Annotated in this window: 204 protein-coding genes, 1 tRNA gene, 1 other RNA gene and 2 pseudogenes (2 of these 208 only partly in view); 95 read left to right on the forward strand and 113 right to left on the reverse strand. The window is 63.6% G+C overall.

Features of this window, described 5'->3' with window-relative positions; all coding sequences use genetic code 11:
- The 4 genes from dnaN to NKH41_RS00260 form a co-directional block, all read left to right on the forward strand.
- Positions 1-507, forward strand: the end of a protein-coding gene (dnaN, locus tag NKH41_RS00245) for a DNA polymerase III subunit beta (RefSeq protein WP_023676920.1). The gene continues 612 nt to the left of window position 1, outside the view; 507 of the gene's 1119 nt are visible here — the last part of the coding sequence; its start codon lies off the left edge, out of view; its stop codon occupies positions 505-507.
- A 26-nt stretch (positions 508-533) separates the two neighbouring features.
- On the forward strand, positions 534-1682 hold the full coding sequence (gene recF / locus NKH41_RS00250; protein ID WP_352770788.1) for a DNA replication/repair protein RecF: 1149 nt from the start codon (positions 534-536) through the stop codon (positions 1680-1682).
- Positions 1683-1758: 76 nt separating this feature from the next.
- On the forward strand, positions 1759-2520 hold the full coding sequence (locus tag NKH41_RS00255; protein ID WP_352770786.1) for a molybdopterin-synthase adenylyltransferase MoeB: 762 nt from the start codon (positions 1759-1761) through the stop codon (positions 2518-2520).
- A complete protein-coding gene (locus NKH41_RS00260) occupies positions 2517-3005 on the forward strand; it encodes a GNAT family N-acetyltransferase (RefSeq protein WP_352613890.1) in 489 nt (162 codons plus the stop codon). The genes NKH41_RS00255 and NKH41_RS00260 overlap by 4 nt, the downstream gene beginning before the upstream one ends.
- A gap of 64 nt (positions 3006-3069) precedes the next feature.
- Here the strand turns inward: NKH41_RS00260 and NKH41_RS00265 are convergent, their stop codons facing one another.
- Complete coding sequence (locus NKH41_RS00265; RefSeq protein WP_352470076.1) at positions 3070-4071, reverse strand: 2-hydroxyacid dehydrogenase; 1002 nt, start codon at positions 4069-4071, stop codon at positions 3070-3072.
- A 156-nt stretch (positions 4072-4227) separates the two neighbouring features.
- Between NKH41_RS00265 and NKH41_RS00270 the strand changes: the two genes are divergently transcribed.
- Entirely contained in the window at positions 4228-4785 is a 558-nt protein-coding gene (locus tag NKH41_RS00270; RefSeq protein ID WP_352681227.1) for an SH3 domain-containing protein, read from the forward strand.
- A 78-nt stretch (positions 4786-4863) separates the two neighbouring features.
- Here the strand turns inward: NKH41_RS00270 and NKH41_RS00275 are convergent, their stop codons facing one another.
- Both NKH41_RS00275 and irrA read right to left on the reverse strand, forming a co-directional pair.
- A complete protein-coding gene (locus NKH41_RS00275) occupies positions 4864-5223 on the reverse strand; it encodes a DUF4260 domain-containing protein (protein ID WP_352770784.1) in 360 nt (119 codons plus the stop codon).
- A 9-nt stretch (positions 5224-5232) separates the two neighbouring features.
- The gene (irrA, locus tag NKH41_RS00280) at positions 5233-5664 is read right to left on the reverse strand and encodes an iron response transcriptional regulator IrrA (protein WP_023676913.1); all 432 of its coding nucleotides are present in this window, start codon (positions 5662-5664) and stop codon (positions 5233-5235) included.
- 240 nt (positions 5665-5904) lie between these two features.
- On the opposite strand from irrA, the gene fabA reads away from it, so the two are divergent.
- From fabA to fabI, 3 genes are all read left to right on the forward strand, one after another.
- Complete coding sequence (gene fabA, locus NKH41_RS00285) at positions 5905-6423, forward strand: 3-hydroxyacyl-[acyl-carrier-protein] dehydratase FabA (RefSeq protein WP_352470073.1); 519 nt, start codon at positions 5905-5907, stop codon at positions 6421-6423.
- A gap of 120 nt (positions 6424-6543) precedes the next feature.
- Entirely contained in the window at positions 6544-7764 is a 1221-nt protein-coding gene (gene fabB / locus NKH41_RS00290) for a beta-ketoacyl-ACP synthase I (RefSeq protein ID WP_352770781.1), read from the forward strand.
- A 13-nt stretch (positions 7765-7777) separates the two neighbouring features.
- Entirely contained in the window at positions 7778-8590 is an 813-nt protein-coding gene (fabI, locus tag NKH41_RS00295) for an enoyl-ACP reductase FabI (RefSeq protein WP_352613887.1), read from the forward strand.
- A gap of 36 nt (positions 8591-8626) precedes the next feature.
- On the opposite strand, the gene NKH41_RS00300 is transcribed toward fabI, so the two are convergent.
- The 10 genes from NKH41_RS00300 to rimP all read right to left on the reverse strand — a co-directional run bounded on the left by NKH41_RS00300 (position 8627) and on the right by rimP (position 21019).
- Complete coding sequence (locus NKH41_RS00300) at positions 8627-9640, reverse strand: class I SAM-dependent methyltransferase (RefSeq protein ID WP_352744420.1); 1014 nt, start codon at positions 9638-9640, stop codon at positions 8627-8629.
- 89 nt (positions 9641-9729) lie between these two features.
- Entirely contained in the window at positions 9730-11877 is a 2148-nt protein-coding gene (gene pnp, locus NKH41_RS00305) for a polyribonucleotide nucleotidyltransferase (protein WP_292654001.1), read from the reverse strand.
- A 418-nt stretch (positions 11878-12295) separates the two neighbouring features.
- Positions 12296-12607, reverse strand: coding sequence for a 30S ribosomal protein S15 (gene rpsO / locus NKH41_RS00310; protein ID WP_280940423.1), 312 nt, complete (start codon positions 12605-12607; stop codon positions 12296-12298).
- A gap of 140 nt (positions 12608-12747) precedes the next feature.
- Complete coding sequence (corA, locus tag NKH41_RS00315; protein WP_352770778.1) at positions 12748-13842, reverse strand: magnesium/cobalt transporter CorA; 1095 nt, start codon at positions 13840-13842, stop codon at positions 12748-12750.
- A 146-nt stretch (positions 13843-13988) separates the two neighbouring features.
- The gene (truB, locus tag NKH41_RS00320; RefSeq protein ID WP_352770775.1) at positions 13989-14942 is read right to left on the reverse strand and encodes a tRNA pseudouridine(55) synthase TruB; all 954 of its coding nucleotides are present in this window, start codon (positions 14940-14942) and stop codon (positions 13989-13991) included.
- A complete protein-coding gene (rbfA, locus tag NKH41_RS00325; protein ID WP_352770772.1) occupies positions 14942-15367 on the reverse strand; it encodes a 30S ribosome-binding factor RbfA in 426 nt (141 codons plus the stop codon). The genes truB and rbfA overlap by 1 nt, the downstream gene beginning before the upstream one ends.
- A 123-nt stretch (positions 15368-15490) precedes the next feature.
- Positions 15491-18058, reverse strand: a complete 2568-nt coding sequence (infB, locus tag NKH41_RS00330; protein ID WP_352589066.1) for a translation initiation factor IF-2 — start codon at positions 18056-18058, stop codon at positions 15491-15493.
- Complete coding sequence (locus tag NKH41_RS00335) at positions 18055-18705, reverse strand: RNA-binding protein (protein ID WP_352541262.1); 651 nt, start codon at positions 18703-18705, stop codon at positions 18055-18057. The genes infB and NKH41_RS00335 overlap by 4 nt, the downstream gene beginning before the upstream one ends.
- A 38-nt stretch (positions 18706-18743) precedes the next feature.
- Positions 18744-20339 carry a transcription termination factor NusA gene (nusA, locus tag NKH41_RS00340; RefSeq protein ID WP_023676901.1) on the reverse strand — a complete coding sequence of 532 codons (1596 nt, stop codon included), beginning with the start codon at positions 20337-20339 and terminating at the stop codon, positions 18744-18746.
- 47 nt (positions 20340-20386) lie between these two features.
- On the reverse strand, positions 20387-21019 hold the full coding sequence (rimP, locus tag NKH41_RS00345) for a ribosome maturation factor RimP (RefSeq protein WP_352770770.1): 633 nt from the start codon (positions 21017-21019) through the stop codon (positions 20387-20389).
- 281 nt (positions 21020-21300) lie between these two features.
- On the opposite strand from rimP, the gene NKH41_RS00350 reads away from it, so the two are divergent.
- A complete protein-coding gene (locus NKH41_RS00350) occupies positions 21301-21480 on the forward strand; it encodes a hypothetical protein (RefSeq protein WP_352770768.1) in 180 nt (59 codons plus the stop codon).
- Between the two features lie 60 nt (positions 21481-21540).
- On the opposite strand, the gene trmB is transcribed toward NKH41_RS00350, so the two are convergent.
- The 17 genes from trmB to NKH41_RS00435 form a co-directional block, all read right to left on the reverse strand.
- Positions 21541-22242, reverse strand: a complete 702-nt coding sequence (gene trmB, locus NKH41_RS00355; protein ID WP_352770766.1) for a tRNA (guanine(46)-N(7))-methyltransferase TrmB — start codon at positions 22240-22242, stop codon at positions 21541-21543.
- Positions 22243-22253: 11 nt separating this feature from the next.
- Positions 22254-23543 carry a methionine adenosyltransferase gene (metK, locus tag NKH41_RS00360; RefSeq protein WP_023676896.1) on the reverse strand — a complete coding sequence of 430 codons (1290 nt, stop codon included), beginning with the start codon at positions 23541-23543 and terminating at the stop codon, positions 22254-22256.
- Positions 23544-23873: 330 nt separating this feature from the next.
- Positions 23874-24293 (reverse strand): helix-turn-helix domain-containing protein, encoded by a 420-nt coding sequence (locus tag NKH41_RS00365; protein ID WP_023676895.1) that lies wholly within the window; start codon positions 24291-24293, stop codon positions 23874-23876.
- Between the two features lie 137 nt (positions 24294-24430).
- On the reverse strand, positions 24431-26017 hold the full coding sequence (gene lnt, locus NKH41_RS00370) for an apolipoprotein N-acyltransferase (RefSeq protein WP_352470063.1): 1587 nt from the start codon (positions 26015-26017) through the stop codon (positions 24431-24433).
- 377 nt (positions 26018-26394) lie between these two features.
- On the reverse strand, positions 26395-27468 hold the full coding sequence (locus NKH41_RS00375; protein WP_352613880.1) for a hemolysin family protein: 1074 nt from the start codon (positions 27466-27468) through the stop codon (positions 26395-26397).
- A gap of 28 nt (positions 27469-27496) precedes the next feature.
- Entirely contained in the window at positions 27497-27994 is a 498-nt protein-coding gene (ybeY, locus tag NKH41_RS00380) for an rRNA maturation RNase YbeY (RefSeq protein WP_352541254.1), read from the reverse strand.
- A gap of 17 nt (positions 27995-28011) precedes the next feature.
- Positions 28012-29061, reverse strand: a complete 1050-nt coding sequence (locus NKH41_RS00385; protein WP_352541253.1) for a PhoH family protein — start codon at positions 29059-29061, stop codon at positions 28012-28014.
- 26 nt (positions 29062-29087) lie between these two features.
- Positions 29088-30497 carry a tRNA (N6-isopentenyl adenosine(37)-C2)-methylthiotransferase MiaB gene (miaB, locus tag NKH41_RS00390; protein WP_352681250.1) on the reverse strand — a complete coding sequence of 470 codons (1410 nt, stop codon included), beginning with the start codon at positions 30495-30497 and terminating at the stop codon, positions 29088-29090.
- Positions 30498-30560: 63 nt separating this feature from the next.
- Complete coding sequence (gene olsA / locus NKH41_RS00395; RefSeq protein ID WP_352613878.1) at positions 30561-31361, reverse strand: lyso-ornithine lipid O-acyltransferase; 801 nt, start codon at positions 31359-31361, stop codon at positions 30561-30563.
- 21 nt (positions 31362-31382) lie between these two features.
- A complete protein-coding gene (gene rimI, locus NKH41_RS00400) occupies positions 31383-31877 on the reverse strand; it encodes a ribosomal protein S18-alanine N-acetyltransferase (RefSeq protein WP_352470057.1) in 495 nt (164 codons plus the stop codon).
- A complete protein-coding gene (tsaB, locus tag NKH41_RS00405) occupies positions 31877-32569 on the reverse strand; it encodes a tRNA (adenosine(37)-N6)-threonylcarbamoyltransferase complex dimerization subunit type 1 TsaB (protein WP_352541250.1) in 693 nt (230 codons plus the stop codon). The genes rimI and tsaB overlap by 1 nt, the downstream gene beginning before the upstream one ends.
- Before the next feature lie 159 nt (positions 32570-32728).
- The gene (locus tag NKH41_RS00410; RefSeq protein ID WP_352470055.1) at positions 32729-33835 is read right to left on the reverse strand and encodes a DUF1513 domain-containing protein; all 1107 of its coding nucleotides are present in this window, start codon (positions 33833-33835) and stop codon (positions 32729-32731) included.
- A gap of 2 nt (positions 33836-33837) precedes the next feature.
- Entirely contained in the window at positions 33838-34911 is a 1074-nt protein-coding gene (locus NKH41_RS00415) for an imelysin family protein (RefSeq protein WP_352770760.1), read from the reverse strand.
- Entirely contained in the window at positions 34911-36518 is a 1608-nt protein-coding gene (locus tag NKH41_RS00420) for a di-heme oxidoreductase family protein (RefSeq protein WP_352770758.1), read from the reverse strand. Before NKH41_RS00420 ends, NKH41_RS00415 begins: the two co-directional genes overlap by 1 nt.
- A gap of 12 nt (positions 36519-36530) precedes the next feature.
- Positions 36531-37016 (reverse strand): bacterioferritin, encoded by a 486-nt coding sequence (gene bfr, locus NKH41_RS00425; protein ID WP_023676883.1) that lies wholly within the window; start codon positions 37014-37016, stop codon positions 36531-36533.
- Positions 36982-37293: a (2Fe-2S)-binding protein gene (locus tag NKH41_RS00430; protein ID WP_023676882.1), complete on the reverse strand. Its 312-nt coding sequence runs from the start codon at positions 37291-37293 to the stop codon at positions 36982-36984. The genes bfr and NKH41_RS00430 overlap by 35 nt, the downstream gene beginning before the upstream one ends.
- Before the next feature lie 57 nt (positions 37294-37350).
- A complete protein-coding gene (locus NKH41_RS00435; protein WP_502895699.1) occupies positions 37351-38643 on the reverse strand; it encodes an imelysin family protein in 1293 nt (430 codons plus the stop codon).
- 422 nt (positions 38644-39065) lie between these two features.
- Here NKH41_RS00435 and NKH41_RS00440 point away from each other — a divergent pair, with 422 nt between their 5' ends.
- Positions 39066-40319 (forward strand): NAD(P)/FAD-dependent oxidoreductase, encoded by a 1254-nt coding sequence (locus tag NKH41_RS00440; protein WP_352770755.1) that lies wholly within the window; start codon positions 39066-39068, stop codon positions 40317-40319.
- Between the two features lie 9 nt (positions 40320-40328).
- Here NKH41_RS00440 and NKH41_RS00445 read toward each other — a convergent pair whose 3' ends face one another.
- The 12 genes and pseudogenes from NKH41_RS00445 to ffs all read right to left on the reverse strand — a co-directional run bounded on the left by NKH41_RS00445 (position 40329) and on the right by ffs (position 53268).
- A complete protein-coding gene (locus tag NKH41_RS00445) occupies positions 40329-41606 on the reverse strand; it encodes a 4-aminobutyrate--2-oxoglutarate transaminase (protein ID WP_352770752.1) in 1278 nt (425 codons plus the stop codon).
- Between the two features lie 353 nt (positions 41607-41959).
- On the reverse strand, positions 41960-42709 hold the full coding sequence (locus NKH41_RS00450) for an ABC transporter ATP-binding protein (RefSeq protein WP_352542927.1): 750 nt from the start codon (positions 42707-42709) through the stop codon (positions 41960-41962).
- Positions 42706-43539 carry an ABC transporter ATP-binding protein gene (locus NKH41_RS00455; protein WP_254816190.1) on the reverse strand — a complete coding sequence of 278 codons (834 nt, stop codon included), beginning with the start codon at positions 43537-43539 and terminating at the stop codon, positions 42706-42708. The genes NKH41_RS00450 and NKH41_RS00455 overlap by 4 nt, the downstream gene beginning before the upstream one ends.
- Positions 43540-43549: 10 nt before the next feature.
- Positions 43550-44470: a nickel transporter permease gene (nikC, locus tag NKH41_RS00460; RefSeq protein WP_352448584.1), complete on the reverse strand. Its 921-nt coding sequence runs from the start codon at positions 44468-44470 to the stop codon at positions 43550-43552.
- 13 nt (positions 44471-44483) lie between these two features.
- The gene (locus NKH41_RS00465) at positions 44484-45551 is read right to left on the reverse strand and encodes an ABC transporter permease (RefSeq protein WP_352448583.1); all 1068 of its coding nucleotides are present in this window, start codon (positions 45549-45551) and stop codon (positions 44484-44486) included.
- A 31-nt stretch (positions 45552-45582) separates the two neighbouring features.
- A complete protein-coding gene (locus NKH41_RS00470) occupies positions 45583-47226 on the reverse strand; it encodes an ABC transporter substrate-binding protein (protein WP_352770749.1) in 1644 nt (547 codons plus the stop codon).
- 201 nt (positions 47227-47427) lie between these two features.
- Positions 47428-48692: pseudogene (locus NKH41_RS00475) on the reverse strand (lytic murein transglycosylase).
- 178 nt (positions 48693-48870) lie between these two features.
- On the reverse strand, positions 48871-49476 hold the full coding sequence (recR, locus tag NKH41_RS00480; RefSeq protein WP_023676872.1) for a recombination mediator RecR: 606 nt from the start codon (positions 49474-49476) through the stop codon (positions 48871-48873).
- A gap of 242 nt (positions 49477-49718) precedes the next feature.
- A complete protein-coding gene (locus NKH41_RS00485) occupies positions 49719-50657 on the reverse strand; it encodes a cell wall hydrolase (RefSeq protein WP_352770744.1) in 939 nt (312 codons plus the stop codon).
- 222 nt (positions 50658-50879) lie between these two features.
- A complete protein-coding gene (locus tag NKH41_RS00490; RefSeq protein WP_023676870.1) occupies positions 50880-51203 on the reverse strand; it encodes a YbaB/EbfC family nucleoid-associated protein in 324 nt (107 codons plus the stop codon).
- Between the two features lie 31 nt (positions 51204-51234).
- Entirely contained in the window at positions 51235-53067 is a 1833-nt protein-coding gene (locus tag NKH41_RS00495) for a DNA polymerase III subunit gamma/tau (RefSeq protein WP_352770742.1), read from the reverse strand.
- A 104-nt stretch (positions 53068-53171) separates the two neighbouring features.
- An RNA gene (ffs, locus tag NKH41_RS00500) (signal recognition particle sRNA small type) lies at positions 53172-53268 on the reverse strand.
- Between the two features lie 358 nt (positions 53269-53626).
- Between ffs and NKH41_RS00505 the strand changes: the two genes are divergently transcribed.
- The 3 genes from NKH41_RS00505 to NKH41_RS00515 are packed head-to-tail and all read left to right on the forward strand — an operon-like array spanning position 53627 to position 55354.
- On the forward strand, positions 53627-54046 hold the full coding sequence (locus tag NKH41_RS00505; protein ID WP_023676868.1) for an HIT family protein: 420 nt from the start codon (positions 53627-53629) through the stop codon (positions 54044-54046).
- A 38-nt stretch (positions 54047-54084) separates the two neighbouring features.
- On the forward strand, positions 54085-55026 hold the full coding sequence (nudC, locus tag NKH41_RS00510) for an NAD(+) diphosphatase (protein ID WP_352770740.1): 942 nt from the start codon (positions 54085-54087) through the stop codon (positions 55024-55026).
- Between the two features lie 25 nt (positions 55027-55051).
- Positions 55052-55354, forward strand: a complete 303-nt coding sequence (locus tag NKH41_RS00515; protein WP_352770737.1) for a Dabb family protein — start codon at positions 55052-55054, stop codon at positions 55352-55354.
- Between the two features lie 25 nt (positions 55355-55379).
- Here the strand turns inward: NKH41_RS00515 and NKH41_RS00520 are convergent, their stop codons facing one another.
- The 7 genes from NKH41_RS00520 to NKH41_RS00550 all read right to left on the reverse strand — a co-directional run bounded on the left by NKH41_RS00520 (position 55380) and on the right by NKH41_RS00550 (position 65139).
- Positions 55380-56321 (reverse strand): 2-hydroxyacid dehydrogenase, encoded by a 942-nt coding sequence (locus tag NKH41_RS00520; RefSeq protein ID WP_352777336.1) that lies wholly within the window; start codon positions 56319-56321, stop codon positions 55380-55382.
- A 95-nt stretch (positions 56322-56416) separates the two neighbouring features.
- On the reverse strand, positions 56417-58048 hold the full coding sequence (locus NKH41_RS00525; protein ID WP_352770731.1) for an ABC transporter ATP-binding protein: 1632 nt from the start codon (positions 58046-58048) through the stop codon (positions 56417-56419).
- Positions 58045-59184 (reverse strand): ABC transporter permease, encoded by a 1140-nt coding sequence (locus NKH41_RS00530; RefSeq protein WP_352540489.1) that lies wholly within the window; start codon positions 59182-59184, stop codon positions 58045-58047. The genes NKH41_RS00525 and NKH41_RS00530 overlap by 4 nt, the downstream gene beginning before the upstream one ends.
- Positions 59184-60278: a microcin C ABC transporter permease YejB gene (locus tag NKH41_RS00535; RefSeq protein WP_352470038.1), complete on the reverse strand. Its 1095-nt coding sequence runs from the start codon at positions 60276-60278 to the stop codon at positions 59184-59186. The genes NKH41_RS00530 and NKH41_RS00535 overlap by 1 nt, the downstream gene beginning before the upstream one ends.
- Positions 60279-60560: 282 nt before the next feature.
- A complete protein-coding gene (locus tag NKH41_RS00540; RefSeq protein ID WP_352770728.1) occupies positions 60561-62429 on the reverse strand; it encodes an extracellular solute-binding protein in 1869 nt (622 codons plus the stop codon).
- Positions 62429-64312 carry an extracellular solute-binding protein gene (locus NKH41_RS00545; protein ID WP_352770726.1) on the reverse strand — a complete coding sequence of 628 codons (1884 nt, stop codon included), beginning with the start codon at positions 64310-64312 and terminating at the stop codon, positions 62429-62431. Before NKH41_RS00545 ends, NKH41_RS00540 begins: the two co-directional genes overlap by 1 nt.
- Positions 64313-64485: 173 nt before the next feature.
- Positions 64486-65139: a c-type cytochrome gene (locus tag NKH41_RS00550; protein ID WP_352770723.1), complete on the reverse strand. Its 654-nt coding sequence runs from the start codon at positions 65137-65139 to the stop codon at positions 64486-64488.
- Positions 65140-65331: 192 nt separating this feature from the next.
- On the opposite strand from NKH41_RS00550, the gene NKH41_RS00555 reads away from it, so the two are divergent.
- Complete coding sequence (locus NKH41_RS00555; protein WP_352770720.1) at positions 65332-66060, forward strand: 3-deoxy-manno-octulosonate cytidylyltransferase; 729 nt, start codon at positions 65332-65334, stop codon at positions 66058-66060.
- Positions 66061-66093: 33 nt separating this feature from the next.
- Positions 66094-66957 (forward strand): prephenate dehydratase, encoded by an 864-nt coding sequence (locus NKH41_RS00560; RefSeq protein WP_023717847.1) that lies wholly within the window; start codon positions 66094-66096, stop codon positions 66955-66957.
- A 7-nt stretch (positions 66958-66964) separates the two neighbouring features.
- Here NKH41_RS00560 and NKH41_RS00565 read toward each other — a convergent pair whose 3' ends face one another.
- Positions 66965-67321: a hypothetical protein gene (locus tag NKH41_RS00565; RefSeq protein WP_352770717.1), complete on the reverse strand. Its 357-nt coding sequence runs from the start codon at positions 67319-67321 to the stop codon at positions 66965-66967.
- 55 nt (positions 67322-67376) lie between these two features.
- Positions 67377-68321 carry a methyltransferase domain-containing protein gene (locus tag NKH41_RS00570; protein ID WP_352770715.1) on the reverse strand — a complete coding sequence of 315 codons (945 nt, stop codon included), beginning with the start codon at positions 68319-68321 and terminating at the stop codon, positions 67377-67379.
- A 107-nt stretch (positions 68322-68428) separates the two neighbouring features.
- On the opposite strand from NKH41_RS00570, the gene NKH41_RS00575 reads away from it, so the two are divergent.
- Positions 68429-69439 carry a ligase-associated DNA damage response exonuclease gene (locus tag NKH41_RS00575; protein WP_352770714.1) on the forward strand — a complete coding sequence of 337 codons (1011 nt, stop codon included), beginning with the start codon at positions 68429-68431 and terminating at the stop codon, positions 69437-69439.
- 235 nt (positions 69440-69674) lie between these two features.
- Positions 69675-71276: a cisplatin damage response ATP-dependent DNA ligase gene (locus NKH41_RS00580; protein WP_352769233.1), complete on the forward strand. Its 1602-nt coding sequence runs from the start codon at positions 69675-69677 to the stop codon at positions 71274-71276.
- 103 nt (positions 71277-71379) lie between these two features.
- On the opposite strand, the gene NKH41_RS00585 is transcribed toward NKH41_RS00580, so the two are convergent.
- Complete coding sequence (locus NKH41_RS00585) at positions 71380-72531, reverse strand: hypothetical protein (RefSeq protein WP_352769230.1); 1152 nt, start codon at positions 72529-72531, stop codon at positions 71380-71382.
- A gap of 354 nt (positions 72532-72885) precedes the next feature.
- Here NKH41_RS00585 and NKH41_RS00590 point away from each other — a divergent pair.
- A tRNA-Thr gene (locus NKH41_RS00590) sits at positions 72886-72961 on the forward strand.
- 35 nt (positions 72962-72996) lie between these two features.
- Here the strand turns inward: NKH41_RS00590 and NKH41_RS00595 are convergent.
- From NKH41_RS00595 to NKH41_RS00630, 8 genes are all read right to left on the reverse strand, one after another.
- Positions 72997-73617, reverse strand: a complete 621-nt coding sequence (locus NKH41_RS00595; protein WP_352767109.1) for a LysE family translocator — start codon at positions 73615-73617, stop codon at positions 72997-72999.
- Between the two features lie 109 nt (positions 73618-73726).
- Positions 73727-74404 carry a hypothetical protein gene (locus NKH41_RS00600; protein ID WP_352769228.1) on the reverse strand — a complete coding sequence of 226 codons (678 nt, stop codon included), beginning with the start codon at positions 74402-74404 and terminating at the stop codon, positions 73727-73729.
- 268 nt (positions 74405-74672) lie between these two features.
- Positions 74673-77357 carry an ATP-binding protein gene (locus NKH41_RS00605; RefSeq protein WP_352769226.1) on the reverse strand — a complete coding sequence of 895 codons (2685 nt, stop codon included), beginning with the start codon at positions 77355-77357 and terminating at the stop codon, positions 74673-74675.
- Between the two features lie 257 nt (positions 77358-77614).
- Positions 77615-79204, reverse strand: coding sequence for an indolepyruvate oxidoreductase subunit beta family protein (locus NKH41_RS00610; RefSeq protein ID WP_352769223.1), 1590 nt, complete (start codon positions 79202-79204; stop codon positions 77615-77617).
- Positions 79197-81350, reverse strand: a complete 2154-nt coding sequence (locus NKH41_RS00615; RefSeq protein WP_352769220.1) for a thiamine pyrophosphate-dependent enzyme — start codon at positions 81348-81350, stop codon at positions 79197-79199. The genes NKH41_RS00610 and NKH41_RS00615 overlap by 8 nt, the downstream gene beginning before the upstream one ends.
- Before the next feature lie 42 nt (positions 81351-81392).
- Positions 81393-81872, reverse strand: a complete 480-nt coding sequence (locus tag NKH41_RS00620) for a MarR family winged helix-turn-helix transcriptional regulator (protein ID WP_352769217.1) — start codon at positions 81870-81872, stop codon at positions 81393-81395.
- Positions 81872-83443 (reverse strand): phytoene desaturase family protein, encoded by a 1572-nt coding sequence (locus NKH41_RS00625; protein ID WP_352501691.1) that lies wholly within the window; start codon positions 83441-83443, stop codon positions 81872-81874. The genes NKH41_RS00620 and NKH41_RS00625 overlap by 1 nt, the downstream gene beginning before the upstream one ends.
- A 149-nt stretch (positions 83444-83592) precedes the next feature.
- Positions 83593-84384 carry a cyclase family protein gene (locus NKH41_RS00630; RefSeq protein WP_352470017.1) on the reverse strand — a complete coding sequence of 264 codons (792 nt, stop codon included), beginning with the start codon at positions 84382-84384 and terminating at the stop codon, positions 83593-83595.
- 117 nt (positions 84385-84501) lie between these two features.
- Here NKH41_RS00630 and NKH41_RS00635 point away from each other — a divergent pair, with 117 nt between their 5' ends.
- The 16 genes from NKH41_RS00635 to NKH41_RS00710 all read left to right on the forward strand — a co-directional run bounded on the left by NKH41_RS00635 (position 84502) and on the right by NKH41_RS00710 (position 101414).
- On the forward strand, positions 84502-86076 hold the full coding sequence (locus NKH41_RS00635; RefSeq protein ID WP_352540479.1) for a phytoene desaturase family protein: 1575 nt from the start codon (positions 84502-84504) through the stop codon (positions 86074-86076).
- Positions 86077-86183: 107 nt separating this feature from the next.
- The gene (locus NKH41_RS00640) at positions 86184-87710 is read left to right on the forward strand and encodes an ABC transporter substrate-binding protein (RefSeq protein WP_352540478.1); all 1527 of its coding nucleotides are present in this window, start codon (positions 86184-86186) and stop codon (positions 87708-87710) included.
- Between the two features lie 70 nt (positions 87711-87780).
- Complete coding sequence (locus NKH41_RS00645) at positions 87781-88788, forward strand: ABC transporter permease (protein WP_352769213.1); 1008 nt, start codon at positions 87781-87783, stop codon at positions 88786-88788.
- Entirely contained in the window at positions 88781-89629 is an 849-nt protein-coding gene (locus NKH41_RS00650; RefSeq protein WP_352470013.1) for an ABC transporter permease, read from the forward strand. The genes NKH41_RS00645 and NKH41_RS00650 overlap by 8 nt, the downstream gene beginning before the upstream one ends.
- Positions 89626-90516 carry an ABC transporter ATP-binding protein gene (locus tag NKH41_RS00655; RefSeq protein ID WP_352769210.1) on the forward strand — a complete coding sequence of 297 codons (891 nt, stop codon included), beginning with the start codon at positions 89626-89628 and terminating at the stop codon, positions 90514-90516. The genes NKH41_RS00650 and NKH41_RS00655 overlap by 4 nt, the downstream gene beginning before the upstream one ends.
- The gene (locus tag NKH41_RS00660) at positions 90509-91339 is read left to right on the forward strand and encodes an ATP-binding cassette domain-containing protein (protein ID WP_352769207.1); all 831 of its coding nucleotides are present in this window, start codon (positions 90509-90511) and stop codon (positions 91337-91339) included. The genes NKH41_RS00655 and NKH41_RS00660 overlap by 8 nt, the downstream gene beginning before the upstream one ends.
- An 80-nt stretch (positions 91340-91419) precedes the next feature.
- A complete protein-coding gene (locus NKH41_RS00665) occupies positions 91420-92019 on the forward strand; it encodes a VOC family protein (RefSeq protein ID WP_352769205.1) in 600 nt (199 codons plus the stop codon).
- Positions 92020-92161: 142 nt separating this feature from the next.
- Positions 92162-94456, forward strand: coding sequence for a bifunctional salicylyl-CoA 5-hydroxylase/oxidoreductase (locus tag NKH41_RS00670; protein ID WP_352769203.1), 2295 nt, complete (start codon positions 92162-92164; stop codon positions 94454-94456).
- Entirely contained in the window at positions 94453-95226 is a 774-nt protein-coding gene (locus NKH41_RS00675; protein WP_352777315.1) for an SDR family NAD(P)-dependent oxidoreductase, read from the forward strand. Before NKH41_RS00670 ends, NKH41_RS00675 begins: the two co-directional genes overlap by 4 nt.
- Complete coding sequence (locus NKH41_RS00680) at positions 95220-95690, forward strand: MarR family winged helix-turn-helix transcriptional regulator (RefSeq protein ID WP_023676834.1); 471 nt, start codon at positions 95220-95222, stop codon at positions 95688-95690. The genes NKH41_RS00675 and NKH41_RS00680 overlap by 7 nt, the downstream gene beginning before the upstream one ends.
- On the forward strand, positions 95687-96499 hold the full coding sequence (locus NKH41_RS00685; RefSeq protein ID WP_352769200.1) for an enoyl-CoA hydratase family protein: 813 nt from the start codon (positions 95687-95689) through the stop codon (positions 96497-96499). The genes NKH41_RS00680 and NKH41_RS00685 overlap by 4 nt, the downstream gene beginning before the upstream one ends.
- Positions 96500-96723: 224 nt before the next feature.
- On the forward strand, positions 96724-97872 hold the full coding sequence (locus tag NKH41_RS00690; protein WP_352769198.1) for an acyl-CoA dehydrogenase family protein: 1149 nt from the start codon (positions 96724-96726) through the stop codon (positions 97870-97872).
- A gap of 71 nt (positions 97873-97943) precedes the next feature.
- Complete coding sequence (locus tag NKH41_RS00695; protein WP_352540471.1) at positions 97944-98339, forward strand: RidA family protein; 396 nt, start codon at positions 97944-97946, stop codon at positions 98337-98339.
- Between the two features lie 178 nt (positions 98340-98517).
- Positions 98518-99309 carry an ABC transporter substrate-binding protein gene (locus NKH41_RS00700; protein ID WP_352448543.1) on the forward strand — a complete coding sequence of 264 codons (792 nt, stop codon included), beginning with the start codon at positions 98518-98520 and terminating at the stop codon, positions 99307-99309.
- Between the two features lie 108 nt (positions 99310-99417).
- Positions 99418-100092 (forward strand): amino acid ABC transporter permease, encoded by a 675-nt coding sequence (locus NKH41_RS00705; RefSeq protein ID WP_292656040.1) that lies wholly within the window; start codon positions 99418-99420, stop codon positions 100090-100092.
- Between the two features lie 29 nt (positions 100093-100121).
- Positions 100122-101414, forward strand: a complete 1293-nt coding sequence (locus tag NKH41_RS00710) for a cysteine desulfurase-like protein (RefSeq protein ID WP_352769195.1) — start codon at positions 100122-100124, stop codon at positions 101412-101414.
- On the opposite strand, the gene NKH41_RS00715 is transcribed toward NKH41_RS00710, so the two are convergent.
- A complete protein-coding gene (locus tag NKH41_RS00715; protein WP_352769193.1) occupies positions 101345-102217 on the reverse strand; it encodes an NAD(P)H-dependent oxidoreductase in 873 nt (290 codons plus the stop codon). The two genes, NKH41_RS00710 and NKH41_RS00715, sit on opposite strands and share 70 nt — an antisense overlap.
- A 93-nt stretch (positions 102218-102310) precedes the next feature.
- Here NKH41_RS00715 and NKH41_RS00720 point away from each other — a divergent pair, with 93 nt between their 5' ends.
- Positions 102311-103231, forward strand: a complete 921-nt coding sequence (locus tag NKH41_RS00720) for a LysR family transcriptional regulator (RefSeq protein WP_352769191.1) — start codon at positions 102311-102313, stop codon at positions 103229-103231.
- A gap of 22 nt (positions 103232-103253) precedes the next feature.
- On the opposite strand, the gene NKH41_RS00725 is transcribed toward NKH41_RS00720, so the two are convergent.
- From NKH41_RS00725 to NKH41_RS00750, 6 genes are all read right to left on the reverse strand, one after another.
- Positions 103254-104084: a dipeptide ABC transporter ATP-binding protein gene (locus NKH41_RS00725; RefSeq protein WP_352448539.1), complete on the reverse strand. Its 831-nt coding sequence runs from the start codon at positions 104082-104084 to the stop codon at positions 103254-103256.
- Positions 104081-104956, reverse strand: a complete 876-nt coding sequence (locus tag NKH41_RS00730) for an ABC transporter ATP-binding protein (protein ID WP_352769188.1) — start codon at positions 104954-104956, stop codon at positions 104081-104083. The genes NKH41_RS00725 and NKH41_RS00730 overlap by 4 nt, the downstream gene beginning before the upstream one ends.
- A 4-nt stretch (positions 104957-104960) precedes the next feature.
- Positions 104961-105878, reverse strand: coding sequence for an ABC transporter permease subunit (locus NKH41_RS00735; RefSeq protein WP_023676823.1), 918 nt, complete (start codon positions 105876-105878; stop codon positions 104961-104963).
- A 1-nt stretch (position 105879) separates the two neighbouring features.
- Entirely contained in the window at positions 105880-106887 is a 1008-nt protein-coding gene (locus NKH41_RS00740) for an ABC transporter permease subunit (RefSeq protein ID WP_023676822.1), read from the reverse strand.
- 58 nt (positions 106888-106945) lie between these two features.
- Positions 106946-108538, reverse strand: a complete 1593-nt coding sequence (locus NKH41_RS00745) for an ABC transporter substrate-binding protein (RefSeq protein ID WP_352931903.1) — start codon at positions 108536-108538, stop codon at positions 106946-106948.
- Between the two features lie 94 nt (positions 108539-108632).
- The gene (locus tag NKH41_RS00750; protein ID WP_352769185.1) at positions 108633-109328 is read right to left on the reverse strand and encodes a hypothetical protein; all 696 of its coding nucleotides are present in this window, start codon (positions 109326-109328) and stop codon (positions 108633-108635) included.
- Positions 109329-109344: 16 nt separating this feature from the next.
- On the opposite strand from NKH41_RS00750, the gene NKH41_RS00755 reads away from it, so the two are divergent.
- Together NKH41_RS00755 and NKH41_RS00760 are read left to right on the forward strand one after the other, a co-directional pair.
- A complete protein-coding gene (locus tag NKH41_RS00755; protein WP_352769182.1) occupies positions 109345-110976 on the forward strand; it encodes a long-chain-fatty-acid--CoA ligase in 1632 nt (543 codons plus the stop codon).
- A gap of 85 nt (positions 110977-111061) precedes the next feature.
- Complete coding sequence (locus NKH41_RS00760; protein ID WP_352769261.1) at positions 111062-111718, forward strand: class I SAM-dependent methyltransferase; 657 nt, start codon at positions 111062-111064, stop codon at positions 111716-111718.
- On the opposite strand, the gene NKH41_RS00765 is transcribed toward NKH41_RS00760, so the two are convergent.
- Entirely contained in the window at positions 111702-112424 is a 723-nt protein-coding gene (locus NKH41_RS00765; RefSeq protein ID WP_352448533.1) for an HAD family hydrolase, read from the reverse strand. The genes NKH41_RS00760 and NKH41_RS00765 overlap by 17 nt on opposite strands.
- A 5-nt stretch (positions 112425-112429) precedes the next feature.
- Positions 112430-114073, reverse strand: a complete 1644-nt coding sequence (gene pgi / locus NKH41_RS00770; RefSeq protein WP_352591237.1) for a glucose-6-phosphate isomerase — start codon at positions 114071-114073, stop codon at positions 112430-112432.
- A gap of 255 nt (positions 114074-114328) precedes the next feature.
- On the opposite strand from pgi, the gene pdxR reads away from it, so the two are divergent.
- The 3 genes from pdxR to NKH41_RS00785 all read left to right on the forward strand — a co-directional run bounded on the left by pdxR (position 114329) and on the right by NKH41_RS00785 (position 118949).
- Positions 114329-115822 carry a MocR-like pyridoxine biosynthesis transcription factor PdxR gene (gene pdxR / locus NKH41_RS00775; protein WP_023676815.1) on the forward strand — a complete coding sequence of 498 codons (1494 nt, stop codon included), beginning with the start codon at positions 114329-114331 and terminating at the stop codon, positions 115820-115822.
- 192 nt (positions 115823-116014) lie between these two features.
- Entirely contained in the window at positions 116015-117604 is a 1590-nt protein-coding gene (locus NKH41_RS00780) for a trimethylamine methyltransferase family protein (protein ID WP_352769179.1), read from the forward strand.
- 115 nt (positions 117605-117719) lie between these two features.
- Entirely contained in the window at positions 117720-118949 is a 1230-nt protein-coding gene (locus NKH41_RS00785) for an aromatic ring-hydroxylating oxygenase subunit alpha (protein ID WP_352681335.1), read from the forward strand.
- A 46-nt stretch (positions 118950-118995) separates the two neighbouring features.
- On the opposite strand, the gene NKH41_RS00790 is transcribed toward NKH41_RS00785, so the two are convergent.
- The 5 genes from NKH41_RS00790 to NKH41_RS00810 form a co-directional block, all read right to left on the reverse strand.
- Positions 118996-119394 carry a hypothetical protein gene (locus NKH41_RS00790; protein ID WP_352469996.1) on the reverse strand — a complete coding sequence of 133 codons (399 nt, stop codon included), beginning with the start codon at positions 119392-119394 and terminating at the stop codon, positions 118996-118998.
- A gap of 116 nt (positions 119395-119510) precedes the next feature.
- The gene (gene chrA / locus NKH41_RS00795; RefSeq protein WP_352681337.1) at positions 119511-120899 is read right to left on the reverse strand and encodes a chromate efflux transporter; all 1389 of its coding nucleotides are present in this window, start codon (positions 120897-120899) and stop codon (positions 119511-119513) included.
- Positions 120896-121729 (reverse strand): chromate resistance protein ChrB domain-containing protein, encoded by an 834-nt coding sequence (locus NKH41_RS00800; protein ID WP_352769258.1) that lies wholly within the window; start codon positions 121727-121729, stop codon positions 120896-120898. Before NKH41_RS00800 ends, chrA begins: the two co-directional genes overlap by 4 nt.
- Positions 121730-122047: 318 nt before the next feature.
- Entirely contained in the window at positions 122048-123853 is a 1806-nt protein-coding gene (locus tag NKH41_RS00805) for an IlvD/Edd family dehydratase (RefSeq protein WP_352769176.1), read from the reverse strand.
- 237 nt (positions 123854-124090) lie between these two features.
- Positions 124091-125275: an Mrp/NBP35 family ATP-binding protein gene (locus NKH41_RS00810; protein WP_352577477.1), complete on the reverse strand. Its 1185-nt coding sequence runs from the start codon at positions 125273-125275 to the stop codon at positions 124091-124093.
- A 194-nt stretch (positions 125276-125469) separates the two neighbouring features.
- On the opposite strand from NKH41_RS00810, the gene NKH41_RS00815 reads away from it, so the two are divergent.
- Positions 125470-125847: a VOC family protein gene (locus NKH41_RS00815; RefSeq protein WP_352469991.1), complete on the forward strand. Its 378-nt coding sequence runs from the start codon at positions 125470-125472 to the stop codon at positions 125845-125847.
- A gap of 41 nt (positions 125848-125888) precedes the next feature.
- Here the strand turns inward: NKH41_RS00815 and NKH41_RS00820 are convergent, their stop codons facing one another.
- Together NKH41_RS00820 and NKH41_RS00825 are read right to left on the reverse strand one after the other, a co-directional pair.
- Positions 125889-126896 (reverse strand): inorganic phosphate transporter, encoded by a 1008-nt coding sequence (locus tag NKH41_RS00820; protein ID WP_352769173.1) that lies wholly within the window; start codon positions 126894-126896, stop codon positions 125889-125891.
- Entirely contained in the window at positions 126896-127537 is a 642-nt protein-coding gene (locus tag NKH41_RS00825; protein ID WP_352613837.1) for a DUF47 family protein, read from the reverse strand. Before NKH41_RS00825 ends, NKH41_RS00820 begins: the two co-directional genes overlap by 1 nt.
- Before the next feature lie 188 nt (positions 127538-127725).
- On the opposite strand from NKH41_RS00825, the gene NKH41_RS00830 reads away from it, so the two are divergent.
- The 9 genes from NKH41_RS00830 to NKH41_RS00870 all read left to right on the forward strand — a co-directional run bounded on the left by NKH41_RS00830 (position 127726) and on the right by NKH41_RS00870 (position 137542).
- Positions 127726-128625, forward strand: coding sequence for a LysR family transcriptional regulator (locus NKH41_RS00830; RefSeq protein ID WP_352769255.1), 900 nt, complete (start codon positions 127726-127728; stop codon positions 128623-128625).
- Positions 128626-128758: 133 nt separating this feature from the next.
- On the forward strand, positions 128759-129238 hold the full coding sequence (locus tag NKH41_RS00835) for a formate dehydrogenase subunit gamma (RefSeq protein ID WP_352769171.1): 480 nt from the start codon (positions 128759-128761) through the stop codon (positions 129236-129238).
- Positions 129235-130791 (forward strand): formate dehydrogenase beta subunit, encoded by a 1557-nt coding sequence (locus NKH41_RS00840; RefSeq protein WP_352769168.1) that lies wholly within the window; start codon positions 129235-129237, stop codon positions 130789-130791. Before NKH41_RS00835 ends, NKH41_RS00840 begins: the two co-directional genes overlap by 4 nt.
- A gap of 12 nt (positions 130792-130803) precedes the next feature.
- Positions 130804-133716: a formate dehydrogenase subunit alpha gene (fdhF, locus tag NKH41_RS00845; protein WP_352769166.1), complete on the forward strand. Its 2913-nt coding sequence runs from the start codon at positions 130804-130806 to the stop codon at positions 133714-133716.
- A gap of 3 nt (positions 133717-133719) precedes the next feature.
- A complete protein-coding gene (gene fdhD / locus NKH41_RS00850; protein WP_352702418.1) occupies positions 133720-134550 on the forward strand; it encodes a formate dehydrogenase accessory sulfurtransferase FdhD in 831 nt (276 codons plus the stop codon).
- Positions 134540-134848 (forward strand): formate dehydrogenase subunit delta, encoded by a 309-nt coding sequence (locus tag NKH41_RS00855; RefSeq protein ID WP_352469984.1) that lies wholly within the window; start codon positions 134540-134542, stop codon positions 134846-134848. The genes fdhD and NKH41_RS00855 overlap by 11 nt, the downstream gene beginning before the upstream one ends.
- A 107-nt stretch (positions 134849-134955) precedes the next feature.
- Positions 134956-136509, forward strand: a complete 1554-nt coding sequence (locus NKH41_RS00860; protein WP_352769163.1) for an alpha/beta fold hydrolase — start codon at positions 134956-134958, stop codon at positions 136507-136509.
- Positions 136510-136620: 111 nt separating this feature from the next.
- Positions 136621-137094 (forward strand): carboxymuconolactone decarboxylase family protein, encoded by a 474-nt coding sequence (locus NKH41_RS00865; RefSeq protein WP_352448517.1) that lies wholly within the window; start codon positions 136621-136623, stop codon positions 137092-137094.
- A gap of 85 nt (positions 137095-137179) precedes the next feature.
- Entirely contained in the window at positions 137180-137542 is a 363-nt protein-coding gene (locus NKH41_RS00870) for a nuclear transport factor 2 family protein (protein WP_352448516.1), read from the forward strand.
- 434 nt (positions 137543-137976) lie between these two features.
- Here the strand turns inward: NKH41_RS00870 and NKH41_RS00875 are convergent, their stop codons facing one another.
- The gene (locus NKH41_RS00875; protein WP_352769252.1) at positions 137977-138477 is read right to left on the reverse strand and encodes an MmcB family DNA repair protein; all 501 of its coding nucleotides are present in this window, start codon (positions 138475-138477) and stop codon (positions 137977-137979) included.
- A 210-nt stretch (positions 138478-138687) separates the two neighbouring features.
- Between NKH41_RS00875 and NKH41_RS00880 the strand changes: the two genes are divergently transcribed.
- Positions 138688-139011, forward strand: coding sequence for a hypothetical protein (locus tag NKH41_RS00880; protein ID WP_352769161.1), 324 nt, complete (start codon positions 138688-138690; stop codon positions 139009-139011).
- A gap of 672 nt (positions 139012-139683) precedes the next feature.
- Here NKH41_RS00880 and NKH41_RS00885 read toward each other — a convergent pair.
- On the reverse strand, positions 139684-139983 hold the full coding sequence (locus NKH41_RS00885) for a DUF1330 domain-containing protein (RefSeq protein ID WP_023717905.1): 300 nt from the start codon (positions 139981-139983) through the stop codon (positions 139684-139686).
- Positions 139984-140136: 153 nt separating this feature from the next.
- On the opposite strand from NKH41_RS00885, the gene NKH41_RS00890 reads away from it, so the two are divergent.
- From NKH41_RS00890 to NKH41_RS00905, 4 genes are all read left to right on the forward strand, one after another.
- Positions 140137-140463, forward strand: a complete 327-nt coding sequence (locus NKH41_RS00890; RefSeq protein WP_023676390.1) for a GYD domain-containing protein — start codon at positions 140137-140139, stop codon at positions 140461-140463.
- A gap of 111 nt (positions 140464-140574) precedes the next feature.
- Positions 140575-140703 (forward strand): hypothetical protein, encoded by a 129-nt coding sequence (locus NKH41_RS00895; protein ID WP_302893588.1) that lies wholly within the window; start codon positions 140575-140577, stop codon positions 140701-140703.
- Complete coding sequence (locus tag NKH41_RS00900; RefSeq protein WP_352469978.1) at positions 140704-140829, forward strand: hypothetical protein; 126 nt, start codon at positions 140704-140706, stop codon at positions 140827-140829.
- Positions 140830-141167: 338 nt separating this feature from the next.
- Complete coding sequence (locus NKH41_RS00905) at positions 141168-141785, forward strand: L,D-transpeptidase (RefSeq protein ID WP_352448678.1); 618 nt, start codon at positions 141168-141170, stop codon at positions 141783-141785.
- Positions 141786-141895: 110 nt separating this feature from the next.
- Here the strand turns inward: NKH41_RS00905 and NKH41_RS00910 are convergent, their stop codons facing one another.
- The 5 genes from NKH41_RS00910 to NKH41_RS00930 all read right to left on the reverse strand — a co-directional run bounded on the left by NKH41_RS00910 (position 141896) and on the right by NKH41_RS00930 (position 149222).
- Positions 141896-142465: a NifU family protein gene (locus NKH41_RS00910; protein WP_023676386.1), complete on the reverse strand. Its 570-nt coding sequence runs from the start codon at positions 142463-142465 to the stop codon at positions 141896-141898.
- A gap of 278 nt (positions 142466-142743) precedes the next feature.
- Positions 142744-143235, reverse strand: coding sequence for a universal stress protein (locus NKH41_RS00915; RefSeq protein ID WP_352469977.1), 492 nt, complete (start codon positions 143233-143235; stop codon positions 142744-142746).
- 185 nt (positions 143236-143420) lie between these two features.
- Positions 143421-144497, reverse strand: a complete 1077-nt coding sequence (gene trpS / locus NKH41_RS00920) for a tryptophan--tRNA ligase (RefSeq protein ID WP_352469976.1) — start codon at positions 144495-144497, stop codon at positions 143421-143423.
- A gap of 281 nt (positions 144498-144778) precedes the next feature.
- Positions 144779-146377, reverse strand: coding sequence for a murein biosynthesis integral membrane protein MurJ (murJ, locus tag NKH41_RS00925; RefSeq protein ID WP_352469975.1), 1599 nt, complete (start codon positions 146375-146377; stop codon positions 144779-144781).
- 46 nt (positions 146378-146423) lie between these two features.
- Positions 146424-149222: a [protein-PII] uridylyltransferase gene (locus NKH41_RS00930; RefSeq protein WP_352469974.1), complete on the reverse strand. Its 2799-nt coding sequence runs from the start codon at positions 149220-149222 to the stop codon at positions 146424-146426.
- Between the two features lie 227 nt (positions 149223-149449).
- Between NKH41_RS00930 and NKH41_RS00935 the strand changes: the two genes are divergently transcribed.
- The 3 genes from NKH41_RS00935 (at position 149450) to NKH41_RS00945 (ending at position 153339) form a co-directional block, all read left to right on the forward strand.
- Positions 149450-151954, forward strand: coding sequence for a heavy metal translocating P-type ATPase (locus NKH41_RS00935; protein WP_352769155.1), 2505 nt, complete (start codon positions 149450-149452; stop codon positions 151952-151954).
- Positions 151955-151997: 43 nt separating this feature from the next.
- Positions 151998-152384, forward strand: a complete 387-nt coding sequence (copM, locus tag NKH41_RS00940) for a CopM family metallochaperone (RefSeq protein ID WP_352769152.1) — start codon at positions 151998-152000, stop codon at positions 152382-152384.
- Between the two features lie 109 nt (positions 152385-152493).
- Positions 152494-153339: an aldo/keto reductase gene (locus NKH41_RS00945; protein ID WP_352769149.1), complete on the forward strand. Its 846-nt coding sequence runs from the start codon at positions 152494-152496 to the stop codon at positions 153337-153339.
- A gap of 222 nt (positions 153340-153561) precedes the next feature.
- Here NKH41_RS00945 and mutS read toward each other — a convergent pair whose 3' ends face one another.
- Positions 153562-156252 (reverse strand): DNA mismatch repair protein MutS, encoded by a 2691-nt coding sequence (mutS, locus tag NKH41_RS00950; protein ID WP_352769250.1) that lies wholly within the window; start codon positions 156250-156252, stop codon positions 153562-153564.
- Between the two features lie 203 nt (positions 156253-156455).
- Between mutS and NKH41_RS00955 the strand changes: the two genes are divergently transcribed.
- Complete coding sequence (locus NKH41_RS00955) at positions 156456-158735, forward strand: NADP-dependent malic enzyme (protein WP_352769148.1); 2280 nt, start codon at positions 156456-156458, stop codon at positions 158733-158735.
- Between the two features lie 182 nt (positions 158736-158917).
- Here NKH41_RS00955 and NKH41_RS00960 read toward each other — a convergent pair whose 3' ends face one another.
- The gene (locus tag NKH41_RS00960; protein ID WP_352458263.1) at positions 158918-159910 is read right to left on the reverse strand and encodes an adenosine kinase; all 993 of its coding nucleotides are present in this window, start codon (positions 159908-159910) and stop codon (positions 158918-158920) included.
- Between the two features lie 213 nt (positions 159911-160123).
- On the opposite strand from NKH41_RS00960, the gene NKH41_RS00965 reads away from it, so the two are divergent.
- Complete coding sequence (locus NKH41_RS00965; protein ID WP_352769145.1) at positions 160124-160819, forward strand: sulfate transporter family protein; 696 nt, start codon at positions 160124-160126, stop codon at positions 160817-160819.
- On the opposite strand, the gene NKH41_RS00970 is transcribed toward NKH41_RS00965, so the two are convergent.
- The 4 genes from NKH41_RS00970 to NKH41_RS00985 all read right to left on the reverse strand — a co-directional run bounded on the left by NKH41_RS00970 (position 160816) and on the right by NKH41_RS00985 (position 164053).
- Entirely contained in the window at positions 160816-161814 is a 999-nt protein-coding gene (locus NKH41_RS00970; protein ID WP_352769142.1) for a proline racemase family protein, read from the reverse strand. The genes NKH41_RS00965 and NKH41_RS00970 overlap by 4 nt on opposite strands.
- Before the next feature lie 14 nt (positions 161815-161828).
- The gene (locus NKH41_RS00975; protein ID WP_352469965.1) at positions 161829-162632 is read right to left on the reverse strand and encodes an isocitrate lyase/PEP mutase family protein; all 804 of its coding nucleotides are present in this window, start codon (positions 162630-162632) and stop codon (positions 161829-161831) included.
- Positions 162633-162709: 77 nt separating this feature from the next.
- Entirely contained in the window at positions 162710-163567 is an 858-nt protein-coding gene (locus NKH41_RS00980) for a hypothetical protein (protein ID WP_352769139.1), read from the reverse strand.
- 75 nt (positions 163568-163642) lie between these two features.
- Positions 163643-164053 carry an SRPBCC family protein gene (locus NKH41_RS00985; RefSeq protein WP_352458654.1) on the reverse strand — a complete coding sequence of 137 codons (411 nt, stop codon included), beginning with the start codon at positions 164051-164053 and terminating at the stop codon, positions 163643-163645.
- Between the two features lie 80 nt (positions 164054-164133).
- Here NKH41_RS00985 and NKH41_RS00990 point away from each other — a divergent pair, with 80 nt between their 5' ends.
- Positions 164134-164718 (forward strand): TetR/AcrR family transcriptional regulator, encoded by a 585-nt coding sequence (locus NKH41_RS00990; RefSeq protein ID WP_352769137.1) that lies wholly within the window; start codon positions 164134-164136, stop codon positions 164716-164718.
- Between the two features lie 33 nt (positions 164719-164751).
- On the opposite strand, the gene NKH41_RS00995 is transcribed toward NKH41_RS00990, so the two are convergent.
- The 3 genes from NKH41_RS00995 to NKH41_RS01005 all read right to left on the reverse strand — a co-directional run bounded on the left by NKH41_RS00995 (position 164752) and on the right by NKH41_RS01005 (position 166448).
- Positions 164752-165408 carry an HAD family hydrolase gene (locus tag NKH41_RS00995; protein WP_352458656.1) on the reverse strand — a complete coding sequence of 219 codons (657 nt, stop codon included), beginning with the start codon at positions 165406-165408 and terminating at the stop codon, positions 164752-164754.
- Positions 165408-165893 (reverse strand): dUTP diphosphatase, encoded by a 486-nt coding sequence (gene dut, locus NKH41_RS01000; protein WP_352448498.1) that lies wholly within the window; start codon positions 165891-165893, stop codon positions 165408-165410. Before dut ends, NKH41_RS00995 begins: the two co-directional genes overlap by 1 nt.
- Before the next feature lie 84 nt (positions 165894-165977).
- Positions 165978-166448, reverse strand: a complete 471-nt coding sequence (locus tag NKH41_RS01005; RefSeq protein ID WP_023676368.1) for an Lrp/AsnC family transcriptional regulator — start codon at positions 166446-166448, stop codon at positions 165978-165980.
- 115 nt (positions 166449-166563) lie between these two features.
- Between NKH41_RS01005 and NKH41_RS01010 the strand changes: the two genes are divergently transcribed.
- Both NKH41_RS01010 and NKH41_RS01015 read left to right on the forward strand, forming a co-directional pair.
- Complete coding sequence (locus tag NKH41_RS01010) at positions 166564-166779, forward strand: DUF6356 family protein (protein WP_352769134.1); 216 nt, start codon at positions 166564-166566, stop codon at positions 166777-166779.
- Positions 166780-166949: 170 nt separating this feature from the next.
- Entirely contained in the window at positions 166950-168323 is a 1374-nt protein-coding gene (locus NKH41_RS01015; RefSeq protein WP_352769132.1) for an amidase, read from the forward strand.
- On the opposite strand, the gene NKH41_RS01020 is transcribed toward NKH41_RS01015, so the two are convergent.
- Positions 168317-169393 (reverse strand): NAD(P)/FAD-dependent oxidoreductase, encoded by a 1077-nt coding sequence (locus tag NKH41_RS01020; RefSeq protein ID WP_352769129.1) that lies wholly within the window; start codon positions 169391-169393, stop codon positions 168317-168319. The two genes, NKH41_RS01015 and NKH41_RS01020, sit on opposite strands and share 7 nt — an antisense overlap.
- 118 nt (positions 169394-169511) lie before the next feature.
- On the opposite strand from NKH41_RS01020, the gene NKH41_RS01025 reads away from it, so the two are divergent.
- The 4 genes from NKH41_RS01025 (at position 169512) to NKH41_RS01040 (ending at position 173339) form a co-directional block, all read left to right on the forward strand.
- Positions 169512-170111 carry a TetR/AcrR family transcriptional regulator gene (locus tag NKH41_RS01025; protein WP_352614617.1) on the forward strand — a complete coding sequence of 200 codons (600 nt, stop codon included), beginning with the start codon at positions 169512-169514 and terminating at the stop codon, positions 170109-170111.
- Positions 170108-171034, forward strand: coding sequence for a haloalkane dehalogenase (locus tag NKH41_RS01030; RefSeq protein ID WP_352769127.1), 927 nt, complete (start codon positions 170108-170110; stop codon positions 171032-171034). Before NKH41_RS01025 ends, NKH41_RS01030 begins: the two co-directional genes overlap by 4 nt.
- A 260-nt stretch (positions 171035-171294) precedes the next feature.
- Positions 171295-171657, forward strand: a complete 363-nt coding sequence (locus NKH41_RS01035) for a hypothetical protein (protein WP_352540430.1) — start codon at positions 171295-171297, stop codon at positions 171655-171657.
- An 83-nt stretch (positions 171658-171740) separates the two neighbouring features.
- Positions 171741-173339, forward strand: a complete 1599-nt coding sequence (locus tag NKH41_RS01040) for a peptide chain release factor 3 (protein ID WP_502895676.1) — start codon at positions 171741-171743, stop codon at positions 173337-173339.
- 169 nt (positions 173340-173508) lie between these two features.
- On the opposite strand, the gene NKH41_RS01045 is transcribed toward NKH41_RS01040, so the two are convergent.
- Positions 173509-173982, reverse strand: coding sequence for a VOC family protein (locus tag NKH41_RS01045; protein ID WP_352469956.1), 474 nt, complete (start codon positions 173980-173982; stop codon positions 173509-173511).
- A 290-nt stretch (positions 173983-174272) separates the two neighbouring features.
- On the opposite strand from NKH41_RS01045, the gene ilvD reads away from it, so the two are divergent.
- The 3 genes from ilvD (at position 174273) to NKH41_RS01060 (ending at position 178766) form a co-directional block, all read left to right on the forward strand.
- Positions 174273-176117 (forward strand): dihydroxy-acid dehydratase, encoded by a 1845-nt coding sequence (gene ilvD / locus NKH41_RS01050; RefSeq protein WP_352458665.1) that lies wholly within the window; start codon positions 174273-174275, stop codon positions 176115-176117.
- A gap of 234 nt (positions 176118-176351) precedes the next feature.
- The gene (locus NKH41_RS01055; RefSeq protein ID WP_352469954.1) at positions 176352-177626 is read left to right on the forward strand and encodes an amidohydrolase family protein; all 1275 of its coding nucleotides are present in this window, start codon (positions 176352-176354) and stop codon (positions 177624-177626) included.
- A 219-nt stretch (positions 177627-177845) separates the two neighbouring features.
- Positions 177846-178766 (forward strand): DMT family transporter, encoded by a 921-nt coding sequence (locus NKH41_RS01060; RefSeq protein WP_352469953.1) that lies wholly within the window; start codon positions 177846-177848, stop codon positions 178764-178766.
- On the opposite strand, the gene NKH41_RS01065 is transcribed toward NKH41_RS01060, so the two are convergent.
- Entirely contained in the window at positions 178763-179665 is a 903-nt protein-coding gene (locus NKH41_RS01065; protein WP_352469952.1) for a phosphotransferase, read from the reverse strand. The two genes, NKH41_RS01060 and NKH41_RS01065, sit on opposite strands and share 4 nt — an antisense overlap.
- A gap of 103 nt (positions 179666-179768) precedes the next feature.
- Between NKH41_RS01065 and NKH41_RS01070 the strand changes: the two genes are divergently transcribed.
- Positions 179769-180401 (forward strand): class I SAM-dependent DNA methyltransferase, encoded by a 633-nt coding sequence (locus NKH41_RS01070; protein WP_352931922.1) that lies wholly within the window; start codon positions 179769-179771, stop codon positions 180399-180401.
- 18 nt (positions 180402-180419) lie between these two features.
- On the opposite strand, the gene NKH41_RS01075 is transcribed toward NKH41_RS01070, so the two are convergent.
- A complete protein-coding gene (locus NKH41_RS01075) occupies positions 180420-182873 on the reverse strand; it encodes a GcvT family protein (protein ID WP_352769121.1) in 2454 nt (817 codons plus the stop codon).
- Positions 182870-183754: a phosphotransferase family protein gene (locus NKH41_RS01080; RefSeq protein WP_023676353.1), complete on the reverse strand. Its 885-nt coding sequence runs from the start codon at positions 183752-183754 to the stop codon at positions 182870-182872. Before NKH41_RS01080 ends, NKH41_RS01075 begins: the two co-directional genes overlap by 4 nt.
- A 435-nt stretch (positions 183755-184189) precedes the next feature.
- Between NKH41_RS01080 and NKH41_RS01085 the strand changes: the two genes are divergently transcribed.
- From NKH41_RS01085 to NKH41_RS01115, 7 genes are all read left to right on the forward strand, one after another.
- Complete coding sequence (locus NKH41_RS01085; RefSeq protein WP_352767217.1) at positions 184190-184966, forward strand: DeoR/GlpR family DNA-binding transcription regulator; 777 nt, start codon at positions 184190-184192, stop codon at positions 184964-184966.
- A gap of 78 nt (positions 184967-185044) precedes the next feature.
- On the forward strand, positions 185045-185971 hold the full coding sequence (locus NKH41_RS01090; RefSeq protein ID WP_352769118.1) for a LysR family transcriptional regulator: 927 nt from the start codon (positions 185045-185047) through the stop codon (positions 185969-185971).
- A 304-nt stretch (positions 185972-186275) separates the two neighbouring features.
- Positions 186276-187430 (forward strand): ABC transporter substrate-binding protein, encoded by a 1155-nt coding sequence (locus NKH41_RS01095; protein ID WP_352540421.1) that lies wholly within the window; start codon positions 186276-186278, stop codon positions 187428-187430.
- Positions 187431-187619: 189 nt separating this feature from the next.
- A complete protein-coding gene (locus tag NKH41_RS01100; protein ID WP_352769116.1) occupies positions 187620-188615 on the forward strand; it encodes an ABC transporter ATP-binding protein in 996 nt (331 codons plus the stop codon).
- Positions 188616-188629: 14 nt separating this feature from the next.
- A complete protein-coding gene (locus NKH41_RS01105; protein ID WP_352501158.1) occupies positions 188630-189580 on the forward strand; it encodes an ABC transporter permease in 951 nt (316 codons plus the stop codon).
- A complete protein-coding gene (locus NKH41_RS01110) occupies positions 189570-190385 on the forward strand; it encodes an ABC transporter permease (RefSeq protein ID WP_352469946.1) in 816 nt (271 codons plus the stop codon). The genes NKH41_RS01105 and NKH41_RS01110 overlap by 11 nt, the downstream gene beginning before the upstream one ends.
- A 25-nt stretch (positions 190386-190410) precedes the next feature.
- Positions 190411-191838, forward strand: a complete 1428-nt coding sequence (locus NKH41_RS01115; protein WP_352769114.1) for a gamma-aminobutyraldehyde dehydrogenase — start codon at positions 190411-190413, stop codon at positions 191836-191838.
- Positions 191839-191855: 17 nt separating this feature from the next.
- Here NKH41_RS01115 and nhaA read toward each other — a convergent pair whose 3' ends face one another.
- The 5 genes from nhaA to NKH41_RS01140 form a co-directional block, all read right to left on the reverse strand.
- Complete coding sequence (nhaA, locus tag NKH41_RS01120) at positions 191856-193049, reverse strand: Na+/H+ antiporter NhaA (RefSeq protein WP_352769111.1); 1194 nt, start codon at positions 193047-193049, stop codon at positions 191856-191858.
- Positions 193050-193140: 91 nt separating this feature from the next.
- The gene (locus NKH41_RS01125; RefSeq protein ID WP_023676342.1) at positions 193141-193704 is read right to left on the reverse strand and encodes an ActR/PrrA/RegA family redox response regulator transcription factor; all 564 of its coding nucleotides are present in this window, start codon (positions 193702-193704) and stop codon (positions 193141-193143) included.
- 63 nt (positions 193705-193767) lie between these two features.
- Complete coding sequence (locus tag NKH41_RS01130; protein WP_352448476.1) at positions 193768-195093, reverse strand: ActS/PrrB/RegB family redox-sensitive histidine kinase; 1326 nt, start codon at positions 195091-195093, stop codon at positions 193768-193770.
- Between the two features lie 89 nt (positions 195094-195182).
- Positions 195183-197801, reverse strand: coding sequence for an ATP-dependent helicase HrpB (hrpB, locus tag NKH41_RS01135; RefSeq protein ID WP_352769108.1), 2619 nt, complete (start codon positions 197799-197801; stop codon positions 195183-195185).
- A gap of 75 nt (positions 197802-197876) precedes the next feature.
- Positions 197877-198767 carry a DMT family transporter gene (locus NKH41_RS01140; protein ID WP_352448474.1) on the reverse strand — a complete coding sequence of 297 codons (891 nt, stop codon included), beginning with the start codon at positions 198765-198767 and terminating at the stop codon, positions 197877-197879.
- A 27-nt stretch (positions 198768-198794) separates the two neighbouring features.
- Between NKH41_RS01140 and NKH41_RS01145 the strand changes: the two genes are divergently transcribed.
- The 14 genes from NKH41_RS01145 to dhaK all read left to right on the forward strand — a co-directional run bounded on the left by NKH41_RS01145 (position 198795) and on the right by dhaK (position 211502).
- Positions 198795-199484 carry a PIG-L deacetylase family protein gene (locus NKH41_RS01145; protein WP_352448473.1) on the forward strand — a complete coding sequence of 230 codons (690 nt, stop codon included), beginning with the start codon at positions 198795-198797 and terminating at the stop codon, positions 199482-199484.
- 212 nt (positions 199485-199696) lie between these two features.
- Positions 199697-201028, forward strand: a complete 1332-nt coding sequence (locus tag NKH41_RS01150; RefSeq protein ID WP_352448472.1) for an ABC transporter substrate-binding protein — start codon at positions 199697-199699, stop codon at positions 201026-201028.
- Between the two features lie 110 nt (positions 201029-201138).
- Positions 201139-202086: a carbohydrate ABC transporter permease gene (locus NKH41_RS01155; RefSeq protein WP_031211681.1), complete on the forward strand. Its 948-nt coding sequence runs from the start codon at positions 201139-201141 to the stop codon at positions 202084-202086.
- Entirely contained in the window at positions 202083-203033 is a 951-nt protein-coding gene (locus NKH41_RS01160) for a carbohydrate ABC transporter permease (protein ID WP_352448471.1), read from the forward strand. The genes NKH41_RS01155 and NKH41_RS01160 overlap by 4 nt, the downstream gene beginning before the upstream one ends.
- Positions 203030-203230 (forward strand): hypothetical protein, encoded by a 201-nt coding sequence (locus NKH41_RS01165; RefSeq protein WP_023676334.1) that lies wholly within the window; start codon positions 203030-203032, stop codon positions 203228-203230. The genes NKH41_RS01160 and NKH41_RS01165 overlap by 4 nt, the downstream gene beginning before the upstream one ends.
- 3 nt (positions 203231-203233) lie before the next feature.
- Positions 203234-204346, forward strand: a complete 1113-nt coding sequence (locus NKH41_RS01170) for an ABC transporter ATP-binding protein (protein WP_352769106.1) — start codon at positions 203234-203236, stop codon at positions 204344-204346.
- Entirely contained in the window at positions 204339-205352 is a 1014-nt protein-coding gene (locus tag NKH41_RS01175) for an ABC transporter ATP-binding protein (protein WP_352769103.1), read from the forward strand. The genes NKH41_RS01170 and NKH41_RS01175 overlap by 8 nt, the downstream gene beginning before the upstream one ends.
- 67 nt (positions 205353-205419) lie before the next feature.
- Complete coding sequence (locus NKH41_RS01180) at positions 205420-207063, forward strand: dihydroxyacetone kinase subunit DhaK (protein WP_352769100.1); 1644 nt, start codon at positions 205420-205422, stop codon at positions 207061-207063.
- 81 nt (positions 207064-207144) lie between these two features.
- Positions 207145-207747, forward strand: a complete 603-nt coding sequence (gene dhaL, locus NKH41_RS01185; RefSeq protein WP_352767236.1) for a dihydroxyacetone kinase subunit DhaL — start codon at positions 207145-207147, stop codon at positions 207745-207747.
- Positions 207744-208133, forward strand: a complete 390-nt coding sequence (gene dhaM, locus NKH41_RS01190) for a dihydroxyacetone kinase phosphoryl donor subunit DhaM (protein ID WP_352469937.1) — start codon at positions 207744-207746, stop codon at positions 208131-208133. Before dhaL ends, dhaM begins: the two co-directional genes overlap by 4 nt.
- Positions 208134-208155: 22 nt before the next feature.
- On the forward strand, positions 208156-208458 hold the full coding sequence (locus NKH41_RS01195; protein WP_023676329.1) for an HPr family phosphocarrier protein: 303 nt from the start codon (positions 208156-208158) through the stop codon (positions 208456-208458).
- A complete protein-coding gene (gene ptsP / locus NKH41_RS01200) occupies positions 208442-210058 on the forward strand; it encodes a phosphoenolpyruvate--protein phosphotransferase (protein ID WP_352769097.1) in 1617 nt (538 codons plus the stop codon). The genes NKH41_RS01195 and ptsP overlap by 17 nt, the downstream gene beginning before the upstream one ends.
- Before the next feature lie 8 nt (positions 210059-210066).
- A complete protein-coding gene (locus tag NKH41_RS01205; protein WP_023676327.1) occupies positions 210067-210489 on the forward strand; it encodes a hypothetical protein in 423 nt (140 codons plus the stop codon).
- 26 nt (positions 210490-210515) lie between these two features.
- Positions 210516-211502: a dihydroxyacetone kinase subunit DhaK gene (gene dhaK, locus NKH41_RS01210; protein WP_352769094.1), complete on the forward strand. Its 987-nt coding sequence runs from the start codon at positions 210516-210518 to the stop codon at positions 211500-211502.
- 284 nt (positions 211503-211786) lie between these two features.
- Here the strand turns inward: dhaK and NKH41_RS01215 are convergent, their stop codons facing one another.
- The gene (locus tag NKH41_RS01215) at positions 211787-212578 is read right to left on the reverse strand and encodes a DUF2259 domain-containing protein (protein WP_352454688.1); all 792 of its coding nucleotides are present in this window, start codon (positions 212576-212578) and stop codon (positions 211787-211789) included.
- Between the two features lie 172 nt (positions 212579-212750).
- Between NKH41_RS01215 and NKH41_RS01220 the strand changes: the two genes are divergently transcribed.
- Together NKH41_RS01220 and NKH41_RS01225 are read left to right on the forward strand one after the other, a co-directional pair.
- Positions 212751-214658, forward strand: a complete 1908-nt coding sequence (locus NKH41_RS01220; protein ID WP_352769091.1) for a propionyl-CoA synthetase — start codon at positions 212751-212753, stop codon at positions 214656-214658.
- Between the two features lie 193 nt (positions 214659-214851).
- Entirely contained in the window at positions 214852-215553 is a 702-nt protein-coding gene (locus NKH41_RS01225) for a metallophosphoesterase family protein (RefSeq protein ID WP_352769088.1), read from the forward strand.
- 15 nt (positions 215554-215568) lie between these two features.
- Here the strand turns inward: NKH41_RS01225 and NKH41_RS01230 are convergent, their stop codons facing one another.
- From NKH41_RS01230 to NKH41_RS01255, 6 genes are all read right to left on the reverse strand, one after another.
- Entirely contained in the window at positions 215569-217989 is a 2421-nt protein-coding gene (locus NKH41_RS01230; protein ID WP_352769085.1) for a polysaccharide biosynthesis tyrosine autokinase, read from the reverse strand.
- Between the two features lie 149 nt (positions 217990-218138).
- Positions 218139-219035: a UTP--glucose-1-phosphate uridylyltransferase gene (locus NKH41_RS01235; RefSeq protein WP_352931931.1), complete on the reverse strand. Its 897-nt coding sequence runs from the start codon at positions 219033-219035 to the stop codon at positions 218139-218141.
- A 75-nt stretch (positions 219036-219110) separates the two neighbouring features.
- Complete coding sequence (locus NKH41_RS01240) at positions 219111-220061, reverse strand: glycosyltransferase family 2 protein (protein WP_352769082.1); 951 nt, start codon at positions 220059-220061, stop codon at positions 219111-219113.
- On the reverse strand, positions 220051-221001 hold the full coding sequence (locus NKH41_RS01245; RefSeq protein WP_352769079.1) for a glycosyltransferase family 2 protein: 951 nt from the start codon (positions 220999-221001) through the stop codon (positions 220051-220053). The genes NKH41_RS01240 and NKH41_RS01245 overlap by 11 nt, the downstream gene beginning before the upstream one ends.
- Complete coding sequence (locus tag NKH41_RS01250; RefSeq protein WP_352469928.1) at positions 221001-221993, reverse strand: glycosyltransferase family 2 protein; 993 nt, start codon at positions 221991-221993, stop codon at positions 221001-221003. The genes NKH41_RS01245 and NKH41_RS01250 overlap by 1 nt, the downstream gene beginning before the upstream one ends.
- Positions 221994-222004: 11 nt before the next feature.
- A complete protein-coding gene (locus NKH41_RS01255; protein WP_352769077.1) occupies positions 222005-223177 on the reverse strand; it encodes a glycosyltransferase family protein in 1173 nt (390 codons plus the stop codon).
- 302 nt (positions 223178-223479) lie between these two features.
- Here NKH41_RS01255 and NKH41_RS01260 point away from each other — a divergent pair.
- A pseudogene (locus NKH41_RS01260) lies at positions 223480-224532 on the forward strand (polysaccharide pyruvyl transferase family protein); the annotation flags it as partial.
- A gap of 222 nt (positions 224533-224754) precedes the next feature.
- Here the strand turns inward: NKH41_RS01260 and NKH41_RS01265 are convergent.
- The 4 genes from NKH41_RS01265 to NKH41_RS01280 all read right to left on the reverse strand — a co-directional run.
- Complete coding sequence (locus tag NKH41_RS01265) at positions 224755-226218, reverse strand: lipopolysaccharide biosynthesis protein (RefSeq protein ID WP_352769074.1); 1464 nt, start codon at positions 226216-226218, stop codon at positions 224755-224757.
- On the reverse strand, positions 226215-227501 hold the full coding sequence (locus NKH41_RS01270; protein WP_352769071.1) for a glycosyltransferase: 1287 nt from the start codon (positions 227499-227501) through the stop codon (positions 226215-226217). Before NKH41_RS01270 ends, NKH41_RS01265 begins: the two co-directional genes overlap by 4 nt.
- 70 nt (positions 227502-227571) lie before the next feature.
- The gene (locus tag NKH41_RS01275) at positions 227572-228651 is read right to left on the reverse strand and encodes a glycosyltransferase (RefSeq protein WP_352769069.1); all 1080 of its coding nucleotides are present in this window, start codon (positions 228649-228651) and stop codon (positions 227572-227574) included.
- 31 nt (positions 228652-228682) lie between these two features.
- Positions 228683-228988, reverse strand: the end of a protein-coding gene (locus NKH41_RS01280; RefSeq protein ID WP_352469923.1) for a UDP-glucose dehydrogenase family protein. The gene runs 1026 nt beyond the window's last position; only the last 306 of its 1332 coding nucleotides appear in the window; its start codon lies beyond the right edge, outside the window — the gene reads right to left on this strand; it ends in the stop codon at positions 228683-228685.

Here is a 228988-nt window from a genome sequence, read left to right on the forward strand (position 1 = left end):
ACGGTCAGCGAGCTGCAAAAGCTGGTCGACGATCCCGATGTTGCAGTCACTACCGAGTTGTCCGACACCAAGATCCGTTTCACCATCGGCAGCGTTATCTTGACCTCCAAGCTGATCGACGGCACTTTCCCGGACTACCAGCGCGTCATTCCGACCGGCAACGACAAGAAGCTGATTATCGATCGCCAGAGTTTCGCCGCTGCCGTCGATCGCGTTTCGACCATTTCGTCCGAACGCGGCCGGGCGGTGAAGCTTTCGATCGCCGAAGGGCAGGTCACGCTTGCGGTCAACAACCCGGATTCGGGCAGTGCCACCGAGGAACTGGCGGCCGACTATTCGTCCGATCCGATTGAAATCGGCTTCAACGCCAAATACCTGCTCGACGTTGCCGCGCAACTGACCGGCACGGAGGCGAAGTTCATGCTGGCGGATGCCGGTTCCCCGACACTGATCCACGATATGGCCGACGAGACCGCGCTCTACGTGCTGATGCCGATGCGGGTGTAGGGCCCGAACGGGGCCATCTTGCTGTCGTGACCAGATCTGCAAAACCGCAGCAGACGTACATAAGTAAGCTCATACTTACGAATTTCCGCAACTATGCGGCGTTGGCAATCGACCTTGATCCCGGCGCTGTCGTTTTCTCCGGCGACAATGGCGCCGGCAAGACCAATCTGCTTGAAGCGATCTCGCTGCTCACGCCGGGCCGCGGCCTGCGCCGCGCACCCTATTCCGAGGTGGCGCGCGAAGGCGGCGACGGTGGCTTTGCGCTGCATGCCCGGCTTGACGGGCCGGAAGGCCAGGTCGAGATCGGTACCGGAATATCGGGCAGCGACGGCGAAGCCGGCCGGCGGGTGCGGATCAACGGCGCGACGGCACGCTCAGCCGAAGACATGCTGGAATGGCTGCGCGTGGTCTGGCTGACACCGGCCATGGACGGCCTGTTCCCCGGGCCGGCTGCCGACCGCCGGCGCTTCCTAGACCGGCTGGTGCTGGCGATCGATCCTGGCCACGGCCAGCGCGCGCTTGACTACGAAAAGGCAATGCGCGGCCGCAACAGACTGCTCGCCGACGGTTCACGCGACGGTGCCTGGTTCGATGCGATCGAGATGCAAATGGCCGAGACCGGCGTGGCGATTGCCGCGGCGCGTGCCGAACTGGTGCGCCTGCTCGCCGCCATGATCGACCGGCTGCCCGGCGACGGACCGTTTCCGCAAGCCGACATCGGCATCTCTGGCGAACTGGAAGGCGAACTCGGTATTTTGCCGGCCGTCGACGTAGAGGAACGGTTCCGTCGTGCGCTTGCCCAGGGGCGCGACCGCGACCGCACCGCCGGACGCACGCTCGACGGCCCGCACCGTTCCGACCTCGTGGTGCGCCACCGGCCCAAGGCGATGCCGGCCGAGCTCTGTTCGACCGGCGAGCAGAAGGCGCTGCTGGTCGGCATTGTCTTGTCGCATGCGCGGCTAACCGGTGAGATGTCGGGCATGACACCGATCCTGCTGCTCGACGAGATCGCCGCCCATCTCGACGGCGGTCGACGGGCGGCCTTGTTCTCGATCCTGGAGGAACTAAACGGCCAGGCCTTCATGACCGGGACCGATGCCGCGTTGTTTGACAGCCTCAAGGGACGCGCGCAATTCCTGACCGTCGATCACGGCACGGTCAGGCCGACCATTTGAACTTGGTTCATGGCGCACTTCTGAGCGGCATGCATTGATACCTGACAAGCTTTTTCCTCCGCTATATGGTCCGGCGATGATCACAGCCGCCCTCACCGATGAAGAGCTCGAACGCTACGCCCGCCACATCGTGCTGCCCGAGATCGGCGGCGCCGGCCAGCAGCGGCTGAAGCGGGCGCGGGTGCTCGTCATTGGCGCCGGCGGATTGGGAGCGCCGGTGCTCGAATATCTCGCCGCCGCAGGGATTGGCACTCTCGGTATCGTCGACGACGACATCGTTTCGCTTTCCAACCTGCAACGACAAGTGATCCACGGCACGGACAAGGTCGGCATGGCAAAAACCGACAGTGCCAGAGCGGCGATCATCCGCATCAATCCAAACGTCGTCGTGGAAGAGCACAATTTCAGGCTGACCGTCGACAACGCCCCTACCCTCATTGCCCGTTATGACATCGTCGTTGACGGCTCCGACAATTTCGAGACACGCTACGCGGTGGCCGACGCCTGCGCCGCGGAAAGCCGGCCGCTCGTGCATGCCGCCGTTGGCCGCTTCGACGGCTCGGTCACCGTACTGAAGCCATTCGAAACCGGCCCGGACGGCAAGTTGAACCCAAGCTACCGCGATCTCTTTCCCGAGGCGCCGCCGCCGGGACTGGTGCCATCCTGCGCGGTGGCCGGCATTGTCGGCGCGCTGACCGGGGTCATCGGCACGCTGCAAGCCATGGAAGCGATCAAGCTGATCACCGGGATTGGCGAGCCGCTGGTCGGACGACTGCTGCTCTACGATGCGCTGGCGGCACGCTTCGACACGATCCGCTACAAGCGAACCAGCCCATGAGCCTGCCTGCCGACGTTTCCATCGTGCAGCTTGCGGCCGATTTCGACCGTTGGGACGAGGTGCTGGCGCTGGTCATGCGCGCCTTCGCCTTTATGGACGAGGTTATTGACCCGCCGTCCTCGGCGCATCGGCTCACCGTTGAAAATCTCAGGGCTAGAGCGCTGGAGGAGACAGCATTCCTGGCACTGAAGGGAAACGAGATCGTCGGTTGCGTCTTCGTCCTGAAGCGCGCAGACGACCTCTATATTGGAAAGCTCGCGGTCGAGCCGACGCTTCAGGGACAAGGCATTGGAAAACAGCTGATGCAGGCCGTCGAAGATCTTGCCCGCAGCCGCAACAGGACCGCCATCGAGCTCCAGACCCGGGTCGAACTGACTGGAAACCACGCTGCCTTCGCCCGCCTCGGCTTTCGCGAAACCGAACGGACAGCACACAAAGGTTACGACCGGCCGACCTCAATCACCATGCGCAAGGTGCTTTTGTAAGCAAACGCTATCCAAAAACGAGCAGGCAGCTGCCGCGACCAGAATTCGCTGCCACGATGGCCGGTCACGCCCGCAGCGGCAGCACGCGGTCGGGCGGGCGATGACCGTCGAAGAAGGCGCGGATGTTGATGATTACCTTCTCGCCCATGTCGATACGGCCTTCGAGCGTCGCCGAGCCCATATGCGGCAACAGCACGACCTTGCCTTTGTGGGCGAGTTTCAGCAGCTTGCTGTTCAGCGCCGGCTCGTGCTCGTAGACGTCGAGGCCGGCGCCGGCGATCTTGCCGTCATGGATGAGCTTGACCAGCGATTCCTCATCGATGATATCGCCGCGCGCGGTGTTGACTATGTAAGCTGACGGTTGCAGAAGCGCCAGCCGCCGCGCCGAAAGCAGGTGGAAGGTTGCCGGTGTCGATGGACAATTGACCGAGATAATGTCCATGCGGGCGAGCATCTGGTCAAGGCTTTCCCAATACGTGGCTTCCAACTCGTCCTCGATTGCCGGCAGTACGCGGTGGCGGTTGTGGTAGTGGATCGAGAGGCCAAACGCCTTGGCACGCCTGGCGACGGCGGTGCCGATGCGACCCATGCCGACAATGCCGAGCCGTTTGCCCCAAATGCGCCGGCCGAGCATCCAGGTCGGCGACCAGCCCGCCCATTTCTTATCGCCGGTCAGCACGTTGGCGCCTTCGGCCAGCCGCCGCGGTACGGCCAGCATCAGCGCCATGGTCATGTCGGCCGTATCTTCGGTCAGCACGTTCGGCGTGTTGGTCACGGTGATGCCTTTCTTGGCCGCTGCCGCAACGTCGATCTTGTCTACCCCATTGCCGAAATTGGCGATCAGCTTGAGGTTGTCGCCGGCCTGGGCAATCAGCGCCGCGTCGATATTATCGGTGACGGTCGGCACCAGCACATCGGCCTCCTTGACCGCAGCCACCAGTTCCGGCTGCGTCATCGGCCTGTCCTCCACATTCAAGCGGGCGTCGAACAACTCGCGCATGCGGGTCTCGACCGGGTCGGGCAATTTGCGCGTGATGACGACGAGGGGCTTCTTTTTGCCTGCCATTGTTTTCCTCGAACCCGATCTCGTTGAGACCTCTTTAACCAAGAACGGCGAAACTGAGAGCCGATCGCGGTACCGGTCATTCATGTAACAAGCGGTTCCGCCGAAGACAAAGAAAAAGGGGCGAAGGCCGATGGGCCGGTGCCGAAAGGAACGAAAGTGTCTGGTTTCGCGTCGCTCCGCCTGACCCTCAGTGCAGCATTCCTCGGCGCTCTCATCCATAGCCCACTGGTGATGGCGCAAAGTGCCGCCGCACCCGCCCAGAGCATCACGCTCGGACCAAGCGGCTTGCCGCTGCCGCGCTTCGTCAGCCTGAAATCCGGCCGCGTCAACTCGCGCGTTGGGCCGGGCGTCAATTATTCCGTCGACTGGATGTATATGAAGCCAGGCCTGCCGATGGAGATCATCCAGGAGTTCGATACGTGGCGCCGTGTGCGTGATGCCGACGGCTCGGAAGGCTGGATCAATCAGTCGCTGCTTTCGGGCCGTCGCACGGCGATCGTCGCCCCCTGGCAGCGCGGCAAGGACGCTCGCGTCAACCTCCTTGACGACCCGGCAAAAGACGCAGGCGTCATCGCGATCCTCGAACCGGGGGTGATGGGCACGATCAAGACCTGCGATGGCCAGTGGTGCGAAATGACCTTCGACGGCCATACCGGCTGGCTCGCGCAGTCGCTGGTCTGGGGTGCCTATCCCGGCGAAAAGGTCAAGAACTGACTTTCCGAACTGGAGGTTGGCCAGCGCTGCAGCACCGGATCCGGCATTTGTTTCGCTGATCTTCGGTTCGGGGATGGTTTAGCGGCCGATGCGGCCGAGATGGGTATCCTGGAAACTGCTTGACAGCTTCAAACCATAGCCCAGAGCGCGGTCGATGGCGATGTGGGCGATCCAGATCAGCGCGACAGCTACCGCCATTGCATTGTCAAAGACGCTGCCGACAAGCGCCAGCAGAACGGGGAAGATCAGTATGTGCAAGGCGTTGTAGGCGACGGCCCCGACCCGCGGCCCGGCGATGTAACCCAGCATCGACAGGTCGGGCGCCAGAATGAGCACGGCAAACAGCCACCAGGAAACACCGGCGATTGCATAGAAGATAAGAGCCGCCACCGCGACGGCGACCCATTCGAGCCGGAGCGTCAAATCCAGGAATTTCATAAGTGCCGGTCAGTCGCAGCGTTTCGGACGCAGTCTCACCACTATATCGACATTGGCGATCTCCATGCCCTCCGGCGGCTCCGGCAGGTTGGAAACCGTCACCGGGCCGCTGTCAATATCGAAGATCCTGTTTTCGCCCTCGATATAGAAATGATGGTGATCGGAGGTGTTGGTGTCGAAATAAGTCTTCGATCCCTCGACGGCAAGGATGCGCAGAAGACCGGCCTGGGTAAACTGGTGCAGAGCATTGTAGACGGTGGCCAGAGACACCGGCACCCCGGCGGCAAGCGCCTCCTCGTGCAGTTCCTCGGCCGAAAGATGGCGGTCGCCCTTGGCGAAAAGCAGATCGGCCAGCGCGATGCGCTGGCGTGTCGGCCTCAGACCGGCCTCGCGAACCCGCTTGTCCACAGCGACATTATCCTTCCGGCAACCCAGATCCATCTATCCGTCGCGCTCACAGTTCCGCCTCAGACAGGTCCAAAATGGCAGAAATTGAGCATCTGCCGAAACTGGACGTGTCCTGACATATATTCTGTCGACCGAATGCGATCAATAGCGCGCATTGACCCGGGCAGACGGGCAGGTTAAGCGCAAACGCCGGTTTCCGGCCTGAAACAGATTGTGTTAGGAAACCACCGACAAGGGCGCCTTTCGCCCGGGACGATCACGGGGACGAGATTGATGGCGGATCCGAAATCCAGCTACGGTTACGAGGAATTGCTTGCCTGCGCCCGCGGCGAGCTGTTCGGACCGGGAAATGCGCAGCTGCCCTATCCGCCGATGCTGATGTTCGACCGCATCACCGAGATCAGCGAGACCGGTGGTGCGTTCGACAAGGGTTTCATCCGCGCGGAATTCGATATCAAGCCGGATTTGTGGTTTTTCGCCTGCCATTTCATCGGTAATCCGATCATGCCAGGATGCCTGGGCCTGGACGCCATGTGGCAGTTGACGGGGTTCTATCTCGGATGGCTCGGTGAACCCGGCAAGGGGATGGCGCTGTCGACCGGTGAGGTGAGGTTCAAAGGCATGGTCACGCCTTCGGTCAAGAAGGTGGAGTATGGCGTCGACTTCAAGCGCGTGATGCGCGGTCGGCTTGTGCTTGGCATCGCCGATGGCTGGCTGAAGGCAGATGGCGAGCCCATATACGCGGCAACGGATCTGAAGGTCGGTCTGTCCAAGCAATCGGCCGCCGTCTGAACGAAGACCCTGCAGTACGACGTCTTGGACGTCTGATGAACGCTGTAGCACTTTAATTTTGCGCATGGTTCCATTCCGGAAATTGATTTCAGGTTCGGGGTCCGCTGGAAGGAGTTGCGAATGAGACGGGTCGTAGTCACAGGTCTCGGCATCGTGTCGTCGATAGGCAACAATGCCAACGAGGTGCAGACCTCGCTGCACGATGCCAGATCCGGCATCAGCTTCTCCGACTCTTTCGCCGAGCATGGCTTCCGTTGCCGGGTGTGGGGTGCGCCGACGCTGGACCCATCGGGCATGATCGACCGTCGCGCCATGCGCTTCCTGTCGCAGGGTGCTGCCTGGAACCATGTCGCAATGGACCAGGCGATCGCAGACGCCGGCCTCGACGAGGCCGACATCATCAACGAGCGCACCGGTATCGTGATGGGCTCCGGCGGACCGTCGACTCGTGCAATCGTCGAGGCGGCCGAGACCACGATCAAAAACGGCAGCCCCAAGCGGATCGGGCCGTTCGCGGTGCCAAAAGCGATGTCGTCGACCGCGTCGGCGACGCTTGCCACCTGGTTCAAGATCCACGGCGTCAACTATTCGATCTCATCGGCCTGCTCGACATCTGCGCATTGCATCGGCAATGGCTACGAGCTGATTCAGTGGGGCAAGCAGGACATCGTCTTCGCCGGCGGCCATGAGGATCTCGACTGGACGATGTCGGATCTCTTCGATGCCATGGGCGCCATGTCGTCCAAGTTCAACGACAGAGCATCGGTCGCCTCACGCGCCTACGACGTCGATCGCGACGGTTTCGTCATTGCCGGCGGCGCCGGCGTGCTGATTCTTGAAGAGCTCGAGCATGCCAAGGCACGCGGCGCCAAGATCTATGCCGAGATCGTCGGCTATGGCGCGACATCGGACGGCTACGACATGGTGGCGCCGTCGGGCGAAGGCGCGGCGCGCTGCATGAAGCAGGCGCTCGCAACGGTGTCCTCGCCGGTCGACTACATCAATACGCACGGGACCTCGACGCCGGTCGGCGACTCCAAGGAAATGGGCGCCATCCGCGAGGTGTTCGGCGAAAAGATGCCTTTCATCACGTCGACCAAATCGCTAACCGGCCATTCTCTGGGCGCCGCCGGCGTGCAGGAATCGATCTACTCGATCCTGATGATGCAAGGCGGCTTCATCGGCGAGAGCGCCCACATTGAGAACCTCGATCCGGAATTCGAGGGCATGCCGATCGTGCGCAAGCGCATCGACGATGCAAGGATCGACACCGTTTTGTCCAATTCGTTCGGTTTCGGTGGCACCAACGCAACGCTGATTTTCCAGCGCTATTCCGCATAAGGATTTGCCGACCATGGACGGATTGATGAAGGGCAAGCGCGGGCTTGTCATGGGTGTTGCCAACGATCATTCGATCGCCTGGGGTATCGCCCGCAAACTGTCCGAACATGGCGCGGACCTCGCCTTCACCTATCAGGGCGAGGCCTTCGGGCGCCGGGTCAAGCCGCTCGCCGAGAAATTGGGCGCATCCCTGGTGGTGCCTTGCGACGTCGAGGACAGCGTGTCGGTCGCCGCGACTTTCGAGACTTTGGGGAAGGCGTGGGGCGGGCTGGATTTCGTCGTCCATGCCATCGGCTTTTCCGACAAGAACGAGCTGAAAGGCCTCTACGCCGACACGAGCCGCGACAACTTCATCCGCACCATGGTGATCTCCTGCTACTCCTTCACCGAGATCGCCCGTCACGCCGCCACATTGATGAAGGATAGCGGTTCGATGGTCACGCTGACCTATGCCGGTTCGGTCCGTGTCATGCCGAACTACAACGTTATGGGTGTCGCCAAGGCGGGGCTGGAGGCCAGCGTCCGCTATCTCGCCAACGACTACGGCCCGCGCGGCATCAGGGTGAACGGCATATCGGCGGGACCGGTACGGACGCTTGCGGGCGCCGGGATTTCCGACGCACGCCACATGTTCTCCTACCAGCAGCGCAACTCGCCGCTACGCCGTACAGTGACGATCGATGAAGTCGGCGGCTCCGCGCTCTATTTGCTGTCCGACCTGTCCTCCGGCGTCACCGGCGAAATCCATTATGTCGATTCCGGCTATCACATCGTTTCCATGCCGACGCTTGACGAATTGAAGCAGACCGACGGCGGGCGGGAATAGCGCGAGCGACGTATCGCCGGCTTGCCCCGCAGGATTTCAGCGTCGCGCCGATAAGACCTTGAACATGCCGTCGCGGGCGAGCTCCGCATGGCTGGAGAAGGCGGCCGCCAGCACCGGTTCGTAGGGAAGCTGACGGTTTGCCACCATGAACAGCCGGCCGCCGGGCTTCAGCGCCTTGCCTGCCGCGCGGATCATGCCGGCACCGATTTCCGGCTCAGTCGCCCGGCTGCGGTGAAAGGGCGGGTTCATGACGACCACGTCGTAGCGGCGCTCGACCGGTTCGCTCAAAAGATCTATCCAGAAGAAATGTGGCTCCACGCCTGTGTTGCCGACATTGGCCTTGGCCGCCTCCAGCGCCTCGAAATCCGCTTCGTAAAGGTCAAGCGCCGATATGCCGGGTGAGCGGGCGGCGACTTCGGCGGCGACATAGCCCCAACCGGCACAGAAATCCGCAACGCTGCCACGCAGATCGTTGGGCAGATTTTCGACCAGCAGCTTCGATCCGGCATCGATCTTGTCGAAGGAAAACATGCCTGGGGCCGTGCGGAAGCGGTCCTCGACCACCAAGTCCGGATTGGCGGCGCGAAGCGTTGCCGCGGCAACGGTATCGGCCGGCCGGCGAAACCAGAAGGCAATGCCGTGATGCTTCGGCAGGTGGCCTTCGAGCGGCACAAGGGCGCCGACATGCTTGCGCAGGCTGGCGATTCCATCGTCCTTGCTGCCGGCGACGACGATCAACCCGCCTGGTGCTGCGCGTTCGACCGCTTCGGCAACGCGCAACTCGTTTTGGCCGCGATGGCGGCCAGCGAGCACAAATGCCGCGTCGAAAGCCTCGCCTTCGACCTGCGGCGTGACCGTGAAGCCGGACGCCTGCAAGGCGCGAAAGTGCGGCCTGAAGCCTTGGACAAGATGAAGCTTGGCATCAGACCCTTCCGGCAAGCGAAAGCCGGGCTCGGCACCGAGAAAGAGTATGCGTTCATCCTTTCGTGGCAGGGAAACAGCACCGGCCTCGAACGGATGGAAAAGCGTTTTCAGCGGCTCGGCGGACATTCACCACTCTTGAACTGCAAGGCTGTTGTTGAAACGTAAACGGGCGCGACCTTCCGGCGCGCCCGCTTCGATTGCATAGTTAGATCAGCTTAGGCGGCGTTTTCTTCGCCTTCGCTCTTCTTGTCGCGCACGATTTCCTTGCCGGTGGCCTGGTCGACGACCTTCATCGACAGGCGGACCTTGCCGCGCTCATCGAAGCCCATCAGCTTGACCCAGACCTTGTCGCCTTCCTTGACCACATCGGAGGTCTTGGCGACACGATCATTGGCGAGTTGCGAGATGTGGACGAGGCCGTCACGCGGACCGAAGAAATTGACGAAAGCGCCGAAGTCGGCGGTCTTGACGACCGTGCCTTCGTAGATTTCACCGACTTCCGGCTCGGCGACGATGGTGTGTATCCACTTCTTCGCCGCCTCGATCTCCTTGGCATTGGCCGAGGCGATCTTGACGGTGCCGTCGTCCTCGATGTTGATCTTGGCGCCGGTCTTTTCGACGATCTCGCGGATGACCTTGCCGCCCGAGCCGATCACGTCGCGGATCTTGTCGGTCGGGATGTGCATGACCTCGATGCGCGGCGCGAACTCGCCGAGCTCGGCACGTGCGCCGGACAGCGCGTGGGCCATTTCGCCGAGAATGTGCTGACGGCCATCCTTGGCCTGGTCGAGGGCGATCTTCATGATCTCCTCGGTGATGCCCTCGATCTTGATGTCCATCTGCAGCGAGGTGATGCCGTAGGCGGTGCCGGCAACCTTGAAGTCCATGTCGCCGAGGTGGTCCTCGTCGCCAAGGATGTCGGAGAGCACGGCGAAGCGCTCGCCTTCCTTGATCAGGCCCATCGCAATGCCGGCGACCGGCTTGGCAAGCGGCACGCCGGCATCCATCAGAGCCAGCGAGGTGCCGCAGACGGTAGCCATTGACGACGAGCCGTTGGACTCGGTGATCTCCGAAACGACGCGCAACGTATAGGGGAACTGGTCGGCGGTCGGAAGCATCGGCCGGATGGCGCGCCAGGCGAGCTTGCCATGGCCGATTTCGCGGCGGCCCGGCGAACCCATGCGGCCGGTTTCACCGACCGAATAGGGAGGGAAGTTGTAGTGCAGGAGGAACTTCTCCTTGTACATGCCGGTCAACGAATCGACATACTGCTCGTCCTCGCCGGTGCCGAGCGTGGCGACAACCAGTGCCTGGGTCTCGCCGCGAGTGAACAGCGCCGAGCCGTGCGTGCGCGGCAGGACGCCGACTTCCGAGACGATCTTGCGGACCGTCTTCAGGTCGCGGCCGTCGATGCGCGAGCCGGTGTCGAGGATGTTCCAGCGCACGACCTTGGCCTGGAGCTCCTTGAACACGGTGCCGATCTGTTCGGACGTGTATTTGGCCTCTTCGCCTTCTGCCGGCGCGAACGCGGCCTTGACCTTCGCCTTGACGGCGTCGACGGCGGCATAGCGCTTCTGCTTGTCGGTGATCTTGTAGGCGTCGCGAAGCTCGCCTTCGACGATCTTGAGCATCTCGGCTTCAAGTGCGGAATAGTCCGGCGCGGTGAAGTCGCGCGGGTCCTTGGCCGCGACTTCAGCCAGCTTGATGATCGCGTCGATCACCGGCTGGAAGCCCCTGTGGCCGAACATGACGGCGCCGAGCATAAGGTCCTCGCCGAGTTCCTTGGCTTCGGACTCGACCATCAGCACGGCGTCGGCGGTGCCGGCGACGACTAGGTCGAGCTTCGATTCCTGCATCTCGTCGACATGCGGGTTGAGCACGTATTCGCCGTTGATGTAGCCGACGCGGGCGCCGCCAACCGGACCCATGAACGGCACGCCGGACAAGGTCAGGGCGGCGGAGGTGGCGACGATCGACAGGATGTCCGGGTCATTTTCGAGATCGTGCTGGACGACGGTGACGACGATCTGGGTGTCGTTCTTGTAGCCTTCGGCGAAGAGCGGGCGGATCGGGCGGTCGATCAGGCGGGAAACCAGCGTTTCCTTCTCGCTCGGACGGCCTTCACGCTTGAAATAGCCACCCGGGATCTTGCCGGCGGCGTAAGTCTTCTCCTGGTAGTTGACCGTCAGCGGGAAGAAATCGAGGCCGGGTTTCGGCTCTTTCATCGAGACGACGGTGGCGAGAACCTTGGTTTCGCCGTAGGTGGCCAGCACCGCGCCATCAGCCTGACGCGCGATCTTGCCGGTTTCGAGAATGAGCGGGCGGCCGCCCCATTCGATTTCCACTTTGTGGTAATTGAACATGTCTTGTCCTTCGTATGCGGAAAGGGCCGCGCCGTTTCAGCGTGCGCGGATGCCCCTTTCCCTTGGCTTCCTTTCTCGGGCAGCCACGGGCAAGACAACGGGAGGCTCGGCTTATTCGGCGCGGTGCCGCACGAGCGTCCTGCAATCCTGCCCCATGACCGTCCATGGGCGGTTTCGAGCGGCCCTCTGCTGTTTCGAAACCGGGTTGGCCAATCGATCCGAGTGGCCTTGCGCGTGAACCCGAAAACCAGGTTTTCGGAAAATATCCTGCGCAAATCTAAACTTCAGAGCGTCCTTTGCGCATCCAAACCGATGCGCGGCGCTCTACTTCCTTCCTACTTCCTTCATGGAGCCTTGGATGACCCGATGCTCCAATGCGCGACCGGCGGGCTCTCGAAAGAACCCGCCGGTCAATTCGTCAACGGCGCAGACCGAGCTTCTCGATCAGCGTCTGATAGCGCGCGTCGTCCTTGCGCTTGAGATAATCAAGCAGGCTGCGGCGCTGGGAAACGAGAGCGAGCAGACCACGGCGGGAATGGTTATCCTTCTTGTGGTCCTTGAAATGATCGGTCAGGTTCTTGATGCGCTCGGAAAGGATGGCCACCTGGACTTCCGGAGACCCGGTATCGCCCTTGGCGGTTGCGAATTCGCCCATCAATTCCTTCTTGCGTTCGGCAGTAATCGACATCGTGTTTTTCCTTGTCTGTTTGAGGAAACGGGACGCCCTCAGCCGGGATGTCGTCCAGCAGGGGCCAGTGCAAGCAACGCGTCAACGCGCGAAGCTGCGGCGCATATAGTGCAATTCCGACAAAAAGGCCAGCCTAATTCACAAGCCGGCTTTTTGCTGCATAAACGGGCACTTCCGCCTAGTCAGAGCCATTTCTTCCATTTGAAGTACGCAAAGAGCCCGACCGCGACAAGCGCCATGAAGGCGAGCGACAGCGGATAGCCGTAATAGGCCTTCAGCTCCGGCATGTTCCAGGGCGAGGTGTCGGGGTCGAAATTCATGCCCCATACGCCGACGAGAAAGGTAAGCGGCATGAAGATCACCGAGACGATCGTCAGATAGCTGATGACGTCGTTGGTGCGCGCCTGGCTGAGCGACAAGTGCATCTCGATCAGGCCGGTCAGCATGTCGCGCTGGGTTTCGACCAGTTCGATCAATCGCAGCGAATGATCGAGCGTGTCGTTCAGAAATATCTTGGTTTCGGCCTTCACATAAGAGACGTCATTGCGGATCATGGTCGCCAGCGCGTCGCGCATCGGCCAAAGCACGCCCTTCAGCACATTGGCATCGCGCCGCAATTCGTGAAGCTGCCGCATCTGATGCTTGTGCGCCTGGTTCAGCATTTGGTCCTCAATGCTGTCGACCAATTCGCCGGCAGCCTCGATCGGCGGGAAATAGCTGTCGACGATGGCGTCGATCAAAGCATAGGCGAGATAGTCGGCGCCGCGCGAGCGCAAGCGGTTGGGCACCGAGCTTGCGATCCGCTTGCGCACGGGATCGAACGGGTCGCCTTCGCGCTCCTGGAAGGTGACGACGAAGTTCCTGCCGAAGAAGACGGCGATCTGTTCGTAGCGATGCGCGGTGACATCGTCGATCATCCTGACGACGACAAAGGCATGGTCCTCGAAGAAATCCACCTTCGGCCGCTGGCCGGTGTTGACGACATCTTCCAGCGCCAACGGATGCAGGTTGAAGATCCGGCCGATCTCCTCGATCAGCTGGATGTTGGCGAGGCCTGTGCAATCGAGCCAGATAACCGGCCAATTGTGGCAATTGGTGTTGACGTCGTCGATGCTGGCATTGTCGATGGTCTTGAACTTTTCGGGCGAGATCAATGTCAGCCTGAGCTCGGAACGGCGTGCCGCCGGGTCGGCGATCAGCGTGCCGGGCGAGGCCCCGACCGGCGGCCTCCGTGTTTTGAGCGCCGCTCGTTTGTTGACCGTGTCAGCCTTTGCCATGTGCCCCCTCGAGTGCAGCGTCGAACGGCACTACAGCGCAGCGCATCCTTTCGGACGGCAAACGACGCCGTAGGCCTGTTGATTTAGCGCATGATCCTTTCCCAAAATAGAATCCGGTTTGAAGATCATGCGCCGGGCGACAGCTGTTACCCGACAAAGACCCGCTTTGGCTTGAACATGCCTTGCTCGATGGCGCCGATGGCGACCAGCTTGCCGCGCGCGGTGGCGCAGGCCTCCTCCGCTTCTACCGGCGCGTCACGGCCGCGAATGATGACCGGATTGCCGAGGCGGATTTTGGTTGCCGCATCATCGCTGATCGCGACCTGCGGCAGGCATTCGAGCGCGGCGGCGGTGTCGACCAGAAGTGCATCGATGGCACCGAAGTCGATCGGCGCGTCTGCTGCTTGCGGCTCGCCCTGCTCGCCGAAGCGGGCGGCTTCCAGCTCGGCCAGGGTAACGAAATCTTCCTGCGTGAACGGCTCGACCTCGACCCGCCGCAGCTCGGCGATGTGACCGAAGCAGCCAAGGTCGCGGCCCATGTCGCGCGCCAGCGAGCGGACATAGGTGCCCTTGCCGCATTCGACCTCGAAGATGGTGCGATCGGCCATGTGCTCGACCAGGTCGAGCCGGCCGATCTCTACCTCGCGTGGCGGAATGTCGATCGTCTCGCCATCGCGGGCAAGGTCGTAGGCGCGCTCGCCGGCGATCTTGATCGCCGAAAATTGCGGCGGCGTCTGCATGATGACGCCGGTATATTTCGAAAGCAGCGCCCGTACGTCGGCTTCCGCCGGACGGCGGTCCGAGCTTTTGGTCGCCGGGCCTTCGAGGTCGTCGGTCGAACGCTCCTCGCCCCAGGCAACCGTGAAGCGGTAGACCTTGGCGCCGTCCTGGACGTATGGCACGGTCTTGGTCGCTTCGCCGAGCGCGATCGGCAGCATGCCGGACGCCAGCGGGTCGAGCGTGCCGGCATGGCCGGCCTTTTCCGCCTGGAACAGCCATTTGATCTTGGAGACGGCTTCAGTCGAGCCCATGCCGACCGGCTTGTCCAGTACCAGCCAGCCCGAGATCGGCCGGCCCTTCTTCTTGCCGCGACGCGCCACTATTCGCTGTCCTTCCGGTCGTCTTTGTCTTTGTCGTCGGCGCTGAGATCGCGCGCCACTTCGGGCGAGTGCAGCAACTCGTTTATCTTCTGGAAATTGTCGTAGCTGGTGTCGAGCCGGAAGCGGAATTCCGGCATGTACTTCATCTGGCGCAGCGCGCCGGAGACGCGGCCGCGCACGAACTTCGCATGCTTATTGAGCGCCTCGATCACCGCCCCGGCATCCTTGGCGCCGAGCGGCGAAACGAAGGCGGTGGCGATCTTGAGATCGGGCGACATGCGCACTTCCGAGACCGACACCACGGCATTCTCGATCAGCGGATCGAGGATCTCGCCGCGCTGCAAGGTCTCGGACAGCGCATGGCGCACCTGCTCGCCGACACGCAGCATGCGCTGGGATGGGCCTGATGTGATTGAACGGGGCATTTTTCTCTATCCTGAAATCGTGGGGCGCGGGATAGGACCGCACCACATGTCTCATATGGTTTGGGCGGCGGTCTTTCGACCACCGCCCGGTCTCGATGGATGCCCGAACTCGAACGTTCGAGCTCAGAGCGTCCTGGTCACCATCTCGACGCGGAAGCACTCGATGACGTCACCGACGCGCATGTCCTCGTAGTTCTGGAAGGCCATGCCGCATTCCTGGCCGCCCGGAACTTCCGAAACCTCGTCCTTGAAGCGCTTCAGGGTCTTCAGCGTGCCTTCGTGGATGACGACGTTGTCGCGGATCAGGCGGACGCCTGCACCACGCTCGACCTTGCCTTCGGTGACACGGCAGCCGGCGATCTTGCCGACCTTGGTGATGTCGAAGATCTCGAGGATCTCGGCATTGCCGATGAAGGTCTCACGACGCTCCGGCGAGAGCAGGCCGGAGAGCGCCGCTTTCACATCATCGACCAGATTGTAGATGATCGAATAGTAGCGGATCTCGATGCCTGCCGCAGCCGCGGCCGCGCGGGCCTGCGCATTGGCGCGAACGTTGAAGCCGATGATCGCAGCCCCGGAAGTTTCCGCCAGCGACACGTCGCTTTCGGTGATCCCGCCGGCCCCGGCATGGACGATGCGGGCGCGCACCTCGTCGGTGCCGAGATTGTCGAGCGCGGCGTTGATCGCCTCGATCGAGCCCTGCACGTCGCCCTTGATGACCAGCGGGAATTCCTTCAATCCGCTTGTCTGCAACTGCGACATCATCTGTTCAAGCGAGCCGCGCTGGCCGGCATGCCTGGCCACCGCCTTCTCACGCGCCAGGCGCTGGCGATATTCGGTGATCTCGCGGGCGCGGGCTTCGTTGTTGACAACGGCGAAGCGGTCGCCGGCCTGCGGCGTGCCTTGCAGGCCGAGCACCTCCACCGGCATTGCCGGCGGCGCTTCTTTGACCTGCTCGCCGCGATCATTGACGAGCGCGCGTACCCGGCCCCATTCGTTGCCGGCGACGAGAATGTCGCCCGGCATCAACGTGCCGGTCTGCACCAGCACGGTAGCGACTGGGCCGCGGCCCTTGTCGAGCTGGGCTTCGATGACCACGCCTTCGGCGGTGCGGTCCGGATTGGCCTTCAGGTCGAGGATTTCGGCCTGCAGCAGGATCGCTTCGAGCAACTTGTCGAGATTGATGCCCTTGGTCGCCGACACCTCGACATCCAGCACCTCGCCGCCCATCGATTCGACGAACACCTCGTGGCGCAGCAGTTCCGAACGCACCTTCTGCGGGTCGGCGTCATGCTTGTCGATCTTGTTGATCGCCACAATGATCGGAACGCCGGCCGCCTTGGCGTGATTGATCGATTCGATCGTCTGCGGCATGACGCTGTCGTCGGCTGCCACCACGAGGATGGCGATATCGGTCGCCTGGGCACCGCGGGCACGCATCGCCGTGAAGGCGGCGTGGCCGGGCGTGTCGATGAAGGTAACCTTGTGACCGTTCTTCTCGACCTGATAGGCGCCGATATGCTGGGTAATGCCGCCGGCCTCGCCGGAGACGACGTTGGCATTGCGGATGGCATCGAGCAACGAGGTCTTGCCGTGATCGACATGGCCCATGATCGTTACCACCGGCGGACGCGGCTGCAGGTCCTCGGGACGATCGGCGATGTTGAACAAGCCCTCTTCGATGTCGGACTCGGCGACGCGGCGGACCGTGTGGCCAAATTCGGTGGCGACGAGTTCGGCCGTGTCGGCGTCGATGACGTCACCAGGCTTCAGGATCTGGCCCTGCTTCATGAAGAACTTGACCACGTCGACAGCGCGCTCGGACATGCGCTGCGCCAGCTCCTGGATGGTGATGGTTTCGGGCAGGATCACTTCACGCATGACTTTCTCGCGTGGCTCGTTATGCAACGCGCGCTTGAATTTCTCCTGACGGCGGCGCATCGACGAGAGCGAGCGGGCGCGCGCATCCTCGTCGGAAAGCGCCGAATTCAGCGTCAGCTTGCCGCGGCGGCGGTCTTCCTCGCCCTTGGTCGGTTTGGCCGGACGCGCCACTTCCGGCGTGACCAGACGGCGCACTGGTGCGCCGGCACCGGTCCGCTTCGGTTTGACCTCTTCCTCGTCATCGACTGTTGCCAGTTCGGCGGCGAGCGGCGCACGGCGGCGCGCCTCTTCCTCGGCACGGCGGCGGGATTCGGCCTCGGCTTGCAGCCGTGCCTCTTCCTCGGCCTGACGGCGAGCCGATTCCTCGCGCTCGCGGCGGCGGCGCTCTTCGTCCTCGCTGCGGCGCTTGGCTTCCTCGATGGCGCGCTGGCGATCCTCGACATCGCGGACCTTCGAGCCCTCGAGAGCCCGGCGGCGTGCTTCCATTTCCTGGCGCGACAACTCGTTCAGCACCATGCCGCCGCGTTCGACCGGCGGCGGAGGGGGAGGCGCCTTGGGAGCTTCCTGCACGGCAGGCGCTGCCGCGACCGGCTTCGGCGTGAAGACGGACACAGGCGCTGCCGCCGGCTCCGGCTTGTCGCCGGGCAGCGAGAACTTGCGCTTCTTGGTCTCGACGACCACCGACTTGGTGCGGCCGTGCGAGAAGTTCTGGCGCACCGTGCCCTGTTCCATACCGGGGCGCTTCAGCGTCAAGGTCTTCTTCGGCGTAACACTCAGCGTCTTGTCGTCGCCCGATTTCGTATCGCTCATTCCATATCCTCTGCGGCATCATCTTCGTCAGCAACGGCCGCAAGCATTGCCAGATCGTCCGGGGAACCGCCCCGATATCGGTCGAGCGCAACCATGCGCTTCTGGACCGCCCTGCCCGCGTCTCCCGCGAGAACGGCAGCATGTATCACATTTGTACCCCCCAATGCCAAGCTCAACTCGGCCTCGGAGAAAAGTTTGTAAGCGCGGATCGCAGGCCCGCCAAGGTGGACGGTTGCCCGTCGCGCCTGGCTTATCTTGCGGACGCCATCGTCGGAAGCCTCGGTCGCGTGGAGCACGAAAAGTGCAAGTCCGCCGCGCACGGCGCTCTCGACCTTGGTCGCTCCGAGCGCTATGGCGCCCGCCTTGCGGGCCAGGCCAAGCATGCCCAGAGCGGACCTGGAAAGCAGCGCGTCGACCATGCCGCCAAGATCGGCCGGCACGCTCACCTGCGCCTTAAAAGCACGGGCAAACAGATTTTTGGCCGCTGCCTTTTCTATATGTAGGCGGTCGGCCGTCACCCAGCAACCGCGGCCGGGCAGGTTTCTCTTGATGTCCGGAACGACGGCCGAACCCGGGCCGACGACGAAACGGATCAGTTCATCCGGTTCGGCTTGCCTGCGGGTGACGATGCAGGTGCGATCGTTCATCTCGTCCAAGGGCGGGTTCGGTGCGATGCGGTTTCACCTCACGCACCGACGGTTTCGTCAGCCGGCACGCCCTCGGCGGCAAGCTCGTCTTCGGTGATCCAGCCAGCCTTCAGGCGAGCGGCCAGGACCATCTGCTCGGCATCGGCGCGTGATACGCCGTGGTTGGCGAGCACACCCGGGAATACCTTCGTCTCGCCGTCCTTGCGTTCCTTCCAACCGGTCAGGTCGTCGGCGGCGTAGCCGGCGAAATCCTCGATCGTCTTCACGCCGTCCTCGCCGAGCGTCACCATCATGGCGGTGGTGATGCCGGGAATCTCGCGCAGCTCGTCCTTGACGCCGAGCGCCTTGCGCTTCTCGTCATGCTCGGCTTCGATCTTCTCCAGATATTCGCGGGCGCGGGTCTGGATTTCCGAAGCCGTGTCCTCGTCGAAGCCGTCGATCGACGCGATTTCGCCGGAGTCGACATACGCGACCTCCTCGACGCTGGTGAAGCCTTCGGAAGCGAGCACCTGGCCGACCATCTCGTCGACGTCTAGGGCTTCCATGAACAGCGACGACCGTTCGACGAATTCCTTCTGGCGGCGTTCGCTCTCTTCCTGCTCGGTCAGGATGTCGATATCCCAGCCGGTGAGCTGCGAGGCAAGACGGACGTTCTGGCCGCGGCGGCCGATGGCCAGCGACAGCTGATCGTCGGGAACGACGACCTCGATGCGCTCGGCATCCTCGTCGAGCACGACCTTGGCGACTTCCGCCGGCTGCAATGCATTGACAATGAAGGACGCCGCCGAAGGCGACCACGGAATGATGTCGATCTTCTCGCCCTGCAATTCACCGACGACCGCCTGGACGCGGCTGCCGCGCATACCGACGCAGGCACCGACCGGATCGATGGAGCTGTCGCGCGAGATGACAGCGATCTTGGCGCGCGAACCCGGATCGCGGGCGACCGACTTGATCTCGATGATGCCGTCGTAGATTTCCGGCACTTCCATGGTGAACAGCTTCGCCATGAACTGCGGATGGGTGCGCGACAGGAATATCTGCGGGCCGCGCTGTTCGCGGCGCACGTCATAGACATAGGCACGGACGCGATCGCCATACTTGTAGTTTTCGCGCGGAATCAGCTCGTCGCGGCGGATGATCGCTTCGCCGCGGCCGAGATCGACGATGACGTTGCCGTATTCGACGCGCTTGACGGTACCGTTGACGATCTCGCCGATACGGTCCTTGTATTCATCATATTGCCGGTCGCGCTCGGCCTCGCGCACCTTCTGCACGATGACCTGCTTGGCGGACTGGGCGGCGATGCGGCCAAAATCCATCGGCGGTAGCTGTTCGGCAATGAAATCGCCGAGCTGGGCGTCCGGATTGCGCTCGCGCGCCGAGGAAATGGCAATCTGCGTCGCGTAGTCATCGACCTTCTCGACCACTTCCATCAGCCGCTGCAGCTTCATCTCGCCGGTGTTGGCATTGATGTCGGCGCGGATATTGGTTTCCTGGCCGTAGCGCGAGCGCGCGGCCTTCTGGATCGCGTCGGCCATGGCGGCGATGACGATCGACTTGTCGATCGACTTTTCACGCGCGACCGCATCGGCGATCTGCAGCAGTTCAAGCCTGTTGGCGCTTACAACCATCTTCTTTCTCCCGAGCTTGTTGCCGACCTTTACGGCCGGCAGCCCAATCACATTTCCTGTTCGGTTTCGTCTTCCGCACCCTCTGGTGCGTCTTCGGGTTCGCCGCGGCGTTTCCTGGCTTCCTTGCGCGCCCGATTGTCCTTCGACAGCGCATCGCGGATAAGGTCGTCGGTCAGAATCAGCCGCGCTTCGGCAATCGCATCGTAGGGAACACGTACCGTCGGCTCCTCGCCGTAAGCGGCCTTGTCACGCTCGATCAGCACACCGTCCGCGTCGCTTTCGGCGATCTTGCCCTTGAAGCGCTTACGGTCGGCGACGAGAACCGACGTTTCCATCTTCACCAGATGGCCGGTCCAGGCTGCAAAGTCCGATTTGCGGACCAGCGGCCGGTCGATGCCCGGCGACGACACTTCGAGATGATAAGCCTTCTCGATCGGATCATCGACATCGAGCGCCGGCGACACCGCCCGGCTGACCTCTTCACAATCCTCGACCGTCATCGTGCCGTCCTCGCGCTCGGCCATGATCTGCAGCGTCAGCCCGTTCTGGCCCGACAGGTGCACACGTACCAAGCGGAAGCCAATGGCGCACAGTACCGGCTGAACGATCAGCGCGATGCGCGCATCGATGCCGCTTTCGCGGATGATGCGGTCGTCGCCTTCGCTTGCCGTCACTGTCATTCGGTCCTGTCACTCGATTTCTGTTGGTCGGCAGGTAATAAAAAAGAGCGGGACCGGGTGGACCCACTCTTCGTCATACCGACCAAGAATTTGAAGCTGATATAGACGATCATGGTCCTCATTTCAAGCCCGTCCTGCATGACGGCAAGGCTCCGAGTCCGCAGCGCTGCGCCAAATGCATGGCGCCCATGCAGTGATCCCCCTTTGAGCACCGGCCACGCACGACTACCTATGTTGCATTGCACAATTGGAGCGCTCACTGCGCTCGAAAGGGTACCATCATGAACAATCGTGGATTTTTTTCAGCCATAGGCGATGTCTTTAGCGTGTTCGGCAGCAGCGTGTTCGGCAGCGCCGTAGCCGCGTCGCGGGCTGTGGAAAGCGGTCGCAAGCCGCGTGCGCATGATCTGCGCAATCTCGGCATGGAGCCGGCAGCCTTCGACAAGATCCGTCGCTTCTGAGCCAAGTGAGCGCCGAGAGCCTTCGGCCGGCTCGCCTTGTGCTCAGCTCTAATTTCCCGCTTATTTCCGCACGAAGGTGAGATAGGCGGGCCGTCGGCCTTCGCGAATGGCCTTGGCCTCATAGCGCGTCCCCGGCCAGCCATCATAGGGCCGGTGCCAGTCGGCTGCTTCGCTTGCCTGCCACGTGAAGGCGTCGTGCGCCCGGCAATGCAGGAGCGTCCAGTTCACATAGCTGTCGATATCGGACGCAAAGTGGAACTTTCCGCCGTGCTTCAGGACGCGCGCGAAGCGGTCGAGATTGACCGGGCTGACGAAGCGCCGCTTCCAGTGCTTCTTCTTCGGCCACGGATCCGGATAGAGAAGGTCAATGCCGTCAAGCGAAGCCTGCGGCAGCCAGTCCAGCAGACGTGTGGCGTCGTCGTCATAGACGCGCAGATTGGCAAGCGGCCGCTCCCGGACCGCCATCATCATCTTGGCCATGCCGTTGACGAAAGGCTCGACGCCGATAAAGCCGGTCGTCTGGCTGGCCGTAGCACGGTGCAGAAGATGTTCGCCGCCGCCAAAACCGATTTCGAGCTGGACAGCCGAAACTTCGGCTTCGAAAAGGCTGCGCAAGTCGGCCGGCGGTTCAACCGTCAGATCGAGCTTGTAGGCGGCGAAGCCGCTCTCCAGCGCCGCTGCCTGTTGTGGTCGAATGGTCTTGCCGCGCCGGCGACCGAAAAAGGCCTCGGTCGCACGGCTTGGCCGGTCCTTCGGATCCATAGGCGCCGCGGTTAGGCGGCGACTGCTTCGGCGACCGGTTCGGCGAGAGCGTCCTTGAGCGCCTTGGCGAGATCGGTCTTCTCCCAGGAGAAGGATCCGTCGCGGCCGGCCTTGCGGCCAAAATGGCCGTAGGACGACGTCTTGGCATAGATCGGCTTGTTGAGATCGAGGTGGCGGCGGATGCCGGACGGCGACAGGTCCATCACGGCGCGCAGTGCACGCTCGAGTTTTGCCTCGTCGACCTTGCCGGTGCCGTGCAGGTCGACGTAGATCGACAGCGGCTGGGCGACACCGATCGCATAGGAAAGCTGGATGGTGCAGCGATCGGCGAGCTTTGCGGCAACCACGTTCTTGGCGAGATAACGCGCGGCATAGGCCGCCGAGCGGTCGACCTTGGTGGTGTCCTTGCCAGAAAAAGCGCCGCCGCCATGAGGCGCAGCCCCGCCATAAGTGTCGACGATGATCTTGCGGCCGGTCAGGCCGGCGTCGCCATCAGGCCCGCCGATGACGAACTTGCCGGTCGGATTGATGTACCAGTTGCAATTGTCGGCAATCTTCAGGTCGCCCAGTGCTTCGCGAATATAGGGCTCGACGACGTTGCGCACCTTCTTCGAATCCCACGTCTCATCGAGATGCTGGGTCGACAGCACGATCTGCGTCACTTCCGCCGCTTTGCCGTCGACATAGCGGACGGTGACCTGGCTCTTGGCATCCGGCCCGAGCCTGCCGGCATCACCGCTGCCTTCATGGCGCGCAGCCGCCAGCAATTCGAGGATCTTGTGGCTGTAATAGATCGGCGCCGGCATCAGGTCCGGGGTTTCGCGGCAGGCATAGCCAAACATGATGCCCTGGTCGCCGGCTCCCTCCTCGCCTTGCCGGTCGGAGGCGTTGTCGACGCCTTGGCCGATATCCGGCGACTGGCCGTGCAGCAGGACCTCGATCTTGGCTGTCTTCCAGTGGAAGCCGGCCTGCTCGTAGCCGATTTCGCGGATCGCCTTGCGAGCGACCGACTTGAACTTGGCCGGGTTGACGATCGGATGGCCGGCCGCATCCTTCAGGACGTTGCCCTCCTTGTCCTTCTTGAGCAGCGTCTCGGGGACGCGCACCTCGCCGGCGATGACAACGCGATTGGTCGTCGCAAGCGTCTCGCAGGCAACGCGGACCTTCCACGGGTCCATGCCGGTCTTTCTGGCTTCGCGATAGACGAGATCGACAATCTCGTCGGAGATGCGGTCGCAGACCTTGTCGGGATGGCCCTCGGCAACGGATTCCGAGGTGAAGAAGTAATTGTGCCGCGTCACGGGTGTCCCCTCTTGAAAAAAATATCGGCAGGCCGCCGATTTTGGCGCGCCAGTTGTTAACGGTGCCGGGCGTCGCTCGTCAAGCCATGCAGCCGTTCTGGCATGAATTTTGACGTTATTATCTTTGCATCCCGAGACGGCGGCAGGGCGCACTGCGATCAGCCCTTGCACCAACAGACTGAGGAAAACGGCTTCCAGGAAGCGAGTCGAGCGAAATCGATCTGCGCTTTAGCGCATCTGCGGAATGAACATCCCTCAATGCGCGCAGCCGCGAGAAATTGCATGCCCAGCTACGACGAGCCCTTTCTTGTTGAACTCTTCACGGGCCAGTCAATCGACTTCGTCGGTGGAAAGCGACTTCACCAACTCGATGATCTTGCGGCGCACTTTCACATCGGCGATCTTGACGAAGGCGCGATTCAGCTGGAGGCCTTCCGGGCTGCCGCAGAATTCGACGGCGGAGGTCATCGAAGCATCCTCGGCAAATCCACGGTTGCCCACGGGCTCCTGACCGGGCGCATCCTCGAAAAAGAAGGCGACGGGGACGCCGAGTATGGAGGCGATTGCCTGCAAACGGCTGGCGCCGACGCGATTGGTGCCCTTTTCGTACTTTTGGATCTGCTGGAACGTTATGCCGAGGTTTTCACCCAGTTTTTCCTGGCTCATTCCCAGCATATTGCGGCGAAGCCGGATGCGGCTTCCGACGTGGATGTCGATCGGATTCGGCTTTTTCTTGTTTTCTTCTGTCATTTTTTCCTCGCCGAATTTTTCCGGCTTTTTCTATTTTGCTGCCCAAACGACGCCGCGGCCCGTGCCCCAACAGAACGACCTTATCGACTTCGAAAATTTTCAGGCGCTTACAGTATGAGTTTCTAATGTGTCGGCTGTCAATTCGCCCGTAGCCTTTGCCTTACGTTCAAAATGCATGCCGCAACGGCAAGCAAAAACATGATCAGCATTCCGTTAATGCGTCGTTGGCCGGATGAAACGATGGCTTGGTCGGAGATCGGCACACGCACATCGATCGCGCCGCGTGCATCGATTGCCAGCGCGTCGACGATGCGACCGCGCGGGTCGACAACGGCCGAAATGCCGTTATTAGCCGCGCGCAACAGGGGCACCCCATTCTCCACCGCCCGGATCTGCGCCTGCCTGAAGTGCTGGTACGGCCCCGGCGTGTCGCCGAACCAGGCGTCATTGGTGACGTTCACAATAAGCTCGGCTGACGTTGCGTCAACTGCGACCAGATCGGGAAAGATGACCTCATAGCAAATAAACGGCAGCGCCCGGATACCGCCGGGCAGCGCGATCGGATGCCGCTCATTGCCCGCCGCGAAGGTCATTGGACCGGCAACAAGCTGCTCAAGCCCGAAGCGGCCGAGCAGATCGGCAAAAGGCAGGTATTCGCCGAAGGGTACCAGGTGGACCTTGTCGACGGCATCGACGATTTCGCCTTTTTCGTCGATCGCCACCACAGAGTTGTAGTAACGGCTGCCGGCCGCCGAGCCGCCTTCTTCGCGAACGACGCCGGCGACCAGCATCTGGCCATCGCCGAGCATCTCTCCGATCGCAGGCAGGGCATCCGGACGTTCGGTGAACAGAAACGGCACGGAGGTCTCCGGCCACAGGATCAATTGCGGCCTGTCATGGCCGGGTTCCGGCGCCTTGGCCGAAAGCCCCATCATGGTGGCGAAGATGCGGTCACGCACCGAGGTATCCCATTTTTCCGTAAGGTCGACGGCAGGCTGCACGATACGGACGTCAAGGCTGCGGGCGGCCGGCTTTTCGGGGGCGGCGAGCCGGATATAGCCGAAGCCGGCATGGGCGGCGACGAGCACGACAAGCAATGCCGCGCCGAGGCGGAGATGCCGGCGCGCCGCAAGCAGCGCCGGCAGCGCAAAGACGAAGACCGCAAGCGCGTCCATGCCGACCATGCCGGTCACCGAGACGCTCTGCATCAGCAAAGGTACCGGCATCGCCGCATAGCCGACGGCATTCCACGGAAAGCCGGTGAACAGGAAGCCGCGCAGCCATTCCGCCAGCGCAAAGCCGAAGGCGAGCGCGGCGATGCGTCCGATGTCGTTGCTCCACAACAGCCGGGCGACCACGGCGGCGAAACCATAGAAGAAGGCGAGCGCGAGGGGGATGCCGACCACCGCGAACGGCAAGGCCCAGGCAAAGCTGTCGGCCTCGACCAGAAGCGCCGAGCCGACCCACCAGAGACCGGCAAGAAAGTAGCCGAAACCGAACCACCAGCCGATGGCGAAAGCCGGACGCAAGCGCCGCAGAAAACCGTCCGAGGCTTCGCCGGTCGCGCCGTCGAGGAGCCACACCAGCAGGGGAAACGAAACGAAACAGACGGCGAAGAAATCGTACGGCGCCTGGGCAAGAACCGCCAGCGCGCCGGCAAGAAACGCCACCAACGCGCGCCGCCAGCCCCAAAGCAGAATTATCCGGCCGGCCTGGCGCTCCATCTATGCTTCCGAGTCGTGCGAATCAGGAAGCAAGATTTATCAGGCCGCGGCCTTGGCTCCAAATGGCGCCCAACTGGGGCTGCCGAGCATTAACTTCGGCCTCGACCTTGGCAGACCTTGCCCAGCGATGCGATGATGCTGGTCGTCACGGGAGCACAATTCACTTGAAGCGACATTCGCTGCTCAATAGCGTTCTGGCCATGCTCATGGTTTCCGTCCCAAGTGCAGTCCTGCTGTTCGCGCTGGCTCGGCCTTGGAAAGGAACCCTTTCGGTGTCGGATCTTTGGACCGCATTCGCTGCAAGCCATGGTCCAGGGTTGGCTCTAACGGCCAGCTAAGACGCTAAACGGTTTCCACCGCTTGCCGAAACGCAGCGTCTAAGCCTGCTCGGTGCGGACGGCGCGGCGGCGGCGCTCGCCCTTCAGGGTCTCGACGATGCGCACGCGCTTGACGCGGCGCGGATCGGCGTCGAGCACATGGAACTCGAAGCCGGGTATGGCCTGCACCACTTCGCCGCGCGCCGGCACCCGGCCAAGCGTGTTGAAGATCATGCCGCCGATCGTGTCGACATATTCGCCGTGCTCGCCGGCGGCGAAATCCTCGCCGATCATCTTGGCGACGTCGTCGATCTCGGCCTTGCCGTCGACGATGAAGACGCCTTCGCCGGCCTGGGTAATCATCGGCTCGTCCTCGTCATGCTCGTCCTCGATGTCGCCGACCACCATCTCGACGATATCCTCGAGCGAGACGAGACCGTCAGTGCCGCCATATTCGTCGATGACCAGCGCCATCTGGGTGCGCGTCGTCTGCATTCGCCCCATCAGGTCGGAGGCGAGCATCGACGGCGGCACGAACAGCACCGGTCGGATCAGGCTGAGATCGCCGATGGTGCGCGCCAGATCGACCTGGGCGAGATCGAGAACCGTCGCGACCGGAGTTTTCCTGGTCGTCCTGCCCTTTCTGACGCGGGCGACCTTGGTGATATGCGCCAGCACGTCGCGGATATGGACCATGCCGCGCGGATCGTCGAGCGTCTCCGAATAGACCGGCATGCGGGAATGGCCGGACTGCTCGAACAACCCCAGAAGGTCGCCGAGCTTCGTGGTGATCTCGACCGCCTCGATGTCGGCGCGCGGCACCATGACGTCCTCGACCCGCACTTCGCGCAGGCGCAGGATGTTGTTGAGCATGGCGCGTTCGCCGGGCGAGAAGGATTCTGCATCGCTCGCCGTTTCGGCAAGCGCACCGGCAATCTCCTCGCGCAGGCTGGTGCCGTTGCGGTGCCTGAAAAGCCCGAGCACGCGATCGAACAGGGAAGGACCGGCAGGCGATGCCTCGCTGGCGAAGCTGCCGGTCGTGGTACTCGGACTCGAGCCCTCTTCCGTCGTTTCGGAAGGCTTGATCACACTGCCGGCGTCGGAGCGGGCGGCAGTCTCTGGTTTGTCGTTCATCATCGTCCGGTCAATTGGTCTTTTGTAATTACGTGTAGGGATCGGGAATGGCAAGCCTCGCAAGTGCTGCGCGCTCTGTCGCTTCCATCAGTTCCGCTTCGGCATCCGTTTCGTGATCATAGCCCAGCAAATGCAGCAGGCCATGGATGACGAGATGGGAGATATGGTCCTCGATGGGCTTGTCTTCCAGTGCCGCCTCGCGCGCGACAGTCTCGGCGGCCAGCACGATGTCGCCGAGCATCGGCGGCAGAGGCCCTCCCCTGGCAAACGGAAAAGCTGGAAAAGACAGGACGTTGGTCGGCTTGTCCTTGCCGCGCCAGCCGGCATTGAGCGTGCGGATACGGGCATCGTCGGAAAAGACGATGCTGAGCTCGGAACGGCCGTCGGCACCGGTTTCGGCAAAGGCGGCCGAGACGGCGTGGTCGACCAGCCGCATCAGCACCGCCTCGTCGGGCCAGTCGCCCGCCTCGATCGCGATATCGATTTCGACGGGAAGCGGTCCCCCCGCCTTTTGCTCCTCAGCCATGCGGCCGCATAATCGTATCAGCTTTCGACACCCAAACCCCTGGCCAGCTTGCCGTCACGGTCGTAGGCCTTGACGATCTCGGCGACCAGCGGATGCCTGACGACGTCGCCTTCATTGAAGCGTACGGTCACCATGCCGGTGACGCCGTCGAGGATTCTCAGCGCCTCGACCAGGCCGGATTTGGTGTTTGGCGGCAGATCGATCTGGGTCGGATCGCCGGTGACGATCATGCGCGAGTTCTCGCCGAGCCGGGTCAGGAACATCTTCATCTGCATCGGCGTGGTGTTCTGCGCCTCGTCGAGGATGACGGCAGCGTGCGCCAGCGTACGGCCGCGCATGAATGCCAGCGGCGCGATCTCGATGACCTCAGCAGCAATCGCCCGCTCGACCTTGTCGGCCGGCATCATGTCGTAGAGCGCGTCATAGAGCGGCCGCAGATAGGGATCGACCTTCTCCTTCATGTCACCCGGCAGAAAGCCAAGCCGTTCACCGGCCTCGACCGCGGGGCGCGACAGCACGATCCGTTCGACCATGCCACGTTCGAGCAGCATTGCCGCATGCGCCACCGCCAGATAGGTCTTTCCGGTGCCGGCCGGGCCGATGCCGAAGACGAGTTCCGACCGCTCCAGCGCGCGCATATAGGCGTCCTGGTTGAGCGAGCGGGCATAGATGGTCTTCTTGCGCGTCGATATCTGGGCGGCGGACACCTTGCCCTTGCGCTCCAGCGTCGGCAGCGTCAGCTGGTCGTCGGTGGCGATCGCCATGCGCACGGCGCCGTCGACATCGGACTGGCCGATATCGGTGCCTTTCTGCAGAATGCCGTAAAGATTGTCCAAGGCGCGGCGCGCCTGCTCGGCGGCCGAGGAAGAGCCCTTGATGGTCAATTGGTTGCCACGCGAGCGGATATCGACGCCGAGCTTCTGCTCGAGCCTGGCCAGATTCTCGTCGAACTGGCCGTAAAGGGCGCTGGCAAGCTTGTTATTGTCGAAAGTCAGTACGATGTGCGCGATATCCGAGGCCCCGGAGGGTAGATTCTGGGGCAGGTTCTTGACTTCAGCAGCGCTCAACCGTCTCTCCTCATCTGCCGAGGCCTTCAGGCCAATTCGGCGAACAGGCTGTTGTAGCCCGTCTTCGTGATTCGTACCTGGATAATGTCACCGATTTCGCCGGCCTTTTCATCAACAATAACCGGCTGCAGCCACGGCGAGCGGCCAACCTTCTGGCCGGCCTGGCGGCCAGGCTTTTCGATCAGCGTGTCGATAGTCCTGCCGACCAGGCTTGCGCCGAAATGCTGCTGCTGTTTCAGAAGCAGCGCCTGCAGCCGCTGCAGGCGCTCGTCCTTGACGGCCTCCGGCACGTGATCGCCCATCTCCGCGCCCGGCGTGCCGGGGCGCGGAGAATATTTGAACGAGAAGGCCGAGGCATAGTTGACGTCTTCGACCAACTGCATCGTCGCCTCGAAATCCGCTCCCGTCTCACCGGGAAAGCCGACAATAAAATCGCCGGACAGTGCGATGTCGTTCCGTGCGGCACGGATGCGGTCGATCAACGTCAGATAGTCCTTGGCCATATGCCTGCGGTTCATCGCCTTGAGTATGCGGTCGGAGCCGGATTGCACCGGTAAATGTAGATAGGGCATCAGCGTAGGCAAATCACGATGGGCGGCGATCAATTCATCGTCCATGTCGCGCGGATGGCTGGTCGTGTAGCGCAGCCGCGCCAGACCTGGAATCTCTGCCAGCCTGAACAGCAGCCGGCCAAGGCCCCATTCCTCGCCGTCTTCACCTCTTCCGTGCCAGGCGTTGACATTCTGGCCGAGCAGCGTCACCTCGCGCACGCCGGCATCCGCCAGGCGCTCGGCTTCGGCGACGATCTGTGCCACCGGCCGCGAGACTTCCGAGCCGCGCGTATAGGGCACGACACAGAAGGTGCAGAACTTGTCGCAGCCTTCCTGAACGGTCAAGAACGCCGTCACGCCGCGCCTGATCAGTTCGGCGCGCTTCGGCTGCGGCAGATGCTCGAACTTGTCTTCGACGGCATAATCGGTCTCGACGATCTTTTCGCCGCTCCGCGCCCTCGCCAGCACCCCGGGCAGCCGGTGGTAGGTCTGCGGACCGATGACCAGATCGACAGCCGGCGAGCGGCGGATGATCTCGGCACCCTCGGCCTGCGCCACGCAGCCGGCGACGCCGACCAGCATTTCGCGCCCGGCCTTGGCACGTTCCGCCTTCAGCTCACGGATGCGCCCAAGTTCGGAATAGACCTTTTCCGCCGCTTTCTCCCGAATGTGACAGGTGTTGAGCAGCACCAGATCGGCCTCGCCGATGGCGTCTGTCGCGGCATAGCCGTCGGCCGCCAGAGCATCGGTCATGCGCTGCGAATCGTAGACGTTCATCTGGCAGCCATAGGTCTTGACGAAGACCTTTCTGGTCGCGGCAGGCGGAACGACCAGGTTTTCGGCGGCAGCGCCGATGTCGTCACGTTCTATCGTGTTCAATTCCATTTCGCGGCTTCTAGCGCCTTTCCCCGACAAAAAACAGACGAATCTGGCCGGAACCTGCTCAGCCTACCGGCTCGGACGCGGTTCGGCGAGCGCCGCTTGTACCATCTCGCGAACCTGGCGTTCCATCTGCTTTGCCGTCTCCTTGCGGCTCGAGCCCCTGGAGAAAGCAATCGCCTCGCCAAAATGCACCTCGACGTCGAGGGCGCCCTCGGCCATCAGCACCTTGAGGTGCGGCATCAGCTCCTCATCGCCGATCCAGGCGGCAACCGGCCGATGCCGGCGGCCGAGCGGCACGCCATGCAGGCGCGTATAGACGATCGCCACCGGTTGGATGAAGACCTGTTCGGTCGCCCCTTCCGCAATCGCCATTGTAGCGGCGCCGAACAGCGTGCTCTTGAACGGCAGGATCATGTTCCCGTCGCCGGTCGAGCCTTCGGCGAACAGCACCATGGCGTCGCCCTTGGCCATCCGGCCGGCGATCTCGCTCGCCTGGTCGCCCGACGAGCGTTTGCGCTCACGTTCAATGAAGACGGTGCGTTGCAGCTTCGACAGCATGCCGATCAGCGGCCAGCCTGCCATATCGGCCCTGGCGATGAACGTCACGTCGACCATCGACCCCAGCACCATGATGTCGGTCCAGGAGATGTGGTTGGCAGCAATCAGCAATGGGCGCTGGCCGGACAGCGCTCCCTTGACATGGATGCGCAGCCCCAGCGCCCTGACGATCATTCTGTGCCAGATCTTCAGGATGAAGGTCTCGCGCCAGAGTCCGGTCCTCATCGACAGTATCTGCAAAGGCACAAGCACCAATGAGCCGACGACAACCAGCCCCAGGGCCAGGAAAATCCTGATTTTTCCGATCATCCGCACCACCCCGGCGTTTGGCTAGCGAAGATCGCGGCGCATGACAAGCGCGCCGGTCGGGCCGTGCTCCGGCGACTTGTAATAGTTGGCGCGCTTGCCGACCTCGCGGAAGCCGAACCGCCGGTAGAGCGCGATCGCGGCGACATTGGTCTCGTCGACCTCGAGGAAAAGTGCCTCGGCGCGCTGTGCGTGCAGTTCACGCAGCACCGCATCCATCAATTGCCAGCCGAGCCCCCGGCGCCGATGCGAGCGTGCCACCGCGACCGTCAGGATCTCCCCCTCGCCGGCCGCCAGCCGAGCCAGCACGAAGCCGACCGGCGGCTTGGCACCCTGTCCGGTCTCGCGCGCGGCATAGCCGAACACCGTGTCCTGCTCGAGCAGCGCGGCGAATTCGTCGTCGGTCCACGGCCGCGCGAAATCCTCGCGATGCAGCACCGACATGGCCGCGCTGTCGGCAACCGTCAGCGGCTCGATCGCATAGTCCCTGCGACGCGGCTGGAGGAATGGAATGCGCATCAGTTTTTTTGCCTAGATAGAATAAAGCCGGCCTGCGGCTTGGCGTCGGCGCCGCGCAGATAGAGCGGTTTCGGCTTTTCGCCCTCGCCCTTTTTACCGGCACGTTGGGCGGCGGCCAGCCGGGCATAGACGGCGATGTCGGCGGTGGCCGCCGTCCCGCCGAGATCGAAGCTGCGCCCGGCCGCCGCGGCAATTTGGGTTGCCGCCGTGCCGGCGAGAACCGCAGATCTGTCGACCGCGATGGCGGCTGCTTGCGAGAGCGTGGTCACGGCCGGACCAAAGATCAGAACCGACCTCTCATCGTAAAGTGCCGCATGGATCTCCTCGCGACCTGCATCGAGCGCGGCGAGCACGGCGCGACCGGGAAATGCCGCTCTCGCTTGCGCCGCCAGGGCCTCCAGAGTCGTCACGCCGATCGCCGGGATTTTCAGCGCCAGCGCAAGGCCGCGCGCCGCCGAGACGCCGACGCGCAGACCGGTGAAGGAGCCCGGACCCGTCGAAACGGCAATGGCGCCGAGGCCGGAATAGTCGGTTCTGCTGGTCCCCAACGCCTTTTCGATGACACCCATCAGATGCTCGGCATGACCCTTACCGAGATCGAGCACCGAACGGCCGAGTTCTTTCCCGGCCGCCGCGTCGTAGACGCAGGCGGCGCAGAGATTGGCGGCACAGTCGATGGCGAGCAATTTCATGAAGCGGCCGGTTGAGACAGTTTCGAAAACAGCTTCCCTCTGCCCGCCAGGGCTGATCCCCGCAAGGGAATAATGGATAAATCGTCAGGCGACTTGGCTTCGGCGCGGGTCCAAGAATGTAAGTTCCAACGCACGCAATCGCCACAATAGGTATCGGGACTAGCCGACCTGCTCGATACGCAGCACGTGATTGTCCCAGACATAGTCAGGCTCGGAATGTATCGAGCCACCGGACTCGACGATATCGCCGGCGCCGGTCGTCGCCATGAAGCTTTCCCCATCGGCTGCAACGCCGCAAACCTCGACCAGCGCCTTGGTGGCGACGATGCGGCCGCTGGCCGCGTCGATCACGGCAAGCGAATTGCCCTCAGGCGAAGACACCGCGATGGTGCCGGCGGCAGGGTTGGCGGCGACCGAGCCGATATAGTTCCTGAAGGCGGAGAGCACGTCCTGCGACATGTCGAGTAATTTCAGGTCCATGCCGCGCGCCGCGCGGCCGAGCAGTGGGGGACGATCGGTACCCGGCCCCCTGTATTGACAGCCGAACCAGACGGTGCCGGAGCGATCGGCATCCATATGGCGGATCGACAGTTGGTGTAGCGCCGGCGGTAATTCGTGCTTTTCGGTGAGATCGCCGGTAAGGCGGTCGACCAGAACATAGGAAGGCTTCATCGTTGCGATATTGAGCTCGGCGCGGCCATAATCCGGATGCGTTTCGATGCCGCCATTGGCGACAGCGATTGTCCTGCCGTCGGAGAGAAGCAGAAGTTCGTGCGGGCCCACGCCGTAGGTCGGGAACTCGCCGATGCGCTTGAATTTCGCATGCGCGTCATAGACGCCGACGACGCCGGCGGCATTGTCGAAATCGTTCTCGGTTGCGTAGAGCAGCGTGCCATCGGCCGAGAACACACCATGGCCGAAGAAATGCCGGCCGGCAACGCTGGCAATGGTGTGCGGTTTATAGCGGCCGGTATGGTCGAAGACGACAGCAAAGGTGCCCGGCTGCCTGGCAAACACCACCGAACGATTGGACACCGGGTCGAAGGTAACGTCGTGGCCCCGATCGGGCAGATCGATCGTGTGCAACAACTTGCCGGCCTCGGACAGGACGGCCGCGCCATAGCTGCCGTCGCGCTTGACGAAAGCGGTGGCGAAGACCGCGTCGGCGTCGATTGTCTTTGCCCAGGCCGACGGCGCCATCGCCGCTACGAAACCAGCGCCTGCGGCCCTCAGGAAATCGCGCCGATCGATCAGCGGCGTCCTCATGATCAGTCACCATCCAATGACGAGAACCCGGCGGTCAGGCCGAATTCGGCGGTCAGCCTGGTGCCGATCAGGGTCGTCAGGCTGGATGTCACCAGCGAGAAATAGTCGAGCTTCTGGCGCAGCGCCGGATCGGCAAGTGCCTTGTCGATCGGTCCCCTGATCGCCTTGGCCGCCTCGATCCCGTTGGTGAGCTGGATGTGGACCGATTCTGCCATCCAGCGCGCATCGGGCGGCAGCGCGTCGCCAAGCTGCGAGGCCTGGAACAGCGTGTCCATGCCCGCCAGATTCCCGGTCAGCGAGCGGGCGGTGTTTTGCGAGCGCCAATAGATCGCCTGTTTCGGTTTGTCGGCCTCCGGCTTGGCGCCCAGGAAGCCTTTCAGGCGTACGTCGCGGACCATTTCCAGCTCGTTGATGAAGACGCCGACCAGTTCGGTCACCGCTTCGGTGCCGTCGTGGTAGAGCGCGTTCTGCGGACCCGGATTGGCCCAGAGCGCGGCAAAGCCGTTGGGCTCGTTCCAGGCATCGCCAACCTCGCCGGCAGTCGTCTCGACATTGCCGGCAATGGCCGCACCGTAGGCGCAGCGATAGGCGTCGTCCCTGCCGACCAATTGACCGGCTCCGTCGCCGTAGAGGACGAATTCCAGTGCGCCGAGCCCTTGCATGGCGACGCTCTTTGTAGCCAGCTGGGCCGGATCGGCGGCTGTCGGATCCTTGCCGGCAAGTGCTGCCTGCACCTGCTTCAGGCCGATGCTCTTGCGATCCGGCCAAAACAGCATGCGCTCAAACCGGTTGTTTTCCGCGATCGGCCCGAAACGGATGATTTCCACCACCGACCAGGCATCCACGACGCCTGAGAATTCGGCGCGTGCCGCATCGAGATTGTCTCGCGAGGGCGCTTGGCAAAGCGCGTGCATGGTCTTGGCCAAGCTGTCCGCACGGTCATGCAATCTGGCATAGGCCGGGCGGACGAAGCCGTCGATCGCCCGCTGGATCACATCCGAAGCCTTCACCGTCGCGGATGCCGGCAGCGCACCGGCGAGGACCAGCATCAGAGCGAATGCAAGACGCTTCCGCATCAGAGCGACTCCAGAAACTTGATCAGCGCGGCGCGGTCGGCCGCATCGGCAGCGGCAAAGCGGTCACGCGCCTTCTGGCCCTCGCCGCCATGCCACAGAATCGCCTCGGCCAGGCTTCGTGCGCGCCCGTCATGCAGGAAGAAGGTGTTGCCGCTGACGGTCTGGGTGAGCCCGATGCCCCACAGTGGCGGCGTGCGCCATTCGCTTCCCGTGGCCTCGCCCACCGCCTGTCCGTCGGCAAGACCGGGTCCCATGTCATGCAGCAGGAAATCGGAATAAGGCCAGATCAGCTGGAATGCCTGCGCCTTGTTCGGGGTGCCGCGACGGGTGACGAATTTCGGCGTATGGCAGGAGATGCAGCCCACATCGTAGAATAGTTTTTTGCCGGCGAGCACGTCCGGTCTGTCGAGATCGCGCCGGGCCGGCACGGCAAGGTTTTGCGAATAGAAGGTCACGAGGTCCATGACCGGCGGCGGCGCTTCGACCGGACCGAGGCGCTCCTGTACACCGTTAGGTAGGCCAAGGCAGGTCTTTTCCGCGGCGCTGCAATCGCCCCAGTGCTTCGGCACTTCGGGCGTCGAAATGCCAATATCGCCGGCAAAAGCGTCCGCCGATTGCTGGCGGATCGATGCCGCCTGCGCCTTCCAGCCGAAACGGCCGAGCGTCAGTTCACCGCTGCTGGCGTCGCGTATTATGTTTGGCCTGCCGGAAATCCCGTCACCATCGCGGTCGGCCGCATCGGCACGCGTAAGGATGTCGGCGGGAGCGATCTGCTCGACCAGGCCAAGGCCGATCATCGGCGGTGTCATGCGCGGCGACAGCGTGGTGTGCGGATCGAGCGGCCCGTAGGCGAGACCCTCGACCGAATAGCTCGGCTTACGCAGCGACACGACGCTGCCGTCCGCCAGTTTTACTTTTTGCTCCTGATAATCGACATGCATCCTGCCTTCGCCCTGCAGGCCGGGAACGGCTAGCTCCTGAAGTTGTGTGCCATAGACCGGGTCGGGAAAGTTGAGCACCTTGTGATCGGCGAGCGCGGCTTTCTCCTCCTCGGTACTGGCTTCCCTTGCCAGGCGCAGGAACATCGAGGTGGTGCCGCTGTCGCCTTGGGGCGGATGGCCGCGACCGTCCTTCAGATGACAGTTCTGGCAGGCGCGCTCGTTGAACAACGGACCGAGCCCATCCGAGGCTTGTGTCGAGGATGGCGAGGACACCCAGTTCTTGCGGAAAATGGCATTGCCGAGCTTGAAGGTGCCCTCTTCCTCGAAGCTGATGTTGGCGGAGGATTGCGAGAAGGCGTCCTTGTTGACGTCCTTCTTCGAGGTGCCGGCGCCGCCCTGCATCAGCTCGAATTGCTCGGGCTTGGAGAAATCGCTGGTCGGCCTGGTGATGGCGATGACGCGCGCCAGATCCTTCGGCGTCAGATCCGTGCGGCTGGTGGCAAGCCCCGCCGGTTGCGGCGCCCCGGCCAGCGCCGAGGCTGTGAGCGTCGCCACCACGGCAAGAAAGGCGCCGCGAAGGATACCGTATCGCGGCTTCTTCTGAGGCGGCAGGCCACAATGCTCGGCCGGCCGCAAGCGGCGCATGAAATCTAGGGGGCGCCGCATTCCGGCATATCCTTATTCCGCCTCGTCGGCCGACGCTGCGTTGAGTTGACCGTACTTTTCTTCGCCGATCGAGGCGAGCAGGTCGAGTTGCGTCTCGAGAAAGTCGATGTGACCTTCCTCGTCAGCCAGCAATTCCTCGAACAGCTTCATCGTCACGTAGTCGCCTGCTTCGTTACAAACCTCGCGCGAACGCTTGTAGGCGGTGCGCGCGTCGTATTCGCCGGCAAGATCGGATTCGAGCACTTCCTTGACATTCTGCCCGATGCGCAGCGGCGCCACGGACTGCAGGTTCGGATGGCCCTCGAGGAAGATGATGCGCGCCACGAGCCGGTCGGCATGGTGCATTTCCTCGATCGATTCAGCGCGTTCCTTTTTCGCTAGCTTGGCGTATCCCCAGTCTTCCAGCAGCCGGAAATGCACCCAGTATTGATTGACCGCCCCAAGTTCCAGAAACAGAGCCTCGTTAAGCCGCTCTATGATCTGCTGTTCGCCTTTCATGGGTTCTGCTCCCGTATTGGACGCGCAGGCCTCTGACGCGATCCAGGTGTGAAACGATGTCCACGCCACTCGCCGCCGAGCGGGCATGGTAATTTTCGGTGACCCGAATGATCGTTTCGACCACATTTGGGAAGCAGCCGCAACAGCGACCGCGCTTGTGCATGGCGTGATAGACCTTCGCCGGCACGATCAGCTGCCAGGGGTCCTCATCCAGCAGCCCGACGATCGTCTGCTCTATCTCCTTTTCGGTGATGATGTTGCAATGGCAGATCAGCATTTTGTCGCTCTGGCTAACGGCGCTTCGCTGCGTCGCGTGGCTGGTGGTTTCGATAGTCTATTGGAACACCTTGTCCGGTGAATCGAGGCTGTCCGAGCCCTCGAAGGCTATCGCATTGAGCTTCAGGGTACCGACGGCGCGTTCGATCGATTTGGTCTGATCGACCAGCGCGTCGATCGCCGCCTGCACAGTGGCATTGCCTTCCGTGTTGCCTTCTCCGATCTGCTGGTCATAGGCCTCGCCGGCAAGCGCCCGCGCCTTGATGGCCTCCATCTTGGCGACGGTGACGTCCAGTTTGTCCGACAATTCCTTGGCAACCGCCGGGTCGGCCGCCTTGACCATGTCGGCCACCGACGGCCCCTCGACGACAGTGCCGTCGAGCCGCTTGTAGCTGCCGTGATAGGCGGCACGGATCCCGATCGCATCGTAAAGATGGGAGTTGTAGGTATTGTCGGAGAAGCAATCGTGCTCCTCTTCCGGGTCGTGCAACAAGAGGCCGAGCTTCATCCGCTCTCCGGCGAGCTCGCCATAGGACAGCGAGCCCATGCCGGTGAAGATGGTCGAAATGGCGGCGTTCGGCTCGCCATCGACAAGGTTCTTGCGGGCGGCGCCGCCCTCCTTCCAGTCGTCGACCATATCCTTTAGATCGGAAACCAGAAGGTCGCTCGCCGATTTCAGATACTGTCCGCGGCGGTCGCAATTGCCGCCGGTGCAATTGGCGAGGTCGTAATCGGTGTAGGGCCGTTCGCCGGCGCCCGGACCGGTGCCGTGCAGGTCCTGACCCCAAAGCAGGAATTCGATCGCGTGATAGCCGGTCGCCACATTGGCCTCGATACCGCCGGCCTCCTGCAGGGTGCCGGAGAGGAACTCCGGCGTCAGGTCGGTGGCGTCGACCTTCTTGCCGTTGATCTCGATCGACTTGTTGGCGATCACATTGGCGGTGTAGAGCGCGTTGGCGTCCGACTCGGTGCCGTAGCTCTTGGCGACATAGTCGATCAAGCCTTCGTCGAGCGGCCAGGAGTTCACCTTGCCTTCCCAGTCATCGACGATGGCGTTGCCGAAGCGATAGACCTCGGTCTGCTGATAGGGAACGCGCGATGCCTTCCAGGCCTCGCGGGCGGCGTTCAGCGTTTCGGCAGATGGCTTGGCGAGCAGCGCATCGACAGCCTTGTCGAGCGCCTCGGCCGCGATCAGCGAATCCTCGTATTTGGCGAGTGCAATGTCGGAATAGGTCTTGATGACCGCCTTGGCATCGGTTTGCGCCTTGGCCGGCAGCACGAACACGGCCGCCGTCAGCATCGCGGTGGCGCCGATCGCCGCAAGCCTGCCGCCATACCGCGCGGTGATCATCGTTCTCATGATTGTCTCTCCTCGGGAATCAATGAAATGCCGGCGCCGCGGCGGGCAGTGCCAGCGGGCAAAGAAGGGTCGCGCCATCGCGCGGTTCGCGGAAGAAAGACACCGAAATGCCTCCAATCGAAAGGGTTCAAGGCCCAGACATCAAAGGGATGCGCTGACGCGCGAGCTTCCATAAAACGGCGAAGACGCCGGATGTCAACTGGTGGCGTAGAAAAAATTCAATTGAAACAATAGTTTAGAATTATTCTAAACTAGAACTGTCAACTTTAACACCGACGTATGAGGAATGCCGGCGCATGACGCAGTTGACAGGCGGCCGTTCCGGGTGCGACCCGGATCGGCGCTCTTGCGGCGGCGCCGGACAATCGCCACCTGGCGAGACGTCCTAGATTTGGATGAGGAATCGGGCTGTTATGAAAAACGGGGTCGTCATTGTCGGTGCGGGTCATGCGGGCGTGCAAGCGGCCGCCAGCCTGCGCGAAGAAGGCTATGACGGCCCGGTGATCCTGGTCGGCGACGAAAACGAATTGCCCTACCACAAGCCGCCGCTGTCGAAGACCTTCATCAAGGATCAGCAAGCAAAGCCGCAGCCGTTGCGCGGCGAGGCTTTTTATACCGGCAGCGCCATCGACTTCCGGCCAGGCATCCGGGTCGAGCGGATCGACGTAGGCGGCCGCAGGCTGGAGATATCGGGCGGCGGTGTGTTGCCGTTTGACCGGCTGATCCTCGCCACCGGCGCGCGGCCGCGCCTGCTGCCGCTGCCGGGTTCGGAGCTTTCCGGCGTTGTGTCGCTGCGCTCGCTCGGCGATGCCCGCCTGATCCGCGAATTGAGCGCGCAAAGCGAGGAGGTCGTCATCCTCGGCGGCGGCTTCATCGGCCTGGAGATTGCCGCGACGCTCACCGCGGCAGGCCGCAAGGTTACGGTGGTCGAGGCGGTCGACCGGCTGCTCGGCCGCGCCGTGGCACCGGTCATCGCCGGCCATGTGCGCCAGCGGCTGGAGGCCACCGGTGTGCGCATCCTTACCGGCACCACCATCGAACGGCTGGAGGACGAGAACGGCCGTGTTTCGGCTGCAATCACCTCATCCGGCGAGACATTGCCGGCGCAGATGGTCGTCATCGGTATCGGGGTCGTGCCGAATGTCGAACTGGCCGAAGCCGCCGGCATTGCCATCGCCAACGGCATCCGCGTCGACCAGCAGATGCGCACGTCGGTGCCGGAAATCCTCGCCATCGGCGACGCGGCGTCTTACCGGCACTGGTTCACCGGCGGCGACGTGCGGCTGGAATCGGTACAGAACGCCACTGACCAGGCGCGGCTCGCCGCACGCACCATCGCCGGCCACACCGACAATTACTCGGCGGTGCCGTGGTTCTGGTCCGATATCGGCGACATGAAGCTGCAGATGGTCGGCCTGATTGCGGGTGGCGACAGCCATGTCGTGCTGGGCGACGTGGCCGAGAACAAATTCTCCATCTACCACTATGCCGGAAGCCGGCTGCTCGGCATCGAATCGGTCAACCGGCCGGGCGACCACATGCTTGGCCGCAAGATGCTCGGCGCCGGCTTTTCGCCGTCGCCGCAGATTGTCGCGACCGGGCCCGACGGGCTGAAGGCGGCGCTCGCCGCCTTCCAGGAAGGAGAGCCTGTCCGCGCTGCAGAATAATCGTATCGCTCAGGCGGCGCGGGCCTCGCGCATCGAACTTTCCAGAATGTCGAGCGCCTCGTTCATGACGCCATCCTGGATGGTGATCGGCGCGAGGAAGCGGATGACGTTGCCGTAGACGCCGCAGGTCAGCAGGATCAGGCCCTTGTCGAGCGCCTTCAGCCGGACCGCATTGGCGAGTTCCGGAGACGGCAGGCCCTTCGCCACATCGTTGAACTCGACCGCGTTCATGAAGCCGGGGCCTCTGATATCGACGATCTCCGGGGCTTCGTCGCGGATCGCTTGCAGGCGCTGCTTCAGACGGTTGCCCAGCGTGTTGGCCCGGTCGCAGAGCTTCTCCTCGTCGATGACGTCGAGCACGGCATGCGCCGCGGCGACGCCGATCGGGCTGCCGCCATAGGTGCCGCCGAGTCCGCCGGGGTTCGGGACATCCATGACCTCGGCCCGCCCGGTGACCGCCGCCAAGGGGAAGCCGCCGGCTAGGCTCTTGGCCATGGTGGTGATGTCGGCCGCCACCTCGTGGTGGTCCATGGCGAACATCTTGCCGGTGCGGGCAAAGCCGGTCTGCACCTCGTCGGCGATCAGCAGCATGCCATGCTGATCGCAGATCTTGCGCAATGCGGTCATGAAATCGCGCGGCGCCTCGTAGAAGCCGCCCTCGCCCTGCACCGGCTCGACGATGATGGCGGCAACGCGGGCCGGATCGACGTCGGCCTTGAACAGCCGGTCGAGCGCAGCCAGCGAATCGGCGACCGACACGCCGTGCAGCGCAACCGGGAACGGCGCATGGAAGACATCCGCCGGCATGGCGCCGAAGCCGACCTTGTAGGGCACGACCTTGCCGGTCAGTGCCATGCCCATGAAGGTGCGGCCGTGAAAGCCGCCGGAAAAAGCGATGACCGCCGGCCGGCCGGTGGCGTTACGGGCAATCTTGATAGCGTTTTCGACCGCCTCGGCGCCGGTCGTGACAAAAATCGTCTTCTTGTCGAACTTGCCGGGCAGCATGCCGTTCAGCCGTTCGGCCAGCCGGATATAGCTCTCATAGGGCACGACCTGGTAGCAGGTATGGGTGAAGCGCTCGAGCTGCGCCTTGACCGCTTCGATCACCCTGGGGTGACGGTGGCCGGTGTTGACGACGGCGATGCCGGACGAGAAGTCGATGTAGCGGCGGCCTTCCACATCCCAGATCTCCGAGTTTTCGGCGCGATCGGCATAGATCTGAGTGGTCATGCCGACGCCGCGCGAAATCGACTGGCTCTTGCGTTCGGAAATGGCTGAATTTGTCATCGTATCCCTCACCGGGCCGGCGCCCGCTCTCGTTTGATGGCTGTTGAGACTCTTCTGGGCTTATTTCAGGTTTTCCTCAAGTTGGCACTGGCGGCGGGCGATTGGGCCTGCGGTCCGGCGGGCGACCTGACACAAAGTTGCCAAGTCCCGTTCCTTCGCGCCCCCCTCTGTCCTGCCGGACATCTCCCCCACAAGGAGGGAGATTGGCAGCTTCGTCGGCAGCGTTCCTTCTATAACGTTGGCGATTGGCGAAATCAGTGGTGACGGCCAATCTCCCCACCCGTGGGGGAGATGGCCGGCAGGCCAGAGGGGGCGCGAAAGAACACGACGCGGGGAATTGAAAGCAAGCCTACTCACGCCGTCCGCACAAATCCCTCGCTGGCCCTCAGCAAATTGCGCGTATAATCCTTGGTGACACGGCGTTCGACAAGATCGTCCGCGGTCAGATTCTCCATCGCCTCGCCGTTCTGCATCACCATCAGCCGTTCGCACATGTGGGTGATGATGGCTAGGTCGTGGCTGACCATCAGGAAGGTCAGCTTGCGGCGGCGCCTGATCTCTTCCAGCAGGTTCAGCACCTCCGCCTGCACCGAAGCGTCGAGCGCCGAGGTCGGCTCGTCGAGCAGCAGGATCGACGGTTCCAGAATCAGGGCGCGGGCGATCGCCACGCGCTGGCGCTGACCGCCGGACAATTGATGCGAATAGCGAAAACGGAACCCGGTGCCGAGGCCGACCTCGTCGAGTGCCCGCTGGATGCGCTTTTCGCCGTCGGCGAAGCCGTGAATGGCGAGCGGCTCCTGCAGCAGGCGGTCGACGGTCTGGCGCGGGTGCAGCGAACCGTACGGGTCCTGGAAGACCATCTGCACCTCGCGGTAAAACGCCTTGTCGCGACGCGCGCCGAGCGTTTTGCCGTTGACCGCGATGGTGCCTGATGCGGCCGGCGCCAGGCCGGCGATTGCCCTGAGCAACGTCGACTTGCCGGAGCCGGACTCGCCGACCAGGCCGAAGGATTCACCGGATTCGACCTCGAGGCTGACGCCTTTCAACGCGCGGAAGCGGTCGAAGACCACCTCCAGCCTGTCGACGGAAAGGGCTGCCGTCATGCTGCCCACTCCGGCTTGCGGTCGAGCACCGGCAGCGGGTGACGGTCGGCGCCGATCTTGGGCATGCAGTTGAGCAGGCCGCGCGTATAGGGATGCTGGGCGCGGCCGAGCTCCGAGGCTTTGAGCTGTTCGACCACCTTGCCGGCATACATGACGATGACACGATCACAGAAGGACGAGACCAGGCGCAGATCGTGCGAGATGAAGATCAGCCCCATGCCGCGCTCGCTGACCAGCCGGTCGAGGATGCCGAGCACGTCGAGCTGGACAGTGACGTCGAGTGCCGAGGTCGGCTCGTCGGCGATCATCATTTCTGGCCCGGCGATCAGCATCATGGCGATCATGGCGCGCTGGCCCATGCCGCCGGAAACCTCGTGCGGATGCAGGTCGAAGACACGGGCCGGATCGCGGATCTGCACAGCCTCCAGCATGGCCAGCGCGCGGTCGCGGGCTTCGGCCTTGGAGACCTTCTCATGCGTGCGCAGCGTCTCGACGATCTGGCGGCCGATGCTCATCACCGGGTCGAGCGAATATTTCGGATCCTGCAGGATCATGGCGATACGCTTGCCGCGCAGCGCGCGGCGCTCGCGCGGCGAGGCGGCCAGCAGGTCGATGCCGTCAAAAGCGAGCGTCTTCGCGGTCACCTCGGCCTGCGGCGGGGTGACGCCCATGATGGCGCGGCCGGTCTGCGACTTGCCCGAACCGCTCTCACCGACGATGCCGAGCCGCTCGCGGCCGAGCGAGAAGGAAACGCCGCGCACCGCCTCGATCAGGCCGGTGCGCGTCGGGAAGGTAACGCGCAGGTCGTCGACTTCGAGAAGCGTGCTCATTGGTCGCCACTCATTGGTCACCGCTTCGGGGATCGAGCGCGTCGCGCAGTCCGTCGCCGAGCAGGTTGAAGCCGAGGCTGACGATGAGGATGGCAAAGCCCGGAGCACCCGCCACCCACCACTGGTCGAGCACGAAGCGGCGGCCCGACGCGATCATCGCGCCCCATTCGGGCAGCGGCGGCTGCGCGCCGAGGCCGAGGAAGCCGAGGCCGGCCGCGGTCAGGATGATGCCGGCCATGTCGAGCGTCACCCTGATGATCAGCGAGGAGATGCAGAGCGGCATGATGTGGCGAAGCACGATGCGAAACGGCGAGGCGCCCATCAATTGCACCGCCTTGATGTAATCGGAATTGCGCACCGTCAGCGTTTCGGCGCGGGCAATGCGGGCATAGGGCGGCCACGAGGTGATGGCGATGGCAAGCACGGCATTTTCGATGCCGGGGCCGAGCGCGGCGACAAAGGCCAGCGCCAGGATCAGCTTCGGAAAGGCGAGAAAGATGTCGGTGATGCGCATCAGGATCGCATCGGTCCAGCCGCCGGCGTAACCGGCGACGGTGCCGACCAGCAAGCCGATGGGCGCGGCGATGATGGCAACCAGAATGACGACGTACAGTGTCCAGCGCGAGCCGAAGATGATGCGCGAATAGATATCGCGGCCGAGATCGTCGGTGCCGAACCAGTGCGCCGCACTCGGCGCCAGGAGCCGCGAGCCCTTGAGGTCGCCGAATGTCGGCGAATAGGGCGCCAGCACATCGGCGAATGCCGCGACCACCAGCAGGGCGACGATGATGAGCAGGCCGGCAAACGCCAGCCGGTTGGCGGAAAAGCGCCGCCACGCCACATAGGCGCGGCCGAGCCTCGCCTGCACGCGCGACGCCGGCCGCTCGCTGAGCAGCCAGTCGCGGCGGGTTTGAATCGCTTCCGTGCTCATCCTGCCTTGGTCCTTATCCTGCCTTGGTCCTTGGATCGAGCAGCCGGTAGAGCAGGTCGGAGAATAGATTGATGGCGATGAAGACCGAGCCGATGATGATCGTGCCGCCAAGCACGGCATTCATGTCGGCGTTCTGCAGCGAGTTGGTGATGTAGAGGCCGATGCCCGGCCACGAAAACACTGTCTCGGTCAGCACCGAGCCTTCGAGCAGCCCGGCATAGGACAGAGCGATCACCGTGACCATCGGCACCGCGGCGTTGCGCAGCGCGTGACCCCAGATGATGCGCGTTTCCGACAGGCCCTTGGCGCGCGCTGCGACGATGTATTCCTGGGTGAGTTCGTTCAGCATGAACGAGCGCGTCATGCGGCTGATGTAGGCGAGCGAGAAATAGCCGAGTAGCGAGGCCGGCAGGATGATGTGGCGGAAGGCATCGGCAAATACGTCCCACTGCCGCTGCCAGAGCGCATCCAGCAGGTAAAAGCCGGTAATCGGCGTGAAGGTGTATTCGTAGACGACGTCGAGCCGGCCGGGAAAGGCGACCCATTGCAGCTTGGCGTAGAACAGCACCAGCGCCAGCAGCCCCAGCCAGAAGATCGGCACGGAATAACCGACAAGGCCGATGATGCGCACGATCTGGTCGATGACGCTGCCGCGCCGCACGGCGGCCAGCACGCCAAGCGGCACGCCGATCACCGAACCGATCAATGTTCCCAACGTCGCCAGTTCGAGCGTCGCCGGAAAGGCGCGGCGGATATCGGTCATCACCGGATTGGTGGTCAGCACCGAGGTGCCGAAATCACCGTTCAGGGCATGTTTGACATAGATGTAGAACTGCTCGACCAGCGGCAGGTCGAGTCCCATCTCGCGGCGCGTTCGTTCGACGACGTTGGCCGGCGCCCGGTCGCCGAGCACCGCCAGCACCGGGTCGATCGGGATCACGCGGCCGATGAAGAAGGTCACCGCGAGCAGACCGAGATAGGTCGTTATTGCGATGACCAGGAACCGGGCGATCGATGAGGCCACGGCAACGGCGCGGGCGCCGCCGCGCCCTGCCGTCACTTCGCTTTCAACTACGCTCATACGGCGCGTCCGCCGGCATCACTCCCCGGCGTCACTCCTTCGAGACGGGGCCGACGAAGTTGGTGTCAAAGCTCGGGCCGAGCGCAAAACCCTTGAGGTTCTTGCGCAGGCCGGCCACTTCCAGCTGCTGGTGGATGATGACGAAGGGGCTGGTATCGAGGATCTTCTTCTCGAGATCCTGGTACATTGCGGCGCGCTTGGCCGCGTCCTTCTCGAGCAGGGCGGCTTCGGTTTGCTTGGTCAAGTCCGGGATGTCCCAGGCGTTGCGCCAGGCCAGCGTCTTGGTCTTGCCTTCATCCGAATTGTCCGGGTTGCTGGCAAAGGTCTGGGCATTGGAGTTCGGGTCGAAATAGTCCTGGCCCCACTGGCCGATATAGATGTCGTGGTTGCGGGCGCGGTATTTGGTCAGCGTCTGCTTGCCGTCGCCGGGGATGATCTCCAGCTTGATGCCGGCCTGTCCCAGCGTCTGCTGGATCGATTCCGCCATGCCCGTCGTCGGCTGCCCGGTGCGCACGTCCATGGTGACGCTGAAGCCGTCGGCGAGGCCGGCCTTGGCGAGCAGTTCCTTGGCCTTGGCGACGTCGAGCTTGAACGGATTCTCGTCCAGCTCGCCAAGCACGCCTTTCGGCAGGAAGGTCTGATGGATCTCGCCGATGCCCTTGAGGATGGTCGAGCTCAAGGCGTCGTAGTCGACCAGATATTTGAACGCCTGGCGAACCTCGGGCTTGGCGAGGTTGGCGTTCTTCTGGTTGAGGCTGATGTAATAGACCGTGCCCTTCGGCGCGCTGGTGGTGGTGAGGTCGGCATTCTTGGCGATCGCATCGAGGTCGTTCGGTTCGAGATTGCGGGCAACGTCGATGTCGCCGGCCTCCAGCGCCAGGCGCTGGCCAGAGCTTTCCTTCATGTTGCGATAGATGACGCGGGCAAGCTTGGCCTTCTCGCCGTAATAATTGTCGTTGCGCTCCAGCACGACGGCCTCGTTGGCGCGCCATTCGCGCAGTTTGAAGGCACCGGAGCCGGCATAACCGGTCTTTAGCCAGGCATTGCCGAAATCATTGTCCCATTTGTAATCGGCGCTCGGCGTGACCGCCGCGACATGCTCCTTGACCAGCTTGGCGTCGACGACCGAGGCGACCGTCGCCGACAGGCAGTTCAGCACGAAGCTCGGCGCATAGGCCTTGTCGACCGTGAACTGGAACGTGGTGTCATCAACGGCCTTGGCCTTCTCGGTGACGTTGCCGCCATCGATACCGAACTGGCCGATAATAAAGGCCGGGCTCTTGTCGAGCTTGATGGCGCGCTCGAACGAATAGGCGACGTCGGCCGCCGTGATCGGATTGCCGGAGGCGAACTTGAGGCCGGGCTTGAGCTTGAACGTGTAGGTCAGGCCGTCGTCGGAGACGCTCCAGCTTTCGGCGAGATCGCCTTTGACCTTGGACGTGTCGCTGAGGTCGAGGCGTACCAGAAGATCATAGGTGTTGCCGGTGACCTCTGCGGTCGACAATTCGAATGCTTCGCCCGGATCCATGGTGATGATGTCGTCGATGGCGAAACCCTCGACCAGCGTGTCGGCGGGCGTGACCGCGAAGGCAGGCGCACCGGCCAGGAGCAGCGCGGACATAGCCGCGCCCGCGAGCAAGAAGCGGGAGCGTAGAGCAAACTTTTCCATCATCATTTTAACTGTTCCCTGTTTTTGTTGACCTGAGTTCCCGGCTCAGGGTTGTGGCATTTCTTGCCGCGTCGAACGGTGATCCCCGGACCGTTGTCTTGGCAATTTTTTGTGCGGTTCCGGTTCACCATATCCGGCGGTTTCGAGCGCGGCAACGAGCATTTGCAGAACGGTCGATTGGGCCAGACCGGCGGTGCGAAAATCCGGCTATTTCAGCGCGGTAACCAGGTCGGCGTCGGGAAAGCAGGTAGCGGAACGGCCGTTGCTGGCCTGCCATTTGCCGATCGAGCGGCGCGTCTTGAAGCCAGGCAGGCCGTCGGCGCTGCCGACATCGTAGCCCTTGGCTTCCAGCGCCCGCTGCAGGGCGGCGATGTCGGAGCGGTAGAGCCCGCCGACCGCGCCCCAATTGCCCGAGAAATTGCTGTCGCCATGGGCGATGCGATCGGCGCCATGGCCGATGAACAGGGCATAGAGATCGCTGGTGTTATACTGCTTCAGCACATAGAAATTGGGGGTGACGATGAAGGTCGGGCCGCTACGCCCGGCCGGCATCAAAAGAAAGCCCTCGGCTTTCAGTTCGCTCGCCGGGAACGGTTTACCCGACACACGCCTGATGCCCATATCAGCCCATTGGGAAATCTTCTTGCCCTGGTCCGGACCTTCAAGCGAGCACGAGACGCTGTCCGGCACAGTCACCTCGAAGCCCCAGCCGCGGCCCCTGACCCAGCCATAATGGACGAGATAATTGGCGATCGATGCCAGTATATCGGGCGTCGAATTCCAGATGTCGGTGCGGCCGTCGCCGTCGAAATCGACGGCATGCTTGAGGAACGATGTCGGCATGAACTGCGGCTGGCCAAGCGCGCCTGCCCAAGACGATTTCATCGCGCCGACCGGGCAAGCCCGCGCTCGACGATCTCGAGCGCAGCCAAGAGCTCGGTGCGGAAGAATTCCTTCCTGGTCGACATGAACGCCTTGGTGCCCAGCACCTCGAAGGCGTCATAAGGCATCTTCGCCGCGCCGAAGCCGCTCTCGCGGCCCCAGATCGCCAGCAGCACTTCGCCAGGCACGCCGTAGCGTTTCTCGATCGCGGCAAGCGTCCTGGCGTTGGTCGCCTCGCGGGTGCGGCCGCCGGCGGTCACCGCTCGGACTATCTTTTCAGCGAAATAGGCGCCCGGCGAACCGAATTCGGCCTGATGCTGCTTCTGCGGCGTCGTCGCCTTCTCGCCCGGCTTCACCAGGTCGGGCAGCCTGAGGTTCGGCTTGACGCCGTCGAAAGCGGCATCGAAGGTTTTCCTAGAGATGCCTTTGGCCTTGGCTTCGGGCCAGAGGTCGTTGCTGAGCCAGGCGTGGAACTGGTCGTCGATTTTTGCGGCGGAGGCGGGAGTGGCGAGGAGGAAGGCGAGAAAAAACGCGACGGCCAGCCTGCGAAGTCGGCGTCCTGTCGCGCCCCCCTCTGTCCTGCCGGACATCTCCCCCTCCAGGGGGGAGATTGGCTGTCGCGTCTGTTTTCGCCAATCTTCAACGTCGCAAGCTTGGCGGGGATATCGAGGCTGCCAATCTCCCCCCTTGAGGGGGAGATGTCCGGCAGGACAGAGGGGGGCGCGACAGAATGCAATCATCACAGAAGCACCCTTCCCGCCGCTCGCCTCAAAACACTGTCCGCGACTTCAGTGCTGCGGCCAGCGTACCTTCGTCGAGATAATCGAGTTCGCCGCCGACCGGAACACCGTGCGCCAGGCGCGTCACCTTGATGTCGAAGCCGGAAAGCTGGTCGGTGAGGTAGTGCGCGGTGGTCTGGCCCTCGACCGTGGCGTTGACGGCGAGGATCACTTCCTTGACTTCGCCGCCGGCGACGCGATCGACCAGCGAACGGATGTTGAGCTCATCAGGACCAATGCCGTCGAGCGGCGACAGCGTACCGCCGAGCACATGGTAGCGCACGTTCATGGCTGTCGCCCGCTCCAACGCCCAAAGGTCGGCCACGTCCTCGACGACGATGAGTGTAGTGGGGTCGCGGCGGGGGTCGGTGCAGATCATGCATGGATCTGAGGTATCGACATTGCCGCAGGTCGAGCAGATGCGCACCTTGTCGACCGCCTCGCCCATGGCGGCGGCGAGCGGCGCCAGCAGCTGTTCCTTCTTCTTGATGAGGTGGAGTGCTGCGCGCCGTGCCGAACGCGGACCGAGCCCCGGCACCTTGGCCAGCAGCTGGATCAGGCGTTCGATCTCGGGACCGGCGATTCGCTTCGACATCGCACCGGTTTAGGATTTTTCCGCACGCTTTGGAACAGTTGAGCGGCCAGGGGCTCCGCTCTTCCCTTCTCCCCTTGTGGGAGAAGGTGGATTGGCGCGCAGCGCCAAGACGGTTGAGGGGTGTTGGCCGGAGCGCCGTCGATGCCAAGCTGGAGCACCCCTCATCCGACCTCGCTCCGCGAGGCCACCTTCTCCCACAAGGGGAGAAGGGAAGGCCGACGTCGCGGCCAGTGCTGCCGCCCTCAGTTTTCTTCCAGTGGCCGGGTCTGGCCGGCGATCATCGCGCCGATGGCGTCGGTGTTCTCGGGCGTCGCCTCGAACGACATTGTCGGCTCTGCCGGCGCGGCCTGGAAGGAGGTGACAGGCCGCTCGCTCGCGGTTCCGCCAAAACGGGCCGCATCCGGCTCCTGCATTGGTTCCTGCAGCGCCACAAGCATCGGCTTCTCCGCCGTCGCCTTCTCCGGGGTCGCCATTCCGGCGGTCACCCTTGTCTGCTTTGCCGGCAGCGATGCGGCGGCGGTCACATAGGTTGCCTTGGCAAATGTCGGCTTGACCTCGCGAGCCGGCTCCGCCGAGGCGACAAGTATGGCCTGAGCGGCAGGCGCTTGCGGCTTGGCCTGGGCCATGGCGACCACCGGTTCGTCCGGCAGCGGCTGCCAGTTGCGGCCGCGCTTTTCATAGAAAGCATTGCCGCCGGCGACCATGGTGTAGTGCATGTTCTTGTAGGGGAAGCGCAGGCCGGCGGTGTGGAAGAACATGGTGTTCTTCAGCTTGGCTTTGCGCTCGCCCTTGAGCACCGCCTCGGCGGCTTCCTCGACGTCGGGCATCGCCTTCGAATTCATCGGCCGTGTCATGACGCCCGGCGCGAACTGCCCGCGCTCGCCGACGACCTGGCAGATGGTGTTGCCGTGATTGCCGGACCGCAGCCGGTTCATCACCACGGTGCCGACCGCAATCATGCCGTCACGGCTGGAGCGGTTGGACTCGAAGAACATCGCCCGCTCCAGGCATTCCTTCTCCTTCGGCGTGGAATTGTAGGAGCGCGAGCTCAGGAAACTCGGCGTAATGGCATCGGTCAGGCTGGACATGCCGTGCGAGGCGGTCTGACTGCAAGCGGCCAAAAACAGCGGCGAGATAACGACGCCGAGCCGCAACGGCGTCTTCCATCGGGTAGAGATCAACAGGTGTCCCCTCAATTCTGCTGCCAGCCCGCCCCTGGTTGCGGCAAGAATGAGACACTTTCAGGCAAAAAGATGGCTAAAGCGTTATTAAGTGTGGGGAGTTGCCCAATAGACACAGTTGGCGGGCTTCCGAGAGCCGGAGCGGAGCGTATTGTTTCGTGAGCACCGGAAGCGCAGGAAGCCGCCGTTTGCAGGCCGGCATCACCTGGATATCAACACACCTTAGAACGGCAGTTTCATTCCCGGCGGGATCGGTAGGCCCGCGGTCAGCGCCCTGGTCTTCTCCTGCATGATCTGCTCGACCTTGGTCCTGGCGTCGTTGTGGGCAGCGAGAAGCAGGTCCTCGAGAATCTCGACCTCGTCTTCCTTGAACAGCGACGGGTCGATCTTCAGCGACTTCATCTCGAATTTGCCGGTCAGCGTCACGCTGACCAGGCCGCCGCCGGCCTGCCCGGTGGCTTCCAGCGTGGCGATCTCATCCTGCATGGCCTGGAACTTGGCCTGCATTTCCTTTGCCTTGCCCATCATGCCGAGAAGGTCTTTCATCGCACGGTCCTTTGCAGCTGGTGCTGGTTGTTCAGGTTTCGTCGTCGTCGGCCGGCGGCTCGACCGGCACTTCGGCCTCGTCGGCTTCCGGCGCGTCGGGAATGCGCACGTCGATGATCTTGGCACCGGGAAAGCGCGCCAGGATGGCGGCGACCGTCGGGTCGCTCTTGGCATCGAGGAAGGCGTTTTCGCGCTTTGTCGATTCCACCTCGGCCAAGGTCTGGCCGCCCTCGTCCTTCGACAGCGACACCAGCCAGTTGCGGCCCGTCCAGGCGCGCAGCTTGGCGGTCAAATCATTGAGCAACATCTTCGGCGCGTCGTCGGTCAGGCTGACGTCGATACGACCGGGCTCGATGCGCACCAGGCGCACGCAACGCTTCACCAGCACCTTGAAGGCCATGTCGCGCTGGACGTCGGCAAGGGCGACAATGTCGGCCAGCGATTTCACCGGCACCGGCGGCGCCTCGACCGCCGGCTCCGGCGGAGCAACGAAGTTGGTCGGCACGGGCTCGGCCTCGACCAGGCGCATCGTCTCGACCAGGCGCATTGTCTGGGCGCCGCCATTGGACGTCGGCATCCGCGCCTGCGCCACGGCGCCATCGCTTGCAGGCGCATGGTTTGCGGGGCCGGGGCTTGCCGGCGTGCCATTCACGCGCGGCGCAGCGCCCGGCAGTGTGCCGCCGTTCTCCAGCGATTTCAGCGCCTCGTCCAGCGTCGGCAGGTCGGCGGCATGGGCCAGCCGGATCAGCACCATCTCGGCGGCGCTGACCGGGCGGTTGGAGGTCTGCACCTCGGGAATACCTTTCAAGAGCATCTGCCACGTCCGCGACAGCACCTTGACCGACAGCGTGCTGGCGAAATCGGCGCCGCGCCGGCGCTCGTCCTCGGACAGCGAGGCGTCGTCGATGGCAGCCGGCACGAAACGCAGACGGGTGACCAGATGGTTGAACTCGGCAAGGTCGGTCAGCACCGCGGCAGGATCGGCGCCGGTATCGTACTGGGCACGGAATTCGGCAAGTGCGGCGGCGACGTCGCCCTTCATGACATGTTCGAACAGGTCGACGATGCGGGCACGGTCGGCAAGGCCGAGCATGGCACGCACCGCTTCGGCGCTGACCGCGCCGCCGCCATGGGCGATCGCCTGGTCGAGGATCGACTGCGCATCGCGCATCGAGCCTTCGGCCGCGCGCGCGATCATCGCCAGCGCATCGTCTTCGACTTCGATGCCCTCCAGACCGGCTATCCTGGCAAGGTCGGCCTTGATCATTGCCGCATCGATGCGCCTGAGGTCGAAGCGCTGGCAGCGCGACAGGACGGTGATCGGCACCTTGCGGATTTCGGTGGTGGCGAAGATGAACTTAACGTGCGGCGGCGGCTCTTCCAGCGTCTTCAGCAGGCCGTTGAAGGCCTGGTTGGAAAGCATGTGCACTTCGTCGATGATGTAGACCTTGTAGCGCGCCGACACCGGGGCGTAGCGCACACGCTCGATGATGTCCCTGATGTCGTCGATGCCGGTATGCGAGGCGGCGTCCATCTCGATGACGTCGACATGCCGGCCTTCCATGATCGCCTGGCAATGCTCGCCGAGCACGGCAAGGTCGACGGACGGCTGGTCGACGGACGATGTTTTGTAGTTCAGGGCCCGCGCGAGTATGCGCGCGGTCGTCGTCTTGCCGACGCCACGCACACCGGTCAGCATCCAGGCCTGGGCGATGCGGCCGGTGGCAAAGGCATTGGTCAACGTGCGGACCATCGGCTCCTGGCCGATCAGTTCGGAGAAATTCGACGGTCGGTATTTGCGCGCCAACACGCGGTAGGCGGCAGGCTTGTCCAATTTCCCGGCCTCGTTTCCGGCTTCGCTCATTCGCCCGTTAAGCTCCAAGGGCTGCCACTGGAGGCGGCCGATTCCTGCGCATAATTTCGCCCGCGCGGCTTGGCGCCGTCAATGTCGGGGTAAAAGGCGAAGAGGCGGGAGGCTGGAACAATGACCCGTTCCGGGCTCGTTAGGGCTGCTTCCTTCCGGACCTGACCCGGTTGGCGAGTGGACCGTCCACCACCAACCTCCCAGCCTCCATATCGGCAATCCGGCGATGAAATGCAAGTGCGGATGATAGGGTCCTTGAGCGATGGCGAAAGCTGAAACCAAAAACCCGCCTCGGCGGGCGGGTCGTTGGTGCGAATAATCACCATAGCGAGATTAGTAGCATAGCTGCCGGCACAAAGCAAGAACAAAATGTGGCCGCGATCAAAATCGTCAATCTCGGCGGGGCAGCGCCAAGCTGATGCAATTTGCCCGGGCCTCACTTCTTCGCGCACAATCAGCGCCGCGACGGCCAATGTTTGTTGCTGCCCCTTGCGGCCCTTCGGAAGCCGCTCTAGCGTCGATGGAGTTCAAAAAACGTCAAAAAGTGAGGGAAACGCCGATGCTGCCGGGCCTCAAGGCCGGATTCACGCTTGACGCCCAGCTGGAAGCCGACAGCGAACAGCTGATGTGGCTCGGCCTGTGCGAATTGCGCGTCATGAACGACCGCCGCTGGCCATGGCTGCTGCTGGTGCCGCAGCGGCCGGGCATCGAGGAAATCCACGACATGACGCCGCTGGACCAGGCGATGCTGACCTTCGAGACCAACATGGTGGCGCTGGCGCTGAAGCGGGTGACCGGCTGCACCAAGATCAACACCGGCGCACTCGGCAACATCGTGCGCCAGCTGCATGTACACGTCATTGCGCGCTCGGAAGGCGATCCCGGCTGGCCCGGCCCGGTGTGGGGGCACGGCCTGCGCGAGCCCTATCAGCGCTCCGACCTTCGCAAGTTTGCGGAAAAGATCAAGGCAGCGTTATAAGCCTCTCCCGTGTCCACCTTGAACCTTCCCGAGTCTGCATGAGCTTTCGCCTGTTTGACGCGCCCTTGCGCGAGCCGAGCCAGTTTGTCGGCTTCGCCGGCAACATTATCGACCGGCAGTCCGAAAACCGCGCCGACGATTCCGTCGAAAAGGCACTCGCCGATCCCTCGGCGCGGCTTTTGCTGATGCGTGGCGGCCGGCTCTATCTGAAGCTTGCGCAAGGCGCATTCGACCCCTGGTTCGGCGTGGCCGAATGCCGGCCGCTCGAAGCATCGCTCGAAAACGGCGTCCTGCTCGGTTTTTCCGAAAGCGGCCCGGTGCTGGCGGTGCCGGCCGGGGTCGAGCCCGAGCAGCTTCCCGAGACGATCAAGGCGATCGACTATCGCTCGGTCTATATGCAGGGGCTGATCGACGAAGCGGCGGCCGGCGCGCTGGCGCAAGGGGCGGCGCTGCTCGCCTGGCATGCCAGCCATCGCTTCTGCAGCAAATGCGGCACCGAAGCCGCGATGCGGGCGGGCGGTTACAAGCGGCATTGCTCGGCCTGCGGTACGGAGCACTTTCCGCGCACCGACCCGGTGGCGATCATGCTGACGGCAACACGCGAAAAATGCCTGCTCGGCCGCGGCCGGCATTTCGGGCCCGGCATGTATTCGGCGCTCGCCGGTTTCATCGAGCCGGGCGAGACGATCGAGGCGGCGGTGCGGCGCGAAACGCTGGAGGAAGCCGGCATCAGGCTCGGCCGCGTCGTCTACCACGCCAGCCAGCCCTGGCCGTTCCCCTATTCGCTGATGATCGGCTGCTTCGGCGAACCGCTCAACGACGATATCCAGCCCGACCTCAACGAGCTGGAAGATTGCCGCTGGTTCTTTCGCGACGAGGTGCTCTCGATGCTGGCCCGCGAGCATCCGGGCGGCCTGGTGACACCGCCGAAGGGGGCGATCGCCTACAACCTCATCCTCGCCTGGGCCGACAGCGCGTGACACGAAGACATCGCAGGAGCAAAGAATGATCCGTCACACCGTCGTGTTCACGCTGAAACACCCGCCGCATTCGCTCGAGGAAAAACAGTTCCTCGCCGAGGCCAAGAGGATTCTCACGGCGATAAAGGGCGTCACACAGTTCGAGCAGTTGCGGCAGGTCAGTCCCAAGAACGAGTACCGCTTCGGCTTCTCGATGGAGTTCGCCGATCAGCGGGCCTATTCCGGCTATAACGACCATCCCGACCACGTCGCCTTCGTCCGCGACCGCTGGATCCCCGAGGTCGCGGCGTTTATGGAGATCGACTACGTGCCGCTCGGCTGGGGCTGAGACTGGAAAGCGGCGCTCTAAAAAATTAATACCCGGCGTCGCGATCCACCACATTTTCCAGCGCTTCGCCGCGCTCGAAAGCATCCATCTGACGCAGCATGATCGGCGCCAGGTGGACCGGATCGGAGGTTGCCGCCGCGTGCGGCGTCACGAACACTTTGGGGTGGCTCCATAGCGGGCTGGTCTTCGGCAGCGGCTCGACCTCGAACACGTCGAGGCTGGCTTCCTTCAGCGTGCCGTCGTCCAGCGCGCGCAAAATGTCGGCGTCCTTCTGCAGCCTGCCGCGCCCGGCATTGATCAGCACTGAGCCGCCGAGCCCGTTGCGCTTGCGCAGCTCCTTCAGCACGCCGTGGTTGATGATGCCGTGCGTCTGCGGCGTCAGCGGCAGCAGCACCACCACGATGTCGGTGGCGTTTAGGAACGGGATCAGGCCGGTCTCGCCCGCGTAAGTCGAGACACCTTGCATCGGCCGATCGCTGCGCGACCAGCCATTGACGGGAAAGCCGAGCGACAACAGCACCGATGCCGCCGCGCGGCCAAGCGTGCCGAGCCCCATAATGCCGACCGAGATGTCGCTGGCCGGCCGCTGCTGCGGTTCATGCCAGATCTTCTTCTGCTGCTGGGCGCGGTAGAGCATGCCCTGGCGATGGTGGTCGAGCACCCGCCAGACGACGTATTCGGTCATGTACTGGGTCAGGTTGTCGGCCACCACCTTGACGACCGGTACGTCGGGCAAGGTGGGATCGGCGAAGATGTGGTCGACGCCGGCGCCGATCGAGAAGATGGCGCGCAGATTGGGCAGCGACGACAATAGGTTCGGCCGCTGTTTCCACACCACCGCATAGGTGATCGAGGGATCGCCGGCGCCATTCGGCTCGAGCACCACCTCGCGCTCCGCCGACAGCAGTTCGCGCCAGCGCAGCGGATGAATACCGGTGAGGGCAAGCAGGATGCGGCCTTTTTCCATTGCGGATTGTTTTTCCCTTTTTACCAACAGCGTTCGCGTCCCGACGCGCAAGGCGCGGCAGCGTTTTGATTTTGTGCATGATCTCTGGCGAAAATCTACTCGCTGACGATGCCGACCGGCGCCGTTTCGATCTTGAAGGCGGCCGAGATCAACGCCTTTGTATAGTCGGTCCGCGGTTTGCCGAAAATCTGTTCGGAAGGACCGGCCTCGACGATCCTGCCGTTGCGCATGACAATGACTTCGTTGGCGAGCGCGCGGATGACCCTCAGATCGTGGCTGATGAAGAGGTAGGCGAGGTCGTGCTTGGCCTGCAGGCTGCGCAATAGGTCGACGACCTGCGCCTGCACACTCATGTCGAGCGCCGAGGTCGGCTCGTCCAGCATGACGAAACGCGGGTTGAGCACCATGGCGCGCGCGATGGCGACGCGCTGGCGCTGGCCGCCGGAGAATTCGTGCGGATAGCGGTTGCGCGTCGCCGGATCGAGGCCGACTTCCTTCAGCACGTCGACGACACGCTCGTCGCGCGCATCAGGAGACAGCTTCGGCTCATGGATCTTCAACCCTTCCTCGATGATCTCGGCGACCGACATGCGCGGGCTAAGCGAGCCGAACGGATCCTGGAAGACGATCTGCAACTCGCGCCGCAGCGGCCGCATTTCGTTGAAGGACAGCTGATCGATGCCGCGTCCGTTGAACTGGATGGTCCCGGTCGACGAGATCATCCTGGCCAGCGCCAGGCCGAGCGTCGTCTTGCCTGAGCCGGATTCGCCGACGACGCCAAGCGTCTGACCGGCCCGCACGGTGACGTCGATGCCGTCGACCGCCTTCACATTGTCGACGGTGCGCCGGAAGAAGCCCTTCTTGATCGGGAACCAGACCTTGACGTCCTTGCCGACCATCACCGGCTTGGCGGCCTGGTTGGCCGCCGGCGGCTTGCCTTTCGGCTCGGCGGCAAGCAGATGCCGCGTGTAGGCGTGCTGCGGATTGGCGAATATCTCGTTGGTCGGGCCGGTCTCGACGATCTTGCCCTTGGTCATCACGCAGACCCGGTCGGCGATCTTCCTGACGATGCCGAGGTCGTGGGTGATGAACAGCATCGACATGTTCTTGCGGCTTTTCAGGCCGGCGAGCAGCTCGAGGATCTGCGCCTGGACGGTGACGTCGAGCGCCGTCGTCGGCTCGTCGGCGATCAAAAGTTCAGGCTCGTTGGCCAGCGACATGGCGATCATGACGCGCTGGCGCTGGCCGCCGGAAAGCTGGTGCGGATAGGCGTCAAGCCGCTTCTCCGGCTCGCGGATGCCGACCTCGTGCAGAAGTTCCAGCGTGCGCGCCTTGGCTTTGCGATCGCCCAGGCCCTGATGCAGCTTCAATACCTCGACGATCTGCTGCTCGATCGTATGCAGCGGGTTGAGCGAGGTCATCGGCTCCTGGAAGATCATGGTGATCTTGTTGCCGCGCACGCGGCGCAAGTCTCTCTCGTCGGCGGCAAGCAGGTCGGCGCCGAGGAACAGTATCCTTCCCGACGGGTGGCTGGCGGTCGGATAGGGCAGCAGCTTCAGCACCGACAGCGCGGTGACCGACTTGCCGGAGCCGGATTCGCCGACCAGCGCCACCGTCTCGCCCTTGGCAAGGTCGAAGGAAATATGGTCGACGGCGATCGACTGGTCGCCGGCTTGCGTGAAGGCGACGCTGAGATCCTGGACCGAGAGCAGCGGGGTGTCGCTCATCTGAACGTCTTGCGCGGATCGAAGGCGTCGCGGGTGGCCTCGCCGACGAAGACCAGCAGTGACAGCATCAGCGAGATGACGACGAAGCCGGAAATGCCGAGCCAGGGCGCGTTGAGATTGCGCTGTGCCTGCTTCAGCAACTCACCCAGCGAGGCGGCGCCGGGCGGCAGACCAAAGCCGAGATAGTCGAGCGAGGTCAGCGTCGAGATCGAGCCGCTGAGCAGGAAGGGCAGGAAGGTCAGCGTCGCCACCATGGCATTGGGCAGCAGATGCCGGAACATGATGGTGATGTTGGAGACGCCGAGCGCGCGCGCCGCGTTGACATATTCGAAATTGCGGGCGCGCAGGAACTCGGCCCGCACCACGCCGACCAGCGCTACCCAGGAGAACAGCAGCATCAATCCAAGCAGGATGAAGAAGCCGGGCGGCAGGATGGCGGCGACGATCAGGAGCAGATACAGCACCGGTATTGCCGACCAGATCTCGATGAAGCGCTGGAACAGAAGGTCGGTCCAGCCGCCGAAATAGCCCTGCAAGGCGCCGGCCGCCACGCCGATCAACGCCGAGCCGGCGGTCAGGATCAGGCCGAACAGCACCGATACCCTGAAGCCGTAGATGACGCGCGCCAGCACGTCGCGGGCCTGGTCGTCGGTGCCCAGCCAGTTCCAGTTGCCGACGTTGCAATTGGGGTCTGCCTCGCCTTTCGGATACTGGTTGCAGCGCGTCTTCTTGTCGTAGAGCCAGGACGGCTTGGTCGGTGCTGCTTCGGGAATAGCGTTGTTGACGGTCTGGTAGGAGTAGCGCACCGGCGGCCAGACCATCCAGCCATTGGCGTTGATCTCGTCCTGGATCACCGGATCGCGGTAGTCGGTGACGGCATAGAAGCCGCCGAACTTCTCCTCGGGATAAGCGACCAGGACCGGAAACAGGATCTCGCCCTTGTAGGAGGCGATGATCGGCCTGTCGTTGGCGACCAATTCCGAAACCAGCGACAGCACGAACAGGAACAGGAATATCCACAACGACCAGTAGCCGCGCCGGTTGGACTTGAAGTTCTGCAGGCGCCGCTGGTTGAGCGGCGACAGAAAGGGCCGCGCGATCCGAGCCGGCGCCGTTTCGGCCATGGTCCGCGCCATCAGACGTCTCTCCGCTCGAAATCGATGCGCGGATCGACCCAGGTATAGATCAGGTCGGACAAAAGCCCGACGAACAGGCCAAGCAGCGAGAATATGTAGAGATTGGCGAAGACTACCGGATAGTCGCGCTGCACCACCGAGTTGAAGCCGAGCAGGCCGAGGCCGTCGAGCGAAAATATGTTCTCGATCAGCAGCGAGCCGGTGAAGAAGGCCGAGATGAAGGCACCGGGGAAACCGGCGATGACGATCAGCATGGCGTTGCGGAAGACGTGGCCATAAAGCACCTGCCGCTCCGACAGGCCCTTGGCGCGGGCTGTGACCACATATTGCTTGCGGATTTCCTCGAGGAACGAATTCTTGGTCAAAAGCGTCGTCGTGGCGAAGGCCGATAATACCAGCGCGGTCAGCGGCAAGGTCATATGCCAGAAATAGTCGACGATCCGCGCCGGCCACGACAGCTGGTCCCAATTGTCGGAGGTGATGCCGCGCAGCGGAAACCAGTCCCAGAACGAGCCGCCGGCAAACAGCACCATCAGCAAAATGCCGAACAGGAACCCAGGAATGGCGTAGCCGACGATGACGACGCCGCTGGTCCAGACGTCGAAGGTGGAGCCGTCCTTGACCGCCTTGCGGATGCCGAGCGGGATCGAGATCAGATAGGACAAGAGCGTGATCCACAGCCCGATCGAGATCGACACCGGCATCTTTTCCAGGATCAGGTCGAGCACCGATATGTCGCGGAAATAGCTGTCGCCGAAATCGAAGCGGAGATAGTTCCACAGCATCATGCCGAAGCGCTCGAGCGGCGGCTTGTCGAAGCCGAACTGCTTCTCCAGCTTCTTGATGAATTCGGGATCGAGCCCTTGCGCGCCGCGGTATTTCGAGCCGACGTCGCCGGCGACATCGACATTGGCGCCGCCGGCATCACCGCCGCCGCCGCCGAGGCGATCGCTGCCGCCCTGGTTGGTCAGCCTGGCGATGACCTGCTCGACCGGCCCGCCCGGAGCAAACTGGATGACGGCAAATGACACCGCCATAATACCGAACAGGGTCGGGATCATCAAAAGGATGCGGCGCAGTATGTAGGCGCCCATCAGGCTTTACCCTCCTTGAGGACGACCATTGTGTCTGAAGGTGCCCCCAAGGCAATCGCCCCAGGCCAATTGCCGAAGTCGGTGCCGCCCTTCATTGTCCTGCCGGACATTTCTCCCCGTATAGTGACGGGGAGAAAGGGGCTGGCCGTAGTCTCGGCGCTTCTATTGCGACGCTTATGATCGGCGAAACCATCGATAAAAAAAGCGCCCCTCTCCCCGTCGCTATACGGGGAGAGAATGCCGGCAGGCAGGTGAGGGGCGGCGCCAACGCTCGCAAGAAATTCAGGCTTTGCCAATTTTTGCCGCCTTGTCTTTGTCGAACCACCACGACGTCTCGACCGGAAAGTCGTAATCCGGCTTTTGAGCGGGAAAGCCGAACATGTCCCAGAAGGCAGCCCGGTGATTCGCCAGATGGTATGTTGGAATCCAGTCTAGCCGCGCGCGCAAGACCCGATCGAGCGCGTTGAGCGCGGTGACGAGTTCGATCCGGCTCTGCGCCTTGCCGACTGCCTCGATCAGCGCGTCGATGGCTTTGCTTTCCGTACCCGGATAGTTGCGCATCCCCGGCGTTTTCGCCATCCGGGAAGCATAGAGGATCTCCAAACCATCGGCGGTTGGCGTCGCTCCGATCGACCATGCGAGCATGTTGAAGTCGAAGTCGAAATTGCTCTGCCGCGCTTCAAACTGCGCCGAATCGACCTGCCGGACCGAAGCGTCGATGCCGATCGCCTTCATATTCTCGGACCACGGAAGGAAGATGCGAACGAGGCCATCGTCCTCGGCCAGCATTTCCACCCGCAGCCGGTCGCCCTTGTCATTGACGACGAAATTGCCCGTTCGCTTCCAGCCGGCTTCGGCAAGCAGTCTCGAAGCCTCGCGCAGCAGCTTGCGGTCGTGGCCCGAACCGTCGGAGACGGGTTGCATCACCGGATCGCCGAAGGTCTCCGGCGGCAACTCGGCTCGAAACGGCTCCAGCAGTTTCAATTCCTGGGGTGAGGGCAGGCCCTTGGCCTTGTAGTCCGACCGCTCGAAGTTCGATTGCGAACGCTCGTAGGAGTCGAAAAACAGAACCCGCCTGGTCCATTCGAAGTCGAAGCAATAGGCGATTGCCTGTCTCACGCGAACGTCGCGGAACTGCGGACGGCGCTGATTGAGTGCGACAGCCTGCATGGATGGCGTTTTCTCGCCGGGAAATTCGCGTTTGACGACCCTGCCATCCTTCAGCGCTGGAAAGTCGTAGCCGGTCGCCCATACCCGCGCGGTGAACTCCTCGCGAAAATGCGTATCCCCTTTCTTGAACGCTTCAAACGCTGCCTGGCGATCAAGGTAGAAATCGATACGGATGCGGTCGAAATTATTAAGCCCGCGGTTCACGGCCAGATCGCGGCCCCAATAATCGGCGACGCGTTCATATTCGATGGTCTGCCCGGCCACCACCCGCCCCATTCGGTACGGCCCGGAACCGAGCGGTGGGGTCATCGTCGAGGCGTCGAAATCATTGGCCGTGTAGAAGGCTTTGGACACCACCGGCATTACGACGATGGCGAGGATATTCTGCGCGGACTGCTGGCCGTTGAAGGTAAGGCTGACTGTAAGCGGATCGATTGCGGCCGCATCCGTCATATGCCGCAGCGCTTGGGAAAGGTTCGGGTGTCCCCGGTCTTTATAGAGGTTCAATGCGAAGACAACGTCCTCAGCCGTCACCGGCGAGCCGTCATGAAAGCGCGCTTGTGGCCGCAGGCTGAAGCGGAAGCCGTTGCGGTCCTGCGACAAGGTAACGGATTCGGCAAGCAGGCCGTAGACCGCATCCGGCTCATCGACTGCCCTTGCCATCAGGGAATCGAAGCAGAGCTCGGTGCGCGGCGGCGAATCCCCCTTCAACACCAGCGAGTTCAGCGTGTTGAAAGTCAGGAAGCTCTGATTGAGGGTGGAGTTCGGCGGGGCGAAATTCATCCGGCCGCCCTTGGGAGCGTCCGGATTGACATAGTCGAAATGCGCGAAATCCGGAGGATATTTGAGATCGCCGAAGGCCGACAGGCCGTGCAGCTTCACGCCGGTCGGGATGGCGGCGAAAGCCCGGCCGGGCAGCAGCGCCGCGGCCGCGGCGGCACCGCCCAGGGCGAGGAAGTCGCGACGGGGCAGCGCCGTCATCAATTGCCACTCTTGTATTTGGCCGCCAGTGCCTTTTCCTTGACCGGGTCGATCCACCAGGAATTCTGGTCGACGCCGCTATAGGCGGGCTGCTTCTCCGGCATACCGAACTTGTTCCAGTAGGCCAGCCAAACCACGGCGCGGTAATATTGCGGCACGACATAGTAGTTCCACAGCAGCACCCGGTCGAGCGCATGGGTGGCGGCAACCAGATCGTCGCGGTCGGTGGCAAAGATGATGCGGTCGACCAGCGCATCGACGACCGGATTCTTGATGCCGGCGTAATTGCGTGATCCCGGCGTATCGGCGGCTTTGGAGCTCCAGAAATCGCGCTGTTCATTGCCGGGAGAGTCCGACTGCCCGAGTATCGAAGTGACCACGTCAAAGTCGAAGTGGGTGACTCGGTTGATATACTGGGTCTGGTCGATCAGGCGCAGCGTTGCGTCGACGCCGATTTTGCGCAGATTGGCGATATACGGGCTGGCGATGACCTGGTCGGTGTCGTTCCAGCCGAGGATCTCGAATTTGAACGGTTCGCCGGTCTTGGCGTTGACCATCTTGCCGCCCTTGATGATCCAGCCTGCCTTGGCGAACAGATCGACCGCGGTCTTCAGGTATTTGCGCTCAGCCTGCGGGTTGTCGTAGACCGGCAGCTTGAATTCCTGGGTAAAGACTTCAGGCGGCAGCTTGTCACGGTACTGCTCGAGGATTTCGAGTTCCTTGCCTTGCGGCAGGCCGCTCGACGCCAGTTCGGTGCCCTGGAAATAGCTGCTGGTGCGGGTGTTGGAACCGAAGAACAGGGTCCGGTTCATCGTCTCGAAATCGAACGGATACATCAGCGCGGCGCGCACCAGGCGATCCCTAAACAGCGGGCGCCTGGTGTTGAGCATGAAGGCCTGCATCGGTTCGGGCGACGCGGTCTTGAATTCCTTCTTGATGACGTCCCCGGCCTGAACTGCCGGGAAATTATAGGCCGTGTTCCAGCGCCTCGAACTGTTCTCCGGCTTGATGTCGTCCAGCCCGCCCTTGGTGAAGGCCTGCCAGGCGGCATTGTCGTCGAGAAAATAGGTGAAACGCTGCCTGTCGAAATTCTCGCGGCCGATTTTTACGGGCAGCTTGGCCGCCCAGTAATCGGGCACGCGCTGCCAGATGATTTCGGAGCCAGGCTTGAAGCTGGCGATCTTGTAGGCGGCGGAGCCGAGCGGCGGCTCCTGCGTCGGCTTTGTGACGTCGCGCTTCTTGCCGTTGGCGTCGGTGCCTTCCCACCAGTGCTTGGGCAGCACAACGAGATCGCCGATGATCTTCGGTAGCTCCCGGTTGCCCTTCTGGCTGAAGTGGAATTCGACCTCGCGGTCGGACACCGCGACGGCGTCGGTGACGTTTTCGAAATAGCGGCTGTACATCGGGCTGTTGGCCTTCAGCACCTGGAACGACCAGATCACGTCCTCGGTGGTGATCGGCTGCCCGTCATGCCATTTGGCCCGTGGATCGAGCCGGTAGGTCGCCGAGGAATAGTCGGCCGGATATTTGTAGCCGTCGGCGATCAGCGTATGGCTGGTGCTGCCCTCGTCCGTCGCCTGCTCCATCAGCGTGTCGTAGAGCAGGCCGCCGCCGAACTGCGCGAAGCCGGCGGCCGGCGAACCCTGCACGATGTAAGGATTGAAGCTGTCGAACGTGCCGAGCACCACTGAGTTCACTGTGCCGACCTTCGGTGCATCCGGATTGACGTAATCGTAGTGCTGGAAATTATCGCCGTATTTGGATTCGCCGATCAGCGACGAGGTCGTGCGCCATTCGTCCGCGAAGGCCGCCTGCAGGCCGCCGGCAAAAGCAGCCACAAACAGCACTGATTTCAGAAGCGCCCGCGCTCGGCCAACCGTCATGCGTTCTCCTCTTCGCGATATAGCGCCGTCACCATAGCGTCTGGGCCCAATCTAGATCATTTGGCGGCGCTGAAAACCGCAACCGAGCGGCTTTGTCGTCGCATATGCATTTTTCCTAACGAAAAAGCCGGGCTGAACCCGGCTTTTTCAAGGATAATGTCATTACAGTTTTGTTATTTTGCGGGTGCCGCCGGGGCGGCTGGCGCCGCGCCTTCTGCCGGCTTGGCAGGGGCTGCACCTTCGGCCGGCTTGGCGGGGGCGTTTTCGGCCGAGGCGCCGGGCGCCGGCAGCGGCTTCGGATTGTCCGACAGCGTGCGCAGATAGGCGATGACGTTGGCGCGGTCCTCATCCTTCGGCAGGCCGGCGAAGCCCATCGCCGTGCCCTTCACGAACTTCTTCGGCGAGGTGATGAAGTGGTTGAGATTGTCGTAGGTCCACTTCTCGCTGCCGCCCTTGGAGAACTCCTTCATGCCGGCCGAATAGGCAAAGCCCTCATGCTCGGCGACCGGACGGTCGACGATGTCCCAGAGATCGGGCCCAACCTTGTTGGGGCCACCCTTTTCGCCGGAGTGGCAAGCCTGGCATTTCTTGAAGGTGGCGGCGCCCGCTTCGGCGTTGGCAGTGGTCAGCAGCTCGGCGATCGGCTTCACGGCCGCGGCGGGAGCGGCCGGGCCGCCTTCGGCGGGCTCGGTCGCCTCGATGGCGAAGCCGGGCTTTTCAGGCGCCGGCGAGGCAAACAGCGCGTCGGACACGATGCCAACGGAAAAGACGATGAACACGGTGCCGAGAAAGCCGGCGAGCAGCTTGTTGACTTCGTTGGAATCCATACGCCCCAGGCTCCCTTTTCCGGCGGACCGATCCGTCCACTCCGTCCGTCGGTATCGTGAACCACCCTGCGAGGCGGTCAAATCGCGCGGAAACTAGGTCTTTTGCTCCGGCGTTGCAACACCTATAAGGGCGCTGCCAGTGAGACCTTTTGCCACTTTTGTCCCCCTCTTTTTCGAGCCCCTGCCCGCCTCATGTCCACGCTCATCCTGATCCCGGCCCGCATGGCCTCGACGCGCCTGCCGGGCAAGCCGCTGGCCGACATTGCCGGCACTCCGATGATCGTCCACGTCGCCCGCCGTGCTGCCGAGGCGGGGCTCGGCCGGGTCGTCGTCGCCACCGACACGCAAGGCGTTGCGGAGGCGGTGCGCGCGCATGGTTTCGAGGCGGTGATGACGCGGGCGGGCCACGAAACCGGTTCCGACCGCATCTTCGAAGCGCTGACCATCCTCGACCCTGGCAACAGCGTCGAGACCATCGTCAATGTGCAGGGCGATCTGCCGACCATCGACCCCCTTGTTATCGGCGCCGCGCTGAAGCCTTTCGAGAACGCAGCGGTGGATATCGCCACGCTCTGCGTCGAGATCGTACGCGACGAGGAAAAGACCAATCCGAACGTCGTCAAGCTGGTCGGCTCGCCACTCTCGACAACGCGGCTCAGGGCGCTCTATTTCACCCGCGCCACCGCCCCTTGGGGCGAAGGCCCGCTCTACCATCATATCGGCCTCTATGCCTATCGCCGCGCCGCGCTCGAACGCTTCGTTGCGCTAAGGCCGTCGCCGCTGGAGCGCCGCGAGCGGCTGGAGCAGTTGCGGGCGCTGGAGGCCGGCATGCGCATCGATGCGGAGATCGTGCAGTCGGTGCCGCTTGGCGTCGATACACCGGACGATCTCGAACGCGCCAGGGCGCACCTTTCCAACTAAGAAATTCTTCCGCCAATTCCCGAGACCCCGCGCATGCCTGAAAAGACCAACAAAATATCCTTCCAGGGCGAGCCGGGCGCCAATTCCGACACCGCCTGCCGCAACATGTTCCCGTCGATGGAGCCGTTGCCGTGCCCGACCTTCGAGGACGCCTTCAACGCCGTCGAGACCGGCAAGGCCGATCTGGCGATGATCCCGATCGAGAACACCATTGCCGGCCGCGTCGCCGACATCCATCACCTCTTGCCGGAATCGAAGTTGCACATCATCGGCGAATACTTTCTGCCGATCCACTTCCAGCTGATGGTGCTGCCCGGCGTCAGGCGCGACGAGATCAGGACCGTGCACAGCCACATCCACGCGCTCGGCCAATGCCGCAAATACATCCGCAAGAACGGCTGGAAGGCGACGGTGGCCGGCGACACCGCGGGCGCCGCCAAGATGGTCGCCGCGATGAAGGACCGCACCATGGCGGCGCTGGCGCCGGCGCTGGCCTCAACGCTCTACGGGCTCGACATCATCGAGGAGAATGTCGAGGACACCGACAGCAACGTCACCCGCTTCGTCGTGCTGACCAAGAACAAGCAATGGGCTGAACGTCCCTCGGCCGACGCCAGGATGATGACGACCTTCATCTTCCGCGTCCGCAATGTGCCGGCGGCGCTCTACAAGGCGATGGGCGGCTTCGCCACCAACGGCATCAACATGACCAAGCTGGAAAGCTACCAGCTCGGCGCGTTTACGGCGACGCTGTTCTACGCCGACATAGAGGGCCATCCCGACGATCCGCTGGTGAAGCTGGCACTTGACGAGTTGCGCTTTTTCTCGCGCGAAATGCGCATCCTCGGCGTCTATCCCGCCAGCGCCTCGCGCGAGCAGTGGAAGGTGGCGGATTAAGATCCGGTCAGGTCAGGCCGAGCTTGTTCCGTTTGGCCGGCTTGCCGCATTCGCGCCGGCTGATCGACCGGTTCATGGCGTCGATCTTGCCGCTTGCCTGGTCGGCTTCGCGCTTGGCTTTCGAGCGCATATCCGGCGTGAACGGGCCAAAGCCCGTCGCCGGGTTGGAGAAGGACGGCTTGGCGTCCACCGGCAGATGATATTGCTGCGCCAGGCCGTTTCGTTGCGCCAGCAATTGATCGCAAGGCACCTTGTCATATAGCAGCGAGGACTGGACGTTTTCGTCCTGCCGTTCGGACATCGAATTGCCGACGCAGCCGGCCATCGCCAGGCAAGATGCCAAGACCGTCATGTTCCAGCGCATGAACGTGCTCCTTGTCTTTCGCAGCTGCGGCTTCTCATGCGCAGCGGCAGAAGTCTTAGCCAGATTTTACGCTGCCGGAAAGCAAGCTTGCCACTACGGCCAGCCCTTCGACCGGTTCGCGGCGATCCTGCCGGATGATCGTTGCCTGCAGCGACAGGATCGAAAAGCCGTCGGCATCCAGAACCCGCTCTACATAGCCTTGCGAATGCGCGTAGCGGCGCGACGGCTGCAGGGCGAAGCCGGCGCTGTCAGACGATTCTCCGCCCGGGAGCGTCTCGACGGAGAACGCAAACAGACCGCCGCCGGCAAGCATTCCGGCAATCTTGTTCACCACCTTTTCGAGTGCGCCGACATAGATGAACACATCGGCCGCCGTCACCAGATCGGCTTTCGGGCCAGAATAGCAAAAATCCTGCAGGTCCGTCTTGACGAGCAGATCGTAGACGCCTTTGGCGCGCGCCTGCCTCAGCATGCCGGCCGAGATGTCGTAACCCTCCAGCCGGTCGGCGATCGGCCGCAGCTTTTGGCCCATGAGGCCGGTGCCGCAGCCGAGATCGAGCGCCAGCGAAAACCGGCCCGGCCGTGCTGCCCGGATGGCGCGGTCGAGGCATTCGGGCAGACGGTAGCCGAGCCTGTCGACCAGTTCACCCTCGAAACTACCGGCATAGTGGTCGTACAGCGTCTCGACGAAGGCGCTGGGCGGCGCCTGTGCCGCCGCCGCCATACCGATCAATTGCAGCTTGAGCACCGCGCCAAGCCTGTCCGCCGGGTCCAGCCGCAGTGCCGTCGTCCAGGCCTGCGCGGCACGATCGCGCGCGCCCGCCGCTTCCTGCATCTCGCCGAGGCGGAACCAGCCGGCTGGCCATTGCGGCGCCAGTTCGAGCGCGCCGAGCAGCAATTCCGCCGCTGCCGCATGATCGCCGGATGCATAGAGCATTTCGGCATAGTCGGCGCGGCGGTCGGCGGTCAAATCGCCGGACGAGGTCTGGAGCGGTTTCATGCGATCGGGTTCCGCCGGGTGTTTGCAGCCGGCTTGCGCTCTATGCTGGAGTCAGCAGTGACTTACAACAGGCTTCCCGCGCCGGAATTAGCGCCTATCTTGGGGCCATGCGCGCCAGCGACCTGCTTCATCCCCGGCCGGAAGGGCTGTATTGCCCGCCCGGCGATTTCTTCATCGACCCGGTGCGGCCGGTCAACCGGGCGCTGATCACACATGGCCATTCCGACCATGCCCGCTCCGGCCACCGCTCGGTGATGGCGACGCAGCAGACGCTCGACATCATGGGGCTGCGCTACGGCGACAGTTTTGCCGGAACGACGCAAGCCGCCGTGCTCGGCGAGACGATTGCGCTCGACGGCGTCACCGTCAGCTTTCACCCGGCCGGCCATGTGCTGGGCTCGGCCCAGATCAAGGTCGCGCACCAGGGCACGTGCATCGTCGCGTCCGGCGACTATAAACGCCAGAAGGACGCGACCTGCGAGCCGTTCGAGCCGCTCAAATGCGATGTCTTCATCACCGAGGCGACGTTCGGCCTGCCGGTGTTTCGGCATCCGGCCGATTCCGAAGAGATCGCCCGGCTGCTGAAATCGACCGAACAGTTTCCCGAGAGAACGCATCTGGTCGGCGCTTATGCGCTGGGCAAGGCGCAGCGCGTCATGCGGCTGCTGCGCGATGCCGGCTACGAAAAGCCGATCTACATCCACGGCGCGCTGGCCAAGCTCAGCGAATATTACCAGAGCCAAGGCATCGATCTCGGCACATTGGAACCGGCGACCGTCGAGACCGGCCAAAAAAGCGACTTTGCCGGCGCCATCGTCGTCGGCCCGCCATCCGCCTTCGCCGATCGCTGGGCGCGGCGTTTTCCCGATCCGATGTCGTGCTTCGCCTCAGGCTGGATGCGCATCCGCCAGCGCGCCAAGCAGGGCGGCGTCGAGCTGCCGCTGATCATCTCCGATCACTCCGACTGGGACGAGCTGACGGCGACGATCAAGGAGACCGGCGCCGAAGAAATCTGGGTAACGCATGGCCGCGAGGAGGCGCTGGTGCGCTGGTGCGAACTCGAAGGCATCGCCGCCAGGCCGCTGCATCTGGTTGGTTATGAGGACGAGGGCGATTGAGAATGCGAGGTTCGATGGTCACCTGCGCAGAGCTCTACGGCGCCCCCCTCTGTCCTGCCGGACATCTCCCCCACGAGGGGGGAGATTGGATGTCGCGCCGGCTTTCGCCAACCACCAACGTTGCTGGACGGGTGGCAAGGACGAAACTGCCAATCTCCCCCCTCGTGGGGGAGATGTCCGGCAGGACAGAGGGGGGCGCGACAGAACGCAAGCCTTTCCCATTGGCGCTCCGCTCATGAACCGCTTCGCCGAGCTTCTCGACCGGCTGGTGCTGACGCCGTCGCGCAACGGCAAGCTGACGCTGTTGACCGACTATTTTCGCAGCGTCGAGGATCCGGACCGCGGGCTGGCGCTGGCGGCCATTACCGGCGATCTGTCCATCGCCGCGGTCAAGCCGGCGATGCTGCGCACTCTGGTGATCGAGCGCATGGATCCGGTGCTGTTCGGCTATTCCTATGATTATGTCGGCGATCTGGCCGAGACCGTGTCGCTGGTCTGGCCGCAAGCGCCGGTCGACGTTGCGAACCACGAGCCGACGCTGGCCGAGGTGGTGGCCAAGCTGCAGGCGGCGAGCCGTTCCGACGGGCCGCAGGTGCTGGCCCGGCTGCTCGACAGCGCCAGCACGTCGGCGCGCTTCGCCATCATAAAGCTGGTCACCGGCGGCCTGCGCATCGGCGTCTCGGCGCGGCTGGCCAAGCAGGCACTGGCCGATTTCGGCAAGGTCGATATCGCCGAGATCGAGGAACTCTGGCACGGGCTGACGCCGCCCTATATCGGGCTGTTCGCCTGGCTGGAGGGTAAAGCAGAAAAACCCAGGAAAACGGCGCTGGCGCTGTTCAGGCCGGTGATGCTGTCGAACGCTGTCGGCGACGGCGACCTCGAAAGGCTCGACCCGGCCGACTACGCGGCCGAATGGAAATGGGACGGCATCCGCGTCCAGGCGGTTTGCGAAGGCGGCATTCGCCGGCTCTATTCGCGCACCGGTGACGATGTCTCCGGTGCCTTTCCGGATCTTGCCAAGGCGATGGATTTTTCAGGCGCCCTCGACGGCGAGCTTCTGGTCGGAGACCCCAGGCAGGCGACGGGCACGTTCTCGGACCTGCAGCAACGGCTGAACCGCAAGAGCGTGTCGCCCAAGATCCAGCAGCAATACCCCGCCTTCATGCGGTGCTACGATGCGCTGCAGATTGGTGACGAGGATGTGCGCGGACTTCCCTTCCGCGAACGACGCGGCCGGCTCGAGGCCTTCGTCAGGACACTCGATCCGAGCCGCTTCGATCTGTCGCCGCTGGTCGAATTCACCAACTGGCAGGCGCTCGAGGAATTGCGCCGCAAGCCGCTGCATCCGGTCATCGAAGGCGTCATGCTGAAGCGCTGGGATTCGCCCTATGTGGCCGGGCGGCCGAAGGGCCCGTGGTTCAAATGGAAGCGCGATCCGCACACGGTCGACGCCGTGCTGATGTATGCCCAGCGCGGCCACGGCAAACGCTCGAGCTTCTATTCCGACTACACATTCGGCGTCTGGTCCGGGCCGGAAGGATCGGAGGAGCTGGTGCCGGTGGGAAAGGCCTATTTCGGCTTCACCGACGAGGAACTGAGGCAGATCGACAAATATGTCCGCGACAATACGATCGAGCGCTTTGGCCCGGTCCGCTCGGTGCGTGCCGACCGCAGGAACGGGCTGGTGCTGGAGGTTGCGTTCGAAGGGCTCAACCGCTCGACGCGGCACAAATCCGGCGTCGCCATGCGCTTTCCGCGCATTTCGCGGCTGCGCTGGGACAAGCCGGCGGCCGAAGCCGACCGCATCGAGACGCTGCAGGCGCTGCTCGATAGTTAATGCGTGTCGCGCAAAAAACAGTGCAGCGGTTTTGCGGTAACGACATGCATCAGAACAAGAATCTGAAGCGCGTCGCATGAGGCCGGTCCGAACGCGACGTGCTTTAGGGAACGACTGAGACGCGGATCTCGTAGATGTCGACCGACTTGCCCTGCTTGTCGAAGTCGGAATTGATGGCGATGGTGCCGGCAGCGCCCGGACGCTTGTCGGGAAAGCGCACGTCGAACAGATATTCATTGCGCTCGCGACCGACGGCATAGCGCTTGCGGCCGCAGTCGCCGAGTTCGCCGAAATTGCAATCGACGGAAATCTGCGTCTCCTGGCCCTCCTCGGAGCGCGCGATGATGTCGAATGTGGCATGCTTGCCGGCCAGTTTTTCCAGCACGCCTTGTCCGACGTCGAAGCTGATGGCCGAGCCGGATGCCCCCGAGCGGATGCGCAGGAAGGAACCGCTTTCGTCCTGGATGACGTCGGCCTTGGCGTCCGACGGTGCATTGACCTGCGTCGGGTCACCCGGCGAAAAGACGTTGATCCAGTCGTGCGCCTGGTCCGCCTCGCCCTGCTTCGGCGGCGAAGCGGTGTCGTCCGGCGTGAAATCATCGCCGTCGACCGTTGGCGGCGCTTCCGGCGGCGCCGTGTCGAGCTCGGTCGCCGATTTGAAGACGCCGGTCTGGTTGGCGAAATAAAGGCCGATGCCGGCGGCTGCGAGCAGCGTCACACCGAAGAAGATCGCGGTCAAGGGCAGGCGCCGCCGCCTCGCCCGCCGGTCGTCGCGGTCGGGCGTCACTTCCGCGTCGTCGGTTTCGACGTCGGCTTCGGTCGGAACCGAGGCCCCCATGTCGATCACCGGCGCCTCGGCAACAGGCGCATCGGGCATGATGTCGGGAACGACCGGCAGGACGCGCGACCGGGGCGCATCGGATTCGGGCGGCTGCGCCGGACCGTCAACGACGACATCGGGCGACGGCGCGGCTTCAGCTTCGGCCGGGGGCTCCACCTCCGGTGCTGTCTTCAAACTGTCGGTCGGCGCGGCGACGTCGGCAACCGCCGGCAGGAATTCCGATTCGATTTCGGTGATCTTCGCCTGGACCGCCTTGCGCCGCTTGATGGCGACTTCCACGGTGACGTTTGGATTGGCCTGCAGGGCACGGTCGAGTGCCGCGAAAGCCGATCGATAGACCCGCTCGCGAAACGCCCGGTCGTCGGCATTGCCTTTCTCGAAGGCATTGCGGATCGCTTTTTCGATCGCGTCCAAGCGAATTCCCTCTGCAATTTCACTCACATTGCCATGATCGTTAGCCGCAGGCGACCAATCAATCAACAAGCGAGCGGCCGCATTCTGCCTTGCCGAGGGGCACAAAGCTCATTTCGGCGGTTTTCGGTAAAGGAATCAACATTTTTCCCTGATTTTCCCGCCGCGGCCAACGTGGCGGATGGGACGGCCTGCCGATACGGCATCACGCGGCCAATGGTAGATCCGCGCGGCGGCTGCCCTTGCGCCCGGCCGGAGGCGGCACGAATTGCCTCGTCCTGAAATCGCGACTGCCATCTTGAATTCGCGGCCGGTTGCGTCTATCACGCAGCCCATCTTGGAAGCTCGGCTTCCCGGGCCGCTTTAGCTCAGTTGGTAGAGCACATCATTCGTAATGATGGGGTCAGGTGTTCGAGTCACCTAAGCGGCACCAAACGGCCTATCCCGCGCGCCTGCTTCAACCAGCGCTCAGCCGAGTGGAAAAGCTGACGCCGCCGAGACGAGGGCGAGCATTGCCAGCACGATCCCCGCCGCCCGACAGATGACGCGATGATGCCGCACCGCGGCAGCGCGCACGAGCGGACGCGAAAGCGCGACGGCCAGGAATCCGTACCAGCCTATGTCGATGATGGCGACGATGGCCGCGACCATCAGCATCTCGTTCGAGGTCCGGATCGGCAGCATCAGCCCCATGAAGGCGACGGCGAAGAAAGTGGCGGTTTCAGGCGAGAGAATGCTGATGAGAAACCCTCCGGCAAACAATCCGGCCTGCCGAGGCGCTTCGCCGATGGCCGGCGGCGCCGTTCTGGCGATGCGCAGGGCCATCCAGCCAAGGACGGCCGCACCGGCGATCTTGACCGCCGGCACCGACAGCGACCCGGAAAGATGAACGGCGCCAAACGCCACCAGGACCGCCAGCACGGCGGTACCGGCGCCGATCCCGGCCACCAGCGGGATCGTCCTGCCAAAGCCGTGCAAGGAGGCAAGGCTGCCGGTCGCGAGGCCAATAGGGCCTGGCGTGATCATGATCACCGTATATGCCGCCAGGAATTGCAGCATCGCCGTCGACAGAATAAGCGAACTTGACATGCCGGTCTCCCGTTTGCTGCGCCGGTTACAGATTAGAGAAGAATCACCGTCGCGCTCCCACTCCCTGTTTCTCACCATGCGACGCGAAAATGCTTAGATGTTTTCAGATTTACTTTCCAAATAGAAGAATATCCCCGCGTGCCCAAAGCAGGTAACAGACGAGAAGCGTCGCAGGGATTGCGATAGCCTGGATCTGATCGGTGCGAGCGTCAGCAATGACGCGGGCGACTTCGGTCGCGGTGACGATAATTGCCGGAAAGCGGCTGAGCAGTACCGAAAGGCGGAAGAGCTCCGGCATTTTGAGGCCGAAGAGCACCGCGCCATGCGCGCCGAGCCTGAAGGCGCTGCCGAACTTGCCCACGGCATGGAGCAACCCCGATGTCACGACCAGGATTGGATTGCCGACGAGCAGCAGACTTGACCCGAGCACCAATGACCCGGTGCCGGACAGAAAATCTGCGCGCTGTATTGCCGACGGGTCGAGATGTCCGTTGCTGAGGGCGCGATGATACTCCTCGCCGCTGCGCAAGAAGATGGCGCTCGCCACCAGCAGCGCCAGTGAGTTCCAGCCGCCGGCGAGGTCGTGGCCGAAAATTAGAGGCGCGGCGAAAGTGCTGCTCGCCTCGGTTAGCGCCAGCCGAATCTGCATGAACATGGCCATGCCGAGGCCCAGCACATTGCCGGCAATATAACAGCCTCCGGGTCCTGAAAGCCGCACCGCGACCGCTTGTGCCAATCGTTGTCCTGGCCAGCGCCGCTGGGCATCCGCTTTTTCGCTTGCCGACATCGCCCCTGCTCCTGGTACGATCCGCCCCAGCGACGGACGCCGGCGGCGGCCCCCGTTCCGCCGCCGTTGCCCGCCTTCTCCCCCGGATCGTGAAGGCGTCGTGGTGTTGGGAGGTCCATCCACGCTGCGAGCAGAAGCCTACGCGGAGCGGCGGGCGTGCAAATCGGTACCGCCACCCATTTTTAGGCGGTCGATTTCCCAGTTTTCGCGGAAATTTTGCTGTGGGAACTACCCAGAGCCTGTTCCATCTCGACAGAATCGGCTGGGATCATGATCCAGTCTGGTGCGGTTCCAGCGGATGGGTGCCCGTCAACAGCCACGGCTCGCCTCGCAGGCGCAGGAGGATTTCCATGCGGTTTGCGGCATTGAGCTTGCCGAGCAGCGAGGAGACGTGATGCTCGATCGTGCGGGGCGAGCGCGATAGATGTCGCGCGACCTCCTTGTTGCTGATGCCCTGGGCGATCAGGGCGAGCACCTTCTGCTCGTGCCGTGTCAGGCCGAGCGGATGGCGGCGAGCTGCCGCATAGGGTCCGCGCTGCACCTTCGGCAGCAGGCCTGACAGGCCCTGACGCTGCGCAAGCTTGCGCGCGAGCGCCGCGGCCGCGGGCGCGTCGATCTGGTCGAGCATCGCCACGGCGCGAGCGAGCGCCGCCCCCGCATCCGCCCCACGAACCTGCATGAGGGAAAGCGCTGCCTCATAGGGCAGCGACAAACGCGTCCACTCCGCCGCGGCGGTCTGCGGATCGCCGAGAAGCTCGGCGGACCAGGGCGAGGGAATCGGCGCCGATTGCGCCGGCAGCGACCCGGGCATTCCGCATCGACGCCACCAGACCGACAATTCGCCAAGGTCCCGGGGGCGGAAATTGTCGAGGTTCATAGCCGCCAGCTCGGTAAGCTGCGCGTGGCTGGCGCCGACATCCTCGGCAAGCCAGGCCGCCTCCGCCAGCGCCAGGCGAACCGGGACGATACGCTGCGGCTCGCCGGTCGTCTGGCCCTCCACAAGCGCGCGCTGCAAAAGGTCGACGCCGTCGGTCTCGCCCAGCCTTACGCGGACCGTGCCAAGCACGGTGAGCGCCGGCAAGTGCATCACCATCGGCAGGCGTTCCACATTCATGACGCCCTGAGCGATGGTTGCGGCCTCGCGAAACCGGCCCTGTTCCATGCAAAGCTGCGCCTGCCGGCCGAGCAGGTATTGCGCCGCCGAATCGAGGTCGTGCCTGGTGCAGAATGCGATGCCTTCGGCCAGCAGCCGCTCCGCCAGCTCGAAGTCCTTGGCCACCACCGCGCATTCCGCAAAGTTCGTATAGGCCCGCGCCGCATGGTCGTGGAGCCCGTGCTCGAGCGCCAGGGCAAGGCTTTCCTCCAGCCGCTCAACGCCGCCGGGGCGGTTGGCAAACATGAGCGCGGTTCCGACATTGTTGAGGGCGTGAACACGCGTCTCGACCTCGCCCAGCCGATCGGCCAGACTGATCGCGCGCTCGCCCCATTCGATCGCCTCATCGAAACGATAGTGCAGCATGTGGAGCTGCGAGCGCGTGCTGTAGGCCATTGCCACCTCGGGACCGGGCGGCAGGCTTTCCACCTCACGCACGGCCTGGTCCGCATATTCCTCCGCCTGCGGGCCTTCGCCGCGCCGCCAGTGCAGCCGCGACAGCCAGCGTAGATTAAGGCCTACCTTGTCGATCCGGCCCAGCTGCCGCCAGATAGCGATGGCGCGATGCCGGGCCTCGATGATGGCGTCATAGACAAGCAGCGCCAACCCGGCCTCGTATGCCCAGTCCTCATGGAGCTGCGCGGCCAGCTCCGGCGGGGCCTGGTCGACATATCTGAGTGCGGTCGCCAGATGCGAGGCCGCCTCCCGATGCGCCCCCAGGCGCGCGGCTTGGCTGGCGGCGAGCGGCGCAAGTTCGAGCACGCGTTCGCCATTGTCGGCGCCGCCGGCGTGGTGCACGCGGCGCGAAAGCAGAGCGCTTGCCTGCGAGGCCGGAACTTCCGAGAGTGCCGCTTCGACCTTCGCATGGAGCGAGCGTTGCACAGAGGGGGAGAGCCGGTCGAGCGTCGCTTCCCTGGCAAGCTCGTGACGAAATGTCAGCGCGCCCTGGTCGTCCCGCCGCAGCAATCCGCGCACGACACATCGATCGACGAGCACTTCGGCCTCGGCCCCGAGAAGGGCCCGGATCAGCCACGGCTCAACGCTGCCCGGCATGATGCTCATGACCTCCAGGACGTCGCGCTCTCCAGGCGTCAGGCGCGACAGGCGCGACCACACCGCGTCGCGTATGGAATCGGGCACACGCGCCGATTCGGTCTCGCTGCTGGACAGGAGCTCGGTAACGAAGAAGGGATTGCCCTCGGTAATGCGATAAAGCCCGTCGGCGGAACGGCCGGCCTGTTCGGCCAGCATTGTCACCGCCTGGGGAGACAGCGGTCTAAGCGTCACGCGGCGTACGGAGGCGGCGGGAAGATCGCCGAGCACGTGGGTCAGCGGGTGATCGGCGTTCAAATCCTCTCTGCGCATGCTCAGCACCAGCATGGTGCGGAGCAGAGAGACGCGGCGCCCGAGATATCTTACGAGGTCGAGCGTCGCATTGTCCGCCCAATGCATGTCCTCGAAGATGAGCACGGTCGTGCCCTTGGCGCGCTGCAGCGCATTCAGCAATGCCGGGAAAAGCCGCTCCGGCGCAGCGGTCTCCTCAAGCAGCGCCGCCACGCGCGGGTCGAGCAAGTGGGCCATGTCCTGGAGAGGGCCCAATGGGCGTGGCGTGAAGAGCGCCTCGCACCAGCCCCACAGCACCCGGCAGTCCCGGTCGGCGTTTTCCGCGAATTCGCGCAGCAGAGAGGTCTTGCCCAGGCCCGCCTCGCCGTGCACCAGCACGGTCCCACCATGTCCGGCAGCAGCTCTCTCGGCCGCGGCCAACAAAGCTCCAAGTGGGTCCTCTCGCTCAAGCAGCATCAAGCCCGCGCCTCCAGAATATTGAAGGTACAACAGCAGGCAATGAGTGCAACACAGTCGTTTCACATGGCCGGGAATGTTTGGCAAATAGCCGCTCGGAACCGGGCGTCATTTGTCCTGGAGCAGATATGTTTGCCGCTGCCGTAGGCACGAAGGCCACAGAACAGGCAGACCGCCACGGCGGGCGTTGACAGCCCAGGCGAAGCGGACTGTAGTTCTGCGAAGCAACCACTGCCCCGAGCCTCGAAAAAGGCCGCTCACTTCACCGGATTGTCGCCCAGCGACGCCACAGTCTTCAGCGCGCCGTCGAGCATGTCGCCCTTCTCGTCCTTCAGCGCCGCTTCGCGCAGGCGCCGGATCCAGTCTGCGGCGTCCGGGCGGCCCTTGAGCTGGTCGAGCGCCGACAGCACCCGGTCGAATTTCGACTGGGCGCGGGCGTGGGTGTCGCTGTAACCCTTGATCAGCCGGCGGCAGTTGAGGATCTCCGTACCAAGCGCGTAGTCCTGGCCGACTTGGCCCAGCGCCAGCGCATACCAGCGCTCGAGATGCGCGGTCTCGACCTTGTGGCGCAGCAGGCGGCGGCGCCAGCGGCGCAGGCCGCCGATGAACCACAAAGCGGCAAAGCCGGCGAAACTGTCGGTGCGGATGCGGCGGCCGCGATTGATGCGGCGGTCGAGAAAGGCGGCGAGCTTCGGCCAGTCCTCGATGTAGCTGCCGAGCCCGGCCGGCAGCGTGCCGCAGAATTCCTCGATGCGCGGGTGGAAATATTCGGTCACCTGCAGGACCGAGCCGTCCTTGACGCCGACCTCACGGCGTACGCGTCGGGCGCGGCTCGAGCGCGTCTTCAGGTCGGCGACGCGGATCATGTCGTCGTAGCACATGGCGTTGGCCAGATGCTTGGCGGCGGCGATCGACAGCGCGTAGGCGTGTTCGGCATCGTCCAGCGCGACTGCCTGGTCGAGCCTATCGAGATACTCGCCGCCATAAGCAACGTCCTGATAGTCGACGACTTTTTTCAGGCCGCGAAGCGCCATGTCGCGGACAGGAGCCGGCAAAGCATCGACCCCGGCGGCCAGCGATTGCCAGCCTTTTAACAGGCTTTCCGGACCGCTGACTTTTGTCGTTGCGGCTAAGCCGGTTTCGGCGGCTGCCGGCTGTGCAGTCTTGTCGCCCGAATGCACACTCGCGATGCCGCGCGCCCGATCGTAGGCGGCGCCGAAGGCGGCGAGACTGGCCTTGACACCACGGCCGCCGGCACTGACCGCCTGCTCATAGCTTTCGCGACTGAACGGCAAGGCATCGGAGCCGGCCAGCGCGCCGAGCAGGCTGGCCGAGATCATCGAGCCATTGTCGGCGGCGATCTTCTCCATGTCGAAGGCGATGAAGCGCTTGGCCGCGGCTTCCGCCGTGGCATGCACCTTGGAGGACGAGGCGCGGCCGTCGCCGGGCTCGATCTTCTCCGAGACCGCGGCGATGCGGTGCGACGAGGCGATCAGCGTGGTGCGCTCGGGCGTGACGAAGCCGCGGATGATGGCGCGGCCGGCCTCCATCAGTTCGGCGGCAATCAGGATGTCGACGTCGCCCTGCGACGGCGACAGCGCGAAGACCGGCAGGCGGCCGGTGTCGCGGCACATTTCGACATAATAGATGGTGGCGCCGGTGCGCTGGGCAACGCCGGCAACGGAGGTTGATTGCGCGACATAGAAATTGCGCTCGGCGACGTCGGTGATCCAGTCGGCCAGCACGCCGCCGCCCTGGCCGCCGACCGCCAGCACGGCAAGCTTGATGACGCGCTCGTCTTCGGGGGCGCCGGCTTTCGAGCGCGATGAGGGCACGGCGTCAAGCATCGGCGAATGTCAGGCGCCGGTTTTCACGGCGCCGCTGCAAGAGACCGATCATGGCGCGACGCGCGGCTTCAAGGAAACGGTCCCAGCGGCTCGGATTGTGGACGACATCGGCGCGGTAGAAGGACGGGCAGAGCACCGCCGCATCGGCGACCTCGCCGCAATTGCCGCAACCGACGCAGCTTTGGTCGATATGCGCCACCGGATCGTCGCGCAACGGATCGTTGAGCGACTTCACCGACAGCGACGGACAGCCGGACAGCCGCATGCAGGCATGGTCGCCGGTGCAGATATCCTCGTCGACACCGAATTTCGGCTTGACTATGCGCGTCCCGCCCTTGATCGCCTTGTCGACCAGCGGCTTTTCGCGGCGCTGCCGGTTGAGCATGCATTCGGACGAGGCGACAATGACTTTCGGGCCCTTCTCGTCCGTCGTCAGCGCCTCGCGCAGCGTGTCTTGCATCTTGGTTACGTCGTAGGTGCGGTCGATGTGGCGCAGCCATTTGACGCCCATGCCCTTCACCGCCTCGGTGATCGGGTGCTTGGTCGACTTGGTCTTGTTGCCGGCGCGGGACGACAGGATGTCCTGCCCTCCGGTCGCGGCCGAATAGAAATTGTCGACGATGACGATGACGCCGTCATTCTTGTTGAACACGGCATTGCCGACCGAGGAGGTCAGGCCGTTGTGCCAGAAGCCGCCGTCGCCGACGAAGGAGATCGAGCGGCGCTTGGCATCGGGCGAATTGAACGCCGAAGCCGAGGCCGGCCCCAGCCCGTAGCCCATGGTAGTGGCACCTAGCTCGAAAGGCGGCATGATCGAGAACAGATGGCAGCCAATGTCGGAGGCGATGTGGTGCTTGCCCAGCTCCTGCTCGACCAGCTTGGTGGCGGCGAAGATCGGCCGCTCCGGGCAGCCGACGCAGAAGCCGGGCGGCCGGCCCGGGACGACGTTGATCAGGTCGGCGGTGTCGAGCCCGTCGCCGATCTTGTTCGGCGCGCGGACCTCGCTTGGCAGCAGATGCGGGATGGTGGCACGCAGGAACGATCCGATGCCGTCGAGCATCACCTGGCCGGTATATTCGCCGGCCATAGGCAGATGTTCCTTGCCGACGAGCCTGGTGCCGCGGCCGGCCTTGTGCAGCATCGCGGCAAAGGCCTGTTCGATGTAGTTGGGCTGGCCTTCCTCGACGACGAGCACGGCGTCCTTGCCTTCGCAGAAGGACAGGAATTCGTCATCGACCAGCGGGTAGACGGCGTTCAGCACATAGAGCGGCACGTCGGTGTCGCCATAAGTGTCGGCGAGGCCGAGCCGCTGCAGCGCCCGGATGACCGAATTGTACATGCCGCCCTGCATGACGATGCCGACCGAGCCATGCTCCGGGCCGAAAAACTCGTTGATCTTGTTGGCGCGGATGAAATCCACCGCCGCCGGCCAGCGTTTCTGCACCTTTTCCTTCTCGTGCAGGAAGGACGCGGGCGGCAGCACGATGCGGCCGGTGTCGCGGCGCGGCGCCTCGAGCGCATCGGCCACAGTCATTGCCGGGCGCTTGTTGTCCTTGGCGATGAAATGGCCGTGGACATGGCAGCAGCGAATACGGACCTGCAGCATGACCGGCGTGTTGGAAACCTCGGACAGCTCGAAGCCGTCCTCTACCGCCTTGACGATCGACGGCAGGTTCGGTCGCGGGTCGAGCAGCCAGACCTGGCTCTTCATGGCAAAGGCGTGGCTGCGCTCCTGCATGATCGAGGAGCCTTCGCCGTAATCCTCGCCGACGATGATCAATGCACCGCCGGTGACGCCGCCGGAAGCGAGATTGGCGAGCGCGTCGGAGGCGACATTGGTGCCGACCGTCGACTTGAAGGTCGCCGCGCCGCGGATAGGATAATGCACGGATGCCGCAAGCATAGCGGTGGCGGTCGCCTCCGAGGCGCTCGCCTCGAAATGCACGCCGAGCTCGCCCAGGATATCCTGCGCGTCGGCCAGCACGTCCATCAAATGGCTGATCGGCGCGCCCTGATAGCCGCCGACATAGCCTACGCCGCATTGCAGCAGCGCCTTGGTGATGGCGAGAATGCCTTCGCCGGAAAACTCCTCGCCGGCGCCGAGCCTGAGCTTTTCGACTTCCTTGGCAAAAGACCGTTCGGCCATTTTGGGCTCCTTCCGTTACCGCCCCGATGGCGGCGCGTAAGATCAGATGTCGTGCTTGCGAATGTTCTTCAGCATCTTCTGCAATGTCGCGATCAGCGCCGCGTATTCGGCATCGTCGACATCGTCGAACATTGCCTCGAAAGCATTGTGCATGGCCGGCCAGGCGCGCGCGAACTCGGCGCGGCCATCGTCGGTCAGGAACACATGGCGGATACGGCTGTCGGTGACCCCCTGCTCGCGCCGCACAAACCCTTGCGCCTCCAGCGTGTCGAGCGTGCGGCTCAAGGTCGACTGCTCGATGACGGTATAGACCGAGAGATCGTTGACGGTGACGCCATCGGTGACCGACAACACAGCCAGCGTGCGCACCTGCGGAATGGTCAGACCCTGCTTGCGGAAATTGTCACGCAAGGTGGCGTTGTAGCGGCCCATGATACGGTTCATCAGATAGGGCGCGAATTGCTGCAGGCCGATCTGGCCCAAAGTCGAGATGCGCTGGCGCTTTTCAACCTTCTGTTCCATCACAGCCTCCCCGCCAGGAGAAAGCCGGAGCCGCCGCCCAAGCCAGCACCCGGATGGGTCGAGGCACCGATGTGGTAGAGACCCCTGACCCCGGTGGCGTGATTGCGGCTCGTCTTGAACGGCCGCCACAGAAACGACTGGTCGATAGCCGAGGAACCGCCATAGGGGTCGCCGCCGACCAGATTGATGTTCATCGCTTCCAGGTCGGCCGGCGAACAGGCGCGGCGTGCGATGACGCTGTCCTTGAACCCATCGATATGGCTGGCAAGGATCGCTTCGGCACGGTCGGCATAGGCTTCGCGCAGCGCCTCGGTCCAGCGACCGTCTGCCGGTGTTTGCAGTTTGCCGGCGGCATCGCCCTTGATATGCCGTGGCGCCTCGGGCAGTTGCAGCCACAGGACCGCCTTGCCGTCCGGGCAGCGCGATGGGTCGAGCGCGTGCGGCTGGCCGATGCACATGGTCGGCACCTCCGGCAGCATGCCGCGCACGGCTTCGTTGCAGGCCTTCGAGACGCCGTCGAGCCCCGGCGTCAGATGCAGCAGCGCGACCTTGTCCAGGCCCTCGCCGCGCCATGCCGGCGGCTTGTCCAAAGCATAGTGGATCTGGAAATTGCCCTTGCCGTAGCGGTATTTTTGCGCTGCCTCGACGTCTGCTTTCGGCGCCGCGTCGCCGAGCAGCCGCTCGTAGAGCTGGGTCGGCGTGACCGAGCAGATGACGCTCTTGTTCACGTTGATCGTTTCGCCCGAAGCCAGCCGCACGCCGGCGGCGCGGCCTCCGCTTTGGACAATAGCCGCGACGTCGGCGCCGGTGCGGATTTCGCCGCCACGTTCCCTGATCAGGGCCTCGAAGGCGGCCAGCAGATTCCTGGCACCGCCCTTGACGATCGGCGCGCCGGCCGCCTCAAGCGCGAAGGCGATGACCTTGGCGATCTGGCCGGAGAACGCGTCCTCAGGCCCGAGGCCGGCATGCAGCACCCAGGGCGCCCACAGCGCGCGCATGGTTTCCGACTGATAGGTGCTTTCCAGCCAACCGCGCGCCGGCACCAGCGCGCTGCCGAGAAAGGCGGCAAGGCCACGCGGGCCGCGCCGCCAGGCTTCACCCGCCAGCAGCCTGGCCGTCGGGTAGGACCACAGGCTGCCACCGAGCAGTCCGAACAGCAGACCGGCGTTGCGCTCGATCTCGCCGACATCGTTTGCGTGCCGGTCGCCGTCGCCCGCGGCAAGCGCATTGATCGCCGCTACATTGGCGATACGGTCGGTGCGCAGGACGGCATGGCTGCCGTCCGGGCGCAGCACACCGGTCGGCGTGGAGCTGTTGCAAAACTCCAGGCCGTGCCGCGCCAGATCCTTGCCCAGCGCCGCATAGGCCGGCGAGGTGATGAACAGGACAAAGGTCGTCGCCATCACGTCGTGGATGAAGCCGGGCGCGGTGATTTCTTCGGTGCGCATGCAGCCGCCGATGCGGTCGTTGCGCTCGAGCACCAGCACCTTCGCCCCCTTGCCGCCAAGCATTGCCGAGCAGACCAGCGCGTTGATGCCGCTGCCGACGACGATGTGATCGGGAGCGCTCATCGAGGGTTGCTCCTAGCCGGCAGGAGTTCAATTCCAGAGATAGGCGCTCTACGGCGCCGTAGAGCCGCAGCTTTGCAAGGCTGCCGCTCCCACTCCGTCACCACCGTGCCACTTCCGCACATGATCTTCTCCCGAAGACCGCAGCTACCCTATTGCCTTGGCACCAACGCCAACGCGCGGATCGGGCTGCCGGTGCCGTGCTCGATCTTGAGCGGCGCCGCGATCAGGATCGCGCCTTTCGGCGGCAGCCGGTCGAGGTTGCAAAGGCTGGCGAGACCGTAGCGGTTAGCCTTGTGCATCAGGCTATGCGCCGGGAACGGCGGCTCCATTCCCCCTGCTTTTCCAGCATCCGTGCCGATCGTCTCGCTGCCCCAGCCCTTGATGTCCTTGCTAATCAGATACTGGATGGCTTCGGCGGTCGGGCCAGGCGTGTGCGGTCCGGTCTCATTGGCGTTGAGGAACTCGGCTTCCGAGCCGTTGCGCTTATACCAGTCGGTGCGCATCACCACCCACTCGCCGGGGTTGATAGCGCCATGTTCGGCTTCCCATGCCTTGATGTGATCGACGGTGAGCAGGAAATCGTGATCGGCTGCCGCTTGCTTGGAACAGTCGATGACGTTGACGGGTCCGACGAAGTTCTGCGCCGGAATGGTGTCGGTGGCGCCGTCCGGATAATCCTTGCCGGTGATCCAGTGGTTGGGCGCGTCGAAATGCGTGCCCGAATGCTCCCCGAGCTTGAGCCAGTTCCACGCCCACCACGGACCGTTCTTGTCATAGGCGGAGATGGCGTGGATCTCGATCTTCGGCGTGTCGACCGCCAGTTCCGGCGGCAGCTTGATCAGCGGTGTGTCGGGCCCGAGCGGCGCCGTCAGGTCGACCACCTGAATGGCGCCTGAAAGCAGCTGGCCGGCGACTTCGCCTAAAAGTTGTCGTGTGTCCATGGTCTCTGTTCCCTCTTTCTCGATGGTGCTGAAGGCTCTCGCGGCCCTTAATATCCTACTAGACGAAAACATATGCATCTGCAATTATCTTTAAGCATAAAGGAAATGGGACGGGGCGTGAGCGAGTTCGACGCCATATTTGTCGGGGCAGGCCACAACAGTCTGGCATGCGCCGCGCATCTGGCGCTCAAAGGCTGGAAAACCGCAGTTTTCGAGCGTAATGCAACGATCGGCGGCGCCGTTCAGACGCGCGAATTGACGCTTCCGGGCTTCCGGCACGATTTCGGCGCGATGAATCTCAGCCTGTTCGCCGGCTCGGCCTTTCACAAGAAATATGCAAATGAATTGAAAACCCACGGGCTGGAATTTGTGCCGGTGGCCGACTGTTTTGCCAGCGCCTTCCCCGACGGTCGCTGGTTCGGCGTCAGCAGCGACCTGGAAGTGACCGCCTCGCGCATGGCCGCTTTTTCCGACGCCGACGCACAGACATGGCGCCGTCTGGTTGCGGCATTCCCGGCGGAGGCCGAGCATCTGTTCCGGCTGCTGGGCTCGCCGATGAGCGGCCGTGCGCTCGCCGGCACCGCCTGGAACCTCTGGCGCAAGAAGGGTTTTGCCGGCGCGCTCGATACAGGTCGGTTGCTGCTTTCGTCACCCCGCGCCTGGCTCGAGGATACTTTCGAGTCACCGCATGTCAGGGCGACGCTGGCCACCTGGGGCATGCATCTCGATTTCGCGCCTGACATCGCCGGCGGCGCGGTGTTCCCTTACCTCGAATCCATGGCCAACCAGTGCTTCGGCATGGTGCTCGGCAGAGGCGGCGCCGACACGATTATCCGCGCTTTGTCGGGCATGCTCACGGCCGCCGGCGGCAAGATCGTCACTGGGGCTGATGTCGCCGAGATCACGGTTTCGGCCGGCAAAGCGACCGGTGTGCGGCTCACTTCCGGCGAGACCCACACCGCCACCAAGGCCGTCATCGCCGGTGTCGCGCCCAAGGCGCTGACCGGGAAACTGTTGCCTAACGGATCCGGCGACACCGGCTTCGACACGGCCGTGAAAAAATTCCGCCACGCGCCGGGGACGTTGATGATCCATCTGGCGCTCGACGACCTGCCGGACTGGCGCGCCGGTGCCGAGCTTCGGCAGTTCGCCTATGTGCATCTGTCGCCGTCGCTCGATGCCATGTCCTGGACCTATCAGCAGGCGATGTCAGGGGTGCTGCCGGACGAACCGGTGCTGGTCGTCGGCCAGCCGACGGCCGTCGATCCCTCGCGCGCGCCGGACGGCAAGCACGTACTTTGGGTGCAGGTGCGCATGCTGCCAGCCGAGATTGCAGGCGATGCGGCGGGCACGATCGCGGTGGCTCACTGGGACGAGGCTAGGGAGCACTACGCCGAGCGCGTCCTCGACATTATCGAGCGCTATGCGCCCGGCCTTCGTCGGAAGATCCTCGGCCGCGCCGTGTTCTCGCCCATCGACCTCGAACGCGAGAACCCGAACCTTGTCGGCGGCGACCAGATCTGCGGCAGCCATCATCTGGCGCAGAATTTCCTGTTCCGGCCGGCGCGCGGTTACGCTGGCTGGAACACGCCGGTCGGCAATCTGCACCTGACCGGGGCGGCAACATGGCCCGGCGCCGGCACCGGGGCGGCGTCGGGCTTCATGCTCGCGCAACAACTTGGCGGGAGGTAGGCTCCATTTTTCATCTAGGGTGAAGGAGGACAAGGCGCGGTTGCCCAAGGAGCCTGAACCCACCGATTGACAACGACACCGCGCATAAAAGCAACAGGGGAACGACCATGACAATCAACAGACGAGAATTGCTCGGATATGGCGCGGCCGCACTTGGCGCCACGGCGCTCGGCCTGCCGCAAATCGCCAGGGCTGCCGGCGAACTGACCATCGCCTACAATGTCAATTTGCCGTCCTGGGACCCGACCACCGGGCCTTCAGCGGTCAACCCGACCATCCAGGGTCTGTACCAGTCGGTGTTCGACCAGTTCATCCCGCAGAAGCCGGATCTTTCTTTCGCGCCCGGCCTGCTCACCGAATGGGGCTGGAACGAGGGTCGCAGCAAGATCATGATGACGGTGCGCGAGGGCGTCACCTGGCATGACGGCTCGCCATTCACGGCCGAAGACGTGGTCTGGTCGCTGCAGCGGGCGGGCGATGAAAAAACCGGCAACCCGATCCAGTTCGTCTGGAAGAACGTCAACAACTTCAAGATCGACGGCGACAAGATCACCGGCGACGTCGTGCAATTCGACCCGGTGTATTTCAAGTGGATGTCGTTCCTGACCGGCTACATCATGCCGAAGGCCTATTACGAAAAGGTCGGCGCCGAGGGTTTTGAGAAAGCCCCGATCGGCACCGGGCCCTACATGGTCGACAAATTCGAGCGCAACGCCTTCCTGCGGCTCAAGGCCAACCCGAACTACTGGGGCAGCAAGCCGGCCTTCGAGAACGTAACCATCAAGTTCGTTACCGATGCGGCGAGCCGCGTCGCCGAGATCGAGTCCGGTTCCTCGCAGGTGACCCTCGAGGTCCCCTATGAGGAATATGACCGCCTGATCGCCAAGGATGGACTTGCCGGCTCATGCAAGAACGTTTCCGACATCGGCATGATCTTCTTCAACGACATCGACGTGATGCTGGACAAGAACGTGCGCCAGGCGGCGGTGATGGCGGTCGACAAAAAGCTTTTGGTCGACCGGCTGCTGCGCGGTTACGGCCAGCCCATCGATACGCTGGAGACGCCGGAATACGCGGCCTACGATGCGTCGATCAAGGTGGAGCACAATCCGGACAAGGCCAAGGAACTGCTGGCCGCCTCCGGCTATTCGCCGGAAAAGCCGGTCAAGTTCACGATACAGACGACGAAGGGCTTCAAGCCCAAGGATTACGAGATGATCCAGGCGATCGTCGGCATGTGGCGCAAGGTCGGCATCGAGGCGACGATCGAGGTCTACGAGATCGCCAAGCACTACGAGCTGCGCGCCGCCGACAAGCTGGCGCCGGCGGCCTTCTACAATTGGGGCAATGCCATCGGCGATCCCACCACGTCGACCGGCTTTGCCATGTATGGCCCGAGCCCGCATTCGGTGTGGGACAGCCAGGACCTGATCGACATGATCAACCCGCTATGGGGCGAGAAGGACGAGGCCAAGCGCATTGCCGGCTGGAAGGCCGTCGACAAATATATCGCCGAACAGGCCTATGTGCTGCCGCTGATCCAGTATGCGCAGCCGATCGTGCATGCCAAGGGCGTCAATGTGGTGCAGCATGTGTCCGGCGCGCTGTTGCCGGCGCTGATGAGCCCGGCCTGAGATCAGCCCAGGACTAACGCGCGCCGTCTGCAACCACGGCGCGCCTTTTCCGCCAGGCATACAGGCGACCATGCTGCTGCAAAGATTCCTGATCCGTCTTCTGACCATGGCGATCACGCTGTTCGGCGTGGCGATCGTCGTCTTCATCGTCATCCGTGTCGCGCCGGGCGACCCGATCGCGATGATGCTGCCGCCCGGCGCGACCGATGCCGACATCGCTCGGCTGCGCGCGCTTTACGGGCTGGACAAGACCATCGTCCAGCAATTCTTCATCTGGCTGGCCGGTGTCGTCAGGGGCGATTTCGGCACGTCGATCTCACTGCGGCAGGACGTGCTTGGGCTGGTCTTCAATCGCCTCCCGGCGACGCTGGAACTCGCCATCGTCGCGCTTGTGATGGCGCTGGCGATCGGTGGCACGACGGCGATCCTCGGCGCGCGCGAACGCGGCACCGCGGTCGAAGCTGGCATCGACATCGCCAGCGGTGCGGCGCTCTCGATTCCCGATTTCCTGTGGGGTTTGGTGCTGATCCTTTTGTTTGGCGTGCTGGTGCCTATCTTCGACATTTCTGGCCGGGTGTCGCCGCAGCTCGACCTGCCCTTCGCCACGCAATTCTATCTGTTCGAAAGCATTGTACGGCTGCGCTTCGACCTGACCAGGGACCTGCTGGCACACATGCTGATGCCGGCGATTGCGCTGGCGCTGCCACTGGCCGCGATCATCTCGCAGCTGCTGAAACAGTCGCTGAAGGAAGTGCTCGACCTCGACTACGTCGTGCTGGCGCGGGTAAAGGGCTTTTCGGAAACGCAGGTCATCCTGCGCGAGGCGCTGAAGAACGCGGCCCTGCCGACGCTGACGCTGGTCGGCGTGCAGTTCACCTTCCTGATCGGCGGCACGGTCATCGTCGAACGACTGTTTTCCTATGAAGGTCTCGGCAACATGGCGATCGATGCCGTCATCAACCGCGACCTGCCGCTGATCCAGGGCATCGTGCTGGTCTTCGCGCTGCTGTTCGTGCTGATCAACCTTGTCGTCGACATGATGTACGCCCTGCTCAATCCGAGGCTGCGCCATGGATGAGGCCCGCATTTCGAGACATGGCTCGCGGGCACGCCTGTGGCTGGCCGGCGGCTGGCTGCTGATTGCGCTGCTGGCCGCGATTTTTGCGCCGTTGGTCGCACCGCAGGACCCGCTGGCGCAGGATTTGATGCTGGAGCGGCTGCCGCCTTTCTGGATTGATGGCGCCGAGCCCGGCTACTGGCTCGGCACCGACAGCCTCGGCCGCGATCTTCTGTCACGGCTGATCTTCGGTGCCCGCATCGCCTTCATCGTCGCCTTCGCGGCAGCCTTTGCCGCCTGCCTGGTCGGCTCGACGCTGGGGCTGGTCGCCGGCTATTTCGGCGGCTGGGCCGACCGCATCATCTCGCGCATCGTCGATGTCTGGATGGCGTTTCCGCCGGTGCTGTTCGCCATCCTGCTGGTCGCCGTGCTCGGCACGGGCTTAAGCTCAGTCATCATTGCCATTGCCGTCATCGACTGGACGCGCTTCTGCCGGGTGATCCGCGCCGAGACGATGGGCCAGTCGCGCATGGACTATGTCGAGAACGCCCGCATCGCCGGCTATGGCCGCATCGGCATCATGCTGCGCGAGGTGCTGCCCAATGTGGTGCCGTCGATCGTCGCGCTGCTGTCGCTGGAGATGGGCATTGCCGTCATCGTCGAGGCGATCCTGTCCTTCGTCAATCTGTCGATCTCGACCGATGACCCGACCTGGGGCGGCATCATCGCCGAGGGCCGCCTGTCGATCCATCAGGCCTGGTGGGTGCTGGTGTTCCCGCTGGTGACGCTGATCCTGACGGTGCTGTCGTTCAGCCAGTTTGGCGAGGGCCTCAGGGCACGTTTCGATCCGGTGCTGCGATGAACGCGCTGGCGAAACCCTGCCTCGACATGCGCAGCCTTAGCGCGGTGCTGCCTAATGGCTTGCGCGTGCTGCGCTCGGTGTCGCTCGCCGTCGAGCCCGGCGAGGTGCGCGCGCTGGTCGGCGAGAGCGGCGCCGGCAAGACGATGATCGGCAAGGCGGTGCTCGGCGTGCTGCCGCCGAGCGTGCGCATTGTCGAAGGCGACATGCTGCTTGAGGGCGAAGACCTCGGCAAGCTGCAGCCCAAGGCGCGGCGCACGCTGATCGGCGCGCGCACCGCGCTGATCCCGCAGGATCCGCTGACCGCGCTCAACCCGTCACGGCGAATCGGCCCGCAGATGACCGACCGGCTGGTGCGCATCCTCGGCTGGAGCGGTGAGAAGGCCGATACACGCATCCGCCAATTGCTGGACGAGGTGCAGATCCGCGACCCCGAGCGTGTCCTCAAAAGCTATCCGCACGAGCTGTCCGGCGGCATGCGCCAGCGCGTGCTGATCGCCGCGGCGTTTGTGGCCGAACCAAGGCTGATCGTCGCCGACGAGCCGACCACGGCGCTCGACGTGACCGTGCAGAAGCAGATCCTGCGGCTGATCGCGCAGCTGCAGCGCGAGCACCGCACGGCGATCCTGTTCGTCACACATGATCTCGGCGTCGTCGCCAAGATCAGCCAGAAGGTCTCGGTGCTCTATGCCGGCAAGGTGGTCGAGGAGGCCGAAACGGCTGCTCTCTTCGCCGCTCCGCAGCACCCCTACACACGAGCGCTGATGGCCGCGACGCCACGCTATACCGACCCCTTCGCCTCGCTGAAGCCGGTGGACGAGGCGGTGCTGGCCGGGCTTGCTTCGGAGATCGCCGCCGCCGATCAGGCCTGGAGGCGCCCGCATGGCTGAGCCGCTGTTTTCCGTGCGTGGGCTGAAGGTCGCGCTGCCCGACATGACGCGCAAGCCGCTGATCGGCCGCGCGCCCTTGGCCGAGATCCTGAAAGGGTTGGATTTCGACCTGCCAAAGGGATCGGTGACCGGCATCGTCGGCGAATCCGGCTCCGGCAAATCGACGCTTGGCCGCGCGTTGGTGCGGCTTCTGGAGCCCAGTGCCGGCAACGTCATCTTCGACGGCCGCGACATCACCCATTTGCCTGAGGCCGAGCTCCGGCCGCTGCGCCGCAATCTGCAGATGATCTTCCAGGATCCGATGTCGTCGCTCAATCCGCGCCGCACCATCTTCAGCATCATCGCAGCACCGCTCAAGCAGAACGGGCTTGGCGACAATCTCAAGGGGCGTGTCGCGGAGGCATTGCAGCGCGTCGGCCTGCCGCAAAGTTTTGCCAGCCGCTACCGCCACGAACTGTCGGGCGGCCAGCGCCAGCGCGTCGGCATTGCCCGGGCGCTGGCGCTGTCGCCGAAATTCGTGCTGGCCGACGAAATCGTCTCCGGCCTCGACGTGTCGACGCAGGCGCAGATCCTGACGCTGCTGGAAAAACTCGCCGCCGAAATGGGCCTGACCGTTGCCTTCATCAGCCATGATCTTTCTGTCATTCGGCGGCTCTGCCGGCACGTGATCGTCATGCGCGAAGGCGCGATCGTCGAAGCCAGTGCGACGGATACTTTGTTCGAGAAGCCGCAGCAGGCTTACACGCGCGATCTGCTCGCCGCCATTCCGCTGCCCGAGATCGATGATGCCTGGCTACTTCCCGCCGCAAAGGCGCTGGCATGAACACATTCCTATTCGCACGCCGAAGAGCGGGCCCCGGGCGTGCGCCGACAAGTCAGCTCGCGAAACGGAGGAGAACTGGAATGAAATATGCAATCAGAAACACGATGCTTGCGGCCGCTCTGGTCGGCTCGATGGGAGCAGCCTCGGCTGATTCGATACCCGGCATGCGAGGCCACGACCACACCGGCGTCACCGTCCCCGACATGGAGCAGGCGGTCGATTTCTTCACCGAGGTGGTTGGCTGCAAGAAGGCAATGTCGTTCGGCCCGTTCGCCGACGACAAGGGCACATTCATGCAGGATCTGCTGGGCGTCGATCCCAAGGCGGTGATTGAGGAGATCACCCTGGTCCGTTGCGGACACGGGTCGAACATCGAGCTGTTCAAATACACCGCGCCGGACCAGAGGGACCTGATGCCTCGCAACAGCGACATAGGCGGCTTCCATATCGCCTTCTATGTCGACGACATCGCCGCCGCAAAAGCCTATCTTGACGGCAAGGGCGTCAAGACGCGGATGGGGCCGCTGCCGGTTACCGAAGGCCCGGCCGCCGGCCAAACCATCCTCTACTTCCAGGCGCCCTGGGGCTTGCAGTTGGAAGCGATCAGCTATCCCAATGGCATGGCCTATGAAAAAGATGCGGAGACAGTGCTGTGGAGCCCGAAGAACCCGGAAAAATAGCCCGGGGCGTCCCTGGCCTGCGCAAGCCGACTGCCGGCAAGCGGGTTTCTGGAACGGATTGTTTCAATCCTGAAACTTCAAGCTTGAATTAATCCGTCTCAGGCGTAAACTCGACAAACAGAAGCGAAGAGGAGATCGCACGATGAAAGTTGCGGTTCTCGGCGGCGGACCAGCCGGGCTCTACTTTGCCATCTCGCTGAAGCTCAGGGATGCCGCGCATGAGGTCACGGTGTTCGAGCGCAACCGTGCCGATGATACGTTTGGCTGGGGCGTCGTGCTGTCGGCCGAAACGCTGGAGAACCTGACCAAAAACGACCCGGTCAGCGCCGTCTGGATCCGCAAGCATTTCGCCTATTGGGACGATATCGCCGTCATCCATGACGGCGTGCGCACGGTCTCGACCGGTCACGGCTTTTGCGGCATTGGCCGCAAGCGGCTGCTCACGTTGCTGCAGCGGCGGGCGCGCGAACTCGGCGTCAAGCTGGTCTTCGAAACCGACATCGCCGATCCCAAGCCATATATGGAGACGCACGAGCTGGTTGTCGCCGCCGACGGGTTGAACTCGAAAGCGCGGGGCGCCTTCGTCGACGTGTTCAAGCCCGATATCGACATTCGTAGATGCAAGTTCGTCTGGCTCGGCACCCACCAGAAATTCGACGACGCCTTCACCTTCATCTTCGAAAAGACCGAGCATGGCTGGGTGTGGGCGCATGCCTACCAGTTCGACAGCGATACCGCGACCTTCATCGTCGAATGCAGCGAGCAGACCTGGCAGCGCTTCGGCTTCGGCGCGATGTCGCAGCAGGAATCGATTGCCGTCTGCGAGCGCATCTTTGCCCGTCATCTCGGCGGCCACGCGCTGATGACCAACGCCAATCATATCCGCGGCTCGGCGTGGATCAATTTCCCGCGCGTCTTATGCGAACGCTGGTCCTACAAGAACCTGGCGCTGATGGGCGACGCGGCGGCGAGCGCGCATTTCTCGATCGGTTCCGGCACCAAGCTGGCGCTGGAAAGCGCGGTGGCGCTGGCCGACTATGTCGAGTCCGAGCCAGACCTCGAGGCCGCCTTTAGCAAATATGAGGACGCCCGCCGCACCGAAGTGCTGAAGCTGCAGTCGGCGGCGCGCAATTCGCTCGAATGGTTCGAGGAGGTCGAGCGCTATCTCGGCCTCGATCCGGTGCAGTTCAACTATTCGCTGCTGACGCGTTCGCAACGCATCAGTCACGAAAATTTGCGGCTGCGCGATGCCGAATGGCTGGCCGGCGCCGAGGAGTGGTTCCAGCGCCAGGCCGGCGCCGGGGGCAACAATCTGCGTCGCGCGCCGATGTTCGCGCCGTTCCGGCTGCGCGACATGGCGCTGCAGAACCGCGTCGTCGTCTCGCCGATGGCGCAGTACAAGGCGGTCGACGGCTGTCCGACCGATTGGCATTTCGCTCATTACGCCGAACGGGCCAAGGGCGGCGCCGGTCTCCTCTACATCGAGATGACGTGCGTCAGCGCGGAGGGCCGCATCACGCCTGGCTGCCCTGGTTTCTATGCGCCCGAGCATGAGGTCGCCTGGAAGCGGCTGGTCGAGTTCGTCCATGCCGAAACCGAGGCCAAGATCTGCGCCCAGATCGGCCATTCCGGTGCCAAGGGGTCGACCAGGCTCGGCTGGCAGGGAACCGACGTGCCGCTGCCCTCAGGCAATTGGCCCGTCATGGCAGCGTCTTCCGTGCCGTGGTCGCGGGAAAACCAGGTGCCGAAGGCGATGGACCGCGCCGACATGGATATGGTGCGCGACCAGTTTGTCGCTTCGGCCGAGATGGCGGCGCGCTGCGGCTTCGACATGCTCGAAATCCACGCCGCGCACGGCTATCTCCTGTCCTCCTTCATCACGCCCTTGACCAACCGGCGCACCGACTCCTATGGCGGCTCGCTGGAAAACCGCATGCGCTACCCCTTGGAAATCTTTCATGCGGTGCGCGCCGCGTGGCCGGCCGAGAAGCCGATCTCGATGCGCATCTCCGCTAATGACTGGCTGGGCATCGAAGGCGTGACGCCGGCCGATGCCGTAGAGATCGCGCGGCTGCTGCATGAGGCCGGCGTAGACATCTGCGACGTATCGGCCGGCCAGACTTCGGCCGTGGCAAGACCGGTCTATGGCCGCATGTTCCAGACGCCGTTTTCCGATCGCATCCGCAACGAGGTCGGCATGGCGACGATGGCGGTCGGCAATATCTATGAGCCGGACCACGTCAACTCGATCCTGATGGCGGGCCGCGCCGATCTCGTCGCACTGGCTAGGCCGCATCTTGCCGATCCGTATTGGACGCTGCACGCGGCCGTCACGCTTGGCGATCGCGGCGTCAAATGGCCGGATCCCTATCTGCCCGGCCGCGACCAGCTCTACCGGCTGGCCGAACGCGAAGCGGCAGCGGGGTTGAAAGTATGAGTGCCGCGGCGACGATTTCGGGGCGTCATGCGCTGGTCACCGGCGGCGGCTCCGGCGTCGGCCGCGCGATCGCGCTGGCGCTGGCCGGCGCGGGCATTGACGTGACCATCTGCGGCCGGCGCGTGGAGCCGCTTGCCGAGGTCGCCGCGGAGAACAAGTCCATCTTCGCCATTGCCGCCGACGTCACCGACGAGACGTCGATGGCGTCGCTCTACGAGGCAGCGGAAGCGGCACGCGGAGCGTTCGACATCGTCGTTGCCAATGCCGGCATGTCCGGCAGTGCCCCGGCGCAGCGGACCTCGCTGGCAGACTGGCAGCGCACGCTCGACGTCAACTTGACCGGTGCGTTCCTGACGGTGAAGCCGGCGTTGGCCGGCATGGCAGTGCGCAAGACTGGCCGTATCATCTTCGTCGCTTCCACCGCCGGACTGAAAGGTTATCCCTATGTCGCAGCTTACGTTGCCGCCAAGCATGGCGTCGTCGGCCTGATGCGGGCACTCGCCGTCGAGACCGCCAAGTCCGGCATAACAGTGAATGCCGTGTGCCCAGGGTTTGTCGAAACCGAGATGCTGGGGAGCACCGTCCAGCGCATCGTCCAAACGACCGGCCGCTCGTCCGAGCAGGCACGGACAAGCCTAGCCGCGACCAACCCGCAAGGCCGCTTCATCCAGCCGGAAGAAATTGCGGCCGCGGTACTTTATCTGTGTGGCGACGCCGCCCGGTCGATTACCGGGCAGACGATTTCGATCTCCGGAGGTGAGACATGGTAGCCGGTCCCCTGCCCGCCCCGTCCGGACCCGGCAAGGACCGCCTGCGGCTGTGGATACGCCTGCTGCGCGCCTCGCGCACCATCGAGGCCGAGTTGCGCGAACGACTGCGGCAAGAGTTCAACACAACGCTGCCACGCTTCGACGTGATGGCCGCGCTCTACCGCGCGCCGGAGGGCATGCTGATGAGCGATCTTTCGCGCTTCCTGCTGGTGTCCAACGGCAATGTCACCGGCATCATCGACCGGCTGGTCTCGGAAGGGTTGGTGATGCGGGCCCGACGCAATGGCGACCGCCGCACCTCGATGGTGCGGCTGACGGAAGAGGGATCGAAGATTTTCGCCGTGATCGCCGCCGCGCATGAGAAATGGGTCGGCGAGTTGCTGGGCAATGTGAGCGAGGATGAGGCTCGCCGGCTGACCGGCATGCTGACCTCCTTCCGCAGCAATTGGGAGGGACGGGAATGACGAAGCTGGCCGGCCGCAAGCCGAAGCATTTCCTCTGGCAGGTCGAAGGCAAGATCGCAAAGATCCGGCTCGATCGACCGGAGCGCAAGAACCCGCTGACCTTCGACAGTTATGCCGAATTGCGCGACATATTTCGCGACCTTGTCTACGCCGATGATGTCGATGCTGTGGTGTTCCTGCCCAATGGCGGCAATTTCTGCTCGGGCGGCGATGTCCACGAAATCATCGGCCCACTGATCAAGATGGACATGAAGGCGCTGCTCGCCTTCACCCGCATGACGGGCGATTTCGTCAAGGCGATGCTGAATTGCGCCAAGCCGATTATTGCGGCGGTCGATGGCGTGGCGGTCGGCGCCGGCGCGATAATCGCCATGGCCTCCGATATCCGCATCGCCACGCCCCAGGCCAAGACAGCATTCCTGTTCACCCGCGTCGGCCTTGCCGGCTGCGACATGGGGGCCTGCGCGATCCTGCCGCGCATCATTGGCCAAGGCCGCGCCGCCGAGCTGCTCTATACCGGCCGCACGATGAGTGCCGAGGAAGGCGAGCGCTGGGGCTTCTACAACCGGCTGGTCGATACCGCAACGCTTGAGGCCGACGCGCTCGACATGGCCGCGCGCATCGTTTCCGGCCCGACCTTCGCCCATGGCATGACCAAGACGCAGCTGAACCAGGAATGGTCGATGGGTCTCGACCAGGCGATCGAAGCGGAAGCACAGGCGCAGGCGATCTGCATGCAGACCCGCGATTTCGAGCGGGCGTACACGGCTTTCGTGGCTAAGGAGAAGCCGGTGTTCGAGGGAAATTGAGATGATCGCTTCCACGCTGGCGGGACAGCACCCCCCTCTGGCCTGCCGGCCATCTCCCCCTCAAGGGGGGAGATTGGATATCAGGCCCGCTTTCGCCAATCTCCAACATCGCAGGGAGAGCCGTGGCAGCGAAGCCGCCAATCGCCCCCCTAGAGGGGGAGATGTCCAGCAGGACAGAGGGGGGCGCCGTGGAGCGCCAGGGCCGGAGAATTGTGGAGGCAGCAATGCCTGACCGTTCCTTCCTCTCCTGGCCGTTCTTCGAGGATCGCCACCGCGATCTGGCGGAGCGGCTGGAGGCATGGTGCGCCAAGAACCTGCCGGTCGCGCATCACGATGTCGACGCCGCCTGCCGCGAGCTGGTGGCCAAGCTCGGCCGGGACGGCTGGCTGAAGCCGACGGCGCTCGACACCGAAAACCCCTCACCGCTCGACGTGCGCACGCTCTGCCTCACGCGCGAGACGCTGGCCCGGCATGATGGGCTGGCCGATTTCGCCTTCGCCATGCAAGGGCTCGGCACTGGCGCGCTCAGCCTGTTCGGCTCGCCCGACCAGCAGCACTGGCTGGCGAAGACACGGGCCGGCAAGGCGATTTCGGCTTTCGCGCTGTCGGAGCCGCGCTCGGGCTCGGACGTTGCCAATATGGAAATGACCGCCGCGCGTGACGGCGACAGCTATCTCCTATCCGGCGAAAAGACCTGGATCTCCAACGGCGGTATCGCTGACTTTTATGTTGTCTTTGCCCGTACCGGCGAGGCGCCCGGCGCCAAGGGGCTTTCCGCCTTTGTCGTGCCTTCCGAAACCGAGAGGCTGATCGTTGCCGAGCGGCTGGAGGTGATTGCGCCGCACCCGCTCGCCCGGCTGTCCTTCGACAATGCACGCATTCCAGCCTCGGCGCTGATCGGCAGACCCGGGGACGGTTTTCGCATCGCCATGTCCGTGCTCGACGTGTTCCGTTCGACCGTCGGCGCAGCGGCGCTCGGCTTTGCCCGGCGCGCGCTGGACGAAAGCATCACAAGAGTGGCCGAGCGCAGGCTGTTCGGTGCGCCGATGGCCGAGCTGCAGATGGTGCAGGGCCACATCGCCGACATGGCGCTGGATGTCGATGCCGCCGCGTTGCTGGTCTATCGTGCCGCCTGGACCAAGGACATGGGCGCGGCTCGGGTTACCTGCGAAGCCGCCATGGCCAAGCTGTTCGCTACCGACAAAGCGCAGGAGGTGATCGACAGGGCTGTGCAGCTGCATGGCGGCGACGGCGTCCGCAAGGGCCATATCGTCGAAAGCCTGTATCGCGAGATCCGGGCGCTGCGCATCTACGAGGGAGCGTCCGATGTGCAGAAGGTGGTGATTGCACGGCAAGTGATGGGAGCGGCCTGAGACGGGAGTTTGCGTGAAATTATTGTCTTCGAGTTTTGAGCGACCGGATTTGAGCATTGGGAGGTTTTGACATGCACACCATCCTGCAGCCGGAAGGCTGGGCGAAACCCGTCGGCTACGCCAATGGCGTCGCCGCGCGTGGGCAGCTTGTCTTCGTCGGCGGGCAGGTCGGCTGGAACGGACAGGGCCGCTTCGAGACCGATGATCTTGTCGGCCAGGTGCGGCAGACGCTGGCCAATATTGTTGCTGTGCTCGCCGAGGCCGACGCCAAGCCGCAACATATCACCTCGATGACCTGGTACTTTACCGACAAGGCGGAATATTTGGCCAATCTCAAGGGGATCGGCGAGGTCTATCGCGAGGTGATCGGCCGGCATTTTCCGGCGATGGCCGCCATGCAGGTGATGGCGCTGGTCGAGGATCGCGCCAAGGTTGAGATCCAGGCCACGGCGGTTATTCCGGAGTGACGGCAACACGCGGCAATTTTTTAAGCTTAAAACTTTCGCCTTGAAAAGCGCGGTACTTTGGATAGCATTCGATGTCTTGCGACTGCCGTGCCGGGAGGGCTTTCCGGCAGTCCCGTCACTTGACGCATCAAAACCGTGCGGGGCCAAACCCGTCCGATCACAACCAGAGGGAACGAAAATGAACTTCACCCGTCGCAACCTGCTGCTTCTTGCTGCTGCCATCGGCATCGCCGGCGGCCCGGCCTACGCCGAAGGCACGCTCAATGTCGGCGCCTATCCGACCAATCCGCCTTTTGAATACAAGAACGAGAGCGGCACGTTCGAGGGTTTCGAAGTCGACATCATCAATGAGGCGGCAAAGCGTATCGGCATGACCACCGATATCGCCGATCTCGGTTTCCAGGCGCTGTTCGCCGCCACCACCTCGAAGCGCATCGACGTCGCCATCTCGTCGATCACCATCACGCCGGAGCGGCTGAAGTCTCAGTCATTCACGCAGCCCTACTATGATTCCGACATGGGCATCGCCGCGAAGGCCGACAGCCCGATCAAGGCCGAGGCCGACCTCAAGGGCAAGATCGTCGGCGTGCTGTCCGGCTCGACCGGCGAAGCCTGGGTCAAGGCCCACCAGGAAGCGGACGGGTTCAGTGACGTCAAGGGCTACGACACGCAGCAGAACTTGCTGCTCGATCTCAGCTCCGGCCGCGTCGATGCGGCGGTCAGCGATATTCCGGGCCTGGAATATTCTTTCACCAGGATGAAGGATCTCGCCGTAAAAGAGCGCATCAAGACCGGCGAGCAGTACGGTCTGATGATGACCAAGGACCACCCGCTGCTCGGTAAGCTGAACGACGCGCTGACCGCGATGAAGAAGGACGGCACGCTGGCCGCGATCCACAAGAAGTGGTTCGGCAGCGACGCACCTGCCGATTCCTCGACCGTCAAGGAAATTCCTATGCCGAAGGCCTGAGCGGCAGTTCACGCTTAAATGTCGTGCCGGCTTTCGATGCCGGCACGATTCGGATTTCGGGCTCGGGCTCGAGCGTCGCGGGACGCCAAACGTTTCGGAAATGCTGCGATGTCGCTGCTGGACACCTTCTTCAACGCCGACGTCATGGTCTCCAGCCTGCCGGCGCTGCTGCGCGGTTTCCTGAACACCCTGCTGCTCGGAATCATGAGCATCGGCATCGGTATTCCCGTCGGCCTCGCGATCAGCCTGGTGCGGCTCTATGCGCCAAAACCGCTTCGGCTGCTGGCTGTCGGCTACATTGACATTTTCCGAGCGATGCCGGTGCTGGTCGTGCTGATCCTGATCTACTATGCGCTGCCGTTCCTCGGCATTCGCCTGTCATCGTGGACGTCCGCGGTGATGGCCTTCGCCATCATCATGGCGGCCTATTCGGCCGAGGTGTTCCGCTCCGGTATAGAGAGCATTCCGCGCGGCCAGTTCGAGGCGGCGCAGGCGCTCGGCCTGCCGTTCTTGCTGACCTTGCGCAAGGTAGTGCTGCCGCAGGCGATCCGCGTCGTCATTCCGCCAATGACCAGCAATTGCGTTTCGATGTTCAAGGATACTTCGCTCGCTTCCACCGTGGCGCTGCCCGAACTGCTGAAAGAAGCGACCAACGCGCAATCGCTCTATGCCAATCCTTCACCGCTGATCGGCGCGGCGCTGGTCTATCTCATCTTTCTCTGGCCGATGGTCCGTCTCGTCAGCCTCCTTGAACGCCGCTTTCAAACCGAAAAGACCCGCTAATCTGTCAGCGCACTTCGCAGGAGACGACCTTGAACCAGCATCAGATTTCGAAAACCGGCGATGTCGCAGCTTTCCCGGTCGAGACGATCCGCGCCATGTTTCCCGCCTTGCAGCAAGCCGGGGACTTCGTCTTCATGGACAATGCCGCCGGCGCGCAGATCCCGCAAAGCGTGCTCGATGCGGTCACCAACCATTTGGTCGCGCATAATGTGCAGCGCGGCGGCCGCTATGGCCGCAGCGTCACCGTCGACCAAGCCGTCGCCGGCGCTCGCGAAAGCGTGGCCTTGCTGATCAACGCCACCAACCCGGCGGAGATCTGTTTCGGCATGAACGCCACTTCGTTCATCCGCCTGGTCAGCCTCGGCATCGGCCAGATGCTTTCCGAGCGCCCAAACGGGGAGCGTGACGAGATAGTCATCACCGACATGGATCACGACGCCAATATCGCGACGTGGCTGGCGCTGGCGCCCGCCGGCGCCAAGTTCAAATGGTGGCGGATGCGCGACGACGGCAATCTGCATGTCGACGATTTGCGCCCGCTGGTCTCAGAGCGCACCCGGCTCGTCGCCTGCACGGTAACGGCGCATTCGATCGGCTCGATTGTCGACGTTGCCTCCGTGGCTGCGATTGCGCATGCGGCAGGCGCCGAAGTGTTCCTCGACTGCGTGCATTACGGGCCGCACGGGCTGATCGATGTGCAGGCCTGGGATTGCGACTATCTCGTCTGCTCCGGCTACAAGAATTTCTCGCCGCATATGGGCTTCCTGTGGGGCCGCTTCGAAACACTGAAGCGCTTGCCGACCTTCCGCGAGGATTTCATCCCCGACGAGCCGCCCCACAAAATCGAAGCCGGCACGTTCATCTACGAGAACGTCTCCGGCATGGATGCCGCGGTGCGTTACCTCGAATCGATCGGCCGCAATTTCTTGTCCGAGAATAACCGGTCGCGCCGCGACAACATCGTCGCCGGCATGAATGCAATCCGCGACTACGAACAGGTGCTGGCGCGCGAAATGCTGGCGGTGCTCAAAGATTGCGGCGCGACGATCTACGGCGTGGCCGAAGAGGCACGCCTCAGCGAGCGCGTGCCGACCTTCTGCTTCAATGTCGGCACGCTGTCGCCGCAGAGGATCGTCGAGGAAATGGCCGAGATGCAGATCGGCATTCGCGACGGCCACATGTATGCGCCGCGTCTGATGAAGCGGCTCAACCTCGGCATGGACAGCGGCGCCGTGCGCGCCTCGCTGGTGCATTACAATACGATCGAGGAAGTCCGGCGCTTCGGCGAGGCGCTGCGCACCATCATCGCCCGGCTGTCCTGATCGGAGTGGGCGGCGGCGCCGGCGCGATCCTCGTGAAGCGCAAAGGCGGTCGCACCCGGGTTCTCCAAGCCGGGGCGCAATTGCATGCTTGGGATCAAGTAATCGCCGCCATTCTGCTGCCGATAACGAATGGGCCGGATTGTCTCGAGCGTTCGCATCCTTTCGCGCAGTCGCTCCGCGACAGGCTCGAAATCCGCCTCCCCGAAACGGTCCACCCTGTAAACCACGAACGGCGGAAGCACGTCGTAGCCCGGATAGTATAGAATCCCGTGATTGATCGGGAACAGCAGGTCGTCGATCGGGCCGTTGACGCCGCGGGCGGAGTAATGCTCTTCCCAGCCGCCTGCGGTCACGATCAGCATTGCGCGCTTGCCGGCGAGCGTTCCCTCACCAAAGCGGTCACCCCACCGCTTGTCGCTGTGCTCGCCAACGCCATAGGCGAAGCCGTAGGCGTACCCGCGATCGACCCAGCCCTTGAGGATCGCCGGCATGGCGTACCACCACAGCGGGAACTGGAGGATCAGGGTGTCGGCCCATAGCAGCTTGTCGATCTCGGCTTTGACGTCATCGGTCAGAGTGTTGGTCGCAAAAGCCTTTTTGGAGGCGCCGGCCGGCAGGAAGCGTGCTTCGGGCGGCCACGACGGAAAGTCGGCACGGTCCACCTCGGCTTTCCAGCCGTCGGCATAGAGGTCCGACACCCGCACCTCGTGGCCTTGGGCCTCGAGTTCCCTGATGGCGACGTCGCGCAGCGCGCCGTTGAGCGAACGCGGTTCAGGATGAGCAAAAACAAGCAGGACTTTCATGGGTCTACTCCGAAGAAGGACGATAGACACCAAAGGTAGCCAGCCGCGGAATGATCCGCTATATGTAGGAAATGTATAAGATAATGCCGAATAATGGATAGATCGGACGTCACTCTCGAGCGCATGCGCACCTTCGTTCGCGTCGCCGAGCGCGGCAGCCTCTCGGCGGTGGCGCGCGAGCTCGGAGTTGGGCAGTCGACGGTCACACGGCATTTGCGAGAACTCGAGGAGGCCGTCGGAGTGCCCTTGCTCAGCAGGACCACCCGGCGTGTGACGATGACTGATGAAGGCAGCCGTTACTATACCGACAGCGTCCAGGTCCTGCGCCTCGTTGAGCAGGCCGGCGATGAGGCGCGGGGCACGCGCGGCGCGTCGGCCGGCACGATCCGGATATCCTGCACGGCGGCGCTCGGGGTCTTGCACGTCAGCCGGCTGATCTTCGCCTTTCAGGACCGCTATCCCGATATCGGCATCGATCTTAGCCTCACCGACGAGCGCATCGATCTTGTGCGGGAGGGCGTCGACATTGCGCTTCGCCTGGGTCCGCTCACCGACAGCTCAATGAAACTGCGGGCGCTCGGGCAATCCCGGCGTCTGCTGGTGGCGGCGCCGGCCTATCTGGCGGCGCGGGGCAGACCGGCTGTCCCGCAGGATCTGCCTGGCCATGAAGGCATCCGGATGTCGAACATCGCAGGAAGCGACACACTCGCCCTGCAGGGGCCGGTCGGCAAACGCTTTGCGGTGCCCTTTGGCGGTCGATTTCGCGTCGACCATGGGCTTGCCGCGCGCGAAGCCATTGTCGCCGGGCGCGGTATCGCACCCGCCCACCATTGGCTTGTCGACGATCTCCTGGCGGCCGGCCGGCTGGAAGTGGTCCTGCCGGGCTATTTTCCGCCTCCCGTCCCGCTGAGCATGCTGATCGTTCCGGAGCGTGCGGGCATTGCCCGGGTGCGGCTGCTGGTCGACTTTCTCGCCGAGCAGATCTCCGGCATTCCGGGGATCGAGAAGCGGTAGCCGGCCGGCAAACCTCGCCGGATCAGGCGGCCTTCTTCTTCGCCAAACGTGCCTTGATGCTGGCAACGTCGGCACGTGGCGTCGCAGCGAACAGCGTCCTGGTGTAGCTGTGTTTGGGGTCGGCGAAGACCTCGTCGCGCGAGCCGTATTCGACCGCTTCGCCGAAATACATTACCATCACGTCGTCGGCGATGTAGCGCACCACCGACAGGTCGTGGCTGATGAAAACATAGGTTAGCTGAAACTCGTCCTGCAGGTCGGCGAGCAGGTTCAGCACCTGCGCCTGCACCGAAAGATCAAGTGCCGAGACCGGCTCGTCCAGCACCAGAAGGCTGGGGTTGAGCATCAGCGCGCGGGCGATGGCGATCCGCTGGCGCTGGCCGCCCGAAAACATATGCGGGTAGCGATTAAAGTGCTCGGGGCCGAGACCGACCTTCTTTAGCATCTTCATGGCAAGATCGCGCCGTTCGTCGGCCGTGCTGTCGGTGTTGATGAGCAGCGGCTCGGCAAGCACGTCGCCGATCTTCTGGCGTGGATTGAGCGAACCATAAGGGTTTTGGAAGACGATCTGGACCTTGCGGCGCATTTCCTTCGACAGGCCGTTCCTGCCGATGTCTACCTTCTTGCCGTCGATGAAAAGCTCGCCGGAGGTCGCCGGGTCGATCAGGGTGATGATGCGGGCGAGTGTTGACTTGCCGCAGCCGCTCTCGCCGACGATGGCCAGCGTCTTGCCCTTGTCGACGCTGAACGAAACACCCTTGACCGCATGAACCGTACGGGAGGGGCGGAAAAGCCCGCCACCGACATGATAGTCGCGCACGATGTTCTTGCCTTCGACTACCGTCACGCTCATGAGGCGGTTCCTCCTGCGGACCGGGCTGCGACTACAGATGGGGCCGGCTCAAACAGCATGTCGGAAACAGTAGGCAACCGGTCGCCGACGGCGTTTTCGGGCAGCGCCGACAGGAGCGCGCGCGTGTAGTTGCTCTTGGGGGACTCGAACAGCGACAGCACGTCGGCCTCTTCCATCTTGCGGCCCTTGTACTGGACGATGACACGGTCGGCGGTCTCGGCAACCACCCCCATATTGTGGGTGATCATGATCAGGCCCATGCCATATTTGGCCTGCAGGCCGACCAGCAGATCGAGGATCTGCTTCTGGATGGTGACGTCGAGCGCCGTGGTTGGCTCGTCGGCGATCAAAAGCTTGGGATTGCAGGCGATGGCGATGGCGATCATGACGCGCTGACACTGACCACCCGACATCTGGTGCGGGAAGGAGCCCAGCCGTTCCTCGGGGTCGGCGATGCCGACCAACTTCATCAATTCGATGGCACGCGCCCGGCGCTGGGCGCGGTCCATGCCCATATGGAAGCGCAGCACCTCCTCGATCTGGAAGCCGACGGTGAAGCACGGGTTGAGGCTGGCGACCGGCTCCTGGAAGATCATCGAAATGTCCTTGCCGACGATCTTGCGCCGCTCGGATGGGCCGAGCTTGAGCAGGTCGATGCCGTCGAAGGCCATGCGGTCGGCCCTCACCGTCGCGGTGTTGGGCAAAAGCCCCATCACCGCCAGCATCGCCACGGACTTGCCCGAACCGGATTCGCCGACGATCGCCAGCACCTCACGCGGTTCGACCGACAGGTCGATGCCTTGTACCGCCATGAATGGTCCAGCGGCGGTGTCGAAGGAAACGGTCAGGTTCTGGATCTCGAGAAGAGGCATTGGATTATGACCTCTTCAGCTTGGGATCGAAGGCATCGCGCAAGCCATCGCCGATCAGATTGATGGCAAGCACAGTGATCAGGATAGCAAGGCCGGGGAAGGTCACCACCCAAGGCGCGCGCAGGATGAACTCGCGCGCCGAGGCGAGCATCGTGCCCCATTCCGGCGTCGGCGGCTGCGCACCGACACCGAGGAAGCCGAGCGCCGCAGCCTCGAGAATAGCGTTGGAGAAGGACAACGTCGCCTGCACGATCAGCGGTGCCAGGCAGTTCGGCAGGATCGTCCTCACCATCAAGCGAAGATGACCGGCACCAGCCACCTTGGCGGAGATGACATATTCGCGGTTCTTTTCGGCCATCACGGCGGCGCGGGTGAGGCGCGCAAAATGCGGCTGCAGCACCAGCGCGATCGCCAGCATGGCATTGAACAGGCCGGGGCCGAGGATCGCCACCAGCACCAGCGCCAGAAGCAGCGACGGGAAAGCCAGGATGATATCCATGATGCGCATGATCAGAGTGTCGACCCAGCCGCGGAAATAGCCGGCGAGCACGCCAAGCACGATGCCGCTGGTGAGCGAGAAGACAACGACCACCAGACCGATGAACAGCGAGAAACGCGCCCCGAAGATCAACCGTGAAAGCATGTCGCGGCCGACCGCGTCGGTGCCGAGCAGGAACATCGATTTGCCGCCTTCCTGCCAGGCAGGGGGTGCCAGCAGCGCATCGCGAAACTGCTCGTCGGGCGAATGTGGGGCGACGAACGGCGCAAAGATCGCCACCAGCACCAGCGCCGAAAACACGACAAGGCCGATGACCGCGCCGGTGTTCATCGAGAAGTAGTGCCAGAACTCGGCGAAAGCCCGTTGCCTGCCGCCTGTCGGGATGGAGGCGGCGGTAGCTTCGGCGGCGGATTCGTCGGTCATCTCACTGCACCCGGATGCGCGGATTGATGACGGCGTAGAGCACGTCGACGATCAGGTTCACCGCCATGACGATCAGCGCGATGATCAGCAATCCGCTCTGGACGACGACATAGTCGCGCTTGCCGATGGCATCGATCATCCATTTGCCGATGCCCGGCCAGGAAAAAATGGTCTCGGTCAGAATGGCGCCCGCCATCAAGGTGCCGACCTGCAGTCCAATGGTGGTGACTACCGGGATCAGCGCGTTGCGAAAAGCGTGCAGACCGATGACGCGGCGAGGCGCCAGGCCCTTGGCGCGCGCGGTGCGGACATAGTCCTCGCCCAGCACCTCGAGCATCGCCGAGCGCGTCTGGCGCGCTATGACGGCAAGCGGGATCGTCGCCAGCACGATCGACGGCAGGATCAAATGGCTGACGGCAGATTTGAAAGCGCCGCTCCTGCCGGAGATCAGGCTGTCGATGAGCATGAACCCGGTCGTCGGCCTAAAGAAATACTGCAGGCCGATGCGGCCGGAAACCGGCGTCCAGCCGAGATAGCCGGAGAAGAAGATAATGAGCAGCAACCCCCACCAGAAGATCGGCATCGAATAGCCGGTCAGCGCGACACCCATCGTAGCCTGGTCGAACCACGAGCCGCGCTTGACCGCGGCGAAGATACCGGCAGGAATGCCGAGCAGGACGGCGATGATCAACGCCACTGTCGCCAGTTCCAGCGTGGCTGGAAACAGCGCCTGGAATTCGCCGAGCACTGGCCGCTTGGTGGCAATAGATATGCCGAAATCGCCGGTCAGGACCCTGCCGATATATTCCAGGTATTGGATGACATAGGGCCGGTTGTAGCCAAACTGCTCGATGAGCTGGGCGTAGCGCTCGGGGCTGACGCCGCGCTCGCCCGCCAGGGCCAGGATAGGATCGCCGGGCAGAAGCCGGACGAAAGCAAACGCCGCCAGCGATATGCCGAACACGGTCGGGATGATCAAAGCGAGCTTGTGGAGGAGATAACGGAGCATCTTGCTTCATAGAACGGCGGCGCGGGAAGTCCAGCGCCGCCGTTCAATTTCTCAGGACTTATTCGGTGACGTCGACGCCGTCAAACCGATGAATGCCGAGCGGGTCCATAACGAAGCCCGACACCTTCTTGTTCATCGGCATGAAGACCTTGGAGTGGGCGATGGTCAGCCACGGAGCCTCACGCTTGAACACCACCTGAGCTTCCTCGTAGATCTTGGTGCGCTCGGCGACGTCCGTCGTCGCCTTGCCTTTTTTCAGCAGGGCTTCGAATTCCTGGTTGCACCAGATCGCATAATTGGACTGGCCGATGGCATCGCAACCGAGCAGGAAAAAGAAGTTGTCCGGATCGCCATTGTCACCGGTCCAGCCCAGTTGGAAGGCGCCGTCGCGATCCTTAGCCTTGCCGCGCTGGCGATACTCGGTCCATTCGTAACTGACGATCTCCGCCTTGACGCCGACGGCGGCATAGTCGGCCTGGATCAACTCGGCGACGCGCTGGGCGTTGGGGTTGTAGGGACGGCTGACCGGCATAGCCCAGATCTTCATCGACAGATCCTTGACGCCTGCATCGGCCAGCATCTTCTTGGCCGCCTCCGGATCATAGGGATCGTCCTTGATGTCCTTGTTATAGGACCACATGGTCGGCGGGATCGGGTTGATGGCCGGCGCGCCGGCGCCCTGATAGACCGCGTCGATGATCGCCTTCTTGTTTACCGCCATGTTGAGGGCCTTGCGGACCTCGACCTTGTCGAAGGGCGGCTGCGTCGTGTTGTAAGCCATGTAGCCGATGTTCAGGCCTTCCTGCTCGTCGACCTTGAGGTTCGCGTCAGCCTGCAGTCCGGCAATGTCGGCCGGCGCCGGGTATGACATGATATCGCACTCGCCCGCCTTCAGCTTCTGCGCGCGTACGGCCGGATCGGGCGTGATGGCGAAGATCAGATCGTCGATCTTCTGTCGCCCGCCATAGTAGCCGTCCCATGCTGCATAGCGCACGACCGCATCGACCTGATAGTCGACGAACTGGAACGGACCAGTGCCGACCGGCTTCTGGGTGAACTGCTGCCTGGTGCCGGCCTTGTCGAGTTGGTCGGCATATTCCTTGGAGATGATCGAGGCGAAATCCATGCCGAGGTCCGGCAGGAACGCGACTTCAGGCTTGTTCAGCACGAATTTCACCGTCAGGTCGTCGACCTTGACGATTTCCTTCAGGAGATCGGGGAAGCCCATGCCGGTGAAATATTCCCAGCCGGTGCCTTCCAGATAGCTGTACCACGGGCTTTCTTTCTTCCACTGGCGTTCGAAGGAAAAGATCACGTCGTCGGCGTTGAGGTCGCGCGTCGGCGTGAAATAATCGGTCGTCTGGAATTTCACACCCGGGCGAAGCTTGAAGGTGTATTCGAGACCGTCGTCGGAAACCGTCCAGCTCTCGGCCAGGCCGGGCGAGATGGTGGTCTTGCCATGCTCGAACTCGACCAGGCGCGAATAGATGGTGCGCGACGAGGCGTCGAAGTCGTTGCCGCCGCTCCATGGCGACGGGTCGAAGCCGGCCGGCGAAGCCTCCGAGCAATAGACCAGTTGTTTTGCATTGGCCATGCCGCCGAGGACGCTTGCAGCCAGCAACGCGGCTGCAAAAGTCAGTTTCTTTTTCATTGAGCACTCCCTGATGTTCTTCCAAGCCCCTCTATCAGGCTCGCGAAGGCCGCATATAAGCACCGTTTTTCTAGCTTTGGAACTGCTTGTTTGCCTAACCCACGGGAAGCAGAAAAAAATTCCGGCACGCGGCAAATTGTGGAAAAAACGAGCCGAATCCGCAGATCACGACATTATTAGCGACTTCAATTTTTTGTTGATCGGCGATGCCGCCAATTGTGGGAATCGAGCCGTTCGGTTCAAGAGATGCGCATCCGAAAACCGGTCGCGGCCGAGAGGTTTGACGGCAAGTCTTACCGCACTCCAGGTGGAGAGGCTTGCACGGCCGTCGCTTGTGGCAATACATAGATAGGTGGGCAGCGTGCCGGATTTTCCCACGTTCCGGACATTGCTGCAAGCGTGGGATATCGTTGTGATCAGGGCGGTGGTGGCGCGCAAGCATGCCGAAACAATAAGAACGATTGAGGGAGCGACAGGTGGCAAAACCGGCAAAGACAACCAACGCGGCGAAAGCAAAGGCCGAGGCAACATCGAAAGCAGTCAAGTCAAAAGCGGCCGCCGCCAAGCCGACGGCTACCGCGAAGGCAAGCGCGAAGCCGGCGGCGAAGACCACGGCTGGAGCGGCTGCTAAACCGGCAACCGGCAAGACGGCGCCTGCTGCAAAGTCTGCCGCCAAGCCGGCGGCGAAGGCAGTGCCGACAGCGCCACGACTGCCGGCAGGTCCGGCCAAGAGATTACCAAAGGCGATCACGTCGCTGGCCGCCGGCCTGCCGGAAAAACCGTGGCTCAAGAGTTATCCAAAGATCGTGCCGGCCGAGATCGGCGCCCTGCCCTCCAGCTCGATCGGCGACTTTCTCGTCACCGTGTGCAAGCAGTTTGCAAGCCGGCCGGCTTTCGTCTGCATGGGCAAATCGATCACCTATGCCGACCTCGAGCGACAGTCGGCCGCCTTCGGCGCCTATCTGCAATCAACGGGGCTGCAGAAGGGCGCGCGCGTCGCGCTGATGATGCCGAATGTGCTGCAATATCCGGTGGCGATGATGGCAGTGCTTCGCGCCGGCTATGTCGTGGTAAACATCAATCCGCTCTACACGCCGCGCGAGCTGGAGCACCAGCTCAAGGATTCCGGCGCTCAAGCCATTGTCATCCTCGAAAATTTTGCCTGCACCCTGCAGGCGGTGATCGCCAGGACCGCGGTCAAGCATGTCGTGGTCGCCTCGATGGGCGACATGCTCGGCGGGCTCAAGGGAACGATCGTCAACTTCGTTGTACGCCGCGTCAAGAAGATGGTGCCGGCATGGTCGCTGCCCGGCCATGTCAAGTTCAACGCCGCGCTGAAGGCGGGCACCGGCAAGGCCTTCAGGCCCGCAAGGGTCGCGGCCGACGACATCGCCTTCCTGCAATACACGGGCGGCACGACCGGCATCTCCAAGGGCGCGATGCTTTTGCACAGCAACATTTTGGCGAACGTCGCGCAGAACGCGCTGTGGGCCGAAGACGCTTTTACCGTCAAGCCGAAGCCGGCGCATCTGAACTTCCTCTGCGCGCTGCCGCTCTATCACATTTTTGCGCTGACGGCGAACGTGCTGGTAGGCATGCAGCAAGGCGCGCAGAATGTCCTCATCCCCAATCCGCGCGACATTCCCGGCTTCGTCAAGGAGCTGCAGAAATACCCGATCCACATCTTTCCGGGCCTCAACACGCTGTTCAATGCGCTGCTCAATAATGAGGATTTTCGCAAGCTCGATTTCAAGCCGCTGATCCTGACGCTGGGTGGCGGCATGCCGGTGCAGAGGGCCATCGCCGAACGCTGGAAGGCGCTGACCGGCTGCCCGATCAGCGAGGCCTACGGGCTCACCGAGACCTCGCCGGGAGCAACGATCAACAAATTCAGCGACGGCGTTTACACCGGCACGATCGGCCTGCCGCTGCCCTCGACCGAGATCGCCATCCGCGACGACGACGGCAACAATTTGCCGCTCGGCGAAGTCGGCGAAATCTGCATCCGCGGACCGCAGGTGATGGCCGGCTACTGGAACCGGCCGGACGAGACCGCCAAGGTGATGACCGAGGACGGCTTCTTCAAATCGGGCGACATGGGCTTCATGGACGACCTTGGCTACACCAAGATCGTCGACCGCAAGAAGGACATGATCCTGGTTTCCGGCTTCAACGTCTATCCGAACGAACTCGAGGAAGTGGTGGCGCAGCATCCAGGCGTACTCGAAGTGGCGGCGATCGGCGTGCCGGACGAGCATTCGGGTGAAGTGCCGAAGCTGTTCGTCGTCAAGAAGGACCCGGCACTGACCGCCGACATGCTGACGGCTTATTGCCGCGAGAACCTGACCGGCTACAAGCGTCCCAGATATATTGAGTTCCGCACCGAGCTGCCGAAGACACCGGTCGGCAAGATCCTGCGACGGGCGTTGCGGGGCTAGGCGCAGCTTGAGCGATTGCATCGCCGGCGCCAACGCCGTGAGCATAGGTTCGCGCCCGGACCCGGCACAGTTCATCCGGGCGAACATGCGGATCGCCCCCGTGCCCGCGCTTCCCGAAATTCGGCTCTACACCGCCCATCCGGGAAGCGGGCTCAGGCGGCTTCTCGAATGGAACCAACATGCGACCGAAGAAGACGGACCTGAACCGGAGCCACCGTACTGGGCCTATGTCTGGGCCGGCGGCGCGGTCCTTGCCCGCCACATATTCGACCGGCCGGAGACCGTGGCCGGCCGTCGCGTGCTCGACCTCGGCGCCGGTTCGGGTCTCGTCGGCATTGCAGCGGCAAAAGCCGGGGCAAGCGCGGTCGTCGCGGCCGAGATCGATCGCAACGGTGTGGTTGCGCTCGGCCTCAACGCGACTGCGAACGGCGTCGCTATCATGATCATTGGCGAAGACATCACCAGCGGTCCGCCGCCACCGGTGGATGTCGTGGTGGTCGGCGACCTGTTCTACGCCCATGATCTCGCCGGCCGGGTCGTCCTCTTCCTCGACCGCTGCCTTGCAGCCGGCATCGCCGTGCTGATCGGCGATCCGGGCCGCGCCTATCTGCCCCGCTCGCGGCTTCGCCTGCTGGCCGAATACGAGGTGCCGGATGTCGGCGAAGGCAGGAATGCGGCGATGAAACCGAGCGGCGTGTTCTCGTTCGGACCAGCTAGCTGCGAGTCTAGACTGTCTCGCTGACCCGCGCCGAAAGAAAATCAGGCAGGTCGGCCACCGAATCCAGAATGACGTCGGCTATCTGGGACAGCGATTCACGTGTGCCGGTGCCGGACAGCACGCCGACCGCCAGACCGCAGCCGCCCGCCCGCGCCATTTCAAGATCGTGACGGTTGTCGCCGACCATGGCGATTGCCGAGGGCCTGAGCCCCGTCAGATCAGAGAAGGCAAGGATCGTATCCGGCGCCGGTTTTGGATTGGCCACCGCGTCGTAACCATAGGCGGCGTCGAAAAGCTGCGCGACGCCCAGCGTGACCAGGGTCTTTTCCGCGCCGCTGGTCGAGTCGTTGGTGGCGACACCAAGCCGGTAGGATTTTCTGTGAAGCAGGCCAAGCGTCTCGACCACGCCCGGCAGCGCCACCGCCATTGCCGATCCTTGCGCCGAGGTGATGGCGTTGAAGCGGGCGACGGCAAGCATCTGGTCCTCGTCGGACAGCCGTGGAAACCACAGCTCGACGACGTCCATGTTGGTGCCGGAGGCAAAAATCGAATCCGGCTTGAAGCGCTTGGTGGCGAAGTCGAAGCCCGCCGCCGCAAGCAGCCTGTCTGCTTTCCAGCGATCGCCTTCGGCCGCATCCATCGCCATGAAGTCGGCGATGCCCAGCCATGTCGCGTTGAAATCCACGAGCGTGCCGTCCTTGTCGAACAATATTCCCTTGATGTCCGCCAAGCTTTTCACTCCGGGCCGCGCAAGCGGTGGATGTATTCCACCAGTCCAGCAGTCGAGGCATCCCGCTTTGCGGCGTTCTCCTTGCCTTCAACGACGGGCAGCAGCCCGGTTGCCAGTTCCTTGCCGAGCTCGACGCCCCACTGGTCGAAGGAGTTGATGTTGAACAGCGTGCCTTCGACGAAGACGCGGTGTTCGTAAAGCGCAATCAGCCGTCCGAACGTGTGGGGGTCGAGTTTCCTGTAGAGGATCGTCACTGAGGGGCGGTCGCCGGAGAAGACGCGGTGCGGAGCAATCCTGTCGACATCGGCCGGCTTCATGCCTTTCGCCAGCATCTGCGCTCGGGCTTCCTCAAGCGTGCGGCCCTTCATGAAGGCTTCCGACTGCGCCAGGCAATTGGCAAGCAGAAGGTCGTGGTGATGCTTCAGTTCCGGCTCGTGGCCGACGGCAGCGGCGAGGAATTCGACCGGAATGAAGTCGGTGCCCTGATGCAGAAGTTGGAAGAAGGCATGCTGGCCATTGGTGCCGGGCTCGCCCCAGACCAGCGGGCCGGTCGGCGTCGTTACAGCGCCGCCGTCCAGGGTGACGCTCTTGCCGTTCGATTCCATGTCGAGCTGCTGCAGATAGGCCGGCAGCCTGGACAGACGCTGATCGTAGGGGATGACGGCGCGAGCGGGGTATTTGCAGATCACGCGGTGCCACCAGCCAATCAGCCCCATCAGCGCCGGCAGGTTCTTCGCCAGCGGGGCGGTGCGGAAATGCTCGTCCATCTCATGGGCGCCGTCGAGAAAGGCGCGAAAATCCTTCGGGCCGATGGCGATCATCACCGGCAGACCGATCGCACCCCAGACGGAATAGCGCCCGCCGACCCAGTCCCAGAAGCCGAAGACGCGATCGGGCGCGATGCCGAATTTGGCGACCAGGTCGAGCGCCGTCGAGACGGCGGCGAAATGCTTGCCGACCGCTTCCTTGCCGAGCGCCTTCTCGACCCATCTGCGCGCGGTTTCGGCATTGGTCATCGTCTCGACCGTGGTGAAGGTCTTGGAGGCGATGATGAACAGGGTGGTTTCGGCGGAAAGACCCTTCAGCGTGTCGTGGATATGGGCACCGTCGATATTGGATACGTAATGCGCGCGCGGCCCGTCATGATAGGGCGCCAGCGCCAGCGTCGCCATGGCCGGGCCGAGATCGGAGCCGCCGATGCCGATGTTGACGATGTCGGTGATCTTCTTGCCGGTCGCGCCGGCCGCCTTGCCGGAACGCACCGCGTCGGCGAAGGCACCCATCGCGTCGAGTACGGCAAGGACTTCCGCCTTCACGTCCTGGCCGTCGAGCACGATGCCCTTGCCGGTCAGGTTGCGCAGCGCCGTGTGCAGCACGGCGCGGCCTTCAGTGACGTTGATCTTCTTGCCGGCAAACATCGCGTCGCGCCGGCCTTCGAGGTCAGCGGCCTCAGCCAGTTTCTCCAGCAACTCCATAGTCCGCGCATCGACCGCGCATTTCGACCAGTCGAGCAGCAGGTCGCCGTCACTGGCGGAGAATTTCTCGAAGCGCTGCGGATCGGCAGCGAAAGCCTCGCGCATCGAGCCCGATTTGGCCGCACGGTGATCGCGCAATGCGTCGAGCTGCTTTTGAAAGGACGATTGATCCACTGCTTCGCTCCGGTCTCTTGAGATGCATCTTATCAGGCCGGATGTTTCCGGCGCGTGTCGTCGCGGCAAACTATCGGGTCGAATCGCATCTGTTTCAATGCGCAGCGATGCCGCAGCGCAGCGTGGGCCGGCTCAAAGGATCACTGGCATAAATCCCAGCGATCAGAAAAATTGATTGGCGCAACACCTTGTGCCACCGGTACATTCGACTGGTCCAGCCATGTGAAAAAAGCTGGCCATCGAGGAACATCTCCCATGCCACAGCGAAACGACACGGCCATTTGGTCCGGCCTGTTCCGGATTTCGGCGGAATCCGGTCAGACCCTGCAGGCGCAGATCCGCCAGGCGATCGTCGCCGCCATCCTCGACCGGCAGATCGCGGCTTCCATGCCGCTTCCGTCCTGCCGGATTCTTGCCGAAAAACTCGGCGTGGCGCGCGGCACCGTGGTGCTGGCCTTCCAGCAACTGGTCGACCAGGGCTTCCTGGTGGCGCGCGAGCGCCGCGGCCATTTCGTCAATCCCGAAGTGCTGGCGACGCCGGCCAAGCCGCATCAGAAGGCGCCCGACCAGGCCAACGAGATCGACTGGAAGGCGCGTCGGCAGATCGCGGCGAGCGACATGCCGCCGCCGGCCAAGCACGACAACTGGATCAAGTCGTCATACCCCTTCGTCTATGGCCAATTCGACCCGGCGCTGTTCCCGACCGCCGAATGGCGCGAGTGCAACCGCATGGCGTTGGCGGTGCTCGAAATCCGCAACTGGGCATCCGACATGGTCGACCGCGACGATCCGCTCCTGATCGAGCAGATCCAGGCACGGCTGCTGCCGCGACGCGGCATCTTCGCCAATCCGGACGAGATCATCGTGACGTTGGGCGCGCAGAACGCGCTTTACATGCTGGCGACGCTGTTGATGACCAAGGGCTCCAAGGTGGCGATGGAGGACCCGGGCTATCCCGATGCACGTTCGATCTTCCGGCTGGCCGGCGCCGAGATCCAGCCGGTTCCGGTCGACCACTCCGGCATCGTAACCTCGGCCATTCCCAATGATTCCGGCTTCGTCTTCGTCACGCCCAGCCACCATTGCCCGACCATGGTGCCGCTGTCGGCGGAGCGGCGGCAGGAGCTTTTGGCGCGCGCCAACCGGCACAACCAGATCATCATCGAGGACGGATATGACAGCCAGCTCCTGGACGAGGCGCCGCAGCAGGCGCTGAAGAGCCTCGATCGCTCCGGCCGCGTCGTCTATGTCGGCTCGATGTCGAAGACGCTGGCTCCCGGCCTCAGGCTCGGCTACATCGTCGCCTCGGCCGGGCTGATCTCCGAGCTTCGGGCGCTACGCCGCTTCATGCTGCGCCATCCGCCGGCGAACAACCAGCGCGCCGTGGCGCTCTTCCTGTCGCTCGGCCATCACGAGGCGCTGGTGCGGCGGCTGTCGAGCGCCTTCGACGAGAGGCGCAAGCGTCTGGTCCATGCGATTTCCGCCTTCCTACCGGAGTGGCGCTCGACCGATTCGGCCGGCGGCACGTCGCTCTGGCTCGAGGGGCCGCGCGGCACCGATTCGCGCGGGCTGGCGGAGGCCGCGGCCTCGCGCAGCGTCATCATCGAGCCTGGCGACCGCTTCTTCGACCGCACCGAAAAGCCATCGCGTTTCATGCGCTTGGGCATTTCCTCGATCGCGTTGCAGCACATCGAACCCGGCATCCGCGAACTGGCGACGGCAGCTGGACGCAGGCCGGCAGCGGCCTGATCTCCCTTCCCCGACCGGAGCCTGGCGCATGTGGTGCGGCTCCGGTTCTTTAGCTCCTTGGCATATTCGACGGGACCGGCTGGCACATAGGCTGTGCCAATGCCGGCGGCATAGTCGCTGTGTAGAGGGACGAAGCAGGCCGATGGTGGACCAACCGCCGCGAGTTCCTGCCGATGAAGGTGGAGTGCTTCCATGCCAGTGGCTGTCGAACAGCAGGACACGCCGGCGAACCGTCGTCCACAGCGCTCCGGTCTTCGCGAAACAGGACATGCCATGCGATCAGCTCCTCTGATGGAGGACACCGGACCACGACACCTGGCCATCGAGGGCGGCAGCTACGGGCCGCTGCGCCGGGATGACTGCGAGCGCATCCACGAGGGCGTGCTGACGCTCCTGGAGACGGTGGGTTTCGCCAATGCCATCCCTTCCTGCATAAAGGTGCTGACCAAGGCGGGGGCGGTCCATGGCGACGACGACCGTGTGCGCTTTCCACGCGCGCTAGTGCTCGACACCATCCAGCGGGCGGCACGACATTTCACACTTCATGGCCAGGACGCCAGGCACGACATGGTGGTCCAGGGCAAGCGCGTGCACTACGGCACGGCAGGTATCGCCGTGCACCTGGTGGATCTGGAGAAGCGCGAGTACCGCGAATCCAAGCTGCAGGACATTTATGATGCTGCCCGCATCGTCGATGGGTTGGACAACATCCATTTCTTCCAGCGGCCGATGGTGGCGCGCGACATCGCCGATCCGCTCGAGATGGATTTCAACACGCTCTATGCCTGTGTGATGGGGACATCGAAGCACGTCGGAACATCCTTCACCGTTCGTGAGAACGTGAAGCCGGCGCTTGAAATGCTGTACGCCATCGCCGGCGGCGAGGAGAATTTCCGCGCCCGGCCATTCGTTTCTAACTCTAACTCATTCGTCGTGCCGCCGATGAAGTTCGCCGAGGATGCCTGCGGCGTGCTCGAGGCTTGCGTTGAAGGCGGCATCCCGATCCTGCTGCTCTCGACCGGCCAGTCCGGCACCACAGCACCTGCGGCGATGGCCGGCGCCGTCGTGCAAGCGGTGGCCGAAGTACTGGCCGGCCTGGTCTATGTCAACGCGCTCAAGCCGGGCCATCCGGCGATCTTCGGCGCTTGGCCGTTCATGTCGGACCTGCGCACCGGCGCCATGGCCGGCGGGTCGGCCGAGCAGTCGGTGGCAACGGCGGCCTGCGCCCAGATGGCGCAATTCTACGATCTGCCCGGCGGCTCGGCCGCTGGCATGACGGATTCGAAACTGCCCGACATTCAATCCGGCTACGAAAAGGGCATCACCAATGTGATGGCCGGCCTCTCCGGCCTCAACCTCGTCTACGAGGCGGCCGGCATGCATGCCTCGCTGCTCGGCTTCTGCCTGGAGAGCCTGGTCATCGACAACGACATGCTCGGTCATTGCCTGGGCTGCGCACGTGGCATCGACGTGACTGACGAGGCCCTGTCGATCGACAGCATCGCCGAGGTCTGCCTCAAAGGCCCAGGCCACTATCTCGACAACGAACAAACGCTCAAGCTGATGCAGACCGATCATCTCTATCCCGCCTTCGCCGATCGTTCCTCACCGAAGGAATGGAACGAAAAAGGCCGACCTGATATATTGCTGCGGGCGATCACCGAGAAGAAACGCATTCTTGCCGAACGATTTCCGCGCCACGTGCCAAAACAGGTCGACGACAGATTGCGTGCCCGCTTCGGCAGCCTGATCCACCTGCCGCGCACGCATATGGGCGGCTGACCGGAGACGAGTTCGTGCAGCCATACAGCCACCACCCAGAGCCAATTCCGGACGGAAAACCGCTTCACAGTTTTCCTGGAATTGCCCCAGGACCAACCATCGGGCAGAACGACAAATGACTGCGCATCCTATCCTGCAAGCCCACACCGACGGCGACGCGATCGATCGGCTGGTGGCGTCTCACCGGCCCGGCCACGGCCTGGTGCGTGCCTTCTATCATGACCCGGCGATCTTCGAGCGTGACATGGAACGTGTCTTTCGCCGCCACTGGCATTGCCTGGCCCATGCCAGCGTTATCCCGAACCCCGGCGATTTCGAGCTGTTCAAACTGGGCGATGAGGCGGTCATCCTGACGCGCGGCATGGATGGCACCGTGCATGCCATGCTCAATGTCTGCCGCCACCGCGGCGCCGAGGTCTGCACCAAGGAGAAGGGCAACGCGAAGATGTTCGTGTGTCCCTACCACGCCTGGACCTATTCCAATGACGGGTCGTTGCGCGCTGCCCGCCTGATGCCGAAGGATTTCGACCGCACGGCGCACGGGCTGAAGAAGCTTCATGTCCGCGTTGCCTCCGGGCTGGTTTTCATTTCCTTCGCGGAGACGCCGCTCGATTTCGATCCAATCGAACAGTCGCTGCGCACAAGCTGCGGCCAGTATGGCTGGGGCGACGCCAAGGTGGCGTATCGCCAGTCCTATCCGCTCGACGCCAACTGGAAGCTCGCCGTCGAGAACTATGTCGAATGCTACCATTGCGGGCCGGCGCATCCGGAATATTCGCAGACGCATGCGCTGGAAAAGCCGGCCGAGATGATCGAGCAGCTCAACGCGGCGATGGAGCAGCGCACCTGCGCGCTTGGCATCGAGATCGGCAGCGCCAACCGCTGGCAGAACTCGGCGGCCGGTCAGGAAGCAATCCATACCTTCCGCTATGCGCTCTATGATGGCGTTTCGAGCGGCAGCCAGGATGGCTCGCCGGTGGCCCCGCTGATGGGCCGCTTCACCGACTATGACGGTGGCGTCACCTCCATCCATCTCGGCGGCACGACCTTCCTCGTGTGCTATCCCGATCACGGCATGATCTACCGCTTCATCCCGAAAACCGCGGGCACCTGCGAGATGGAGCTGATCTGGCTGGTGCGCGGCGACGCGGTCGAGGGCCAGGACTACGATCTGGAGAAGCTGACCTGGCTGTGGAAGGTCACCACCCAAGAGGACAAGAAGATCATCGAGCACACAGCGCGTGGCGTGCGCTCGCACTATTTCGTGCCGGGGCCGATCGCGCCGATGGAATACAACGAACTGCGCTACATCGGCTGGTATCTTGAGGAGATCAGCCGGGCTTGATCGACTCGGCTGCCGCGGGGGGATCCGGCAGATCTTGCCTGTCGCGTCATTCCGCGCTGAGCCCGTATCGGTCGACGACTTCGGCGTTGATCAGCTTGGCATGCAGCGTCATCAGCACGATCTGTGCGTCGAAGCTGTCGCCGGCCTCAAGTGCCGCCTCGATGCGGCGCTCGGCTTCCAGCGTCCGTTGATGGCCATTGGCTTGCTCGAAGGTTTCGGGACCCGCGATGCAATAGCTGCACAATTGTGCCACCGACGCATAGATGCCCGGCGGCGGCTCGTCGGGCCAGTGATCCTTCATCAGATTGACGATCGTGAGTTTTACCCCCTCCGGCACAAGGGCGGGATGCAGATCGGCGCCGCGCAATGCATCGTCGAGCTGCCTCAAGTCGCCCGAGCGACCGAACATTCCAAGGAAGCCGAGGGAAGAACGCCGTTGCGCCATAATGGTCCAACCGTTCCCAACCAGTTAGGTGGTTCACAAGCGGAATACAAAGGCAGCGGCATCCAAGCGTCGCGTTTAAGTAGATTCAGGCGATGCGCTTCAAGTCCTTGCAGGCATCAGCTACTTACCGCCAGCAACAAGACACCGGCCAGCGCCGATCCGGCAAGCGTCGGCAGGATACCGATCTTCAGCTTCAGAATGGCGATCATCGAGGCACAGGAAAGCAGCGCCGCGCGCCAGTCTATCGATGAAAGCACCGGCACGTCCATTCCAAGCCCGACATTGCGCACTTCGCCGAAGATGACGTGCAAGCCGAACCATAGAGCGAGATTCATGATGACGCCGACGACGGCGGCGGTGATCGCACCGAGCGCCGCCGACAGCGCCTTGTTACCGCGCAGCGCTTCGATGTAAGGCGCGCCAAGGAATATCCATAGGAAACATGGGGTAAACGTCGCCCACAGCGTGAACAGCCCGCCAAACAGTCCGGCAACCAGCGGCGCCAGCAAGCCCGGCTGGCGGAACGCGGCAACGAAGCCGACGAACTGCAAGACCAGGATGAGCGGACCCGGCGTGGTTTCGGCAAGTCCAAGGCCGTCGACCATTTCACCGGGTGCCAGCCAGCCGAAGTACTCGACCGCTGCCTGCGCGACATAGGCAAGGGCTGCGTAGGCGCCGCCGAAGGTGACGACCGCCATGACACTGAAGAAGCCACCGATTTGCGTCCAGACGCTGGCAGGGCCGGTGAAAGCCCAGACCAGCAGAACAGGCCCCAGCCAGATCGGCAGCCAGATCGCCAAAGTGCGCGGCGCGTGCCATCGCGTCGGCCTGACGTGGGTCAGTTCACCGCGCTCGAACATCAGATCCACCGCGCCCTTGATGTCGGGAACATCGCCCTTGCCCTGCGATGCGGCTGAAAAAAATGCCGGCGCACTACGGTTGCCGATCCAGCCTGTCAGGCCGGCAAGCAGGACGATCAGCGGAAACGGCACGTTCAACGCGTAGATGGCGATGAAGGCAGCGAGTGCGATCGACACCATGATCGGGTTTTTCAGCGCGCGTCTGCCGATCCGGATCACCGCCTCGATGACAATGGCGAGCACGGTCGCCTTGACCCCGAAAAACAGCGCCGCGACGAGTGGTACATCGCCATAGAGCGCATAGAGGCTGCTCAGGACGAGCATGACAAGCGCGCCCGGCACGACGAAGAGAATGCCGGCAACAAGGCCGCCGGCCGTTTTGTGCAGCAACCAGCCGATATAGATGGCGAGCTGCTGGGCCTCGGGGCCAGGCAGCAACATGCAGTAGTTCAACGCATGCAGGAAGCGCTGTTCGCCGATCCAGCGCCGTTCCTCGACCAGTTCCTTGTGCATGAGCGCGATCTGCCCGGCCGGGCCGCCAAAGCTGAGCACGCCGATTTTCGCCCAGACCTTCACGGCCTGCCGGAAGCTCGGCACAGCGGGCTCCTGAATCTCCGCCGGCTTTTTCGATAGGACGGCGCTCACGATGGTTTGCCCGCGCTGACTGCGCCGGCGGCCGGCCAGTTATGCGTCTCCTCGGTGGCATCGCGGCACCAGCGGAAGAACATATCATAGAGCAGCATGCCGGCCTCGAGCTGCTCCAGATCGTTGCGAAACATCCGTGACAGGCCAAGCGAGGCGGCCAGGAACCCGGCCGCCTGTGGAACAAGATCGAGGCTCGCAGTATCGGCGGCGCGTATGATCGTGGCCAAGCGATCGAGTGCTTCGGATTTAAGCCCGAACTCCTCGATCATGGTGTCGAAGGTGCAGCGTTCGCCGCGGTGGCTCCAGAACACGTTCTCAATGTCGAAAGGCACGGCCTGAAAGCGATCGGCGACGGCCGACACTTCGGCCGGCTCGACGAAGAGAAAGACCGCGTGAGGATCGATGAAGCGCCGAATCAGCCAGGGGCAGGCGATGCGGTCGACCTTCGGGCGCGTACGCGTCACCCAAACGGTGCGGCCCTTGGCATCGCGGGGCGGTATCTTGCGGGCGTCAACGAGAAGCCCCTTGGCATCGCGCCAGTCTTCAAACCCGCCGTCGAGCGATTCGGCGGCAATGCCCTCGTGGCGCAGCCATGCGGCCACGCCTTGCGAGAGCTTTTTTCCCTGTTGGCAGACGACTGTCACTTGCCAGCCGGCGAAGTCGGCAGCCCAGTTCGAGACAGTCCTGAAATCACGCCGATCCGACGCCGGCAGCAGGCGCGGGTCGGCGTTGTAGTCATCGTCGATGCGGACATCGATGATCGCGGGTGCACCCGGCAGACCAATCAGACGGGATAGTTGCGGTGCGGTGATGGTTGTTGTCGACGGCATGGCGTCCACCTCCTGGAAAGAGAAGCTTGGACGCGAACATTGGGCTGACGCCTCACGGGGTCGTCGCGATGCACCCCTTGCGATGATCGTGGATTTGTCGCGCTCGCTTGTCAAGCATTGCCGTTCTCGCGGGAGCAATCGCTGTTGACAAATGACCGCGTCCAACCCTGTGCCGGGCATTTCTGCCCATTATCGGCAGGCTATCGCAGGTGGAAAGCCGAGGCTTTCGCTCTACGATGTACCCCCACCCCTACCCCTCCTGGCGCTGACCTCGGCAAATTGCCTGCACCGGCGGCTGGCTCGTGCGACGGACCCTGGTCAGTGATTGTCCCTCGGCACGCCGCTTGTATGAGCCACATCCTGGTATTTCACCGCCGGCTTCAGCACCATGCCTTCGGAAAACTGGTCGACCATGCCGCGCTGGATTTCCTGCCAGGGCGTCTGGTGCTTCGGATACTGATAGCCGCCATTGTTCTGCAGCTCGGTGCGCCGCCGCGTGATCTCGTCGTCGCTGACGAGGATGTCGGCGGTGCCCTTGCGCAGATCGACGCGGACGCGGTCACCGGTCTTCAGCAGCGCCAGCCCGCCGCCGATGGCGGCTTCCGGCGAGGCGTTGAGGATCGAGGGCGAACCCGACGTGCCCGACTGGCGGCCGTCGCCGATACAGGCCAGCGCGTGGATGCCCTTTTTGATCAGATAGGCCGGCGGCTGCATGTTGACGACTTCGGCGCCGCCCGGATAGCCGATCGGGCCGGCGCCGCGCATGAACAGGATGGTGTGCTCGTCGATGCCTTGTGCCGGATCGTCGATGCGGGCGTGGTAATCCTCGGGCCCGTCGAACACCATGGCGTTGCCCTCGAAGGCTTCGGGGTCCTTCGGGTTCGACAGATAGCGCTCGCGGAACTCGGGCGAGATGCCGCTGGTCTTCATGATCGCCGAATCGAACAGATTGCCCTTGAGATTGATGAAGCCGGCATTGGCTTTCAGCGGCTCGGCAACCGTGCGGATGACGTCGAGGTTCTCGTTGACGGCGCCCCTGCAATTGTCGCCGATGGTCTTGCCGTTAGCTGTCATGGCTTCCGGATAGGGCAGCAGGCCGCCCTTCATCAGTTCGGCGACCACGGCCGGCACGCCGCCGGCATGGTGATAGTCCTCGCCGAGATATTCGCCCGTCGGCTGCAGATTGACGATGAGCGGTATGTTGAGGCCGACCTTCTGCCAATCGTCATTGTCGAGCGGCACGCCGAGATGGCGGGCGATGGCATTGAGGTGGATCGGCGCATTGGTCGAGCCGCCGATCGCCGAGTTGACGACGATGGCGTTCTCGAAGGCCTTACGGGTCATGATGTCGGAGGGCTTCAGATCCTCATGCACCATGTCGACGATGCGCTTTCCGGTCTCGTAGGCGATCTGGCCGCGCTCGCGATAGGGGGCGGGGATAGCGGCCGAGCCCGGCAATTGCATGCCGAGCGCCTCGGCCAGCGAATTCATCGTGGTGGCGGTACCCATCGTGTTGCAATAGCCGGTCGACGGCGCCGAGGAGGCAACGATATCCATGAACTCGTCATAGCCAATCTCGCCGGCCGACAGGCGCTGGCGCGATTCCCAGACGATGGTGCCGGAGCCGGTGCGCTTGCCCTTGTGCCAGCCGTTGAGCATCGGGCCGACCGAAAGCGCGATAGCCGGAATGTTGACGGTGGCCGCGGCCATCAGCATGGCCGGCGTCGTCTTGTCGCAGCCGATGGTGAGGACCACGCCGTCGAGCGGATAGCCGTAGAGCACCTCTACCAGGCTGAGATAGGCAAGGTTGCGGTCAAGTGCAGCAGTGGGCCGCTTGCCGGTCTCCTGGATCGGGTGGCAAGGGAACTCGAAAGGGATGCCACCCATCGAGACGATGCCTTCGCGCACGCGCTTGGCCAGTTCGATGTGATGGCGGTTGCAGGGCGACAGGTCCGAGCCGGTCTGGGCGATGCCGATCAGCGGCTTGCCGGACATCAGTTCGGCCCGCGTCAGCCCGTAATTCAGGTAGCGCTCCAGATAGAGTGCCGTCATGCCCGGATTGTCGGGATTGTCGAACCACTCCTGCGAGCGAAATTTTTTCTTGTGGGTGGGGGCGCCTGCCATCGTGGTCTCCGTATTTGTATGACAAATCGATATGACAACGCGCGGGAGCAGGCAAGGGGCACGCGCCATCCGAATCCGCTCTTTGGTACGAAAGACATACATCTGCCTCCGCGCCAGACGGGATCGTGGTTTGTCAGCCCGCTATCCCGGAGAGTTGGAGCGCGTCGCCGCGGACCCTACCTGACCCTTCCGGCCACCCTCCCCCTCAAGGGGCCCACTTGGGGAGGCACATCCGCATCACTCGAACACGATGCTCGGCACTGCAGCCTCGGCCGCGCCGCGCTCTTCATTGACGCGGTCCCAGACCTTGGCCGCGATGTCGCGATAGATTTTCGCCTCAGCGCCATCCGGCTTGGAGACCACCACCGGCGTGCCGGCATCGGAGCTTTCGCGGATGCCCATCTCGAGCGGCACTTCGCCAAGGAAGGTGACGCCGAGACGCTCGGCCTCGCGGCGGGCGCCGCCATGGCCGAAGATGTCGTAGCGTTTTCCCGTATCGGGGGCGAGAAAATAGCTCATGTTTTCGACGATACCCAATAGCGGCACGTCGACCTTTCTGAACATGTTGAGGCCTTTGCGCGCATCGATCAGGGCCAGGTCCTGTGGCGTCGAGACGATGACGGCGCCGGCCAGCGGCACCTGTTGGGCCATGGTCAGCTGGGCGTCGCCGGTGCCGGGCGGCATGTCGACGACGAGCACATCAAGCGGTCCCCATTCGACCTCGCGCAGCATCTGCGTCAATGCCGACATCACCATCGGCCCGCGCCAGATCATCGGCGTCTCCTCATCGACGAGGAAGCCCATCGACATGACCTTGAGGCCATAATTCTGCATCGGCTTCAGGATCTTGCCGTCGACGGTCTGCGGCCTGCCACGAATGTTGAGCAGACGCGGCATGGAAGGGCCATAAATGTCGGCATCGAGCACCCCGACCCGCAGCCCGTTGGCGGCAAGCCCAAGGGCGATATTGACGGCGGTGGTCGACTTGCCGACGCCGCCCTTGCCGGAAGCGACGGCGATGATCGCTTCGATGCCGGGTACGCCGCGCTTGCCCTGGCTGTGCGAGGCGGGCGCCTGCGGCGCGGGACGCGCAGGTGCGGCCGGCGGAGCGGGCCTCTGAGCCGGTCTTTGCGGAACCGGCGCCTCCATGCCGCCGCCCTTCTTTTCCGCCGTCAACGCGACCACGGCGCCGGCAACACCGGGGATCGCCTTGACGACACGTTCGGCCGCCGCACGCAGCGGTTCCATCTCCTGGGCACGGGCAGCGGGAACGGTGATCGAAAAGAACACCTTGGCATCGGCAATGAAAATCTCGGAAACCAGGCCGAGGTCGACGATATTGCCGGTGAAATCCGGCCCATTGACCGTCTTCAGGCGCTCGATAACGATTTCCTTGGTCACGTTTTCATTGGCGGCGGGCATGAGTTTTTCCTCTACTTTTCCGCTCCAGATAATGCAGTTCCGGAACAGAACCAAGCGATGGACCACCAATTGCAGCGGCGTATCGGGGAGGCAGCGAGCATATGACGGCATTTCCAGTGGGAGCAGCCGTCGCCAAATCGTCAACGCAGCCTATTTCATGAGCATGGAATGACAGCCAGGGAAGGAGACGAATCATGCTCGCAAACAGCAACGCGACGGCCAATCTCGCCGTGAAGGACCTGGCCAAGGCCAGGGCATTCTACGAAGGGGTCCTTGGCCTGAAAGAGGTGCACAATGAAGGTGGCGAACTGATCGTCTATAAAAGCGGCGACACCAGCATCAACGTCTACCGTTCGAACTTCGCTGGGACCAACAAGGCGACGGCTGTGACATGGACGGTCGGCGACGAACTCGGCAAGATCGTTGAGGCATTGAAATCGAAGGGCGTGACCTTCGAGCATTACGACATGCCCGGGCTGACGCTTGAGGGTGACATCCATGTCGGTCACGGCATGAAGGTCGCATGGTTCAGGGATCCGGACGGCAACATCCTGAATCTTGTGGACCGGTAGTCGCCGCGCCGGAGGCGGCTCCAGGCGCCATGATGCTCACATCACCTTGCCAGACCGACCGCGAAGTAGGTGAGAGCCGCGATCGCCGCGGTTGCCGGCAAGGTGACGATCCATGCCACCACGATGTTGCCGGCAATGCCCCAGCGAACGGCGGAGACGCGGCGGGCGGCGCCGACGCCGATGATAGCGCCGGTGATCGTGTGCGTGGTCGATACAGGAATACCGAGCCAGGTGGCGGCGAACAGGGTGATCGCTCCGCCGGTCTCGGCGCAGAAACCCTGCATCGGGTTCAGCCGGGTGATCTTCGAGCCCATGGTGTGGACGATGCGCCAGCCGCCGAGCAACGTGCCCAGCGCCAGCGCCGACTGACAGGTGATGACGACCCACAGCGGCACGTAAAAATTCGCGCCGAGCATGCCTTGCGAATAGAGCAGCACGGCGATGATGCCCATGGTCTTCTGCGCGTCGTTGCCGCCATGGCCGAGCGAATAGAGCGAGGCGGAAAAGAACTGCATGACGCGGAAGGTGCTGTCGACGGCGAACGGCGTCTGCCGCACGAACAGCCACGAGACCGCGAGGATCAAGACAAGCGCCAGCAGAAGGCCTGCCGCCGGCGACAGCACGATGGCCGCCGTCGTCTTGCCCAACCCGGCCCAGACGATGGCACCGGTGCCTGCCTTGGCAACGCCGGCGCCGACCAAACCGCCAATCAGAGCGTGCGAGCTGCTGGACGGGATTCCGACGAGCCAGGTGACGACATTCCAGACGATGGCGCCGACAAGTGCTGCGAAGATTACTGCCGGCGTGACGATGCTGGCGTCGATGATGCCGGTTCCGAGCGTCTCCGCTACGTGAAGACCGAAGAACATGAAGGCGATGAAATTGAAGAAGGCCGCCCAGAACACCGCATAATGCGGCCGCAGCACCCGGGTGGAGACGATGGTGGCGATGGAGTTGGCGGCATCGTGCAGGCCGTTGAGGAAATCGAAGAACAGCGCGACGACGACAAGGCCGACCAGCACGGGAAAGGCTATTGCGGCTTCTGACACTATACGTTCTCGATGACGATGCCGCTGATTTCGTTGGCGACGTCCTCGAAGCGATCGACCACCTTTTCCAGCTGGCCGTAAATCTCGCTGCCGATCAGATAGGCCATCGGATCGCTGCGGCCGTGCCGCTTGAACAGGTCCTTCAGGCCCTGCTCGTGCAGGTCGTCGGCCCGGCCTTCGGCGCGCATGACCTCCTCGGCGATGGCGTTGAGGCGCACCGTATGCGCCCCGACCTTGCCGAGCAGCGGGATCGCCTCGGCCACCAACTTGGCGGCCTCGACGATGACACCTCCCATTTCCTGCATCAGCGGGTCGAATTCCTTCTTCTCGAACAGCCTTACCGTCTTGACGGTTTTGTGCATCATATCGATGGCATCATCCATCGACTGGATCAGGTCCTTGATGTCGCCGCGGTCGAAGGGCGTGATGAAGGAGCGGCGCACGGCCAGCAGCACTTCCGCGGTGATCTGATCGGCTTCGTTCTCGAGATCGATGATCGTCTGACACCAGCGGTCGATGTCGTTGCCCTGCAAAAGCTGCTGCAGTGCCTCGGCGCCACCGACCACGGTGCGGGAATGCCGCTCGAACAGGTCGAAGAAGCGATCTTCGCGCGGCAAAAGCTTGCGGAACCAGCCCAGCATGTTCGGTACTCCCGTCGTGTCCAGTCCACGACCCCGTCTCATCCACATAGCGCCGCATTCCATCGCGGGAAACAGTAAGCCGGCTGAAAGATGTGGATGCGGACGATTTACACAGGCGGCTTGCGGCCGAAGGCGATTTCCCCGACCTTGCGCGATCGGACACAGCGTCCATGACAGGCTCCGACGGCATGATCGACAAGCTGGAATTCTTCATAGCACTTGCCAGGGAAGAACATTTCGGCCGGGCGGCGGAGGTGTGCGGCGTCACCCAACCGACGCTTTCGGCCGGCATCAAGCAGCTGGAAGGCCAACTCGGCGTGATGCTGGTGCTGCGCGGCTCGCGCTTCCAGGGATTGACGCCGGAAGGCAAGCAGGTGTTGGTGTGGGCGCGCCGCATCGTCGGCGACAGCAGGACCATGCGCGAGGAGATGCGGGCGGCACGCCACGGCCTGTCGGGGCGCATCCGCATCGCCGCGATCCCGACGGCGCTGGCCATGGTGGCGCGACTGACGACGCCGTTTCGGGCAAAGCATCCCGGCGTCACCTTCTCGGTGCTGTCGCGGACCTCGATCGAGGTGCTGTCGCTGCTCGGCAATTTCGACATCGACGCCGGCGTCACCTATCTCGACAACGAGCCGCTCGGACGCGTCACCAGCGTGCCGCTCTACGACGAGCGCTACCAGCTGATCACCGCCGTCGGGAACCCCTATTTCGACCGCGACAAAGTGACATGGGCGGAGCTCAGCCAGCTGCCGCTCTGCCTGCTGACGCCGGACATGCAGAACCGCCGAATCATCGACCAGCATCTGGCCGAAGCCGGCGTGCAGGTGCGGCCGACACTGGAATCCAACTCGATGATCGTGCTGTTTTCGCATATCCGCACCGGCAAATGGTCGTCGATCATGCCGCTTAACCTCTCGGAAACCTTCGGTTTTTCCGAGCCGATCCGGGCGATCCCGATCGTCGAGCCGGATGCCAGCCACACGGTCGGGCTGGTGGCGGCGCGGCGCGAACCGCACACGCCGCTGGTCTCGGCGCTGTTGGACGAGGCAATGGCGCTGGCTGACGATTTCCACGGCCGCCGTTAGGATAGACAATGCTGGTGAACGCGATCGATAGAAGATTTCTATCGAGCAACGGATCGGCTTTATTGATTTAGCGGGTTTCCTCTGATTTCCTAAGCACTTAGCGGAAGACCGCCACGACCAGGGAGGGCGCTGCATGACGATGCAGCCTGCAAGTACCGAGATCGCATCGCGCACCGCGGCGATCATCCACGAGCTGAAAGGCCTCGAAGGCCCGCTGTTGCCGATCCTGCACGGCATACAGGAAGAGTTCGGCTATGTGCCGCAGGACGCACTGCCGATCATCGCCGAGGCGCTGAACATCTCCAGGGCCGAGGTTCATGGCGTCGTCACCTTCTATCACGATTACCGCAGCCAGCCCGCCGGCCGCCATGTGCTGAAGCTCTGCCAGGCGGAAGCCTGCCAGTCGATGGGCTCGGATGCGATTGCCGCCAAGCTCAAATCATTGCTGGGCATCGGTTTCCACGAGACAACCCGCGACGGTTCGGTGACACTGGAGCCGGTCTATTGCCTCGGCCTTTGCGCCTGCTCGCCGTCGGCAATGCTGGACGGGGAGGTGATCGGGCGGCTCGACGACGAAAAGCTCAACGAGATCGTTGCCGAGGTGCGCTCATGATCCCGCGTATCTATATTCCCGGCGATTCCGGCGCGCTGGCGCTCGGCGCGGAAAAGGTCGCCAAGGCGATTCGGGCGGAACTGGCCGAGCGCGGCATCGAGGCCAAGATCGTGCGCAACGGCTCGCGCGGTGCCTATTTCCTCGAGCCGATGGTCGAAGTGGCGACAGCTAATGGCCGCGTCGCCTATGGGCCGGTGAAGCCCTCCGACGTCAAAAGCTTGTTCGACTGCGGCTTCCTCACCGGCGGCCACCACAAGCGCTGGCTGGGTGCGCCGGACAAGATCCCGTTCCTGGCCAGACAGACGCGGCTGACCTTTGCGCGCTGCGGCGTCACCGATCCACTGTCGCTCGATCACTACAAGGCGCATGGCGGGTTGAAAGGCCTGCAGAATGCAGTGGCGATAACGCCCGCCGACATCGTCAAACAGGTGACCGAGTCCGGGCTGCGCGGTCGTGGCGGCGCCGGCTTCCCGACCGGCATCAAGTGGAAGACGGTGCTCGATACGTCGGCCGACCGCAAATACATCGTCTGCAATGCCGACGAAGGCGATTCCGGCACGTTCGCCGACCGCATGATCATGGAAGGCGACCCGTTCGTGCTGATCGAAGGCATGGCGATCGCCGGCATCGCCGCCGGCGCGACCAAGGGCTTCATCTATATCCGCTCCGAATATCCGCATGCGGTGGCGGTGATGCAGAAGGCCGTCGAGATCGCCCGCAAGGCCGGCGTGCTCGGCGTCAATGTGCTCGGCTCGGCCAACTCATTCGACATGGAAGTGCGGGTCGGCGCCGGCGCCTATGTCTGCGGCGAGGAGACCGCGCTGCTCGACAGCCTCGAAGGCAAGCGCGGGCAGGTGCGGGCCAAGCCGCCGCTGCCGGCGCACAAGGGCCTGTTCGACAAGCCGACAGTGATCAACAACGTCATCTCGCTGGCCTCGGTGCCGGTGATCATGGACAAGGGCGCTGCCTTCTACAAGGATTTCGGCATGGGCCGTTCACGCGGCACCATCCCGATCCAGATTGCCGGCAACGTCAAGTATCCCGGTCTCTACGAAGCGGCGTTCGGCATGACGCTGGGCGAGATCGTCGACGATATCGGCGGCGGCACGGCGACGGGACGCCCGGTCAAAGCGGTGCAGGTGGGTGGCCCGCTCGGCGCCTATTTCCCGCGCGCGCTGTTCGACACGCCGTTCGACTACGAAGCGTTTGCCGCCAAGGACGGGCTGATCGGCCATGCCGGCATCGTCGTTTTCGACGACAGCGCCGACATGCTGAAGCAGGCACGCTTTGCCATGGAATTCTGCGCCATCGAGAGCTGCGGCAAGTGCACGCCGTGCCGCATCGGCTCGACGCGCGGTGTCGAGGTGCTGGACAGGCTCGCCCAGAACGTCGAACCGGAAAAGCAGATCGCGCTGGTCACCGACCTTTGCAACACAATGAAGTTCGGCTCGCTTTGCGCTCTCGGCGGCTTCACCCCATATCCAGTGATGAGTGCACTCAACCATTTCCCGGACGACTTTCGGCCGACGCCGGTCGCCGAAGCAGCGGAATAGGAGCGGACAGCCATGAACGCGGCATTCGACATCAAATCGCTGGTCCAGGAAATCGACTACGGCACACCTGCCTCTGAAGCCGAGCAGCAAGTGACGCTGACGGTCGACGGCAAGTCGATAACGGTACCGGCGGGGACCTCGATCATGCGCGCTTCGATGGAAGCGGGCGTCGAAATCCCGAAACTGTGCGCCACCGACATGCTGGACTCGTTCGGCTCCTGCCGGGTCTGCCTCGTCGAGATCGACGGGCGCGGCGGCACGCCGGCTTCATGCACTACGCCGGTCGGCGAAGGCATGGTCGTGCATACGCAGACCGATCGGCTGAACGCCATTCGCCGCGGCGTGATGGAACTCTACGTCTCCGACCACCCGGCGGCGTGGGGCGAGAAGGCTGGCACCGGCGCCAGCGAGTTCGACAAGGTCGTCACGACGGTCGGCCTGACCGAGAACCGCTATGGCGTGGACGGCCGCAACCACGTGAAGCAGGAAAACGGCGTGGCGCCCGGCCATGGCTCGCTGACCATCGATTACATCGCCCGCGACGAATCGAACCCGTATTTCACCTATGATCCGACGCAGTGCATCGTCTGCTCGCGCTGCGTGCGCGCCTGCGAGGAGGTGCAGGGCACGTTCGCGCTGACCATCGAGGGCCGCGGCTTCGAATCCAGGGTCTCGGCCGGCATGCACGAGGCGTTCGTCGATTCCGAATGCGTGTCGTGCGGGGCCTGCGTGCAGGCCTGCCCGACCGATGCGCTGAGGGAAAAGACCGTGCTGGCGAAAGGCCTACCCGAGCGCTCGACCGTCACCACCTGCGCCTATTGCGGCGTCGGCTGCTCGTTCAAGGCCGAGGTCAAGGGCGACGAGGTCATCCGCATGATGCCCTACAAGGCAGGCAAGGCCAACCACGGCCACTCCTGCGTCAAGGGCCGCTTCGCCTATGGCTATGCGACGCACAAGGACCGGATCCTGAAGCCAATGATCCGCGAGAAGGTCAGCGATCCGTGGCGCGAAGTGTCGTGGGAAGAGGCGCTCATCCATACCGCCAACGAATTCCGCCGCATCCAGTACCAGTACGGCCGCACCTCGATCGGCGGCATCACCTCGTCGCGCTGCACCAACGAGGAGACCTACCTCGTCCAGAAGCTGGTCCGGCAGGGCTTCCGCAACAACAATGTCGATACCTGCGCCCGTGTCTGCCATTCGCCGACCGGCTATGGCCTCGGCCAGACCTTCGGCACCTCCGCCGGCACGCAGGACTTCGATTCGATCGAGCAGACGGACGTGATCCTGCTGATCGGCGCCAATCCGACCGATGCGCATCCGGTGTTCGCCTCGCGCATGAAGAAGCGCATGCGCGAGGGCGCCAAGCTGATCGTGCTCGATCCGCGCCGCACCGACATCGTGCGCTCGGCCCACGTCGAGGCGCAGTTCCATCTGCCGCTGAAGCCGGGCACCAACGTCGCCATGCTGACCGCACTTGCCCATGTCATCGTCACCGAGGGCCTGTTCGACGAGGCCTTCATCCGCGAGCGCTGCGACTGGGACGAGTTCCAGGACTGGGCATCGTTCGTGGCGCTGCCGGAAAACAGCCCGGAAGTGGTCGGCCAGCTTGCAAATGTCGATCCCGACGACATACGCGGCGCGGCGCGGCTCTACGCCCGCGGCGGTAACGGCGCGATCTATTACGGCCTCGGCGTGACCGAGCACAGCCAGGGCTCGACCACCGTCATCGCCATTGCCAACCTCGCCATGGCGACCGGCAATATCGGCCGGCCGGGCGTCGGCGTGAACCCGCTGCGCGGCCAGAACAATGTGCAGGGCTCTTGCGACATGGGCTCGTTCCCGCACGAGCTTCCCGGCTATCGCCACATTTCAGGCGACGCGGTGCGCGCCATCTATGAGAGCCTGTGGGGCGTCAAGCTCGACGACGAGCCCGGCCTGCGCATCCCCAATATGCTGGATGCGGCCGTCGACGGCTCGTTCAAGGGGCTCTATGTGCAGGGCGAGGACATCCTGCAGTCGGACCCCGACACCAAGCATGTCGCCGCCGGTCTCGCCGCGATGGAATGCGTCGTCGTGCACGACCTCTTCCTCAACGAGACGGCCAACTACGCGCATGTGTTCCTGCCCGGCTCGACGTTCCTCGAGAAGGACGGCACCTTCACCAACGCCGAGCGCCGCATCAACATGGTGCGCAAGGTAATGGAGCCGAAATGCGGCTATGCCGACTGGGAAGCGACGCAGGAGCTCGCCAAGGCGCTCGGCCTCGGCTGGAACTACACGCATCCGTCCCAGATCATGGACGAGATCGCCAAGACAACCCCAAGTTTCGCCGGCGTTTCCTTCGACCTTCTCGACCGGGTGGGCTCGGTGCAGTGGCCCTGCAACGAGAAGTCGCCGGAAGGCACGCCGATCATGCATATCGGCGGCTTCGTGCGCGGCAAGGGCAAGTTCATCCGCACCGAATATGTCGCGACCGACGAAAGGACCGGACCGCGCTTCCCGCTGCTGCTGACCACCGGCCGCATCCTGTCGCAATACAATGTCGGCGCGCAGACCCGGCGCACCGACAATGTGGTCTGGCATAGCGAGGACCGGCTGGAGATCCATCCGCACGATGCCGAAAATCGCGGCCTGCGCGACGGCGACTGGGTGCGGCTGACCAGCCGCTCCGGCGAGACGACGCTGCGCGCGCTGATCACCGAGCGGGTGTCGCCGGGCGTCGTCTATACGACCTTCCACCATCCCGACACCCAGGCTAACGTCATCACCACCGACTTCTCCGACTGGGCGACCAACTGCCCGGAATACAAGGTGACCGCGGTGCAGGTGGGTGCATCCAACGGCCCGTCGGAATGGCAGCGCGACTATGACGAGCAGGCAAAGCAAAGCCGCCGCATCGCGAAGTTGGAAGCGGCGGAGTAGTCCTTGACCGCGCGCCGCAAAGCCATTGCGCAGATCTCGCGCCTCGCGCGCCGCGCCGGCGGCACTGCGGCCGCCAACCGCATGGTGCCGGAAGAGACGCCGGTGGCGTTCTCCTTTGCCGGCACCACGCATGCGGTGATGATGGCAAGCCCGGCTGATTTCGAGGATTTCGCGCTCGGCTTCTCGCTGACCGAAGGCATCATTGCCTCGCCGGACGAAATCGAAGCGATCGAGGTCGAGGATCACGGCGCCGGCATCGATATCCAGATCCGGCTGAAGGACCAGGCCAACACCCGCTTCGAAGCGCGTCGCAGACGCCTGGCCGGCCCGGTCGGCTGCGGGTTGTGCGGCATCGAATCGATCGAGGAGGCGATGCGCTCGGTAAACCCGGTCGGTGCGTCGCAACTTACACTTCAGGCCAATGACATCGTCCGCTCGGTCAAGCTTTTGTCGAAGCTGCAGCCGCTGCACGCCGAGACCGGTGCCGTCCACGCCGCCGGTTTTTACCTTCCCGGCAAGGGCATCGTCATGGCGCGCGAGGATGTCGGCCGCCATAACGCACTGGACAAGCTGGCTGGCGCGCTGGCCAAAGCCGGTATCGACGGCAGGTCGGGGGCCGTCGTCGTCACGTCGCGCGTTTCGGTCGAGATGGTGCAGAAGACCGCGGCGATCGGCTCGGCCGTCATCATTGCCGTCTCGGCGCCGACGGCACTTGCCATCCGCACCGCGAACGATTCCGGCATGACGCTGGTGGCGCTGGTGCGCGGCGACGATTTCGATATTTTCACCCATCCTGACCGCGTGGTTTCCGGAGTTGCCAAGCATGTCGCATGACGAGGGCCACCTCATGAGCACCAGCGAAAAGCTGGTTCGCATGGCCAACCAGATTGCCGCCTTTTTCCACTCAAAGCCGCGCGAGCAAGGCATTGCCGGCGTCGCCGAGCACATCAACAAATTCTGGGAGCCGAGGATGCGCCGGCAATTGTTCGAGATGCTGGACAGCGGTGGCGAGGGGTTCAACGAGCTTGTCGTCGCGGCCGCGCCACACATCAAGCGGCCGGGCGCGCCGGAGGGCGCAGGTTTTAGCGTCGGCGGAGCGAACACCGAGACTGCCGCCGCGTCACAGAAGTAGGCGCCGCGGGCCCACATTCACACTCTCTGAAGTTTCATCTGCCGCAGGCCGCGCGCCTCTGCTATGATCCGGCGATAAGAAATCGTCGGGTCGGGCGGACAAACCTCGTGAGGCCGATCGAAACTCGATACGCGCTCAGTGGCGACGTGCGGATCGCCTATCAGGTGGTCGGCCAGGGATCGCTCGATCTCGTCTTCGTGCCGGGTTTCATTTCCAATCTCGACCTGCACTGGGAAGACGAGGGCTACACCCGGCTGTTGAAGCGGCTTTCCGCGTTCTCGCGGCTGATCCTGTTCGACAAGCGCGGCACCGGTCTGTCGGACCGCGTCGATGCCCACCACCTGCCCAGCCTCGAAACCCGCATGGACGATGTACGCGCGGTAATGGATGCGACCGGCAGCGGCCGCGCCGCCTTGCTCGGCGCTTCGGAAGGCGCGCCGATGGCAATGCTATTCGCTGCCACCTACCCGGAGCGGACGCGGGCGCTGGCGCTTTATGGCGGCTATGCGCATTTCCACAAATGGGTGATGCCGCCGGAGCGCCTGGAGGCGTTCATCGCGACGGCGGAGACCGCATGGGGCACCGGCGCCACCCTGCCGCATTTCGCGCCCGGCCGCGTCGACGATCCGCGTTTCGCCACATGGTGGGCGCGCTTCGAGCGGCTGTCGGCGAGCCCGACCGCGGCAATCGCCCTGGCCCGCATGAATGCGGCTATCGACGTGCGCGGCGTGCTGGCGGCGATCAGCGCACCGACGCTGCTCATCCATCGCCGCAACGATGCGCGCGTCGACCCGGAGGCCAGCCGCTTCCTGGCAAGGAAGATCCCGAATTCGCGGCTGGTCGAGGTGGCCGGGCGCGACCACCCGATCTGGACCGGCGATATCGACCGGGTGGCCGATCTGATCGAGGAATTCCTGACCGGAGCGCGCGCCGTTGCCGAGGCCGAGCGCGTGCTGGCTGCACTGCTGGTCACCCGGATCTACGACACGGCGCGGCTTGGCGACCGCATGTGGAGCGAGCGCAGCCAGCGTTTTCAGGAAACATGGCGGATGCTGGTCGGGCGCCATGGCGGCCGCCCGGCCGGCACGCATGGCGAGCTGATGATGGCGCGCTTCGACGGCCCGGCGCGGGCCGTACGCTGCGCGGCGGCGCTGCGCGATGCGGCGCAGGAGATCGGCGTCGCCAGCGCGCAGGGCGTGCATGTCGGCGAGGTCGAGTTGCGCGGACCGCCAACGGGGTTGACGGCGCGCGTGACGATGCAGCTTGCCGTGCATGCCGGACGCGGCGACATCCTCGCTTCGCGGCTGGTCGCCGACCTTGCCGCCGGTTCAGGCCTTCATTTCAATGACGCCGGGCGCGTCGCGCTTGACGAGCTGGATGAGCCGCTGGCGCTGGTGCAGGCGACCTCGGAACAGCATCTGGAGCCGGCCTGCCGGCCGAAGGCCAAGGCTGCCGAGCCGGCCGCACTGACGGCGCGCGAAAGCGAGGTGGTGAACCTCATCGCCGATGGCAAGAGCAATGCCGCGATCGCCGCCGAACTCGGGCTGAGCGAACACACCGTCAAGCGCCACGTCGCCAATATTCTGCTCAAGCTGGACCTGCCGTCGCGGGCGGCGGCGGCGGCGTTCTCGGCCCGGCACGCTGGCCCGCACGGGCCATAGGAGCCATGGCGCTTTCGGGCGAAGCGGCCGGGCATGCGTAAGCGCTATCACTTCATCCCATGCAGGCCAGGCGGATATCGCCGGGAAAGGCGCTGCGAAGGGAGGAATAAAATGCTGAAGTCGACACTCAAATCACTGGTGCTAGCGGCAGGCGTTGGCGCGCTGTTGGCGATCGTTCCTGCCAAGGCCGAAGACGCCTCGGCGACGGCTGCCTACAAGGACATCCAGGCAACGCTCGGCTCGGTACCGGACATGTTCAAGACGCTGCCGGACGTCGCCGTTGCCGGCGCCTGGGCCGAGATCAAGGGCGTGCAGCTCAACCCGAACACCGCGCTCGACGGCAAGACCAAGGAATTGATGGGCCTCGCCGTCGCCTCGCAGATCCCCTGCCAGTACTGCATCTATTTCCACACGCAGGCGGCCAAGCTCAATGGCGCCAGCGACGAGGAGATCAAGGAGGCGGTGGCGATGGCGGCGATCGTGCGCCACTGGTCGACGATGCTCAACGGCAGCCAGGTCGATCTCGCCACTTTCAAGAAGCAGTCCGACGAGGTGTTCGCGGCCGTCAAGGCGAAGTCGCAGTGAAGAAGCCACTGCCCGGCGGCGAGCGCCGGGCAGTGCCTGATCAAGCAACCACCCGATCCGAGAAGACGGGCCTATGGAGGAAAAAATGCTGACCAAGACACAGACGATAGACGGCGCTGCGATCAAGAAGGCGATTGAGGGCCGTGATGGAAAATTGCTGGCGAGCTTCTATGCCGACGACGCATTGGTGCGGGTGATCGACCGCAACAACCCGCCGAGCAAGCCGCGCGAAATCCGCGGGCGCGCTGCGATCACTACATTCTGGGACGACATTTGCAGTCGGGCGATGACCCACAAGGTCGACACCACCATTGCCGACGGCAACAATCTCGCCTTCACCCAGGCCTGCTCCTATCCGGACGGGACCAAGGTATTCTGCGCGGCGATGCTGGAGCTGAAGAACGGCCAGATCGCACGGCAGACCGTCGTGCAGGCCTGGGACGAATAAGGAGGCGGCGATGTTCAGTGCCAGATGGCAGATCGACGCCAAGTTCGGCCACAAGCAGACCGTGCTCGAACTGTTAAAGAATGGGAACGCGAGATCGGCTCGCAGGCCGGTCTCGACGACCTCAAGTTCCAGATCATGACCGAATCGGCGCGCGGGAAGCGACGGTCGGGTCACATCACCAGGTCGAAAGCCTCGCCAGTTGGAGGCGTTCTTCGCCAGGATCGGCAAGATCGACGCGCACGCCAAATGGGGCAAGGAGATGGAGCCCTACGTGGTGTCGGGCACCAGCCTGTGGAATATCTACCGCATCGTGGAATAGCGGTTCTCATCCTCGGTTCCGCAGGGCTATCGCATTTGCGAAGATGCCCCCTCACCCGCGCAGCTGCCGGATGAGGGGCAGCGCGACGTCCAAAATTACGACGAGCGAAAAGTCCCTATTCGCTCTCGCCGTCCAGCGCCGGCACCGACACGCCGGCAAGCTCGGCCGCGAGCAGCCGCGACGCACCGGCGCGTGCGATCCGCAGCATCAGCGCCTTGCGCGTCGCCGCTGCCATGCGGTGCTCGGGCGCATCGCGCAAAATCTCGGCGCCGTAGCCGTCCGAAAGAATGAACCCGCACTCCTGCGGAAAAATTTCCGAAGGCACGCCGGGATGGGTGGCGAAGAAGAAGCGGTCGGAATGCAGCCGGTAGTCAGGCCATTTGCGGTCGACCCTGAAATCCTCGATCGAGGATTTGATTTCGATGATCCAGATGTCGCCCTGGCGGGTCAGCGCGACGAGATCGGCGCGCCGGCCGGTGGCCAGCGACAGTTCGGGCAAGACATGCGCGCCCATCTGCCTGAGCAGCCGCTGCACGCCACGCCTGACCAACATGGCGCGCTCCGACTGGCGGCCGTCGATGAGCGGATTGAGGGGTAGAGGTGAGATGATCGGCATGGCGGCACCATGCCAGATTTTGTTCACGGTTTGAACCCTGGTTTTGATGGGCGATTACCCACTTTACAAACACGGCGATGTGCATGATACCTTGAATCCACAGTAGGAATCCGGGTTATGAGTGTCCTTTCGAGCCACACTTCCACAACGAAGCTGCTTTCGAACGGCTGGAGACGGGCAAGAAGGCCCGTTAGGCAAGGCTGAGTCACAATGAGCGTCGTGAGCGGCGTGGTGCTTTGTACGTCTTCTGCTGAAGATCTATCGAGCCCGAACGGCCTGCCCATTCTCTTCGAGAGCATACAGGAATGGCTGGCAGAGCGCGCCCCCTTCCAACAACTTAACAGCGTCGAGGATAGCTTTGGCGGCAGCAAGCACCCGCAAATGTTTGTAGCCGGTGGTGGCTTCAACCATTTCCCTGAAGACGATTTTGCGGCCTACGTGATGTTGTTGCCTTGGCAAAACCCAGAAAACGTTGTGCTGGTGATCAAGCCCGAAGAAGGGCCTACCCGCGTCTTCAGGCCTTCCTGTTTGTAAAGTGCATAATTGCCTTTTGAGAAACGATAAAGGCCCGCCCCTTCCACAAGGCGGGCCGCTCGCGTTATGAATGCGTTTCCTACTGGTGAGGGGAGCTATGTTTTCGCGAGGCGTCGCGGTTGATCTAATATTCACCGCTGCAGGCCCGATAGTGGTCGCAGCATAATCAACAAGGTGGCGAAGCATGGTTACTGAGAATGCAAGTTTGACGGTCGAGCAGACCAGGCTCAACAGGATGCTCACGCGGGGCGTCGTATTTTCTGTTATTTGGCTAGCCGGTTTCGGGTCTTCTTATGCACTCTACCAAGGGCTTCTGGCGCGACGGATGATAAAAATGAATCCCGTGCTTCGGGGAAATGGCCGCGCCTGGTGGTGCATCATTGTGGGAGGGCTTGGGGCCGCAGCCTTATGTGCGATAGTTGGCGCCGGCATTTTCAACGCCATGACACAACCCTAGGTCACGCTGTAACACCGCCTGCCGATCGGGTGTTGGGTCATATTGATTTGCAGGTCCCGTTCAATGAGTGCTTCCGGCGTCATCCTCCCATCATTGGCCGTCATTTCCCGCCCGCAAGTCTAAAGCTTGCTGATTCATATCAGAATGCTCCTGTCCCGTCGCCGGGCCGCACCAGATATGGCAACTCAGACTTGCCATTGTCATCGACCCGGCCCTCAGCTAACCGGCATCATGCCCTCCAGGGCAATGATCCTGGTCTTTGCGCAGCGTTCGCGGATGGCTTTGAGACGGCCGTATTCTGGAGAGTCGTACCATGCCAGGAGGGAGGCCATGTCCGGGAATTCGACAATGACGAGGCGATGAGGTTCCCAATCGCCCTCCAGAACTTTGGTGGCTCCGCCGCGAGCGATGTACCTTCCCCCGTAGCGGGCTTCGGTTGCCGGCACGTCCCGGCGGTATTCCTCGAAAACGGCGGCGTCGGTTATGTCTACATCAGCAATGAGATATGCGGCCATGACCTTACTCCCCTTGGGAAAAGGCAATTGAAACAGGTCTATTAGCGGCCCCGCAACTAAGCCAGCGGTACTACGCCTCGGAAACGACTCGCGTTCTCCCGGATTGGGGCGCTTAACTGTCTTGGTGGGGGCAGCTCTGGGAGGAGACGAACCATGCCGATGTATCTCACGCGATTCAGCTACAGGCCCGAAACCTGGGCGCGCTTGATGGATAATCCCGAGGACAGACGCGAGGCTGCCCGTTCCTACATCGAGTCGGTCGGCGGAAAGCTGCACGGGTTCTGGTATGCCTTTGGGGAGTACGATGGCTGGAACCTATGGGAGGCGCCGGACAACGTGTCCATGGCCTCTGTCATGCTGGCCATCGGCGCCGGCGGCGCACTCAGCTCGTACCAGACCACTGTCCTGTTAAGTGTCGAAGAGACGATGGACGCGCTTGGCAAGGCGAAGTCGATCCGGTACCGCCCCCCGGGATCGTGACCGCCGCCCGCGCTTTGCGGAGTGTTGAAGGCTGGGGAACGCTTGCTCTCGGACGGCGCACGTTGCAGCTTGCGCTTTCAATGTCTGCCACGGATTTAGGAGGAGCATTAGATGACGGAAGATGACGACCGGAAATCGGCGACGCCGGAGGAAATCCGCTCGGCCATCAGAGGCTGGGCGGTGCTTGGGGCAATTATCGTTGCCGTGTTTGGTGCGGCCTACGTCATGATCGATAGTTGAATGGCCAACGATCCTGGTCCCCCCGATGGATTGCCTGAAAAGATCGGCACGGTCCTTGGTGCATTGGTGGTGATCGGCACGTTCGGGCTTCTGGCTTGGGCCGTGCTTCGCGGCGTCCTTTATTAAACCCGGCCTGTCTGGACTTTCCCCTGCGGCGGCCGCGTCTCAGGCCGATCTCCTCGTAGCAACGGATGGTCTTGGCCGCAGGCCAGAGCGCCGGGCAGCGTCACCGACATTCATGGGTGATTTCTTCGTCTCCTGGTCCTTGTTCCTGGCCCATTGATTTTGCAACATAATCCTGCGGGGGCTGTTGCCGAAATGCCATAGTCGCAGGTTTACCAGCACGCAAGCGCAAGGATATAGGCATCGCCCGCTTGGCAAGCAAAGCAAATGCCAGCATGAATGAAGATGAAAAAAGCGGCCGACTCGAGCCGCTGTTGTTTGGGCAGGCATCGGACCTTTTCATGCGCATGAAGTCACTTGCAATCGTCGCGGCCCTGGCGCTGTCGACGGCTGTCGCCGGTTGCAGCACCATCGGCTCGCAGATCTTCACCAACAACTACGGCGCGGTGACCGACGCCGGCTATCACCTGCCGCGCGTTCCGATCGAAAAGGTGCCGTTCAAATACCGCCGGCAGATCGTCGACTACGACACCAGGGAAAAGCCGGGCACCATTATCGTCGATACGCAGAACAAGTTCCTCTATTTCGTCATGGGCGACGGCGAAGCGATGCGCTACGGCATCGGCGTCGGCCGTGAGGGTTTCGAATGGCACGGCACCGCCCATATCGCGCTGAAGCGCGAATGGCCGACCTGGACACCGCCTTCGCAGATGATCAAGCGCCAGCCGGAGTTGGCCAAGTTTGCCGGTGGCATGGAGCCGGGGTTGAAGAACCCGCTCGGCGCGCGCGCCATGTACCTGTTCAACAAGGGCGGCGACATGGGTTATCGCCTGCACGGCAGCCCGGAATGGAATTCGATCGGCAAGGCGATGTCGTCGGGCTGCATCCGGCTGATGAACCAGGACATTATCGACCTCTACGACCGCACCTCGGTCGGCGCCAAGGTCATTGTGATATAAAACCCTTATACGCGGACCGTCTAGGCAACAACACAGACGTCGCAAACAGAAAACCGGGCACTTTGGCCCGGTTTTTTGTTGTCTATCGACGTTGACGATGGAACGGTGCGTCAGGAGACCTGTTCGACGTGCTGCACTTCCGGCACAAAGTGCCGGAGCAGGTTCTGGATGCCGTGCTTCAGCGTCGCCGTCGACGACGGGCAGCCGGCGCAGGCGCCCTTCATGTGCAGGAACACGGTGCCGTTCTCGAAGCCGCGGAAGGTGATGTCGCCGCCGTCCTGGGCCACCGCCGGGCGCACCCGCGTGTCGAGCAGCTCCTTGATGGTGACGACCAGCTCCTCGTCGGCCTTGTCGTAGAATTCGCCGGTCTGGCTGGTCTCGGCGGCGGGGCCGGCCTTGGCCATCACCGGGGCGCCGGACATGAAATGCTCCATGATGGCGCCGAGGATAGCCGGCTTCAGATGCTGCCAGTCGGGGCCGTCCTTGGTCACGGTGATGAAGTCATAGCCGAAGAAGACGCCGGTGACGCCGGGGATTTCGAACAGCCGGCCGGCGAGCGGCGAAGCCGTCGCGGCGCTATCGGCATCGCGGAAATCGGCGGTGCCTTCTTGCAGCACTTCCTTGCCGGGCAGGAATTTCAGCGTCGCCGGGTTTGGCGTCGACTCGGTCTGGATGAACATGGCCGTCTCCGTGCCCGTTTGGGGCAGCTAGTTTGGAATAATTCTAATTAGGCTTTATCCGCCCGACATTCAAGCGAAAGGCATCGCGGGGAACGGCTGGCTGGCGGAATGTTTTGCTAGCGCCCTGAAACGCTTGGAGATGTGTTGAGATTCAGGTCAGGCCGAGCCGAAAATGGTGGGTTCCGAGAACCGGAGCGGATCGTACTTTTGGTACGTGAGCACCGGAAGCGCAGGAAGCCGCCAATTGCAGGCCGGCCTCACCTGAATATCAGCGCATCTCAGGCGAGGCTGTCGATCTCTTCGTCCGACAGATTCTGCGGCACCACCGTGACGGGAATCGGAAAGGCGGCGCCCTTGCCGGCGACCGCGCCGACCAGCGGCCCAGGCCCTTCCTTGCCGGCGCCTGCCGCCAGCACCAGGATGGCGATGTCCTGGTCTTCCTCGATCAGCTTGTGGATCTCTTCGGTCGGCTTGCCTTCGCGCACCACCAGTTCCGGCTCGATGCCGAGCTTCTGGCGCACCTTGTTGGCGTAGCTGTCGAGTGCGGCGCGCGCCGTGGCGTTCGCCTCCTCGCGCATGATCTTCTCGACGCCCAGCCAGTGCTGGAAATCATCCGGCTCGATGACATAGAGCAGCACCAGCACGCCGCCCGTGCTTTGCGCCCGCTTCGAGGCGTAGGCGACGGCGCGCTCGCATTCGGGCGTGTCGTCGATGATCGCCAGGAACTTGCGGCGATGACCGGCTTCGCGGCTGAGGCGTTTGGAGACCATATTCACCCTGTTCGATGGTTTCGGTCGCAATCTGCCACCGCCTCAGCCCGCCCGCAAGCGACCGGCGGCTGTGGCAATGCTGGTGCAGCTTAAAGCGCGTCGCGTTCGACCAGCGACGCGCTTCAGGTTCTTGTTTTATGCATGTCGTTATCGCAAAACCGCTGCACACTTTTGCGCGACATGCATTAGCCTTGCAGCAGGCCGATAATGTCGCGCACGGTCTTCATGGTCGCTTCGGCCAATGTGCCGGCACGCTCGCCGCCATCGCGCAGCACCGCGTCGACGTAGGCGCGGTCGCTGGAGATGCGGCGCATCTCGCCGGCGATCGGCGCCAGTTTTTCCACCGCAAGGTCGGCCAGCGCCGGCTTGAACACCGAAAACTGCTGGCCGCCATATTCCTTCAGCACCGCCTCTTTCGAGATTTCGGCGAGGCCGGCATAGATGCCGACGAGGTTTTCCGCTTCCGGCCGGCCGGCAAGCCCGTCCAGTTCGCCGGGCAAAGCCTCCGGGTCGGTCTTGGCCTTGCGGATCTTCTTCGAGATGGCGTCGGCATCGTCGGTCAGGTTGATGCGCGACAGGTCCGACGGGTCCGACTTCGACATCTTCTTCGAACCGTCGCGCAGCGACATGATGCGCGCTGCCGGGCCGCCGATGACCGGCTCGGTCAGCGGGAAATAGCCGTTCACCGTCTCTTCGCCGACCTCCATCTCGACGCCGACGCCAAGCGCTGCGATGCGGTCCGAAAAGTCGTTGTTGAATTTCTGCGCGATGTCGCGGGTCAGCTCCAGATGTTGCTTCTGGTCGTCGCCGACCGGCACGTGGGTGGCGCGGTAGACGAGGATGTCGGCGGCCATCAGGGAGGGATAGGCGAGCAGGCCGAGCGAGGCGTTCTCGCGGTCCTTGCCGGCCTTGTCCTTGAACTGCGTCATGCGGTTCATCCAACCGATGCGCGCCACGCAGTTGAAGATCCAGGCAAGCTCGGCGTGCTGCATCACCCGCGACTGGTTGAAGACGATGTGCTTGGTCGGGTCGATGCCGGAGGCGAGAAACGCCGCGGTGATCGACCGCGTCTGGTCCTGCAGATCCTCATGGACGAGCTGTGCGGTCAGCGAATGCAGATCGACGACGCAATAGATACAGTCGGAGGTGTCCTGCAGGGCGACGAATTTCTTGATGGCGCCGAGATAATTGCCGAGATGCAGATTGCCGGTTGGCTGGACGCCGGAAAAAACGAGCGGTTTGAAGGGGGGCTGATCGGTCATGGTGTTTCCCTGGCTTGTGGAGGGCCGTTTCGCGCGCGGCGAAAGTCTTGCGACGGCGCGCTTATGGACGAGAGCGAGGAGACGATCAAGAGGGGCGTTGGCCAGGGCGCGCAGGCTTTGACGTCGGCCGAACAGAAGGCTGTTTGAGGGATGGCGCCGACCAGAAACAAAAACCCGCCTCGGTGGGCGGGTCGTTGGAGCCAATTAGCACCATACCGAAATTAATAGCATAGCTGCCGGCACAAAGCAAGAACAAAATTGGCGCTGATGAATTTTCCCCCTCACGGATCCGGAGATTGCTCCTTGACCGGCTGGGAGCCCTTGCGCCCGATATTGCGGCGGATCATGCCGAAATCGGCACCGCCGGTGGCGAAGGCGGTGACGAAGTAAAGCAGCGCCCCGCCGGCGACGAGCGCAAGCAGGGTTGCCGCCTTGATCACCAGCGGCGAGCCGGAGCCGAGCCTTGCGGCGAACCAGTGTTCGGCAAAATAGAGCGCCGCCGCCATCACCGCCGCCGACAGCACCAGCCGCGGGATGCGTTTCATGAGCGGCACGTCGCGGCCCCAATGGCCGCGCCGGATCAGCACGGCGAGCAGCATCGCCGCATTGACCCAGCCGGCGACAGCGGAGGCAACGGCAATGCCGGGCGCGCCCATCGTCGGAAACAGCGTCAGCGCCGTCGTAATGTTAACCGCCACCGAGATGGCGGCGAAAATCATCGGCGTGCGCGTGTCCTCGCGAGCGAAATAGCCTGGGGTGAACGCCTTGATCAGCACGAAGGCCGGCAGGCCGAGGCCGAAGATCGCCAGGATTGCCGCGACCGTCGGCGTCGAATTGTTGGCGGCAAAGGCGCCGCGCTCATAGACCAGCCGCACGATCGGCTCGGACATGACCAGCAGCGCGGCCGCCGCCGGCAAGGTCATGAAAAGGGTAAACTCGACCGAGCGGTTCTGCAGATTGGCGGCCTCGACCAGATTGCCTGATTTCAGCGCCCGCGACAGTTCCGGCAAAAGCACGATGGCGACGGCGACGCCGACGACGCCCAGCGGCAGCTGGTAAACGCGGTCGGCATAGGCCAGCGACGACACCGCGCTGTCCTGCGCCGACGCGATCGCCGTGCCGATCAGCTGGTTGATCTGGGTGATGCCCCCGGTGATCGCCGCCGGCAGCGCCAGGATCAGCAGCCGCTTGACGTTCGGCGTCATCTTCGGCCGCCGGAAGCCGATCGAAATGCCGGCATGGCGCACCGCAGCCCAGACGATCGCCAGCTGCACCAGGCCGGCCGCCAGCACGCCCCAAGCCAGGCCGAAACCAACGGTGCGGGCGTCCGAACCCTTGTACCAGGCATAGGCAAGCACGGCGATAAGGATGACGTTGAGGAACACCGGCGCCACCGCAGCGGCGAAATAGCGGCGCAGCGAATTCAGCATGCCGGCCATCATGGCGCCGAGCGACATGCAGATCAGGTAGGGGAACATGACGGTCGCCAGCGCCACCGTCGTCTCGAATTTTCCCGGCGTGTCGGCAAAGCCCGGCGCCACCAGATAGCGCACGATCAGCGGCATCGCCAGTTCCATGGCGATGGTCAGCGCCAGAAGCGCCGTGAACAAGACGCCGAACACCTCTTCGGAAAAGCGCTTGGCGCCGTCGGTGCCGTGTGTCTCGATCTCCTTGGCGAATAGCGGTACGAAGGCGGCATTGAAGGCGCCTTCGGCGAACAGCCGGCGAAAGGTGTTGGGAAACTGGAAGGCGGCGTTGAAGGCGTCGGCGATCGGCCCGGTGCCGAGTGCGGCAGCCATCAGCATCTCGCGGCCGAAACCGAGTGCGCGGCTCATCAGCGTGCCGGAAGCGACCGTGGCGAATTTCTTGACAAGGCTCATGCGCTTGAAGACTGCCTGTGCGATTGGGGCAAATGGAAGGTAACCGTCACTCGGCGGCCGTTTTGGTCTTGCCGCGCTCGGACGCCGTGCCCTCGAGCACCGCGATCAGCCTGTTGCGGATGGTCGCCGTACGCGACGGGCTGTCGATCTTCTGGCCGGTGAGATCGGTGACGTAGAACGTGTCGATGACTTTTTCGCCGAAGGTGGTGATGTGGGCCGAGGCGATGTCGAGCGACAGGTCCGACAACATGCCGGTGATCTCCGACAGAAGGCCCGGCCTGTCCAGCCCCTCGACCTCGATCACCGAGAAACGGTTCGACAGCGTGTTGCGGATCTCGGCGCGTGGCGGAATACGGAAAACCTTGGCGCCGCGCCGCGGCTTGGTCCGCTTCTCGATGATCTCGGGCAGCCAGCTCTTGCCCGACAGCACGTCCTCGATCAGCCGGCCGACGCGCTCGGCACGGCGGCGCTCGTCCTCGTCGCGGTCGAACTCCCTCGAGATCAGGATGGTGTCGAGCGCGCGGCCGTCCGAGGTGGTGAAGATCTGCGCGTCGACGATGTTGCCGCCGGCCGCGGCACAGGCGCCGGCAATCACCGAGAGCAGGCGCGGATGGTCCTGCGCCAGCACGGTGATCTCGGTCACCGCCTCGAACTGGTGGGTTTTCACCATGGTGGCGAGCTTCTTGCCGGCGTGATCGGCCTCGCGGATGAATTCGGCATGGCGGAGCTGGTCGGGAAGATCGACCGCCAGCAGATAGTTCTCGTAGTGCTGGCCGACATAACGCTTGCGGGCCTTTTCCGGCCAGTCGGCAAGCGCCTCGGCCAGTTGTTCGCGCGCCGCCGCCGTCCGTTTGGCGCGCGACACCTCCGAAAACCCGCCGGTCAACAAAAGCTCGGTCTCGTAGTAGAGCGTACGCAGCAACTGGCCCTTCCAGCCGTTCCAGACCCCAGGCCCGACGCCGCGGATATCGCAGACGGTAAGCACAAGCAGCATCTTCAGCCGTTCGACCGACTGCACGATGGCGGCAAAATCCTCGATCGTCTTGCGGTCGTTGAGATCGCGGGTCTGCGCCGTCATCGACATGACGAGGTGGTTCTCGACCAGCCAGGCGACCGTTTCGGTGTCGGCCGGCGAGAGCCCCATATGCGGGCAGATGCGCCGGGCGATCCTGGCGCCGGCTTGCGAATGGTCCTCCGGCCTGCCCTTGGCGATGTCGTGCAGCAGCACGGCGACATAGAGCGCCTCGCGGCTCTTCTTCAGCCCCGGCATCAGCGAGTGGGCGAGTGGATGGACCTTTTCGCCGTCGCCGCGCTCGATCTCGGCCAGCACGCCGATGCAGCGGATCAAATGCTCGTCCACGGTGTAGTGGTGGTACATCGAGAACTGCATCATGGCGACGATCTTGCCGAAGTCCGGGATCAGCTTGGCAAGCAGTCCGGCCTCGTTCATGCGCCGCAGATTGAGCTCGGCGTTGCGGTCCGAGGTCAACACATCGAGGAACAGCCGATTGGCCTCCTCGTCGCGCCTGAGCGCCTTGCCGACGAGGCCGAGAGAGCGGGTCAAAAGCTTCAGCGCATCGGGGTGGAATTCCAGGCCATGCTTGTCGGCAAACCAGAACAGCCTGAGCAGGTTAACCGGATCGCGCTCGAACACCTCGTCGTCGGCAATGTTGATGCGGTGGTTGTCGACGATGAAATCGGCCGTGCCGGCGAGCTTGCGCTTGCGCCGCGAAAAGGTGAGAAAGATGCGGTTGAAGCCCGGCACATGCTTGGCCTGCTCTTCTTCCAGCGCGGCGCAGAAAATGCGGGTCAGGTCGCCGACATCCTTGGCGACGAGGAAGTAGTGCTTCATGAATCGCTCGACCGCCGACAGGCCGGGATGGGTGGTGTAGCCCAGCCGCTCGGCAATATCGCGCTGGATATCGAAATGCAGCCGCTCCTCGGCCTTGCCGGTGAGGAAATGCATGTGGCAGCGCACCGCCCATAGAAAATCCTCGGCCTTCTGGAATTCCCTGTATTCGGCGTCGGTGAAGACGCCCTTGTCGACCAGTTCCTCGCCGGTGCGCACGCGGTAGAAATATTTGGCGATCCAGAACAGCGTCTGCAGGTCGCGCAGGCCGCCCTTGCCGTCCTTGACGTTAGGTTCGACCAGGTAACGGCTCTCGCCGGCCTTGGCGTGGCGCTCGTCGCGTTCGGCGAGCTTGGCCTGGACATATTCGGGGCCGGTGGTGCGCACCACCTCGTGGTCGAAGCGCTGCAAAAGCTCGTCATAGAGCTTTTGCTCGCCCCACAGGAAGCGCGCCTCCAGGATCGAGGTGCGGATGGTGATGTCGGTGCGCGACAGCCTGAGGCACTCGTCGATGTTGCGGGTGGCGTGGCCGACCTTCAGCCCGAGGTCCCACAGCATATAGAGCATGTATTCGACGATCTGCTCGCCCCAGGGCGTCTGCTTGTACGGCAGCAGGAACAGCAGGTCGATGTCGGACCCGGGCGCCAGCGTGCCGCGGCCATAGCCGCCGACGGCGACGACCGCCATGCGCTCGGCCGATGACGGGTTTTTGACGCGATAGACATGGGTGGCGGCGAAGTCGTAGAGCGCGCGGATGATCTCATCCATCAGATGCGACAGCCGGGCGGCGCAGGCGGTGCCGCTGCCATCGTCCATCAGCATGCGTTCGGCGACCGTGCGGCCGTCGGCGAGTCGGCTTTTGAGAAGCTTGAGAACGCCGCTGCGCGCCGCCTTGCCGGAGCCGTCGCCTGCCGTGGCCGCGGTCAGTTCGGTCATCTCGCGGCGCAAGGCTTCGCCGTCGATCAGTTCCTCGAGCTTCAGGGATATTCTTGCCATAGATGCCGTTCGGCCTCGCCGTTTCGGCGGCGTCTATAGCGCGTTTTCGCGGCGCTGGGTATGGGGCGGACGGACGCGTTCTCCGCAGCCGTGGAACGGGACGATCGTCTCATGCCCGCGGCCGGTGCAGTTTGGGCCTGGCCACGAAAAATCGAAATCAGCCCTTGACCTTCCAGTTACTGGAAGCACTACCTCCGCCGCAACATCGAAATACAGGGGCTTTCGGCATGACGCATTCCGATCACCATCATCACGCCCATGGCAGCTGCTGCTCGGCAAAAGGCGCCTCCTCTGCTGCCGACGCCGTCATCCGCGATCCGGTCTGCGGCATGACCGTCGATCCGGCTGCCGGCAAGCCGACGGCCGAGCATGACGGCCGTCGCTATCATTTCTGCAGCGAGAGCTGCCGCGCGAAATTCGTCGCCGAGCCGGAAAAATACCTGACCGCAACCGATCCCGTCTGCGGCATGAGCGTCGATCGCGCCACGGCCAAGCACTTTTTGCGGCACGAGGGCCGGGGCTTCTATTTCTGCTCGGCCGCTTGCCAGGCGAAGTTCGAAGCCGGGCCGGCAAAATATCTCGGCGACAGGCCGGCGCCGCAGCCGATGCCCAAGGGCACGCAATACACCTGCCCGATGCATCCGGAAATCATCCGCGACAAGCCCGGCTCCTGCCCGATCTGCGGAATGGCGCTGGAGCCGATGGGCGTGCCGACCGGCGACGAGGGGCCTAACCCGGAACTGGTCGACTTCACCAGGCGCTTTTGGGTGAGCGCGGTGCTGTCCGTGCCGTTGCTGGTCATCGCCATGGCGCCGATGCTCGGCCTGACGTTTCAGGCCTTCATCGACGATCGTGCGAAGGTCTGGCTGGAGCTGGCGCTGGCCAGCCCGGTGGTGCTGTGGGCGGCATTCCCGTTCTTCCACCGCGGCTGGGACTCGGTGCTCAACCGCAGCCCCAATATGTGGACGCTGATTTCGCTCGGCGTCGGTGCAGCCTATCTCTACAGCGTCATCGCCACGCTGTTTCCGGGCCTCTTTCCGCACCAGTTCCGCGGCCATGACGGGACGGTGCCGGTCTATTTCGAGGCGGCGGCGGTGATCGTTGCGCTGGTGTTCCTCGGCCAGGTGTTGGAATTGCGCGCCCGTGAGAAAACCGGTTCGGCGATCCGTGCGCTGCTCGACCTGGCGCCGAAGACGGCGCGGCTGATCGGCGCGGACGGTTCCGAAAACGACGTGCCGCTCGATACGGTCAAGGCCGGCGACCGCCTGCGCATCCGCCCCGGTGAGGCCGTGCCGGTCGACGGCATTGTGCTCGAAGGACGCTCTTCCATCGATGAATCGATGATCACAGGCGAGCCGCTGCCGGTCGAAAAGACCGAAGGCGACAACCTCACCGGCGGCACGCTCAACAAGAACGGCTCGCTGGTCATGCGCGCCGAAAAGATCGGCGCCGAGACGACGCTGGCGCGCATCGTCGCGCTGGTCGCCAAGGCGCAGCGTTCACGCGCGCCGATCCAGGGGCTGGCCGACCGCGTCTCGTTCTACTTCGTCCCGGCCGTCGTGCTGATCGCGATCATAGCGTTCGTCGCCTGGGCGATCGTCGGACCGGAACCCAGCCTGGTCTTTGCCATCGTCTCGGCGGTCTCGGTGCTGATCATCGCCTGTCCGTGCGCGCTCGGCCTTGCCACGCCAATGTCGATCATGACCGCCACCGGGCGCGGCGCGCATGCCGGCGTGCTGATCAAGGAAGCGGCGGCGCTCGAGCGCTTTGCCTCGGTTGATACGCTGATCGTCGACAAGACGGGAACGCTGACCGAAGGCCGGCCGCGGCTGACCGACGTCGTCGCTTTCGAAGGGATGGCGCAAGACGATCTGCTGGCGCTCGCCGCCGGGCTGGAAAAAGGCTCGGAGCATTCGCTGGCCGAGGCGATCGTCGACGGCGCCCGCGAACGCGGGGTGAATATCCCGGACGCCGGCGGTTTCGAGGCCGTCACCGGCAAGGGTGTTTCCGGCACGGTTTCGGGACAGAAGGTGGCGCTCGGCAATGCCGCGATGATGGCCGATCTCGGCATCGACACGGCGGCGGTCCTGGCCAGCGCCGAGGCGCTGCAGGCCGACGGCAAGACCGCGATGTTCGTTGCTGTCGGCAACCGGCTCGCCGGCCTCGTCGCCGTCGCCGACCCGATCAAGGCGACCACCGCCGAGGCGATCAAGGCACTGCATGACAGCGGGCTGAAGATCGTCATGGCGACCGGCGACAACGAGCGCACCGCCAAGGCCATCGCCGCCAAGCTCGGCATCGACGCGGTGCGTGCCGGGCTCTTGCCCGAACAGAAGAACGCGCTGGTCGAGGAATTGCGCGCCGGCGGTGCCGGCGTCGCCATGGCCGGCGACGGGGTCAACGATGCGCCAGCACTGGCCGCCGCCGATGTCGGCATCGCCATGGGCACAGGCGCCGATGTTGCGGTCGAGAGTGCAGGGATCACGCTGGTCAAGGGCGATCTCAACGGCATCGTCCGAGCCCGCACGCTTGCCCAGGGCACGATCCGCAACATCCGCCAGAACCTGTTTTTCGCTTTCCTCTACAACGTGCTTGGCGTGCCGGTTGCTGCCGGCGTGCTTTATCCGCTCACCGGCACGCTGCTGTCGCCGATGATTGCGGCGGCGGCGATGAGCCTGTCTTCGGTTTCGGTCATCGCCAACGCATTGCGGCTCAGGACGTTGAAACTCTGATTAAAACTTCCAGATAGACCCTGTTCAAAAAAGGAGACGATGAATGACCCTGGCCAAGAAGATCGTGCTGCTGATGATGGCGGCGGGAATGCTGCTTGCTGTTTTCCTCGAAAGCGTTCCGGCACAAGCCGAGGAGATGAAGCACGACATGGGCGCAATGGGCGCGCAGAGTCCCTCGACCGAGGGCTACAAGGCGGCGATGGACAAGATGCACGCCGACATGATGGCGATCGAATATTCCGGCAATGCCGACGTCGATTTCGCCCGCGGCATGATCCCGCATCACCAGGCGGCCATCGACATGGCCAAGATCGAGCTCGCCAAAGGCAAGGATCCGGAAATCCGCAAGCTGGCCGAAGCAGTGATCGCCGCGCAGCAAGCCGAGATCAAGCAGATGCAGGACTGGCTCGCCGCCCATCCGGTGAAGTAGGCGTCACGCTGTCGGGGAATCCGGGCGAGAGGCTTCACCTGGATTTCTGCTTCACCTGGATTTCCCTTGGCGGCTATGGTGCTATCCGGACCTCGGACTGGAGCATGCCATGCCATCGACGATAAGGACGACCACCCTGCCCTGCGGCGAAGCCGTGCCGGTGCTCGGCCAGGGCACCTGGAAGATGGGCGAAGACGGCCGCCGCCGTGGCGACGAGGCCAATGCCCTGAAGCTCGGGCTGGATCTCGGCATGACGCTGATCGACACCGCCGAAATGTATGCCAGCGGCGGTGCCGAGCAGGTGGTGGCGGAGGCCATCGCCGGGCGCCGCGACGAGGTTTTCCTGGTCTCCAAGGTGCTGCCGTCCAATGCCTCGCGCGCCGGCGTGAGACGGGCATGCGAGAACAGCCTGAGGCATCTCGCCACCGACCGCATCGATCTCTATCTCTTGCATTGGCGGGGCAGCGTTCCTTTGATGGAAACGGTAGAGGCGTTCGAAGCGTTGAAGGCGGCCGGCAAGATCCGCCATTGGGGCGTCAGCAATTTCGATACCGATGAGATGGAAGAGCTGGTTCGGTTGCCGGCCGGCGGCAACGTCCAGACCAACCAGGTGCTCTACAATCTGTCGCAGCGCGGCGTCGAGTTCGACCTCGCCCCGTGGAGCCGGCAACGCGGCATGCCGCTGATGGCCTATTCGCCGGTCGATCAGGGGGTATTGGCGCGCAACGCCAGGTTAGATGCCATCGCCGCCCGCCACGGTGCGACGCCGGCGCAGATCGCACTTGCATGGGTGATGGCGCAGGACGGGGTGATTGCCATTCCGAAGGCCAGCCACCCGGAGCATATTCGGCAGAATGTCGCGGCGTTGGAGATCGAGCTCACGAGCGAAGATTTCGCCGAAATTGACCGCGCTTTTCCGCCACCGAGGCGGAAGCAGGGCTTGGCGATGATCTGAGGGGTGGGGCGGAAGGCAAGCCAAAGCAGCGTTCCGTCACACCCCCCTCTGTCCTGCCGGACATCTCCCCCTCAAAGGGGGGAGATTGGATTTCGCATCGGCTTTCGCCAACTTCGAACGTCGAAGGAAAAGCGCTGTCAGCGAAACTGCCAATCTCCCCCCTTGAGGGGGAGATGTCCGGCAGGACAGAGGGGGGTGCCGTAGAGCGCTATCGGACGAGCACTACTTCCCAGCCATCCCCTTCAGCCGGTACAGCGCCTCCAGCGCTTCCCTTGGCGTCATCTCGTCGGGATTGATCTCCGCTAGCGCCAAACCCAGCCCGTCACTCTTCGCCGGCTTCGACGCTTCCCGCTTCGCCGCCACCGAAAACAGCGGCAGGTCGTCGACCAGACGATTGGCCTTGCCCGAGACCTCGCCGGCTTCAAGCTGGTGCAGCACTTCCTTGGCCCGGCCGACGACGGCCTCTGGCAGGCCGGCCAGCCGCGCTACCTGGACGCCGTAGGAACGGTCGGCCGCACCCTTGCCGACCTCGTGCAGGAAGACCACGTCGCCCTCCCATTCCTTGACCCGCATGGTGACGTTGGAGAGCCGCGGCAGTTTTCCGGACAGCGCCGTCATCTCGTGGAAATGCGTGGCGAAGATCGCCCGGCAGCGGTTTTTCTCGTGCAGATATTCGACCGCCGCCCAGGCGATCGACAGGCCGTCGAAAGTGGCGGTGCCGCGGCCGATCTCATCGAGGATGACCAGTGCGCGTTCGCCTGCCTGGTTGAGGATCGCCGCCGTCTCGACCATCTCGACCATGAAGGTGGAGCGGCCGCGCGCCAGATCGTCGGAGGCGCCGACCCGCGAAAACAGCCGGTCGACGACGCCGATATGGGCTGATGCCGCAGGCACGAAGGAGCCGGTCTGGGCGAGGATGGCAATCAGCGCGTTTTGCCTGAGGAAGGTCGACTTGCCGCCCATATTGGGGCCGGTCAGCAGCCAGATCGCGCCGGCCTTGGCATCGCCTTGCGGCGACAGATCGCAATCATTGGCGACGAACGGGCCTTCGCCGGAACGCCGCAGCGCCTGTTCGACCACCGGGTGGCGTCCGCCCGAAATCTCGAAGGCAAGGCTCGCATCGACCAGCGGCCGGCACCAGGCCTCGCTCTCGGAAAGCAAGGCAAGTGCGGCCGAAACGTCGAGCACGGCGAGCGCTTCGGCGCCGGCACGGATCGTGTCGGCGTGGCCGACCACTTCCGCCGTCAGCGCCTCGAAAGCGGCAAGCTCGATCGCCAGCGCCCGGTCGGCGGCGTTGGCGATCTTGGTTTCCAGTTCGGCGAGTTCGGTGGTGGTAAAGCGCATGGCGTTGGCCATGGTCTGGCGATGGATGAAGCGCGCCCTGGCGCCGTCGCTGCCGGTCATCAGCGCATGATGATTGGCGGTGACTTCGATATAGTAGCCCAATACGTTGTTGTGCCTGATCTTCAGCGAGCGGATGCCGGTCTCGTCGATCAGCGAACTCTCCAGCCCGGCGATCACTTTTCGCGACTCGTCGCGCAGCGCCCGCATCTCGTCGAGTTCGGCATGGTAGCCGGAACGGACAAAGCCGCCGTCGCGCCTGAGCAAAGGCAGCTCGTCGCTGAGCGCCTGCGCCAGATGCGTCGCCAGTTCATTCGGCAGCGCCTTGATAGCTCCCAACGCCGCGGCCAGTTCGCCCGGCAAGGCGGTTTGGCCGAACAGTTCGGCGATGGCGCCGGCCGCTTCGAAACCGGCGCGCAGCGCGCCGAGGTCGCGCGGGCCGCCGCGGTTGAGCGCCAGCCTGGACAGCGCGCGCGGCATGTCGGCGACGCTCTTCAGGCTTGCCCGCACCGCCTGGCAGAGGCGCGTCTCGGAGCGGAATAACGACACCGAGTCCAGCCTTGCAGCGATTGCCGCCGGGTCGGTCAGCGGCGCCATCAGCCGGTCGGCGAGCAGCCTTGCGCCGCCACCGGTCACCGTGCGGTCGATCGCCTTGAACAGCGATCCGTCGCGGCTGCCGGACAGCGTGCGCAGCAGCTCCAGATTGGCGCGCGTCGCCGGGTCGATGAACAGCGTCGAACCCTGCTCCTCGCGCTCCGGCCGCGACAGCGGCGGCCGCTCGGCCTTCTGCGTCTTTTCGACATAGGCGATGACGCCTGAGATCGCCGACAGTTCGGCGCGCGAAAACGTGCCGAAACTGTCCGGCGTTGCCACCTCGAAGAAGCGGGCGATGCGGCCGGCGGCCGAAGCCGAATCGAACAGCGACGGCGGCTGCGGGCTGGCGACGCGGCCAAGCACGTCGAAGACCGGTTTCAGCTCCGGGTCGTAAAACACCGGCTCGGCGACGATCAGCTCGCGCGGATCGACGCGGAAGACATCGGCGAGCAGCCGGTCGGCGGTGGTCTCGGCGACGCGGAAGACACCGGTCGAGATCTCGATCCAGGCTAGGGCGAAACTTCCTTGGTTCCCTGTCGCGCTGCCGCGCTCCCCGCCACTTGTATCGCTGCTGCCGCCCTTGACCCGTCCCAGCGCCATCAGAAAACTCGATTCCGACGGCGCCAGCAACTTGTCCTCGGTGATGGTGCCCGGGGTGACCAGCCGCACCACGTCGCGGCGCACCACCGATTTGCCGCCGCGCTTCTTCGCCTCGGCCGGATCCTCGATCTGCTCGCAGACGGCGACGCGGAACCCCTGGCCGATCAGCTTCTGCAGATAATCGTCGGCGGCATGCACTGGCACGCCGCACATCGGGATGTCGAGCCCCTGGTGCTTGCCGCGCTTGGTCAGCACGATGCCGAGCGCCCGGCTTGCCTTCTCGGCATCGTCGAAGAACAGCTCGTAGAAATCGCCCATGCGGTAGAACAGCAGCGAATCCGGGTTCGCCGCCTTGATCTCGATATACTGCTCCATCATCGGCGTCGCCGGCGCGAAGGCCGGCGTGGCGTTGTCGCTTCGAATGGGCGTCTCGTCGTTCAAGAAGCTGCTTCCAAAATTTTGCAAGCCATGCTTGGCGGTTTACAGCGGCGAAGTGTAGCCTTAATCCCGAACCTTCCACAAAAGAAAGCATGCGCACCCATCTCAAGCGGTGCCGTACGGGCGAGGAAACCGAAAGTACCATGGCCAAGAAAACCGAAAGCAACGGGCCCTCCGTCAGCGCCCAGGAGGCATTGGAATTCCATGCCATGGGCCGCCCTGGCAAGCTGGAGATCGTCGCCACAAAACCAATGGCGACGCAGCGCGATCTCAGCCTTGCCTATTCGCCGGGCGTCGCCGTTCCGGTCCTCGCCATCGCCGAGGATCCGAGCCGCGCCTTCGACTATACGGTTCGCGGCAACATGGTCGCCGTCATCTCCAACGGCACCGCCATCCTCGGCCTCGGCAATCTCGGCGCGCTTGCTTCGAAGCCGGTGATGGAAGGCAAGGCGGTGCTGTTCAAGCGCTTCGCCGATGTCGATTCCATCGATCTCGAGGTCGACACCGAGGATGCCGACGAATTCATCAACTGCGTGCGTTTTCTCGGCCCCTCCTTCGGCGGCATCAACCTCGAGGACATCAAGGCACCGGAATGCTTCATCATCGAGCAGCGGCTGCGCGAGCTGATGGACATACCGGTCTTCCATGACGACCAGCACGGCACCGCCATCATCTCGGCCGCCGGCCTGATCAACGCGCTGGAAATCACCGGCCGCGACATGAAGACCACGAAAATGGTCTGCAACGGCGCCGGTGCTGCCGGCATCGCCTGCATCGAATTGATGAAGGCGATGGGCTTTGCGTCCGAAAATATCATTCTCTGCGACACCAAGGGCGTCGTCTTCCAGGGCCGCACCGAAGGCATGAACCAGTGGAAATCGGCGCACGCCGTGAAAACCGGCGCGCGCTCGCTGGCCGAGGCGCTGGACGGCGCCGACGTGTTCCTCGGCCTCTCGGCCAAAGGCACGCTGACCACCAGGATGGTGCAGTCGATGGCCAAAAACCCGATCATCTTCGCCATGGCCAATCCCGACCCCGAGATCACGCCGGAGGAGGTCGCCGAGATCCGCACCGACGCCATCATGGCGACCGGCCGCTCGGATTACCCGAACCAGGTCAACAACGTGCTTGGCTTCCCCTACATCTTCCGCGGCGCGCTCGATGTGCGGGCGACCACCATCAACGACGACATGAAGATCGCCGCGGCTAAAGCGCTCGCCGAACTGGCGCGCCAGGACGTGCCCGACGACGTCGCCGCCGCCTACCAGGGCATGCGGCCGAAATTCGGCCCCAACTACATCATCCCGGTGCCGTTCGACCCGCGCCTGATCTCGGCCATTCCGATTGCGGTGGCCAAAGCGGCGATGGACTCCGGCGTCGCGCGCAAGCCGATCCTTGATCTCGACCGCTACGCGCAGGAGCTTTCCGCGCGCCGCGACCCGATCGCCTCGACGCTGCAGCGCATCTACGACCGCGTCCGCCGCCAGCCCAAGCGCATCGTCTTTGCCGAGGGCGAGGAGGAGCAGGTGATGCGCGCCGCCGTCTCCTATGTGAACCAGCGGCTCGGCACCGCCATCCTGCTCGGCCGCGACGACATCATCAAGGAAAACGCCAGGAATGCCGGCATCGACCTCGGCAAGCAAGGCATCGAGATCATCAATGCGCGGCTGTCGCGGCGCAACTCGGTCTACACCGACTATCTCTACGAGCGCATGCAGCGCAAAGGCTTCCTGTTCCGCGACTGCCAGCGGCTGATCAACAACGACCGCAACCATTTCGCCGCCTGCATGGTGGCGCTGGGCGATGCCGACGGCATCGTCACCGGCGTTACCCGGAACTATTCGACGGCGCTTGACGACATCCGCCGCGTCATCGACGCAAGGCCCGGCCATTGCGTCATCGGCGTGTCGATCGTGCTCGCGCGCGGTCGCACCGTCCTCGTTGCCGACACCGCGGTGCACGACATGCCGGATGCCGTCGAGATTGCCGACATCGCCGAGGAAGCCGCCGGCTTCGCCCGCCGCATGGGCTACGAGCCGAGGCTCGCCATGCTCGCCTATTCGACCTTCGGCCATCCGCAGGGCGAGCGCTCCGAGCGCGTCCAGGAAGCGGTGCGCATCCTCGACAAGCGCCGCGTCGATTTCGAGTATGACGGCGAGATGGCCGCCGACGTGGCGCTCAACGCCCGTGCCATGGCGCAGTACCCGTTCATCAGGCTGACCGGCCCGGCCAACGTGCTGGTCATGCCGGCCTTCCACTCGGCCTCGATCTCGACCAAGATGCTGCAGGAGCTCGGCGGCTCGACCGTCATCGGCCCGCTGCTGGTCGGCCTGAACAAGCCGGTTCAGATCGTCTCGCTGAATGCCAAGGATTCAGACATCGTCAACATGGCGGCGATCGCGGCGTATAGCGCGGGAGCTTGACGAGCGGGGGCAGCAGCAGCGCCTCTCCCTTCTCCCCTGTGGGAGAAGGTGGCCGAGCGAAGCTCGGTCGGATGAGGGGTGTTCCAGCTTGGCACCGGCAGCACTCCGTCCAGCACTCCTCAACCGTCTCGGCGCTGCGCGCCGATCCACCTTCTCCCACAGGGGAGAAGGAAGAGATGCCGCTACAGCAGCCCCGCCTGCTCGGCCTCTCTGCGCAAATTCTGGCGTGGCCTTGGGCCGATCTGCTGGATGACCAGCCCGGCCGCTAGCGAGCCGAGATCGCCGCAATCCTTGAGGCTGCGGCCTTGCGTGTAGCCGTAGAGGAAGCCGGCGGCGTAGAGGTCGCCGGCGCCGGTGGTGTCGACCAGCTCGCGGATCCTGGTCGCATTGATGGTCACGGTCTCGTCGCCGCGCACGATGACCGAGCCCTTTTCCGAGCGGGTGACGGCGGCGATCTTGCAATCCTTGCGGATCTGGGCCAGCGCCTCGTCGAATGACGCGGTCTGGTAGAGCGACTTGATCTCGTGGCTGTTGGCAAAGACGATATCGACGGTGCCGGAGCGCATCAGATCGAGGAATTCGTCGCGGTAGCGATCGACGCAGAACGAGTCCGACAATGTCATCGACACTTCGCGCCCGGCGGCGTGGGCGAGCTTAGCCGTCTGCCTGATCGCCTCCTTGGCGCGCGGCGGGTCCCACAGATAGCCCTCGAAATAGGTGACCGCGGCGCCCGACGCCTTGTCGGCCTCGACGTCCTCCGGGCCGAGCTCGACGCAGGCGCCGAGATAGGTGTTCATCGAGCGCTCGCCGTCCGGCGTGACGAAGATCATCGAGCGCGCCGTCGGCGGTTCGCCGTTAAGCGGCCTGGTGTCGAAGGCGACACCCTGGGCATGGATGTCATGCGCGTAGATTTCGCCGAGCGCGTCGTTGGAGACCTTGCCGAAGAAAGCGGCGCGGCCGCCGAAGCTGGCGACGCCCGCCGCCGTGTTGCCGGCGCTGCCGCCCGAGGCTTCGATGGCCGGGCCCATGCGGCTGTAGAGCAGTTCGGCGCGCCTCGTGTCGATCAAATTCATCGCGCCTTTGATGATGCCGTTGGTCTCCAGGAACGCCTCGTCACACTGGGCGATGATGTCGACGATGGCATTTCCGATACAAAGCACGTCATAGTCCGGCATCAATTCATGTCTCCGCCAAAAACCCACCGGCTTTCTGCCACGCCGGGCGCGGGCGGGTCTAGCGGTTTGATGCGGCTTTGCCTAGGCCGCGAGTTATAAATCCGGGCAGAACGCATGCTTCGTATCGCGCGGTTTGCGCTTGTATCGCGACCTGTCTCCGCCTATCCCAAAATATCGCCCCTAGGCCTCGTTTGACATGGAATTGGAAACGCCGTGATCCTCGACGCCGCCCGTGCCGCCTTGAGCCGGCTGTTCTCGCCCGAATTCCGTTCCGTGTTCCTGAAGACGCTGGGGCTGACCTTGCTGGCGCTGGCGGCGCTTTGGTTCGGGATCAAGAGCCTGTTCGAATGGCTGGCCTGGCCATGGATCGATGCATGGCTGCCCGCTCTTCCCTCCTGGGCCGGATGGCTGGGCGCCGTCGTCGCCGGCATCGGCCTTGCGCTGGGCTTGGCGCTGCTCATCGCGCCGGTGACGGCGATCATCGCCGGCCTGTTCCTCGACGACGTCGCCGAAGTGGTCGAGCGCACCGATTATCCAAACGACCCGCCCGGCCGCGCCGTGCCGGCGTTGCGCTCGCTGGTGCTGGCGATCCGGTTTTTCGGCGTCGTCATCCTCGGCAATATCGTCGCCCTGCTGCTTCTGCTGGTGCCGGGCATCAACATCGCCGCCTTTTTCGTCGTCAACGGCTATCTGCTCGGGCGCGAGTTCTTCGAGTTCGCCGCCATGCGCTTTCGCCCGGAGGCCGAGGCACGAGCGTTGCGCAGAAAGCACTCGATCACCGTGTTCCTGGCCGGGCTGGTGGTCGCCGCTTTCCTCGCCGTGCCGCTGCTCAACCTTCTGACGCCACTGTTCGCCGCCGCCATGATGGTGCATCTGCACAAGGCGATCTCGGCACGGGAAGGGAGCTAGCGCAGCAGAAAGCCGCGCCCCAGTTCATCATCGTCCTCGATTATGAATTCGGCTCGGCCTGAGTAATAGGCGCGGCCGCCGACGCGGGCGATGATGGCATCATGCGGCCCGGCTGTGGCCGTGCGTACGACCGCGCCGGAAAAGCGCGAGCCGACAATGCTCTCGAACAGCCGCGCCCGGCCAATCTCGATTTGCCCCTTGGCGTGCATGGCCGCCAGCCGCGCGGTGACGCCCGAGCCGGTCGGCGAACGGTCGACCTCGGCTTCAGCGAAAACGCAGATGTTTTTGGTCGGCGTATCGGAGAACGCATCCTGTCCGTCGGTCAGGATTGTGCCGTAGAGAAAGGCGAGATCGGCATGGTCGGGATGCGACAGCGGCAATTCGGCCTTCAGCTTATCAGTCAGCGCGGTCGCTGCATCGACGAAATCGCGCACCCGGTTCCTGCCAAATTCCAGCCCGAACTGGCGGCAGTCGGCCAGTGCATAGAAGGCGCCGCCATAGGCGATGTCGAAGCCGACCGGACCATAGCCCGGCAGCTCGATCCGCTGGTCGCCGACGAACAGAAACGCCGGCACGCTTTCGAAGGACACCGCGCCGGCCTTGCCATCCCTTACCTCGACTGCAGTCGAAATCAGCCCGCATGGCGCCTCGATATTGACGGTCGTCAGCGGCTCGCGTGGCGCCACCAGCCGCTCGTCGACGGCGTAGCGGCCGAGCGCGACGATGGCGTGGCCGCACATCGTCGAATAGCCCTCATTGTGCATGAACAGCACCGCGAGGTCGGCGCCCGGCAGGTCGGGCTCGACCAGCAGTGCGCCATACATGTCGTAATGGCCGCGCGGCTCGAACATCAGGATCTTTCTGAGATGATCGAGATGGTCGCGCACATAGGCACGCTTTTCGAGGATCGTGCCCTTGGGAATATCGGGGTAGCCGCCGGTGACGATCCGCAGCGGCTCGCCGCCGGTGTGCATGTCCACGACCGTGAGGGTCATTTGCCGGACCCAACCTAGGCGGAAGGTTTGGCAAACAGCGCCTGCAGCTTGCCGAACGGCATGGCGGCGCGGGTGAAGCCGAAGGTGCCATCCTGCTGGATCTCGCGCGCCGCGGTCTCCAGCATCCCGAAGGCGAAATTGGTCAGCCATGGGCCGAGCGAGACGCGCTTTACCCCCGCCATGGCCAGGTCGGCGATGGTGAAGCCGGGCCCGGCCATGACGTTGACCGGCTTGGTCAGCGCCGAGCAGACGGTTCGCACCATCTCGATGTCGCCCAGCCCCGGTGCATAGAGCACGTCGGCGCCGGCCTTCTCGAAGGCCTGCAGCCGCTTGATCGTATCGTCGAGGTCGGGCTTGCCCCACAGGAAATTCTCGGCCCGCGCGGTAAAGACGAAATCGCGTTTCAGTGCCCGTGCCGCTTCCGCCGCCGCCGCGACGCGCTCGACGGCATGCGCAAAATCATAGATCGGCTTGTCGGGCTCGCCGGTATGGTCCTCGATCGAGCAGCCGGCGAGGCCAGCCGCCTCGGCGGCGAAGATGGTCTCGCCGGCACTTGTCGCGCTGTCGCCCTTGCCCTTTTCGAGGTCCGCCGAAACCGGCAGCCCGGTCGCCGCCGACACTTCACGGCAATGATGGATCATCGCCTCGAACGTCACCGCGCCGTCCGGCAGGCCGCGCGAAAAGGCAAAGCCGGCGCTGGTCGTGGCCAGCGCCTTGAAGCCGAACGAGGCCAAGAGCTTGGTCGTGCCGACGTCCCAGGAATTGGCCATGACGAAGATCGAGGCATGAAGGTCGCGAAAAATCTTGCCCTTGTCCATGGATGCTCCCCTCCAGTGCAGAATGTGAGGCAAATTCTAGCCCGGCGGAAGGCGCCGGGCAAACAAATGCGGTTGGCTCAGAAGCGTTTGGCGTTGTCATCTGCCAATCGATCCAGCGCGTCGGAATCCTTGACGTAGCGCGAAGCATTTTTGTCCCAATGATAGGTGACGGAGATGTCGCGCGAAGACGCCTCTGGCGGCGGCTGGCCGTCGCAGCTTTCTTCTCCCGGCAGCGTCGCGTCGGTCACCGTGACCTTGATGGCTGCATAGGGCTGGCCGTCGGCGATCACCTGGAACGCCGCATTCTGTGTCCTCCTATGAGTGCAGAGGTTTTCGTCGAACGTATAGATCATGTCGATCAGCTCGAACCTGTCGTTGCGGACCATGATCAGCGGCGTGATCCCATAGCCCTGGCTCGAATTGAAATGCATGCTCATGCTGATGATGGCGTCATCGCCGGGCCCGATCGACAGCTTGCCCGGATCGCGAAAGTAGGTGCTGCGGTCGACGGCAACATTGACCGCGTCGAGCAAGGCCGGCTTGCCGGTGATGTCGTAGAGTGCCAGCACGGCATAACCCTCGGCGCTGTCAGGCGAGTCGCCGAGGTCGAGCAGCATCGCCAGCCGGTCCTTGCCGCCGGCCTTGATGTCGAGCACGTCGCCGCTGGAAAGACCCGACGTCGCCGGCGGCGAGCCGTCGTAGTCCGGTCCAGCGATGTGGCGCATCTCGATCGGAATCGAACCCCGGAAAAAGCCGTCCTTGTCCGCGGCCAGATCGGGAATGACCATCCTGGCGAGATCGAGATAGGTGACATCGCCGTGGCCGGGGACGGCGCTGCCGAGCTCCGGGAAGCTGACGGCCTCCGCGCTGGCCGTCGTCCAAAGACAGGGCAGCAGCAGGCAGGCAAAGATGAAACGAAGCAGGGAGAAGGTCATGCGCGCGCTCGTTATGTCGGGCGCGCGCAAGCTAAAGCATTTTGCGGCCAAGAGGAAACACCGGGCGTTGCGTCACTATGTTGGTTTGGCTTGGCTCGCCAGAGTCTGCTGGAAAACCGGCACCAGCTGATCCATGGCGGCTGCGAGCCACGCGCCGAGCTCGTCGGGCAGAGTGTCGTGGATCCAGACCAGGCGGCTCCGGCCCTCGCCCTCGGCAAAGACCTGCATGGAGGTATTATCGTGGGTGACCTCATCGCCGAGCCATCCCCACACGATCCGCCGGCTCTGCTCGTCGCGGGCGATGAGCCGCTCTCGCACGATCTTGCCGTCGGCGAAAGTAAGGGCCCGCACGTCGCCCTCATCCACCCGGCAGTCGACGAAAACGCCTGGGGCTATCCGTTGGGCGCCGCCGGCGAAGTCGCCCACCGTCGCCCATACGCTTTCCGGTGAAGCGTCTACGATGATTTCCCTGACTATCGAAGCCATGTTCGTTTTTCCTCCGCTAGTAGGTAGACCTGTCTGTCTACAATGTGGATATATACAGACCTGTCTGCTATAGTCAAGGCATGTCCACAACCCGAATCAACGATCGTCCCGAAAGCCTTGCGCGCCGCCGCGTCGTCGATACGGCGACCGCGCTGTTTTCTCTGGAGGGGGTCCGTGCAGTCGGCATCGACCGCATCATCGCCGAGGCCGGCGTTGCGAAGGCGACGTTCTATCATCACTTCGCGGCCAAGGACGACCTCGTCCGCGCCTATATCGAGGAGCTCAGCAAGGGAGGACGGGCGGCAATCGCGAGCCTTGGCCGGCGGCCACCTCGCCTGATGATCCTTGCCGTATTCGATCTTATTGCCGACGCGGCGGATCAGCCGGGCTACCGCGGCTGCCCGTTCCAGAACGCCGCTGCCGAATACCCCGATCCCAGCAGCCCGGTTCGCCAGGCGATCGATCAGCATCGTCACTGGAAGTGGGGCATCCTCAGGGATCTGCTGATCGCGGACGCAAATTCCGATCCGGACCGCACTGCGGACGCGCTAACGGTGGCGGCCGACGGCCTGCTTGTCGTCAGTCATCTCGACAGGCCGGCCAATCTGCGCACTCTCATACGCGACACGGTCGACCGACTACTTGGGGCGCCGCGCCCGGTCTGAGATCGGGCGCGCGTGCAGCTTGCGCATAGACGATCAGTGGATCGGCACCAGCCCGGCCAGTTCACGCATGTCGTCGAACAGGATGCCGCCGGCTTCGATCAGTCCATCGCGGTCGGAAAGCGGGTCGCCATGGTAGGAATAGACGCGCATGCCGGCGGCGATGCCGGCTGCCGTGCCGGCGACGCTGTCCTCGATGACGATGCAGTCGGCGGGCGCGAAGCCCATCGTCGCTGCCGCATGCAGGAAGAGGTCGGGGAACGGCTTGCCACGCGAGACCATGGTCGAGCTGAACAGCGCATGCTCGAACAGCGGCAGCAGCCCGGTCTGGCCGAGCGTGATGTGCATTTTGGACACCCGTGCCGACGAGGCGACACAGGTGGCGATGCCGGCGGCGTGCACGGTTTCGATGAACTCGCGAACGTAGGGGATGGCCTCGACGCCATGCGCGAACAGGTCCGGCAGGCCGGCGTTCCAACGCTCGACGAAATCGGCGCCGAGGCTGACGCCGGTCGCCTCGACTTCCTTCTGCACCGAGACCATGCTGCGGCCGGAGAAATTCTTGCGGCAATATTCGAAGCTGGCCGGAAAGCCGGCCGCGGTCAGCCACTCGGCGAGGCGCCGATTGGCCAAGTTCTCGGTGTCGACCAGAACCCCGTCGCAATCGAAGATGACGAGCTTGGGTATTTTCATCAAGCCGTGCCGGTCGATCCGAAGCCGCCCGAGCCGCGCGCCGTACCGCCAGCCAATGTGCGCTCCTCGACGGTTGCCTGCGTCACCGGGGCGAAGACGATCTGGGCGATCCGCATGCCGCGCGTCACCGCGAAATCCTCGTCGCCGAGATTGATCAGCAGCACCTTGACCTCGCCGCGATAGTCGCTGTCGATGGTGCCCGGCGTGTTGAGGCAGGTGAGCCCGTGCTTGAAGGCGAGGCCGGAACGCGGCCGGACCTGGCCTTCGACGCCCTCCGGAATTTCCAGGACCAGCCCGGTCGGCACCAGCGCGCGCTTTCCCGGCAGGATCAAAAGCGGCCTGTCGTCCGGGACGGCGGCGCGCAGGTCCATGCCGGCGGCGCCCGAGCTCTCATAGGCAGGAAGCGGCAATCCCTCGCCATGCGGCAGCCTGACGAAGCCGACAGCCGGACCGATGACGGAGGTGGGATAAAGTGCTGCGCGCATGAGGCTGATCCTATCGTCGCGAACGCCGGTTCAGTCAACTCGGCGGCAATGCTATCAACGGCTTTCTTTCAGCACAGTTCCGCTTCAGCGCAGTTCCATCGGAACGACCGTGGTCTCCTTGATCTCCTCCATGACGAAGGAGGCCGAAACGTCCGATAGTGCCACCTTGGCGATCAGCCGTTGATAGAGCCGGTCATAGGCCTTCACATCGGCGACGCGGGCGCGCAGGACATAGTCGAGATCGCCGGACATGCGGTAAGCGCCGGTGATCTCGGCAAAGCCGGTCACCGCCGCTCGGAATCTTTGCAGCCAGTCCGGATCGTGGTTGGAGGTGCGGATCAGGATGAACACCGAAAGGCCGAGCCCAAGCTTGTCGGCGTCGACCAGCGCCACCCGGCCGGTGATGACGCCGTCTTCCTCCAGCCGCTTCACCCGGCGCCAGCAAGCATTGCGCGACAGCGATATTCTTGCCGAGAGCTGGTCGACGGACAGTGTGCCGTCGCGTTGCAGCTCGGCCAGCAATCTTCGGTCTATTTCGTCGATTTCCGGCGCCATGCGGGATGTTTGTCCCAAAATTCAGCCTTTCACAAGGACAATTTGAGACCGATGAACCGAACACCGATGCCAGTATACTCATCGCCGGCTCTTCATGCCGGCAGGAGGGATCGACATGACCGCACGGCTCGCAAGACTTTTCACCTCTCACCCGACCGCGGTCGGCGAGAGTTATTTCGGCCATATGGCTTTCGCCGTATGGTTCTCGTCGCGATTGTTCATGGCGGCGTTTGCCGCGCTCGTTCATGCTTTCTTGCCGTTTCTGTTCGAGACCACGGCAAGCGGCATCATCCGTGAGCTCTACGAACGGACGCACAACAGGGGACGGTAGGCCGTAAAGGCGCCGAGCGCGGCGAGGCCGCTGGACAGGGCCGCCCCTCAACGGGCCCCGCAGCGCAATCCCGATCAAGCGTCGCCATCGTCGAATGCCGAGCGAGGCTTGCATCCACGCGCCACTCCGCCATTTTGAGGATCGCGGCGCGATAGCCCGGAGCATTCACCATGGATATCGTCTTTTCCTCGACCACCAAACTGGCCGCGGCCATCCGCGACCGTACAGTTTCCGCAATAGAGGTGCTGGACGAGCATCTGGCGCAGATCGACAGGCACAATGAGGCGGTCAACGCCGTCATAACCCTCGATCGGGACGGCGCGCGGCAACGCGCTGGCAAGGCCGACGAAGCGCAGGCGCGCGGCGAGGCCCTTGGGCCGCTACACGGCGTGCCGTTCACACTGAAGGACACGCACGAAACCGCCGGCATGAGAACCACTGTCGGCTTCCCGGCCTTCGCCGAATATGTTCCGAGGGCAGACAGTCCGGTCGTTGCCCGGCTGAAGGCGGCAGGCGGCATACTGGTGGGCAAGACGAACGTGGCGACAATGCTCGGTGACTGGCAGTCGAGCAATCCACTGTTCGGCCGCACCGGCAACCCCTGGAATCTCCAGCGCACCGCCGGCGGCTCCAGTGGCGGTGCGGCGGCGGCGCTCGGCACTGGAATGACGCCGTTCGAGGTCGGCACCGACATGCAGGATTCGATCCGGCTGCCCGCTGCCTTTTGCGGCGTCTACGGCCTCAAGCCGACCGAGCACCGCGTCTCGCTCGCCGGCGCCTTCCCCGATCCAGGCGGGGCGCCGCGCAGCGTGAGGCTGATCTCCTGCCTCGGACCGATGGCGCGCAGCGTCGAGGACCTGGCACTGATCTACGGCCTCATTGCCGGGCCGGATGGAAGCGATACCGACCTTGCGCCGGTACCGGTCGAAACAATGCCGGAGCTGGATCTCAGAAATTTGCGGATTGCCGTCGCGCCGTCCTTTCCGGGCTTTCCGGTGGCCGGCGAAATCAGCGCGGCGGTCGAAAGCCTGGCAAAGGAGCTTCAGTCGGCAGGCGCGATCGTCGAGGAGGCCAAATTGCCGAAGCTCGACCTGCACGACGATCTGGAGCAAGGCGGCGCGCTGATCGGCATGATGCTGGAGTCGGCGCAGCCCGAACCGCGGGAGAAGCCGACACCGGTCTCGCGCTGGTTCGAGGCGCTCGCCCGCCGCGACCGCTCCATCCTGGCGTGGGAACGGTTCTTCGACGGCTGCGACGCCTTGCTGTGCCCGGTCGCCATGACCACCGCCTTCCCGCATTGCGAGCCAGGAACGCCGATCGGGGTCGACGGTAGCGAGCAAAGCTACTGGATGCTGCCGGCCTATGGCGCGGTGTTCAACTACAGCGGCCATCCGGCACTGTCGCTGCCCTGCGGACAAGATCGCGACGGCCTGCCCATCGGACTACAGCTTGTTGGCAAACGCTGGTCGGAGTCGCGCCTGCTCGGGATCGCCAGGGCAATCGAGCCGCTAGCCGGCGGCTTTCGCCGCCCGCCCGGTTATTGAGTAAACCGCGCCAGTCCGTAGGGATCAAGCAGCGGATCGCGCTCGCCGTCGAGGATTTCGCGGGCGGCGAACAGGGCGACGGCCGGCGCCAGCGTGATGCCGGAATGCATGACCGCAACATAGACGCCGCTCGTGCCTTCGGCGCGGCCTATGATCGGAAAGCCATCGACCGGGGTCGGCCGATAGCCAATGGTGTGGAAATCGAGTTCCAGCCCATCCGCGCCGCGCAGCATCGCCTTCATCGCCGCAAACAGGTCGCGGGCGGTGGCCGGGGCATCCATGCCGGGATCGGCGCCGCCGAAATCCGAGCCGGCGATGACGCGGCCTTCCGCCGTCTGGCGCATATGCAGGCGGTCGCCGATCACCAGGCCGTTGAGCAGCTTTTCGTAGGGGCGCGAATGCACGATCAGGCCGGGCGGCGTTTCGATCGGCAGTTCTATCCCGGCTGTGGCAGAGATTGCCGGAGAGCCGGCTCCGGCCGCGATCACCACCTCGTCGGCAGCAATCCGCCCGCCGGATGTATCGACGCCGGCAATCCTGCCGTTGGCTTGCACCAGAGCGGTGACGGTCGTCCCGGCTACAATTCGCGCGCCGCGCCGTTCGGCGTCGGCCAGCAGTGCTTGCGTGGCGGCGACCGGCTCGGCAACGCCTTCCTCGGCGACATAAAGGGCGAAATCGGGAAGCTCGGTCAGATTGGGCTCGATGCGGGCCGCTCCGGCACGGTCGACACGCTCGATGCCGTAGCCCCATGCGGAGTGCTCGGCCGCATAGGCTTCGAGTTCGGGACGTGGCAGGTCCCAGCACAGGCCGCCGCACCATTGCAACGGGATGCCGGGCACCTCGTTCGCCAGTCGCGTCCATTCGGCCATCGATCGAGTCCGTAGTCGGAAGTAAGGCTGCGGATTACCCCAGCTGGCATTGATCCAGGCAAAGGAATTCGGTGTCGCGACGCCGCCGGCGCCGCTGCCGGCAACGACCGTCACCTTTGCTCCAGCCCTGGTCAGGTGCCAGGCGATGGAGGCGCCGATGATACCGGCGCCGATGACGATCACTTCTTTCGCAGCTGTCATGCTTCACTCCTCGTTCCAACGCCACCACTGCGATGCCATTGCCCGTGGGTTCTGCCAAGAGCGAGCCGTATCAAATGTGCCTCTTGACTTTAATACGTACGTACGTATTTTACCTGGCATGGCTAGACATTCACTTCGCGAAAAACTTCTCGACGCCGGTTTCAAAACCATCTGGAGCTCCGGCTATTCGGCCGCCGGCGTACGCGACATCGTCGCCGCGGCCGATGCCCGTCCGGGGTCCTTCACCAATCATTTTGCCTCCAAGGAGGCGTTCACCGGCGAGGTGCTGGACCGCTATTTCGCCTATGTGAGCGGTTTGGCGGAGCAGGCCCTTGCCCGGGACGGCACACCCCCGGTCGGGCGCTTGCGCCGCTATCTCGAAATCATCACGTCGAAGCTGGAGGCGCATGATTGGGCACGGGGCTGCATGATCGGCAATCTCAGCCTCGAGACGGCGGCTCACAGTGAGGCGCTGAGGCTGCAACTCGTCGCCATCTTCGAACGCTGGCGCAAGCCCTTTGCCGAATGCATCGCCGAGGGCCAGGCGGCTGGCGACATCACCGACGCGTTCGATGCCGAGGACCTCGCCGATTTCCTGTTGAGTTCCTGGCAAGGCGCGATGCTGCGCATGAAGGTGGAGCGCAGTCCCGAACCGCTCGAGCGTTTCAAGAATATCGTCTTCAAAACAGTCTTCGTAAAAAAGGAGCTGATCCGATGAACCCGAAACTCGAAAAGCAGCAATCCCGCACAACGGTGCCGCGCTCGGAAGTCGCGGTACTCGATTCCACCATCTCCTATGTCGAGGCAGGTACTGCCGGTCCGACGGTGCTATTCCTGCACGGCAACCCGACGTCGTCCTACATCTGGCGCGACATCATCCCGCATGTGGCGCCGTTCGGCCGCTGCATTGCGCCCGACCTGATCGGCTATGGCCAATCCGGCAAGCCGGACATCGACTATCGCTTCTTCGACCACGTCCGCTATCTCGACGCCTTCATCGAGACGCTTGGCATCAGTGACGTGGTGGTCGTCGCGCAGGACTGGGGCACCGCGCTCGCCTTCCATCTCGCGGCCCGGCGGCCGCAGTGGATCCTCGGCCTCGCCTTCATGGAATTCATCCGCCCCTTCGAGAGTTGGGACGATTTTCACCAGCGTCCGCAGGCGCGCGAATTGTTCAAGGCAATGCGCACGCCTGGCGTCGGTGAGAAGCTTGTCCTGGAAGACAACGTCTTCGTCGAAAAGGTGCTTCCGGCTGCGGTGCTGCGCACGATGAGCGATGAGGAAATGGCCTCCTACCGGGCACCGTTCCCGACGCCGCAATCGCGCAAGCCGATCCTGCGGCTGCCGCGCGACCTGCCGATTGAAGGCCAGCCCGCCGATGTCGCTGCCATCAGCGAGCACGACCATCGGGCGCTCCGGCTCTCCTCCTACCCGAAGCTGCTTTTCTCAGGCGATCCGGGGGCCCTCGTCTCGCCGCATGCGGCACGGGAATTCGCGGCCGGCCTGAAGAACTGCCGGTTGATCGATCTCGGACCCGGCGCGCATTATCTACAGGAGGACCATGCCGGCAGGATCGGCGCCACAATTGCCGAGTGGATTCCGGAGGTGGCCTTCGAGAGCCGAGCGACCGAATCGGCCTGACGTCGGGACGTGAACCGGCGGCAGCCGGAGAGGTCGACAGCTTAGCTCTGCCGGTGCCAAGCGATGGAGGCGCCAATGATGCCGGATCCAATGACGATGATGTTCTTGCTCACGGCCGTGTACCTTCAAACGCCCAGGACTTCTTGCCCTCATTGCCACCATGCTACAGACTTACCAAGGGCGTTGCCGGGACCGCTCTCGAAGCGGGTCGATGACGATCGCCTCACTGGAAACGTTCAGCTCAATCACATGAGGGTCATTTGCGCCGCTGGATAAAAGGGTTGGTTTTTGCTGCAGCCGGAGCCGCCATTGTCTATGCCGTCTTCTTTGGCCCGCTGCCGTTCGTTCGATCTTGGTGGCAGGACGACAACTGGCTGGATCCTTTGCATAAACGCCATCGCATCGCTGACGGTTTGGTGCTGACCGGGGCGTTGGTTGGGAAATCGCGGGCAGAAGTTGTTGCCATGCTCGGCGAGCCGCCGAAGACGGACTATTTCGAGGACTGGAGTCTGGTTTATATTCTTGGTTCGGAAAGAGGATTTTTTTCGATCGACTCTGAATGGCTGGTTATGCGCCTGGATGACGTTGGCTCGGTCACGCAGGCGGCTATCGTCAGAGACTGAACCTGCTGCCGGGGTATCAGCGGTGTTTCCGTTCGACAGGCTGGAAAAGCGCTGCTAGAAGCCCGCGCCACAGACAGGATTCCATGAAATTGGCTGAAGACATCGAACAAGCGGTATCGCGCCGCCGCACTTTCGCGATCATCGCCCACCCCGACGCCGGCAAGACGACGCTCACCGAAAAACTGCTTTTGTTCGGCGGCGCCATCCAGCTTGCCGGCGAGGTCAAGGCCAAGAAGGACCGCATCCAGACCCGCTCGGACTGGATGAAGATCGAACGCGAGCGCGGCATTTCGGTGGTCACCTCGGTGATGACCTTCGAATACGAGGACACCGTCTTCAACCTGCTCGACACGCCCGGCCACGAGGATTTCGCCGACGACACCTATCGCACGCTGTCGGCGGTCGACAGCGCGGTCATGGTCATCGACGCCGCCAAGGGCATCGAGCCGCGCACGCTGAAACTGTTCGAGGTCTGCCGGCTGCGCGACATCCCGATCATCACCTTCGTCAACAAAATGGACCGCGAAAGCCGAGACCCATTCGACATCCTCGACGAGATCGAGCAGAAGCTGGCACTGGATACAGCGCCGATCACCTGGCCGATCGGCCGCGGCAAGACCTTTTCCGGGACCTACCATCTGGCGCTGAACGCGGTGCGCAAGGGCGACGCCGAAAAGGAGCGCACGCCGGTCAATGGACCCGATTCCAACCGCGTCGCCGGCCTGTTGCCGGAGAACGAGCGCGAGGCCTTCATCGAGGAGCTGGAGCTGGCGCGCGCGGCCTGTCGCCCGCTCGACCTCGATGCCTTCCGCGAGGGCCATCTGACCCCGGTCTATTTCGGCTCGGCGCTGCGCAATTACGGCGTGCGCGACCTGATCGAGGCGCTCGGCGCCTACGGGCCGCCGCCGCGCGCGCAGGAGGCCGACAGCCGCAAGGTCGAGGCGACCGAGGACAAGATGACCTCCTTCGTCTTCAAGATCCAGGCCAATATGGACCCCAATCACCGCGACCGCATCGCTTTCGTGCGCGTCTGCTCCGGCAAGCTCGAGCGCGGCATGAAGGCCAAGCTGGTGCGCACGGGGAAACCGATGAGCCTGTCGGCACCGCAATTCTTCTTCGCCCGCACCCGCGTCACGGCCGACGAGGCGTTCGCCGGCGATGTCGTCGGCATCCCCAACCACGGCACGCTGCGCATCGGCGACACGCTGACCGAGGGCGAGGAGATCCTGTTTCGCGGCGTGCCGAATTTCGCGCCTGAAATCCTGCGCCGCGTTCGCCTCGGCGATGCCATGAAAGCCAAGAAGCTCAAGGAAGCGCTGCACCAGATGGCCGAGGAAGGCGTCGTGCAATTGTTCTCGCCGGAGGACGGCTCGCCAGCCATCGTCGGCGTCGTCGGCGCCCTGCAGCTCGACGTCTTGAAGGAGCGGCTAAACTTCGAATACACACTGCCGGTCGATTTCGAGATGTCGCGCTTTTCCGTCTGCCGCTGGATATCGGCCGACGACAGGGCCGAGCTCCAGCGCTTCATCGAGGCGCATCGCGGCGACATTGCCCGCGACCTCGACAACGATCCGGTGTTCCTCGCCCAGCACGCCTTCTCGCTCAACTACGAGGCCGAGCGCTGGAAGGCGATCCGCTTCGCCGCGGTCAAGGATTATCAGGTCCGCGACAGAGCGGCTTGATGCGCCCCTTCCCTTCTCCCCTTGTGGGAGAAGGTGTCGCCGAAGGCGACGGATGAGGGGTGTTCCAGGAAACACCAACGTCTCATTCCGTCCAATACCCCTCAACCGTCTCGGCGCTTCGCGCCGATCCACCTTCTCCCACAGGGGGAGAAGGAAAGATCGCGTTCGTTCACCCTTTCGCTGCCTCTTCGATCTTGGCGATGTCGATCTTGCTCATCTGCATCATCGCCTGCATCACGCGGCCGGCCTTTTCCCTGTCGGAGTCCAGCAGCAGCCTGGGCAGCTGCTCGGGAACGACCTGCCAGGAGAGGCCGAATTTGTCCTTCAGCCAGCTGCACTGGCTGGGCTGGCCACCGCCCGCGATGAGCCTGTCCCAGAAATAGTCGACCTCTTCCTGCGTCTTGCAGTCGATGGAGAGCGAGACTGCCTGGGTGAACTTGAATTGCGGGCCGCCGTTGAGCGCCTGGAACTGAACGCCGTCGAGCTCGAATGAGACCATCAGCACCTTGCCCTCATTATCGCCGCTGTCCTTGGGCCAGCGCATCACGCTCAGCACCTTCGAATTCTTGAAGATGGAGACATAATGGTTCATGGCCTCCTCGGCCTGATCGTTGAACCACAGGCAGGGGGTGATCTTTTGCATTCTCTTGCTCCTCGGGCTGGTTTTGGCTTTGTTTTCACTCGCAAAACGGCCGGCTGGCATTGATGCCCGGTCCCGCCGTCTGCTCAAGGACGCTCGAGCAAAACACGATCCGACAGCACTTCTGACTTTTTTACGGCCTGGACCGGCTGCGTCTTTGGCTGGCCGCTCGTTCCGCACCTCTGGCGCAGCGCAAAATTGTGGCCAGACCAGAGCTTGGCGTCTATAAGGCCTGCGGCTTAATTCCGGTTTTCCGCGCCTTTGGGCGCGACGCAGACAGCAAGGACAGTTCAATGCCCGCCTACCGTTCCCGCACCACCACCCATGGCCGCAACATGGCCGGCGCCCGCGGCCTGTGGCGCGCCACCGGCATGAAGGATTCGGATTTCGGCAAGCCGATCATTGCCGTGGTCAATTCCTTCACCCAATTCGTGCCGGGCCATGTCCATTTGAAGGATCTCGGCCAGCTGGTTGCCCGTGAGATCGAAAAGGCCGGCGGCGTCGCCAAGGAATTCAACACCATCGCCGTCGATGACGGCATCGCCATGGGCCATGACGGCATGCTCTATTCGCTGCCGTCGCGCGAATTGATCGCCGACTCGGTCGAATACATGGTCAACGCGCACTGCGCCGACGCGATGGTCTGCATCTCGAATTGCGACAAGATCACGCCCGGCATGCTGATGGCGTCGCTGCGCCTCAACATCCCGACCGTCTTCGTCTCCGGCGGGCCGATGGAGGCCGGCAAGGTGGTGCTCGCCGGCAAGAGCCAGGCGCTTGATCTGGTCGACGCTATGGTCGCGGCCGCCGACGACAAGGTGTCCGACGAGGACGTCAGGACCATCGAACGCTCGGCCTGTCCGACCTGCGGTTCCTGCTCCGGCATGTTCACCGCCAATTCGATGAACTGCCTGACCGAGGCGCTCGGCCTGTCCTTGCCCGGCAATGGTTCGACGCTGGCAACGCATGCCGACCGCAAGCGCCTGTTCGTCGAGGCCGGCCACCTGATCGTCGATCTTGCCCAGCGCTATTACGAGCAGGACGACGACACGGCGCTGCCGCGCAGCATCGCCTCGAAGGGCGCCTTCGAGAACGCCATGACGCTCGACATCGCCATGGGCGGCTCGACCAACACCGTGCTGCACATCCTTGCCGCGGCACATGAGGGCGAGGTCGACTTCACTATGGAGGACATCGACCGGCTGTCGCGGCGGGTGCCGGTGCTGTGCAAGGTGGCTCCGGCCAAGGCTGACGTCCACATGGAGGATGTCCATCGCGCCGGCGGCATCATGGCCATCCTCGGCCAGTTGGATAGCGCCGGGCTGATCAACCGCGACCTGCCGACGGTGCACACCGCAAGCCTCGGCGAAGCGCTCGATCATTGGGATATTTCGCGCACCACCAGCCAGAATGTCCGGGATTTCTTCCTGGCGGCACCCGGCGGCGTGCCGACGCAAGTCGCGTTCAGCCAGGACCGCCGCTGGGACGATCTCGATCTCGACCGCGAGAAGGGCGTCATCCGCTCGGCCGAACATCCTTTCTCCAGGGATGGCGGCCTTGCCGTGCTGAAAGGCAATCTGGCAATCGATGGCTGCATCGTGAAGACGGCGGGCGTCGATGAATCGATCCTGAAATTCACCGGTCCGGCAAGAGTGTTCGAAAGCCAGGACGCCAGCGTCAAGGCGATCCTGTCGAACGAGATCAAGGCCGGCGATGTCGTCGTCATCCGCTATGAAGGGCCACGCGGCGGACCCGGCATGCAGGAAATGCTCTACCCGACCAGCTATTTGAAGTCGAAAGGCCTCGGCAAAGCCTGCGCACTGATCACCGACGGTCGTTTTTCCGGCGGCACCTCCGGCCTGTCGATCGGCCATGTCTCGCCGGAAGCCGCGGAAGGCGGTCTGATCGGGCTGGTCAGGGAAGGCGACACGATCGAGATCGATATCCCCAACCGCACCATCAGGCTTGCTGTCGACGACGCCGAACTCATCGCCCGTCGCGCCGCGATGGAGGCCAGGGGAACGGCTGCCTGGAAGCCCGAAGAAAAGCGCAAGCGCAAGGTGACGACGGCCTTGCGCGCCTATGCGGCGATGGCGACAAGTGCCGCCAAGGGGGCGGTGCGGTACGTGCCGGAATAGAGGCTTTTCCTTCTCCCTTTGTGGGAGAAGGTGGATTGGCGCGCAACGCCAAGACGGTTGAGGGGTGCTGGACGGAGTGGCGCCGGCGGCAAGCTGGAACACCCCTCATCTGGCCGCTTCGCGGCCACCTTCTTCCACAACAAGGGGAGAAGGGAAGGGCCGCGCCTGAAGGTTCCGCCTTGCGGCAGCACGCTGCATGGAAAGAAACGGCTTTTTTGAACGAGGTGGCGCTAGATGGATTTTGACCTTGTGGTGCGCGGCGGGACGCTGCCCGACGGCAGGATCGCGGATATAGGCATCGTCGGCGAAACGATCGCAGCGATAGAGCCCGAGCTGAACGTCAGCGCCGGCACGGCGATCGATGCCCATGGCAATCTGGTCTCGCCGCCCTTCGTCGATCCGCATTTCCATATGGACGCCACGCTTTCGCTCGGCATTCCGCGCATCAATGTCTCGGGCACGCTGCTCGAAGGCATCTCGCTTTGGGGCGAGTTGAAGCCGCTTCTGACCCACGAAGCGGTGCGCGACCGTGCGCTCGCCTATTGCGACTGGGCGGTGTCGATGGGCCTGCTCGCCATCCGCACCCATGTCGATGTTTGCGACGACCGCCTGCTGGCGGTCGAGGCGCTGCTCGACGTGAAGAAGACGGTTGGCCCCTATATCGACCTGCAGCTGGTCGCCTTCCCGCAGGACGGGTTTTACCGCTCGCCGACGGCGCGCGACAACACCATCCGGGCGCTCGACATAGGCGTCGATGTCGTCGGCGGCATTCCGCATTTCGAGCGCACAATGGCCGACGGCACGCGCTCCGTCACCGAGCTCTGCGAAATCGCGGCGAAGCGCGGCCTGATGGTCGACTTGCATTGCGACGAGACCGACGATCCGCTGTCGCGCCACATCGAGCAGCTTGCCTATGAGACGCAGCGGCTCGGGTTGCAGGGCAGAGTGGCCGGCTCGCACCTGACATCGATGCATTCGATGGATAATTACTACGTTTCGAAGCTATTGCCGCTGATTGCCGAGGCCGGCGTTTCGGCGATCCCCAATCCGCTGATCAACATCATGCTGCAGGGCCGCCACGACACCTTTCCCAAGCGCCGCGGACTGACGCGGGTCAAGGAGATGCTGGCGCAAGGCATCCGCGTCGGCTGGGGCCAGGATTGCGTGCTCGACCCCTGGTATTCGCTGGGCACCGCAGACATGCTCGACGTCGCCTTCATGGGCCTGCATGTCGCGCAGATGTCGAGCCCGGCCGAGATGGCGCGCTGCTTCGACATGGTCACCAACGTCAATGCAGCCATCATGGGCCTCGATCACCTTGGCCTGGCCGTCGGCAAGCGCGCCAGCCTGGTCGTTCTCGATGCCGGCAATCCGGTCGAAGCGCTGCGGCTGCGCCCCGAGCGCCTCTGCGTCATCGCCAGGGGCAAGGTGGTGGCCGAGCGCAGCCGGCAGGACACGCGGCTTTCGATCGCCGGAAGGCCGGGCACGGTGAACCGGCGCCACGCTTAAAGCGCGTCGCGTTTGAACGGACCCACGCGACGCGCTTTAAGGTCTTGTTTTTAAGCGTGTCGTTATCGCAAAACCGCTGCACACTTTTGCGCGACATGCATTAGTCCAGCCGATTTCCGGCGCTGGTCTTACCGAATTCTCGATTTTCGCCTCGTCATGGCCGCAGCTTGCGACTACGACGCGGGTCACCGTACCCCACGGCGAGGAACCGGTAACGGCATGGCGCGGCCCGCAGCCCAGTACTCAACGATCATGAACGTGCTGCTGGCCGGCATCCTGCTGATGCTCGCCGGCGATTTCTTGTTTGCGTTGAACGATGCGATGGGCAAGTGGCTGGTCGCCAGTTTTTCCGTCGGCCAGGTCGTGCTGATCCGCTCGATCGGCGCCTTTTTCATACTCGGGCCGATGATTGCACATCAGGGCCCGGCCAAGCTGTTTCGCATGGAGCGGCCGGAGCTGCAGCTGCTGCGCGTGGTGATGACGACGCTCGACACGGCGCTGTTCTACGCGGCGGTCGTCTATCTGCCGCTCGCCGATGTGATGAGCTTTTACATGGCCGGGCCGATCTATGTCGCGGCGCTGTCGCACTTCCTGCTCGGCGAAAGGGTCGGCTGGCGCCGCTGGGCGGCTATCCTGGTCGGTTTCTGCGGCGTGCTGATCATGCTGAAGCCGTCCTCGGCCGCGTTCTCGCTGTCGTCGATGTTCGCGCTCGCCGGCAGCATTTCCTTTGCCTTCGCCATCATCCTCAATCGGCGGCTGCGCGGCACCAGCGACACCTCGCTGGTCACCTGGCAAACCATCGGCACGCTGCTGGTCGGCGCTGCGTTGACCCTCGGTAGCTGGAAGACGCCGTCCTCGCTCGATTTCGGCGCCATGCTGCTTCTCGGCATCGTCTCCTGCGGCGCGCATCTGATGATCACCAGGGCGTTGAAGCTGGCGCCGGCCTCGACCTTGGCGCCGCTGCATTACAGCCTGCTGTTGTGGGCAGTGGTCTTCGGCCTCGCCTTCTTCGGCGATGTGCCTGGGCCGCGCATCCTGATCGGCTCGGCCATCGTCGTGCTGGCCGGCCTGTTCATCTTCCACCGCCAGAAGGTGGTCGATTCCGTGCCGCCGGAAAATGTGCCGAAGGGCGTGAATTAACTCCGGCGCACTGCCGCGAGATGCCGCGAAAATTCCGGCGTCTCCATCAGCGCCTTGCAGCGCGCAAACCGGCCGTCGGCATAGGCGCGAAAGTCGTCGGCCGGATTTTTGTTGGCAAGCTGGATCAAGCCCCAGAGCGTCCACAACAGGTCGCACATCGCCTTGTAGATGACGATGCGGCCGCGCTCCGCCGGTCTCGGCTCGCCGCCGAAATAGGCGCGCATCATTTCTTCGTCCTGGGCCTCGTCGAATTGCCCTTCGACCGAGAGGTCGCCGAAATCCCAGAGCGGATCGTTCATGCCGGAATATTCCCAGTCGACGATCCACATCCTGTCGCCCGTATCAAGAAAGTTCTCGCATAGCGGGTCGCAATGGCAGGCGACGATCGGCAGAGGTTGAGCCGCAAGTGCTGAGCGCACTGCCTCCGCCTCGCGGACCACATCGTGGTAGCCGGCAGGCAGGGCGACGTCCTTGGTTGACAGCACTTTCAGATAATCGTCGATCATCGCAAACAGCTCGAAGCGGAAGGGGAACACCGCGCCGGATGTGTGCAGTTTGCGAAAGGCCTTGCCGGCGCGTGCCGGGCTGCCCGGCCGAGTCTTGAACTTTTCCGGTGACATCGTCTCGGCACCGGCAACGAAGCGGGTCACCAGCACGCCGGTCTCGGCATCGACATGCAGCACATCGGGACTGACGCCGGCCTTCGCCGCTTCCCGCGCCGCCACTGCCTCGTTGGCACGGTTGATGTATTCCTCGGTACCCTTGCCGGGGATACGCAGGCAGAAATCCTTACCCCTGAAGACGAGGTTGGTGAGACCGCCGAGCCGTTCCAGAGGGCCGTCATAGCCGGCCAGCATCGGAATGGCCGCAAGTGCGGCGCGCGCCCGGTCGTCCGCCATGGATTTCGCTCCTTTCCCCGTATTATTGGGACGACGACGGTTCCACAGTTTTCGCCGTTTGGCTATGATCGCGTTGCGGATCGATACCAGGCGACGGACAGCAATGACAAACAGCAAACATCAGAGCGCGCTCGCCGCAGCCTATGCGGCGAAGCGGCCGGAAGACGTCGCGGCTCTTTACGACAGGTGGGCAGGCACCTATGACACCGACATGTCGGTGGCTGGCTATCGCCATCCCACCATCTGCCTTGCCTTGCTGGCCCGCCATCTGGCGCGCGGCGCCGCTCCTCTGCTCGATGCCGGCGCCGGCACCGGGCTCATCGGCGAATGGCTTGCCATTACCGGTTATCCGCAGGTCGAGGCGCTCGACATCTCGGAAGGCATGCTGGCGCAAGCCGCGCGCAAGGGCGTCTATTCAGCGCTGCACTGCCTGGCGCTTGGCGGACCGCTGCCCTTCGTGGACGACGCCTATGCCGGGATCATCTCAGCCGGCGTCTTCACGTCCGGCCATGTCGGGGCCGAGGGTCTGGACGAGCTGATCCGCATCTGCCGGCCGGGCGGGGTGATCGTGCTGACAGTGAAGAACACGCTGTGGGATGCCGGGTTTGCCGCGCGGATCGCCGAGCTCGAGGCGCAAGGCACCGTCACGCGCGCCGAAGAGACGCCGCCCTATGTTTCGATGCCAGGCGAGGCCGATACCGTGCCGAGCCGGGGGCTGGTGCTCATCGTGAACTGAGGCTGAAACCGGAAGGCTCTATGCCTTCACCTTTGCTCCTGCCGGATCGTAAAGCGGCTCGAGGTGTATCTTAGCCGGCTTCCGTTCCATTGCCACCACCAGGTCGTAGTTGCCGGAGGTAAGGAAATCATCGTTGACGCCATCGGCATTGCGCACATAGCCGTAGCCGATGTTCTTGCCGATGGTGTAGCCATAGCCGCCGCTGGTGAGATAACCGACCGCCTCGCCGTTGCGCAGGATGGTCTCGCGCCCGAGCAGCACGACGTCCGGATCATCGACGGTGAAGCCGGCAAAGCGTTTCCTGAGCGTCGAGCCATCGAGCTTTTCAAGCGCCCGCCGGCCGAGGAAATCGGTGTTCTTCCTGAGCTTCACCGCCCAGCCGAGGCCGGCCTCCTGCGGCGTGTCGTTGGGTGTAATGTCGGCGCCCCAGGCGCGGTAGCCCTTTTCCAGCCGCAGCGATTCCAGCGCCCGATAGCCGACCGGGCGAATGTCGTGGACAGCGCCCGCCGTCATCAGCGCGTCGAAAACCTCGCCCGTCGCCGCGATCGGCGCATGCAGTTCCCAGCCGAGTTCGCCGACATAGGTGACGCGCAGTGCCCGGACGGCGTGACCGGCAATGGCGATCTCGCGAACATGGCCGAATGGAAAGGCGGCATTCGAGACGTCGGCATCGGTCACCGCTGATAGCACGTCACGGGCGCGCGGCCCCATCAGCGACAATGTGCCGAAATCCTCCGTGACGTCGGTCAGCGTCACGTCGAACTCCCTGCCGATATGATCGGCAATCCAGGAGAAATCATGCGTGCGGAAACCGGTGCCGGTGACGATGTAGAATTTCTCCTCAGCGAGCCTCGCCACGGTCAAATCGGCCTCGATGCCGCCGCGCGTGTTGAGAAGCTGCGTGTAGGTCAGCCGGCCGACCGGCTTGGCGACGTCGTTCGCGCAGATCCAGTCCAGCGCCTTCAGCGCGTCGGCTCCGGTCACTTCGCATTTGGCGAAAGACGACTGGTCGAAAATACCGATCTTTTCGCGCACGTGGCGGTGCTCGTCGCCAACCGCCGGGAACCAGTTCTGGCGGCCCATCGAATAGACGTCCTTCGGCTCGATGCCTTCCGGCGCGAACCAGTTCGGCCGCTCCCAGCCAAGTTTCGAGCCGAACACGGCGCGATGTTTTTGCAGCCGCCCGTACAAAGGCGAGACGATGCGCGGCCGGCCGCTGACATATTCCTCATACGGGAAGCCGATCGTGTAGTGCTTGCCATAGGCTTCCAGCGTGCGGTCGCGGACCCATTGCCGGTCGCGGTGGAGATCGGAGAAGCGGCGGATGTCGACCACCCACAGATCGAGCGGCGCCTCGCCGTCGACGACCCATTGCGCCAGCACCCAGCCGGCGCCGCCGCCGGACGCGATGCCAAAGGCATTGAAGCCGGCGCCGACGAACATATTGGCGCATTCCGGCGCCACACCGAGGATGAAATTGCCATCCGGCGTAAAGCTCTCCGGCCCGTTGATCATCTGCCTGACGCCGGCATTGGCGAGCGCCGGGACACGCTCGATCGCCTGGCTCATATGCTGCTCGAAATGATCGTAATCATCGTCGAACAGCCGGAACTCCCAATAGTCCGGCACATCGCCGCCCGGCAGACCGGTCGTCCACGCCTGCGGGTTCGGCTCGTAGCCGCCCATCACCAACCCGCCGACCTCCTCCTTGAAATAGGTGCGGCGATCGGGGTCGCGAATTGTCGGCGCGTCGGTCGGCAGGCCATCGATCTTTTCGGTGATGATGTACTGGTGCTTCACCGGCTGCAGCGGCACGTTTATGCCGGCGAGCGCACCCACCTGCCGCGCCCATTGCCCGGCGCAGTTCACCACCTTGTCGCAGGCGATATCGCCCTTGCTGGTCTTTACCGCGGTGATGCGGCCGTCTCTCATTTCGAAGCCGGTGACTCGCACCTCCTCGAACAATTTTGCGCCATGCATGCGCGCACCCTTGGCCAGCGACTGGGTGATGTCGGAAGGGCTTGCCTGACCGTCGGTCGGCAGCCAGGACGCGCCGACGAGGTCGCCGGCTTCCAGCAGCGGCCACATCTCCTTGACCTCGGCCGGCGACAGCAGATGCATGTCCATGCCGAAGCTCTTAGCCGTCGTTGCCAGCCGCTTATACTCGGTCCAGCGGTCGGCATTGGTGGCGAGGCGCAGGCAGCCAGTCATCTTCCAGCCGGTGGCGAGGCCGGTTTCGGCTTCCAGCCCCTTGTAGAGATCTACCGAATATTTGAGCACGCGCGTGATCGACGCCGACGAGCGCAGCTGGCCGACCAGCCCGGCAGCATGCCAGGTCGAACCCGAGGTCAGTTTGCCCTGTTCGAGCAGCACGATTTCGGCCTTGTGGTCGCGCGCCAGATGATAGGCCGTCGAACAGCCGATGATGCCACCGCCGATGACGACGATCCCGGCCTGGGCGGGCAAGGTCATGTCCGCGTCCCGTATTTTGTCCTGTAGTTTTCCAGGGCGGCTTCGAGCCGCGCCAGGTTTTCGTCGGCATAGGCGGCGTAGTCGACACCGGGCGCGTCGAGGTAAAGCTCGGAAACCATGCCCCACATCGCCTCACGCAGCAGCGACGCGCATTGCATGGCGGCGTGCGAGCGCCGTATCGCCGGGTCCGGCTCCTTCATGAAATAGGCGGTCAGGAAGGCGAAGGACTCCTCGTCGCTCATGCCTGCATTCGACGCCGCGCCGGCAAGGTCGAACATCGCGGTGTTGAAGCCTGCATATTCGAAATCGATGAGCCACAGCCTGTGACCGTCGTCGATTATGTTAGCCGGCAAGAGGTCATTATGGCCGAAGACGATCGGCAGCAGCTTTTGCGCGCGCTCGAGCTCGTCCGCCAGCGTCAGCAGGCGCGGCAGTTCGCCCAGCTTGCGGCTGCGGCCTTCCTCCAGCGTGCGCGCATAGTCGCGAATGACATGGAATACCCAGAACATGAAGCCGGCGCCGGAGACATGACCGGGCATCTCCCGGTGGAAACCGCGCAGCAACGCGGCAACGCGGCCGAGATCGGCGCGCACGTCCTGCGCGACATAGGCCTTGGCGCCGAGATACTCCGTCACCATGACGCCGGGTCCAGTGTAATGGACGGCCGGAGCGAAGCCTGCCGCGTGCGCTGCCCGCGCCGTCATCATCTCGCGCTCGCGAAAGACATGGTGGAACGGATAGTCCTGGCCGAGCCGCACGACGTGCCGCCCGGCCGCGTCCTTGACCAGATAATTGGCATTGCTCAGCCCGCCCGGCAGCGGCGCGATGTCGATGCTGCCGGTCCAGCAAGGCAGCGCACGGATGCGGTCTTCGACAGTCACGATCTCGTCCAACATTGGGTCAATTTTCCACGCATGTCACGGCTGGCCAGCGATGACAATCGGACGGAGGAATGGAGGCAACGCGAAGATCTCGTCGGTGCAGATCTCGGGATCGGTATCCCGCACCGCACCGACGAGCCCCTTTGTGCCGGGTTCTTCGACGCCGGCATCCGCCCCCGCGGATCCTGAATTTCGGTACCCTTGCACCCGACGATCTCCCGGGCGTTCGGGCAAGCGATTTTTCGTGCGGCTCAGCCGTCGTCCTCCGTTCCGAGCCTGTCACAGCGATAATGTCGCGCCACGCTGGAGGCGTTGTCAACGCGAAATTGTGGTATTTTCTGGTTTTTTGCCCGAATTTTGCTAAATTCCTTGGAGTTAGTGGCATTTATGTCGTAGAAGCGGTCAGCGGTGCAACAATCCGACCGGATGGAACCGATGGTCCACTCGAAGCGGCATGGCGAAATCCTGCGCCTCCTCAAGGAGGAAGGCACGGTGACCATTGCGAGCCTGGCCGACCGGCTGGGCGTCTCGCTGGAGACAGTACGCCGCGACGTCAAGCCACTGACCAGCGACGGTTCCATCCTCAAGATGCACGGCGCCGTCGGCCTGCCGTCGATTGCCGGCGAAGCGCCGTTCGAGCGGCGCATGCGCGAGAACGCCGATGCCAAGCGGGCAATAGCGCGCATGGTCGCCGCCACCATCCGCGACGGCGAATCGATCATGCTCGACACCGGCACCACCACCTCTTTTCTGGCCCGGGAACTGCTCGGCCACCGGCGGCTGACGGTCGTCACCAACTCCTCCGACATCGCCCGCACACTGGCCACCGTCAACGGCAATAAGGTCTACATGGCCGGCGGCGAGCTGCGCAGCGATTCCGGTGCTGCCTTCGGCGTCTCGGCCATCGAATTCGTCAGCCGCTTTTCCGTCAGCCATGCAGTGATATCGACCGGTGCGGTCGATGCCATAACCGGCGTCATGGACTATGATCTGGAAGAGGCCGAATTCGCCCGCATGGTGCTGTCGCGCGGCCAGCGTTCGCTTGTCGTCACCGACCATAGCAAATTCGGCCGCCAGGGCCTTGTTCAGGTCTGCGGCTTCGGCGGCTTTTCCGAACTCGCGACCGACCGTCCGCCGCCGCACGACATCGGCGCCGCCCTCGCCCAGGCCGGCGCACGGCTCAGCATTGCCGATGGCGGAAGCGAGGGCTGAGCTCTATCGTGAGCTCTGTCGGGAGATCTGCTCCAGCACCCACTTCCCAGCGCCGCGTCTGCCGTGTTTAGTCCGGCCATGGCTTTCACCATCCGCCAATTGCAGTTCTTCATCGCCGTCGCCGAGCAGGGCACGGTGTCGGGCGCCGCCCAGAACCTGTCGATCTCGCAATCGTCGGTCACCGAGGCGATCAAGGAGCTGGAGCACGATCTCGGCGTCGAGCTGTTCGAGCGCCACCCGCGCGGCTTGAACATAACCCACAAAGGCCACCAGTTCCTGCGCCATGCGAGAAAGATCCTGGCCGACGTTTCCGATGCGCGCCGCGCCTTCTTCGGCGAACAGGCCGCGGCAAGCGGGCGGCTGCAACTTGGCGTCACCTCGCTGGTCGCCGGCTATGTGCTTTCCGATCTTCTTGCCCGCTACCGCCGCGCCTATCCGGGTGTCGAGGTCTCGGCGATCGAGGACAATGGCGACTATCTCGAGCACCTGTTAATTGGCGGCAAGCTCGACATTGCCGTCATGGTCACCTCGAACCTGCGCGACCGCACGGCACTGCAGTCCGAAATCCTCGAAGTCTCGGCCTACCGGCTGTGGCTGCCGCTCGGCCACCCCTTGGCCGGTGCCGACATCATCGGCATCGGCGACATCGCCTCGGAACCGCTGATCATGCTGACCGTCGACGAGATCGAGGAGAATACCGGAAAGCTGCTGACGGCAATCGGCGCCAAGCCGCATGTCGCCTTCCGCACCCGCTCGGTCGAAGCGGTGCGCAGCCTCGTCGCTACCGGCGCCGGCGTGGCGCTGCTGCCCGACCTCGTCTACCGGCCATGGTCGCTGGAAGGCGACCGCATCGAATCGCGCGATGTTTCGGGGTCGTTGCCGGTCGTCCAGGTCGGCATGGTCTGGCGGCGCGGCTCCGGTCTGCCGCAGGCGGCGCGCGACTTCATCGGACTTGCCCAGTCGCAGCGCATGGTGCGCCAACGGCCCGAGAAGATTGGCCGCTGACGTATCGGAAAAATCGATATCGGCTTTCTGATAAATGAATTTGCGAAACCGGAAATTTCGCAGCACTTTTCGGTCAGGGAACAAAGCTGCCGTTAGAGCGACGTGCGTCCAATTGGACGCACATAGTACGCTCTAAGACTTTTAGTTTTCGCATCGGGCTTTCCGAAAATCGATTCCGATTTTCGGGTCGATGCGAGGAGCACGGCCCTTCAGAGCCGCGCATCCAACGTTTTTGAACGGGCGCATGATCTTCTTCCGAAACCCGAAACCGGTTTCGAGGTCATGCAAAAGTGGGAGATCGACGATGAATTCATTGCTGAAATCATGCACTGCCTTGACGGTCGCGCTGAGCTTCTCCGGCCAGGCCATCGCCCAGGTCAAGGAGCTCGGCAAAGGCGAAGGCGAGGTCAATATCGTCGCCTGGCCGGGCTATATCGAGCGCGGCGAAACCGACAAGGCCTATGATTGGGTCACTTCGTTCGAGAAGGAAACCGGCTGCAAGGTCAACGTCAAGACCGCCAACACCTCCGATGAGATGGTCTCGCTGATGAACGAGGGCGGCTTCGATCTCGTCACCGCCTCGGGCGACGCTTCGCTGCGCCTTGTCGCCGGCAAGCGCGTCCAGCCGATCAACACCGACCTCATACCGAGCTGGAAGACGGTCGACAACCGGCTGAAGGATGCGCCCTGGTTCACCGTCGGCGGAGTCCATTACGGCGTCCCCTATCAGTGGGGGCCGAACGTGCTGATGTACAACACCGAAGTGTTCAAGGAGGCGCCGAAGAGCTGGAACGTGGTCTTCGAGGAAATGAAGCTTCCCGACGGCAAGTCGAACAAGGGCCGCGTCCAGGCCTATGACGGGCCGATCCACATTGCCGACGCTGCCAATTACCTGATGGCTCACAAGCCGGAGCTCGGCATCAAGGATCCGTACGAACTGACCGAGGATCAGTACAAGGCGGCGCTCGACCTGCTGCGGGTCCAGCGTACGCTGGTCGGACGCTATTGGCACGACGCCGCCATCCAGGTCGACGATTTCCAGAACGAAGGCGTCGTCGCCTCCGGTTCCTGGCCCTACCAGGTAAACACGCTGATCGCGGCCAAGAAGCCGGTCGCCTCGACTATCCCCGAGGAGGGCGTCACCGGCTGGGCCGATACCACGATGATGGAGGCCGATGCTGCCCACCCAAACTGCGCCTACATGTGGATGGAGCATTCGCTGTCGCCAAAAGTGCAGGGCGACGTCTCCGCCTGGTTCGGCTCGCTGCCGGTGGTGCCCGCCGCCTGCAAGGGCAACGAACTGCTCGGCGAGGAAGGCTGCAAGACCAACGGTTACGACAATTTCGACAAGATCAAGTTCTGGAAGACGCCGGTCTCGAAATGCGCCACCCAGAACGACCAGTGCGTGCCCTATTACCGCTGGGTGTCGGACTATATCGGCGTCATCGGCGGGCGGTGAGTTCGCCTCACCTACGAAGCTCGGCGCTGCCCCTCACCCTTACCCTCTCCCGGTGAAGAAACGGGGGTCGCCAGCGTTGGAGCGCCTCCCTTCTCCGCGTCCACTATACGAGGAGAAGGTGCCGGCAGGCGGACGAGAGGCAGCGCTACCGCCTGAAATTTGATGAGCCTGACAGATCAGGACAGCCCCATGACCTCCGCCGTTTCCTTCCAAAACGTCTCTCGCCATTTCGGCAGCGTGCGTGCCGTCGACGCGGTCGATCTCGACATCGTGCCGGGCGAGTTCTTCGCCATGCTCGGGCCTTCCGGCTCGGGCAAGACGACGTGCCTGCGCCTCATCGCCGGTTTCGAGCAGCCGACGGCGGGTTCGATCTCGATCTTCGGCGAACGCGCCGAGGGCGTGCCGCCCTATCGCCGCAACGTCAACACCGTGTTCCAGGATTATGCGCTGTTCCCGCATTTCAACGTGCTCGACAACGTCGCCTATGGGCTGATGGTCAAGGGCGTCGGCAGACCGGAGCGGCAAAAGGCGGCGGAAGAAGCGCTGGCGCTGGTGCGGCTTCCCGGCTACGGCGCCCGTCGCCCTGGCCAGCTTTCCGGCGGCCAGCGCCAGCGCGTCGCGCTCGCCCGTGCGCTGGTCAACCAGCCCAAGGTGCTGTTGCTCGACGAGCCGCTCGGCGCCCTCGACCTCAAGCTTCGCGAAAACATGCAGGAGGAGTTGAAATCGCTGCAGAAGGCGCTCGGCATCACCTTCGTGTTCGTCACCCACGACCAGGGCGAAGCGCTGTCGATGGCCGACCGCGTGGCCGTCTTCAATGACGGCAAGATCATGCAGATCGGCACGCCGGAAGACATCTACCAGCGCCCCAAGACCCGCTTCGTCGCCGATTTCGTCGGCTCGTCCAACGTGCTGCCGCCGGATTTCGTCCAGCGCTATGCCGGCCAGTATCGCTGGGGCAGCCTGCGGCCCGAATCCATCCGTATTGGCCGGGCCAACGGCGAAGGGGTTGCCGCCCGCCTGGTCTCGACCAACTATCTCGGCGCCACGACAAGACTGGCGCTCGATGCAGAGGGCTTGCGACTGCATGCCATCGTGCCGGCGGGTGCTGTGCTGCCGGGGGAAGGCGAGGCGGTGGTGCTCACCTTCAAGCGCGAGCATTTGCATTTGATGGACGAGCTCGGATGAGCCTCGACACCGTCATGCCGCGCGCCACGCCGCCCGCCATCCTGCCGCGACGCGGCGGCCTGCGTGGCGCGGTGTCGGATACTTTTTGGCGACAGCCGAAGCTGCTGTTGCTCCTCATGCTGCTGCCGCCGGTTTTGTGGCTCGGCATCGTCTATATCGGCTCGCTCTTCGCATTGCTTTTGCAGAGCTTCTTTTCGATCGACGAGTTCTCCGGCCTGATCAACCGGCAATTCACGCTGAAGACCTATGGCGACCTGCTGCAGGCCGCCAATCTCGACATTATCCTGCGCACGGTGACAATGGCGGCGCTGGTGACGCTGGCGGCGGCGGTCATCGCCTTTCCCATCGCCTATTATGCGGCGCGCTATGCGCGCGGCCGTTGGAAGGCGCTGTTTTATCTCGGCGTCATGCTGCCGCTGTGGTCGAGCTACCTGGTCAAGATCTATGCCTGGAAGCTGATTCTCGCCAAGGAAGGCATCCTGACCTGGCTGCTGGCCAAATTGCATCTTCTGTGGCTGCTTGATGCCTGGCTGTCGCTGCCGGTCGTCGGCGGCAACTCGCTGTCGGTCTCCTCAACCGGTACCTTCATCGTCTTCGTCTATGTCTGGCTGCCGTTCATGATCCTGCCGGTGCAGGCCGCACTCGAGCGCGTGCCGGGCAATTTGGTCGAGGCTTCGTCCGATCTCGGCGCCTCGCCCGGGCAGACCTTCGGCAACGTGCTGTTCCCGCTGGCGCTGCCCGGCATCGTCGCCGGCTCGATCTTCACCTTCTCGCTGACGCTCGGCGACTACATCATCCCACAGATCATCGGCACCTCGCGGCTGTTCATCGGCCAGGCCGTCTATTCGCAGCAAGGCACCGCCGGCAATATCCCGCTCGCCGCCGCCTTCACCGTGGTGCCCATCGTCATCATGGGCTTCTATCTCTGGGGCGCCAAGCGCATGGGGGCTTTCGATGCGCTCTGACCGTGGCCCATCCGCGCCGATCGGCCTGAAGCTCGCTGCCACCGGCGGCCTGCTTTTCCTGCATTTGCCGATCCTGCTGATCTTCGTCTATGCCTTCACCACCGAGGAGAAGAGCTTCGTCTGGCCGCCGCCGGGCCTGACCACGCAATGGTTCGCCGTCACCTGGAACCGCCCCGACGTCTGGCAGGCGCTGTCATTGTCTGTGCGGGTCGCGGCGATCTCGACTACCATCGCGCTGGTCCTGGGCACGCTGTGCGCCGCTGCCGTGTCCCGCACAAAATTCTTCGGCCGCGAAACCATCTCGCTGCTGGTCATCCTGCCGATCGCGCTGCCCGGCATCATCACCGGCATCGCGCTGCGTTCGGCCTTCGCGCTGGCCGAAATCCCGTTCTCGTTCTGGACGATCGTGCTCGGCCACGCCACTTTCTGCGTGGTCGTCGTCTACAACAATGCGGTCGCCCGTTTCCGCCGCACGTCCGGCTCGATGATCGAGGCGTCGATGGATCTCGGCGCCGATGGTTTCCAGACCTTTCGGCATGTCGTGCTGCCCAACATCGCAACCGCGCTGCTGGCCGGCGGCATGCTTGCCTTTGCGCTGTCCTTCGACGAGGTCATCGTCACCACCTTCACCGCCGGCCAGCAGCAGACGGTGCCGATCTGGATGCTCGAAGAATTGATCCGTCCGCGCCAGCGTCCGGTCACCAATGTCGTGGCGATGGTGGTAGTGCTGGTGACGCTGCTCCCCATCCTCGCTGCCTATTACCTGACCCGCGACGGCGACCAGATCGCCGGTTCGGGCAAATGATCTCGTTCACAAGGGAGAGACTTCCATGGACACGCAGATGCTGATCGGCTCTAAATTCGAAAAAGGCACCGAGACCGAGGAGCCGATCCTCAACCCGAAGACCGGGGCGACCATCCTCAATCTGCCCGAGGCCAGCCCAGCGCAGATCGAGGCGGCCGTGCTTGCTGCCGAAAAAGCCTTCGTCACCTGGTCCCGCACAACACCGGCGCAGCGCGCCGGCTATCTCCTGAAGATCGCCGATCGCATCGAGGCTGCTGCACAGGATTTCGCGGCGCTCGAGGCGCTGAACTGCGGCAAGCCGATCAATGCCGTGCTCAATGACGAGATCCCGGCGATCGTCGACTGCTACCGCTTCTTTGCCGGCGCGGTCCGCTCGATGCCCGGCCAGGTCGCCGGCGAATACATTCCCGGCCACACCTCGATGGTCCGCCGAGACGCCATCGGCGTTGTCGCGTCGATCGCGCCGTGGAACTATCCGCTGATGATGATGGCCTGGAAGCTGGCGCCGGCGATTGCCGGCGGCAACACCGTCGCCTTCAAGCCGTCGGAACAGACGCCGCTGACCGCGCTGAAGCTGGCGAAAATCCTTGCCGAGATCCTGCCGGAAGGCGTCGTCAACGTCGTGCTCGGTCGCGGCGACAGCGTCGGCAACACGCTGATCAACCACCCGAAGGTCAACATGATCTCGATCACCGGCGACGTCGCCACCGGCAAGAAGGTGCTGCAGGCTGCCGCCAAATCGGTCAAGCGCACGCATCTCGAGCTCGGCGGCAAGGCGCCGGTCATCGTCTTCGACGACGCCGATCTCGGCGCGGTGGTCAACGGCCTGCGCGCCTTCGGCTATTACAATGCCGGCCAGGACTGCACCGCGGCCTGCCGCATCTACGCCGGCAAGAAGATCTACGACAAGCTCGTCGCCGACCTCTCCACTGCGGTCTCGACCATCAAGTATGATCGCCCCGACGATACCGAGAACGAGATCGGCCCGCTGATCTCGCGTCGCCAGCGTGACCGCGTCTCGAGCTTCGTCGAGCGCGCCTCTGAGCTCAAGCACATCGAGATCACCACGGGCGGCAAGCCGGGCGAGGGCTCCGGCTTCTTCTACCAGCCGACCGTCGTCGCCGGCGCGCTGCAGGAGGACGAGATCGTGCGCCGCGAAGTGTTCGGTCCGGTGGTCTCGGTCACCCACTTTTCCGAAGTCGACGAAGCGGTGAACTGGGCCAATGATTCTGACTACGGCCTGGCGTCGTCGGTGTGGACCAAGGATGTTTCGCGGGCCATGGCGACGGCCGCCCGGCTGCAATATGGCTGCACCTGGATCAACACCCATTTCATGCTGACCAACGAGATGCCGCATGGCGGGTTGAAACAATCCGGCTACGGCAAGGACATGTCGCTCTACGCGCTGGAGGACTATACCGCCGTCCGCCACGTCATGGTCGCTCACGGGTAGCGCCCGCGAGGAGACGCCTATTCTTCCGCCTCCTCCGCCTCGCCTGCGGCCGGCGCGACCAGCAGCACTGCGGCGCCGAGGAGCGCGGCGATGAAAGAGCCGGCGAGGATGCCGACCTTGACCGCGTCCTGCAGGGCGGCGTCGCCGGCGAAGGCGAGCAGGCCGATGAACAGGCTCATGGTGAAACCGATGCCACAGAGCAGCGAAATGCCGACCATGTGCAGCCAGCCGGCATTGACCGGCAGATCGGCGAAGCCAAGCCGGATGGCAAGCGCGGAAGACCCGAACACGCCGACCAGCTTGCCGGCGACGAGCCCGGCGGCGACGCCGAGCGTCAGCGGCTCGGCCAGGGCGGCAGCGCTGAGACCGGCGAGCGAGACGCCGGCGTTGGCAAAGCCGAAAATCGGGATGACAAAAAAGGCGACGACTTTGTGCAGGCCGTGTTCGAGCCGGTGCAGCGGCGAATGGTCGAGATCATGGCCGCTGCCCGGCGATATCTTCAGCGGTATGGTGAGGGCCAGCGCGACGCCGGCGAGCGTCGCATGGACGCCCGATTTGAGCACCAAAACCCACAGAACGATGCCGAGCAAGATGTACGGCAGCAGCGTCAGCACCCGCATGCGGTTGAGCACCACCAGCAGCGCGATCACGGCGAAGGCGGCGCCGAGATAGGCGAGCGAGAGGCCGCTGGTATAGAACACCGCGATGATGAGCACCGCGCCGAGATCGTCGATGATGGCAAGCGCCGTGAGGAATATCTTCAGCGAACCCGGGACGCGGCTGCCGAGCAGCGACAGCACGCCGAGCGCAAAGGCGATATCGGTGGCGGTTGGGATCGCCCAGCCGGACAGAGCGGCTGGATTGTTGCGGTTGATGGCGACGTAGACCAGTGCCGGCGCTGCCATGCCGCCGGCGGCGGCGATGCCGGGCAGCACGCGGCGCGGCCAGGTCGATAGCTGGCCGTCAAGCATTTCGCGCTTGATCTCGAGACCGACCAGCAGGAAGAACACCGCCATCAGGCCGTCATTGATCCAGTGCGAGACGCTGAGCGGTCCGAGATAGGCATGGAGGGCGGACAAATAAGCCTCGCCCAGCGGCGAATTGGCGACGATCAGGGCCAAGGCCGCCGCAGCCATCAGGATGAGGCCGCCGGCCGCCTCGCTGTCGAGGAATTCGCGCAGCATGGAGACCAGCCGCTTTTCGTCCTGCATGTCGCCTCCGTCGTATCAGCGGCAAGGTCCGACACCGCCAAGCGATGATGCGCAAACAGCGCTGGCCGGGCAAGCCTGTAATGAGAGCCCTTTAGCGCGGCGCGCGCTTGGCGAGGATGCGTTGCAGCGTGCGGCGATGCATGTTCAGGCGGCGTGCGGTTTCCGAGACGTTGCGGTCGCACATTTCGTAGACGCGCTGGATGTGTTCCCAGCGCACGCGATCGGCCGACATTGGATTTTCTGGCGGCGCTGCGCGTTCGCCCGCGGTGCGGGTCAGGGCGGCAAAAATATCATCGGCATCGGCCGGCTTCGACAGATAGTCGATGGCGCCGAGCTTTACCGCCGTCACCGCGGTGGCGATGTTGCCGTAGCCGGTGAGGATGATGGCGCGGGCATCGTCGCGCTTCTCGCGAATCGCGGCGACGACGTCGAGGCCGTTGCCGTCGGCCAGCCGCATGTCGACCACCGCATAGGCCGGCGGATTGGCGCGCGCCTTGGCAACCGCCTCCTCGACGCTCTCCGCCGTCTCGACCACGAAACCCCTGGTTTCCATGGCGCGGGCAAGCCGCGTCAGGAACGGCTTGTCGTCGTCCACGATCAGCAGCGAGGTATCCTCGCCTTCGACCATTGCGCCAATCGTTTCGTCAGTACTCATCGTGCTGAAAATCCTGCTGCCTGATTTTTACGCAAATATAGTTTCGCAACGCTATTGTCCAATTTAGGCCGTGTCGAACATGGTGGCCGAAGCCTGCTCGGGATTGAGGAAGACGCTGCGCGGCCACGATATCTGCACGATGGCGCCCTCGCCGGGCTCGCTTGAATTGCGGAAATCGAGCGTCGCGCCGGAGCGTTCGAGCAAGGTCTTGGCGATGAATAGGCCGAGGCCGAGGCCGCCGCCGGCTTCGGTGCCTTGTCGCGTCGACATATAGGGTTCGCCGATTCGGTCGATGATCTCCGGTGGAAAGCCCGGCCCGTCGTCGATGATCGAGAAGCTGACGGCGGCCTCATTCCAGTTCCAGCGCACTGTCACGCTGTTGCGGGCGAAGTCGACCGCGTTCTCGACCAGATTGCCGAGGCCGTAAATGACGCCGGGATTGCGCCGGCCCACCGGTTCCGGGCCGATGCGCTCGCCCGGCCGAAGCTTGATCGAAATGCCGAAATCACGGTGCGGCGCCGTCACCTCCTCGACCAGCGAGGTCAGCGGCAGGCGCGAGAGGTGCACCTCGCTCTCGGAGGACAGGCTGGTCAGGCGCTTCAGGATTTCGCGGCAGCGCTCGCTCTGCGAACGCAGCAGCTTCACGTCCTCGCCGTATTTCGGATCTTCGCCAAGCGCCTTCTCCATCTCCTTGGCGACAAGCGTGATGGTGGCGAGCGGCGTGCCGAGTTCGTGTGCGGCGGCCGCGGCGAGGCCGTCGAGGGCCGAGAGATGCTGTTCTCGCTGCAGCACCAATTCCGTGGCGGCAAGCGCGTTGGCAAGCAGCCGCGCCTCCTCGGCCACCCGGAAGGCATAGATCGCGGTAAAGGCGATGGAGCAGAACACCGCCATCCACATGCCGGCGACATAGATGAACGGCATCGCCAATGGCGCCCCCTCATGCCAGGGCAGCGGCAGGTGGTAAAAGACCAGCAGCGTCGCCGCCACGATCACCAGCGCGCCGAGCATGGCGGTCAGCCGCAGCGGCAGCGACGTCGCCGAGACGACGACGGGCACGGTCATCAGCAGCGAAAACGGATTCGTAAGGCCGCCGGTCATGTAGAGCAGGCCGGCAAGCTGCAGGCTGTCGAAGGTCAGGATGGCAAAGGCCGAGAACGGGGTAAGCCGATGCGCCGCCGGATAGCGGAAAGTCAGCAAAAGGTTCATCCAGGCCGAACAGGCGATCAGCGCAAAACACATGCTGACCGGTAGCGGAAATTTCAGCCCGTAAGCGACCACAAGCACGGTCAGGCTCTGGCCGACGATGGCAAGCCAGCGCAACCTGATCAGCGTGTTGAGGCGCAGCCGCTGGCTTTGCTGGAAGTCGGGTGCGTGCAGGATGTTTATCATGGCCAGTGATTATAGAGGGGAAACAGCCGGAGGTCTTTTCCGAAAACCGTCGAAGCTGGGCCTCGGTTCGGGATGACAGTCTGGAAGCATCAGGTACCGCGCGGCTTGGCGCGGCTGGTGGCGGCGGCGAGAAGCGGGTTCTCCGGCCAGACATGCCTGGGATAGCGGCCGCGCATCTCTGCCCGCACATCGGCCCAGGAGCCGCGCCAGAAGCCGGGCAGGTCGCGCGTCGTCTGGATCGGCCGGTGCGCCGGCGACAGCAATTCGAGCGTCAGCGGCACAGTGCCGTTGGCGATCGCCGGATGCCGGTCGAGGCCGAACAGTTCCTGCACGCGGATCGCCAGCACCGGCCATTCGCCGTCATAGCGGATCGGCAGCCGGCTGCCCGACGGCGCGTCGAAATGGGTCGGCGCCAATGTGGCGATCTTGCGCTGCAATTCGTGCGGCACCAGCGTCATCAGGCCTTGCGAAAGCACGCTGGGATCGATTGCCGCAAAGGATGCCGCGCCGGAAAGGAACGGCAGCAGCCAGTCGTCGAGGCGCTCGAGGAGCGCGGCATCGGAGACATCGGGCCATGGCACGCCGAGGCCGCGATGCAGCCAGCCGAGCCGCTGCCGCAACGTCTCCGCCTCCCTGTTCCACGGCAACAGGGACAGGCCGTGTTCGCGCAAGGCGTCGAGGATGGCGCGATCCGCGTCGGCACCGGTCGGCGCCGGCAGCATGCGTTCGGACAGCGTGATGGCGCCGAGGCGAACCGTTTCGCGCACCCGCACCGCGCGCATGTCGCGGTCGAAGCTCACCTCGCGGCGGGCCTCGATCTTTTCCGCCAGCGCAGTGCGGATGTCGGCCTCATCGATGGCTGCCGCTGCGGTGATGCGGGCGTTCTGCGCCTTGCCCTGCAGGTCGGCGACGACGAGCCAGGTCTCGCCGGCCAGCGGATCGGAGGCGTCGAGCATGGCGCCCGAGCCGTTGGCAAGCACGAAGCGGCCACGCTCGCCGCGCGCTTTGGCGACCCGATCCGGCCAGGCATGGATGAGGAGAGCGCCGGCTGTGCTGCCCTCCCCCTTGAGGGGGTCGGAAGGACGGGCGAGACCCGTGGCTCGCCCCGGCGCGTCGATCCGCGTAGCGGATAGGGGTGGGGCCGCTTCGGGCACGCCATCGACGACCCCGCCCCGTCTCGCTCGTCTCGCTGCGCTCGGCTCGCTTGCCGACCCTCCCCTAGAGGGGAAGGGTGAAGCCTGCTTTGCCAGCCTCTCAGCCAGCTGCCGGGCGGCGGTGGCGCGCGGCGATCTTTCGGCGCGAAAGCGCAGCAGCCGCCGTTCGAGATCGGCACCATCGCCGCCAAGGCCACGCTCGGTCAATAATACGGCGAGCATCGCCGCCTCGAGCGCCTCTCCGGTCCTTGCCGCCTCGGCGACCATATGGGCGAGCCGCACCGGTAGCGCCAGCCGGCGCATCGCGGCACCGGCATCCGTCAGGCGTCCTGCCGCATCGACAGCATCGAGCGCACGTAGCAGTACCCTCGCCTCGGTGAGCGCCGGAGCCGGTGGGGGGTCGAGGAAGGATAGACTGGTCGGATCGGCGACGCCGAACGCTGCGCTATCGAGCAACAGGCCGGAAAGATCGGCCTCGAGGATTTCCGGCGGCGTGAAGGCCGGCAGGGCCGCTGTCTGCTCGGCCCGCCACAACCGGATGGCGACGCCCAGCTGCGTGCGTCCGGCACGGCCGGCGCGCTGGTCGGCGGAAGCGCGGGAAGCACGTACCGTCTCCAGCCGCGTCAGGCCGCTCGCCGGTTCATAGCGCGGCAGCCGCGACAGGCCGGAATCGATGACGACGCGGACGCCGTCGATGGTGATGGAGGTTTCGGCGATCGACGTCGCCAGCACGACCTTGCGGCGGCCGAGCGGCGCCGGCTTGATCGCCGCGTCCTGCGCCTTGTTGTCGAGCATACCATAGAGCGGCACGATGTCGGTATCGGCGCCGACCTTGCCCGCCAGCCGCTCGGCGGTGCGCTCGATCTCGCGCTGGCCGGGCAGGAAAGCGAGCACGCTGCCCTCCTCCCCGGCAAGCGCCGAGCGGATCGCCTTGGCCATGGCGTCCTCGATCGTGACGCCGGCCGGCCGCTCGTCATAGCGGATGTCGACCGGGAAGGCGCGGCCCGCGCTCTCGATCACCGGCGCGCCGGACAGCAATTTTGCGACACGCGCGCCGTCGAGCGTTGCCGACATCACCAGCAATCTGAGTTCGGGCCTCAGCGCACCCTGCACGTCAAGCGCCAGCGCCAACCCGAAATCGCCGTCGAGCGAGCGTTCGTGGAACTCGTCGAATAGCACCGCCGCGACACCAGGCAGTTCCGGGTCGTCGAGGATCATGCGGGACAGCACGCCTTCGGTGACGACGAGAACCCTGGTCTTTGCGGAACTGCGGTTTTCCATGCGCATGGCATAGCCGACGGTTTCGCCGGGCTCTTGGCCGAGCAATTCGGCCATGCGGCGGGCGGCAGCGCGGGCGGCGAGGCGGCGCGGCTCGAGCAGGATGATCTTTCCGGCGCCGAGCCATTCAGCGTCGAGCAGCGCCAGTGGAACCAGCGTCGTCTTGCCGGCACCGGGTGGCGCCACCAGCACGGCGCTGTTACCATGGCTCAGCGTTTCATTGAGCGCCGGCAAGACAACGGAGACCGGCAGGTCCGGCAAGGGTTTTGTCGTCATTGTGCTATGCTGTGCAGCCAGTTGGCAGCAACCGCATATCAGCGGTGGCGGTCGCGGCGCAACCTCGGCGCCGACTCAAAGCCTGGTCCGCGAAAACGGGTTCCAGCGCACCGTGCCGAGCCGCACCTCCTCGCGCACCATGGTCAGCAGGCCGGAACCGCCGACCACGGCCAAGCCGACCAGCGACAGAAAATCCGGATATTCCCTGAAGAACAGCGCACCCAGAACCACCGCCCAGACGATCTGCGAGTAATGCGTCGGCGCGATGCGGTTGGCCGGTGCGTATTTGACCGCCAGCAGATGCAACAGCTGGCCGCCGGCGGTGAAGGCGCCGGCCAGTACCAGCCAGGCCCATTGCCTGCCATCCGGCAACGAGAACGAGGTAGCCGCCGCACCGGCGCCGTTGAAGAGCAGGCCGTAGCCGATCAGCACGCCGAGCATCGTCGTGCGCTTTTCCTGCGCGGCGAGCGAACGCATCAGGATCACATTGGTGGCGGCCAGGAAGGCGATGATGAACGCCGCCAGATGACCAAGATGCAATTCGCGAAACCCCGGCCTGACGACCAGCATGACCCCGGCAAAGCCGGCGACCACCGCCAGCCACCGCCACGGGCCGACCTTCTCCTTGAGGACCAGCGTGGCTAGGATGGTGACGAACAGCGGCGCCAGAAAGATGAGCGCATAGACTTCCGCCAGCGGGATGGTGGTGAAGGCATAGACGCTGAGCACGCCCGAGGCGATGCCGGCCCAGGCCCGGGCCTGTACCGCCCAGGGCCGGTTGGTGCGCCAGAAATCGAGCCAGCGCTCGCCTGCCGGCCTGGCAAAGAGCAGAAAGCAGCCGGCAAACAATGTCGAGAAGAAGCCGATCTCGAAGACGTTGAACTGCCCGCCCAGGCTTTTGACAACGGCGTCGCTGCACGAATAGCTTGCATAGGCGATGAGCGCGAGCAGAATTCCGTTAGGCACGTTTTTCCATTTCCGGGAGAGATGAGAGTGAAGATATTGGCGCTTGGCGCGCATTCGGACGACATCGAGATCTTCATGTTCGGTACGATGGCGGCCTATGCCGCGCAAGGCGCAGAACTCTTTTTTGCCATAGCCACGGATGGCACCAGGGGCGGCTACGGCGATCCGTCAGCGCTGGCCCGCACGCGCCGCAAGGAGGCGATGGCGGCGGCCGGCCTGCTTGGCGTGACGCCGCGCTTCCTTGACTTTCCCGATGGCGGGCTGGTCGCGGATGCCGCGCTGATCGGGGCGCTCAAAGCACTGATCGGCGAGATAGGGCCGGATCTGGTGATAACGCATGCGCCGAACGACTATCATGGCGACCACCGCGCGCTGTCGGATGGCGTGCGCATCGCAGCGTCATTCTCGGTGCCGGTGCTACATGCCGACACGTTCGGCGGCACCGGGTTTTCGCCAACGCACTACGTCGACACCTCCAGGCATTTCGATCTCAAGGCGGAGGCGATCCGGGCGCACCAGTCGCAGGATCCCGAGCGTTTCGTCGACGCGGCGCGCACGCAGAACGCCTTTCGCGCCGGCCAGTGCAACGGCCCGGCCGGATCGTTTGCCGAGGCCTTCCGCTTCGAGCCAGTCTTCCCCTTCGCCGATATCCGCGCGCTGCTGCCGCCGGCCCCAGTGATCCGTCCGGTGGCTGTCAGCAACAAGACGGTGACCTAGACAGGTCGCCGCAACTTCTCACGTTGCTTTCCTGTCCAGCATGCTGCGGTGCAGCAACGAATTCGCTTGCTTTGTTTAGTAAAAATTGCATCACTAAACAAATTACTAAACATCCGGTGCGCCGCCGCGTCGTTGTGTTTGGGCCCCGGAGGAGGGGTTTAGCGGGCTCTTGAAACCGTCATCCGGACGTGTTTCGCAAATGGGAGGAAGGCATGAAATCGACCTTGAAATTGGCGTTGGGACTGGCATCGACACTCTTTGCGTCGACAGCCGTTTCGAATGTCGCGCAGGCAGAAGATCTGACGCTTTGCTGGGCAGCCTGGGACCCGGCCAACGCGCTTGTGGAATTGTCCAAGGACTTCACCAAGGAAACCGGCATCGGCATGAAATTCGAATTCGTGCCGTGGACCAACTATGCCGATCGCTTTCTCAACGAGCTGAATTCGCACGGCAAGCTGTGCGACCTCATCATCGGCGACAGCCAGTGGATCGGCGGTGCCGCCGAGAACGGCCATTACGTCAAGCTGAACGACTTCTTCGACAAGGAGAAGATCAGCATGGATGATTTCGTGCCGGCGACCGTCGTCGGCTATTCGGAATGGCCGAAGAACTCGCCGAATTACTGGGCGCTGCCGGCCATGGGTGACGTCGTCGGTTGGACTTACCGCAAGGACTGGTTCTCCAAGCCGGAGCTGCGGAAGGAATTCAAGGAAAAGTACGGCTGGGATCTCGGCCCGCCGACGACCTTCGACCAATTGAAGCAGATCGCCGAATTCTTCCAGAAGCGCGACATCGACGGCAAGACCGTCTATGGCGCGTCGATCTACACCGAGCGCGGCTCGGAAGGCATCACCATGGGCGCCATGGACGTGCTCTACAGCTTTGGCTTCCAGTACGAAAACCCGAAAAAACCCTACGAGATGGAAGGCTTCGTCAACTCCGATAAATCGGTGAAGGGCCTGGAGTTCTACAAAGCCCTCTACGATTGCTGCACCCCTCCCGGCGCCTCGAACAGCTACATGGGCGAAGGCGTCGATGCCTTCAAATCCGGCCAGGTGGCGATGCACATGAACTTCGCCTTCACCTGGCCAGGCCTGCAGAAGGACGAGAATGTCGGCGGCGACAAGATCGGCTATTTCGTCAATCCCAAAGGTCCGGACGGGGACCAGTTCGCCCAGCTCGGCGGCCAGGGCATCTCGGTGGTCTCCTATTCCGACAAGCAGGAAGCCGCGCTCAAATACATCAAATGGTTCGCCAACAAGGACGTGCAGTCCAAATGGTGGTCGCTCGGCGGCTATTCCTGCCTCAACGCGGTCGTCAAGGACCCCGCCTTCCCGGCCAGCCAGCCCTATGCGCAGACCTTCCTCGACTCGATGGCCATCGTGAAGGACTTCTGGGCCGAGCCGAGCTATGCCCCGCTGTTGCAGGCATCGCAGAAGCGCTTCCACGACTATGTCGTTGCCGGGCAAGGCTCGGCCAAGGATGCGCTCGACGGCCTCGTCAAGGACTGGACCGAGGTCTTCCAGGACGATGGCAAGATGTAAACGGCTCCTCCCGAGCCCATGACCGAACCGTCCCGTGCCACTTGGCACGGGACACAGTTCAGATAAATTCCATTGTCGAGACGAGCCAAGTGACCGAAGCAGGACTGACCATGCTCAATCGGACGGCGGACAGCGTTGCCCGGGCTACGCCCGAGCCGTTGGCCCGCAAGGTCCGGGGCATCAGCGACAAGGGCCTCGCCTGGCTGTTCATCTCGCCGACGATCCTGTTGCTGTTAGCTATCAACATCTTTCCGCTGTTCTGGGCAATCTATCTGTCCTTCACCAATTTTCGCGCCAATCGGCCCAACGAGGTTGTGAAGAACCTCGGGCTGGCCAACTACAAGCGCATCCTCGCCGACCAGGACATCTGGATCGCCATGCAGACGACGGCGCATTTCGTGTTCTGGACCATCCTGCTGCAGACGCTGATCGGCTTCACTCTGGCCTGGCTGATCGACCGCAAGTTCCGCGGCCACGCCTTCTGGACGACCATCATCCTGGTGCCGATGATGCTATCGCCGGCGGTGGTCGGCAATTTCTGGCGCTTTCTCTACGAGCCGCAGATCGGGCTGTTCGCCTACGCCGTTTCGTTCGTCACCGGCATTCCGGCAACCGAGATCAGCATGCTCTCCAACGTGTCACTGGCGCCATGGTCGATCATCATCGTCGACACCTGGATGTGGACGCCTTACGTAATGCTGATCTGCCTCGCCGGCCTGCGCTCGATCCCCGAATACATCTACGAAGCGGCCGAGGTCGACCGCGCCTCCAACTGGCGGCAGTTCTGGTCGATCACGCTGCCGATGGCGCTGCCCTTCATCATGCTGGCGGTGCTGTTTCGCGGCATCGAGAACTTCAAGATGTTCGACATGGTCAATTTGCTCACCGGCGGCGGGCCGGGATCGACCACCGAAGTGGCCTCGATCACGCTGAAGCGGCAGGCCTTCGAAAGCTGGCGGACGGGCTATTCCTCGGCTTTCGCCATCATCCTGTTCGTCGCAGTGTTTGGCCTCGCAAACATCTACGTCAAGGCGCTCAACAAGGTGAAGCAGAGATGAGCCTGACGTCAGCCCATTCCGTTGTCGCGCCGTCGGCCACGTCGAAGCGCGTCGCCGGCGCCATCATCGTCGCCTACGCGCTGATCTCGATCGTGCCGCTGCTGTGGATCTTCGCCACCAGCTTCAAGACGCCGCCGGATTCGATCGCCTATCCGCCGAAGATCCTGTTCCAGCCCAGCCTCGAGGGCTACTGCAATTTGTTCTCGACCCGGACTCGGCAAACACCGGAATACATCAACTCGCTGGGACCGGCGACGGGCCTATGCGACGAGACGGTGCGCAAGCGCAATATGGTGATCGCCGGCCCGTCCAACTTCATGCCGCGCTTCGTCAATTCGCTGATTATCGCGTTCGGCTCGACGTTTTGCGCGGTTTTCCTCGGCACGCTGTCGGCCTATGGTTTTTCGCGCTTCAAGGTGCCGCTCGCCGACGACCTTCTGTTCTTCATCCTGTCGACGCGGATGATGCCGCCGATCGCGGTCGCCATCCCGATCTACCTGATGTACCGGGAGCTTGGCCTGTCGGACACGGCTCTCGGCATGATCCTGCTTTATACGGCGGTCAACGTGTCCTTGGCGGTGTGGCTGCTGAAAGGCTTCATCGACGAGATCCCGCGCGAATATGAAGAAGCGGCGATGATCGACGGCTACACCAGGCTGCAGGCGTTCTGGCGCACGGTGCTGCCGCAGGCGACCACCGGTATTGCCGCAACCGCCATCTTCTGCCTGATCTTTGCCTGGAACGAATATGCCTTCGCTGCGCTGCTGACCTCGGGCACGGCGCAGACCGCGCCGCCCTTCATTCCGACCATCATCGGCGAAGGCGGTCAGGACTGGCCGGCGGTCGCGGCCGGCACGACGATCTTTCTGGTGCCGATCCTGGTCTTCACCATCCTGCTTCGCAAGCAATTGCTGCGCGGCATCACCTTTGGCGCGGTGCGTAAATGAGCATGACCGCAAAACGCAAATCGCGCTGGCCCGTCTGGGCCAGGCGCGGGCTGATGGAAAACGTAGCCACCGCGATCATCGCCATCGGCTTCCTGATGCTGTTCCAGCCCTTCGCACTGGTGCTCTACACCTATTCCTTCATCACCATGCTTGCGGGCACGGCGATGTTCATCATCGTCTCGAAATTTCCGGAGTAGACGATGGCCGAGATCGGGGTCGAACATCTGAGGAAGGCATTCGGCGATTTCGTCGCCGTGCAAGATTCCAACTTCGTCGTCGAGGACGGCGAATTCTTCGTCATGCTGGGGCCGTCCGGCTGCGGCAAGACGACGACGTTGCGCATGATCGCCGGGCTCGAACTGCCAACCGGCGGCAAGATCCTGCTTGGCGGCGAGGACGTCACCATGCGGCGTGCCCGCGAGCGCGACATCGCCTTCGTCTTCCAGCTGTTCGCGCTCTATCCGCACATGAATGTGCGGAAGAACATCGGCTTTCCACTGCTGGCGCAAGGCGTGCCAGGCGCTGAAATCCGGAGCCGAGTGGAGGAGACGGCGAAGCTTTTGCGGATCGACCATCTGCTCAACAAATCGGTCTCCGGGCTTGCCGGCGGCGATCGCCAGCGCGTGGCGCTCGGCCGCGCCATCGTACGGCGGCCAAAATGCTTCCTGATGGATGAGCCGCTCGGCACGCTCGACACCGAATTCCGCGACCTGATGGTCCATGAATTGCGAGAACTGCACAACCGCATTCACGCCACCACCGTCTATGTCACGCATGACCAGATGGAAGCGATGTCGATGGCCGACAAGATCGCGGTGATGAACCACGGCGTCATCGAGCAGTTCGGCACGCCGCGCGAGATCTACGACCGGCCGGCGACGATGTTCGTCGCCGACTTCATCGGCTCGCCGCCGATGAATTTCCTCGGCTTCGGCGGCGGGCTTTCAAAGGGCGCCAGGGAAATTGTTGTGCAAGGCGCGAAGGTGGCCGTGCCGGAGATCCGCGAGGACGTCGCGCCGGCCGAGATGGCGCTTGGCATCCGACCGGAGCACATCCGCTTCGATGACGCTTCGAAGCTGCGCGGTGCTATTTACGGCACGGAATATCTCGGCACCACTCAGATCGTCGCGGTGGAGACAGCGGACGGCATCATCAAGGCCAGGGTGCCGGCCGAAATCCGGCTCAATCCGGGCGATCATGTGGGCCTGACGCTGAGCAGCGCGCGGCTGTCGCTGTTCGCAAAAGGATCCGGGCGTGCGGTGCGCACCGAAATCCATGACTCGGCCTCCCAGGGGAGAGCACATCATGGCTGACGTTCACATCAAAAGCGTGACCAAGGCTTTTGGCGAGCATGTCGCCGTCGACAATCTCGACCTGCATATCGCCGACGGGGAATTCGTCGTGCTGCTCGGGCCGACCGGCGCCGGCAAGACGACGACGCTCAGGCTGATCGCCGGGTTGGAGCGTCCGGAAGCGGGCTCGATCCATATTGCCGGCCACGACACGACGACGCTGTCGCCGGCCGAGCGCGACACCGCTTTCGTGTTCCAGCAATATTCGCTCTATCCGCATCTGTCGGTTTACGACAACCTCGCCTTTCCGCTGCGCTCGCCAGCACGGAAAATGCCGGAGGATCAGATCCGCCGCCGCGTCGAGGACGTGGCCAAGATGGTGCGCATCCACCACAAGCTGAATAATCGCTCGACCAAACTCTCTGGCGGCGAGATGCAGCGCGTCGCCATCGGCCGCGCTTTGGTGCGCAAGCCGTCGATCTACCTGATGGACGAGCCGCTGTCGTCGCTCGACGCCAAGCTGCGCGCCGATCTCAGGCTCGAGCTGAAGCGCATCCAGGCGGAACTCGGCGCCACAATGCTCTACGTCACGCACGACCAGATCGAAGCGATGACCATGGCCGACCGCATCGGCATTCTCGCCGACGGCGTGCTGGTGCAGATCGGTTCCCCGCGCACGATCTATTCTGAGCCGGCAAACCTTCACGTCGCCGCAAGGCTCGGCCAACCGGCAATCAATTTGTTGCCGGTCGGACTGCTGCCGGATGGCGGCGTGCCGGCGGGAACAAAGACGATCGGTGCCCGTACCGAACATCTTTCGATCGAGAAGGCGGCGAACGGCCATGCCGACGGCGTCGTCGATTGGGTCGAGCATCTCGGCGACCAGAACCATCTGCATGTGACGGTGGGGACCAGGAAGCTGGTGACGCTAACCGACCCCGACACCGACCTGGCGCAGGGCGACAAGATCATGATCCGCTATCGCTCGCCGCTGTATTTCGGCCCCGATGGGCGACGGCTGATGTGAGCGCTGCGCGAGTGTTTTCCTGGCACCTTTCAACCGGCAATTTCGGGCACCGGACTGGACCAATTCGATGAAGCATTTTTTCAATCGCAGGGATACGATCGTAACTGAGGCCCTGGACGGCTTCCTCGGTACGACCGGCGCCGGCGATCTCGCTCGCCTCGACGGCTATCCCGAGATCAAGGTCATTCTCCGCGCGGACTGGGATAAGACGAAGGTCGCGGTCATTTCCGGCGGCGGGGCCGGGCACGAACCTGCCCATGCCGGCTTTGTCGGCATTGGCATGCTGACGGCGGCGGTTTCGGGCGAGATCTTTGCTTCGCCGAGCGTGGAAGCGGTATTGGCCGCCATCCGCGCGGTGACCGGTCCCGCCGGGTGCCTGCTGATCGTCAAGAACTATACCGGCGATCGCCTCAACTTCGGCCTGGCAGCCGAGAAGGCGCGCGCCGAAGGTTTTCGGGTCGAGATGGTGATTGTCGCCGACGATATCGCCCTGCCGGACATTGCCCAGCCGCGTGGCGTGGCCGGCACCTTGTTCGTGCACAAGATCGCCGGCCACCTGTCGGAAGCCGGCATTGACCTGGCGACGGTTGCCGCTGCGGCGCGGGCCGCGGCGGCGGATATCGTTTCGCTCGGCATATCGCTGTCATCCTGCTCGATCCCCGGTCAGAGCCATGACGAAAGATTTGGCGCCGACGACGCTGAACTCGGCCTCGGCATCCATGGCGAACCGGGCGTTGAGCGGATTGCGGTGCAAAGTGCCGAAAGGCTGGTTGCGATCATGTCGGAGCGCCTTGCCGCGCGGCTCGATCCGGTCAGCGACTACGCCTTGCTGATCAATAATCTCGGTTCGGTGCCACCGCTGGAAATGTTGCTTGTCGCCAATGCGGTATTGGCTTCACCGCTGGCACAAAAGGTGACGCTGACAATCGGGCCCGGGCAGCTTGTGACCGCGCTCAACATGAACGGCTTTTCCCTGTCGCTGATCCGGCTCGATGCGTCGCGCGAAGCGGCGTTGCGGGCGCCGGTAGGCCCTCACGCCTGGCTGCCGGCAAGAGCCGTTCGCCAAGCCAGCGTCGTGCCGATGGCCAAAGCCGCCGGCCCGAACAACGCGTCGAAAGCCAGCCAGGACGCACGCACCGACCGGTTGGTTGTCGCGGTCTGCGAACGGCTGATCTCGCTTGAAGGCGCGTTGAACGGACTGGATGCCAAGGCGGGAGACGGTGACACCGGATCGACTGTGGCGGCCGGTGCGCGCAGCGTGCTTGGCCGCATTGCGACACTGCCGCTCGCTGAGCCTGCCGCAGCGCTCGCCGTCGTCGGCGACATCCTGAGCGCCAGCATGGGCGGCTCTAGCGGCGTGCTGTTGTCGATCTTCTTCACCGCCGCCGCGCAGGCGCTGGAGTCTGGCGAAACGCTTCCCAAGGCGCTTCTCGCCGGCCTCGATCGGATGTCCTTCTATGGTGGAGCGAGGGTCGGCGATCGCACGATGATCGATGCCCTGGAACCCGCCTTGAGGGCGCTGGATAGGGGGAGTCTGGAAGATGCGGCGGTCGCGGCGCAACGCGGAGCCGAGGCCACCGCTGCCATGCGCAAGGCCAAGGCCGGGCGGTCCGCCTATATTGGCAGCCAGCTCGACGGCGTGGTCGACCCCGGCGCCTTTGCCGTCGCCGAGGTCTTCACTGCCCTCGCTGCGTTGCTCGAACCCGCTTGACTGGGGAAAAGAATGCTTCAATTGCCGGATATGCAATTTTCTCGTACTGCCGGCAGCGCAGGGGCCAGGAGCATGGGTGACATGGCGGCAGCGGATATTTCCAGGCTGATCGAGGCGGCGGCAAACACGATCGCCGCACATGCCGACGAGCTGACCAGTCTCGACCAGGCCATCGGCGACGGCGACCATGGGCTCAACATGAAACGCGGCTTCGAGGCAGTGCGGGCCGAGGCCGGCGCGTTTGCGACAAAGCCGTTGCCCGAGGCGCTGAAGGCGATCGGCACCAAACTGGTGATGACCGTCGGCGGAGCCTCCGGTCCCTTGTTCGGCACGCTGTTCATGGCGCTCGGCAAGGAGATTTCCGCCGCGCCGGGTCGCGCCGACCTGGCGGCGGCCTTCGGCAAGGCGATCGAAGCGGTTGCAGCCAGAGGCAAGTCGCAGGCCGGGCAAAAAACCATGCTCGACGTGCTGCAGCCGGTGCATGAGGCCCTGCTGCAGGGAAAGACGGCAGCGGACATCGTCGAGATCGCCGACAACGCGGCCGACGCGACCGTGCCGATGAAGGCGCTGCGTGGGCGCGCCTCGTTCCTTGGCGACCGTTCGATCGGTCATATGGATGCCGGCGCACGCTCGACTGCGCTTCTGGTGCGAGCCGTAGCCGAGGCAATCGAGAGGCGCGCATGAGCAATGTCGGCATCGTCATCGTATCGCATTCGCCGCTGGTCGCCGAAGGCACCGCCGACATGGTGCGGCAGATGGTCGGCAACGAAGTGCCGCTTGCATGGTGCGGGGGAAACGGCCATGGCGGGCTGGGAACCAATGTCGAGGCGATCATGGACGCCATCGACAAGGCCTGGTCGGAGGCGGGGGTCGCGATCCTCGTCGATCTCGGCGGTGCCGAGACCAATAGCGAGATGGCGGTCGAGATGATCGGCGAACCACGCGCCCAGAAGATCATTGTCTGCAATGCGCCGATCGTCGAAGGCGCGGTGATGGCGGCGACCGAGGCTTCCGGCGGCGCCTCGCTCAGGGAAGTGGTGGCGACGGCGCACGAATTGTCGCCGTCGTGAACGAACGGGAATTTTGACAAGCATGTCCGCAGCAGCCGAAGCCAGCGTCCTGATCACCCATGAGGTGGGACTGCATGCGCGTCCTTCGGTGAAGTTCACCAAGCTTGCCAAGACGTTTTCGGCCGACGTCGAGATTGCGCTCGCCGCCAACGGGCCATGGTTCGACGCCAAGAGCATCGTCAAGGTGATGGCGGCGAAAGCGCCGAAAGGCACTGTCCTGCATATCAGAGCCAAAGGGGACGGCGCCGGCGAGGCGGTCGGCGCACTGGTCGAGCTGGTGCGGCGCGATTTCGACGAAGGCAAGGACCATGCCCGAACCGCTTAGGCTGCAGGGCATTTCGGCATCGGCCGGCTATGCCGAGGGGCCGCTGTTCAATCTGGACCAGGCTGCTGTGCGTTATGTCCGCAAGGCGACTGCCGCGGACGAGAAGGCGGCGCTTGAGGCCGCCATCTCCATTGCCGCAGGCCGGCTCGCGACATTGATCGAAACCAGCGACAGCGAGGCGGCCGGGATCCTCGAATTCCAGCTCGCCATGCTGGAGGACGACGCGCTGACCGGCCCGGCCTTTGCGCGAATTGCCGAGGGCATGGCTGCTGATGTGGCCTGGCGAAAAGCGCTCGACGCCGAGATAGCCGGCTATGAAACATCCGAGCAGGACTATTTCCGGGCGCGCGCGGCCGACATGCGCGACATACGCGACCAGGTGCTACACGCACTTGCCGGGGGCGGCGACATTGCCGCGCCGGCAGGTGCGATCTTCTACGGCGAGGATATCGCACCGACGCGCTTCCTCGAAACCGACTGGAGTGCCGGCGGCGGCATAGCACTTACGGCCGGAAGTGCCGCAAGTCATGTCGCAATGCTGGCACGCTCACGCGGCGTGCCAATGGTGGTGGGGTTGGGGCTCCTAGCGCGTGGGCCAGCCGGGCCCGGTGCTTCGCCGGCTCACCTTGCCGGAATCGCATTGCTCGATGCCGAACATGGCGGCATCGTGTTGGCGCCTTCGAAAGCGGAGATCGATGCATTCCGGCGATCGTCATCGTCTTTCGCGGCGCATCGCGACAAAGCGGCAGCCTATTTGACAAGGCCGGCAGCAACGAAGACCGGCATAGCGGTCCACGTGCAGGTGAATATTGCCGATCCGTCCGATGTCGACCGCATCGATGCTGCGGCGTGCGACGGTGTCGGGCTGATGCGGACCGAATTCCTGTTCGGCAAGACGCTGCCGGACGAGGAGACGCAATATCGCGCCTACCGTAGAGTGCTGGAATGGGCAGGCGACAGGCCGGTGACGATCCGTACTGTCGATGCGGGCGGCGATAAACCTGTGCCGGGCCTGACCGTCGAGGAAGGTAATCCATTCCTTGGCCTGCGCGGGATCAGGCTGTCGCTGATGCGTCCGGAGGTCTTTCGTGTGCAGATCCGCGCCTTGCTACGTGCCGCCATGCACGGCAATCTGAAGGTGATGTTCCCGATGATCGCCGTTCCGGAAGAGTATGAACACGCCACCGCGCTGTTCGCTGAGGAGCAGGCTGACCTTTTGGCGCGCGGCATCGCGCACAAAATGCCGCCGCTTGGCATCATGGTCGAGGTGCCGTCGGTGGCCATCGCACCGGAGGCATTCGCCAAGGCCGCTTTCTTCTCGATCGGTTCGAATGATTTGACCCAATACGTGATGGCCGCCGCGCGCGACAATGCGTCGGTCGCACATTTGAATTCCGTCAGGCATCCGGCCGTGCTCCGGCTGATCGCCTCGGTTGCCGCCTTCGGCCGCGAGCATAATATCCCGGTCAGCCTGTGTGGCGATGCCGGCGGCGACCCCGCCTCGATCCCGGCGCTGCTCGAAACCGGCCTGCGTGACCTCTCCGTCGCTCCCGCCCAACTCGCGATGGCCAAGGCGGCCATCGCGGACGTTTCGATCTAGGCCCCGGTATGGCAGACAAGGCGTCGCAATCCGGCCCCGAAGAGGCGATCCGCGCCTACAAGACGATCCTGTCGCAGGTGATCGACCAGCGCCCGTCCGGCATGCGCCAGCGCCTCGCCGATGCGCTGGGCAAGCATCGCAGCTTCGTCACGCAGATTTCCAGCCCGGCCTATTCGACGCCGATCCCGTCGAAGCATTTGCCGGCTATCTTCTCCGTCTGCCATTTCAGCCCGGCCGAACGCGATCATTTCCTTGAGGCCTACCATCGGGCGCATCCGGGAAAGATGTCGCTGGCCGCAGGCTTGCGCAAGACACGCCATGTCTCGCTGATCGTTCCCGATTTCGGCGACGACAAGCAGAACGCGGCGCTCGACCGGGCGGTCAACGATTTCATCCAGAAGATCACCAGCATCGCCGGCAAGGGCAGCTGACGCTGGGCTATTTCGGGAGGACGGCCATGAAGAAATTTTTGAATTCGGTCGATACGGTGCTGACCGAGAGCCTCGACGGCTTCGTTGCCGCGCATGCCGATATCCTGGCGCTTGGCGAGGAACACAAATTTGTCCGCCGCAAGCTGCTCACACCGGGCAAGGTGGCGCTGATCTCCGGCGGTGGCTCGGGTCACGAGCCGCTACATGGCGGGTTCGTCGGGCACGGCATGCTGGATGCGGCCTGCCCCGGCCAGGTATTCACCTCGCCAACGCCTGACCAGATGATGGCGGCGGCCGAAGTCGTCAATACGGGCGCCGGCTGCCTGTTCATCGTCAAGAACTACGAGGGCGACGTGATGAATTTCGACATGGCCGCTGAAATGTCGGAAGGCGTGATGCAAATCGTGACCAATGACGACGTTGCGGTCGAAAACTCGTCCTACACCACCGGCCGGCGCGGCGTCGCCGGCACGCTGGTGGTCGAGAAAATCGTCGGCGCGGCGGCCGAACAAGGCATGGCACTGGAGCCGTTGAAGGCGCTCGGCGAGCGCGTCAACGGCGCGACGCGCTCGATGGGCGTGGCGCTGACCAGTTGCACCGTGCCGGCGGCGGGCAAGCCGACCTTCGATATCGGCGACGGCGAGATGGAGTTCGGGGTCGGCATCCACGGCGAGCCTGGGAGGCGGCGCGACACATTGAAAAGCGCCGATGCTATCGCCGAGGAGATCTGTACCGCAATCCTGGGTGACCTGGGCGACGGTGCCAGAGGCCAGGCGCTACTCTTCGTCAACGGCTTTGGCGGCACACCGTTGATGGAGCTTTATCTGATGTACAACAGCGCCCGCAAAATCTTCGAGAAGCACGGCGTGACGGTGATCCGGTCGCTGGTCGGGTCCTATGTGACCTCGATCGATATGGCCGGCTGTTCGATCACGCTGAGCATGCTCGACGACGAGGCGGCTGTTTGGTGGGATGCACCGGTACATACGGCCGCGCTGCGCTGGGGCATGTAGCGGCGGAGAATGCCCCAGAAATAGTCGGTGACAAGACCGGTATCGGCAACGCCGCGCATCGCCAGACAGTTGCCCTCCTCACCCTGCGTAAGATAAAGAATCTGCGGGTTTGGGGAGTTCGAGCATGCGTTACAATTGGGATCGGGCGCCGACGGGTTTCGAGCGCCATGGAAAGGTGCTGGCAGCCGCCTTGCTGATCGTCGGCGGGGTCGGACTTATGCTCGCTGCCCTCCCGCTTTAGGGACAACAAACTCGGGTAGCGGACTACGTCTCAGCGCGTTGCCTCAGTGCGCCTGGCCAGTCACGGCGATGAAACGGCGGTCGCGCCCTTCAAATCCCTGGCTGAAGCGCTGCACGAGCACCGCAAGCACGCCCGGTTTTCCATCCGGGGTGAATGCGTAAGATTCCGACAGGCTGTAGGAAGTCGGGCAATTCCTCGAACCGGGCACCGCCTTGTCCTCATGCAGCAGCTTGATCGGCTTGCCGTCCTGACCCTGCAGCGTCAGGCGAAAGCCGAGCGCCTTGCCGGTCGTTTCGCCTTGCAGCGTCGCGTCGAAACTCGCTGAACAATCCGCCGTGCTGTCGGCACGGATCTGCTCGAGCTGGATGGTGCCAAGCTCGTCATAGGCCGGCGAAAGCCATTTTTGCGAAACCTGCTCGAGGCGCGCAATGTCATTGTAGGCGACCATGTCGTCGGGAAAGGTGAACCTGTCCAAGGCAGTCCGCTCGCCGCGCGGCGCGATGGCATATTTGGCCAGCAAGGGCGCCGCCAGTTCGGCGGCCTGTGCCCTCGCCTGCGCAAGCGTCAATGTCGAATCCTCCGTCTCGTCGGCGATGACGATCGGCTTGCCGCCGACGAACTCATCGGTCCGCGTGTCGATGATGTCGATCTCCGACCAGCCCGAATCCGAAGCACCGGCATCGAGCGTGCCGTACTGTTCGAAGGCGAAGTAGTTGCCGTCTGGCGAAAAGCCGATGACGCGCCGAGCCGCCGCGTCGCCTGCCTGAGCAGCTGAAGCGAGCACCACCGCCAGCGTCGCAACCGCGGCAAACCCAAGCTCATATCGCAATTTCATCGCGCCCTGCCCCCTAATGCCGAAAATTCGAACGACACCGGCCCCCAGACCATTCATGACCCGCACTTGCGGCCAAGTTAGAACGACAGCAAACGAAACGCACAAATACATGGTTACACAAACCAGCATACGCTATTTCAAGGACAGCAAACATTCCTGGGGAGGAAGCTGGATGGCGTCACGCTACCACGAGGTCTACGACGGCTGGAAACGCGACCCGGAAAAATTCTGGGCCGATGCCGCGGGCGCAATCGACTGGTTCTCGCCCTTCGAGACGGTGTTCGACGCCAATGCCGGCGTCTATGGCAGGTGGTTCATTGGCGCCTCGTGCAACACCTGCTTCAATGCCGTCGATCGTCATGTGGCGGGCGGCCGTGCCGACCAGATCGCGTTGATCCATGACAGCGCGATTTCCGGCACAATCAGGAGATTCACGTATGCCGAGTTGAAGCGCGAGGTGGTCGCGCTGACCTCGGTGCTCAAGAATCGTGGCATCCAAAAAGGCGATCGCGTCATCATCTACATGCCGATGGTGCCGGAAGCAGCCTTCGCCATGCTTGCCTGTGCGCGGATCGGCGCCGTGCATTCGGTGGTCTTCGGCGGCTTTGCCTCGCATGAGCTCGCCACCCGTATCGACGACGCCAAGCCGAAGCTGATCATCTCCGCTTCCTGCGGCCTGGAGCCAGGGCGCGTCGTTGCCTATAAGCCGCTGCTCGACAAGGCGATCGAGATGTCGCGGCACAAGCCGGAAAGCTGCCTTATCCTGCAGCGCGACCAACTGCGCTGCGAACTCAGGGAAAACCACGATATCGACTATGCCGACGCCGTGGCGCGGGAGCGGGCCGCGGGTGCCAATGTCGACTGTGTTCCGGTGCTTGCCACCGATCCGCTCTACATCATCTACACGTCGGGCACGACCGGCCAGCCGAAGGGAATCGTGCGTGACAATGGCGGCCATATGGTCGCGCTGAAATGGTCGATGGAAAACGAGTTCGGCGTCAAACCGGGCGAAGTGTTCTGGGCGGCTTCCGATGTCGGCTGGGTGGTCGGCCATTCCTATATCGTCTACGGCCCGCTGCTGCATGGCTGCACAACGATCCTGTTCGAGGGCAAGCCGGTCGGCACGCCCGATGCCGGCACCTATTGGCGTGTGATCGCCGAGCATGGCGTCGTCGCGCTGTTCACCGCGCCAACCGCCTTTCGCGCCATCAAAGGACAGGACCCGAAGGGCGAATTCGTCCCGAAATACGACCTGTCCAAATTCCGGACGCTGTTCCTCGCCGGCGAGCGCGCCGATCCCGAAACCATCAAATGGGCGGAGCAGAAATTGACCTTGCCGGTGATCGACCATTGGTGGCAGACCGAGACCGGCTCGCCGATGACCATCAACCCCGCCGGACTGGGCCTGTTGCCGGTCAAATACGGCTCGCCCGGCGTGCCGATGCCCGGTTATGACATCCGCGTGCTCGACGATGCCGGGCATGAGGTCAAGCGTGGTACGCTTGGCAATGTCGTGGTGAGATTGCCGTTGCCCCCCGGCTGCCTGCCGACGCTGTGGAATGCCGACGAGCGGTTTCGCCAAGCCTATCTCGACGAGTTCCCCGGCTTCTACAAAACCGCGGATGCCGGCATGATGGACGAGGACGGCTATCTCTATGTCATGGCTCGCACCGACGACATCATCAATGTCGCCGGCCACCGGCTATCGACCGGCGCCATGGAGGAGATTCTGGCCGCGCATCCCGACGTCGCCGAATGCGCCGTCGTCGGTATTGCCGATGCTATGAAAGGCCAGGTTCCACTCGGCTTCGTCGTGCTGAATGCCGGCGTCGACCGCGACGCCGGCATCATCGAAAACGAGGTTGTCACCCTAGTGCGCGAACGGATCGGCCCGGTCGCTGCCTTCAAGACGGTGGTGACGATCAAGCGCCTGCCGAAGACGCGCTCCGGCAAGATCCTGCGCGGCACCATGCAGAAGATCGCCGACAAGGAGGAATGGGCCATGCCGGCAACGATCGACGACCCGGCCATCCTCGACGAGATCACCGCCGCGCTGAACCGCCGCGGCATCGGCCTGTAATGGGCGCCGAAGCCGAGTTGCGTCCGAAGCTCCGGTATGGAACGACCGGCGCCGGACGTGGTATCCACGCGCGGTGTCGTCATGTTGTTTCGGAATCGAGACGCACCCACAGCCATGCGAGACGCCATACGTGACCCTGTTCCAGCGATCGAGAAAGCCCCAGGCCGCGGCACGCCAGCGGCTGGAGATCGATATGCGGGGCGCAGTCGTCTATGCGATCGGCGACGTGCATGGCTGCTACAAGGAACTCCGCGCCCTGGAGCAGAAGATCGTGCTCGATTCGGCGCCCTTCGAAGGGCGCAAGCTCATAATCATGCTTGGCGACTATGTCGATCGTGGACCCCAGTCGGCGCGTGTGCTCGATCATCTGCTGGCGCCACCGCTCCGTGATTTCCAGCGCATCTGCCTTGCCGGCAACCACGAAGTCGTGATGCTGAACTACGTCGACGGGGTCATTTCGAGAGAGTCGTGGCTGGCGATAGGCGGCCTGCAAACGCTGTTTTCCTACGGCGTCGACCCGTCGCGCATGGCCGATCTCTATGGGTCAAGCGAGGAGGTCGACAAGCGCATTCGGGAAGTCATTCCAGCCGACCACATTAGCTTCATGCGCGCGCTGCCGGTCATGGTCTGTTCGGCGAAATTCGTGTTCGTCCATGCCGGCATCAGGCCCGGCATCGACCTCGCCGCGCAGGACGAGGACGACCTGCTGAATATCCGTTCGGACTTCTTCGACGCTGCGCATCTTCTCGACCGCTATGTCGTGCACGGACATACGCCGGTCGACACTCCGAAGCTCGAGGGACGCCGGCTTGGCATAGACACCGGCGCCTTCCAAACCGGCCAGCTGACCGCCCTCAGGATCGTCGACAACCGCGCCAGGTTGATATTTTCCTGAGCGCGATGTCGTCGCTCAGGCGGCTGCCTTGGTGCGCGCTTCCGATTTTTCCAGATAGTAGCTCGAATATTTGTCGAAGAATTTTTCCGAGCCGCCGATCGCGCCATATTTGGCCAGCTTCTTCAGTTCGACCTTGTTCAGCACCGCGCCAATGATCTTCTTGGCGATGTAGGGCTCCGAGCTGAGCATGGATTGCACCATCGCACGCGGCGTGCGTCCCCATTCGGTGACCAGCACGAAGCCGTCGACAAGCGGAGCGAAGGCCTTGGCGTCGACGACAGGCCCGAGCGGCGGCAGATCGACGATGATGTATTCGAAGGTTTCCTTGGCGTTATCGATGAAACGCCGCATGCCGGCTGAAGACAGAAGCTCGCTGGTATGCGAAAACTGGCCACGCAGGACGGCCGGGATGATAGCCAGCTTGGTCTGCCGGTCGATCTTGCCGACCGACTGCCATGTCTGCCCGCTCACCACAGCTTCCATCAGGCCCTGCTCGGCCTCCATACCGAGGCTGCGGCTGAGGCCGGGATTGCGCAGGTCGCCGTCGATCAGCAGCGTTTTCGATCCGTTGACGGCAAGCAGCCCGGCAAGATTGGCCGCCACCGTCGACTTGCCCTCGCCGGGAAGCACCGAGACCACGCCGATGACCCGGCTGCCCTGGCCTTCCATGACGACATCGAAGGCGATCTTGGCGTTGCGCAGCGTCTCGGAGAACATCGATGCCGGGGCATCGACGGTTACCCGCATCCGCGCACGTTTTTCGGCTGCCGACAATGTTTTGGAGGGCTGGGACTTGGAGGACTTGGCGGTCTTGGATTCAACGACTTTGACGTCAGGCTGACCGCCATTGCGCTGGTCATCCTTGCCAGCCTTGCCGATGACCGGCAGGTAGCCGAGGAATTTGAGGCCGACCCGGTCGCGCACATCCTCGCCGGTCCTGAAGAAGCGTTCCCTGAATTCATTCAGGCCACCAACCCCTGCCCCCAGCATCATGCCAAGCGCCAGCGAAAGCCCCAGCACGATGGCTGTGCGCGGGGTTGCGGCCGACTGCGGCATCGTCGCGTCCGAGATGACCCGGATCTTGCCGACCGGGAAGGATTGCTGCTGGGCGGCCTCCTCATAGCGGTTCAGGAACGTCTGGTAGAGCGTCGACAGCGCCGTCGCCTTTTGGTCCAGCTCACGCAGCTTGACCTGCGACTGGTTGTCGATGGAGCTCTTGCCAGCCGCCAAGGCGACATTTGCGCGAAGCGCGGTTTCGCGCGCCAGAGCGACCTCGTATTCGTTGCGGTAGCTTTCGGTCAGTTGCTTCAGCTCGCCGAAAATCTGCGCCGATATGTCGGCCTTCTCCTTGGCGAGCGCGACGGCCTGCGGATGTTGCGGGCCGAAATTGGCTTCGACATCCTGCTGCCGCTTGGATACGGTGAGATAGCGGTTCTTCAGCGTCGTGATGACCGAGCTGCTCGGCTGGTCGTTCGATATCGCAGCGTCCTTGAACGCATTGTCCGAGCCGCTTTCGACGATCGACTTGTACTGCTGATAGCGGGCGCCGGCACGTGCGGTATCGGCCTGCGCGACGATCAGCTGGGTGTTGAGATCGGACAATTGCTTGTCGCTGATCAGCTGGCCGTCATTGACGGCCAATCCGTGTTCGGCCCTGAACTTTTCGACCGCCAGTGCAGCCGCCTGGGAGCTCTCACGAAGCTCGGTCAGCCGGCCTTGCAGCCAGACCGCCGCCCGCTCGGTCGCGTCGAAGCTGGCATCAAGTTGATCGGCTAGATAGGCATCGGCATAGGCCTTGGTGATGGCGGTCGCAAGCGCCGGATCGGTCGCCTGAAAGGAGATGCTGATGACAAAGCTCCGGCCGATCCGCTCGGCATCGAGTTGGGTCTGCAGTTTGAAGATTGCGTAGTCACGGGGCGATGAGGATACGGTGATCGCGTCACGCGTCGCACCATCAAGCTGAGTGACATCGGTTGTGCTAGCGGCGCGCTTGGGGCGGACAGACTGGACGATACCGCGCACAAAGCCAGCAACCTTCGACAGGGCCGATGTCGGAGGGTTCATGAAAGCGTCGTTCTGATCGAGCTTCAGCTTGTCGACGACCACCCCAGCCAGCCTGGCCGACTGTAGTATTTCGATCTGGCTCAGAACGGCGGAGTCGGTCTGCATGCTGACCGACGCCGCCGAAATGTCGTCGACGACCTTGTTCAATCCTTCGTCGATCAGCACGCTGCTCGTCGCCACATAGGTAGGAGGCGTCGTCTGCAAATAGAGCACGCCGAGAAAGAGACCGATGACGGCGCAGGCGGCAACCACTTTCGCCTGCCGCGCGGCCATGCCAAGCAGGCGCTCGATGTCGATGAAGTCTTCGGCGTTTGCCGCATTAGAAGCCGGCAATGGCGTCCTCTTGTCGACAGGAAAATTGGCATAGTTCATCTTCGGTCCAATTCTAGTTTGCAGGCGCTACCGCCTCGAAGGTCGGGACATAGGGTGCAAACCTTGCGCCGGACAGTGCGCGTTACGCGCGGCGCAACGGCCTGTCCTGCGTCATCAGCCGCACCCACAATGCCTCGAAAAAATGGACATTATGCGGCTTCTTCCCGACGCTGATGCGACCGGACGAATTCCTGCAGCATCTCGAAGATCGGGCCCTTCATGTCCTCCCGCGCCAGCGCGAAAGCGATATTGGCCTGGATGAAACCCTCCTTCGAACCGCAGTCGAACATGCGGCCGTCGAAAGGCTGGGCGAAGAAGGCCTGGGTCTGTGCGAGACGCACCATTGCGTCGGTCAGCTGGATCTCGTTTCCGGCGCCGCGTTGCTGGCTGGCAAGCAACGAGAATATCTCGGGCTGCAGGATGTAGCGGCCGTTGATGTAGAAGTTCGACGGCGCGTTGGCAGGAGCCGGCTTTTCGACCATGGCCGTTACCTCGAAGCCCGTGCCGACATCAGCGCCGCGCCCGACAATGCCGTATTTGCTGGTCTCGGTCGGATCGCAACGCTCGACGGCGATGACGTTTGCGCCAGTCCGTGCGTAAAGATTGGCGACCTCGGCGAGACACCCGCGCCCGCCGAAGGACACCATGTCCGGCAAAAGCAATGCGAAGGGCTCGTCACCGATGACTTCGCGCGCGCACCAGACGGCATGGCCGAGGCCTTGCGGCGACTGCTGGCGGATGAAGCTCGTCGCGCCGGCGACGGGAAGCAGGCTTTCAAGCGATTCGAGTTGAGCCTTCTTGCCGCTCTGCTCCAAGGTTCCGATCAGTTCAGGATGCAGGTCGAAATAGTCCTCGATCACCGCCTTGTTGCGGCCGGTGACGAAGACGATGTGCTCGATGCCGGCCTCGAACGCCTCGTCAACCGCATATTGCACGACAGGCCTGTCGACCACCGGCAGCATTTCCTTCGGCATGGACTTGGTCGCCGGCAGGAACCGCGTTCCGAGCCCCGCCACCGGTATGACTGCCTTCCTGACTTTTTTCATTGCATGTTCCTTCTGAGGAGACCGATTTCAACCCTGTCGCAGGCGGCGAAACTGTCTTCATTCACCTGCAGCCCTTCACCTCCCCGCCACCACGGCAAACTGTGCCGCTACCCTTCGCAGCCGGACGGCGATCGGCATGCTCATATGCCGAACCGCCGCCGGATCGCTGAGCGCGGTCCATATCGCCTTGAGCGGGGACCGCGCCTTGATGTGCTGGACCAGCGACAGGAATGATGCCGCCCGGCGCAGGCTGCGAGCGCGCCTGGCGAACGCCGCCTTGGCCGCAGCATCCATGGAATGGGTCGCGGCGAAGGTGGCATCGGCCCTGCGCATCGCCTCGACGTGATGAAGTTCGAGCACCCGGGAGATGGAGCCGGTGCGAATGTGGTAGATATAGCCCGTCGTCGGCTCGACCACGCATTTGCCGCCTTTAGCCAGAGCACTGGCCAGGAGGATATAGTCTTCGCCAATGATCAGGCTTTCATCGTAACGAAGCCCGTTCTCGTTCAGGAACCGGCGCTGGAAGATCGGCTTGAGGTAGCCGAGATTGAACCTCGATTCGAAGAGGACGTTACCGCCGATGAAATCCGCCAGCGAGATTGAACCGAGCCCTTCCAGATAGTCGGCCGGGAACATCGTCTCTTCGGCAAAGCCATCCTCGCGAACGACCTGCAGATTATCGACCGCGATCTCGGCGCCCGCTTTCTCCGCGCGCTCGATTATGGTGCAGAGTCGCCCGGGATAGACCGCGTCGTCGGAATCGAGGACCGCGACCCACCTGCCGCGGGCAAGCTCAAGGCCGGCATTCCTGGCGCCGCCGGGGCCACGGTTTTGCTCAAGCGCGACAACGCGTACGATGTCTTCGGGGTAGGATCTCGCCAGGTCGAGCGTCCGGTCGCGCGACTTGTCGTCGACGACGATGACCTCGACGCTGATATTGCGCTGGGCGACGGCGCTGGCAATCGCCCGATCGATGGTCGCCTCGGCATTGTAGGCGGCAATCACGAAGCTCACGTCAGGCTGCACGCTTGCCCCCTTGCTGCGGCGAAGACAGGCCGTATTGGCGGATTTCACGAACCCCGACGAGGCCGCTGACGACGCCGACATGCATAATGCCGCGAAGCACGCTGCGGTTCCGACGTACGGGGTCGATGGCGACCGGAATTGCCGACAGGAAACTGTAGGCGGCCTTTGCCGCGGCAATGCCGACCTGCTTGAGCCGGGCAAGGCCGTGTGCGTTACGCCCCAGAAGATGACCATGCGTCTGCCCAACGCGGAACCGGCGGCGGCCGAGCCAGTCGAATGCCGCCCTGGCAGGTGGCACCGCTTCGTCGACCCAAGCCTCCGGCGAAAAGGCGATGCGGCCGCCGGCCTTGACCATCTGGTCGAAGAATTCCGTATCTTCGCCGCCGGTCTGGCCACGCGCCAGGCTGAAGCGCCGGCCGCGCAGGCTCTCAGCGCCAATCCTGAGCAGGACGTTGCAGGTGTAGCCGGTGCGGATTTCGCCGCTCACCCAGACCGGCAAGGTCGAGTGGAAATCGCCTTTGCGCATCCAGGCGGGCGCATCCGGCAGGTAACGGGCTTGCACCGGCCCAAGCACCGTCGCAGCACCTGTTGCTTCCGCCGTCGCCAGCAGTTCGGCAAGCCAGCCAGCGGTGGCCGTCTCGTCATCGTCGATAAAGGCGACGAAATCCGCCGCACTGGCATCGAGGCAAGCGTTGCGCGCTATCGAGATGTTGCGGGCCGGGGCGTGCCGGTAGGTCATTGGCAGCTTCAACTCCGCAGCCAGCGTCGTCACCATCTGTTCGGCCGTCGGCGTATCGTCGTTGTCCGCGATGATAACACCGACGTCGAATCCCGCGGGCATATCCATGGCCGCTATGGAGCGAAGCGTGTTGGCAAGCTCCGGCCGGCGAAATGTGCAGACGCAGATATCGATGCTTCGATTTTTCCTGACCGGGTCCATCACGCTACCCCGCGCTGCGGTCGCGGTGCGAGCAGTTGCAGCCAGAAACCGACCGACCAGCCGAAATGCATGACCATTGCCGAGACGCCGGCAAGCGCAATGTCGGCTTTGCGCTGGCTGAGAGCGGTCCAAAAGCCGTAGCCGAGGCAGACCGACGCCCATAGCAAAAGCGGCACGGCCGCCAGCCAGTGGACGAAGGAAAAGGCGGCGAGAAGAACCACGGGGAACACCAGAAGCGGCACCATCTGCCGGATCTTCGGGATCATGCGGTGCTTGAGAACGTTCTTCGCCCGGCCACGGCCATAGCCGAGATACTGAAAATAGAGGCCCTTCAGCGAGGAACGCGGGTAGTAGACCATTTGCGTCTTGCCGGTCATCCAGATGCGGTAACCGGCCTGGCGGAGCCGATAGTCGAGTTCGGCATCCTCATTGTGGCTGAACGTTTCGTCATAGCCGCCGACCGCGGTGAAGGCCGATATCCGTATCAGTGCGTGGTGGCCATGATCGACCCATTCTCCCGCCGAAAGATGCCGGTGCTTGGAGCCGCCGGTGCCGAGCCTGGAGTTCTGCGCCGCTGCCGCTGCTTTCTGAACCATGCCGCTGCCACTGGTCAGCATCGAGACGACGACCGAATCCGCACCGGTGGCCTGCGCTTCTTCGACCAGCCGGTCGCAATAATCCGCGGGATAGCCGCCATGCGCGTCGATGCGAATGAGATAGTCGACGCCTTCCCCGAACCTGGCGACGGCGAGATTGATTGCCGCGCTCTGCAAGCGCTTTTCATTGTGCAGCAGGATCACCCGCTGATCTTTTGCGGCGATGTCCGCGACGATCGTCCTGGTGCCGTCCGTGCTGCCGCCATCGGCAACGATGATCACGGCGCCCAGCCTCTCGGCCGCAGGGCGGAGCTCTCGAAGCAACGCGCCGATATGGGCCGCCTCGTTCAGGCACGGAACCACGATCGTGCAGGATGGAATTTCGGTTTGCGTCATCGGCAGTCCTTCTATGCCAATGCTTCGGCAGCATATAGACCGGGAGCCGCAGTCAGCCCGCGGAGCTTTTCGACGAGCGCCCGACAATCGGCGCGGTCGTAGCTCCAGGTGCGCGGATTGCGGGCGAGAACACGCGCCCTCAATGTCCCGAACCGATGCTGCTCCATCGTGCCGACGGCGACTTCGAGCGCCTCGGGCGTGGCTTCTGGCAAAAGAACCCCTATGCCTTGCCGGTCGAGGAACCGGCCGGTTTCGGTGGCTCCCATCGAAATCGGCACGGCTCCGAAGCGGCAGCCCTCATAGAGCCGGTTGGGCAGCAGCCATTCGGAGTTCAGGCCCTGCTCAAAAAAGTCGATGGCCCAGGAAAAGTGGACCTCGCGATAGATCGCCGCCATATCCTCGGGATTGCGGTAGGGCCCGCCAAACGAGAGCCAGGGTTCCGATTCGACGAAACCGTGGAAATCGGGAAATTCGGACAGCGCCGGGCGGCCCCTGAGGACGATTTCAAAGCGGCCGTCGAGGCGGCGCGAAAATTCGGCCAGAAGCTCCAGGGAACGGCGGCAGCGGAGCGCCCCGAACCAGCCGATCCGCCAAGGCGGCGCTACGGGGTTCTCCGGCGCCGCGCGGTCATCCAGCGAGGCCGCGGCTGGCTCGAAATACTTGTTTTCGAGCAGTTCGACTGGGGCGGCAATCTGCCCGAACGGCTTGAAATAGTTGGCGATGAAGGCCGGAGAGCTGGTCACCAGAAGCTTCACATCCCTAGCCAGGAAGCGTTCTGCGCCGCGCATCGCCCATCCCAGCGGATCGTCGCGAAGCAGCAGGCGATGGATATCCAGGCACTCGTAGACGATCGGCACCGTTGCCTGGAAAGCCGATCTGGCGCGGCGGGCAAGCGCCAGCATTTCCAGATTGCGCGCGACAATGAGGTCGGGCCGTGGCATTGAGCCCAGCTTCGAGCCGGTCGAGACAACTGCCTTCATGATCGCGGCCAGACGTTGGGCGAATCGGCCATCACGAGTCGGGCCGAGATCGATCGGCTGCAAGCCCTCGACATCAGCAACTGCGCTTGCCGTACGACGAAAGCCCGCCAGCGTAACCTGGGCGCCGCCTGCCTTGAGCATTATGATCCGCCGGCGCACTGCCGGGTCGGAGACGTCGTGTACCAAGTACAAGACATGCAGCATGAAAACTCGACCGCTGTTGGCCCGCCCGCGACAATGCTAGTACAGCTCTTGCTGCATCGCAACATTTTTGGTTGCAGCGTAGCAAAGATCCCCGTTTTTTGTTGCACTGCAAAATCGATGGGTTAATCTCGCTCTGCTTGGGCCACATGGACCGCGCGTTGGCCTGCCATCGGGCTGCGCGCCAATAATCACGACGCGAGGACCATCCTTGGCGTGCAGCATTTTCGGCCAACCCGCCTGCAATCCGCCCCTTCGCACCCGTCGATGGAAGCACGGGACTACTCACGAAATGAGGTCATTCCATGAAGATCGCGGTTGAAAACACCGTCTGCCTGAATACCGGGGATGCAGCGATTCTCCTGGCGATCCGCCATGTTTTCAAGACGATCGTGCAAGACGATATCCAGTTCTATGTCTTCGACAGCCAGCCGGAGGTGGCGGCGAGGCTCTACACCAAGAAAGAGTATCCTGATCTCGAATTCCACAAGCTGCTGTCGGAATCGCTGTTCCGCTACAAATACGGCAGCGGGCTGAAGAACCTGTTCAAGCCGATCTACAATCGGCTCATCCTCAATGCCCTGCGGCGGTTCGGCATCCGCGGCGTTCTCGGGCGTTTGTTCAACTCAAGCAATCGCCGTGGTCTCGAGATCTACAAAGACGCCGACCTCGTGGTCACGACAGGCGGAACCTATCTTGTCGAGACTTACAATCTGGAACGGCGACTCAATCAATTCCGGATCGACGCGATTCTGGGGAAGGACCCCGTCTTCTTCACGCAATCGCTCGGCCCGTTCAACAAAAGTTACAATCGCCAGGAGTTGAGCCCAATCTTCGATCGGAGCCCGCTCATCCTGCTGCGCGACGAACGTTCGCGAGGTCACATTGTGGACATGGTGAAAGACCCCGGCAAATGCCACGTCGTGGCCGACGCCGTCTTTGCCTTGGCCGACACCGACAGGATCGGAAAAATTCTGGCCTCCGGCCAGTCGGCGACCGTCACCGGCCGCGTCGCCATTTCCGTCCGTCACTGGAACTATGTCAGCGACGGCGAGGGCGGCATGCGCCGCTACATCGACTCGATCCGCGCGATCGCGACCATCCTGGTCAGGGACCACGCCAAGGAGGTCACCTTCGTCTCCACCTGCCAGGGCGTGCCGGAATACGCCCATGACGATTCCAAGACGGCGCGGGCTATCGTTGCCGAACTCGATCCGGAGATCGCCAAGCATGTCAGCGTGGACGCTTCGTTCCACACGCCGGAGCAACTGATGGCACTGGTGAAAGGCTTCGACTTCGTTGTCGCAACGCGCATGCACATGATGATCATGTCGCTCTGCGTCGGCACGCCGGTGCTGCCGATCGCGTATGAATTCAAGACCAAGGAACTTGCCAAGCGGATCGGCGTCGCCGACCTGCTGCTCGACATCGACACGGTGACGCCCGAGGAAGCGAGCGAGAAGCTCGGCAGACTTACCGCCAATCTCGACCTCTATCGCAGGACGAGCCTTCAGGCAGTGCTTGAGGAGCATGCGTCGGCGATGTCGGCAGGTGAGCTTTTGAGGCCGGTGATTGCCGGCCTAGCGGGCGTTGCGCATGGCGCTGGAAAGCGTGGTGAACAGGGCGCTGCGCGACTGGCGAAGGGCGAGCATGAGGACCAGGCCGATCGAATAATTGAGGGCACCCGCCAGGACCACCGCGAGCAGGTCTGACTGGCTGGTCAGCGATGCCGGCAACTCCCGGTACACGGACCAGGCAAGCAGCGATGACGCGATGAAAAGCCCCTGCATGACCAGGAAGTCGGCTGCGGTCACCGGGCCGACCCGGTGGACAAGAACGGCAAGCACCGGGACGCGCAGCACATAGCCGCTGATCGCGTAGGCCGCCGCGACACCGACGGCGCCCCAGTGCAGGCCGATGATGAAGGCGGCGACCGTCGTCAGCGACGAGTAGATGCCCCAGTGGAACATGGTCTTGGTCTTGCCCTGGCAGATGAAGATCCAGCCGGTGGTGCTCGAGACGGACTGGATCAGGCTGGCGATGCCCAGCCAGGCGAAGATCGGCGCCACCGCTGTCCAGCGCTCGCCGAAGAGAAGCCCGACGACCTGGTCCGACGTCAGCGTCAGCGCCGCGATGCCGGGCATAGTGATGGCCGCCAGCATCCAATTGGTTCGCACATAGATGTCGCGAAACCGCGCCTTGTCCTCATGGATGCGGCTCAGCAGCGGCACCATCACGCGTGTCAGCGGCTGGTTGATGTTCTGCAGCGGAAACAGCAGGAGCTTGTAGGCGCGGTCATAATAGCCGAGCTCGATCGCGCCCGAATATTTTCCGATCAGGATGTTGTCGAGATTGCGCGAGAAGAAGTTGGCCAGATTGAAGCCGGTCAGATTGGCGCCGAAAGACAATATGTCGGTATCGACCTTCAGGTCCGGCCGCGACGGCGTCCAGCGCGCCACCTGCCATGCCGCGGCCAGCGCGACAACAGCCGATACCGCAGGGCCGATGACCAGCGACCAGTAGCCCAGCCCCGCATAGGCGGCGATTGCGGTAGTCGCAAGTCCGGCAGCAGCGGTTATCACGTCGTTCAGCGCGAGTTGGCCAAAGCGCAAGTGACGGTTCATCAGCGCCAGCGGCACCGCGGCGAGGCTGCCAAGCAGCAGCGGCAAGGCAGAGCCGATGGTAATCCCGACCATGCGTTGATCGCCATAGAAGGCAGCGATGGCGGGCGCCAGGCATGCAACCACCACGGCACTGCCCAACCCCACCAGCGCACTGATCCAGAATACCTGGTTGAGCTGCTCGGTGCTTATGTCCTTGCGCTGGACCACGGCCTGCTGGAGGCCAAGGTTTTGAAGCAGTCCGACAAAGGCCACAATCGGCCCGACGGAAGCCACCAGGCCAAAATCCTCGGGGACGAGCAGACGCGCAAGCACGATCACCGAGAGAAACTGGATCGCCATCTTGAAGCCTTGCGCGCCGATCGTTACCATGCCGCCGCGCAGGGCGACGCGACCGAACTGGGGGGGCGGGTTGGCGTTCATGCCGGCTGCCTGGCTTCGGCCAGCTGGGCAACGATCTGCGCAAAACGTTCGTTGAGTACGTCCGCGTTGAAATCCTGCTCGATCTTGCGGCGCGCCGCACGTGCGATGCGCTCGCATTTGTCCGGGTTCTCGGCCACCCAGACAAGCTTGCGGGCCAACGCCGCAACGTCTCGCTCCGGTGCGAGGAAGCCTGTCTCCTGATCCTCGATCAGTTCGGGAATGCCCGAGTGATAGGTGCTGACGACGATCAGCCCGGCGGCCATAGCCTCCATCAGCGCCACCGGAATACCCTCGAGATCGCCGTCTCGCGCGGCAACGCTAGGCAGCAGGAATACGTGGGCATTGCGCAGGCGCTGCTTGACCTCGGCGTGCGGACGCGGCCCGAGGAAAGTCACCCGGTCGGCAATGCCGAGATTTGCGGCGAGCTTCTTCAACTCTTCCAGCAATTCGCCGCCGCCAATCACCGAATAGACCCAGTCGCGCCGCGGCAGGCTGGCGAGCGCCCGAAGGGCGAATTCGATGCCCTTCTTTTCGGTCAGCCGGCAGACCGAGATGAAGGACAGCGTGTCCCGGTCCCAGGAACGCCAATGGTAGCCGATCTCACCGGGCCGCACGCCCATATGGTGAACCATGACTTGCGCCGGGGGTGCGCCGACGCCGATCAGGGCATCGCGGAAAAACGCGTTCACCGGGAGCTGGAGAACGCCCTTGTCGAAGACAACCTTGTAGCGCGTGAGCGTGTTGTCATGCAGCGGTTCGCCGACATCGCGGCCGTGGAATATGGTCACCAAAGGAGCGGAAATCCGGCCTCGTTTCATGGCGCGGGCGACGCGCATGCCGTTATTGCCGAAATGCGCGACGATCACATCGGCGTTCTGCAATTTGCGCGCAAAAGCGATGTCGACAGCGGTCGAGAGCTTATCCCAGAACCTGCCCGACCATTTCCTGAGCGTCGGGCGAAAGCGCCCCAGCCCGCCCCACCAGCAGACGACCTTGCCAGGGAGAGCCTGCCAGCGGCGATCGTCGATGTTGCTGTCCTTGCCGAAGGACGTCTCGTTGCAGACGACGCCGACTTGCATGCCGCGCTCGAGGCACCCTTCTATCTGGTCGAGGACGAAGGTCTCCGACAAAGAGGGGAACTTATCAACTACGAAGCAAATCTTCATTGGATGGACGATCTTTCGAGGCCGGTCGGCGATCTGCTCGCGCGGATGAGGGCTGACGCCCGTCGCCACCGTGCGAGGCGCCTCAAGCGTCTGGTGTTGTGCGTGTCTTTGTCCCAAGGCAGCTCCCACCCCGGTCAGGCGCGAGAGCCGGCTTTTGGGCAACGTGCATGGTTTTGGACGAAATGCATCAGGCGGCACGCTCCAGCGCGCCTTGCCTGGCGTTGTCGAGAACGCGGAGGAAGGTCGCGAACTGGCTGTCGGGGTTCATTTGTGGCCGCTCCGAAAACAGCTGCGCCGCCGCCGACAGACGGTCGTACTCGGCCTTGTCGCTCCATAGTCGCCTGACCGCGGCGACCCAGTCGTCGAGCGGTGCATCATAGTCGAGCACCACGCCGCCGGCGCCAATCGCTTCCGGCAGGCCGCCGCGACGGGACCCGACGACTGGAATGCCGCTGCAATGGGCCTCGGATGCCACCCGCCCCCAAGCTTCTTCCCATTTGCTAGGCGCCAGCAGGATCTTGGTGCGGCCATAGACGGTCTTCATGTCGCTGGTGCGGCTTTCCAGCCTGACGTTGCGCAGCGGCGCGATGATCCGTTCGATCTGCGCCCGATGGTCGTCGTCGAGCTTCCAGCTTTCGACGAACAGGAACGGAATTTCGGGGCATTGGCCGGCGATGCGCACGGCGAGTTCGAACCCTTTTTCGTTGTAAGGATTGATCAGCGTGACGAATTCACCGGTGGTCGGCGTGCTGTAGAGCCCGGGATTGATGGTCGGCGGGATCACGGTCGAGTCGATGCCGAACCTTTCCTTATAGGTGCGCGCAGTGAATTCGGAATTGGCGATATAAAGCGCCGAATGCAATTCGCGCAGGTCGCCGGCCAATTCGTGGAATTCGACGTTCCGCAGATAGACCACCAGCGGTATTCCGAGCGCCTGCAGCGCCTTTCCGATCGGCACCGATTTGTGGCACTGCACGACGGCGACATCGGGATCGAGCCGTTCGACCGCGAAGCGCGCCGCCTCCCAGGGAAACCATGCCCGCACGACCGGATAGCCGGGATAGCTGTCGATGACCGCTCGCTGGCGAAGCAGCTTCATCTTGGCGCGCGCCTTCAAGCCGAACATGCCGTCACCGAACAGCGCCGCCAGAACCGAGGCGTCATGACCGTGCTCGCGCAGCTGCTCGACCAGATGATGCGTGCTCGACTGAACGCCACCGCTGAACTGCGGCGTGTAGCCGTTGCCGCCCGCAAACAGAACTTTCATGGACCTGGCTCCTTGCTGGACCGCCCTTGCGTCACGCCGCCATTCTGCCGATGCTGTGGTATTCGATGCCGTGGCGGGCGATGACCTTGGGGTCGTAGAGATTGCGTCCGTCGAAGATAACGGGCGTGGTCAGCGCGTTCTTCAGCGCATCGAAAGACGGCGCGCTGAAGCTTTTCCACTCGGTCACGATCAAGAGCGCATCGGCGCCTCGCAGCGCGGCCTCCTTGGTGCCGCATAGTTGCAGGTCGTCGCGCAGCCCGTAGATCGCCTGGCATTCCTGCATCGCCTCGGGATCGTAGGCCTGGACATTGGCACCGGCGGCCCAGAGCGCTTCCAT

Origin of the sequence: Mesorhizobium sp. M1169 (assembly GCF_040318345.1) — a bacterium.
Lineage (GTDB): Bacteria > Pseudomonadota > Alphaproteobacteria > Rhizobiales > Rhizobiaceae > Mesorhizobium.

Excerpts from the sequence above, each read along its gene's own strand:
- NKH41_RS00255 (WP_352770786.1), top strand. The coding sequence starts at position 1,759 with ATGATCACAGCCGCCCTCACCGATGAAGAGCTCGAACGCTACGCCCGC.
- NKH41_RS00260 (WP_352613890.1), top strand. The coding sequence starts at position 2,517 with ATGAGCCTGCCTGCCGACGTTTCCATCGTGCAGCTTGCGGCCGATTTC.
- NKH41_RS00265 (WP_352470076.1), bottom strand. The coding sequence starts at position 4,071 with ATGGCAGGCAAAAAGAAGCCCCTCGTCGTCATCACGCGCAAATTGCCC.
- NKH41_RS00275 (WP_352770784.1), bottom strand. The coding sequence starts at position 5,223 with ATGAAATTCCTGGATTTGACGCTCCGGCTCGAATGGGTCGCCGTCGCG.
- irrA (WP_023676913.1), bottom strand. The coding sequence starts at position 5,664 with ATGGATCTGGGTTGCCGGAAGGATAATGTCGCTGTGGACAAGCGGGTT.
- fabA (WP_352470073.1), top strand. The coding sequence starts at position 5,905 with ATGGCGGATCCGAAATCCAGCTACGGTTACGAGGAATTGCTTGCCTGC.
- fabB (WP_352770781.1), top strand. The coding sequence starts at position 6,544 with ATGAGACGGGTCGTAGTCACAGGTCTCGGCATCGTGTCGTCGATAGGC.
- fabI (WP_352613887.1), top strand. The coding sequence starts at position 7,778 with ATGGACGGATTGATGAAGGGCAAGCGCGGGCTTGTCATGGGTGTTGCC.
- NKH41_RS00300 (WP_352744420.1), bottom strand. The coding sequence starts at position 9,640 with ATGTCCGCCGAGCCGCTGAAAACGCTTTTCCATCCGTTCGAGGCCGGT.
- pnp (WP_292654001.1), bottom strand. The coding sequence starts at position 11,877 with ATGTTCAATTACCACAAAGTGGAAATCGAATGGGGCGGCCGCCCGCTC.
- corA (WP_352770778.1), bottom strand. The coding sequence starts at position 13,842 with ATGGCAAAGGCTGACACGGTCAACAAACGAGCGGCGCTCAAAACACGG.
- rbfA (WP_352770772.1), bottom strand. The coding sequence starts at position 15,367 with ATGCCCCGTTCAATCACATCAGGCCCATCCCAGCGCATGCTGCGTGTC.
- infB (WP_352589066.1), bottom strand. The coding sequence starts at position 18,058 with ATGAGCGATACGAAATCGGGCGACGACAAGACGCTGAGTGTTACGCCG.
- NKH41_RS00335 (WP_352541262.1), bottom strand. The coding sequence starts at position 18,705 with ATGAACGATCGCACCTGCATCGTCACCCGCAGGCAAGCCGAACCGGAT.
- nusA (WP_023676901.1), bottom strand. The coding sequence starts at position 20,339 with ATGGTTGTAAGCGCCAACAGGCTTGAACTGCTGCAGATCGCCGATGCG.
- rimP (WP_352770770.1), bottom strand. The coding sequence starts at position 21,019 with ATGACAGTGACGGCAAGCGAAGGCGACGACCGCATCATCCGCGAAAGC.
- NKH41_RS00350 (WP_352770768.1), top strand. The coding sequence starts at position 21,301 with ATGAACAATCGTGGATTTTTTTCAGCCATAGGCGATGTCTTTAGCGTG.
- trmB (WP_352770766.1), bottom strand. The coding sequence starts at position 22,242 with ATGGATCCGAAGGACCGGCCAAGCCGTGCGACCGAGGCCTTTTTCGGT.
- NKH41_RS00365 (WP_023676895.1), bottom strand. The coding sequence starts at position 24,293 with ATGACAGAAGAAAACAAGAAAAAGCCGAATCCGATCGACATCCACGTC.
- lnt (WP_352470063.1), bottom strand. The coding sequence starts at position 26,017 with ATGGAGCGCCAGGCCGGCCGGATAATTCTGCTTTGGGGCTGGCGGCGC.
- NKH41_RS00375 (WP_352613880.1), bottom strand. The coding sequence starts at position 27,468 with ATGAACGACAAACCAGAGACTGCCGCCCGCTCCGACGCCGGCAGTGTG.
- ybeY (WP_352541254.1), bottom strand. The coding sequence starts at position 27,994 with ATGGCTGAGGAGCAAAAGGCGGGGGGACCGCTTCCCGTCGAAATCGAT.
- miaB (WP_352681250.1), bottom strand. The coding sequence starts at position 30,497 with ATGGAATTGAACACGATAGAACGTGACGACATCGGCGCTGCCGCCGAA.
- olsA (WP_352613878.1), bottom strand. The coding sequence starts at position 31,361 with ATGATCGGAAAAATCAGGATTTTCCTGGCCCTGGGGCTGGTTGTCGTC.
- rimI (WP_352470057.1), bottom strand. The coding sequence starts at position 31,877 with ATGCGCATTCCATTCCTCCAGCCGCGTCGCAGGGACTATGCGATCGAG.
- tsaB (WP_352541250.1), bottom strand. The coding sequence starts at position 32,569 with ATGAAATTGCTCGCCATCGACTGTGCCGCCAATCTCTGCGCCGCCTGC.
- NKH41_RS00410 (WP_352470055.1), bottom strand. The coding sequence starts at position 33,835 with ATGAGGACGCCGCTGATCGATCGGCGCGATTTCCTGAGGGCCGCAGGC.
- NKH41_RS00415 (WP_352770760.1), bottom strand. The coding sequence starts at position 34,911 with ATGCGGAAGCGTCTTGCATTCGCTCTGATGCTGGTCCTCGCCGGTGCG.
- NKH41_RS00420 (WP_352770758.1), bottom strand. The coding sequence starts at position 36,518 with ATGCGGCGCCCCCTAGATTTCATGCGCCGCTTGCGGCCGGCCGAGCAT.
- bfr (WP_023676883.1), bottom strand. The coding sequence starts at position 37,016 with ATGAAAGGCGAACAGCAGATCATAGAGCGGCTTAACGAGGCTCTGTTT.
- NKH41_RS00430 (WP_023676882.1), bottom strand. The coding sequence starts at position 37,293 with ATGCTGATCTGCCATTGCAACATCATCACCGAAAAGGAGATAGAGCAG.
- NKH41_RS00435 (WP_502895699.1), bottom strand. The coding sequence starts at position 38,643 with ATGATCACCGCGCGGTATGGCGGCAGGCTTGCGGCGATCGGCGCCACC.
- NKH41_RS00440 (WP_352770755.1), top strand. The coding sequence starts at position 39,066 with ATGAAAAACGGGGTCGTCATTGTCGGTGCGGGTCATGCGGGCGTGCAA.
- NKH41_RS00445 (WP_352770752.1), bottom strand. The coding sequence starts at position 41,606 with ATGACAAATTCAGCCATTTCCGAACGCAAGAGCCAGTCGATTTCGCGC.
- NKH41_RS00450 (WP_352542927.1), bottom strand. The coding sequence starts at position 42,709 with ATGACGGCAGCCCTTTCCGTCGACAGGCTGGAGGTGGTCTTCGACCGC.
- NKH41_RS00455 (WP_254816190.1), bottom strand. The coding sequence starts at position 43,539 with ATGAGCACGCTTCTCGAAGTCGACGACCTGCGCGTTACCTTCCCGACG.
- nikC (WP_352448584.1), bottom strand. The coding sequence starts at position 44,470 with ATGAGCACGGAAGCGATTCAAACCCGCCGCGACTGGCTGCTCAGCGAG.
- NKH41_RS00465 (WP_352448583.1), bottom strand. The coding sequence starts at position 45,551 with ATGAGCGTAGTTGAAAGCGAAGTGACGGCAGGGCGCGGCGGCGCCCGC.
- NKH41_RS00470 (WP_352770749.1), bottom strand. The coding sequence starts at position 47,226 with ATGATGATGGAAAAGTTTGCTCTACGCTCCCGCTTCTTGCTCGCGGGC.
- recR (WP_023676872.1), bottom strand. The coding sequence starts at position 49,476 with ATGTCGAAGCGAATCGCCGGTCCCGAGATCGAACGCCTGATCCAGCTG.
- NKH41_RS00490 (WP_023676870.1), bottom strand. The coding sequence starts at position 51,203 with ATGAAAGACCTTCTCGGCATGATGGGCAAGGCAAAGGAAATGCAGGCC.
- NKH41_RS00495 (WP_352770742.1), bottom strand. The coding sequence starts at position 53,067 with ATGAGCGAAGCCGGAAACGAGGCCGGGAAATTGGACAAGCCTGCCGCC.
- NKH41_RS00505 (WP_023676868.1), top strand. The coding sequence starts at position 53,627 with ATGCTGCCGGGCCTCAAGGCCGGATTCACGCTTGACGCCCAGCTGGAA.
- nudC (WP_352770740.1), top strand. The coding sequence starts at position 54,085 with ATGAGCTTTCGCCTGTTTGACGCGCCCTTGCGCGAGCCGAGCCAGTTT.
- NKH41_RS00515 (WP_352770737.1), top strand. The coding sequence starts at position 55,052 with ATGATCCGTCACACCGTCGTGTTCACGCTGAAACACCCGCCGCATTCG.
- NKH41_RS00520 (WP_352777336.1), bottom strand. The coding sequence starts at position 56,321 with ATGGAAAAAGGCCGCATCCTGCTTGCCCTCACCGGTATTCATCCGCTG.
- NKH41_RS00525 (WP_352770731.1), bottom strand. The coding sequence starts at position 58,048 with ATGAGCGACACCCCGCTGCTCTCGGTCCAGGATCTCAGCGTCGCCTTC.
- NKH41_RS00530 (WP_352540489.1), bottom strand. The coding sequence starts at position 59,184 with ATGGCGCGGACCATGGCCGAAACGGCGCCGGCTCGGATCGCGCGGCCC.
- NKH41_RS00535 (WP_352470038.1), bottom strand. The coding sequence starts at position 60,278 with ATGGGCGCCTACATACTGCGCCGCATCCTTTTGATGATCCCGACCCTG.
- NKH41_RS00540 (WP_352770728.1), bottom strand. The coding sequence starts at position 62,429 with ATGACGGCGCTGCCCCGTCGCGACTTCCTCGCCCTGGGCGGTGCCGCC.
- NKH41_RS00545 (WP_352770726.1), bottom strand. The coding sequence starts at position 64,312 with ATGACGGTTGGCCGAGCGCGGGCGCTTCTGAAATCAGTGCTGTTTGTG.
- NKH41_RS00550 (WP_352770723.1), bottom strand. The coding sequence starts at position 65,139 with ATGGATTCCAACGAAGTCAACAAGCTGCTCGCCGGCTTTCTCGGCACC.
- NKH41_RS00555 (WP_352770720.1), top strand. The coding sequence starts at position 65,332 with ATGTCCACGCTCATCCTGATCCCGGCCCGCATGGCCTCGACGCGCCTG.
- NKH41_RS00560 (WP_023717847.1), top strand. The coding sequence starts at position 66,094 with ATGCCTGAAAAGACCAACAAAATATCCTTCCAGGGCGAGCCGGGCGCC.
- NKH41_RS00565 (WP_352770717.1), bottom strand. The coding sequence starts at position 67,321 with ATGCGCTGGAACATGACGGTCTTGGCATCTTGCCTGGCGATGGCCGGC.
- NKH41_RS00570 (WP_352770715.1), bottom strand. The coding sequence starts at position 68,321 with ATGAAACCGCTCCAGACCTCGTCCGGCGATTTGACCGCCGACCGCCGC.
- NKH41_RS00575 (WP_352770714.1), top strand. The coding sequence starts at position 68,429 with ATGCGCGCCAGCGACCTGCTTCATCCCCGGCCGGAAGGGCTGTATTGC.
- NKH41_RS00580 (WP_352769233.1), top strand. The coding sequence starts at position 69,675 with ATGAACCGCTTCGCCGAGCTTCTCGACCGGCTGGTGCTGACGCCGTCG.
- NKH41_RS00595 (WP_352767109.1), bottom strand. The coding sequence starts at position 73,617 with ATGTCAAGTTCGCTTATTCTGTCGACGGCGATGCTGCAATTCCTGGCG.
- NKH41_RS00600 (WP_352769228.1), bottom strand. The coding sequence starts at position 74,404 with ATGTCGGCAAGCGAAAAAGCGGATGCCCAGCGGCGCTGGCCAGGACAA.
- NKH41_RS00605 (WP_352769226.1), bottom strand. The coding sequence starts at position 77,357 with ATGCTGCTTGAGCGAGAGGACCCACTTGGAGCTTTGTTGGCCGCGGCC.
- NKH41_RS00610 (WP_352769223.1), bottom strand. The coding sequence starts at position 79,204 with ATGCTTGACGCCGTGCCCTCATCGCGCTCGAAAGCCGGCGCCCCCGAA.
- NKH41_RS00615 (WP_352769220.1), bottom strand. The coding sequence starts at position 81,350 with ATGGCCGAACGGTCTTTTGCCAAGGAAGTCGAAAAGCTCAGGCTCGGC.
- NKH41_RS00620 (WP_352769217.1), bottom strand. The coding sequence starts at position 81,872 with ATGGAACAGAAGGTTGAAAAGCGCCAGCGCATCTCGACTTTGGGCCAG.
- NKH41_RS00625 (WP_352501691.1), bottom strand. The coding sequence starts at position 83,443 with ATGAGCGCTCCCGATCACATCGTCGTCGGCAGCGGCATCAACGCGCTG.
- NKH41_RS00630 (WP_352470017.1), bottom strand. The coding sequence starts at position 84,384 with ATGGACACACGACAACTTTTAGGCGAAGTCGCCGGCCAGCTGCTTTCA.
- NKH41_RS00640 (WP_352540478.1), top strand. The coding sequence starts at position 86,184 with ATGACAATCAACAGACGAGAATTGCTCGGATATGGCGCGGCCGCACTT.
- NKH41_RS00645 (WP_352769213.1), top strand. The coding sequence starts at position 87,781 with ATGCTGCTGCAAAGATTCCTGATCCGTCTTCTGACCATGGCGATCACG.
- NKH41_RS00650 (WP_352470013.1), top strand. The coding sequence starts at position 88,781 with ATGGATGAGGCCCGCATTTCGAGACATGGCTCGCGGGCACGCCTGTGG.
- NKH41_RS00655 (WP_352769210.1), top strand. The coding sequence starts at position 89,626 with ATGAACGCGCTGGCGAAACCCTGCCTCGACATGCGCAGCCTTAGCGCG.
- NKH41_RS00660 (WP_352769207.1), top strand. The coding sequence starts at position 90,509 with ATGGCTGAGCCGCTGTTTTCCGTGCGTGGGCTGAAGGTCGCGCTGCCC.
- NKH41_RS00665 (WP_352769205.1), top strand. The coding sequence starts at position 91,420 with ATGAAATATGCAATCAGAAACACGATGCTTGCGGCCGCTCTGGTCGGC.
- NKH41_RS00670 (WP_352769203.1), top strand. The coding sequence starts at position 92,162 with ATGAAAGTTGCGGTTCTCGGCGGCGGACCAGCCGGGCTCTACTTTGCC.
- NKH41_RS00675 (WP_352777315.1), top strand. The coding sequence starts at position 94,453 with ATGAGTGCCGCGGCGACGATTTCGGGGCGTCATGCGCTGGTCACCGGC.
- NKH41_RS00680 (WP_023676834.1), top strand. The coding sequence starts at position 95,220 with ATGGTAGCCGGTCCCCTGCCCGCCCCGTCCGGACCCGGCAAGGACCGC.
- NKH41_RS00685 (WP_352769200.1), top strand. The coding sequence starts at position 95,687 with ATGACGAAGCTGGCCGGCCGCAAGCCGAAGCATTTCCTCTGGCAGGTC.
- NKH41_RS00690 (WP_352769198.1), top strand. The coding sequence starts at position 96,724 with ATGCCTGACCGTTCCTTCCTCTCCTGGCCGTTCTTCGAGGATCGCCAC.
- NKH41_RS00695 (WP_352540471.1), top strand. The coding sequence starts at position 97,944 with ATGCACACCATCCTGCAGCCGGAAGGCTGGGCGAAACCCGTCGGCTAC.
- NKH41_RS00700 (WP_352448543.1), top strand. The coding sequence starts at position 98,518 with ATGAACTTCACCCGTCGCAACCTGCTGCTTCTTGCTGCTGCCATCGGC.
- NKH41_RS00705 (WP_292656040.1), top strand. The coding sequence starts at position 99,418 with ATGTCGCTGCTGGACACCTTCTTCAACGCCGACGTCATGGTCTCCAGC.
- NKH41_RS00715 (WP_352769193.1), bottom strand. The coding sequence starts at position 102,217 with ATGAAAGTCCTGCTTGTTTTTGCTCATCCTGAACCGCGTTCGCTCAAC.
- NKH41_RS00720 (WP_352769191.1), top strand. The coding sequence starts at position 102,311 with ATGGATAGATCGGACGTCACTCTCGAGCGCATGCGCACCTTCGTTCGC.
- NKH41_RS00725 (WP_352448539.1), bottom strand. The coding sequence starts at position 104,084 with ATGAGCGTGACGGTAGTCGAAGGCAAGAACATCGTGCGCGACTATCAT.
- NKH41_RS00730 (WP_352769188.1), bottom strand. The coding sequence starts at position 104,956 with ATGCCTCTTCTCGAGATCCAGAACCTGACCGTTTCCTTCGACACCGCC.
- NKH41_RS00735 (WP_023676823.1), bottom strand. The coding sequence starts at position 105,878 with ATGACCGACGAATCCGCCGCCGAAGCTACCGCCGCCTCCATCCCGACA.
- NKH41_RS00740 (WP_023676822.1), bottom strand. The coding sequence starts at position 106,887 with ATGCTCCGTTATCTCCTCCACAAGCTCGCTTTGATCATCCCGACCGTG.
- NKH41_RS00745 (WP_352931903.1), bottom strand. The coding sequence starts at position 108,538 with ATGAAAAAGAAACTGACTTTTGCAGCCGCGTTGCTGGCTGCAAGCGTC.
- NKH41_RS00760 (WP_352769261.1), top strand. The coding sequence starts at position 111,062 with ATGCGGATCGCCCCCGTGCCCGCGCTTCCCGAAATTCGGCTCTACACC.
- pdxR (WP_023676815.1), top strand. The coding sequence starts at position 114,329 with ATGCCACAGCGAAACGACACGGCCATTTGGTCCGGCCTGTTCCGGATT.
- NKH41_RS00780 (WP_352769179.1), top strand. The coding sequence starts at position 116,015 with ATGCCAGTGGCTGTCGAACAGCAGGACACGCCGGCGAACCGTCGTCCA.
- NKH41_RS00785 (WP_352681335.1), top strand. The coding sequence starts at position 117,720 with ATGACTGCGCATCCTATCCTGCAAGCCCACACCGACGGCGACGCGATC.
- NKH41_RS00790 (WP_352469996.1), bottom strand. The coding sequence starts at position 119,394 with ATGGCGCAACGGCGTTCTTCCCTCGGCTTCCTTGGAATGTTCGGTCGC.
- NKH41_RS00800 (WP_352769258.1), bottom strand. The coding sequence starts at position 121,729 with ATGCCGTCGACAACAACCATCACCGCACCGCAACTATCCCGTCTGATT.
- NKH41_RS00805 (WP_352769176.1), bottom strand. The coding sequence starts at position 123,853 with ATGGCAGGCGCCCCCACCCACAAGAAAAAATTTCGCTCGCAGGAGTGG.
- NKH41_RS00810 (WP_352577477.1), bottom strand. The coding sequence starts at position 125,275 with ATGCCCGCCGCCAATGAAAACGTGACCAAGGAAATCGTTATCGAGCGC.
- NKH41_RS00815 (WP_352469991.1), top strand. The coding sequence starts at position 125,470 with ATGCTCGCAAACAGCAACGCGACGGCCAATCTCGCCGTGAAGGACCTG.
- NKH41_RS00825 (WP_352613837.1), bottom strand. The coding sequence starts at position 127,537 with ATGCTGGGCTGGTTCCGCAAGCTTTTGCCGCGCGAAGATCGCTTCTTC.
- NKH41_RS00830 (WP_352769255.1), top strand. The coding sequence starts at position 127,726 with ATGATCGACAAGCTGGAATTCTTCATAGCACTTGCCAGGGAAGAACAT.
- NKH41_RS00835 (WP_352769171.1), top strand. The coding sequence starts at position 128,759 with ATGACGATGCAGCCTGCAAGTACCGAGATCGCATCGCGCACCGCGGCG.
- NKH41_RS00840 (WP_352769168.1), top strand. The coding sequence starts at position 129,235 with ATGATCCCGCGTATCTATATTCCCGGCGATTCCGGCGCGCTGGCGCTC.
- fdhF (WP_352769166.1), top strand. The coding sequence starts at position 130,804 with ATGAACGCGGCATTCGACATCAAATCGCTGGTCCAGGAAATCGACTAC.
- NKH41_RS00855 (WP_352469984.1), top strand. The coding sequence starts at position 134,540 with ATGTCGCATGACGAGGGCCACCTCATGAGCACCAGCGAAAAGCTGGTT.
- NKH41_RS00865 (WP_352448517.1), top strand. The coding sequence starts at position 136,621 with ATGCTGAAGTCGACACTCAAATCACTGGTGCTAGCGGCAGGCGTTGGC.
- NKH41_RS00870 (WP_352448516.1), top strand. The coding sequence starts at position 137,180 with ATGCTGACCAAGACACAGACGATAGACGGCGCTGCGATCAAGAAGGCG.
- NKH41_RS00875 (WP_352769252.1), bottom strand. The coding sequence starts at position 138,477 with ATGCCGATCATCTCACCTCTACCCCTCAATCCGCTCATCGACGGCCGC.
- NKH41_RS00880 (WP_352769161.1), top strand. The coding sequence starts at position 138,688 with ATGAGCGTCGTGAGCGGCGTGGTGCTTTGTACGTCTTCTGCTGAAGAT.
- NKH41_RS00885 (WP_023717905.1), bottom strand. The coding sequence starts at position 139,983 with ATGGCCGCATATCTCATTGCTGATGTAGACATAACCGACGCCGCCGTT.
- NKH41_RS00890 (WP_023676390.1), top strand. The coding sequence starts at position 140,137 with ATGCCGATGTATCTCACGCGATTCAGCTACAGGCCCGAAACCTGGGCG.
- NKH41_RS00895 (WP_302893588.1), top strand. The coding sequence starts at position 140,575 with ATGACGGAAGATGACGACCGGAAATCGGCGACGCCGGAGGAAATCCGC.
- NKH41_RS00900 (WP_352469978.1), top strand. The coding sequence starts at position 140,704 with ATGGCCAACGATCCTGGTCCCCCCGATGGATTGCCTGAAAAGATCGGC.
- NKH41_RS00905 (WP_352448678.1), top strand. The coding sequence starts at position 141,168 with ATGCGCATGAAGTCACTTGCAATCGTCGCGGCCCTGGCGCTGTCGACG.
- NKH41_RS00910 (WP_023676386.1), bottom strand. The coding sequence starts at position 142,465 with ATGTTCATCCAGACCGAGTCGACGCCAAACCCGGCGACGCTGAAATTC.
- NKH41_RS00915 (WP_352469977.1), bottom strand. The coding sequence starts at position 143,235 with ATGGTCTCCAAACGCCTCAGCCGCGAAGCCGGTCATCGCCGCAAGTTC.
- trpS (WP_352469976.1), bottom strand. The coding sequence starts at position 144,497 with ATGACCGATCAGCCCCCCTTCAAACCGCTCGTTTTTTCCGGCGTCCAG.
- murJ (WP_352469975.1), bottom strand. The coding sequence starts at position 146,377 with ATGAGCCTTGTCAAGAAATTCGCCACGGTCGCTTCCGGCACGCTGATG.
- NKH41_RS00930 (WP_352469974.1), bottom strand. The coding sequence starts at position 149,222 with ATGGCAAGAATATCCCTGAAGCTCGAGGAACTGATCGACGGCGAAGCC.
- NKH41_RS00935 (WP_352769155.1), top strand. The coding sequence starts at position 149,450 with ATGACGCATTCCGATCACCATCATCACGCCCATGGCAGCTGCTGCTCG.
- copM (WP_352769152.1), top strand. The coding sequence starts at position 151,998 with ATGACCCTGGCCAAGAAGATCGTGCTGCTGATGATGGCGGCGGGAATG.
- NKH41_RS00945 (WP_352769149.1), top strand. The coding sequence starts at position 152,494 with ATGCCATCGACGATAAGGACGACCACCCTGCCCTGCGGCGAAGCCGTG.
- mutS (WP_352769250.1), bottom strand. The coding sequence starts at position 156,252 with ATGATGGAGCAGTATATCGAGATCAAGGCGGCGAACCCGGATTCGCTG.
- NKH41_RS00955 (WP_352769148.1), top strand. The coding sequence starts at position 156,456 with ATGGCCAAGAAAACCGAAAGCAACGGGCCCTCCGTCAGCGCCCAGGAG.
- NKH41_RS00960 (WP_352458263.1), bottom strand. The coding sequence starts at position 159,910 with ATGCCGGACTATGACGTGCTTTGTATCGGAAATGCCATCGTCGACATC.
- NKH41_RS00970 (WP_352769142.1), bottom strand. The coding sequence starts at position 161,814 with ATGACCCTCACGGTCGTGGACATGCACACCGGCGGCGAGCCGCTGCGG.
- NKH41_RS00975 (WP_352469965.1), bottom strand. The coding sequence starts at position 162,632 with ATGGACAAGGGCAAGATTTTTCGCGACCTTCATGCCTCGATCTTCGTC.
- NKH41_RS00980 (WP_352769139.1), bottom strand. The coding sequence starts at position 163,567 with ATGACCTTCTCCCTGCTTCGTTTCATCTTTGCCTGCCTGCTGCTGCCC.
- NKH41_RS00985 (WP_352458654.1), bottom strand. The coding sequence starts at position 164,053 with ATGGCTTCGATAGTCAGGGAAATCATCGTAGACGCTTCACCGGAAAGC.
- NKH41_RS00990 (WP_352769137.1), top strand. The coding sequence starts at position 164,134 with ATGTCCACAACCCGAATCAACGATCGTCCCGAAAGCCTTGCGCGCCGC.
- NKH41_RS00995 (WP_352458656.1), bottom strand. The coding sequence starts at position 165,408 with ATGAAAATACCCAAGCTCGTCATCTTCGATTGCGACGGGGTTCTGGTC.
- dut (WP_352448498.1), bottom strand. The coding sequence starts at position 165,893 with ATGCGCGCAGCACTTTATCCCACCTCCGTCATCGGTCCGGCTGTCGGC.
- NKH41_RS01005 (WP_023676368.1), bottom strand. The coding sequence starts at position 166,448 with ATGGCGCCGGAAATCGACGAAATAGACCGAAGATTGCTGGCCGAGCTG.
- NKH41_RS01010 (WP_352769134.1), top strand. The coding sequence starts at position 166,564 with ATGACCGCACGGCTCGCAAGACTTTTCACCTCTCACCCGACCGCGGTC.
- NKH41_RS01015 (WP_352769132.1), top strand. The coding sequence starts at position 166,950 with ATGGATATCGTCTTTTCCTCGACCACCAAACTGGCCGCGGCCATCCGC.
- NKH41_RS01020 (WP_352769129.1), bottom strand. The coding sequence starts at position 169,393 with ATGACAGCTGCGAAAGAAGTGATCGTCATCGGCGCCGGTATCATCGGC.
- NKH41_RS01025 (WP_352614617.1), top strand. The coding sequence starts at position 169,512 with ATGGCTAGACATTCACTTCGCGAAAAACTTCTCGACGCCGGTTTCAAA.
- NKH41_RS01030 (WP_352769127.1), top strand. The coding sequence starts at position 170,108 with ATGAACCCGAAACTCGAAAAGCAGCAATCCCGCACAACGGTGCCGCGC.
- NKH41_RS01040 (WP_502895676.1), top strand. The coding sequence starts at position 171,741 with ATGAAATTGGCTGAAGACATCGAACAAGCGGTATCGCGCCGCCGCACT.
- NKH41_RS01045 (WP_352469956.1), bottom strand. The coding sequence starts at position 173,982 with ATGCAAAAGATCACCCCCTGCCTGTGGTTCAACGATCAGGCCGAGGAG.
- ilvD (WP_352458665.1), top strand. The coding sequence starts at position 174,273 with ATGCCCGCCTACCGTTCCCGCACCACCACCCATGGCCGCAACATGGCC.
- NKH41_RS01055 (WP_352469954.1), top strand. The coding sequence starts at position 176,352 with ATGGATTTTGACCTTGTGGTGCGCGGCGGGACGCTGCCCGACGGCAGG.
- NKH41_RS01060 (WP_352469953.1), top strand. The coding sequence starts at position 177,846 with ATGGCGCGGCCCGCAGCCCAGTACTCAACGATCATGAACGTGCTGCTG.
- NKH41_RS01065 (WP_352469952.1), bottom strand. The coding sequence starts at position 179,665 with ATGGCGGACGACCGGGCGCGCGCCGCACTTGCGGCCATTCCGATGCTG.
- NKH41_RS01070 (WP_352931922.1), top strand. The coding sequence starts at position 179,769 with ATGACAAACAGCAAACATCAGAGCGCGCTCGCCGCAGCCTATGCGGCG.
- NKH41_RS01075 (WP_352769121.1), bottom strand. The coding sequence starts at position 182,873 with ATGACCTTGCCCGCCCAGGCCGGGATCGTCGTCATCGGCGGTGGCATC.
- NKH41_RS01085 (WP_352767217.1), top strand. The coding sequence starts at position 184,190 with ATGGTCCACTCGAAGCGGCATGGCGAAATCCTGCGCCTCCTCAAGGAG.
- NKH41_RS01090 (WP_352769118.1), top strand. The coding sequence starts at position 185,045 with ATGGCTTTCACCATCCGCCAATTGCAGTTCTTCATCGCCGTCGCCGAG.
- NKH41_RS01095 (WP_352540421.1), top strand. The coding sequence starts at position 186,276 with ATGAATTCATTGCTGAAATCATGCACTGCCTTGACGGTCGCGCTGAGC.
- NKH41_RS01100 (WP_352769116.1), top strand. The coding sequence starts at position 187,620 with ATGACCTCCGCCGTTTCCTTCCAAAACGTCTCTCGCCATTTCGGCAGC.
- NKH41_RS01105 (WP_352501158.1), top strand. The coding sequence starts at position 188,630 with ATGCCGCGCGCCACGCCGCCCGCCATCCTGCCGCGACGCGGCGGCCTG.
- NKH41_RS01110 (WP_352469946.1), top strand. The coding sequence starts at position 189,570 with ATGCGCTCTGACCGTGGCCCATCCGCGCCGATCGGCCTGAAGCTCGCT.
- NKH41_RS01115 (WP_352769114.1), top strand. The coding sequence starts at position 190,411 with ATGGACACGCAGATGCTGATCGGCTCTAAATTCGAAAAAGGCACCGAG.
- nhaA (WP_352769111.1), bottom strand. The coding sequence starts at position 193,049 with ATGCAGGACGAAAAGCGGCTGGTCTCCATGCTGCGCGAATTCCTCGAC.
- NKH41_RS01125 (WP_023676342.1), bottom strand. The coding sequence starts at position 193,704 with ATGAGTACTGACGAAACGATTGGCGCAATGGTCGAAGGCGAGGATACC.
- NKH41_RS01130 (WP_352448476.1), bottom strand. The coding sequence starts at position 195,093 with ATGATAAACATCCTGCACGCACCCGACTTCCAGCAAAGCCAGCGGCTG.
- hrpB (WP_352769108.1), bottom strand. The coding sequence starts at position 197,801 with ATGACGACAAAACCCTTGCCGGACCTGCCGGTCTCCGTTGTCTTGCCG.
- NKH41_RS01150 (WP_352448472.1), top strand. The coding sequence starts at position 199,697 with ATGAAATCGACCTTGAAATTGGCGTTGGGACTGGCATCGACACTCTTT.
- NKH41_RS01155 (WP_031211681.1), top strand. The coding sequence starts at position 201,139 with ATGCTCAATCGGACGGCGGACAGCGTTGCCCGGGCTACGCCCGAGCCG.
- NKH41_RS01160 (WP_352448471.1), top strand. The coding sequence starts at position 202,083 with ATGAGCCTGACGTCAGCCCATTCCGTTGTCGCGCCGTCGGCCACGTCG.
- NKH41_RS01165 (WP_023676334.1), top strand. The coding sequence starts at position 203,030 with ATGAGCATGACCGCAAAACGCAAATCGCGCTGGCCCGTCTGGGCCAGG.
- NKH41_RS01170 (WP_352769106.1), top strand. The coding sequence starts at position 203,234 with ATGGCCGAGATCGGGGTCGAACATCTGAGGAAGGCATTCGGCGATTTC.
- NKH41_RS01175 (WP_352769103.1), top strand. The coding sequence starts at position 204,339 with ATGGCTGACGTTCACATCAAAAGCGTGACCAAGGCTTTTGGCGAGCAT.
- NKH41_RS01180 (WP_352769100.1), top strand. The coding sequence starts at position 205,420 with ATGAAGCATTTTTTCAATCGCAGGGATACGATCGTAACTGAGGCCCTG.
- dhaL (WP_352767236.1), top strand. The coding sequence starts at position 207,145 with ATGGCGGCAGCGGATATTTCCAGGCTGATCGAGGCGGCGGCAAACACG.
- dhaM (WP_352469937.1), top strand. The coding sequence starts at position 207,744 with ATGAGCAATGTCGGCATCGTCATCGTATCGCATTCGCCGCTGGTCGCC.
- NKH41_RS01195 (WP_023676329.1), top strand. The coding sequence starts at position 208,156 with ATGTCCGCAGCAGCCGAAGCCAGCGTCCTGATCACCCATGAGGTGGGA.
- ptsP (WP_352769097.1), top strand. The coding sequence starts at position 208,442 with ATGCCCGAACCGCTTAGGCTGCAGGGCATTTCGGCATCGGCCGGCTAT.
- NKH41_RS01205 (WP_023676327.1), top strand. The coding sequence starts at position 210,067 with ATGGCAGACAAGGCGTCGCAATCCGGCCCCGAAGAGGCGATCCGCGCC.
- dhaK (WP_352769094.1), top strand. The coding sequence starts at position 210,516 with ATGAAGAAATTTTTGAATTCGGTCGATACGGTGCTGACCGAGAGCCTC.
- NKH41_RS01215 (WP_352454688.1), bottom strand. The coding sequence starts at position 212,578 with ATGAAATTGCGATATGAGCTTGGGTTTGCCGCGGTTGCGACGCTGGCG.
- NKH41_RS01220 (WP_352769091.1), top strand. The coding sequence starts at position 212,751 with ATGGCGTCACGCTACCACGAGGTCTACGACGGCTGGAAACGCGACCCG.
- NKH41_RS01225 (WP_352769088.1), top strand. The coding sequence starts at position 214,852 with ATGCGGGGCGCAGTCGTCTATGCGATCGGCGACGTGCATGGCTGCTAC.
- NKH41_RS01230 (WP_352769085.1), bottom strand. The coding sequence starts at position 217,989 with ATGAACTATGCCAATTTTCCTGTCGACAAGAGGACGCCATTGCCGGCT.
- NKH41_RS01235 (WP_352931931.1), bottom strand. The coding sequence starts at position 219,035 with ATGAAAAAAGTCAGGAAGGCAGTCATACCGGTGGCGGGGCTCGGAACG.
- NKH41_RS01245 (WP_352769079.1), bottom strand. The coding sequence starts at position 221,001 with ATGGACCCGGTCAGGAAAAATCGAAGCATCGATATCTGCGTCTGCACA.
- NKH41_RS01250 (WP_352469928.1), bottom strand. The coding sequence starts at position 221,993 with ATGACGCAAACCGAAATTCCATCCTGCACGATCGTGGTTCCGTGCCTG.
- NKH41_RS01255 (WP_352769077.1), bottom strand. The coding sequence starts at position 223,177 with ATGCTGCATGTCTTGTACTTGGTACACGACGTCTCCGACCCGGCAGTG.
- NKH41_RS01265 (WP_352769074.1), bottom strand. The coding sequence starts at position 226,218 with ATGAACGCCAACCCGCCCCCCCAGTTCGGTCGCGTCGCCCTGCGCGGC.
- NKH41_RS01275 (WP_352769069.1), bottom strand. The coding sequence starts at position 228,651 with ATGAAAGTTCTGTTTGCGGGCGGCAACGGCTACACGCCGCAGTTCAGC.